This window comes from Noviherbaspirillum saxi (assembly GCF_003591035.1).
Classification (GTDB): Bacteria; Pseudomonadota; Gammaproteobacteria; order Burkholderiales; family Burkholderiaceae_D; genus Noviherbaspirillum; species Noviherbaspirillum saxi.
In genome coordinates, this window is the sequence record NZ_QYUO01000001.1 from 1,945,362 (window position 1) to 2,176,047 (window position 230,686).

General features: G+C 57.3%; 225 protein-coding genes and 5 tRNA genes (1 of these 230 running past the window's edge). 64 read left to right on the forward strand and 166 right to left on the reverse strand.

The annotated features are described in order from the left end of the window. A protein-coding gene (locus tag D3871_RS09015) for a porin (RefSeq protein ID WP_158597893.1) crosses the window boundary here: on the reverse strand, positions 1–665 show its 5' portion. 481 nt of this gene lie to the left of the window's left edge; only the first 665 of its 1,146 coding nucleotides appear in the window; the start codon lies at positions 663–665; its stop codon lies beyond the left edge, outside the window. A 474-nt stretch (positions 666–1,139) separates the two neighbouring features. On the opposite strand from D3871_RS09015, the gene D3871_RS09020 reads away from it, so the two are divergent. After that, entirely contained in the window at positions 1,140–2,216 is a 1,077-nt protein-coding gene (locus D3871_RS09020; RefSeq protein WP_119768582.1) for an AraC family transcriptional regulator, read from the forward strand. A gap of 107 nt (positions 2,217–2,323) precedes the next feature. On the opposite strand, the gene D3871_RS31295 is transcribed toward D3871_RS09020, so the two are convergent. The 19 genes from D3871_RS31295 to D3871_RS09115 form a co-directional block, all read right to left on the reverse strand. Beyond that, positions 2,324–2,449 carry a hypothetical protein gene (locus tag D3871_RS31295; protein WP_274381717.1) on the reverse strand — a complete coding sequence of 42 codons (126 nt, stop codon included), beginning with the start codon at positions 2,447–2,449 and terminating at the stop codon, positions 2,324–2,326. A gap of 41 nt (positions 2,450–2,490) precedes the next feature. After that, entirely contained in the window at positions 2,491–3,138 is a 648-nt protein-coding gene (locus tag D3871_RS09025) for a TetR/AcrR family transcriptional regulator (protein ID WP_119768583.1), read from the reverse strand. Further along, complete coding sequence (locus D3871_RS09030) at positions 3,135–3,587, reverse strand: cache domain-containing protein (RefSeq protein ID WP_119768584.1); 453 nt, start codon at positions 3,585–3,587, stop codon at positions 3,135–3,137. Before D3871_RS09030 ends, D3871_RS09025 begins: the two co-directional genes overlap by 4 nt. 335 nt (positions 3,588–3,922) lie before the next feature. Then, positions 3,923–4,822 carry an alpha/beta fold hydrolase gene (locus D3871_RS09040; RefSeq protein ID WP_338016834.1) on the reverse strand — a complete coding sequence of 300 codons (900 nt, stop codon included), beginning with the start codon at positions 4,820–4,822 and terminating at the stop codon, positions 3,923–3,925. A gap of 25 nt (positions 4,823–4,847) precedes the next feature. After that, the gene (locus D3871_RS09045; protein ID WP_119768585.1) at positions 4,848–6,242 is read right to left on the reverse strand and encodes an MmgE/PrpD family protein; all 1,395 of its coding nucleotides are present in this window, start codon (positions 6,240–6,242) and stop codon (positions 4,848–4,850) included. A 48-nt stretch (positions 6,243–6,290) separates the two neighbouring features. Beyond that, complete coding sequence (locus D3871_RS09050) at positions 6,291–7,073, reverse strand: SDR family NAD(P)-dependent oxidoreductase (protein WP_158597895.1); 783 nt, start codon at positions 7,071–7,073, stop codon at positions 6,291–6,293. 419 nt (positions 7,074–7,492) lie between these two features. After that, a complete protein-coding gene (locus D3871_RS09055) occupies positions 7,493–8,491 on the reverse strand; it encodes an aldo/keto reductase (RefSeq protein ID WP_119768587.1) in 999 nt (332 codons plus the stop codon). 19 nt (positions 8,492–8,510) lie between these two features. Beyond that, positions 8,511–10,118, reverse strand: a complete 1,608-nt coding sequence (locus tag D3871_RS09060; protein WP_119769992.1) for an AMP-binding protein — start codon at positions 10,116–10,118, stop codon at positions 8,511–8,513. A 54-nt stretch (positions 10,119–10,172) separates the two neighbouring features. Beyond that, on the reverse strand, positions 10,173–11,411 hold the full coding sequence (locus D3871_RS09065; protein WP_119768588.1) for a thiolase family protein: 1,239 nt from the start codon (positions 11,409–11,411) through the stop codon (positions 10,173–10,175). A 21-nt stretch (positions 11,412–11,432) separates the two neighbouring features. Beyond that, a complete protein-coding gene (locus tag D3871_RS09070; RefSeq protein ID WP_119768589.1) occupies positions 11,433–12,407 on the reverse strand; it encodes a zinc-binding dehydrogenase in 975 nt (324 codons plus the stop codon). A gap of 42 nt (positions 12,408–12,449) precedes the next feature. After that, the gene (locus tag D3871_RS09075; protein ID WP_119768590.1) at positions 12,450–12,971 is read right to left on the reverse strand and encodes a VOC family protein; all 522 of its coding nucleotides are present in this window, start codon (positions 12,969–12,971) and stop codon (positions 12,450–12,452) included. Between the two features lie 59 nt (positions 12,972–13,030). Continuing rightward, a complete protein-coding gene (locus D3871_RS09080) occupies positions 13,031–14,632 on the reverse strand; it encodes an AMP-binding protein (RefSeq protein ID WP_119768591.1) in 1,602 nt (533 codons plus the stop codon). A gap of 84 nt (positions 14,633–14,716) precedes the next feature. After that, the gene (locus tag D3871_RS09085) at positions 14,717–16,027 is read right to left on the reverse strand and encodes a TRAP transporter large permease (protein ID WP_119768592.1); all 1,311 of its coding nucleotides are present in this window, start codon (positions 16,025–16,027) and stop codon (positions 14,717–14,719) included. Beyond that, positions 16,024–16,590 (reverse strand): TRAP transporter small permease subunit, encoded by a 567-nt coding sequence (locus D3871_RS09090; protein ID WP_119768593.1) that lies wholly within the window; start codon positions 16,588–16,590, stop codon positions 16,024–16,026. The genes D3871_RS09085 and D3871_RS09090 overlap by 4 nt, the downstream gene beginning before the upstream one ends. Positions 16,591–16,611: 21 nt before the next feature. Beyond that, a complete protein-coding gene (locus D3871_RS09095) occupies positions 16,612–17,712 on the reverse strand; it encodes a type 2 periplasmic-binding domain-containing protein (RefSeq protein WP_119768594.1) in 1,101 nt (366 codons plus the stop codon). A 55-nt stretch (positions 17,713–17,767) separates the two neighbouring features. Continuing rightward, entirely contained in the window at positions 17,768–18,673 is a 906-nt protein-coding gene (locus D3871_RS09100) for an NAD(P)-dependent oxidoreductase (protein ID WP_119768595.1), read from the reverse strand. A gap of 395 nt (positions 18,674–19,068) precedes the next feature. After that, positions 19,069–20,127 (reverse strand): LacI family DNA-binding transcriptional regulator, encoded by a 1,059-nt coding sequence (locus D3871_RS09105; RefSeq protein ID WP_147376766.1) that lies wholly within the window; start codon positions 20,125–20,127, stop codon positions 19,069–19,071. 27 nt (positions 20,128–20,154) lie between these two features. Then, entirely contained in the window at positions 20,155–20,937 is a 783-nt protein-coding gene (locus tag D3871_RS09110) for an SDR family NAD(P)-dependent oxidoreductase (protein ID WP_119768597.1), read from the reverse strand. Positions 20,938–21,156: 219 nt separating this feature from the next. Next, positions 21,157–22,218 carry a LacI family DNA-binding transcriptional regulator gene (locus tag D3871_RS09115; protein ID WP_119768598.1) on the reverse strand — a complete coding sequence of 354 codons (1,062 nt, stop codon included), beginning with the start codon at positions 22,216–22,218 and terminating at the stop codon, positions 21,157–21,159. A gap of 272 nt (positions 22,219–22,490) precedes the next feature. Between D3871_RS09115 and D3871_RS09120 the strand changes: the two genes are divergently transcribed. The 3 genes from D3871_RS09120 (at position 22,491) to D3871_RS09130 (ending at position 26,516) form a co-directional block, all read left to right on the forward strand. Next, on the forward strand, positions 22,491–23,510 hold the full coding sequence (locus D3871_RS09120; RefSeq protein ID WP_119768599.1) for a winged helix-turn-helix transcriptional regulator: 1,020 nt from the start codon (positions 22,491–22,493) through the stop codon (positions 23,508–23,510). Next, a complete protein-coding gene (locus tag D3871_RS09125) occupies positions 23,507–25,696 on the forward strand; it encodes a molybdopterin-containing oxidoreductase family protein (protein WP_119768600.1) in 2,190 nt (729 codons plus the stop codon). Before D3871_RS09120 ends, D3871_RS09125 begins: the two co-directional genes overlap by 4 nt. A 187-nt stretch (positions 25,697–25,883) precedes the next feature. Further along, entirely contained in the window at positions 25,884–26,516 is a 633-nt protein-coding gene (locus D3871_RS09130) for a cysteine hydrolase family protein (protein WP_119768601.1), read from the forward strand. Between the two features lie 65 nt (positions 26,517–26,581). Here the strand turns inward: D3871_RS09130 and fliE are convergent, their stop codons facing one another. Then, positions 26,582–26,935 carry a flagellar hook-basal body complex protein FliE gene (gene fliE, locus D3871_RS09135; protein WP_119768602.1) on the reverse strand — a complete coding sequence of 118 codons (354 nt, stop codon included), beginning with the start codon at positions 26,933–26,935 and terminating at the stop codon, positions 26,582–26,584. Positions 26,936–27,135: 200 nt separating this feature from the next. Here fliE and fliF point away from each other — a divergent pair, with 200 nt between their 5' ends. From fliF to fliR, 13 genes are all read left to right on the forward strand, one after another. After that, positions 27,136–28,857 carry a flagellar basal-body MS-ring/collar protein FliF gene (fliF, locus tag D3871_RS09140; protein WP_420799633.1) on the forward strand — a complete coding sequence of 574 codons (1,722 nt, stop codon included), beginning with the start codon at positions 27,136–27,138 and terminating at the stop codon, positions 28,855–28,857. Further along, on the forward strand, positions 28,850–29,845 hold the full coding sequence (fliG, locus tag D3871_RS09145; RefSeq protein WP_119768603.1) for a flagellar motor switch protein FliG: 996 nt from the start codon (positions 28,850–28,852) through the stop codon (positions 29,843–29,845). Before fliF ends, fliG begins: the two co-directional genes overlap by 8 nt. A 138-nt stretch (positions 29,846–29,983) precedes the next feature. Continuing rightward, positions 29,984–30,643 (forward strand): flagellar assembly protein FliH, encoded by a 660-nt coding sequence (locus D3871_RS09150; RefSeq protein WP_119768604.1) that lies wholly within the window; start codon positions 29,984–29,986, stop codon positions 30,641–30,643. Beyond that, the gene (gene fliI / locus D3871_RS09155; RefSeq protein WP_119768605.1) at positions 30,640–32,040 is read left to right on the forward strand and encodes a flagellar protein export ATPase FliI; all 1,401 of its coding nucleotides are present in this window, start codon (positions 30,640–30,642) and stop codon (positions 32,038–32,040) included. The genes D3871_RS09150 and fliI overlap by 4 nt, the downstream gene beginning before the upstream one ends. A 30-nt stretch (positions 32,041–32,070) precedes the next feature. Next, positions 32,071–32,511 carry a flagellar export protein FliJ gene (gene fliJ / locus D3871_RS09160; RefSeq protein WP_119768606.1) on the forward strand — a complete coding sequence of 147 codons (441 nt, stop codon included), beginning with the start codon at positions 32,071–32,073 and terminating at the stop codon, positions 32,509–32,511. A 7-nt stretch (positions 32,512–32,518) separates the two neighbouring features. Then, positions 32,519–33,763: a flagellar hook-length control protein FliK gene (locus D3871_RS09165; RefSeq protein WP_119768607.1), complete on the forward strand. Its 1,245-nt coding sequence runs from the start codon at positions 32,519–32,521 to the stop codon at positions 33,761–33,763. Positions 33,764–33,955: 192 nt separating this feature from the next. Continuing rightward, the gene (gene fliL / locus D3871_RS09170) at positions 33,956–34,489 is read left to right on the forward strand and encodes a flagellar basal body-associated protein FliL (protein ID WP_119768608.1); all 534 of its coding nucleotides are present in this window, start codon (positions 33,956–33,958) and stop codon (positions 34,487–34,489) included. Between the two features lie 4 nt (positions 34,490–34,493). Continuing rightward, the gene (gene fliM / locus D3871_RS09175) at positions 34,494–35,495 is read left to right on the forward strand and encodes a flagellar motor switch protein FliM (RefSeq protein ID WP_119768609.1); all 1,002 of its coding nucleotides are present in this window, start codon (positions 34,494–34,496) and stop codon (positions 35,493–35,495) included. Continuing rightward, positions 35,488–35,904, forward strand: a complete 417-nt coding sequence (fliN, locus tag D3871_RS09180; protein WP_119768610.1) for a flagellar motor switch protein FliN — start codon at positions 35,488–35,490, stop codon at positions 35,902–35,904. Before fliM ends, fliN begins: the two co-directional genes overlap by 8 nt. Further along, on the forward strand, positions 35,901–36,320 hold the full coding sequence (fliO, locus tag D3871_RS09185) for a flagellar biosynthetic protein FliO (protein WP_119768611.1): 420 nt from the start codon (positions 35,901–35,903) through the stop codon (positions 36,318–36,320). Before fliN ends, fliO begins: the two co-directional genes overlap by 4 nt. Then, on the forward strand, positions 36,310–37,095 hold the full coding sequence (gene fliP, locus D3871_RS09190; protein WP_119768612.1) for a flagellar type III secretion system pore protein FliP: 786 nt from the start codon (positions 36,310–36,312) through the stop codon (positions 37,093–37,095). The genes fliO and fliP overlap by 11 nt, the downstream gene beginning before the upstream one ends. A gap of 300 nt (positions 37,096–37,395) precedes the next feature. Further along, positions 37,396–37,665, forward strand: coding sequence for a flagellar biosynthesis protein FliQ (gene fliQ, locus D3871_RS09195; protein ID WP_119768613.1), 270 nt, complete (start codon positions 37,396–37,398; stop codon positions 37,663–37,665). 24 nt (positions 37,666–37,689) lie between these two features. Beyond that, positions 37,690–38,475 (forward strand): flagellar biosynthetic protein FliR, encoded by a 786-nt coding sequence (fliR, locus tag D3871_RS09200; protein ID WP_119768614.1) that lies wholly within the window; start codon positions 37,690–37,692, stop codon positions 38,473–38,475. A gap of 34 nt (positions 38,476–38,509) precedes the next feature. On the opposite strand, the gene flgL is transcribed toward fliR, so the two are convergent. The 11 genes from flgL to flgB form a co-directional block, all read right to left on the reverse strand. Then, the gene (gene flgL / locus D3871_RS09205) at positions 38,510–39,721 is read right to left on the reverse strand and encodes a flagellar hook-associated protein FlgL (RefSeq protein ID WP_119768615.1); all 1,212 of its coding nucleotides are present in this window, start codon (positions 39,719–39,721) and stop codon (positions 38,510–38,512) included. Positions 39,722–39,742: 21 nt separating this feature from the next. Next, a complete protein-coding gene (flgK, locus tag D3871_RS09210) occupies positions 39,743–41,914 on the reverse strand; it encodes a flagellar hook-associated protein FlgK (protein WP_119768616.1) in 2,172 nt (723 codons plus the stop codon). A 113-nt stretch (positions 41,915–42,027) separates the two neighbouring features. Next, positions 42,028–42,936, reverse strand: a complete 909-nt coding sequence (gene flgJ, locus D3871_RS09215; RefSeq protein ID WP_119768617.1) for a flagellar assembly peptidoglycan hydrolase FlgJ — start codon at positions 42,934–42,936, stop codon at positions 42,028–42,030. Between the two features lie 9 nt (positions 42,937–42,945). After that, a complete protein-coding gene (locus D3871_RS09220; RefSeq protein ID WP_119768618.1) occupies positions 42,946–44,067 on the reverse strand; it encodes a flagellar basal body P-ring protein FlgI in 1,122 nt (373 codons plus the stop codon). Positions 44,068–44,071: 4 nt separating this feature from the next. After that, positions 44,072–44,743, reverse strand: a complete 672-nt coding sequence (locus D3871_RS09225) for a flagellar basal body L-ring protein FlgH (RefSeq protein WP_119768619.1) — start codon at positions 44,741–44,743, stop codon at positions 44,072–44,074. A gap of 12 nt (positions 44,744–44,755) precedes the next feature. Beyond that, a complete protein-coding gene (flgG, locus tag D3871_RS09230) occupies positions 44,756–45,538 on the reverse strand; it encodes a flagellar basal-body rod protein FlgG (RefSeq protein ID WP_119768620.1) in 783 nt (260 codons plus the stop codon). A gap of 62 nt (positions 45,539–45,600) precedes the next feature. Further along, positions 45,601–46,344, reverse strand: coding sequence for a flagellar basal-body rod protein FlgF (gene flgF, locus D3871_RS09235; protein WP_119768621.1), 744 nt, complete (start codon positions 46,342–46,344; stop codon positions 45,601–45,603). A 35-nt stretch (positions 46,345–46,379) separates the two neighbouring features. After that, complete coding sequence (flgE, locus tag D3871_RS09240) at positions 46,380–47,612, reverse strand: flagellar hook protein FlgE (RefSeq protein WP_119768622.1); 1,233 nt, start codon at positions 47,610–47,612, stop codon at positions 46,380–46,382. Positions 47,613–47,648: 36 nt separating this feature from the next. Next, positions 47,649–48,320: a flagellar hook assembly protein FlgD gene (locus D3871_RS09245; RefSeq protein ID WP_119768623.1), complete on the reverse strand. Its 672-nt coding sequence runs from the start codon at positions 48,318–48,320 to the stop codon at positions 47,649–47,651. A 14-nt stretch (positions 48,321–48,334) separates the two neighbouring features. Next, the gene (flgC, locus tag D3871_RS09250; protein ID WP_119768624.1) at positions 48,335–48,739 is read right to left on the reverse strand and encodes a flagellar basal body rod protein FlgC; all 405 of its coding nucleotides are present in this window, start codon (positions 48,737–48,739) and stop codon (positions 48,335–48,337) included. A gap of 2 nt (positions 48,740–48,741) precedes the next feature. After that, positions 48,742–49,215, reverse strand: coding sequence for a flagellar basal body rod protein FlgB (gene flgB, locus D3871_RS09255; protein WP_119768625.1), 474 nt, complete (start codon positions 49,213–49,215; stop codon positions 48,742–48,744). Positions 49,216–49,401: 186 nt separating this feature from the next. Between flgB and flgA the strand changes: the two genes are divergently transcribed. The 3 genes from flgA to D3871_RS09270 all read left to right on the forward strand — a co-directional run bounded on the left by flgA (position 49,402) and on the right by D3871_RS09270 (position 50,997). Next, on the forward strand, positions 49,402–50,112 hold the full coding sequence (flgA, locus tag D3871_RS09260; protein ID WP_119768626.1) for a flagellar basal body P-ring formation chaperone FlgA: 711 nt from the start codon (positions 49,402–49,404) through the stop codon (positions 50,110–50,112). A gap of 105 nt (positions 50,113–50,217) precedes the next feature. Next, on the forward strand, positions 50,218–50,523 hold the full coding sequence (gene flgM, locus D3871_RS09265) for a flagellar biosynthesis anti-sigma factor FlgM (RefSeq protein WP_119768627.1): 306 nt from the start codon (positions 50,218–50,220) through the stop codon (positions 50,521–50,523). A 3-nt stretch (positions 50,524–50,526) separates the two neighbouring features. Continuing rightward, positions 50,527–50,997, forward strand: coding sequence for a flagella synthesis protein FlgN (locus D3871_RS09270; RefSeq protein ID WP_119768628.1), 471 nt, complete (start codon positions 50,527–50,529; stop codon positions 50,995–50,997). 262 nt (positions 50,998–51,259) lie between these two features. Here the strand turns inward: D3871_RS09270 and motD are convergent, their stop codons facing one another. From motD to D3871_RS09285, 3 genes are read right to left on the reverse strand one after another with little or no spacing between them, the layout of a single operon-like run. Next, entirely contained in the window at positions 51,260–52,036 is a 777-nt protein-coding gene (motD, locus tag D3871_RS09275) for a flagellar motor protein MotD (protein ID WP_119768629.1), read from the reverse strand. A gap of 14 nt (positions 52,037–52,050) precedes the next feature. Beyond that, positions 52,051–52,791 carry a flagellar motor protein gene (locus tag D3871_RS09280; protein ID WP_119768630.1) on the reverse strand — a complete coding sequence of 247 codons (741 nt, stop codon included), beginning with the start codon at positions 52,789–52,791 and terminating at the stop codon, positions 52,051–52,053. Further along, entirely contained in the window at positions 52,773–53,504 is a 732-nt protein-coding gene (locus D3871_RS09285; protein WP_119768631.1) for an RNA polymerase sigma factor FliA, read from the reverse strand. The genes D3871_RS09280 and D3871_RS09285 overlap by 19 nt, the downstream gene beginning before the upstream one ends. 18 nt (positions 53,505–53,522) lie before the next feature. On the opposite strand from D3871_RS09285, the gene D3871_RS30175 reads away from it, so the two are divergent. After that, complete coding sequence (locus D3871_RS30175; RefSeq protein WP_158597896.1) at positions 53,523–53,693, forward strand: hypothetical protein; 171 nt, start codon at positions 53,523–53,525, stop codon at positions 53,691–53,693. Positions 53,694–53,715: 22 nt separating this feature from the next. On the opposite strand, the gene D3871_RS09290 is transcribed toward D3871_RS30175, so the two are convergent. From D3871_RS09290 to D3871_RS09350, 13 genes are all read right to left on the reverse strand, one after another. Next, positions 53,716–54,525 carry a MinD/ParA family ATP-binding protein gene (locus D3871_RS09290; RefSeq protein WP_119768632.1) on the reverse strand — a complete coding sequence of 270 codons (810 nt, stop codon included), beginning with the start codon at positions 54,523–54,525 and terminating at the stop codon, positions 53,716–53,718. Continuing rightward, positions 54,518–55,831: a flagellar biosynthesis GTPase FlhF gene (flhF, locus tag D3871_RS09295; RefSeq protein WP_119768633.1), complete on the reverse strand. Its 1,314-nt coding sequence runs from the start codon at positions 55,829–55,831 to the stop codon at positions 54,518–54,520. Before flhF ends, D3871_RS09290 begins: the two co-directional genes overlap by 8 nt. Next, positions 55,828–57,912 (reverse strand): flagellar biosynthesis protein FlhA, encoded by a 2,085-nt coding sequence (gene flhA, locus D3871_RS09300; protein ID WP_119768634.1) that lies wholly within the window; start codon positions 57,910–57,912, stop codon positions 55,828–55,830. Before flhA ends, flhF begins: the two co-directional genes overlap by 4 nt. Next, positions 57,909–59,075: a flagellar biosynthesis protein FlhB gene (gene flhB, locus D3871_RS09305; RefSeq protein ID WP_119768635.1), complete on the reverse strand. Its 1,167-nt coding sequence runs from the start codon at positions 59,073–59,075 to the stop codon at positions 57,909–57,911. Before flhB ends, flhA begins: the two co-directional genes overlap by 4 nt. 254 nt (positions 59,076–59,329) lie before the next feature. After that, positions 59,330–60,544, reverse strand: coding sequence for an EAL and HDOD domain-containing protein (locus D3871_RS09310; RefSeq protein WP_119768636.1), 1,215 nt, complete (start codon positions 60,542–60,544; stop codon positions 59,330–59,332). Positions 60,545–60,596: 52 nt separating this feature from the next. Next, entirely contained in the window at positions 60,597–61,190 is a 594-nt protein-coding gene (gene cheZ, locus D3871_RS09315; protein WP_233575656.1) for a protein phosphatase CheZ, read from the reverse strand. Positions 61,191–61,245: 55 nt separating this feature from the next. Next, positions 61,246–61,644, reverse strand: coding sequence for a chemotaxis response regulator CheY (gene cheY, locus D3871_RS09320; RefSeq protein WP_057289438.1), 399 nt, complete (start codon positions 61,642–61,644; stop codon positions 61,246–61,248). Between the two features lie 216 nt (positions 61,645–61,860). After that, on the reverse strand, positions 61,861–62,937 hold the full coding sequence (locus tag D3871_RS09325) for a protein-glutamate methylesterase/protein-glutamine glutaminase (RefSeq protein ID WP_119768638.1): 1,077 nt from the start codon (positions 62,935–62,937) through the stop codon (positions 61,861–61,863). A 27-nt stretch (positions 62,938–62,964) separates the two neighbouring features. Then, positions 62,965–63,576, reverse strand: coding sequence for a chemoreceptor glutamine deamidase CheD (cheD, locus tag D3871_RS09330; RefSeq protein ID WP_119768639.1), 612 nt, complete (start codon positions 63,574–63,576; stop codon positions 62,965–62,967). Further along, positions 63,573–64,466, reverse strand: coding sequence for a CheR family methyltransferase (locus D3871_RS09335; RefSeq protein WP_199724745.1), 894 nt, complete (start codon positions 64,464–64,466; stop codon positions 63,573–63,575). The genes cheD and D3871_RS09335 overlap by 4 nt, the downstream gene beginning before the upstream one ends. A gap of 29 nt (positions 64,467–64,495) precedes the next feature. After that, the gene (locus D3871_RS09340; protein ID WP_147376767.1) at positions 64,496–66,169 is read right to left on the reverse strand and encodes a methyl-accepting chemotaxis protein; all 1,674 of its coding nucleotides are present in this window, start codon (positions 66,167–66,169) and stop codon (positions 64,496–64,498) included. 135 nt (positions 66,170–66,304) lie between these two features. After that, a complete protein-coding gene (locus tag D3871_RS09345; RefSeq protein WP_119769996.1) occupies positions 66,305–68,050 on the reverse strand; it encodes a methyl-accepting chemotaxis protein in 1,746 nt (581 codons plus the stop codon). Positions 68,051–68,548: 498 nt separating this feature from the next. Continuing rightward, positions 68,549–70,270, reverse strand: a complete 1,722-nt coding sequence (locus tag D3871_RS09350; RefSeq protein WP_119768640.1) for a methyl-accepting chemotaxis protein — start codon at positions 70,268–70,270, stop codon at positions 68,549–68,551. Between the two features lie 97 nt (positions 70,271–70,367). On the opposite strand from D3871_RS09350, the gene D3871_RS31300 reads away from it, so the two are divergent. Beyond that, on the forward strand, positions 70,368–70,502 hold the full coding sequence (locus D3871_RS31300) for a hypothetical protein (RefSeq protein WP_274381719.1): 135 nt from the start codon (positions 70,368–70,370) through the stop codon (positions 70,500–70,502). 16 nt (positions 70,503–70,518) lie between these two features. Here the strand turns inward: D3871_RS31300 and D3871_RS09355 are convergent, their stop codons facing one another. The 10 genes from D3871_RS09355 to flhD all read right to left on the reverse strand — a co-directional run bounded on the left by D3871_RS09355 (position 70,519) and on the right by flhD (position 80,168). Then, complete coding sequence (locus D3871_RS09355) at positions 70,519–72,258, reverse strand: methyl-accepting chemotaxis protein (RefSeq protein ID WP_119768641.1); 1,740 nt, start codon at positions 72,256–72,258, stop codon at positions 70,519–70,521. A gap of 156 nt (positions 72,259–72,414) precedes the next feature. Beyond that, positions 72,415–72,909 (reverse strand): chemotaxis protein CheW, encoded by a 495-nt coding sequence (locus tag D3871_RS09360; RefSeq protein ID WP_199724746.1) that lies wholly within the window; start codon positions 72,907–72,909, stop codon positions 72,415–72,417. Between the two features lie 31 nt (positions 72,910–72,940). Then, a complete protein-coding gene (cheA, locus tag D3871_RS09365; protein ID WP_119768643.1) occupies positions 72,941–75,121 on the reverse strand; it encodes a chemotaxis protein CheA in 2,181 nt (726 codons plus the stop codon). Between the two features lie 107 nt (positions 75,122–75,228). Beyond that, a complete protein-coding gene (locus tag D3871_RS09370) occupies positions 75,229–75,594 on the reverse strand; it encodes a response regulator (protein WP_119768644.1) in 366 nt (121 codons plus the stop codon). Positions 75,595–75,681: 87 nt separating this feature from the next. Then, positions 75,682–76,227, reverse strand: coding sequence for a chemotaxis protein (locus D3871_RS09375; RefSeq protein WP_119768645.1), 546 nt, complete (start codon positions 76,225–76,227; stop codon positions 75,682–75,684). 52 nt (positions 76,228–76,279) lie between these two features. Continuing rightward, positions 76,280–77,239: a flagellar motor protein MotB gene (gene motB, locus D3871_RS09380; RefSeq protein WP_119768646.1), complete on the reverse strand. Its 960-nt coding sequence runs from the start codon at positions 77,237–77,239 to the stop codon at positions 76,280–76,282. 47 nt (positions 77,240–77,286) lie between these two features. Next, the gene (motA, locus tag D3871_RS09385; protein ID WP_119768647.1) at positions 77,287–78,147 is read right to left on the reverse strand and encodes a flagellar motor stator protein MotA; all 861 of its coding nucleotides are present in this window, start codon (positions 78,145–78,147) and stop codon (positions 77,287–77,289) included. Positions 78,148–78,404: 257 nt separating this feature from the next. Next, a complete protein-coding gene (locus tag D3871_RS09390) occupies positions 78,405–79,199 on the reverse strand; it encodes a class I SAM-dependent methyltransferase (RefSeq protein ID WP_119769997.1) in 795 nt (264 codons plus the stop codon). A gap of 31 nt (positions 79,200–79,230) precedes the next feature. Then, positions 79,231–79,806 carry a flagellar transcriptional regulator FlhC gene (flhC, locus tag D3871_RS09395; protein WP_119768648.1) on the reverse strand — a complete coding sequence of 192 codons (576 nt, stop codon included), beginning with the start codon at positions 79,804–79,806 and terminating at the stop codon, positions 79,231–79,233. A 44-nt stretch (positions 79,807–79,850) separates the two neighbouring features. Next, on the reverse strand, positions 79,851–80,168 hold the full coding sequence (gene flhD / locus D3871_RS09400) for a flagellar transcriptional regulator FlhD (protein ID WP_119768649.1): 318 nt from the start codon (positions 80,166–80,168) through the stop codon (positions 79,851–79,853). A 155-nt stretch (positions 80,169–80,323) separates the two neighbouring features. Here flhD and D3871_RS30180 point away from each other — a divergent pair, with 155 nt between their 5' ends. Next, on the forward strand, positions 80,324–80,473 hold the full coding sequence (locus D3871_RS30180; protein WP_158597897.1) for a hypothetical protein: 150 nt from the start codon (positions 80,324–80,326) through the stop codon (positions 80,471–80,473). Between the two features lie 398 nt (positions 80,474–80,871). Further along, the gene (locus D3871_RS09405) at positions 80,872–81,711 is read left to right on the forward strand and encodes a phytanoyl-CoA dioxygenase family protein (protein WP_119768650.1); all 840 of its coding nucleotides are present in this window, start codon (positions 80,872–80,874) and stop codon (positions 81,709–81,711) included. Between the two features lie 324 nt (positions 81,712–82,035). Here D3871_RS09405 and D3871_RS09410 read toward each other — a convergent pair. From D3871_RS09410 to cysS, 6 genes are all read right to left on the reverse strand, one after another. Further along, positions 82,036–82,129 (reverse strand) — tRNA-Ser (locus tag D3871_RS09410). A 98-nt stretch (positions 82,130–82,227) separates the two neighbouring features. Continuing rightward, on the reverse strand, positions 82,228–83,478 hold the full coding sequence (locus D3871_RS09415; RefSeq protein ID WP_119768651.1) for an aspartate kinase: 1,251 nt from the start codon (positions 83,476–83,478) through the stop codon (positions 82,228–82,230). Between the two features lie 124 nt (positions 83,479–83,602). Then, positions 83,603–85,072: a tRNA lysidine(34) synthetase TilS gene (gene tilS, locus D3871_RS09420; RefSeq protein ID WP_119768652.1), complete on the reverse strand. Its 1,470-nt coding sequence runs from the start codon at positions 85,070–85,072 to the stop codon at positions 83,603–83,605. Positions 85,073–85,076: 4 nt separating this feature from the next. Next, positions 85,077–86,051, reverse strand: coding sequence for an acetyl-CoA carboxylase carboxyltransferase subunit alpha (locus tag D3871_RS09425; protein ID WP_119768653.1), 975 nt, complete (start codon positions 86,049–86,051; stop codon positions 85,077–85,079). Positions 86,052–86,115: 64 nt separating this feature from the next. Beyond that, entirely contained in the window at positions 86,116–86,766 is a 651-nt protein-coding gene (locus D3871_RS09430) for a DNA-3-methyladenine glycosylase family protein (RefSeq protein WP_119769998.1), read from the reverse strand. Positions 86,767–86,771: 5 nt separating this feature from the next. Continuing rightward, positions 86,772–88,169, reverse strand: coding sequence for a cysteine--tRNA ligase (gene cysS / locus D3871_RS09435; RefSeq protein WP_119768654.1), 1,398 nt, complete (start codon positions 88,167–88,169; stop codon positions 86,772–86,774). A 251-nt stretch (positions 88,170–88,420) separates the two neighbouring features. Between cysS and D3871_RS09440 the strand changes: the two genes are divergently transcribed. Genes D3871_RS09440 through D3871_RS09450 form a run of 3 tightly spaced genes read left to right on the forward strand, consistent with a single transcriptional unit; the run spans position 88,421 to position 90,346 of the window. Further along, positions 88,421–88,999, forward strand: a complete 579-nt coding sequence (locus tag D3871_RS09440; protein WP_119768655.1) for a peptidylprolyl isomerase — start codon at positions 88,421–88,423, stop codon at positions 88,997–88,999. Positions 89,000–89,023: 24 nt separating this feature from the next. Next, entirely contained in the window at positions 89,024–89,512 is a 489-nt protein-coding gene (locus tag D3871_RS09445) for a peptidylprolyl isomerase (RefSeq protein ID WP_119768656.1), read from the forward strand. Positions 89,513–89,560: 48 nt separating this feature from the next. Then, positions 89,561–90,346 (forward strand): UDP-2,3-diacylglucosamine diphosphatase, encoded by a 786-nt coding sequence (locus D3871_RS09450; protein ID WP_119768657.1) that lies wholly within the window; start codon positions 89,561–89,563, stop codon positions 90,344–90,346. A 16-nt stretch (positions 90,347–90,362) separates the two neighbouring features. On the opposite strand, the gene D3871_RS09455 is transcribed toward D3871_RS09450, so the two are convergent. From D3871_RS09455 to rnr, 4 genes are read right to left on the reverse strand one after another with little or no spacing between them, the layout of a single operon-like run. Beyond that, the gene (locus D3871_RS09455) at positions 90,363–91,058 is read right to left on the reverse strand and encodes a YceH family protein (RefSeq protein WP_119768658.1); all 696 of its coding nucleotides are present in this window, start codon (positions 91,056–91,058) and stop codon (positions 90,363–90,365) included. Between the two features lie 10 nt (positions 91,059–91,068). After that, positions 91,069–91,821: a serine O-acetyltransferase gene (gene cysE, locus D3871_RS09460; protein ID WP_119768659.1), complete on the reverse strand. Its 753-nt coding sequence runs from the start codon at positions 91,819–91,821 to the stop codon at positions 91,069–91,071. Between the two features lie 60 nt (positions 91,822–91,881). Further along, positions 91,882–92,625, reverse strand: a complete 744-nt coding sequence (gene rlmB, locus D3871_RS09465; protein ID WP_119768660.1) for a 23S rRNA (guanosine(2251)-2'-O)-methyltransferase RlmB — start codon at positions 92,623–92,625, stop codon at positions 91,882–91,884. Position 92,626: 1 nt separating this feature from the next. Further along, positions 92,627–95,065 (reverse strand): ribonuclease R, encoded by a 2,439-nt coding sequence (gene rnr, locus D3871_RS09470; RefSeq protein WP_119768661.1) that lies wholly within the window; start codon positions 95,063–95,065, stop codon positions 92,627–92,629. Between the two features lie 153 nt (positions 95,066–95,218). On the opposite strand from rnr, the gene D3871_RS09475 reads away from it, so the two are divergent. Next, a tRNA-Leu gene (locus D3871_RS09475) sits at positions 95,219–95,305 on the forward strand. Between the two features lie 376 nt (positions 95,306–95,681). Here D3871_RS09475 and D3871_RS09485 read toward each other — a convergent pair. The 16 genes from D3871_RS09485 to ndk all read right to left on the reverse strand — a co-directional run bounded on the left by D3871_RS09485 (position 95,682) and on the right by ndk (position 112,087). Then, positions 95,682–96,212 carry a phosphoribosyltransferase gene (locus D3871_RS09485; RefSeq protein WP_420799634.1) on the reverse strand — a complete coding sequence of 177 codons (531 nt, stop codon included), beginning with the start codon at positions 96,210–96,212 and terminating at the stop codon, positions 95,682–95,684. A 31-nt stretch (positions 96,213–96,243) separates the two neighbouring features. Further along, entirely contained in the window at positions 96,244–97,542 is a 1,299-nt protein-coding gene (locus tag D3871_RS09490; RefSeq protein WP_119768663.1) for an adenylosuccinate synthase, read from the reverse strand. A gap of 4 nt (positions 97,543–97,546) precedes the next feature. Next, positions 97,547–98,698: an ATP phosphoribosyltransferase regulatory subunit gene (locus tag D3871_RS09495; RefSeq protein WP_119768664.1), complete on the reverse strand. Its 1,152-nt coding sequence runs from the start codon at positions 98,696–98,698 to the stop codon at positions 97,547–97,549. Between the two features lie 206 nt (positions 98,699–98,904). Next, positions 98,905–99,807 (reverse strand): protease modulator HflC, encoded by a 903-nt coding sequence (gene hflC, locus D3871_RS09500; protein ID WP_119768665.1) that lies wholly within the window; start codon positions 99,805–99,807, stop codon positions 98,905–98,907. After that, positions 99,807–101,102, reverse strand: a complete 1,296-nt coding sequence (gene hflK, locus D3871_RS09505; RefSeq protein ID WP_119768666.1) for an FtsH protease activity modulator HflK — start codon at positions 101,100–101,102, stop codon at positions 99,807–99,809. The genes hflC and hflK overlap by 1 nt, the downstream gene beginning before the upstream one ends. A gap of 135 nt (positions 101,103–101,237) precedes the next feature. Next, entirely contained in the window at positions 101,238–102,398 is a 1,161-nt protein-coding gene (hflX, locus tag D3871_RS09510; RefSeq protein WP_119768667.1) for a GTPase HflX, read from the reverse strand. Positions 102,399–102,425: 27 nt separating this feature from the next. Then, positions 102,426–102,662, reverse strand: a complete 237-nt coding sequence (hfq, locus tag D3871_RS09515; protein ID WP_057291543.1) for an RNA chaperone Hfq — start codon at positions 102,660–102,662, stop codon at positions 102,426–102,428. Positions 102,663–102,793: 131 nt separating this feature from the next. Then, on the reverse strand, positions 102,794–104,137 hold the full coding sequence (gene der / locus D3871_RS09520) for a ribosome biogenesis GTPase Der (protein WP_119768668.1): 1,344 nt from the start codon (positions 104,135–104,137) through the stop codon (positions 102,794–102,796). 6 nt (positions 104,138–104,143) lie between these two features. Next, the gene (gene bamB / locus D3871_RS09525) at positions 104,144–105,292 is read right to left on the reverse strand and encodes an outer membrane protein assembly factor BamB (protein WP_119768669.1); all 1,149 of its coding nucleotides are present in this window, start codon (positions 105,290–105,292) and stop codon (positions 104,144–104,146) included. A 35-nt stretch (positions 105,293–105,327) separates the two neighbouring features. Next, the gene (locus tag D3871_RS09530; protein WP_119768670.1) at positions 105,328–105,975 is read right to left on the reverse strand and encodes a YfgM family protein; all 648 of its coding nucleotides are present in this window, start codon (positions 105,973–105,975) and stop codon (positions 105,328–105,330) included. An 11-nt stretch (positions 105,976–105,986) separates the two neighbouring features. Continuing rightward, positions 105,987–107,333: a histidine--tRNA ligase gene (gene hisS / locus D3871_RS09535; protein WP_119768671.1), complete on the reverse strand. Its 1,347-nt coding sequence runs from the start codon at positions 107,331–107,333 to the stop codon at positions 105,987–105,989. Positions 107,334–107,359: 26 nt separating this feature from the next. Beyond that, positions 107,360–108,631 (reverse strand): flavodoxin-dependent (E)-4-hydroxy-3-methylbut-2-enyl-diphosphate synthase, encoded by a 1,272-nt coding sequence (gene ispG, locus D3871_RS09540; protein WP_119768672.1) that lies wholly within the window; start codon positions 108,629–108,631, stop codon positions 107,360–107,362. An 8-nt stretch (positions 108,632–108,639) separates the two neighbouring features. Continuing rightward, positions 108,640–109,638, reverse strand: a complete 999-nt coding sequence (locus tag D3871_RS09545) for a helix-turn-helix domain-containing protein (RefSeq protein WP_158597898.1) — start codon at positions 109,636–109,638, stop codon at positions 108,640–108,642. After that, complete coding sequence (pilW, locus tag D3871_RS09550; protein WP_199724818.1) at positions 109,631–110,431, reverse strand: type IV pilus biogenesis/stability protein PilW; 801 nt, start codon at positions 110,429–110,431, stop codon at positions 109,631–109,633. The genes D3871_RS09545 and pilW overlap by 8 nt, the downstream gene beginning before the upstream one ends. Further along, positions 110,428–111,597 (reverse strand): dual-specificity RNA methyltransferase RlmN, encoded by a 1,170-nt coding sequence (gene rlmN, locus D3871_RS09555; protein ID WP_119768675.1) that lies wholly within the window; start codon positions 111,595–111,597, stop codon positions 110,428–110,430. Before rlmN ends, pilW begins: the two co-directional genes overlap by 4 nt. Positions 111,598–111,661: 64 nt before the next feature. Then, positions 111,662–112,087 (reverse strand): nucleoside-diphosphate kinase, encoded by a 426-nt coding sequence (gene ndk / locus D3871_RS09560; protein WP_119768676.1) that lies wholly within the window; start codon positions 112,085–112,087, stop codon positions 111,662–111,664. 215 nt (positions 112,088–112,302) lie between these two features. Between ndk and D3871_RS09565 the strand changes: the two genes are divergently transcribed. After that, positions 112,303–112,995, forward strand: coding sequence for a Bax inhibitor-1/YccA family protein (locus D3871_RS09565; RefSeq protein WP_119768677.1), 693 nt, complete (start codon positions 112,303–112,305; stop codon positions 112,993–112,995). A 65-nt stretch (positions 112,996–113,060) separates the two neighbouring features. Here the strand turns inward: D3871_RS09565 and rlmD are convergent, their stop codons facing one another. From rlmD to surE, 6 genes are all read right to left on the reverse strand, one after another. Next, the gene (gene rlmD, locus D3871_RS09570; protein WP_119768678.1) at positions 113,061–114,416 is read right to left on the reverse strand and encodes a 23S rRNA (uracil(1939)-C(5))-methyltransferase RlmD; all 1,356 of its coding nucleotides are present in this window, start codon (positions 114,414–114,416) and stop codon (positions 113,061–113,063) included. 63 nt (positions 114,417–114,479) lie between these two features. Continuing rightward, on the reverse strand, positions 114,480–115,250 hold the full coding sequence (locus D3871_RS09575; RefSeq protein ID WP_119768679.1) for a 3'-5' exonuclease: 771 nt from the start codon (positions 115,248–115,250) through the stop codon (positions 114,480–114,482). Next, entirely contained in the window at positions 115,247–116,263 is a 1,017-nt protein-coding gene (rpoS, locus tag D3871_RS09580; protein ID WP_119768680.1) for an RNA polymerase sigma factor RpoS, read from the reverse strand. Before rpoS ends, D3871_RS09575 begins: the two co-directional genes overlap by 4 nt. Further along, entirely contained in the window at positions 116,264–117,229 is a 966-nt protein-coding gene (locus tag D3871_RS09585; RefSeq protein WP_119768681.1) for a peptidoglycan DD-metalloendopeptidase family protein, read from the reverse strand. It lies immediately after the preceding gene. A 62-nt stretch (positions 117,230–117,291) separates the two neighbouring features. After that, the gene (locus D3871_RS09590; RefSeq protein WP_119768682.1) at positions 117,292–118,158 is read right to left on the reverse strand and encodes a protein-L-isoaspartate(D-aspartate) O-methyltransferase; all 867 of its coding nucleotides are present in this window, start codon (positions 118,156–118,158) and stop codon (positions 117,292–117,294) included. Next, positions 118,155–118,892, reverse strand: a complete 738-nt coding sequence (surE, locus tag D3871_RS09595; protein WP_119768683.1) for a 5'/3'-nucleotidase SurE — start codon at positions 118,890–118,892, stop codon at positions 118,155–118,157. The genes D3871_RS09590 and surE overlap by 4 nt, the downstream gene beginning before the upstream one ends. 129 nt (positions 118,893–119,021) lie before the next feature. On the opposite strand from surE, the gene D3871_RS09600 reads away from it, so the two are divergent. Further along, positions 119,022–120,002 (forward strand): NADPH:quinone oxidoreductase family protein, encoded by a 981-nt coding sequence (locus tag D3871_RS09600; protein ID WP_119768684.1) that lies wholly within the window; start codon positions 119,022–119,024, stop codon positions 120,000–120,002. Positions 120,003–120,052: 50 nt separating this feature from the next. Here D3871_RS09600 and D3871_RS09605 read toward each other — a convergent pair whose 3' ends face one another. The 3 genes from D3871_RS09605 to D3871_RS09615 form a co-directional block, all read right to left on the reverse strand. Further along, positions 120,053–120,985, reverse strand: a complete 933-nt coding sequence (locus D3871_RS09605) for a flagellar brake protein (protein WP_158597899.1) — start codon at positions 120,983–120,985, stop codon at positions 120,053–120,055. Between the two features lie 96 nt (positions 120,986–121,081). Continuing rightward, positions 121,082–123,124: a DNA repair helicase YoaA gene (locus D3871_RS09610; RefSeq protein WP_420799635.1), complete on the reverse strand. Its 2,043-nt coding sequence runs from the start codon at positions 123,122–123,124 to the stop codon at positions 121,082–121,084. A 31-nt stretch (positions 123,125–123,155) separates the two neighbouring features. Then, a complete protein-coding gene (locus tag D3871_RS09615) occupies positions 123,156–123,356 on the reverse strand; it encodes a YdcH family protein (protein WP_119768687.1) in 201 nt (66 codons plus the stop codon). Positions 123,357–123,618: 262 nt separating this feature from the next. On the opposite strand from D3871_RS09615, the gene D3871_RS09620 reads away from it, so the two are divergent. Beyond that, the gene (locus D3871_RS09620; RefSeq protein WP_119768688.1) at positions 123,619–124,425 is read left to right on the forward strand and encodes a PP2C family protein-serine/threonine phosphatase; all 807 of its coding nucleotides are present in this window, start codon (positions 123,619–123,621) and stop codon (positions 124,423–124,425) included. 84 nt (positions 124,426–124,509) lie between these two features. Here D3871_RS09620 and D3871_RS09625 read toward each other — a convergent pair whose 3' ends face one another. From D3871_RS09625 to D3871_RS09690, 13 genes are all read right to left on the reverse strand, one after another. After that, positions 124,510–125,328, reverse strand: coding sequence for a hypothetical protein (locus D3871_RS09625; RefSeq protein ID WP_147376768.1), 819 nt, complete (start codon positions 125,326–125,328; stop codon positions 124,510–124,512). 26 nt (positions 125,329–125,354) lie between these two features. Continuing rightward, the gene (gene zapE, locus D3871_RS09630) at positions 125,355–126,452 is read right to left on the reverse strand and encodes a cell division protein ZapE (RefSeq protein WP_119768690.1); all 1,098 of its coding nucleotides are present in this window, start codon (positions 126,450–126,452) and stop codon (positions 125,355–125,357) included. A gap of 195 nt (positions 126,453–126,647) precedes the next feature. Then, a complete protein-coding gene (locus D3871_RS09635; RefSeq protein WP_119768691.1) occupies positions 126,648–127,046 on the reverse strand; it encodes a hypothetical protein in 399 nt (132 codons plus the stop codon). 10 nt (positions 127,047–127,056) lie between these two features. Further along, positions 127,057–128,484, reverse strand: coding sequence for a dihydrolipoyl dehydrogenase (gene lpdA, locus D3871_RS09640; RefSeq protein ID WP_119768692.1), 1,428 nt, complete (start codon positions 128,482–128,484; stop codon positions 127,057–127,059). 84 nt (positions 128,485–128,568) lie between these two features. Beyond that, on the reverse strand, positions 128,569–129,837 hold the full coding sequence (gene odhB / locus D3871_RS09645; RefSeq protein ID WP_119768693.1) for a 2-oxoglutarate dehydrogenase complex dihydrolipoyllysine-residue succinyltransferase: 1,269 nt from the start codon (positions 129,835–129,837) through the stop codon (positions 128,569–128,571). A gap of 60 nt (positions 129,838–129,897) precedes the next feature. Then, positions 129,898–132,753, reverse strand: coding sequence for a 2-oxoglutarate dehydrogenase E1 component (locus D3871_RS09650; protein WP_119768694.1), 2,856 nt, complete (start codon positions 132,751–132,753; stop codon positions 129,898–129,900). A 542-nt stretch (positions 132,754–133,295) separates the two neighbouring features. Further along, positions 133,296–134,600: a citrate synthase gene (gene gltA / locus D3871_RS09660; protein ID WP_199724748.1), complete on the reverse strand. Its 1,305-nt coding sequence runs from the start codon at positions 134,598–134,600 to the stop codon at positions 133,296–133,298. A gap of 85 nt (positions 134,601–134,685) precedes the next feature. Then, a complete protein-coding gene (locus D3871_RS09665) occupies positions 134,686–134,955 on the reverse strand; it encodes an FAD assembly factor SdhE (protein WP_119768697.1) in 270 nt (89 codons plus the stop codon). A 116-nt stretch (positions 134,956–135,071) separates the two neighbouring features. Continuing rightward, positions 135,072–135,782: a succinate dehydrogenase iron-sulfur subunit gene (locus D3871_RS09670; RefSeq protein ID WP_119768698.1), complete on the reverse strand. Its 711-nt coding sequence runs from the start codon at positions 135,780–135,782 to the stop codon at positions 135,072–135,074. Positions 135,783–135,791: 9 nt separating this feature from the next. Continuing rightward, entirely contained in the window at positions 135,792–137,570 is a 1,779-nt protein-coding gene (gene sdhA, locus D3871_RS09675; RefSeq protein ID WP_119768699.1) for a succinate dehydrogenase flavoprotein subunit, read from the reverse strand. 2 nt (positions 137,571–137,572) lie between these two features. Beyond that, positions 137,573–137,941 (reverse strand): succinate dehydrogenase, hydrophobic membrane anchor protein, encoded by a 369-nt coding sequence (sdhD, locus tag D3871_RS09680; RefSeq protein ID WP_119768700.1) that lies wholly within the window; start codon positions 137,939–137,941, stop codon positions 137,573–137,575. Then, a complete protein-coding gene (gene sdhC / locus D3871_RS09685; protein WP_119768701.1) occupies positions 137,942–138,352 on the reverse strand; it encodes a succinate dehydrogenase, cytochrome b556 subunit in 411 nt (136 codons plus the stop codon). A 139-nt stretch (positions 138,353–138,491) separates the two neighbouring features. Next, entirely contained in the window at positions 138,492–139,283 is a 792-nt protein-coding gene (locus tag D3871_RS09690; protein ID WP_119768702.1) for a GntR family transcriptional regulator, read from the reverse strand. Between the two features lie 288 nt (positions 139,284–139,571). On the opposite strand from D3871_RS09690, the gene D3871_RS09695 reads away from it, so the two are divergent. From D3871_RS09695 to D3871_RS09720, 6 genes are all read left to right on the forward strand, one after another. After that, complete coding sequence (locus tag D3871_RS09695; protein WP_119768703.1) at positions 139,572–140,561, forward strand: malate dehydrogenase; 990 nt, start codon at positions 139,572–139,574, stop codon at positions 140,559–140,561. A 100-nt stretch (positions 140,562–140,661) separates the two neighbouring features. Continuing rightward, complete coding sequence (locus D3871_RS09700; RefSeq protein WP_119768704.1) at positions 140,662–141,633, forward strand: HpcH/HpaI aldolase/citrate lyase family protein; 972 nt, start codon at positions 140,662–140,664, stop codon at positions 141,631–141,633. 79 nt (positions 141,634–141,712) lie between these two features. Continuing rightward, complete coding sequence (locus D3871_RS09705) at positions 141,713–142,192, forward strand: hypothetical protein (protein ID WP_119768705.1); 480 nt, start codon at positions 141,713–141,715, stop codon at positions 142,190–142,192. Between the two features lie 111 nt (positions 142,193–142,303). After that, entirely contained in the window at positions 142,304–145,015 is a 2,712-nt protein-coding gene (gene acnA / locus D3871_RS09710; protein ID WP_119768706.1) for an aconitate hydratase AcnA, read from the forward strand. Positions 145,016–145,195: 180 nt separating this feature from the next. After that, positions 145,196–145,414 carry a hypothetical protein gene (locus tag D3871_RS09715; protein ID WP_119768707.1) on the forward strand — a complete coding sequence of 73 codons (219 nt, stop codon included), beginning with the start codon at positions 145,196–145,198 and terminating at the stop codon, positions 145,412–145,414. Positions 145,415–145,697: 283 nt separating this feature from the next. Then, the gene (locus tag D3871_RS09720; RefSeq protein ID WP_119768708.1) at positions 145,698–146,945 is read left to right on the forward strand and encodes a DUF2863 family protein; all 1,248 of its coding nucleotides are present in this window, start codon (positions 145,698–145,700) and stop codon (positions 146,943–146,945) included. Between the two features lie 97 nt (positions 146,946–147,042). On the opposite strand, the gene D3871_RS09725 is transcribed toward D3871_RS09720, so the two are convergent. Both D3871_RS09725 and D3871_RS09730 read right to left on the reverse strand, forming a co-directional pair. Further along, positions 147,043–147,507, reverse strand: a complete 465-nt coding sequence (locus D3871_RS09725; RefSeq protein WP_119768709.1) for a CYTH domain-containing protein — start codon at positions 147,505–147,507, stop codon at positions 147,043–147,045. Further along, entirely contained in the window at positions 147,504–148,637 is a 1,134-nt protein-coding gene (locus tag D3871_RS09730; RefSeq protein WP_119770000.1) for a M14 family metallopeptidase, read from the reverse strand. Before D3871_RS09730 ends, D3871_RS09725 begins: the two co-directional genes overlap by 4 nt. Positions 148,638–148,761: 124 nt before the next feature. On the opposite strand from D3871_RS09730, the gene D3871_RS09735 reads away from it, so the two are divergent. The 9 genes from D3871_RS09735 to D3871_RS09775 all read left to right on the forward strand — a co-directional run bounded on the left by D3871_RS09735 (position 148,762) and on the right by D3871_RS09775 (position 154,978). Next, positions 148,762–149,703, forward strand: coding sequence for a Bug family tripartite tricarboxylate transporter substrate binding protein (locus D3871_RS09735; RefSeq protein ID WP_233575567.1), 942 nt, complete (start codon positions 148,762–148,764; stop codon positions 149,701–149,703). 62 nt (positions 149,704–149,765) lie between these two features. Further along, positions 149,766–149,842, forward strand: a tRNA-Pro gene (locus D3871_RS09740). Positions 149,843–149,965: 123 nt separating this feature from the next. After that, the gene (locus D3871_RS09745) at positions 149,966–151,279 is read left to right on the forward strand and encodes a HEPN domain-containing protein (RefSeq protein ID WP_147376769.1); all 1,314 of its coding nucleotides are present in this window, start codon (positions 149,966–149,968) and stop codon (positions 151,277–151,279) included. A gap of 38 nt (positions 151,280–151,317) precedes the next feature. Further along, the gene (locus D3871_RS09750; protein ID WP_119768712.1) at positions 151,318–151,554 is read left to right on the forward strand and encodes a hypothetical protein; all 237 of its coding nucleotides are present in this window, start codon (positions 151,318–151,320) and stop codon (positions 151,552–151,554) included. Positions 151,555–151,685: 131 nt separating this feature from the next. Then, entirely contained in the window at positions 151,686–152,969 is a 1,284-nt protein-coding gene (locus D3871_RS09755) for a hypothetical protein (protein WP_119768713.1), read from the forward strand. 1 nt (position 152,970) lies between these two features. Then, on the forward strand, positions 152,971–154,050 hold the full coding sequence (locus D3871_RS09760; protein ID WP_119768714.1) for a hypothetical protein: 1,080 nt from the start codon (positions 152,971–152,973) through the stop codon (positions 154,048–154,050). 52 nt (positions 154,051–154,102) lie between these two features. Continuing rightward, positions 154,103–154,363, forward strand: coding sequence for a hypothetical protein (locus D3871_RS09765; RefSeq protein ID WP_158597900.1), 261 nt, complete (start codon positions 154,103–154,105; stop codon positions 154,361–154,363). 26 nt (positions 154,364–154,389) lie between these two features. Then, a complete protein-coding gene (locus D3871_RS31630) occupies positions 154,390–154,626 on the forward strand; it encodes a JDVT-CTERM domain-containing protein (protein ID WP_420799636.1) in 237 nt (78 codons plus the stop codon). An 85-nt stretch (positions 154,627–154,711) separates the two neighbouring features. Beyond that, the gene (locus D3871_RS09775) at positions 154,712–154,978 is read left to right on the forward strand and encodes a CPBP family glutamic-type intramembrane protease (RefSeq protein WP_119768717.1); all 267 of its coding nucleotides are present in this window, start codon (positions 154,712–154,714) and stop codon (positions 154,976–154,978) included. A 15-nt stretch (positions 154,979–154,993) separates the two neighbouring features. Here the strand turns inward: D3871_RS09775 and D3871_RS31855 are convergent, their stop codons facing one another. Next, the gene (locus D3871_RS31855) at positions 154,994–155,437 is read right to left on the reverse strand and encodes a hypothetical protein (RefSeq protein WP_233575568.1); all 444 of its coding nucleotides are present in this window, start codon (positions 155,435–155,437) and stop codon (positions 154,994–154,996) included. Positions 155,438–155,463: 26 nt separating this feature from the next. On the opposite strand from D3871_RS31855, the gene D3871_RS09785 reads away from it, so the two are divergent. After that, on the forward strand, positions 155,464–156,675 hold the full coding sequence (locus D3871_RS09785) for an MFS transporter (RefSeq protein WP_119768719.1): 1,212 nt from the start codon (positions 155,464–155,466) through the stop codon (positions 156,673–156,675). A 94-nt stretch (positions 156,676–156,769) separates the two neighbouring features. Continuing rightward, complete coding sequence (locus D3871_RS09790) at positions 156,770–157,831, forward strand: acyltransferase family protein (protein WP_119768720.1); 1,062 nt, start codon at positions 156,770–156,772, stop codon at positions 157,829–157,831. 23 nt (positions 157,832–157,854) lie between these two features. Here D3871_RS09790 and D3871_RS09795 read toward each other — a convergent pair whose 3' ends face one another. Continuing rightward, positions 157,855–158,292, reverse strand: a complete 438-nt coding sequence (locus D3871_RS09795) for a CBS domain-containing protein (RefSeq protein WP_119768721.1) — start codon at positions 158,290–158,292, stop codon at positions 157,855–157,857. 27 nt (positions 158,293–158,319) lie between these two features. On the opposite strand from D3871_RS09795, the gene D3871_RS29735 reads away from it, so the two are divergent. After that, positions 158,320–158,505, forward strand: coding sequence for a hypothetical protein (locus D3871_RS29735; protein WP_147376770.1), 186 nt, complete (start codon positions 158,320–158,322; stop codon positions 158,503–158,505). A 35-nt stretch (positions 158,506–158,540) separates the two neighbouring features. Continuing rightward, positions 158,541–159,896 carry an erythromycin esterase family protein gene (locus tag D3871_RS09800; protein WP_119768722.1) on the forward strand — a complete coding sequence of 452 codons (1,356 nt, stop codon included), beginning with the start codon at positions 158,541–158,543 and terminating at the stop codon, positions 159,894–159,896. A 133-nt stretch (positions 159,897–160,029) separates the two neighbouring features. Here the strand turns inward: D3871_RS09800 and D3871_RS09805 are convergent, their stop codons facing one another. The 18 genes from D3871_RS09805 to D3871_RS09890 form a co-directional block, all read right to left on the reverse strand. Next, positions 160,030–161,169 (reverse strand): ABC transporter substrate-binding protein, encoded by a 1,140-nt coding sequence (locus D3871_RS09805; protein WP_119768723.1) that lies wholly within the window; start codon positions 161,167–161,169, stop codon positions 160,030–160,032. A gap of 4 nt (positions 161,170–161,173) precedes the next feature. Then, positions 161,174–162,187 (reverse strand): branched-chain amino acid ABC transporter permease, encoded by a 1,014-nt coding sequence (locus D3871_RS09810; RefSeq protein WP_119768724.1) that lies wholly within the window; start codon positions 162,185–162,187, stop codon positions 161,174–161,176. Between the two features lie 140 nt (positions 162,188–162,327). Continuing rightward, entirely contained in the window at positions 162,328–163,212 is an 885-nt protein-coding gene (locus D3871_RS09815; protein ID WP_119768725.1) for a branched-chain amino acid ABC transporter permease, read from the reverse strand. 239 nt (positions 163,213–163,451) lie between these two features. Further along, positions 163,452–164,666 (reverse strand): ABC transporter substrate-binding protein, encoded by a 1,215-nt coding sequence (locus D3871_RS09820; RefSeq protein ID WP_199724749.1) that lies wholly within the window; start codon positions 164,664–164,666, stop codon positions 163,452–163,454. Between the two features lie 60 nt (positions 164,667–164,726). Continuing rightward, a complete protein-coding gene (locus tag D3871_RS09825) occupies positions 164,727–165,437 on the reverse strand; it encodes an ABC transporter ATP-binding protein (protein ID WP_119768726.1) in 711 nt (236 codons plus the stop codon). Continuing rightward, the gene (locus D3871_RS09830; RefSeq protein ID WP_119768727.1) at positions 165,437–166,210 is read right to left on the reverse strand and encodes an ABC transporter ATP-binding protein; all 774 of its coding nucleotides are present in this window, start codon (positions 166,208–166,210) and stop codon (positions 165,437–165,439) included. The genes D3871_RS09825 and D3871_RS09830 overlap by 1 nt, the downstream gene beginning before the upstream one ends. 155 nt (positions 166,211–166,365) lie before the next feature. Beyond that, positions 166,366–168,495, reverse strand: a complete 2,130-nt coding sequence (locus tag D3871_RS09835; RefSeq protein WP_119768728.1) for a D-(-)-3-hydroxybutyrate oligomer hydrolase — start codon at positions 168,493–168,495, stop codon at positions 166,366–166,368. A 163-nt stretch (positions 168,496–168,658) separates the two neighbouring features. Beyond that, a complete protein-coding gene (fabG, locus tag D3871_RS09840) occupies positions 168,659–169,396 on the reverse strand; it encodes a 3-oxoacyl-[acyl-carrier-protein] reductase (protein WP_119768729.1) in 738 nt (245 codons plus the stop codon). A 275-nt stretch (positions 169,397–169,671) separates the two neighbouring features. Further along, a complete protein-coding gene (locus D3871_RS09845) occupies positions 169,672–171,111 on the reverse strand; it encodes a sigma-54 interaction domain-containing protein (protein ID WP_119768730.1) in 1,440 nt (479 codons plus the stop codon). Between the two features lie 427 nt (positions 171,112–171,538). Beyond that, on the reverse strand, positions 171,539–171,955 hold the full coding sequence (locus D3871_RS09850; protein ID WP_119768731.1) for a MerR family transcriptional regulator: 417 nt from the start codon (positions 171,953–171,955) through the stop codon (positions 171,539–171,541). A 20-nt stretch (positions 171,956–171,975) separates the two neighbouring features. Further along, a complete protein-coding gene (locus D3871_RS09855) occupies positions 171,976–172,389 on the reverse strand; it encodes an integration host factor subunit alpha (protein WP_119768732.1) in 414 nt (137 codons plus the stop codon). Between the two features lie 38 nt (positions 172,390–172,427). Continuing rightward, entirely contained in the window at positions 172,428–174,854 is a 2,427-nt protein-coding gene (gene pheT / locus D3871_RS09860) for a phenylalanine--tRNA ligase subunit beta (protein ID WP_119768733.1), read from the reverse strand. 146 nt (positions 174,855–175,000) lie between these two features. Further along, entirely contained in the window at positions 175,001–176,017 is a 1,017-nt protein-coding gene (gene pheS / locus D3871_RS09865) for a phenylalanine--tRNA ligase subunit alpha (RefSeq protein ID WP_119768734.1), read from the reverse strand. A 159-nt stretch (positions 176,018–176,176) separates the two neighbouring features. Continuing rightward, a complete protein-coding gene (gene rplT, locus D3871_RS09870; RefSeq protein ID WP_119738834.1) occupies positions 176,177–176,536 on the reverse strand; it encodes a 50S ribosomal protein L20 in 360 nt (119 codons plus the stop codon). 18 nt (positions 176,537–176,554) lie between these two features. Beyond that, positions 176,555–176,752: a 50S ribosomal protein L35 gene (gene rpmI, locus D3871_RS09875; RefSeq protein WP_119768735.1), complete on the reverse strand. Its 198-nt coding sequence runs from the start codon at positions 176,750–176,752 to the stop codon at positions 176,555–176,557. Between the two features lie 168 nt (positions 176,753–176,920). Continuing rightward, entirely contained in the window at positions 176,921–177,442 is a 522-nt protein-coding gene (gene infC / locus D3871_RS09880) for a translation initiation factor IF-3 (RefSeq protein WP_119768736.1), read from the reverse strand. A 58-nt stretch (positions 177,443–177,500) separates the two neighbouring features. After that, positions 177,501–179,408, reverse strand: a complete 1,908-nt coding sequence (gene thrS / locus D3871_RS09885) for a threonine--tRNA ligase (RefSeq protein WP_119768737.1) — start codon at positions 179,406–179,408, stop codon at positions 177,501–177,503. A gap of 212 nt (positions 179,409–179,620) precedes the next feature. Continuing rightward, positions 179,621–179,697: transfer RNA gene (locus D3871_RS09890), tRNA-Val, on the reverse strand. Positions 179,698–179,880: 183 nt separating this feature from the next. On the opposite strand from D3871_RS09890, the gene D3871_RS09895 reads away from it, so the two are divergent. Continuing rightward, a complete protein-coding gene (locus D3871_RS09895; RefSeq protein ID WP_119770002.1) occupies positions 179,881–180,810 on the forward strand; it encodes a cation diffusion facilitator family transporter in 930 nt (309 codons plus the stop codon). A gap of 18 nt (positions 180,811–180,828) precedes the next feature. On the opposite strand, the gene D3871_RS09900 is transcribed toward D3871_RS09895, so the two are convergent. Genes D3871_RS09900 through D3871_RS09910 form a run of 3 tightly spaced genes read right to left on the reverse strand, consistent with a single transcriptional unit; the run spans position 180,829 to position 184,354 of the window. After that, the gene (locus tag D3871_RS09900; protein ID WP_119768738.1) at positions 180,829–183,093 is read right to left on the reverse strand and encodes a RelA/SpoT family protein; all 2,265 of its coding nucleotides are present in this window, start codon (positions 183,091–183,093) and stop codon (positions 180,829–180,831) included. A 23-nt stretch (positions 183,094–183,116) separates the two neighbouring features. Further along, on the reverse strand, positions 183,117–183,467 hold the full coding sequence (locus D3871_RS09905) for a RidA family protein (RefSeq protein ID WP_119768739.1): 351 nt from the start codon (positions 183,465–183,467) through the stop codon (positions 183,117–183,119). Between the two features lie 20 nt (positions 183,468–183,487). After that, a complete protein-coding gene (locus D3871_RS09910; protein WP_119768740.1) occupies positions 183,488–184,354 on the reverse strand; it encodes an alpha/beta fold hydrolase in 867 nt (288 codons plus the stop codon). Between the two features lie 111 nt (positions 184,355–184,465). Here D3871_RS09910 and D3871_RS09915 point away from each other — a divergent pair, with 111 nt between their 5' ends. Next, entirely contained in the window at positions 184,466–185,260 is a 795-nt protein-coding gene (locus D3871_RS09915) for a 3-hydroxybutyrate dehydrogenase (RefSeq protein ID WP_119768741.1), read from the forward strand. 78 nt (positions 185,261–185,338) lie between these two features. Here the strand turns inward: D3871_RS09915 and D3871_RS09920 are convergent, their stop codons facing one another. Next, the gene (locus tag D3871_RS09920) at positions 185,339–185,992 is read right to left on the reverse strand and encodes a 3-oxoacid CoA-transferase subunit B (RefSeq protein ID WP_119768742.1); all 654 of its coding nucleotides are present in this window, start codon (positions 185,990–185,992) and stop codon (positions 185,339–185,341) included. Positions 185,993–186,006: 14 nt separating this feature from the next. Then, a complete protein-coding gene (locus D3871_RS09925; protein ID WP_119768743.1) occupies positions 186,007–186,705 on the reverse strand; it encodes a CoA transferase subunit A in 699 nt (232 codons plus the stop codon). 122 nt (positions 186,706–186,827) lie between these two features. On the opposite strand from D3871_RS09925, the gene D3871_RS09930 reads away from it, so the two are divergent. Continuing rightward, entirely contained in the window at positions 186,828–187,388 is a 561-nt protein-coding gene (locus tag D3871_RS09930) for a PAS and helix-turn-helix domain-containing protein (RefSeq protein WP_119768744.1), read from the forward strand. Between the two features lie 15 nt (positions 187,389–187,403). Here the strand turns inward: D3871_RS09930 and D3871_RS09935 are convergent, their stop codons facing one another. Beyond that, positions 187,404–187,817, reverse strand: a complete 414-nt coding sequence (locus tag D3871_RS09935; RefSeq protein WP_119768745.1) for an acyl-CoA thioesterase — start codon at positions 187,815–187,817, stop codon at positions 187,404–187,406. A 51-nt stretch (positions 187,818–187,868) separates the two neighbouring features. Then, complete coding sequence (locus D3871_RS09940) at positions 187,869–188,645, reverse strand: SDR family oxidoreductase (protein WP_119768746.1); 777 nt, start codon at positions 188,643–188,645, stop codon at positions 187,869–187,871. A 164-nt stretch (positions 188,646–188,809) separates the two neighbouring features. On the opposite strand from D3871_RS09940, the gene D3871_RS09945 reads away from it, so the two are divergent. Continuing rightward, a complete protein-coding gene (locus D3871_RS09945) occupies positions 188,810–190,486 on the forward strand; it encodes an electron transfer flavoprotein-ubiquinone oxidoreductase (protein WP_119768747.1) in 1,677 nt (558 codons plus the stop codon). 114 nt (positions 190,487–190,600) lie between these two features. Here the strand turns inward: D3871_RS09945 and D3871_RS09950 are convergent, their stop codons facing one another. The 20 genes from D3871_RS09950 to D3871_RS10045 all read right to left on the reverse strand — a co-directional run bounded on the left by D3871_RS09950 (position 190,601) and on the right by D3871_RS10045 (position 208,775). Beyond that, positions 190,601–191,155, reverse strand: coding sequence for an NUDIX domain-containing protein (locus tag D3871_RS09950; RefSeq protein ID WP_119768748.1), 555 nt, complete (start codon positions 191,153–191,155; stop codon positions 190,601–190,603). A 69-nt stretch (positions 191,156–191,224) separates the two neighbouring features. Next, entirely contained in the window at positions 191,225–191,530 is a 306-nt protein-coding gene (locus tag D3871_RS09955) for a DUF2818 family protein (protein WP_119768749.1), read from the reverse strand. 16 nt (positions 191,531–191,546) lie between these two features. Next, the gene (gene nuoN, locus D3871_RS09960) at positions 191,547–193,028 is read right to left on the reverse strand and encodes an NADH-quinone oxidoreductase subunit NuoN (protein WP_119768750.1); all 1,482 of its coding nucleotides are present in this window, start codon (positions 193,026–193,028) and stop codon (positions 191,547–191,549) included. A gap of 51 nt (positions 193,029–193,079) precedes the next feature. Continuing rightward, on the reverse strand, positions 193,080–194,570 hold the full coding sequence (locus D3871_RS09965) for an NADH-quinone oxidoreductase subunit M (RefSeq protein WP_119768751.1): 1,491 nt from the start codon (positions 194,568–194,570) through the stop codon (positions 193,080–193,082). Between the two features lie 27 nt (positions 194,571–194,597). Further along, positions 194,598–196,655, reverse strand: a complete 2,058-nt coding sequence (gene nuoL / locus D3871_RS09970; RefSeq protein ID WP_119768752.1) for an NADH-quinone oxidoreductase subunit L — start codon at positions 196,653–196,655, stop codon at positions 194,598–194,600. A gap of 27 nt (positions 196,656–196,682) precedes the next feature. After that, on the reverse strand, positions 196,683–196,994 hold the full coding sequence (gene nuoK, locus D3871_RS09975) for an NADH-quinone oxidoreductase subunit NuoK (RefSeq protein ID WP_199724804.1): 312 nt from the start codon (positions 196,992–196,994) through the stop codon (positions 196,683–196,685). A gap of 9 nt (positions 196,995–197,003) precedes the next feature. Next, positions 197,004–197,654, reverse strand: a complete 651-nt coding sequence (locus D3871_RS09980) for an NADH-quinone oxidoreductase subunit J (RefSeq protein WP_119768754.1) — start codon at positions 197,652–197,654, stop codon at positions 197,004–197,006. Between the two features lie 53 nt (positions 197,655–197,707). Continuing rightward, positions 197,708–198,196 carry an NADH-quinone oxidoreductase subunit NuoI gene (gene nuoI / locus D3871_RS09985; protein ID WP_119768755.1) on the reverse strand — a complete coding sequence of 163 codons (489 nt, stop codon included), beginning with the start codon at positions 198,194–198,196 and terminating at the stop codon, positions 197,708–197,710. 18 nt (positions 198,197–198,214) lie between these two features. Beyond that, a complete protein-coding gene (gene nuoH / locus D3871_RS09990; protein ID WP_119768756.1) occupies positions 198,215–199,282 on the reverse strand; it encodes an NADH-quinone oxidoreductase subunit NuoH in 1,068 nt (355 codons plus the stop codon). Further along, complete coding sequence (nuoG, locus tag D3871_RS09995) at positions 199,282–201,618, reverse strand: NADH-quinone oxidoreductase subunit NuoG (protein ID WP_119768757.1); 2,337 nt, start codon at positions 201,616–201,618, stop codon at positions 199,282–199,284. The genes nuoH and nuoG overlap by 1 nt, the downstream gene beginning before the upstream one ends. A gap of 88 nt (positions 201,619–201,706) precedes the next feature. Beyond that, the gene (nuoF, locus tag D3871_RS10000) at positions 201,707–203,002 is read right to left on the reverse strand and encodes an NADH-quinone oxidoreductase subunit NuoF (protein ID WP_119768758.1); all 1,296 of its coding nucleotides are present in this window, start codon (positions 203,000–203,002) and stop codon (positions 201,707–201,709) included. Next, positions 202,999–203,490 (reverse strand): NADH-quinone oxidoreductase subunit NuoE, encoded by a 492-nt coding sequence (nuoE, locus tag D3871_RS10005; RefSeq protein WP_199724750.1) that lies wholly within the window; start codon positions 203,488–203,490, stop codon positions 202,999–203,001. Before nuoE ends, nuoF begins: the two co-directional genes overlap by 4 nt. A gap of 21 nt (positions 203,491–203,511) precedes the next feature. Then, entirely contained in the window at positions 203,512–204,765 is a 1,254-nt protein-coding gene (locus D3871_RS10010) for an NADH-quinone oxidoreductase subunit D (protein WP_119768759.1), read from the reverse strand. Then, on the reverse strand, positions 204,765–205,361 hold the full coding sequence (locus D3871_RS10015) for an NADH-quinone oxidoreductase subunit C (protein WP_119768760.1): 597 nt from the start codon (positions 205,359–205,361) through the stop codon (positions 204,765–204,767). The genes D3871_RS10010 and D3871_RS10015 overlap by 1 nt, the downstream gene beginning before the upstream one ends. 22 nt (positions 205,362–205,383) lie before the next feature. After that, positions 205,384–205,860 carry a NuoB/complex I 20 kDa subunit family protein gene (locus D3871_RS10020; protein ID WP_057291632.1) on the reverse strand — a complete coding sequence of 159 codons (477 nt, stop codon included), beginning with the start codon at positions 205,858–205,860 and terminating at the stop codon, positions 205,384–205,386. A 3-nt stretch (positions 205,861–205,863) separates the two neighbouring features. Continuing rightward, positions 205,864–206,223, reverse strand: a complete 360-nt coding sequence (locus D3871_RS10025; protein WP_119768761.1) for an NADH-quinone oxidoreductase subunit A — start codon at positions 206,221–206,223, stop codon at positions 205,864–205,866. A gap of 100 nt (positions 206,224–206,323) precedes the next feature. Then, positions 206,324–206,408, reverse strand: a tRNA-Leu gene (locus tag D3871_RS10030). Between the two features lie 76 nt (positions 206,409–206,484). Continuing rightward, the gene (gene secG, locus D3871_RS10035; RefSeq protein ID WP_119768762.1) at positions 206,485–206,880 is read right to left on the reverse strand and encodes a preprotein translocase subunit SecG; all 396 of its coding nucleotides are present in this window, start codon (positions 206,878–206,880) and stop codon (positions 206,485–206,487) included. 39 nt (positions 206,881–206,919) lie between these two features. Then, positions 206,920–207,666 (reverse strand): triose-phosphate isomerase, encoded by a 747-nt coding sequence (gene tpiA, locus D3871_RS10040; RefSeq protein WP_119768763.1) that lies wholly within the window; start codon positions 207,664–207,666, stop codon positions 206,920–206,922. Between the two features lie 128 nt (positions 207,667–207,794). Next, a complete protein-coding gene (locus D3871_RS10045) occupies positions 207,795–208,775 on the reverse strand; it encodes an NAD(P)H-quinone oxidoreductase (protein ID WP_119768764.1) in 981 nt (326 codons plus the stop codon). A 291-nt stretch (positions 208,776–209,066) separates the two neighbouring features. On the opposite strand from D3871_RS10045, the gene D3871_RS10050 reads away from it, so the two are divergent. After that, on the forward strand, positions 209,067–211,394 hold the full coding sequence (locus D3871_RS10050) for a diguanylate cyclase domain-containing protein (RefSeq protein ID WP_158597901.1): 2,328 nt from the start codon (positions 209,067–209,069) through the stop codon (positions 211,392–211,394). A gap of 116 nt (positions 211,395–211,510) precedes the next feature. Here the strand turns inward: D3871_RS10050 and pnp are convergent, their stop codons facing one another. Beyond that, complete coding sequence (pnp, locus tag D3871_RS10055; RefSeq protein WP_119768766.1) at positions 211,511–213,649, reverse strand: polyribonucleotide nucleotidyltransferase; 2,139 nt, start codon at positions 213,647–213,649, stop codon at positions 211,511–211,513. A 207-nt stretch (positions 213,650–213,856) separates the two neighbouring features. Next, entirely contained in the window at positions 213,857–214,126 is a 270-nt protein-coding gene (gene rpsO / locus D3871_RS10060) for a 30S ribosomal protein S15 (RefSeq protein ID WP_119768767.1), read from the reverse strand. 180 nt (positions 214,127–214,306) lie between these two features. Here rpsO and D3871_RS10065 point away from each other — a divergent pair, with 180 nt between their 5' ends. After that, entirely contained in the window at positions 214,307–214,822 is a 516-nt protein-coding gene (locus D3871_RS10065) for a hypothetical protein (RefSeq protein ID WP_119768768.1), read from the forward strand. A 77-nt stretch (positions 214,823–214,899) separates the two neighbouring features. Here the strand turns inward: D3871_RS10065 and D3871_RS10070 are convergent, their stop codons facing one another. From D3871_RS10070 to D3871_RS10095, 7 genes are all read right to left on the reverse strand, one after another. Then, on the reverse strand, positions 214,900–216,438 hold the full coding sequence (locus tag D3871_RS10070) for a 2-isopropylmalate synthase (protein WP_119768769.1): 1,539 nt from the start codon (positions 216,436–216,438) through the stop codon (positions 214,900–214,902). Positions 216,439–216,741: 303 nt separating this feature from the next. Further along, a complete protein-coding gene (gene pssA, locus D3871_RS10075; protein WP_119768770.1) occupies positions 216,742–217,635 on the reverse strand; it encodes a CDP-diacylglycerol--serine O-phosphatidyltransferase in 894 nt (297 codons plus the stop codon). A 63-nt stretch (positions 217,636–217,698) separates the two neighbouring features. Next, entirely contained in the window at positions 217,699–217,875 is a 177-nt protein-coding gene (locus D3871_RS30185) for a hypothetical protein (RefSeq protein WP_158597902.1), read from the reverse strand. 72 nt (positions 217,876–217,947) lie between these two features. Continuing rightward, on the reverse strand, positions 217,948–218,718 hold the full coding sequence (locus D3871_RS10080) for an SIMPL domain-containing protein (protein WP_119770004.1): 771 nt from the start codon (positions 218,716–218,718) through the stop codon (positions 217,948–217,950). Positions 218,719–218,831: 113 nt separating this feature from the next. Beyond that, on the reverse strand, positions 218,832–219,848 hold the full coding sequence (ilvC, locus tag D3871_RS10085; protein WP_119768771.1) for a ketol-acid reductoisomerase: 1,017 nt from the start codon (positions 219,846–219,848) through the stop codon (positions 218,832–218,834). A gap of 47 nt (positions 219,849–219,895) precedes the next feature. Continuing rightward, positions 219,896–220,387 carry an acetolactate synthase small subunit gene (gene ilvN, locus D3871_RS10090; RefSeq protein WP_119768772.1) on the reverse strand — a complete coding sequence of 164 codons (492 nt, stop codon included), beginning with the start codon at positions 220,385–220,387 and terminating at the stop codon, positions 219,896–219,898. Beyond that, positions 220,387–222,105: an acetolactate synthase 3 catalytic subunit gene (locus D3871_RS10095; protein WP_119770005.1), complete on the reverse strand. Its 1,719-nt coding sequence runs from the start codon at positions 222,103–222,105 to the stop codon at positions 220,387–220,389. Before D3871_RS10095 ends, ilvN begins: the two co-directional genes overlap by 1 nt. Before the next feature lie 508 nt (positions 222,106–222,613). On the opposite strand from D3871_RS10095, the gene D3871_RS10100 reads away from it, so the two are divergent. From D3871_RS10100 to D3871_RS10130, 7 genes are all read left to right on the forward strand, one after another. After that, positions 222,614–223,183: an RNA polymerase sigma factor gene (locus D3871_RS10100; RefSeq protein WP_119768773.1), complete on the forward strand. Its 570-nt coding sequence runs from the start codon at positions 222,614–222,616 to the stop codon at positions 223,181–223,183. Further along, positions 223,180–223,587 carry a DUF3619 family protein gene (locus D3871_RS10105; RefSeq protein WP_119768774.1) on the forward strand — a complete coding sequence of 136 codons (408 nt, stop codon included), beginning with the start codon at positions 223,180–223,182 and terminating at the stop codon, positions 223,585–223,587. The genes D3871_RS10100 and D3871_RS10105 overlap by 4 nt, the downstream gene beginning before the upstream one ends. A 1-nt stretch (position 223,588) precedes the next feature. Next, a complete protein-coding gene (locus D3871_RS10110; protein WP_119768775.1) occupies positions 223,589–224,254 on the forward strand; it encodes a DUF3106 domain-containing protein in 666 nt (221 codons plus the stop codon). Between the two features lie 8 nt (positions 224,255–224,262). Beyond that, entirely contained in the window at positions 224,263–224,766 is a 504-nt protein-coding gene (locus D3871_RS10115) for an RDD family protein (protein ID WP_199724819.1), read from the forward strand. Positions 224,767–224,961: 195 nt separating this feature from the next. Beyond that, on the forward strand, positions 224,962–225,486 hold the full coding sequence (locus D3871_RS10120) for a hypothetical protein (RefSeq protein ID WP_119768776.1): 525 nt from the start codon (positions 224,962–224,964) through the stop codon (positions 225,484–225,486). Positions 225,487–225,493: 7 nt separating this feature from the next. Beyond that, a complete protein-coding gene (locus tag D3871_RS10125; protein ID WP_119768777.1) occupies positions 225,494–227,134 on the forward strand; it encodes a GMC family oxidoreductase in 1,641 nt (546 codons plus the stop codon). 30 nt (positions 227,135–227,164) lie between these two features. Further along, entirely contained in the window at positions 227,165–228,109 is a 945-nt protein-coding gene (locus D3871_RS10130; RefSeq protein ID WP_338016835.1) for an esterase/lipase family protein, read from the forward strand. A 32-nt stretch (positions 228,110–228,141) separates the two neighbouring features. On the opposite strand, the gene D3871_RS10135 is transcribed toward D3871_RS10130, so the two are convergent. Together D3871_RS10135 and D3871_RS10140 are read right to left on the reverse strand one after the other, a co-directional pair. Further along, positions 228,142–229,107 (reverse strand): magnesium and cobalt transport protein CorA, encoded by a 966-nt coding sequence (locus D3871_RS10135; RefSeq protein ID WP_119768779.1) that lies wholly within the window; start codon positions 229,105–229,107, stop codon positions 228,142–228,144. A 247-nt stretch (positions 229,108–229,354) separates the two neighbouring features. Then, positions 229,355–230,005, reverse strand: a complete 651-nt coding sequence (locus D3871_RS10140; protein ID WP_119768780.1) for a VOC family protein — start codon at positions 230,003–230,005, stop codon at positions 229,355–229,357. Between the two features lie 193 nt (positions 230,006–230,198). Between D3871_RS10140 and D3871_RS10145 the strand changes: the two genes are divergently transcribed. Next, positions 230,199–230,669 carry a fasciclin domain-containing protein gene (locus D3871_RS10145; protein WP_119768781.1) on the forward strand — a complete coding sequence of 157 codons (471 nt, stop codon included), beginning with the start codon at positions 230,199–230,201 and terminating at the stop codon, positions 230,667–230,669. Positions 230,670–230,686 lie beyond the last annotated feature (17 nt).

A 230,686-nucleotide genomic window follows, 5' to 3' on the forward strand; every position in this document is an offset into this window, starting at 1 on the left:
GTATAGATGCCACTTGCGCCCCACATGCGGTTGGCATCCGACGGCGGCATTCCCGCGCCGCCTGCGCTTTCCGAACCGAAGCTGACCATTACCCGAGCCTTGAAGCCATCCAGGTCAGGAGATTCATAGAAGACGGCATTGCTCGCGCGTCCAAATCGTTCAGATCCGGTTCCCGACAACGCCACTGTTTGCTGCAGGTTGCCATACAGTCCCAAGGCCATGACATCGGTATCCCTCACCACATAATAGTTCGGGGTATAGTCGCGGCCGAGCGTCACGCTGCCGAAGCCACCTTCCAGCCCGACATAGGAGCGGCGATTGAACAGGCCGTTAACAGCAGCGCCACCAGTCGCAGTCGGGGTGGCCGTCGACGGATTGCCTGCATACGTTTTCATGGCGCCAGTATCGAGATCGAACCCTGCCTCGAGCTGGAACTTGGCCTTCAAACCGTTACCAAGATCATCAACCCCACGAAAGCCAATCAACGACGCAGTCATCACGCCGGAAGAAAGGCCAACCGAATTCGATCGTGCCGCTGCGCCGTTGTCGGTAAATGCGACGCCTGCATCGACTACCCCATACATCGATACATTCGAAGCAGATTGTGCGTGACAAAACGGAGCAAACGTTGCAAGCACGGCCAGTGCCAAGACTGGTTTCATCATATTGGTGTCTCCCAAATAGTTAGAATAAGAATTGTTTTCCACTTCCGAACCAGACTTCTCGAAGATGCGAGCGTCTGAAAATGGTTGCCTCTCCATTGCAGGTGAGAACGATTGGATTATTACTGCGGGAATTCACGCTGGTATTGACTGCAACGCAGGCAATCATTGACCCGAGAAAAAGTGGTCCGACGTGAGTGACGTGATGCTGTGTCGGTCAACTCCGCCGACACGTGGCGAGTGGGCGGAAAGCGAGCAAGCGATGATGCCGCTATTGCAGGGCCGATCAAGACGTGAACAACCTCACAAAAAAAAGGAACCTTGATCGAAAAATTATGTAATATCGTCCGTGGAGACAAATAAATCGCGTTGCCACTTCGAGCCAACGCAACATCATGCACTTTTCTCACCAGGGCATGCGGCAGGGCTATGACAAAGGCAAGTAGTTAGCCACCAAATGCCAACTCACACGGCGGTATGAAATCATCAGAATTGAGCGCGCAATCATCCCCCCCGATTGGAAGCAGATACACCACTGCGACATGGGTTTTGCGTTTGTTGACGGAGTACAGTGAGGAGCTTGGCCTTCCGGCTGAAGACCTGCTTCGCAGAGTTGGGAATGAACCAGGCCTGCTCGACGATCATGACGGACGTCTGCCCTGTGATGATTTCGTACGTGCGTGCGCCTATGTCGTCTCGCAATTCGCGATTCCACATCTTGGTCTTCGCCTTGGGGAGCGAATGAGGCCGCGCTACCTAGGCGCTTACGGCTTCGCTGTTCTCAGCTGCTCCAACATGAGGGAACTTTTTGTTCAGCTGGCGCGCTACACAGCGCTTGCAAGCAATGTCGGCCATATCTGGGTGGAGGAAAACGAAACCGCATTCATTCGGTATTGGCGAAGCTTCATGGACCAAGGTGAGCCGACTCCCAATCTATTGGATGAGATGGCAATGGCCAGTTGGATTACCACGGCTCGCCAAACGACGGGCAATCCTGCCATGTCGCCTCGCTGGGTGGCATTCCGTCATTCGGCACCCGCGGATCTTGCGCCCTACCAGAATTTGTTTCGATGCGAGATTCGCTTCGATGCAGACGAAGTAGCGCTATGTTTTGATCGTGAATTTCTTGATGTGAAGCTGCCACAGGGGGATGCGCGAGTCCATGCACTCATGACAGCCTTGTGTGACCGTCTTCTCACGCAGATTGGGGATCCGTCGGAACCCAAATGGCTCACTGATTGCCGACGAGTCATTATCAACGCGTTCAGGAACGGTGAGCCAGATGTCGGATATGTCGCGAAGATATTGGGACTGCCACCCAGCGTGTTACGCCAGAAGCTAAAGCAGCATGCATTGTATTTCCGGACGTTTGTTGACGAACTAAGACACGATCTCGCGCTAACTTATCTCGCAGACCACACATTGGCCCTCCTCGACATAGCCTACTTGCTGGGATTTTCCGAGCAAAGTGCCTTTCAACGCGCCTTCAAACGCTGGACGGGAAAGACGCCCGGCGAATATCGCAAGCAATCGTTAGGCAACGCGGATTCGTGATTGTGACGACGACGAAAATATGAACCGCCCCTGCCGCCAAGCGGTGATTTACGGTGCCGCTTGGGGCTCCGTGCTCCATTCGGCACGAGGCCCGTTGGCGGCGGTACTTAAAGGATGGACGAAAGCCACTGTGCCAGCGGCGGCCAGGCATAGATCAGCCATGCCAGCACCAGCATCCTGATCCAGAAAGGCGTCGCACCGATAAAGGCGATCAGTGAGGGAAATATCGACACAAGGAACTCGAGGCTCGATGCCCGGCATGCATAGATAACGTCTAGCTTGATGGCGGGTTCGTTTGCACCAGGCCGGAAAAAAGCAAGTCTGCTAACAAGTCCTCGTGCAATCCACATTCCTTGCCGATGGACATTTCAGAGGAATGCGACATCGCACTCAGCATCATCGGCGCAACAATGATGCTGGCACCGTGGGCTACGTCGTGGATCCGGAACTCGCCACGGTCGACACCACGTAGAAGAACTCGGGTGACAATCGCCTCGATTGGTACCACGACCTCTTCATAATAAAAGCGTAATAGCTCCGGAAAGTTTCCCGCTTCGGCCACAACAAGTCTGGCAATGTCGGACAACGGCGTACGACAAAGGCGTTCCGATATCTCGTGCAGAACAATGCGGAGCAATTGTTGGCAATCCACTTCACTCCGCTCGACAAGGGTTTCAATCTCGGCAGGATTGAAACCGGCGTTCTCTCGCACGACGGCCTTGAACAACTCTTCCTTGTTCAGGAAGTGCAGGTATAGTGCCCCCTTCGAGATACCGGCCATTGCGGCAATGTCGTCCATGCGCGTCGCTACATACCCGTGTTTCGAAAAAACACGGAGCGCGGCCAATAGAAGCTCGCCGTTAGACGTCCTGGCACGGCGTCGTCGAACCTCGTGGCAGAAAGCATCAGGGAACCGCTTCACTTGCCCTTGTAAATCCCGCAGTTGATGACCACGTCGCCGACTTGTTCCATGTAGGTCGACTTGTGTTCGATGTTACCTGTCGCTGGGTTTGGCCACTTGTAGTCGATCCATCCCTTGCCCTTTGTCTTGACCACTTCCATTCCATCCTTGATAAATGCCCGGCCGTCGGCATCTTTCATCAACAAGACATCCTTTCCTATCAACTTGGGAAAGGTGCCATTGGCAAGCACGACACCGTTCAAGTCGAGGACTGCGACATACAAATCCTTGTCCAGATATTTCGCGCTCTTGTTATTGATTTCCTCGATCGTCTTGTCGCGTCCGTTTTGCTTCAGCGACGAAATAACCTTTTGTACGAGCGCGACCGCCTCATCGGGCGTTCCTCGTTCTGCGGCGAAGCCCAAGGACGACGTCAGTACCAGCAATATGGAAGCCAGCAATTTTTTCATTTCTCCTCCTGTCGTTATAAAAAATATATATTTCGAAATCTGCGAGACGCCTAAGCGCGCTACTGCCATAGCTGCTTCATCGTGATAAGCAAATTATTGATTCTTTGCACGCAACCGTATTGACTTGGTGCACGCTCGCGGCGAACACCTCTTCCACGAATCTGTGGTGATAGAGCTTCAATACTTCGAGCTGCAGTTTCTCGTTCGATCCGAAATGAAAGACCACACCCCCTTTTCCCCATCGTGTTTTTCCGGGTGAGCATGATGCGCTTGCTACGCGGATAATTTGTCCCGTCGCCGTTCATCATGGAGAAAACCCCGTATCTCGCACAAAATCACCTGTCCGCAGGAGAAGGTGGGACCTCCCGCGACAGAAATTCGATGATCGCTGCGCCGAAGATGTCGTTTCGGTCACCTGCCACCATATGGCTCGCCTTGGTGATATTCACATATTGGCTTTTCGGGTAAAGCCGCAGAAATTCGCGCGCGCCCTCTTCACTGACGACGTCTGACATACCGCCGCGCACCAGCAATGTTGGAATTTCTACGCGACTTGCACACGTCTCTAGCCGTTGCTGACGTTTGACAAGGTCAAACGTCTTCTCGAGTCCAATCAGAAACTGCGGATCCCAGTGCCAGTAGTATTTACCATTCGCGCCAAGACGCACATTCTTGGCAAGCCCACCCAAATCCTTGGGTCGCGTACGGTGCGGCTGATAGTTCGCTATCGCATCGGCCACTTCTTCCAGCGAGTCGAAGCCATCCCGCTTCTGAAGCATGAATGCGCCAATTTTTTGCACGCCTTCGATTTCGACCTTCGGAGCCGTGTCTACCAGAATCACTGCGCTGGCATGAAGTCTCCGTTCACCTGCAGCGATCAAACTCGTTTCTCCCCCCATCGACGCGCCGACCAGTGCTGCGTGCGTCTTGCCCAGCTGGCCGATCACGCATCTCAAATCCTCGAGCATCGCATCCTGACTGTAGTCTCCATCGTCAACCCAATCAGAGTCGCCGTGGCCCCGGGCATCGAAGGCGACCGCATAGTATCCCGCCGCACCGAGCTCTTCGCCGATGCGTTTCCAGGCATGGCGTGTCTGCCCGCCTCCATGCAGCAGCACCACCAAGGGGGCTGCCGGATCTCCCCAGGAATCTCCGGCAATCCGGACATCGCCGAATCCGCGCCAGAAATGCATGGGTTCAGGTGTACCTGCAATCCGCCTTCTAATTTTCATCATCGCCATTCCTTGTTATATGTCTGGCCTAGCGTGGCCGACAGGCCAGACTCATCAGCCGCTCAAGCGAGTGCTCCTGCTCGATCGCCAGCACACGAGTGACCAGCTCCCGTGCTGCCGCTTCCGGAACCACACGCGTGGCATTCGCCATGAACTTGCCGACGATATCCTTCCGCAACCACGGAAACTCGGGCGTGCCGAGGCTGGAAGACTTGCGGCAGCGCAAGATCTGGCCGGATTTCAGGTGGACGATCACTTCTCCCGGAAAGTGGGCGGGATAGTCGCTCAGGGGGTCGTCAACGCACTGCACCCGCGCAGCCAGTGCCAACACATCAGGCTCGTCCAGGGGTTCGTCGTGAAATGCGGCAAGGTCGACACGTCCCCGCACCAGCGCGAGCGCCACCACGTACTGGATGCTGAACAAGGCGCGGTAAGGTTCAGTCGGGCGAATGCAGTCTTCCCGCGGTTCGGCGATCAGCTTGTGCAACTCCAGTGACAGGGGGCATTCGATTCGCTCGACGTCGGCCAGGTTGAAGTGATCGCGCAGTTCGAGCGCCGCATCCACGGCGGCGTGCAGGAAGCCGCAGCACGGATAAGGCTTCAACGCAATTGCCGACGCATGCCACACCGCACCCAACGCGTGGGTGGGCGACTGTTCGCCCTGTGGAACGCGCCGAATATGCGTCGCATACAGCCCGCGTGGACCTTCGAGCATCGTGTCAGGCCCAACGAAGCCGGCCCTGGCCATGCTTGCGGCGATCACGCCGGCATGCGCCGCCCAGCCGCCGTGAAAGCGCTTGAGCCATGACGTGCCGAGTTCCAGCACGCCGGCCGCCTGGCTGCCACACATGCCCAGCCCCCATGACAGTTGTTGCTCGCTCAGTCCCATGAGCTTGCCGGCGGTCGCAGCCGCAGCGAACGTCCCGCAGATCGCGGTCGGATGGAATCCCCCGCGCATGAAATCGCCGGACGCAGCCAAGGCAAGGCGGCAACCGACCTCGAGTCCCAGGACATAAGACAACAGCACCTGCTTACCACTCGCGCCCCGAACTTCTCCGACCGCGAGGGCCGCAGGCATGACCGGTGCGCTGGCGTGATAAATGGCGGCGATATGCGTGTCGTCGTAATCGAGGCCATGGGCGAGGACGCCGTTGACCAATGCGGCAGAGGCGGCCGACATCCGGTCTCCGAAGCCGATTGCCGTCGATGCGCCGCCCTCACCGAGCGCCAGAACGCCCTGCAGGGCTGACTTGGCAAAACCAAAACCACTCGACGCGATCGCGACGCCCAGCGTGTCGAGGAGGTGCTCCTTGGCGGAATCCCGTAGCGCAGCGGGGATTTGCTCGAACGTCATGCCGGCCGCGAAGCTCGCAAGCCTCTGAGTTTCTGTGGCAGCGACAGTAGTAGAAGAAGCGGTAGTCATGGTGCTGTGTCTCCTTTGGGCATTTATGATTTGCAAGGTAGCGACGCCTCAGCGCAGCAGACGCGAGCCGCCGTCCACGGTATATTCCGCGCCAGTAATGTATGCGGCATCATCGGAGGCAAGAAAAGCAATCAATGATGCGACGTCTTCGGGCTTGCCAACACCTCCCAGCGGCACGCGGTCGAAGTACTGTTGTGCGGCATTGGCTGCCGCAGCATCCATGCCTTTATTCAGCTGGGCGGCGATGCTATCAATCATTCGCGTCGCGATCAGACCTGGGTGAACCGAGTTGCAGCGTACTTTCACGCCACCCTGGCTACCATGAAGCGCAACTGACTTGGTTAGCTGTGTCACGGCACCTTTGCTCGCGCCGTAAGCGACACTGTATGGCGTTGGGTAGTAGGCCGCGAGAGAGGAGATGTTTACGATGGAACCGCCTCCCTGCTTGCGCATCACCGGCATTACCTCCCTGCACCCCAGGAACGTGCCATCGAGATTGACCTGGATGACGCGGCGCCATTCATCCAGCGACATGCGCTCCAGGTTGCCCGATGTGACGTCGCCTTCGATCCCTGCAGCATTCACCAGGATATGGAGTCCGCCATGACGGGCCGACACGCCGGTGACAACAGACTTCCAGTCCGATTCGCTGGAGACATCCAGTTTGACGTACTCGATACCGGCAGCTCTCATCAATTCGGCATCTTCTACGGGGCGCAGGTCACCTACGATAACTGTTGCTCCTTGTTGAGCGAGAAGGTTCGCCGTAGCGGCACCGATTCCATTCGCTCCGCCGGTGATAAGGGCAACCTTGTTCTTGAACTTTTGCATCTTCATCTCTCCTTTTGCATGTTTCTGCGATTTAGTTCCGTCATGCCGGATTGGCGTACACCAACATCCGCCGCATTCGTGCGACAGAATGATTAACTTTTTAAGTCACACGACTTATGAACTCCGAACTTGCTCTTCGCTATGAAACCGAGCCCAAGGTGTAGCATTCGAGTTCGATCGGGTCATGGCGCAAAACAGTTCAACCTCGTCGCTATGGTCCGCTGCCAACTCGCGGAGCCGCGCCTGGTTTTGAAGTCACCTGAATCGCCGATTAGAAGAAACCCGATAGGAGTGGCATCTGTGGCGTTGCGGTGATCTCGGATTGGTGGTCGTAAGCATCTCCACAGTGCAGCAACTATATTTGTGTAGTGGTTCCCCAAAAAAGGGGCAAGCCGGCAAGAAACCAGGAAAGTCAGGCCTTATCGATCCAGCATCTTCATGATCGCCGCTGGGTACCGGTCTCCAGCGATACAGCCAGGAGCGAATATGTTTCCGATTTGTTCGATCGTTTCAGTGTCCAGACGAAGCTTCAAGGCGCCGAAGTTCTCATCCAGGTACGCAAGTGTGTCGCAGCCGCAGATCGCAAACAGCTGGGGATCTTTGTTGAACAGCCAGGCCAATGCCAACTGCGAAAGACTGCAGTGCATGTCCTTGGCAATGTCAGCGAGTTGGTCGACCAGCATGACGTTCTTCGGAAAGTTCTCGGGTGAAAAGCGCGGGTACAGCCGCCGCACGTCATCCGATTCCATTTGATCGAGGCTGCGCAGCTTGCCCGAAAGCATGCCACGCGCAAGCGGTGAGAAGGCCATCAGCGACACCCCGAGCTCGTCATAGACGTCGAGCATGCGTTCTTCGGCCTCTCGGGCCCACAAGGAGTACTCTGCCTGTACGGCGGTGATGGCGTGAACGGCACACGCGCGCCGCAATGTATGCTCCGATACCTCGCACAGGCCCAGGTAGCGGACCTTCCCTTCCCTGACCAGATCCGCCATTGCACCCACAGTGTCTTCGATCGGCACCTGGGGATCCAGGCGGTGCTGGAAGTACACATCGATACAATCCGTGTTTAGTCGTCGCATGGAAGCCTCACACGCCGCCCTGACATAGGCTGGATCGCTGCGGAGTCCAAGCCCAAGTCCCTCTCCGCTACGTACATACCCAAACTTGGTAGACAGCAGCACCCGGTCGCGCCGCCCTTCCAACGCTTTTGCCACCAGTTCCTCGTTGTGCCCCCATCCGTAGAAGTCGGCGGTGTCGATCAGATCGATACCCCGATCGATGGCTTGGCGAATGACCTGAACCGACTCGGCGTCGGATCGCGCCCCGTAGGAGTTACTCATCGAATAACAACCGAGTGCCATGGCACACGCGTTCCTGCCAGTCTTGCCAAGCTGACGCTTGAAAAATTTGTCTTGCATAGTGGGGGCCTCAGTATGCTTATTTGGATCTGGTGTACACGTTGTTCGCATCGGGGTGGAACGACTCAAGCAGCACACGCTCCAACGGTTTCTCCGATGCCGTCTTGGGTATCTCGTCGACCAACTGAAGGTAGGTCGGCACGCTGTTCCTCTCCAGGCGCTTCCCGCAGAATGCGAACAGCGATTCGGAATCCCACGTTGCCGGATTGCGGGCAACGATAGCTGCGACCAGGTCCTTTTCCCCCGGCACCCCGGACGCGCTCGGTACGCCATAGATGAAGACATCATCGACATCCGGGTGCTCGGAGACCTCCTTCTCGATGAAGCCGGGCGAGATGAACTCCCCATTGCGCCGCAGTTCGCTTCCCTTGCGATGCATGAAGTAGAGCCAGCCGTCCTCGTCGCGATAGCCGATATCGCCCATGCGCAGCAGGCCATCCCGGGTTTTCTTTTCCGAGGCTTCCGAATTGCGGTAGTAGTCGACAAGGATGGGGCTCCCGTCCATATTTGCAAACACGATCTCACCGGGCTGGAAGGGTTCGCACTCCCGATCTTCTTCATCGAGGATGCGGGCGGCCAGGCCTGGCGGCGGCTTGCCGAGGCTGCCGACGGGGCCGACGCCGGGAAGATTGAACGTAAGCCCTCCTTCCGCGGCGCCGTACCATTCGACGATCCGTACGCCGAAACGCTGCGCGAAATCATCCCAGAGTTCCTTTGGCATGCCCGAGCAGATGACCATGCGAAGCGGGTTATCGACTTCCTCCGGGCTTTTTGGCTCGCTGTAGATCGCGGTCGTCATGCCGCCCAGCAGGTTCAGCGTCGTGCAGCGGAATTCACGGATCACGGACCACAACCGGCTCTTGGTGAACTTGCGGCTGAGCACGGCCGGGATCTGGTTATACAGCGCGCCACTCAGGGTGAAGAGCAGCGCATTGCCGTGGGTGAGCGACAAGCCGGTGTACATCCGGTCGTTGGCGTCGATCCCGCACATCCTGACACCCAGGCTCGCCGCTGCATATCGGCCGTGCGAACAGATGATAGCCTTGGGGTCGCCCGTCGTTCCGGAGGTGAACAACATCTGCATGGGCGCCTCCGGGCTGAGCGCCGCAATCGGCAGTTCATCGCCCTCATCGACAAGGACTGCGTCGAGCCAGTCGGCTTTCTCCGGAAGGCTGGCCATACGTGGCCCCTCCGCATGGACCAGCCACATCCACTCCAGCCTCGGCACCTCGGGCGCCACCTCGATCAATTGGTCGAGGCAGTAGGAACCGGCGATGATACCTTTGCACTCCACGAAGTCGAGCATGTACTGCAGCTTTTTGCCGCGTGTACGTGGATCGATCGGCACGAACACAGTACCGAGAATCGACGACGCGATGATCGCATCGACGAACTCGGCATGGTTCTGCATCAGCAGCGCAAAGCGATCGCCCGGCCCCATCCCCCTGGAAGCCAATGCGCGAGCCAGCATCTGCCCTCGACGCCAGAGACTGTCGTAGTGACGATGGTCCACGAGGTTGACGCCAGTGTCGTCATGTGCGACGAAGGTCAGGAGCGGCGATTCGCTTGGCGAATTGACCCTGGACTTGACCAATTGGGCGAGAGAAGCAAAAGATGATGTTTGCATGGTCTTGTGTAATTTATCGATTCGGTCCGATGTCGATAGCGCTCGCATACAGGCTTAACGCGCAAGGATCGTGATGCACGCCGACGCTTCCTCGACCCCGATCAGGCCACCGCCGTTCTCCGCCAGGCCGACGCGGGCATTAGCCACCTGGCGGGAGCCGGCTTCACCACGCAACTGCATCACCAGTTCGTAAACCTGCGCCAGACCGGTAGCGCCGATGGGATGTCCCTTGGACTCCAGGCCGCCAGAAGGATTGACCGGGATACGTCCGCCGAGCGACGTCTCGCCGCGCTCGGCCAACGGACCGCCTTCACCGATCGGACAGAAACCGAGGAATTCGGTCTGGACAATTTCGCCCATTGCGGTCGCGTCATGTACTTCAGCCACGGACACATCGGACGGGCCCAAACCGGCTTTCTCATAGGCTTGCCTGGCGGCCAATGCGGTACAGGCATTCGCGTCGTCATGGACATCACGATCCGCGCCGGCCCGCACCACGGAAGCCAAGACGCGGATTGCGCGCGACCGGTCCAGGCCCAGGCGTTTAAGCGCACTTTCGTTGCAGACGATGGCTGCTGCCGCCCCATCCGAAACGGGCGAGCACATCGGCAAGGTCAGCGGATAGGTGATCGGCGGCCCGGCCAGGACCTGCTCGATAGTGTACGGCTCCCGATACTGCGACAGCGGGTTGTGCTGCGAGTGCTGGTGGTTCTTGGCGGCGACCGCGGCCAGCTGGCGTTGGGTGGTTCCATAACGTTTCATGTGCTCGCGCGCGAGAGAGGCATAGATGTCCATGAACACGCTGTATGGCTTGGGCGAAGTCGTGCCCTCGGGAATTTCCAGCCCCTGCCCCAGTTGCAGCAGGCGCCGCTTGTTTTCCTCGACCTGCGTGATATCCCATCCGCTATCGAACGCTGAAAACATCTTCGCACGATCTGCCGAATACATCTTCTCGGCGCCCACCGCCAGCGCGATATCGCATTCTCCCGCCTTGATAAAGTTGACCGCCAGATGCATGGCGGTGCTGGCGCTCGCACACGCATTCTCGACGGTGACGATGGGGATGCCGCCAATACCCATGGCGCGCAGCGCCACCGGCCCCCGGATCATGTGCTGACCCTCCATGTGCCCCTGCACACAGTTGCCGAAGTACGCGGCCTGAAGGCTCGTGGCCTCCACGCCCGCGTCCTCGAGCGCTGCATCCACAGCGATCTTTGTCAGCTGCTTGATATTCAGATCCAGCAGCCTTCCGAACAGCGTCATGCCGACGCCGACGACGTATACGTTTTCCATATTCTTGTTCCTTCAATCAGATTAAGACGTGTGGGAGAGAACGATCTTCCCGAAATGGCTGTTTGTCGCCATGTGCTCTAGTGCCTGCGAAATTTCATCAAGTCGATACACCTTGTCGATCGGCATGCGCAGTTCCCCCTTGCTGATGAAAGGCTCCAGATCGCGTCTGGCGCGAGTGACGACCTCCACTACCTCGACCGGGCTTCGCGTGCGGAAGCTCACACCGACATAGTTGATGCGGCGCATCGAATGCAAGTCGAAATTAAAGTCGCCGCTTTCGCCGGCAATGCGGCCGACGTTAACCATACGGCCGCCGATACGTGTTGCCGCCAGCCCGCCGTTGACATACGGCCCAGCCACCATGTCGACGAGGAGATCAACCCCGTTCCCCTCGGTGACGTCGAGCACCTGTTTCACCCAATCCGACGCGCGGGTGTCGACGACGACGTCCGCGCCGAAGTCCTTCAACCGAGCGCGACGATCCGCCGAGGTCGATGAGCCGATAACCAATCCGGCACCTAGCGCTTTCGCGATTTGCAGACCTGACAGTCCCACGCCTGAACTAGCGCCCTGGACCAGGATCGACTGTCCGGCCTTGAATGCACCATTGGTCGCGATGGCGTCGTGCATGGTCTGAAGACCTACGGGCAACGCTGCGGCCTGCTCGTAAGACATGTCTTGCGGAATGGAATACATCAGTGGGGCATATCCTAGAGTGAAGTCAGCAAACCCCCCGATGCCTGCACCCATCACTCGATCACCGACCCGCCAGCCGCCCGCATCCTGGCCCAGTTCAACGATCTCGCCGGCCCATTCGACGCCCAGGGGCACGCCTTGTCCGCCTGCGCTGCCGTGGGCAGCCCCTTTTGCCATCACCAGATCGATGCGGTTCAGCGCACTGGCCTTCACCTGAACCAGAACCTGTCCCTTGCCCGGCTGTGGCCGAGCGACTTCGGTAACAACGACTTCACTGCCGTTAGAAACTATTGCACGCATCAAAAAATCCTCCTAATCCTCGTCACTGTGTCGTGTATACGTTCATACCTTGCGGATCGGGTTGGTTCCATCCCAGTTGAGGGCCGCCAGTCGAACCTGCTCGAAGATCTGGCCCTTGGGACCGCTGATGTCCGACAGTTCGATCACCGTGCCAGGGGTGGACGCCGATTCGAAATAACAGAAACGTCCGGTCGGTCCGCCGATCTGCCCTTCCTGTGCGACCTTGTGTCCGAGCGAGCGCGCGCGGTCCAGAACAGCCTGGTAGTCCTTGGTCCAGTACGCGATATGCTGGATCCCCGTTCCACCCGCTTCCACGAACTCTTTCCACATGGAGGGCCCATCGTTCTTCATCTGGATCAGCTCGATCTGCATGTCACCGGAATTCGCGACAGCGGCACCGATCAAGGCGCTGGAAGCCTGTCCGCGATAGTTGAAGTAGTCAATGTTGACGTTCTCGGCATGGAACCATGGACCGACGCCCATGGACAGCCAATGCTGCATCGCCGCTTCGATATCCTGTACTACGTAACCAATCTGGCAAATCTTTCCAAAGAGAGTGCTCATAAGATTCCTTTGTATAGTTGATGGAACGGCTTCGCCGCCAATGTCAGCAAGCCCCAGCGTTACCTGGACAGCTTGTATTCAGCCTTCTCCCGGTCCCAGGTCGTCGGGGTGACGCCCTGTTCGCGCAGGCGGTACTTCTCGATGCGGTGGGTCGGTGTCTTGGGAAACTCGGTCCGGAAGTCAACAAAACGGGGCACTGCGTAATAAGGCATCAGACCCTCGCAGTGCTTGATCAGGTCAAGTGCCGAGACTTCCTGTCCGGGTTTGAGAACCATGCAGATCATGACCTCGTCCTCGCCGACTTCGGAGGGGACGGCAATCGCCGCCGATTCCAGCACTGCGGGATGCGAATTGACCACCATTTCGACCTCGAACGCCGAGATGTTCTCGCCCCGACGGCGAATCGCATCCTTCTTCCGGTCGACAAAGTAGTAGTAGCCGTCGCTGTCCCGCTTCATCAGATCGCCGGTGTGGAACCAGAGGTTGCGGCTTTGTGCCATCGTGGCGTCGGGGTTCTTGTAGTACCCGTCCATCATGATGTAAGGCTCCTGCGGCCTGAACACGAGCTCGCCAATGGTGTCGATACCGACCGGCTCGTCGTTGTCGTCCACCAGGTCCACCTCATAGCCGCAGATCGGCAGTCCGATCGACCCTACGCGCGTTGCGTCGAGCGGATTGGACAGCGCCACACAGTTCTCGGTTTGACCATAGCCTTCGTGAATGCGCAGGCCGAATCGCTCTTCGAACTGCAGCCACAAATCCTTTGGCGCTCCGCCTCCCGTGGCCATCCGGACCGAATGCTTTCGGTCTCCCGGGGACGGCGGTTGCTTCATCAGGATGGGGATCATGCCGCCGATGTAGTTGATCTGGGTAGCGCGGCAGGCACGCAGCCGCTCCCAGAAGGTCGATGCGCTGAAGTAATCGTCGATGATCAAGGTTGCCCCAGCCATCAGGACCGGCATTGCCGTGACCAACTGGGCGTTGGCGTGGAACAGGGGCAGGCAGGTGTAGAGACGGTCGTCTTGCTTGACGCCCCTCCCTTCTGCGCCCTTGCTGCCATGCCACCAGAAGTAGTTATGGCACAGCAGGATGCCCTTGGACGGCCCCGTGGTTCCCGACGAATACATGAGTGCCAGCGGATCCAGGTTGGAAATTCTGACATCCGGCAAGGGAACGGATTGCGTTTCAAGCACATCGAAGGGATGGGCCGGAAGCGGGAGATCCGGGACCTGGGTCGATCCGCGCGACCACAGGATGACCTTCTCCAGCTTCCCGAAGCCAACCAGCTCATGCTGGAATCGCTCGAGATATTCCTGCGACATCACCGCCATGCGCGAGTCCGAGTGTTCGACGACATGGCGCAGCAGTGGTCCGCGGTAGCCGGTGTTCAAAGTCACCTCGACCAGCCCAATGCGCGCGCACGCAAACCACAGCGCCATGAACTCCGGGCAGTTGGGAAGCATGATGGCCAGCTTGTCACCCTTCTTGAGGCCAAGCGCCACCAGCCCGCCGGCGATGGTCGTGACCCATTCGTCGAATTGCCGGTAGCTCCAGGACTGATCGCCGAACACGATGAACTCGCTGTCCGGTCGAAGCGACGCCTGCATGGAGAGGCAAGCGCCTAGCGTGCGTTGTTCGTTCTTTAATTCAAATGGGTTCATGACAATTACGTTTCAAATTAGTTGGATTGAGTGGGTCGATTTCAGGCCGGGAAACAACATCAGATCGGCGTTGTCGTCACCGCATCAACCCCGGACGAGGCGCGGCAACCAAAGGCTGATTTCCGGGAAGATGATGAGCAGTGCCAGAATGATCAGTTCGATCCCCAGGAACCACAGCAGACCGCGGAAAATTGTTGTCAATGGGACGCTGTCCCGTACGACACCCTTGACCACGAAGGCCTGGATGCCAATCGGCGGGTGCATCAGCCCCAACAGGATCAGCTTGACGACCACCACGCCCAGCCAGACCAGGTCGAGGCCCAGCGTGCGGCAGATCGGCACCAGGATGGGCAGGGTCAGCATCATGATCCCGATACCCTCAAGGAACATGCCAAGCACGATGTAGGTACCGGTGACAATCAGCATGAAAGTCGTTACGCTGGGCTGCCAGCTGGTGATCAGCTTTCCGAGCTCATGGGGCAAACCCGACACCGCCATGAACCGCGTGAAGAGGGCCGCACCGATCACGATGAAGAAGAGCGAGGCGGTCGTCAGTGCAGACTCGGACAGGCTCTCACGTAGCACTTTCCAAGTCATCTCTCCACGCACGATTGCGATCAGGCACGCCAGCATCGCGCTGCCGGCAGCGGCTTCCGTCGAGGTCATTACGCCGCTGTATAGCGTACCGAAGATGCCGATGAAGAGGACAGGCAAGGGCCAGGCGTCAAAGTTGGCGGCACGCCGCTCCGCAGCGGTGAAATCCTTTTCGCCGCGCGGGCCGAGACTGGGATTCAAGGTACAGCGAGTGACGATCATTACCGTGTAAAGCACAGCGGTCAACAGCCCGGGCACGACCCCGGCCATGAACAGATCGGTGACCGGCACTTCGGCATACCACGAGTAGATAATGAACGCGATGCTCGGAGGAATGAGAGCGTCAATCGTTCCGGACGCCGCCACCACCGACGTCGCCAGCGATTTGTCGTAGCGGTACTTCAGCATCTCCGGAATCGCGATCTTGGACATTACCGCGGTGACGGCGACGCTCGATCCCGACACTGCGCCAAATGCCGTGCTGGCCCAGTTCGTGGCGACAGCCAGTCCGCCAGGCACCCACCAGAACCACATCCGGCAGACCTTGTAGACCGATGCGGTCATGCCGGAGTGGAAGGCGAACGCCCCCATCAGGAGGAACATCGGCACGGCCGACAACGTCCAGTTGGCAGCAAAATCATATGGCAATGTGCCCAACGAGCCCAAGGCCGCGTTCGCGCCACGGATCGCCGCCATGCCGCCGACGGATACGAGCGCAAGGCTGATGGCGATCGGCATGCGCAAAAGGAGGAGGACGAAAAGTACGCCGATGCCCCACATGCCAATTTCAAAGTTGCTCATATTGCGTCCCCCTTCAAGCCCGGTGTAAAGGTTTCAAATTCAGGTTCAAGCCCGGTTTCAGGTTCCGTGTCGCTAAAGGCGGAACGCAAATCGGAGACCGCTTGTACGGCGAGATAAGCAGCCGCCAGTGCCGCGCCGGCCACGACCATCCAGCGCGCAGGCCAGATGGGAACCGGGTTCAACTCGGAAGGTGCGGTTTCGAAGATGAGTGTCTTTTCCAACGCATCCCAACCGGCGTACCAAGCCAGTACGGACATGAAGACGCAACCGACGATAGCAACCGTGCCGTCGAGGAACGCCAGTACTCTCTTGGGCAGCAGCTGGTTGAACACCTCTACGATGATCTGCTGCCGCTGGCGCTGCACCACGGCCATGGGCAGAAAGGCGACTGCGACCATGTAGATGTAGGTGACGACCTCGAGTGTTCCGCCGATCGGACGGCTGAAGATCAGGCGCCCAAGGATGTCCGCACAGACGTGCAGCATCATCAGCAAGGTCGCTGTGCAACCGAGCACAAGCAGCAGCGACGAAATTCGGTCCATGAGACCAATGGTGAACTTCATGACATGGCTCCTTCACTGATCTCATTTCAGCTTGGAGAAGATCTCGCGCCACAACGCTTCTTCGTACGCCTTGCGGTCACCCTTGGTTTCCGCATTGATCTTTTCCCACTTCGCGAGCTTCTCGAGGTAGGTTTTAACCAGAACGTCCGCGCGCTCCACCCCCTGTTTCTTGTAGCTGCTGATGATGCGCTCGATGTCGGCACTACGGAACGCCGCCACTTTCTCGGAGTAGCCGCGCACGGCCGGGCTGAACTTCACCCCCTTGCTTTCGGCAAACCGTCGTGCCTCCTGGCCGTCGGCAACGCCGTTTGCCGTGGCCTCGGCCACCAGGAATGGCAGGTTCCGGGAGATCACCTGCTTCTGTTCAGCACTCAGTTTCTTCCAGAGCTCGGTGCTGGCGACGAACGGCATGCGGCCGGCGAAGTCATGGCCGGTAGGCTGTTCGATGACAAACTTTGCCACGTCGGCGAGGCCATACTGCTTCAGCCAATCAACACCAGCGATAGCGCCCTCGATCTGGCCGCGTTGCATCGCCTCAAACACCTCCGACGGTGCGGTCGCAGCCGGACTGGCCCCAAGCTGCTGAATGAATATCTGTGACGGTCCGACACCCCGGATGAGCTTGCCCTTGAGTTCACCGATGTCATTGATCGGATTCCTGAGGATGGTGTAGAAAGGTGCGCTACCGGAAAACGAGAGTCCCTTGATCTTGTAACGCGATAGTTCGGCGTCGCACTCGGGGCAGTTCAACAGCACCATCTCGTTCATCGCGGCTGCGCCTGACCAGGGATCGAGCGCCTGAGCGCCGAGCTGTACGAACAGACTCAGGGTCTTCAACTCACTGAAGAAGAAGGCAGGAAACAGTTGGCCCGCATCCACGAGGCCGTCCTTGATGCTGCCCAGCGTGCTGCGGTAGTTGACGACCTGGCCGTCGAAGCTGGCGTCGAACTTCAATTGTCCGTTGGCCTGCGTTTCCACCCGCTTGAAGAACTGGACGTTGGCGCGCGAGTTCGCCTCATTGGTTGGCATCGCGCCGCCAAAGGCAATCTTGGTCTGGGCCGCAGCCGTGCCGGCTGCGACCAGTGCAGCAGTGATGACAAGCGATTTGATGATCCGATGCATGAGATGTCTCCTTATTGAAATTTGTTGCGAATACGTGAGTAGCAGATAGAAGGCTTCAGCGCTCTGGCGCCGCCTTGATGCCAGCACGCGCAGCGATGCTGGCCGGATATGCCGGCAGCATCCGAGGCCCGTGGCCGTCGTCGATTGCCCGGCGCAGTTCTGCCAGTACGGTTTCGAATACCGGGCCGGCGGTGCCGGCACCGCGCGCAAGCTGCAGGTAATAGTCGACGTCCTTGAAGGCCGTGGCGACGGTTACCTGCGGTCGCGATGCATCACCCTCGAGCAGCCACGGTGTCAACCCCTGCAGCACACGATTCTGTCCGCCACTGCGCGCGATCATTGCCAATAGCGCCGGCATGTCGAGGCGTTGCTGCAATGCCGTCGCAATGACTTCGCTGACGACACCGAGAATGCCGAATCCGAGGCCGTTGTTGATGAGCTTCGCGGCGTGACCGCAGCCGATGCCGCCAAAGACCTGCAGCGACTCGCAGAATGCGGTGAGAAGCGGCCGTGCGCGCTCGATCGTCTCCGGCTCGCCACCAACCAGGCCAAGCAATTGACCGTTCATCGCCTCGGCCGGACCACCTGTCACCGGCGCGTCGACGAATGCATGGCCCTGCTGTTGCAGCCGCTTGGCGAAATCGCGCGAAGCATCGGGAAGCGAGGTCGAACAGTCGATCACCAGCAGCCCCCGCGCCGCGCCGGCGGCGCCGTCCGCGTCAAAGAGCACCGCCTCGACGGCCGCGGTGCCGGGCAAGCAGGTTATGACCGCATCGCTTTCACGCGCCAGCGCGGCCGGCGTCGCGAATTCACGCGCACCTGCGGCAACCAGCTCGTCGATCACCTCCCGCTTGTGGTGCGCCACCACGCCCAGCGAGTGGCCTGCGGCGATCAGCCGATGTCCCATGCCTCGGCCCATGAGGCCGGCACCAATCAGTCCGACACGCATGTCACCTCCCATGGTGAGCACTGATCGTTCTGGATACAAGAGACGCGGACCCTGCTTTGCAAGGCAATAGCGCAAGCGTTTTGCTGGCGCCTGGAATGCGGATGGGGGGCGATCGGCGTGGAGAGGCCGCGCCGGGTGAATGCATGCATGGTTGTCTCCTTTGCATTACGTTGTGAATGCAATGTTCGATGTGATTTATCTGCGTACTCGCCGCAGAACGGTACTTTCGATTTGTGAACACACTCTAGCATTATGGAATCGATTCCACAATAGGTTGGAAAAAATTTTTGGCCATATCGGTTCACACATAGAGATTTAAGCTGTTCACACGGGAGACGGAGCCGCTGGCGAGAGCAGGAAACGGGAATCGTTACCATATTGTCCCGCCGACGACGGCGGCAGATGGGTTACTTCGCGCCCATCTGCAGCTCGGCCGGCGGCACGCACGAGCGGCGCAACACCAACTCGGTCGGGAATGTGACGGTGCGATAGGTGCCGGCACGGCCTTCGATGCGCTCGATCAGCAGCTCGGCGGCCGTGCGGCCGAGCTGCTTCAGATCCCAGCGAAGTGCCGTGATCCCTGGCGCAGCGAATTGGGCCAGTGTCGTGTCGCCAATGCTGACGACCGATATGTCTTCCGGAATGCGCAAGCGGTTTGCCTCAATCGCCGACAACGTGCCCGCGAGCATCGCCGTGCCGAGCGTGACGATCGCAGTCGGGCGCGACGGCCTCGCCAGCTCCTGCAGCACGTCGCTGAACACGTGCGGCTGGGACAGGTCGACATGGTCGCTGACCTTCAGCACGGACGGCGGCAATCCGGCATCGCGTACGGCCGCCTCGGCGCCGGCGATGCGTTCGCGTCCCGGCCGCACCCTATGCGACGGCGTCTCGAGCAGGATGCTGCGATGGCCCAGACTGAGCAGGTACGACACTACCGCATACGCACCCTGGCGGTGATCGACACCGACACGGTCGCACGAGAGGTTAATGTCGCGATCGAGCAGCACCAGCGGCACGCCGGAATCCTTCAGCACCGCGAGCACATCCTCGCGCGTGTCGTCGTCCAGCGTGACCAGCAGGCCGTCCATGCGGCGGCGGCGAAACATGTTCAACAAGTCAAGTTCACGCGAGCCGCTTTGGGAGTTGGCGACGACCATCAGGTAGCCCGCCTCCTGCAGGCGGGCCTCTGCTGCGCCGATGATCTCGGCGTACAGCGGGTTCGCCACGTCCGAGACCATGCATCCGATGGTCCGGCTGGATTGGACACGCAAGCTCTGGGCGAATGCGTTGGGTTCATAGCCCAGCTTGGCCACCGCCTCGGCGACGCGAGCGCGCAGTTCTTCGCTCGCGTAGCGGTCAGGGTTCAGGGCACGCGAAACACTGCTCGACGACACTCCGGCGAGCTTCGCGACGTCGCCAATCTTTACCGGCTCCTTCATGCACGAACGTGCAATGATGATCTGCAAAACATCGGTAGCGCCCCGAATCGACGATCAGAGCGACAGGGCGCCGTCGACGACGAGCTCGATTCCCGACACGTATCTGGATTCGTCGGAAGCAAGGAAGAGCGCGGCATTGGCGATATCCCATGCCGTCGCCTGGCGCCCCATGGGGCAGGCCGCATTGCGCATCTCGCGGCCCTTGCGTGCTTCTTCCTCGTTTTTGAAAAGTGCTGCGGCATGGGGTGTATCGACCAACCCGGGCACGATCACGTTGCAGCGCACCTGGTGCTTGGCATACTGGCGCGCGACGACTCGCGTCATGTGATTCAGCGCCGCCTTCGAGGTGCTGTATGACAGGAACTGCATCGGGCTCCACCTGTGGCTGGCAATCGAGGAGATGTTGATGATAGAGCCACCGCCCTGCCGAATCATATGCGGGACCACCTCGCGACTGGCCAGCATTGCGCCCTTGAGGTTGATGGCGTGCACCCTGTCCCAGGATTCCTCAGTAACATCAATGAGCTCGCCAAACTCCTCAATACCCACATTGTAGTGAAGCACATCCACCCGGCCGAACCTTTGCAGGCAGTGATCCACCATTGCCTTGATCTGCTTCGCACTTTGAACTTCGGCTTGAAATGCTTCAGCTGCGCCACCGACCTCTTTTACACGGCGCACAGTTTCCCGCGCCGCATCAGTCGAACGATCCGCGCAAAGCACAGTGGCTCCTTCGCGAGCGAAAGTTACGGCACAGGAAGCACCGTTGCTGACGTCGCTACCGATAGAGCCGGCACCAACTACGATCGCGATCTTGTCCTTAAGTCGTTGTGTCATGCGAACATCTCCTTATTTGATTTATTTGTGAACCTGCACAAGAATGCGCTTCGATATGTGAAGGAACTCTAACATGCTGAAATCGATTCCACAATAGTATCCACGGGGAATATCCAGAAGACACAGGTGAATAGCCGGACGAGCCCGAGGGGAGCGGGCCACAACAAGGCGAGAAAAGGGAATCGTTATCCGATGGTCGCGCCTGCGGCGGCGCGTCGATTACTTGGCGGCGGCCGTCTGCACCGCCGGGCGCGCGCCCTTCGACGGCTTCGCGGCAGGCGGAACGCACGAGCGGCGCAACACCAACTCGGTCGGGAATGTGATGGTGCGATAGGTGCCGGCACGTCCTTCGATGCGCTCGATCAGCAGTTCGGCGGCCGTGCGGCCGAACTGCTTCAGGTTCCAGCGAAGAGCCGTGATCCCTGGCGCAGCGAATTGGGCCAGTATCGTGTCGCCAATGCTGACGACCGATATGTCTTCCGGAATGCGCAAGTGGTTTGCCTCAATCGCCGACAACGTGCCCGCGAGCATTGCCGTGCCGAGCGTGACGATCGCAGTCGGGCGCGACGGCCTCGCCAGCTCCTGCAACACGTCGCTGAACACGTGCGGCTGGGACAGGTCGACATGGTCGCTGACCTTCAGCACGGACGGCGGCAATCCGGCATCGTGTACGGCGGCCTCGGCGCCGGCGATGCGTTCGCGTCCCGGCCGCACCCTATGCGACGGCGTCTCGAGCAGGATGCTGCGATGGCCCAGACTGAGCAGGTACGACACTACCGCATACGCACCCTGCCGATGATCGACGCTGACGCGGTCGCACGAGAGATTGACGTCGCGATCGAGCAGCACCAGCGGCACGCCGGAATCCTTCAGCACCGCGAGCACATCCTCGCGCGTGTCGTCGTCCAGCGTGACCAGCAAGCCGTCCATGCGGCGACGGCGAAACATGTTCAGCAAGTCAAGTTCACGCGAGCCGCTTTGGGAGTTGGCGACGACCATCAGGTAGCCCGCCTCCTGCAGGCGAGCCTCTGCTGCGACGATGATCTCGGCGTACAGCGGGTTCGCCACGTCCGAGACCATGCATCCGATGGTCCGGCTGGACTGGACACGCAAGCTCTGGGCGAATGCGTTGGGTTCATAGCCCAGCTTGGCAACCGCCTCGGCGACGCGAGCGCGCAGTTCTTCGCTCGCGTAGCGGTCGGGGTTCAGGGCACGCGAAACACTGCTCGCCGACACTCCGGCGAGCTTCGCGACGTCGCTAATCTTTACTGGACCATTCATGCGCGCAGTATAGCATCCGCCACCGAACGCAGCCCCACGCCCGTAGTAGCGGCGCAGGTGAGACCAAGCATGTTGATGTTGTACGACCCAATCGCTACCCGACTCATCATGCCTCCCATCTGGATTCTGATCCCGCCGGTGGATTGAGCGACGCCCGCGGTACGCTGGTACGCATCTTCACGGCTGAACTTGAATCCACAGCACTATGCCAGGCGTTGCATCACGGAATACGAAAAGCAGGAAAACAAGCGACCCATCCTCGAGAACCGAGCATGGATTTCGCCGAGTTTGGGCTGTTTGTGACAGTCGCGACCGCGATGTGCGCGATAGGAATCTACTTGATGCTTTCGGCTTTGTCGGAGATACGCTGGGCGTGGGGCTGTTCGATCCTTCGCACAGTCAAGCGGTCATCACGACCTACTACTTGTTCGGCTTCGCCAGCGTCCACAGAAATGTCTGAAGAACCCCTTTTCTGGTTTTGCCGCAGCACGCATCCCTCGGGCCTGCTCATCTATCATCTATTTACACATGAATTAGATGCTTCATTGCATCATATTGTGGAATCGCTTCCATCATTTATGAGGATGGATAGCGCGGGCAGCATTTTGCGGTCGATCGGGGCCATAGCCGAACAGCGTTGGGAATGGCCCAGCAGCGACAGGCGGCACTACTTGACAGCAGTGACTATACTTTTTATAGTTAATGAAGAAAATCATGATGCAAAATGGAATGACATGAAAAGAAGCGACTTGGCTGATAGATATTGCTCAATTGCGAGAGCTGGGGCCGCCTTAACCGATGGTTGGTCTTTCGTAATCTTGAAGGAGATATTTCTATCGAACACGAGATTTGATGGCCTTCAGATGCAAACCGGAATGTCACCGCGCTCATTGACCTTACGCCTGAATTCGCTTGTTGAAGCCGGGATACTTAATCGGGTCTCCTATCAGGAGTCACCGGTGCGCTACGAATACCGGCCAACCGTCAAGGGCATTGAACTGTGGCCCGCGTTGGTGGCATTGAAAGAATGGGGCGACAAATGGAGCGGTCCCTGGAAAGACGAAGATCCCCCACTGATCCTGCACCACAAAGCTTGCGGCCACAGACTAGAGCTCGGTTTCATCTGCAAGGCCTGTAAAGAACCGGTGGACGCCTATTCGAGCAGAATCACCATGACTCCAGGCATGCGCGAAGAGCGCGATCAATTCACCGACAAGCATCGAAAGGCCGTGCGCACCAAGCGCTCGGAGGCAGCAAGAGCTCTCAATCACTCCGGAGAAGAATCACCATGACCGAATTTAAGCGTACTTTGTGCACCAGCTGCGACGTATTCTGCCAGGTGCGTGCCGAAGTTCCAGCATCTGGTCAAGTTGGCGATGTACATGTCAAGGCTTCCGATAACAAACAATGGCGCGCAAATATTTGCATTAAAGGTGTACATGCCCCGCAGGGATTCAGCCACCCGAATCGGGTGCTTTATCCACTGAGACGCATTGGCGAACGCGGATCCGGTCAGTGGCAACAGGTAAGCTGGGACGAGGCGCTAGACGACATCGCTTCGCGCCTGTCAAAAGTCATCGATAAGTACGGTCCGGAAGCCTTTGCCGTTTCTGCCTCGTCGTCGAATCTGCAGACAGATCATGGCATGACCCGGCGCTTCATGAATCTGCTCGGGTCGCCAAATTGGATCAGCGGTGTTTCGCTGTGCATGGGCAACACGTCGGCTGTCAATCGCATGGTCTATGGATGGTATCCGTATCCAGATTACAACCAGACTCAGTGCATCGTGTTGTTCGGCCACGATCCAAAGCCGCATTCCTGGACGTCAATTTACAACGCGATCCGACGCGCTCAGGATCGCGGGGCAAAATTGATTGTCGTCGATCCGCGCAAAAGCGAGAGTGCTCAACGTGCCGACTTGTGGCTGCCGCTCAAACCCGGGTCCGATGCCGCCATGTGCTTCGGATGGATCAAAGTGATTCTGGACGAGGAGCTCTACGATAAAGACTTCGTCGCGCGTTGGACCGTCGGCTTTGACGATTTCAAACGACGGGTAGACGAATTTCCATTGGAGCGAGTTGCTCAACTTACTGGTGTGCCTGCTGAGTTGATTGCACAGGCGGCGCGTATGTATGCCACCAGTGGCCCTGCGGTGATCCCCTGGACGCCCATAACCGATCAACAACGCAATTCGACGTCAGCCATCCGGCTGCACAGCGCACTCCGGGCAATCTGTGGATATCTAGACGTGCCTGGTGGGGAAGTCTTCCATGGACTTCACCCGGACATCATCTGTGAATCAGAGTTGGAACTCCATGAAGAGCTTCCGGAGGCTAAGCGCGCTTTGCAACTCGGTGCCGACCAATATCCTGTTTTCACCCACAGAGGTATGGAACCGCTGCGACAGGCCACCAAACGAGTGTGGGGGCGCGAATGGACCAACCTTATCGGCGGCAACTACATGGCTCACCCTTCGGCAGTATTCCGGGCGATGCGCGACGGTATGCCGTATCCAGTGAAAGCGTTCTTTGCATTAGGCAACAACGTGTTGATGAGCTATGCCAACATGCGACAGACCTACGACGCAATGATGAACCAGGACTTGATCGTCGTATTTGAACAATTTCGCACGCCAACGGCACAACTGGCCGACTATATATTGCCGGGTGACAGCTGGCTCGAGCGCAACGCGTTGAATGACAGCCAAGGCTGGCTTTCTATCGTGCGGCCGTCGCAGAAGGTAGTGGAGCCACCTGGCGAATGCCGTGGAGTACTCGATATCTGGTTTGGCCTAGCCCATCGCATGGGGTTGGGCGAACATTTTCCTTGGTCGACAACGGAAGAGCTTTTGGACTATCGACTAAAACGCTTGGGAATGACTTACGAAGAATTTGCGGAAAAACATGTCTATCACTTTCCCAAACCCGAGTTCAAGAAATATGAGCGTACGGGATTTGCAACCCCTTCGGGAAAAGTCGAATTGCGGTCGAGTGTCCTGGAATCATTGGGATTCGATCCGTTGCCATATTGGCGCGACGGCCCGCCACGCGACGAAAGGTTTCCGCTCACGATGTTTATCGGTGTACGTGAAGATGAATATTTTCAGACTGGGCACCGGCACATCGGCAAACTGCGCAAGCGCAATGCAGAGCCACGTTTCTTCGTTTCGCCGTCCGATGCGGAGGTCGCGGGCGTCGAGCATGGCGAATGGGCCGAGGTCGTCACTGCACTGGGCAAGGTCAAGGCGCGAGTGGAGGTGCGGCCCGAGATGCCTACCGGAGTGGTCAGGGTACCCCACGGATGGTGGCAGCCTGAGCGTGCCGAAGGCGATGGTAGCCTCTCCGGCGCGTGGGAATTTGCCGACGCACAAATCTGCCCGGATGATCCCGATCACATGGACCTCGAACAGGGGGTACCACAGTTCAAAGGCGTAGCGTGCCGACTCCAGGCGATTGAAAACGCCGAGGGGGCGAAATGACTTACAGAAATTTTGTCTACGATGTTAGTGACAACATTGCAAGCACGCATTTGGCGGGGTGAAAAAGAAGCTGATGATGTCGGGAAACGACACTTTGGAATCGCAGATGGAACGCGAGACCCGTATAGCAGGCTATTTAAAATGGTATCAAACAAGAAGGACGCAAACCGTCCCCAAGGAGAAATGAATGACCACCACGTACGACCCCAAGCTCACGGCTCTGCTGTGCATTGACCTATACAACGATTTTCTCAGTGAGGGTGGCAAGCTGTTCCCATGGGTGAAAGACATCGCCCAGGAGAACAACATGCTCGAGAATCTGCGCACTATCGTCAAGACGGCACGTGCGGCAGGAATCGCCATCTATCACGTGCCTCACCATCGCTCGCAGCCGGGAGACTATGAAACCTGGAAGTATCCATCGCCCTACCAGTTGGGTACTGCCAAGGGACAAGTCTTCGCCAAGGACACTTGGGGCGGCTCGTTCCATGACGACTTCCAGGTCCAGCAAGGCGACATCGTCGCTACCGAGCACTGGGCGTCAAGCGGTTTTCCGAACACAGACCTCGAACACCAACTCAAGCGCTTCGGCAAGGAAAAGATCATCTGCATCGGACTACTGGCCAACACCTGTTTGGAAGCGACCGCCCGCATCGGCATGGAACTGGGCTTTCACGTTACGCTAGTGCGTGATGCCACAGCAGCGCGATCCCACGAGGCGCTGCGCGCGGCCCTGGATATTAATGCTCCGACCTATGCCCACGAGATCCTCACCACCGCGGAACTCGTCGCTGCCATCAGTAGGACGACGCCAATCTGAGCGAACCGACTCAAGCTCCACTTGGGCTGATGATGGTTAAGACCGGCTACTCTGTTCCGTCCGGATTACACCTGCATGTTCATGATGTCGTGATACGCCGACACCAACTTGTTGCGCACCTGGACGGTTGCCTGAAACGCAATACTGGCCTTCTGTGAATTGATCATGACGTCGGACAGATTGACGCTATCATCGCCAAGGACAAAACGCTTGGTCATGTCTTCGGATCTTTTCTGCGCGCCGTTCACCTGATCCAGCGATGCCTTCAAGGCGCTGGCAAAATCGACCTTGGCCGCCGGCTCGCCTCCGGCGACCTCATCATGGATGCCCTTGACGCCGTTTTCCGGACGCGTGGCAGCCGCCTTGAGCTGCGAAATCATCGCTTCGATCCGGCTTGCGTCAATCATTCCCGTCTTCATGCATCCTCCTCTGGCGCTGGCGGCGTGTCACGACGCCCTTTTTCACAGCGCTAAGTTATCACGCGAAAAACACCCTTTTTCACTCGATAAAGGCGGAAAACAGTCCTCTGTTCCAGCGATCAAATTTCATTAACAGGAAGAAAATGCCACACTAAGGAAAATACTTCGGATCTTTCGCCTTCACTCAGGCGGCGGACTTGATGAAAAAACATGAACAGGATACTCATGAGCGGCAGCAGCCACAGAGGCGGATCATGGCGGTAACCGGCGAAAACGCCGTTGTTCCGTCCGCGTCCGGCATCGTCGGCTTTGCGCAGACCCCGGGAGGGCGGAATTTTTTCCTGATGCTCGGCGTGGCGGCAGTCCTTGCCGTCATGTCGGGCGTCTGGCTATGGAGCCAGACGCCCGACTATCGCGTACTGTTTTCCAATTTCTCCGACCGCGACGGAGGAGCGATCGTCGCTTCGCTGCAGCAGATGAACGTGCCGTACAAGTTTTCGGAAGGCGGCAGCGCCATCCTGGTGCCGGCCGAGCAGGTGCATGACGCACGCCTGAAGCTGGCATCCCAAGGGCTGCCCAAAGGTGGCAGCGTCGGCTTCGAGCTGATGGAAAACCAGAAGCTCGGCGTGTCGCAATTCCTTGAACAGGTCAATTTTCAACGTGCGCTCGAAGGGGAGCTTGCGCGCTCGATACAGGCGGTCGGCGCAGTGCAGGCAGCGCGCGTGCACCTCGCCTTGCCCAAGGCTTCTGTCTTCGTACGCGACCAGCAAAAGCCGACCGCGTCGGTACTGCTGAACCTGCATCCCGGTCGCAACCTCGACCAGCAGCAAGTCAGCGCGATCGTTCATCTGGTTGCCAGCAGCGTTCCCGACCTGCCGACAAAGAATGTCACCGTGGTCGACCAGAACGGCAACCTGCTTTCCGAGAATGACAAGAAAGCCAACAGCAATGGCCTCGATCCGACACAGCTCAAGTACGTGCATGAGCTGCAGCAGAGCATCGTCAAGCGCATCGAATCGATCCTGACACCCATCGTCGGCCAGGCCAATGTGCGCGCCGAGGCAACCGCGGATGTCGATTTCTCCAGCAGCGAACAGGCGGCGGAAACCTATAAGCCGAACGGCGCGCCGAATACCTCGGCCATCCGCAGCCAGCAAAGCAGCGAAACGCAGAGCGGCGCACCCCTGAATGCATCGGGTGTGCCGGGCGCATTGTCGAACCAGCCCCCTGCTCCGGCCACCGCTCCGTTGACCGCCGCCGCATCTGCGCCGGGTGCCGCGCCGAACGGAGCAACAGCTGCCGCCGCCAACGCGCAGAAGGACATGACCGTCAATTACGAGGTCGACAAGACTGTGCGCTATGTTCAACAGCCGATGGGCGGCCTGAAGCGCCTGTCCGTCGCGGTGGTGGTCAACTACAAACGCGAAGTCGGCAAGGACGGCAAGGTCACGATGACACCGCTGACCGATGCCGAGAAAACCCAGATCACCGATCTCGTCAAGGAAGCAATGGGCTTCAGCAAGGACCGTGGCGATTCGCTCAATGTCGTCAATAGTCCTTTCGCGGGTCAGGAAAAGGAAATCATTCCGGAAGTACCGCTCTGGAAGCGTGCGGAGGCCATTCCGTTGGCGCTGAGCGCGGGTAAATATCTGCTCGGCGCCATCATCCTGGCCTATCTGTTCTTTGGCGTGCTGCGCCCGCTGATCCGTCGGATCGCAGCGCAGTTCGCACCGCCGCCTCCGCCGCCGGCCGAAGAGGAAGATGAAGACGCAGTTGTGCATATCGGGCATGAAGCGCCTGAACCGATGGGAACCAAGCCACGCACGTATCAGGACAACCTGGACGCGGCAAAGGAACTGGCAAGAAATGACCCGAAAATGGTCGCAAACGTAGTCAAGGCATGGGTAGGAACAAATGAGTGAGGATGGCGTTCTCAAGGGAGCAATCCTGATGCTCGCTCTGGGCGAGGAAGAAGCGGCGGAGGTCATGAAATACCTCGGCCCGCGTGAAGTACAGAAGCTTGGCGCAGCCATGTCGAGCATGAAGGCGGTCGCCAGCGAACAGCTCGAAGCGGTGCTCGATGATTTTCGCACCGAGACCGAACAGAACACGTCCTTCGGTCTCGATTCGGATGAGTACATCCGTACCGTGCTCACCAAGGCGCTGGGCGAAGACAAGGCTTCGTCCCTGCTCAACCGCATCCTAGGCACACGCGATGCCAGCGGCATCGAAAGCCTGAAATGGATGGATTCACAATCGGTCGCCGACCTCATCCGCAACGAACATCCGCAAATCATTGCGACCATTCTGGTGCATCTGGAGCGGTACCACGCCTGCGAAGTATTGACCTTCTTTACCGAGCGTCTGCGTAACGACGTGGTGCTGCGCATCGCCACGCTGGACGGCGTGCAACCGGCGGCATTGCGCGAATTGAATGAAGTGCTCACCAAGCTGATGGCCGGTAATGAAAACCTGAAAAAGAAACCTATCGGCGGCGTGCGTGCGGCGGCGGAAATTCTCAACTTCCTGTCCGGCGATATCGAGACTTCAGTGATGGACAACCTGAAGAATTACGACAACGACATGGCGCAAAAGATCATGGACGAGATGTTCGTGTTCGACAACATCATCGACATCGACGATCGCGGCATCCAGGTATTGCTGCGCGAAGTGCAGTCCGAATCGCTGATCGTTGCGCTCAAGGGCGCCAGCCAGGATCTGCGCGAAAAGATCTTCAAGAACATGTCGCAGCGCGCGGCCGAAATGATGCGCGAAGACCTGGAATCGAAAGGTCCGGTGCGGCTGTCCGAAGTCGAGGCCCAGCAAAAGGAAATCCTGCAAATCGTCCGCCGTCTCGCCGACGAAGGCCAGATCATTCTCGGCGCCAAGGGCGACGATGCATTTGTGTAATTTGTGTAAAAAGCGACGATCCGATTCCTCCTTCCGCCTCTCAGGGGGAAGGTCGGTATGGGGGTCAAAAGGCCAAACAGTCGACTCCGTCGGTCCCCTCCTACCCTACTGCAGCTGAAAACAACCCGGGCCAGCACCATGAGTTCCACAGTCATCCCCAAAGAGCAATTATCCGCCTACCAGCGCTGGGAAATGGCATCCTTCGGCGATGAGCGCGCCAGCACCAAGCAGGATAATGTACTCGCGGCCCAGCAGGCCGCTGAACAACTCGCACTCCAGCGCGAAGAAGCACGACGCCAGGGACATGACGAAGGTTATGCGGATGGCTTTGCACAGGGTCAGGCTGCCGGGATGGAAGCCGCACGCGCCGAGATCGTGCGCGAACTCCTACCCCTGCAGCAGATTGCAAACAGCTTCGGTGCCGAACTGGCGCACGCTACCGATAACGTCGCGGTCGACATGCTCAATCTGGCGCTCGATCTTGCCAAGGCCATGCTGAAAACTTCGCTCAAGATCAAGCCGGAACTGGTGCTGCCGGTGGTCAGCGAAGCCATTCGTTATCTGCCGACCGTTCAGCAGCCGGCACTACTGGCCCTGCACCCTCAAGACGCTGCGATCGTGCGCGAATACATGGGCGACGACTTGCAGCGCACCGGCTGGCGCATCACGGAAGACACACAGATGGAACGCGGCGGCTGCCGGGTCGAAACCGCCAGCAATCAGATCGATGCAACGCAAGAGGTGCGCTGGCAACGCATTGCCGACGCTCTCGGCAAGCAAAACGACTGGCTCGAATGAACGGATCGCATACCCAGCGCTGGCAATCCTATCTGCGCGACTGCAGCGCACTTGCCTCGATTCCCGAGCCCATGCTGGTCTCCGGCCGCGTTACCCGTGTAGCCGGTCTGGTGATGGAAGCGGTCGGTCTCAAGCTGGCGGTCGGCAGCGCCTGTACCGTTCCGCTCAGCAGCGGCGCAAGAATCGAAGCGGAAGTGGTCGGATTCGAAAACGACAAACTGTTCCTGATGCCGCAGAGCGATGTCGAAGGCGTCGTGCCCGGCACGCGTGTCTTCCCGATCGAAGTTGTGCAAAGCCTGCCTCGTCCCGGCACCGTGGACCATCCGCGCCGTCGCCCAAGCGATCGCGGCCGTCATCTCCCGGTCGGAGACGAACTGCTCGGCCGCGTGCTCGACGGCGCCGGCCGGCCGCTCGATTCGCTTGGCCCGCTCAACGCCGTGCATTCCGCTCCGCTCAATGTACGCGCCGCCAATCCGCTGACGCGTGCACCGATCACCGATGTGCTCGATACCGGCGTGCGCGCGATCAACAGCATGCTGACCGTCGGTCGCGGCCAGCGCATGGGCCTGTTCGCCGGCTCCGGCGTCGGCAAGAGCGTACTGCTTGGCATGATGGCCCGCTATACGAGCGCGGATGTGATCGTGGTCGGGCTGATCGGTGAACGGGGACGCGAGGTCAAGGAATTCATCGAACAGATTCTCGGCACGGTCGGCCTGGCGCGCTCTGTCGTCGTGGCGGCGCCCGCCGACACGCCACCGCTGATGCGCCTGCAGGGTGCAGCGTACACGCATACGATTGCCGAATACTTCCGCGATCAAGGCAAGAGCGTGCTGCTGATCATGGATTCGCTCACGCGTTATGCGATGGCACAACGCGAGATTGCGCTGGCAATCGGTGAGCCGCCCGCGACCAAGGGCTACCCGCCTTCCGTGTTTGCAAAACTGCCGACACTGGTCGAGCGTGCCGGCAACGGCAGGCCCGGCGGCGGCTCGATCACCGCTTTCTATACCGTGCTGACCGAAGGCGACGACCAGCAGGACCCCATTGCCGATTCGGCGCGTGCGATCTTGGACGGACATATCGTGCTCAACCGCAGCCTGGCCGAAGCCGGCCACTATCCGGCGATCGACGTCGAACAGTCGATCAGCCGCGCGATGCACAACATCACCACCGACCAGCACCAGAAGCTGATGCGGCGGGTCAAGCAACTCTATTCGCGTTATCTGCGCAACCGCGACCTGATCAGCGTAGGCGCCTATAGCGCCGGCTCGGATCCGGTGCTGGATCAGGCCATTGCGCTCAATCCGAGAATCGAAGCCTTTCTTCAGCAAGACATCGGTGAACGAGCCGGCATTGCCGAGAGCTTGGGCCAACTTGCTGCGCTATTCGAAGGATAGATTTGCAAAACGCAGACCTATAATTGAACCATGGCAACAAACTCCGCACTCGACACACTTATCGAACTGGCAACGTCCCAAACCGACGATGCAGCCAAACGGCTGGGCAAGGCGGTTCGCGCATGTGAAGACACGGAACAAAAACTCAACCTGCTGCTGCAATACCGCGACGATTACGAAGCTCGCCTGAAGGCGGGTATGGCCGCAGGCATCACGGCAATGGGCTATCGGAATTTTCAGCTCTTTCTTGAAAAACTCGATACCGCCATCGCAGGCCAGCAACAGATTGTCGATACTGCAAAACGTCGCATCGTCGACGAACGCAATGCGTGGCAGACATCCGAACGCAAGCGCATGTCCTACGACACCCTGGCCACGCGCATGCAGCAGGTGGAACAGCGCAAGGAAAACAAGCGCGATCAGAAAATGATGGACGAGTACGCAACCCGCCTGGCAAATTACAAACGGTAGGCCACACATGCAGACATCACAGGTTACCAATCCGGCAAATATTTTTTCGACATCCGCTCCCGCCAAGCAGGCAGAAGCGAACAATGCGAACGAAGCCTTCAGCCAGGTCTTGTCGCGCGAAGTCGCGGATCGCGGCAATGCCGCGCCGGCAAAAGAAAAAGACCTTCCTGCCGCACCCAAGCAGCAGGCTGGCGTCAAGCCATCCAAGTCGTCCGAGGCTAAAGCTCCAAGCGACACCAAAACCGGTACGCGCTCGAACGTGAAATCCGGCGACAATACGAAAACTGCAGACGAAACCGAAGAGCCGGCATCCCAGGTATCGGATGACATGCTCGCCCTGGTAGCGAATCTCAGCCAGTTGAACATGTCCGAGGCTGCGGATACAGCAAAGACTACGCCTGAAGACGCAAGCGCGGTCGATCCGGCGCAATTGCTTGTTGCCGCCGGACTGGTGCGCGCCGAGTCCACTACGGCTGGCGCCATACCGGATGTGGCATCCGGCGATATTGCGCTTGCCAAATCCGATGTCGGTATGCCGTCGCTTGCCGGCACGGTAGACGCCGGCAAGTTCGTATCCGAGGCCAAAACAGAGGACAGCCAGGCATCTGTCACCGCTACCGATTTCGCGGCAAAAGGTCGTGAACTGTTGAATATCGTTCCTCAGGGCGCCGAAGGCAAAGAGTTCATGGCACAACTGAAGAGCTCGCTGACGGAAGCTGCCGCCATGTCGGAACCCGCTGCGCCAGCCATGCAAATGATCCAACCTGTCGCCATGCAAACCATTCAGACGCAGGCCGCACTCGCGGTTCATGCAAGCGAAAAACTGACGCCGGCCGTCGGTACGCCGGCATGGGACCAGGCGCTCGGACAAAAGGTGGTCTGGATGGTCGCCGGCGAACAGCAGTCCGCCTCTCTGACCCTGAATCCGCCCGATCTCGGTCCGCTGCAGGTGGTATTAAGCGTCAACAATTCGCAGGCCAATGCCACATTTATCGCCGCCCAGCCGGAAGTTCGGCAGGCACTGGAAGCAGCCATGCCCAAGCTGCGCGACATGCTTGGCGAAGCCGGCATACAGCTTGGCCAAGCCACGGTCAACAGCGGCTCGCCAAACCAACAGGGCGCGCAGGATCAGCATGGCTCTCAGTCGCGCCGCGGTTTCAACCAAGGTGCGGCAGCTAGTGACGAAGCGCCAAAAATCGGCCGGGTCCTGCCCGCTTCCTCGGGTAACGGCCTGGTCGATACCTTCGTTTAATGCGACGGCACGAAAAAACGTCACAGGACGGATGCGCGACAACACGGATGTGCGCCAGCGTGAAGATTGATATGCGTTGACATCACCCTTCTTTTCCGCGCATCCTGACAGCACAGTTCTCGCGATAATTGCGGACATGAATACCCAGGACGAGCCCCGCTATGCGGGCTCAAGCCGGACAGAGGAAAGAACATGGCAACCGCCCCGAAAGCAAGCCCCAAGGTCGTACCGATCGACGAAAGCGCGGCAGCCCCCGCAAAGAAGTCAAAGAAAAAACTGATTTTGATGGTCGTCGGCGCACTGGTATTAACGCTGGGCGGAGCCGGCGGCGCATGGTTCTTCCTCGGACAATCCAAAGAGAGCCATGCAGATGGCAGCGCGCCACCGCCACCCAAGGTCGATCCGGGCAAGCCGCCGGTATTCATTGCGATGGAACCGTTCACCATCAACCTGCAACCGGAAAACGGCGAACAATACCTTCAGGTCGCGTTTACCCTGCAAGTCGCCGATCAGGCCCAGGTCGATTTGATCAAGATGTACATGCCAGCACTGCGCAGCCGCATTCTGCTTCTGCTGGCAAGCAAGAAGGCATCCGAACTGTCGCCGGTCGACGGCAAGAAAAAACTGCAGGACGATATCATCGCGCAGGTGAAGCAGCCATTTACGCCCCAGGGCCAGCCGCAGGTCGTGTCCGGCGTATTCTTTACCTCGTTCGTCATCCAGTAACACCATGGCTGATAATTTCCTATCCCAGGAAGAAGTCGATGCCCTGCTCAAGGGCGTCACCGGCGACCAGGACGAAAGTGCCGCGCCGGAAGACGACTCGGGAATACGTCCCTATAATCTGGCCACGCAAGAGCGTATCGTCCGTGGCCGGATGCCGACGCTGGAAATCATCAACGAGCGTTTTGCCCGCCTGTTGCGTATCGGCCTGTTCAACTTCCTGCATCGCAGCGCCGAAGTATCGATCGGCCCGGTCCGCGTGCACAAGTACAGCGAATTCATCCGCAACCTGGTGGTGCCGACCAACCTGAACCTGGTGCACATGAAGCCCTTGCGCGGCACCGCGCTGATGGTCTTCGATCCGAATCTGGTGTTTCTGCTGGTCGACAATCTGTTCGGCGGCGACGGACGCTTTCATACGCGTGTCGAAGGACGCGATTTCACGCAGACCGAGCAGCGCATCATCCAGCGCATCCTGGGTATCGTCTTCGAAACCTATGCCAAGTCGTGGGAGCCGGTGTATCCGGTCGAGTTCGAATACGTGCGCTCGGAGATGAATACGCAGTTCGCCAATATCGCGACACCCAACGAAGTGGTGGTCGCGACCACGTTTACCATTGAACTCGGTCCGGTCAGCGGCGAAATGCATTTCTGCACGCCTTACTCGATGATCGAGCCCATCCGCGACATCCTCACCAGCAGCCTTCAGGGCGAAACGCTGGAAATGGACAAGCGCTGGGTGCGCCTGATGACGCAGCAGATCCAGACCGCGGAAGTGCAGATCATTGCGGACCTCGGCACCGCCAAGGCGACGCTCGGCGATATCCTGAACATGAAGGTCGGCGACGTGATTCCAATCGCAGTGCCGGAAACCGTGGCGGCCAAGGTCGATGGCGTACCCGTCATGGAATGCAGTTATGGAAAATTTAACGGCCAATACGCGCTAAGGGTGGAAAAGCTTCTTACCTACAGCAATCAAGAATTCACGCAAGGAGAAGATAATGGCTGACGAAAATGGCCAGACGAGTGCCGACGATGACTGGGGTGCCGCGATCGCCGAACAGGCACAGGCGGAAGCCGCTGCACTCGCTGCCAAGCAGGCCCAGGCATCCGTCTTCCAGGACTTCGGAACCAGCAATATCAAGACCGGGACGCATAACGACATCGATTTCATCCTCGACATTCCGGTCCAGCTGACAGTGGAACTTGGCCGCACCAAGATTGCGATCAAGAACCTGCTGCAACTTGCGCAAGGATCGGTAGTGGAGCTCGACGGTCTTGCCGGCGAACCGATGGACGTACTGGTCAACGGCTGCCTGATCGCCCAGGGCGAGGTGGTGGTCGTGAATGACAAGTTCGGTATCCGCCTGACCGACATCATCACGCCGTCGGAGCGCATCCGCAAGCTCAACAAATGATGATTCGCTCCATACTGCCCGCTGCTGCCTTGCTGGTTTGCACTTTTGCGCAGGCTGCCGAATCGGCAGCGCCAGCGGCCTCGGCGGGCAGTCTCTTTCAAGTGTTGCTGGGATTGGCCCTTGTCCTCGGCTTGATGGCCGCGGCTGCATGGCTGCTCAAGCGCATGGGCGTGGCCGGCGCAGCCGGAAGCAATGTGGCCCGCGTGGTCGGCGGCGTCAACGTCGGCAATCGCGAGCGTGTACTGGTGGTAGAAGTGGCCGATCAATGGATTGTTGTCGGCGTCGCTCCCGGACGTGTCAACGCCTTGTCCACCATGCCGAAACAGGAGAGCGCTCCCACGATCGAAGCGCTGCCGCAACAGGCGAATTTTTCCAGCTGGCTCAAGCAAACCATAGACAAGCGCAATGCCAAATAAACAAGGCAAGGCGCCTACCGTAGTGAATACCGCAACAAAAACCCTTTTCCGTCTGCTTCCGCTGGCCCTGCTCGGCCTGCCGTTGCTCGCCGCCGCCCAGACCGGCATGCCGGCCGTGACCAGCACGCCCGGCCCTGGAGGCGGTCAGACTTATTCGCTCAGCCTGCAGACGCTATTGCTGCTGACGGCGCTGTCCATGTTGCCGGCGGCCCTGCTGATGATGACGAGTTTTACCCGCATCATCATCGTGCTGTCGCTGCTGCGCCAGGCGCTTGGTACGCAGACCGCGCCACCCAATCAGGTGCTGATCGGTCTCGCGCTTTTCCTGACGCTGTTCGTGATGGGACCGGTGTTCGACAAGGTCTATACGGATGCCTATCAGCCGCTGTCCGAGAACAAGATCACGATGCAGCAGGCTCTGGAGCGCGGCACGGCACCGCTCAAGACCTTCATGATGAAGCAGACGCGGCAGGCCGATCTCGCGCTGTACGTCAAGCTGTCGAACACGCCCTCGCTGAATGGTCCGGAAGATGTGCCGCTGCGCGTACTGATCCCGGCTTTTATTACCAGTGAATTGAAAACGGCGTTCCAGATCAGCTTTGCGATTTTTATTCCGTTCCTGATCATCGACATGGTGGTGGCAAGTATCCTGATGTCGATGGGCATGATGATGATGTCGCCCGCGATTGTGTCGCTGCCGTTCAAGCTGATGCTGTTCGTGCTGGTGGATGGCTGGCAGTTGCTGATTGGTTCGCTGGCGCAAAGTTTTTATTGAGGACGCCGGCGGGATGACTTGACAGCGGATTTGCACGCGGGCGACGCAGATCATGGCTACACATCCCCCTACACCGTCATCCTCGCGCAGGCGAGGATCCATAGTGAAACCGCACTTCAGTGGTGTAAATAGCGGAGACACCGCGCAACCCGATGATGGATCCCCGCTTGCGCGAGGATGACGGGGAAAAAGGATTCGACATATCGGAATGTCGATGCCCGCAATCGAACGTGCCTGATATTTAGTTAGTTACCGTGCATTGCATCTTGCCATTGCCGGCGACATTGATAAGGAATCACCATGACACCTGAAAGCGTAATGACCATCGGCCGCCAAGCCATGGAGGTCACCCTGATGGTAGCGGCCCCGATGCTGCTGGTTGCGCTTGCCGTCGGCCTGCTGGTCAGCATCTTCCAGGCGGCAACGCAGATCAATGAAATGACCCTGTCTTTCATTCCCAAACTGATCGGCGTCTTTGTCACCATGATCATCGCCGGACCGTGGATGCTGACAGTCATGCTCGATTACATGCGGCAAATGTTTTCCAGCATTCCAGGGATGGTGGGCTGATATTCCTGGCGTGAGCATGCATTCGTGATTACGCTGACCAGCGCCGAACTCAATACCTGGATCGCCGCCTTTCTCTGGCCGCTGACGCGTATCCTGGGATTGATCGCGACTGCGCCGCTGTTCGGCAATCTCGGTATTCCCATACGGGTAAAACTGGGACTCGGCATCATGCTGTCCCTCGTGATAGCACCGACCGTCCCTGCCCTGCCGGCCGCCGACCCGATGTCGCTGGCCGGGCTGCTGATCGTCATGCAGCAGCTGGTGATCGGCCTGGCCATGGGTTTTGCGATGCGCATCGTCTTTGCAGCGATGGAAATGGCCGGAGAGATTTGCGGACTGACCATGGGCTTCGGTTTTGCGACCTTTTTCGATCCGCAGACACGTGCCCGCTCGTCGGCGATTGCGCAATTTCTTGCTCTGCTCACCTTGATGGTGTTTCTTGCCGCCGACGTGCACCTGATGATGCTGTCAACGCTGGCGGAAAGTTTTATCAGCATCCCCATTTCCGCGCAGCCTGCAGGCGCGGGCGGTTTTCGTACGCTGGCTGTCTGGGGCGGCCAGATTTTCAGCGCCGGAGTACAGCTGTCGCTGCCTATCATTGCCGCGCTCCTGATCACCAACATCGCGCTTGGTGTGCTCACGCGTGCGGCGCCTCAGCTCAATCTGTTCGGCATCGGCTTTCCTGTCACGCTGGGAGTAGGTTTTATCGTGATTGCATTGATGCTGCCTTATCTGGCAACGCCGATAGGAAAACTGTTCAATGAGGGCCTGAGCGTCATGCTGCAGGCTGCATCGGGCGCAAGGAGATAAGCCAAATTCGGCTGCTCTAATGTCCTGAGTCTAATCAGGAAATGAAATTAAACAGCGTGAGTCCGGTCGTCTTCACAAAAGCCTGCTGTGCCGCTTCAAGCATGATCTTCTGCTTGCTGAAGTCGGTAATGGCCTTGGTGTAGTCCAGGTCTTCGAGATTGGACAGGGCTTGGGCATACGAGAGGTCGCGGTCGTCGCCTTGCGAATCCAGGGAATCCAGTTCTTTCAGACGGGCACCGACCGACGACCGCACGGTCAGTACGCTATCCAGTGCACTGTCGATGTTCGCATGCGCCGTATTGAGGCCGTTGGTCAGGTTGGCTTTTGACGTAGCGTCGGTCGCCGGCATATTGAGCAGATTGATCAGATCGGTCAATGCCGTGAAGATGCTCTGATTTTCACTGGGTTCAACGGTGAACGAATCGCCGCTGGCGGGTGTACCGGCAATATCCATCTGCATGCCATCGAATACGATTGCCTGTCCGCTGACATAGGCATTGCCGGACGACAGTGTTGTCGCCGTTGGTGTCGTGGAATTGTCGACAACGTCGAAGGTCGTGGCGGTGGTGAAAGTGATGGTATAGCTATGTCCCTTCAGCGCCGCGGTATTCACGATCGAACCGGGCGAGATCACGCCGGAACCGGAATTGCTTGTTGTCGCGGCACTTACGAACGTACCATTTCCGTTGCGGTTGCTGTCGAACACGGTGTTGCCGTTGTCGCTTAATGCAATCTGCCGCTGCGGACCGACCTGCAGCATGCGCGCGCCCTGATCCCCGACATAGTTTGCACCGCTGGTGGTCTTGGTATACGGCTGGGTCGTCGTCTGGTATCCGGAAAAGATATAGTTGCCTGCCCCGTCGCGGCTATTGGCCAGTGACAGCAGTTCGTCGAAACGACCGCTCAGCTCGGTTGCGATGTATTTGCGCTGGGTGGAGTCGAGCACGCCATTACCGGCGTTGACGGCCAGGGTCTTGACGTCGTGGAGCAGCGTGGTGACGCTCTGCAAGGCGTTTTCGACGATGCCGAGCGAAGCTTTCGCACTGTCGCGATTGACGGCGTACTGGGCATTGAGCGCTTGCGATTGCTTGAGCTCCAGCATCTGTGCGGAAGCGACCGGATCGTCCGAAGGCGTCAGCAGGCGCTTGCCCGCCGTCATTTGCAGCTGCGTCTTGTTCAGGCTGTTTTGCAGCTCGCTCATGCGTGCCGAACCGGTGTTGAACAATGAGTTGGTGCTGATTCTCATGGAGCGTCTCTGCGTTGAAGATTAGGTGCCAAGGGTTAGCAGGGTATCGAACAGGGTACCCGCCGTCTGCATCACTTTGGCTGCGGCCTGGTAAGCCTGCTGGTAGCGCAGCAGATTGGTTGCTTCCTCATCCAGGTTGACGCCGGACTCGGCTTCGTGCGCGGTGACAGCCTGCTCCAGATAGGCGGTATCGGCCCTGCTGGTGACTTCGAGTTCGCGTGTCTTGTTGCCCACCATGCTGACGAGCTGCGCGTATGCGCCCTGATATGTGGTCGTTTTGCCGCCGAGCGTATTCTCGGTTTGCAGCGCGCCCAGCAGTACTGCGTTACGGGTATCGCCGAGCCCATTGCCGTTCGGCGACACCGTGAACGTATCGTTATCGGATGGCGTACCGGTCAGTGTGAAGCTGACGCCGCCGTAGCTGATCGTGTCTCCCGGCTGATAGGCGACTGTCGTGAGCGCCGGCGCAGTGGCGCCTGCATACGGGACCACGGTGCCGTTGGCGCGCGTCACCTTGACATCGACGTTTGGCGGGAATCCGGTCAGGTTGCCGCCACTGTAGGTCAACGTCGTATACGGACGCGCTATCGTGTGTGTGCCGGCCGTGGTTGGCACACTCAGGTTCACGCCGTCGACGGCAAAGGTATCGCCCGCAGCGAACGGAATCGGGCCGGCAGCTCCGGCCGGATAGGAAGTAGTGACGCCCCCACTGGTGACCGAGAATGGCAGGCTGGACGGAAATGCGGTCAATGCTCCCGCGCCATTGTGCGTAAAGCTCATCTGGGCCGGCTGCAACAGCACCGTGGAGCTGATGGAGCCCGCCGTAATCTTGCCTGAACCGGTATTGGTCACCGGCGCCGCGGTAGTCACCGAAGTTCCGGCTGCGATCTTGGAAATATCCTTGATGGCGACTGCAAAATTCTTTGCGCCGTCGATGGTGGGGCGGATGACAAACTCGTCGCCGGCTGTCGGCGCGCTGAGCGTGTTCATCGTGACGCCATCGACCTCCACGCCATTGGCGAATGCCGCAGCGGTAAATGTCTGCGCATTATTGTCAGACAAACGCGTGACGGTGTAATTTGCGCCGTCGTAGGCCACCTTATAGTCGCTGGTCGTCAGCTTGCTCGGATCGGTAATCTTTGCGCCGATGTCGCCGACAGGCGCAGTCTGATTATTCTTCACACTGGCATCGCGGCGCGGCGAGGCCGCGACAAAGAAGTCGCCGCCAAGTGCACCAGTCTGGTCCTGCCCGAGCTTGTGCTGTGCATTGAAGGTCATTGCCAGGCCGATCGCGACACGCCCCAGCGAGTTCTGCGCGACGTCCAGCGTGCTGGCGCGGAACTCGAACAGGCCGCCCAGTTTGCCGCCGGTAAACATGCCGTCGTCCAGAGGCACCAAGCCGTTCCCGCTGGACAGATAGCCGATCCCGAGTCTGCTCTGGTCGGTTTCCGAAGCCGTCAACGCCAGCTGCTGCGGCTTGGCGCCCACAACCAGCGGCTGGCCGTTGCCGATGAATACGTTATAGCTGTTGCCCTGCTTAACGATATCGACCTTGACTTCCTTGCTTAGCTCGCTGATCGCGTAATCGCGCTGGTCAAGCAAGTCGTTAGGCGCCTTTCCGTCGCTATTGCCCATTGCCTTCTCGATCGCGTCATTGAGCTTTGCAATTTGCGTAGCATGTGCATTGATCGTATCGACGCTGGCCGCAATCTGGCCGCTCACGCTCTGCTTGAGTTCGCGAATCTGTCCATCCAAGCTCTGAAAGCGCGATGCCAGCGCTTCGGCCGATGACAGCGCAGACTGGCGCGCACCCGGCACATTGACGTTCGATGCCAGGTCTTGAATACCCTTGAAAAAATCCTGCAGTGCCGGCGATACGCCGCCTGCCGAGTTGGCAAGCTGGTTATCGATCATGCTGATCTGGCGATAGTAGGTCTGGCTTTGCACCTGCGCTGATTGCGCGCTGCGCACCTGCCCGGCAAGCAATTCGTTGTACACGCGCTTGACATCGGTGACGCTGGCGCCCTTGCCGATGTAGCCTGCACCGGAATTCTGCGAACCAGCCGATGACTGAACCACCATCTGGCGCGAGTAACCGGGTGTTGCCGCGTTGGCGATGTTGTGGCCGGTCGTGGCCAGGCCTGCCTGGGCGGCTGCAAGTGCGCTTTGTCCGACGCTGAGTATGCTTGCCATGTTTTAGTCTTCCGGAGATCGATATCGTAGTGAACGGCAGTTCACCGCAAAACTTGAGAAATAACTTGAGGAATAATTGCGCGATGTATCGCCGACCCATCGCATGGCCATTGTCAGGTCGACAATGAATGCTTGATCAGGCGCGTCAATTTGGCGGCGTAATGCGGATCGGTCGCGTAGCCGGCTTTCTGCAGTCCCTGGGCGAAACCATGCACGTCCTGTGCGCTGGCGATAACGTTTTGATAACGCGGATTCGAACTTAGCATGCGCGCATAGTCGCGGAAGGCATCGGCATACGAATCATAGGCGCGAAATTTCTCGACCCTGGTCTGAGGCGTACCGTTTATGTATTCTGTCGTGACGGCTTCGACAACCTTGCCCTTCCATCCGCTGGTCGCCTTGATGCCGAACACATTGTGACTGCTGCTGCCGTCCGCAGCCTTGATTTCGCGTTTGCCCCAGCCGCTTTCCAGCGCCGCCTGACCAAGCATGAATTTGGCGGGAATGCCTGTGCTTCGGCTTGCCTCTTCTGCCGCCGCGCCAAGCTTTTCCTGGAACGAGCGGATGTGCATCGGCTTGTTGGAAGATACCTGCCGTGCCGCTTCAGGCAACGCGACCGGCGCTGCGGGCGAAGCCGGCTTCAGCAAACTCAGCACGGCGTCCACTTCCGGATTCGACAATGCCGCTTCCTCGTCGGCAGGCGCCAGCCTTTGCTTGTCGACCACGTTCGACAACTGCCTGACCAGAACATCCGCCAGCCCTACTCCGCGTGAAGCCATCGTCTGGCTCAACTGCTGGTCGAGCATGGACGTGTACATCTTGCTCTGCTGGCTGTCGAACACGCTTTCCTGCGGCGTCGCTTCGCGCATGCTCTTGAGCACCATGTTCATGAACAGTGCTTCGAACTGCTTTACGGTCGCTTTCAGCGCTTCGGGCGAATTTTCCTTTGCGGCCTGACGGAGCTTGCCGACATCCTTGACGTCGAGGGCAAAGCTGGAAGTGGTGTCGATGCGGTTAACCATGATACGGCGTCATATGATTTCAAGTTCGGCGCGCAGCGATCCTGCCGCCTTCATGGCCTGCAGAATCGCCAGCAAATCCTGCGGTGTGGCGCCGATGGCATTCAGCGCCTTGACCACATCCGCCAGCGACGTGCCGCCCTTGAGCAGCAGTACCTGGCCCGGTTCCTTCTTGATGTCGATCTGTGAGGTCGCTGTGACAACGGTCTGGCCGCCCGACAGCGGAGCCGGCTGGCTGATGACCGGGTCGGTATTGATCACGACCGACAGATTGCCATGCGAAACCGCACAGGCATCCAGCGTCACCGCCTGATTCATGACTACCGAGCCGGTACGGGCATTGAGGATGACCTTCGCATTGGTTTGCGCAGGCGTTACATGCAGGCTTTCCAGTGCGCCGAGAAAGGCGACTCGTTCATCGTTGGTCGCCGGCGCGCGCACACGGATCACGCGGCCATCCTGGGCGGAGGCAGTGTCCGGGCCAAAGCGCTTGTTGACTGCATCGACGACGCGGCTTGCAGTGGAAAAATCCGAATCGTTCAATTCAAGGAACACGGTATCGCCACGACCGAAGGCATTAGGCACCGCGCGTTCCACCGTTGCGCCGGCAGAGATACGCCCTACGCTCAGATGATTGACTTGCGCCTTGCTGCCGTTGGCCGATGCCCCCACACCGCCGACCAGCACATTACCCTGGGCCATGCCGTAGATCTGTCCATCGGCTCCCTTGAGCGGCGTCATCAGCAGCGTACCGCCGCGCAGGCTCTTGGCATTGCCCATGGACGACACGGTCACATCCAGGGTCTGGCCGGGCTGCGCGAACGCCGGCAATGACGTCGTCACCATGACTGCCGCGACATTCTTCAGCTGCAGCGTGGTGCCCGGCGGCAGATTGACGCCGAGATTTTGCAGCATGCTCACCACGCTCTGCACGGTGAACGGTGTCTGGGTGGTCTGGTCGCCGCTGCCGTCGAGGCCAACCACCAGGCCATAGCCGATCAACTGGTTCTGCCGTACGCCCTGCACGCTGGCCAGATCCTTGAGCCGTTCGGCATGAATGGCGGGAGTGGCGGCGATACAGCATGCCCCGAGCATGATGGCCACAAGCTTGCTGGAAAGAGTGAAATATTTCATGAGCTTAGAGCGGCATCAGGCTAAGAAAGAATCGCGTCAGCTGCGACATCATTTCCGCCTGATCGATACGGCTATTGGTACGGTACTCGACGCGTGCGTCGGCCACCTGGGTGGAGGACACCACGTTACCGCTCACGATATTGTCGGGATTGACGACGCCGGAAAAACGGACATATTCGATTCCCTTGTCGAAGGCCACCTGTTTTTCACCCGTGACGATGAGATTGCCGTTCGGCAGGACCTCGGCGACAGTGACGGTGATGGTGCCGGTGAAATTATTGCTCGCCGTGGTCGCGTCTTTTTCCTCGAACTTGTTGGAGGAAGTTGCCGACACGCCGAACTTGGCCGTGGTCGCTGCCGGCACGCCGAAGATGGTCGGCGCGGCGAAGGCGACACTGCCGGTCTTGCTGGCGGAATTACCCTCGGATTTGCCGGCGCTGGTTTTCTCGCTGATGGCGATGATCAGGGTATCGCCAATCAGACGCGCACGGCGGTCTTCAAACATCGGACGATAGGCGGAGGCCTGGAAGATCGCCCCATTCGATGGCGCGGCAGCGACCGGCATCGGCGGCCGCGCACTTGCCGGCTGATGCGTAATGGTATCCGGCACGGTCGCGCAACCCACCGTGGCGAAAAGCATCACCGCATACAGGACGATTGCACCGGCACGTTTCATTTTCGCCTCAAATTACAGTTGCGCCAGGCGCTGCAACATCTGGTCCGATGTGGTGATCGCCTTGCTGTTGATTTCATAGGCGCGCTGGGTCTGAATCATGTTCACCAGTTCTTCCACGACATTGACGTTCGATGTTTCGACGTAACGCTGCAGCAGCAGGCCGGCACCGTTCGTGCCGGGTGTATTGGTATTGGGATTGCCGGATGCCGCCGTCTCGACGTACAGGTTTTCACCCTTGGCTTCGAGGCCGGCCGGATTGACGAAAGTCACAAGTTGCAAGGTGCCGATCTGCGTCGCGGCAACAGTGCCGGGCTGCGTCACGGATACAGTGCCGTCGCGCGCCACGGTCAGGCTTTGCGCATTTGCAGGCACGGTAATGGCCGGCTGTACCACGAATCCGCTGGAGGTCACGATCTGGCCCTGGTTATCGACCTGGAAGGAGCCGTCGCGCGTGTACGCGGTCGTCCCGTCCGGCATCAGCACCTGGAAGAAGCCTTCGCCCTGGATTGCCACGTCCTTGTCGTTGCCGGTCTGCTGCAGATTGCCCTGCGTGAATATACGTTCGGTTGCGACCGGGCGCACGCCGGTACCGAGCTGCAGGCCCGACGGCAATTGGGTCTGTTGCGACGACTGTGCGCCAGGCTGACGGATGGTCTGGTACAGCAGGTCTTCGAATACCGCGCGCGAACGCTTGAAACCGGCCGTGTTGACGTTGGCCAGGTTATTGGAGATGACATCCATCTGCGTCTGCTGCGCATCCAGACCGGTTTTGGAAATCCACAGTGATCGAATCATTAACTTCTCCCGAAAACCCGCACGCGCGTAGTGCGCGCCATGGTTCTATTATTGATCTCTTATCAGCCTGTCAAAGACAAAAGCTGAGCGGCTTTCGCCTCGTTGCTCTCGACGTTCTTCATCAGAGCCATATGCAATTCGAACTGGCGTGCCAGTGAAATCATGTCGACCATTGCATCGACCACATTGACATTGCTGCCTTCCAGCGCACCGCCGATCAGCACCACGTTGGGATCGGCATCGGCCTGCTCGTCATCCTTCAGGCGGAACAGACCATCGTCGCCGCGCACGATGTTTTCTTCCGGCGGATTGACCAGCTTGATGCGACCGAGCACGGTAGCCGCTCCCGGTTTGAAGCCGGTTGCAATGGTGGTGATGGTCCCGTCCTTGCCGACGGTAATGGATACATCCGGCGGTACGGCGATCGGTCCACCGTCGCCCATCACGTTCGCGCCGGACTGGGTCTGCAACACGCCGTTTTCGCTCAACTTGAGGCTGCCGCTGCGCGTAAAGGCTTCCGAGCCGTCTTCGAGCTGCACGGCGATCCAGCCCTTGCCCTGCAACGCGACATCGAGGTCGCGCCCGGTTTGCTGAATCGCACCCGGCGTGAAATCGGTGCCGACCGTGGAATCGACCACATATGCCCTGGTCGGCAGCTGCGCGCCCATCACCGGCACCGCGCGGAAGGAATCGAGCTGCGCGCGAAAGCCGGTTGTCGCGGCGTTGGCGAGGTTGTGCGAAGTGTTCGCCTGTTTTTCCAGGATATGCTTCGCACCGGTCATCGCGGTGTAGACGAGACGGTCCAAATTATTCTCCGTTCATGCTGCCTTGGTCGCTGTCATCAACGCAGGTTCACCAGCGTCTGCAACACCTGGTCCTGGGTCTTGATGGTCTGTGCATTGGCCTGGTACACGCGCTGCGCTGTGATCATGTTGACCAGTTCAGCCGTCAGGTCGACGTTGGAATCTTCCACCGCGGAGGCCTGCAGCACCCCCTTGTTGCCCGAACCAGGGGCTGCAACACGCGCCACGCCCGACGTCGAGGTTTCGGCCCACATGTTATTGCCCATCGGCTGAAGGCCGTTCGGATTGGTGAAGCTTGCCAGCACGACCTGCGCCAGCGTCGCCGACTTGCCGTTGGTGTAGCGGCCGATGATCACCCCATCGGAACCGACGTTGAAGCCTGACAAAGCACCGGAACTGTAACCGTCCTGGTCCATCGTACGCACATCGAATGCGGCTCCGTACTGCGTGGTTCCGGTGAAATTGACGTCGATCGTGATCGGACTTGCACCGTTGTCCGGCGTCACGGTCAATGCGAGCGGCATGGCGCCCAGTGTCGCGGCATCCAGCGTACCGTCAGGATTGAACACCAGGGTGCTCAGCAGCGCCGGCGCGGCAGCCGGTGTCGCTGCATCATCCGCCGTGTATACCTCCCAGTTGTTTGACGCGGTCTTCCTGAAGTAGGCATTGACGATATGCGAGTCGCCCTGACTGTCATAGACCGTTACCGAAGTTGCGTTGTGGTAGGTGGTCGCGTCATCCGGGTCGAAAGCCACGGCTGCCGCAATCGCGGTCTTGCCGGAATCGAGATTGAAGGTGCCGTTGACTTCGGTGGTCATGTTCGGCGGCAGGATCGCGGTATCGATGCGCAGATCCACCGCGTTGCCGGTCGAAAGCTGTCCGGCGCTGTTGGCCATGTAGCCGGACAGCCGCGCACCGTTGGCATTGACGATGTAGCCGTTCTTGTCAAGCTGGAATTGGCCGTTGCGGCTATAACTGACGGCACCGTTGGTCGTCACGCGGAAAAAGCCGTCACCGTTGATCGCGATATCGAGCGGATTGTTCGACGCGGTGACATTGCCCTGCGTGAACTGCTGCGACACGTTGGCGAGCTTGGTACCGATACCGATCTGATTGCCGCCGCCGCCCGTGATCGCGCTTGCGAACACATCCGCGAACTGCGCCTGCGATCCCTTGAAGCCGACGGTATTTGCATTGGCGACGTTGTTGCCGATGGTTTCGAGATTCTTGGACGCTGCGTTCAGGCCACTCAATCCTTGTTGAAAACTCACGTTGTTCTCCTTGCGCGCTGAATGTCTGAGATCGAATTAAAGGACTTGCCGTACGTCGGCGAAGTTGACGTTGCCGATTCCCGGCACGGACAGTTTCACGCCGGAGGCGCCGGTCGTGACGCTCGATACCGAGCCGAATGACAGGGTTGTTGCGGTAACGTTTTCCTGCCCACGCACCGCGCTCACTTCAAATTTGTAGCTGCCGTCCGGGGCCGTCTCGCCGCCGTCCGTCTTGCCGTCCCAGGCGAGCGGCACGATGCCTGCCTGCTGGGCGCCAAGATCGAAGGTGCGCACGGCCAGGCCGGCCGCATTGCGGACGGTTATTTTGGTCTTGTCCGCGGCGGACGCAAAATCGACACCAAGGATAGCCTTGCTGTCGACCAGTTCGATCGACGATCCCGGCACAAGCACGCCATGACCGATCATGTCGGTCGCCTGCAGGGCCTGGCTGGTCTGATAACTGGATTGCAGCGCCTGCAAGGTCGTATTGAGTTTGTCGATGCCGCTGACCGTCGACAGTTGCGCCAGCTGGCTGGTGACCTGGGCATTGTCCAGCGGGTTGAGCGGGTCCTGGTTGCGCATCTGCGTCACCAGAAGCTTCATGAAGCGGTCCTGCGCATCGACTGCGGTCGACGTCTCGGCCTTCTTGCCGTTCATCGCGGCCATCAGGTCGGTGGAAACGGTATTGGTGGTTTGTACGCTAGCCATTCAGGTAGTCCTTGTCATTGTCCGAGCGTGAGTGTCTTGAGCAGCATGGTCTTGGCCGCATTCATGGTCTCGACGTTCGTCTGATAGGAACGCGAAGCGGAAATCATGTTGACCATCTCCTCGACCACGTTCACATTCGGCATGGTCACGTAACCTTTTTCATCGGCTTGCGGGTGCTTGGGGTCGTAATGGGTTTTGAGCGGCGACTGGTCTTCCACCACTTGCTGCACCTTGACGCCGGCGGCGGCCGGATTGGCGGTCGGTACCGCGCTGAACACGACCTGCTTGGCGCGATAGGTCTGGCCGGTGGAACTGGTGGCGCTGTCGGCATTGGCAATATTGCTGGCAACGGTATTGAGGCGTTGGCCCTGGGCGCTCATGGCGGACCCGGCGACATTGAAGATATTGAATAGCGACATGATTATTGACCTTGAATTGCGGTGAGCAGACCCTTGATCTGCCCATTGACGAAGGTGACTCCGGCCTCATAACGCAAGGCATTGTCGGCAAACTGGTTGCGCTCGACATCCATATCGACGGTATTGCCGTCGATATTGCCTTGGACCGCGGTCTGGCGATACAGCAGTTGCGCGCCGCTGGCGGTAACGCCGCTCGGCGTGCCGCCCAAATGCGCCGCCGAAGTTCTGGTCAGCGCATTGGCGACTGCCTGGAATCCGGCGCCATTAACCAAAGACGGCGAGGATGCGGCAGGCTTTGCTGCAGGACCGCCCTTGCTCAATGCCCTGCTGAGCGCGCTGTTAAAATCCATGTCGCGCGCCTTGTAATTGGGCGTGTCGGCATTGGCAATATTCGACGCCAGCGCCTGCTGCCGTTCGGCCCGCAGGCTCAGCGCCGTCTGATGAAACCGTAATGCTTCGTCAAGCTTTCCGATCATGTGGTCTCCGCAATTCCCCGGCTAAAGAAACGGTACTTTGAGCCGATGATGGATTGATAGGCTTGATCATACGGATGCAAAAGTCACATCGATCAGACAATAAGACTCCGAAAGCCTTTCCTTTTCAGCCTTTTGATTGCGCGCCCCATCAGTAACATTCACGCTGGCACCAATCCAACGGTCATCATGAAAACACCCCTGAAAGCAGTGCTCGCCACGCTATGGCTGCTTGCCAATGCCGTGGCTGCCCAGACGGCGCAGCCTGCGGTACCGCGCCAGGATCCGGCGGTATTGCGGCAAGTCGTCGAACAATTCCTGCGCATTCAGACTGCCGGCCTGCCTGGGCAGGTCAATCTGAGCGTCGGCCAGGTCGATGCACGCTCCACGCTGCCCGCCTGCGCCGCGCCCGAAGCCTTTCTGCCAAACGGCAGCCGGGTGTGGGGACGCACCACAGTCGGCGTGCGTTGCACGGTGCCGTCGCCTTGGACCATGTACATTTCAGCAACAGCCCAGGTGGTCGGCGAATATGTTGCTGCCGCCACGCCGCTGGCACAGGGACAATTGATCGGCCCTCAGCATGTCGTCAAGATCAAGGGTGATCTGACCACCTTGCCCGCCGGCATCCTTACCGATACCGCGCAGGCCATCGGCCGCACCATGACCGCATCACTGGCCGCAGGCACCCCCTTGCGCAGCGATTCGCTGCGCAGCCAGGCTGCGGTACAGCAGGGACAAACCGTACGAGTGGTGTCTTCCGGCCCCGGATTCAGCGTAGCAACCGAAGGCCGGGCACTAAACAACGCTTCGGAAGGTCAGATCGCACAGGCGCGCACCGCATCGGGACAGGTCGTCAGCGGCGTGGCGAAAGCAGGCGGTGTGGTCGAAGTCACTTATTGATAAAAGCTTTTTCGATTTTTCAATTCAACGCTAAAGTTTTCGCCAAACGTGTCGATATGACTTGTGACAAGAACCGTAAAACCGCTAACCAGCTAAGGAATTGCCGTGAAAATCGATGACCCGTTAAAGAAAACCGGCGGTCTGGGCGTAGGAACAACGCCCACCCGTGCCGGCAAGGGCGCCGACAAGTCGGCCGCCGTCGGCAAGGCCCCGGCCGAAACCGACAGTGTTCGCCTGTCGTCCACCGTGCAGTCGCTGACCCAATCGGGCACCAGCGGCGTGTTTGACGCGAAGAAAGTTGAAGAAATCAAGGCGGCGATCGCCGACGGCACGTTCAAGGTCGATCCTGAAAAGGTCGCCAACGGCTTGCTCGACACGGTCAGCGACCTGATTCGCACACGTAAGGCGTAAAAAATGCAAAACCCAGGAAACAGCCCGGCCGAGAGCCTGGCCGAAGAAATCAGTGTCGGCACCAACCTGCTGCAGTTGCTGAAGCAGGAGCAGGATTTCCTGATCAATGCCGATCTCGAAGGGCTGACCGGGGTAACTGAAGAAAAGAACAAGGCGGTCGCGCGCATGATGGAACTGGCGCTATCTCGTCACCGGACACTGGCAGCCGCCGGTCTTGAGGCCAGCGAATCAGGCATGCAGCGCTGGACCGAGGCCGCACCTGCAGCGGTCATTCAATCTTGGGATCAATTGATCGGCATCGCCCGACAGGCCAAAGAACTCAACCGCACCAATGGTTTGCTGATCAGCCAGCATATGGCGCGCAATCAGAATGCCTTGAATGTATTGCAAGGCGAGCGCCCGGGCGGCGGCATGTATGGTCCAAATGGACAGACTGCCACGCAAAGTGGTCGCCGTACTTTGGTGGTTGGCTGAATCTGCAGGCGGGTACCACGAATACATTGCACCGCCTCGCTCTCCCCCGTCATACCCGAGCAATCGGGTATCCATACTGAGCCTGCATTCCGGCTACCACTATTCAGGTAATTGCCTGGCCCCATCGGCTCATGGATTCCCACTTTCGTGGGAATGACGAGGAGAAGCAGGTACATGCATCAAACGCAAATAGCCGCATGCGTATGTCGTTGGAACAGATAACGGCATTCACATTTCAGACCGCACTCGGACCGAACACATCCTAACGCTTGACTGGTGCATCCACCGGCACTTCCGTTTCCGTCTCCGGCAGATTGGACAACACCATCACTGACACCCGGCGATTACGCAAACGCCCTTCGGCCGTTTCGTTGGCTCCTACCGGCTGTGTGGAGCCGTGACCGACCGCAGTCAATCTATTCTCGGCCACTCCTCCATCCACGAACAGACGAATGACGCTGGAGGCACGTACCGCCGAAAGCTCCCAGTTCGACGGAAACGCTGCATTCCGAATCGGTACGCTATCGGTATGCCCTTCTACCTGGATCGCGTGGTCGTCGTCCTTGAGCACTGCAGCGACCGCTTTCAATGCCTGCACGCTGCCATCGGACAGTTTTGCATCGCCAGGTGCAAATAATACGCTGGCGTTGATTTCGACATTGACGCCGCGTGTCGTTTGTGTAACGCGAACCTTGCCCTGCTCGACCAGCGGAGCAAGAACCTTGAGGATATCGCGCGCGACGTTCTTTAATTTTTCACGTTCGCGGCGCAAGGCTTCGGTGTTGCGCGAACGGACCGGGGCCAGGCCGACAGGAATGCCCGTCGTTGCCGCTTCGGGCTCTCCGACGACGGGCGCAGTCGGAGACCGGCCAAACGCATTGATCAATGAGTTGGACAGTACCTTATACTTGCTTTCGTTCACTGAAGACAAGGCATACATCACCACGAAGAACGCAAACAGCAAGGTGATGAAATCGGCATACGACACCAGCCAGCGATCGTGGTTGTCTTCGCTTTCCTCGTAACGCTTGCGGGCCATGGCGCTCGTACCGGCTAAGGTTTGTATGCCAGCATGCGTTCTTCAACGATGCGCGCGTTGTCGCCATTGGCGACACTACAGAAGACGTCGGTCAGCATCTCGCGTCGTCGCACCTCATCGGTAACGATGGTTTTGAGTTTGTTCGCAATCGGCAGGAACAGCAGGTTGGCCAGCCCGACGCCATAGATGGTCGCAACGAAGGCAACCGCGATGCCGCTGCCCAGCTTGCCCGGATCGGTCAGGTTTTCCATCACATGGATCAAGCCCAGCACCGCGCCGAGAATGCCGATCGTGGGCGCATAGCCGCCGGCTGCTTCCCAGACCTTGACGGCCTGCCGCTCTCGCCGTTCGAAAGTGGAGATATCGACGTCCAGTATTTCGCGGATCTTGTAGGGATCGATGCCGTCGATGATCAGTCTCAATCCTTTGGCGGTGAACGGATCCTTTACCCCTTCTAGATAGCGTTCAAGACTCAACAGTCCTTCGCGGCGAGCGGTAGCGCTCCAGACCATCAGGTCACGAGAGATGGTTCCGCTTTTGTCCGGCGGCGGCGAAAACACCCAGCGCAGCATCGCCGTGCCGCGCAGGAAACTGGCGGTGCCGCTTTGCAGCAGCACGGCCCCCATGGTACCGACTGCGACGATGGTGAATGCTGCCGGTTGCAGCAGCGAATTGATATGCCCGCCCTCGATCACCTGGCCGAACAATATGCCGGCGAGTGCGAGCAGGATGCCTGCTAGGCTAGCCCAGTCCATGCCTGATCCTTGAGTCGCGCACGCATGCGTGCAATGGCCTGGCTGTGCAACTGGCAGACCCGTGATTCGGACACGCCCATGACGGCGCCGATTTCCTTGAGATTCATTTCTTGTTCGTAGTACAGGCCCATCAGGATCTTTTCCCGCTCGGGCAAGGCTTCGATCGCATGGATCACGGCCTGCCGGAAACCGCCGTTCATCAGGCTTTGCAAAGGATCGCTGGAAGCATCCACGCAATAGCGATCCAGGAAGTGATCGCTTTCGTCCTTTTCGTGGAAATCTTCGTAGTAGACGAGTTGGTGCCCGCTGCCTTCGGTCAGCAATTCCTGGTATTCGGTCAGCGACATCTTGAGTTCGGCGGCGATTTCCGCCTCTTTCGGTGCGCGCCCCATGCGCTGCTGCACCTTGTTCATCGCATTTTCGATCTTGCGCATGTTTTGGCGGATGCTGCGCGGCAGCCAGTCGCTGCTGCGCAATTCATCCAGCATTGCACCGCGTATGCGCTGCACGGCATAGGTCTCAAACTGCGCTCCATGCGTTTCCTCGTAACGGCTGACGGCATCCAGCAAGCCGATCATGCCGGCCTGGATGAGGTCGTCGACTTCGACGCTCGGCGGCAGCTTGGCCTTCATCTGGTGTGCAAGCCGCTTGACCAGCGGTGCGTGCTCTTCCAGCAGATGATTCTTGTCCGATTTTCCGCTAACGGTATACATTGTGTTGAATCATATCCGATGCCCTTGCTAGAGCAGTTTCATCCTGACTTGCCAGGCGAGGCCGAGGCGATTTGCGCGTGGAACAAGGCGCGGCGACGCGACATGGCGAGCCATGGCAAGGAGTCGCAACGCCGTGCCACGGGCAAAGCGTCCGGCATCGACGGTACAGTCAGGGTGAGACTGCTCTAACACCATTCCGGCATATGCCATGTTAGCCCGCAGTCGCCACATCGGACAAGACGAACTTCCCGGCCAGCCGCCGGAATGCCACCGACGCACCGGCCAGCGGAAAGGCATCGACCACTGCGCGTCCGAGATGCATGGCTTTCTTGAGATGTTCATCCGCCGGAACCGATCCCATGGAATTGAGCTTGACCGCGAGATAGCGGTTCGCCGCCTGCGCCATGTTCTGGTACACCAGTTGCGCGTCCTTGTCGGATGCGCCGGTCACCAGGATGCTGAACGGACGACGGCCGAGCTGACTGTTGACCCGTTTGATCAAGGTATAAGCCGCGGTGATCGACGCGGGAGTATTGGAAACCTGCACCACGATCTCGGTGCCTGCAAGCGCAGGAATAATGAATGCATCGTCCTTGTCGAGTTCCGCATCGACCACGACGATATCGGCCCGTGTCGACAGCACGCCGAAGGCATCGTCCAGGCGCGTTGCCTGCTCGTCATCGTCTTTTATGACTTTCTGTACGCCGCGTCGCAAGGCAGCCACACCAAAGCCTTGCGGCATGGGCTGAATAACGTCATCAAGTCCACGCTCGCGCTTGGCCACCTGCACCAGCGAAGCGCCTTGTATGGCATTCAGCCTGGTGGCAATGCCTTCCGCACCGAAGCAGGCGTCGACCAACAGCACATCGCGACCGGCCTGCGCCAGCGAAGCACCCAGATTGACCATCATCGCGCCCTTTTCTTCCGGCGATGCGGCTGACAGGAAAGTGAACACGCGTGGCTTCGGGCCGGCAAGCATGCGACGCAGGCCTTCGGCCTGATCAAAATCGAAACTAGCCAAGTGTCACCTCGCGCAAACCTTTGTCATTCATTGCATGGGCCGTGTTGCCGATCACCAGCGGCAATTCTTCATCCTGGTACTGGAACGGCGCAGTCTCGCGCTTGAGCTTGAATGCGCGGTCAACCAGATAGTGCTGGTTCGGCACGTGCAGGTCTTCCGGCACGCGCTGGCCGTTTGCCACATAGTACAGACTGAGTTTTTGGCGAATCATCACATCGAGCACATTGCCCACGGTCGCGGCTTCATCCAGCTTGGTCATGATGCAGCCGGCCAGTCCGCCCCCCCGGTAGGAACGTACGACTTCGCTCAGGGTCTCGCCAGTCGATGTAGCGGACAGGCAAAGCAGACGCTTCACCTTGGAATCGGTCCCCGACAGCATCGCGATCTGGTCGGCCACCATCTTGTCGCGCTGGCCCATGCCGACGGTGTCGATCAGGACGGTATGCTTGTTTTTCAATTCATCGAGGGCGATGCGCAGGTCGGTTTCATCCTTTACCGAATGCACCATCACACCGAGGATCTTGCCGTAGATGCGCAGCTGTTCATAACCGCCGATACGATAACCGTCGGTCGTGATCAGTGCCAGCTTGCCGGCGCCATGGCGCATCACGCAGCGTGCGGCGAGCTTGGCAGTAGTGGTGGTCTTGCCGACGCCGGTCGGTCCGACCAGTGCGTAGACGCCACCCTTTTCCAGTATTTCATTCTCGTTGCCGATGACGCTGAGATTGCGCGCCAGTACTGATTTGACCCATGCCATTCCGGTGTCGGCCATTTCATTTTTCGGCATGTTTTGTGTCAGATAGCGCGCCAGACTGGCGCTGAAGCCGGCAGACAACAGTTCACGCATCACCGTGGCCTTGGCCGGCTCGCGTTTTTGCTGTGTGCCCCAGGCGATTTCAGCCAGCTGCGATTCAAGCATGCCGCGCATGGAGCGCAATTCGTTCATCACTTGAGCAAGTTCCGCGCCGCCCTGTGCCTTTGTGCTGGCATCTCGGCTGGCAGCCAGTGCGTCGGCCAGATTGGATGCCTGGTTATCCTCGACCGCATGCTTGTCGGCAGACGATCTTGCTGGCTGCTCATTCGCTTCGCGTGAGACACCGAAGGCAGCCAGCGTGGAGTCCGACAGTGCCGGTTTTTCGATCACCGGTTCGCCGAGCGAGGACAAGTCTTCCGGTGCCAGCGCCAGGATCTCGATCGCGCCGTTGATGGTACGGTTGGAGAGAATCACCGCATCGGGGCCGAGTGCCTCGCGCACCTGACGCCATGCATCGCGCGAGGTGGCTGCGGAAAATTTTCTTACGTTCATACTTGGCCTCCAACTAGGCTGGTAACTCTAATCGTTTTGGAATCGGGAAGTTCTGCGTGCGACAAGACCTTGAGTTGCGGCAGCGCGCGGCGCAGGAAGCGTGCGAGCAAAGCACGCAACGGACCAGGCACCAGCAGTACCGGCGTCAATCCCATCTGTTCTTGCTGCCTTGCGGCCTGCTCGGCCTGTGCGGCTATCGTGTCGGCCAGCCCGGGCTCGATGCCCGCGCCATCTGGGCCGCTGGACTGCAGGGCTTGCATCAGGATGCGTTCCAGGCGGCTGTCGAGCGTGATCACCGACAGCTCGTTGGTCGCCGGGAAAATCTGCTGCACGATCGCACGGCCCAGCGCAACACGCACCATCGCGGTCAGTTCGTTCGGGTCCTGGATCTGCGGCGCGTATTCGGACAAAGTTTCGATGATGGTACGCATGTCGCGAATATGCACGCCTTCGATCAACAGGTTTTGCAATACCTTTTGCAAGGTCGACAGCGAAATCAGTTTGGGCACCAGGTCTTCGACCAGCTTGGGGCTATCCTTGCCAAGGTGGTCGAGCAGTTGCTGGACTTCCTGGCGGCCGAGCAGTTCAGCGGCGTGCGAAGTGATCAAATGGTTCAGATGGGTCGCGATCACCGTGCCGGCATCGACCACGGTATAGCCGAGTGCCTGAGCATGTTCGCGCAGGCTGCTGTCGACCCAGACCGCGGGCAATCCGAAGGCAGGATCGGTGGTGATATTGCCCGGCAATGTGCCGTTTACCATACCGGGATTGATCGCCAGGAACTGGCCGACATAGGCTTCGCCGCTGCCCACTTCCACGCCCTTGAGCGCGATGCGATAGGCTGCCGGCTTGAGTTCCAGATTGTCGCGAATGTGCACGGGCGGCGACAGGAAGCCGACTTCCTGAGCAAACTTCTTGCGAATGCCCTTGATGCGACGCAACAGTTCGCCATTCTGGCCTTTGTCGACCAGGGGAATCAGGCGATAACCAACTTCCAGGCCGAGCGTATCGACCGGAACGATATCCTGCCAGCTCGCCTCTTCCATTTCCGGCGCGGCGATCGCGGCTTCCGGCACCGGTGCCGGTTCTTCGTTCTGCTTTTTTTCGCGCTGCGTAATCATGTAGGCGCCACCGCACAGCGCGCCGCCCAGCAGGATGAAGGGGATATGCGGCATGCCCGGGATCAGGCCCATGCCGCCGATGATGCCGCCGGTGATGTAAAGCACGCGCGGCTTTGCAAACAACTGGTTGACCAACTGCCCGCCGATATCCTGTTCGCTTGCCACGCGCGACACCACGACGCCGGCGGCGGTCGAAATGATTAGTGAAGGAATCTGCGCGACAAGGCCATCGCCGATTGCCAGCAGCGTGTAATTCTTGAGCGCCATCTCGAACGCAAGGTCATGCTGGACCATGCCAACGATCAGGCCGCCGAAAATGTTGATCACAGTGACCAGGATGCCGGCGATCGCATCGCCGCGCACATATTTGCTGGCACCGTCCATGGAGCCGTAGAACTCGGCTTCCTGCGAGACTTCCAACCGGCGCGCACGTGCTTCCTGCTCGCCGATCAGGCCTGCATTCAGGTCTGCGTCGATCGCCATCTGCTTGCCCGGCATCGCATCGAGTGCGAAACGCGCACCGACTTCGGCGATACGGCCCGCGCCCTTGGTAACCACGACGAAGTTGATGATGGTCAGGATGACGAAGACCACGATACCGACGGTGTAGTTACCACCGATCAGGAAGTGGCCGAAGGCCTCGATCACCTTGCCTGCGGCATCAGGTCCCTTGTGGCCTTCGGTCAGCACCACGCGCGTGGAGGCGACGTTCAGCGACAGACGCAACATGGTCGACACCAGCAGAACCGCCGGGAACGCCATGAAATCCAGCGGCTTGATGGTGTACAGGCTGGTCAGCAGCACGATGATCGACAGCGCGATATTGAAGCTGAAGAACATGTCGAGCACGAAGGCCGGCAACGGCAGCACCATCATCGCCAGCATCATCATGATGAGGATAGGCGCAGCGAGTGCCTTCGATTGTCCGGTCAGCCATGCTGGCAGTTTCAGGCTGTTCATTGCAGGCGTCCGTCAGCTTTTTGCGCAGCCGGATTGAGCGGATCGAGTTCCGGCGGGACTTCCAGCTGATCCGGTTCCTGCGGTTTGACGCCGCCATCGCGACCATAGGCGCGCAGCTGGAATACATAGGCGAGCACTTCGGCCACGGCGGTGTACAGAGAAGCGGGAATCTCGTCGCCGAGTTCGGCATGACGGTACAGCGCGCGGGCCAGTGGCGGCGCTTCCAGCAAGGCGACCTTGTTTTCGGCGGCGATTTCGCGAATCTTGGCAGCGACTTCATCCGCACCCTTGGCAACCACCGTCGGTGCGCGCATCTTGCCTTCGGTGTACTTGAGCGCGACCGCATAGTGGGTCGGGTTGGTGACGACCACATCGGCGGTCGGCACTTCGGACATCATGCGGCGCTTGGCCATCTCGCGCTGCAACTGGCGGATTCTCGCTTTAACTTGCGGGTCGCCATCGGATTCCTTGGATTCCTGACGCAATTCTTCGCGCGTCATCTTCAGTTTGCTGGCGTACTGCCACAGCACGTAAGGCACATCGATCAGGGCGATCACGACCAGACCGCATACGATGGTAATGAAGCCGGTCAGCAGCAGATCACCGAGGTGAGCGCCGCCCGATGCCAGCGGCTCGGCCGACAGCGCGAGCATGGGTTCGATCTGGCTGGAGATGACGACCCAGGCGATCGAGCCGACCAGCAGGGTCTTGCCCACTGCCTTGAGCAATTCCACCAGTGCACGCACGGAAAACATATTGCCCAGGCCACTCATCGGATTTAAGCGTCCGAAATTGGGCATCAGGGATTTTGCGGTGAACAGCCAGCCGCCGATCAGCATCGGCGACCCGAGCGCGACCAGAATCAGAATACCGGCCAGTGGTGCAAGTCCAATCAGCACATCGATGGTGCTCGCACCCAGGCGCATCAGCAGCAGATCGAAGTCGAAAGCCTGCTCGCGTTCAAACGACAATCCGGAAGTAAGCATGCTGTTGAGGCGCCGGACAAGACCTTCGCCGGTGAACATGAGACCGAGCGCGCCCGCAAGCAAAACCGTACAGGTAGCCAGTTCCCGCGATCGGGGAACGTCGCCTTCCTCACGCGCCTGCTCCAGTCTTCTGGATGACGCTGGTTCTGTTTTTTCGAGTTCGCTATCTTCGGCCATCGCCGACTCCTGTATCGCCGCCCTGCCGCACTCCGGATGACGCAGTGGGGGTCAATAGGAACGATTATTCGCGAAATATCAGTTTGACTATCCGGCGAACAACAATGAAAACCCGTCGCTATTCGCAGGTGGTTGACTGATGCGGATCAGGGAGAAAATCGGCGGACTGAATGGCGTGCAAAAACATATGCCGAATCGGGATGATGGACCGGCATGCAAGGCATCCGGCCTGTTCGCACCCCCAAACTAAGCCCTTACAACTTGATGCTTTGCGCCCAGGCCAATGCCGCCATTTGCGACTCGTTTACCTGCTTGGCACTGATGCACAGGGAGGTTGCCATCGCATCAACCTTGGCGCTATTCAATTCGCAGGCTTCGGCCAGAGCGAGGAAAGGACCGTAGATGCCATCGCGCGACAGCAGCGCCTGCGTCACCGATTCGGACAACTGGATCTTTTCCAGAACGTCTTCCATCGGCACACCCAGCAATTTGTCGAGCAGCGAAAACATTCCGGCCACAAACAGGTTTTCCGCCTCGTTGCGAGGCAGGAAGGTGCTGCCCAGGAGTTCGGCAAAGCGGCCGCGTATCACCGCGGTATGCATCAGCACAGGCGAATAGCCGGTAGTGGTCGCTGTGGCCAGCAACAACGCGAGCCAGCGATACAGTGGCGAATACCCGAGCATGGTCACCGCATGCTTGAGCGACTGTATTTCGCAGCCAAGCCCGAAGCCTGCCGAGTTGATATAGCGAAGCAGCTTGTATGACAGTGCCGCATCGCGCTTCAGCACATTTTCCAGCTGCCTGACATCGGCGTTCTTGCGCACCATGTCCATCAGCTGCAGAATCATCGCCTGCGCCGGATTGAGTTCACGCGAATGGTTTCCCGGCCGCGGCGTCAGGTGCAGATTGCCGACGAAGGCATACAGGCCGATCTGCGCGCAAAGATCGTAGGCTTGCCATGTTTCCACTTCGCGCGCGACCATGCGCACCGTCAGCATGTTCAGCGAACGGAAATGCTGGACCTGGGCAGCGAAATTCGCCGTACCGATCGGCGTTTCCACATGCGTGACATGGGCCAGCAAGCCTTTATCCATTGTGGCGATATCCACGCCGCGCAGCGAGATGCCATATCCTTTTGCGCGTGCAGATTGAATTGCCGCAATCGCGGTTTCGTCATGAACATCATCACCGCGCAGCGCCAGCACGGTTCCCTTTGGCGGCAACGCGCAGATTGCCTCGTGTTCCAGCATGACCGGCGACACTTCGATAAAGACAATCTGGTCGCCGAGCAGTGCGCCCGATTCGGTATTGTTGAGCTGGTCCGCTACGAACTGCGCAAGTGCGACGACTTCCGCTTGGCTCGGCCTGCGCTGTTCCAGTTTCACGTGCTGCCATGACAGCTCATAGCCGAGCACGCGCTCCTGCGAGTTGACCAAAGGCTCGCGAACGATAAAGGTCTCTGCTTGCATGTGTGAAATCCCGGGCGTCACCGCGGTGACGGATTAAATCGGTTCAAGAAGATTAGAAGCCCAGGCTTTCAAGCAGGTCGTCGACCTGCCCCTGGTCTGCGACGACATCGGCATTTCCGACCGGATTGATCTGCGGACCGTTGAGCAAGCCATGACCCGCTTCCCGCTTGATATCCGTCGGTGCGTAGTCGATGAGCAGCTGAACCAGCTGCTGCTCAATGCCATGGGCAAGTTCGGTAACGCGTTTGATCACCTGACCCGTGAGATCCTGAAAATCCTGGGCCATCATAATGTCGAGCAATTGCTGGCGCGTCGCTGCGGCGGCAGTTCGACTGCCGTCGGCGAATGCCAGGGCGCGTTCCAGGGTTTCACGGTATTGCTGCTCCGAACATGGGCCGTGGAGAACAGCGCGTATCTGTTCCGCCAGTGGTGCTGCATCCGATTCGATGCCTTCCTGTAAAGGCATCGCATTTTCGGTCGCGGTCAGCACACGCGAGGCAGCCTGCTCCGTCATCTTCGCAACGTAGTCAAGGCGGTCTCGTGCATCGGGAATGTCGTGCGCCGCCTTGGCCAGCAGTTTGTCGAAGCCAAGGCCACGCAGATTGTCGTGCAACAGGCGAGTCATCTGACCCACGCGTGCCAGCATCTCCTCCTGCGCCACCAGGTCTGCTCCCGGTGCCGGCTGCAGCGCCTGACTCACGTCAGGCTCCGACTTTTTCAAGCTTCTCGAAGATCTTCGACAGTTTCTCGTCCAGCGTCGCTGCGGTAAAAGGCTTGACGACGTAGCCGTTGGCGCCGGCCTGAGCTGCCGCGATAATGTTTTCCTTCTTCGCTTCCGCGGTCACCATCAAGACCGGAAGCTTGGACAATGCTGCATCGGCACGGATATTCTGCAGCATGGTCAATCCATCCATGACCGGCATGTTCCAGTCAGAGATCACGAAATCGAATTGCTCGCTTCGCAGCTTGGAAAGCGCCATCGCGCCGTCTTCGGCTTCGTCCACATTCGTGTAGCCCAATTCTTTCAGCAGATTGCGAACGATACGACGCATCGTCGAGAAATCGTCAACCACCAAGAACTTTGTATTTGGACCCGCCATGAATTACTCCATTGATTCTGCAAATCGTTATCGACCAGTCGTTCTGCTACGGACCTGAACGGTCCGCAGGGCCTCAGTATAATCCTATCGCTATTGATTATGCACCCAAAGCATATGCAAACTTGGATGCCATTAACAACAGCGAGACATTTTCACCATCGCAGGCCGGGTAGGAATATATCAAATGACAACACCACCCTGCGCTGACGACATACATTACACGCGCAAGGCCCGACTGCTGTTGGCAGCAAGATAGCCCAGCACCATTCCAGGCAATGCCGCCAGCGCACCGACTTCATGAGTCGCACCTACCGCGATCGCTTCGCGCGGCATGCCGAACACGACACAGGATGCCTCGTCCTGCGCAAAGTTGTACGCGCCGGCGCTCTTCATTGCCAGCATGCCGTTCGCACCATCCTTGCCCATGCCGGTCAGAATGACACCGACCGCATTCTTGCCGGCATGCCGCGCGGCCGAATCGAACAGTACATCGACCGACGGACGATGCCGGTTCACCGGCGGGCCCTGATCGAGCTGGGTCATGTAGTTTGCACCGCTGCGCACAAGCTGCAGATGCGAATGACCGGGTGCGATGAATGCATGGCCGGGCAATACCCGTTCGCCGCCTTCGGACTCACGCACCGTGATCTTGCACAAGCCGTCGAGGCGCTTGGCAAAGGAACGGGTAAAGCCTTCAGGCATATGCTGCGTGATCAGGATGCCTGGGCAATCGGAAGGCATCTGCATCAGGAACTCCTTGATCGCTTCGGTGCCGCCGGTGGATGCGCCGATGATGATGAGCTTTTCACTACTGGTAAGCGGATTGCGGATCAGCGGCAAGCCTTCGCCGGCGATGCGGTTCGGATCGGATTGTGCAACCGTGCGCGCCTTGACGCGGGCTTTTGCCGCGGCCCGTATCTTGTCGGTAATGAGTTCGGCATATTCGAGCATGCCGCTCTGAATCGACAGCTTGGGTTTGGTCACGAAATCGACTGCCCCAAGTTCCAGCGCACGCAAGGTGATTTCAGAACCGCGCTCGGTAAGCGAGGACACCATGACCACTGGCATCGGCCGCAGCCGCATCAGCTTTTCAAGAAAATCCAGCCCGTCCATACGTGGCATTTCCACATCCAGCGTAAGAACGTCGGGATTGGTCTGCTTGATGAGTTCGCGCGCAACGATGGGGTCCGGCGCAACGCCCACTACCTCCATGTCCGGCTGCTTGCGTATGATTTCATTCATGACGCTGCGGATCAGCGCAGAATCGTCAACGATCAATACTTTAGTTTTCATAACAAATCTATTCGAAGCAAAAACGAATCAGGTAAACAGTTCGATATCGCCAGCCACAGGCGTCGTCTGCAGACGGCTTGCGTAATCCTGTTCCCGGTTCACCAGCGTGTTGTTGTTCAGTTGCTTGAGTTTCTTCACCAGCACCTTGCCGGAGCGGGGAAAGAAATACACCTTGCGAGGATGAATATCATTGAGATCTTCAGCGACCACGCGGATATTTTCGGCGCGCAGATATTCACGCACGAATAGCGCATTGCGCTCGCCGACATTGATAGCAATGAAACCGCGCAATACATTGCCGCCGCCGAAAACCTTGGCTTCCAGATTTTCACGCCGCGCCCCTGCCTTGAGCAGATCGTTGATCAGCACTTCCATCGCGTAGGTTCCGTAGCGCATCGATGCCGATACCGGACTGTCGGCATCACCTCCGCCATCGGGCAGCATGAAGTGATTCATCCCGCCTATACCAGTGACGCGATCACGGATGCAGGCCGACACGCATGAGCCGAGAACGGTGACGATGAGCATGTCCTTGCATGTGTAGTAATACTCTCCGGGTAGAATCTTGGCTGCGTCGCAATCGAAAGTGCGATCGTAGTAGACGTTGGTTGCGAAATGTTCTTCGATTCCGAAAGTCATGGCTTGTTTGTCACTCCTGTCGGCCGTTGCATGCGATGCACATGCCTCGATGGATCAAGTTCGTACACGGTTTTACCCCTAAGCTTGAAGGCATCCGAAACATATAAAAAGTTTTCCGAATGGCCTGCGAACAGCAAGGCGTCCGGTTTCATCAACGGCGCAAAGCGGGAAAGTATCTTGCCCTGCGTCGGCTTGTCGAAGTAGATCATCACGTTGCGGCAAAAAATTGCATCGAACTGCCCGCTTACCGGCCAGTCGTCGGACAGCAGGTTCAATTGCTTGAAGGTGACCATCTGACGCAATTCCGGGCGTACACGTACCAGGCCGGTGTGTTCGCCCTTGCCTTTCAGGAAAAAACGCCGCGCGCGCTCCGGGTTCATCTTGTCCAGCCGGTCCATCGTATAAATACCAGCGGAAGCCGTGTTCAGCACATTGGTATCGATGTCGGTCGCGATCACATGCGACTGTGCTGCCGTTGCACCCAGCGCTTCGCACAGGGTCATTGCGATCGAATACGGCTCCTCGCCGGTGGAACTGGCGGAACACCATATCGTGACGGGCTCCTTGGCCTTGCGCACATGTTCGGCCAGAATTGGAAAGTGATGTTCTTCCCGAAAAAACGACGTGAGGTTCGTGGTCAGGGCATTGGTAAATGCTTCCCACTCGTCGTCGTCAGGTCTGCTTTCCAGGCTGTCCAGATAAGTATGAAAAGAGCGGATGCCGGTCGCGCGCAGTCGGCGCGCAAGACGGCTGTACACCATTTCCTGCTTGCTCTCTGCAAGTGCGATTCCTGCGCGCCTGTGTATCAGCGCACGCACTCTGTCAAAATCACGTGCCGTAAACTCAAATTCCTTTGAGGCATCCGGTCTGGTTTGTCGCACCAAAGTCATTTCAAGCCATTCCGTTGTGCATGTGCGTATTACTTGCCTTGTTTACCGGACAAGCGTTTGGTTGCCGTGCCGACTGCCGCTGCAGGTCGTGCATTCACCGGCGTGACCGTCTTTGCTGCTTTGACTGCAGCGGGCGCTGCGGCAACCGGCGCGCTCGAGCGATAACCCAGCCTGAACCCGCCCCAATGCTTGCCATTGACGTAAATTGGAGCAGACAGGTCATGCATCACTTCGCCGGTATCCCGTTTGTACGTCTGAAGCAGGAAGGGTTTGGTATTCGAACCGCAGCGCGAACCGGTGCGATCGTTGAACACACGTTTGGTCCGGTTGTTGACCAGGTCGGTTTCGTAGTCGCCGGTCAGCGGCTTGGAAAACTTCCTGTTATGCGTAGGGAAGTAGCCGTTATTGTCGACCGCGCCGGCATAGGCAAGCTGCGTCCATTGTTCGAGGATGCGTTCCTGAATCGCCGGCAATACGCGGTCGGTGAAATTGTCGAAGGTCGTCGTATGCTTTTGCGGATTGGTGTTCGGGATCGGCTTGTAGCTACGCTCGAACAGCGCGGCCTCGGTAATCTGACCGGTGGCGATCGCCTGCTCGAACAGCTTGCCGACCTCGTGCGCCGCATGCTGCGCGACCTCGCGCAGCGCATCATGAGACGTGCCGGCGTTGGAACGCGCCATCGCTTCGAATAGCATTTCGCCGCGCTCCGACAAGAGCATCGCCGACTGCGCGGCACGCGGCAATTCGTCTTCGGTAGCGAGCATGCCGTCGCGAATGCGAGACACCGCGTGCGCGATCGCATTCGTGGTCTCGACATGTTCACGGGACGCGCCTGCAATCTGCTGGATCTCGTTTTCCGATACACCAGCCGAGCGTTCGATGTTACCCAAAAAGCCATGCACACGTTCGACGTTCTGTGCGGCGTCGCTTACCTTGGCCGTCAGCGAACTCATGCCGGATGCCGCGCGTTCGGCTTCGTCGTTGATTTCCTTGACCATGATGCCGATATCGTCGGTGGCCGATTTGGTGCGCTGCGCCAGTTGCCTCACTTCGCCGGCAACGACGGCAAAGCCGCGGCCATGTTCGCCGGCACGTGCCGCTTCGATCGCTGCATTCAGTGCAAGCAGATTGGTACGGGCGGCAATTTCGTTGATCACTTCGGTGATCACATGAATACGCCGGGATTTTTCCTGCAGCGCAGCCATCAGCTGTGAAGCCGTTTGCGCATCCTGACGCGCATTGTTAATCCGTTGCAAACCCTGGTCGACTTCGGCCCGCCCGGCGACGCTTTCGCTGCGCACATCCGCGGCCACCTTGGACGCCCGCTCGGCATTGGCGGCGATCTGCTTGGTCGCCTCCGCCGTCTGATCAGCGCGACCGACGATGTCTTCGGTTATCTGAAGATCGAGGTCGACTTTTTTCTTGATGGAATCGACAAAATACGAGGTTTCGGCAGCGCCGATCATGATGTGATCGACCTCGTCGCCGACCGCGCGAAGAATATTGGCGGCACCGGAGCCTTGCCCGCGCCGCCCGAAGAATGCCAAACCGGTTGCCGTCACCGATGCGATGACGGCGGACACTACCGGGCCGACGCTGTCACCGCCGCCCCAGGCTGCCAAGCCAGCAGCAGCCGTGCCTGTAGCAACAGCGCCTGCACCGATGGCAAAAGAGCGCATCGGCATCTGCTTAACGTTAATCATTCGGCCTCCAAAGTTATTTTGGTTTCTGATTACTATCGATTTGGCGCCGTCTGGCAGGCTTGTCCTTGCCGGCCTTATATTCTCTTTATCGGCAGCACTTACCGCGATCTTAAGCGGATCGTACTGTTGCTTACGTCAAAACTCTTCCCAGTCATCGCCACTGGTGGCGGGCAGGCGCGGTGCCGGCTTGGCAACTTGCGTCGCGCTTGAAGCCGGCGCTGCCGGCCTGGTCCTTGTTACAGCCTTCGGCGCCGCCGGCGCACGCTGAACCGGCGCGGCAACCGCGACAGATGCTGTTAGCGGCGTCGATGCCATTTGGTGCATGGCTGCGTCGCCTTCGCGCAGCTTGAATACGGCAACTGCCTGCGCCAGGGCGCTCGACTGCGTCTGCATGCTTTCCGCGGTGGCGGCGGCTTCCTCAACCAGCGCGGCGTTACGCTGCGTCATTTCATCCATTTGGGTGATCGCCTGGCTGACTTCCTGGATACCGGAACTCTGTTCCTGGCTGGCTGCCGTGATCTCGTTCATGATGTCGGCCACATGCTTGACCGAGGTGACGATCTCGTTCATGGTCTTGCCGGCTTCGTCGACCAGCTTGCTGCCCACATCCACCTTTTCCACCGAGTCACCGATCAGCGACTTGATTTCCTTGGCCGCACCGGCCGAGCGCTGAGCAAGATTGCGCACTTCCGCCGCCACCACCGCAAACCCCCTGCCCTGTTCGCCCGCACGCGCAGCTTCCACCGCCGCGTTCAGCGCAAGAATGTTGGTCTGGAACGCAATGCCGTCGATCACGCCAATGATGTCGACGATCTTGCGCGAGCTTTCCTTGATCGAACCCATGGTATCGACCACCTGGCCGACCACCGTGCCGCCGCGCATCGCCACATCGGATGCCGACACCACCAGCTGGTTGGCCTGGCGCGCATTTTCTGCATTCTGCTTGACCGTCGAGGTCAATTGTTCCATCGATGAAGCGGTCTCTTCCAGCGAGCTGGCCTGGGATTCGGTACGCGACGACAGGTCTGCATTGCCTGCGGCGATTTCACGCGAGGCGACTCCAATGTTTTCAGTACCGGTACGTACGTTTCCGACAATTTCAGCCAGACTGCCGTTCATCTGGCGCAAGGCATTGAACAACTGGCCGATTTCATCCCGGCTGCTTTCGTCGATACGCGATGTCAGATCACCGGTCGCGACGCGACTGGCAACGGCCACTGCCTGATTGAGCGGGTTGGTAATACTTTTGGAAATCATGAGCGCGAACAATCCGCCAACAGCAAGCGCCACTGCACCCAGTGCAAACAGCAGTACCAGCAGACGATTATCGTCGGCCACGGAACCGCTGAGCACCTTGTTCGCCGCAGCCTGCTGCAACGCGACGAGCTTGTCCATTTCGACTACCGCTTGCTGGTTCAGCGGATCGATACGACTGGAAATGACCTTGGATGCGCCTTCGCTGTTAAAGGCAAGTGCCTGTCCGATCGCTTCCTTGAATGGCGCTGCAATTTCCTGATCGAGGCGGGCAATCTCGGCCAATATCTTCTTTTCTTCATCGGTCAAGCCGAGCGCACTGAGCTTGTCGCGTGCTTCAGCGTAGCGTTTGTTTTGTGCCTTGGCGCGGCTTTCTTCTTTTTGCATCGCGCCCACATCGGATTGCAGACCGATATTGCGCATGGCCACGCCGCCTTCCAGCAACGCGCTTTTCATTGTGACGGCAAGCTGCCCTTTGATATTCGAATGTTCGAGACCTTCGATCAGCTTCTTCTTGTTGTTTGTCGTGAGTACGTTACCAATCACGATACTGAGTACGAGAATGGCAAGGATTACGCCAAAGCCTACTCCCAGGCGTGCACCGATACGCAAATTTCGCAGATTCATCATGTACTGCCTCCGACTCAAGGGTGTTGTTATGTTTAACTCGTTTCAGGCGATTTCCGCTTACGGGAATCCATCACGACACGAGCTTTAAATATATTACCCTGAAGCAATGGGGCAAGCCATCAGAAAGCGGCAAAAATCCCTGCTTTCAGGAGAAATCCAGGCACTCCAGCCACGTTTTTTACGAACGAAATTTCTGCCGCTGTTAATAACACGTATTACGCGTGGCAAAAGGGAGGGAACACCAGCAAGACGCTCGTCGTGCGGTGGCATTGGTGGCGAACTCAGATATCAGTCTTAAGGATCTTGCAACTGTTATGAAAGGGCCAGACAGTGCACCGATGGTGCTGCGGGTGCGAACAATGAACGGGCAAAGAGGTGTCGCACGACTTCTTGCTGGAGGTTCTCGCGTTAGCAAAAGCCAGCCACTGCTTGCGACACCCCAGACCGATGCCCGTCCTGTTCAATTACATGGCATATCACATCCAAGGACAGGTATTAAAACTCTTCCCAATCACCAGACGCATTACTGGACAGCTTTCTTGTATTTGTTGCATTGCTCAATGCTGCAGCGCTGCGGGCCGCCGTTACAGGACGTGCGGCAAGCATAACCGGCTTAGCCAATACCGAGTCGGTACGAGCCGGTGCGGCAGCCGGCGGCTTCATACCGGAGGCATGGACCTTGAATACCGCCACCGCCTCTTCCAGCTTCACCGATTGCTCCTGCATGCTTTCGGCCGCCGCTGCCGCCTGTTCGACCAGCGCGGCATTTTGCTGGGTCATTTCATCCATTTGCCCGATTGTGCTGCTGACTTCGGCAATACCGGAACTCTGTTCCTGGCTGGCTGCGGTGATCTCGTTCATGATGTCGGCCACATGCTTGACCGAGGTGACGATCTCGTCCATGGTCTTGCCGGCCTCGTCGACCAGCTTGCTGCCCACATCCACCTTCTCCACCGAGTCACCGATCAGCGACTTGATTTCCTTGGCCGCACCGGCCGAGCGCTGAGCAAGATTACGCACTTCCGCCGCCACCACCGCAAACCCCCTGCCCTGTTCACCTGCACGCGCAGCTTCCACCGCCGCGTTCAGCGCAAGGATGTTGGTCTGGAACGCAATGCCGTCGATCACGCCAATGATGTCGACGATCTTGCGCGAGCTTTCCTTGATCGAACCCATGGTGTCGACTACCTGGCCGACCACCGTGCCGCCGCGCACCGCCACATCGGATGCCGACACCACCAGCTGGTTGGCCTGGCGCGCATTTTCTGCATTCTGCTTGACCGTCGAAGTCAGTTCCTCCATCGACGAGGCAGTCTCTTCCAGCGAGCTGGCCTGGGATTCGGTACGCGACGACAGGTCTGCATTGCCAGATGCAATCTCCCGTGCAGCCACCGACATCATTTCGGTACCTTGCTTGATATTGCTAACCGTGCTGACCAGATTCGCCTGCATCACCTTCAATGAATGCGAGAGACGGGCTGCTTCATCCTTGCCTGCGACATCGATTTGCGTAGTCAGATCGCCGCTGGCAATCGTGTCGGCAATAGCCGCGGCCCGTTGTAGCGGCACGGTGATCGTGCGCGTGATGTAAAGCGCAATGAAGGCGCCTAGCGCGAGCGTGATAATACCGACGGCAAGCATGCCCAGGCGCGTCGATGCAAAGTTTTCCTGAGACTCTGCATAGGTCGTTTGCATGGTTTTTTGCTGCTGCTCCGCCAAGGCCACCAGCGTCGTGGTCCATTTACTATGCGCCGGCAGGAAATCCGTCTTCAGCATGGATGCCGCATCAAAATAATTTCCGCCGGTTGCATGTGCCCGTATTTTTTCAATCAGAGGGAGAATTGCCTGTTGCTGCTCCAGCACAGGCACGAGCGCGGCACGGGAACCTGCGTCAGTAGCGGTCTTCTTGAAGGTGTCTTCCGCCTTCCTGTAGCCGTCCAGCAGCTCAGCCAGACGTTTGGATTCGCGTTCGCCCTCGGTGGCATCGGTAGGCGTTGCAATCATGCGCAAGGCCATTGCGATCGTCCAGCCGGCCTCACGCATTTCCATAGCGCTGGTCAGGCTGGCCACTTTTTCGGAAACGATCAGCTCGGTATTTGCATGCAACGCAGTCATGCGCCACAAACCGAGGATCAATAGCGCGGTTGCACATAGCAGCACGAGACCAAAACCAAGCGCCAGTCTTGCTCCGATCCTGAGGTTGGAGAGATTGAACATTTTGTGTCCTTTAATTTTGTTGGATACCGGGAATCGCTTCTTCGAAACGTATTAGATGCGGATTCAGTCTGACTGGCTCAATCAAAGCCGAGGCGGATTGTCCCGAGCAAAAAAGACGGTGCCTTGCCGTGACGGATACCACGACAAGATGGCCTCGGCAGCCCTCACGCAGCACCTTGCCCCGAACAAGGCGGCCGGCATCGGCGAACGGGTCACGCTCGAATCGCTCTAAGAATCGATGCGTGTGGTTAAAACTCTTCCCATTCATCGCCGTTACCGGCGCTCACCGGCTGAGTGGAGCGTGCCGCGGGCTGCGATACCGACCTTGTCTGGACCGCCTTGCCGGCCGAGGGGCGAGCCAAGGCTACGCCTGCTGCCGGTTTTGCCGGCGCGGATGCAACAGATGACGCAGGCGCCGCATGTTGCTGCATGGCGGCTTGGCCGGCCGGATCAAGTTTGAAAACGGCGACCGCCTGAGCAAGTGTGGAAGCCTGGATCTGCATGCTGTCGGCGGCGGCGGCGGCCTGTTCGACCAGCGCTGCATTTTGCTGGGTCATTTCATCCATCTGATTAATAGCCTGATTGACCTGCTCGATACCCGCGCTCTGCTCATCGCTGGCTGCCGTGATCTCGTTCATGATGTCGGCCACATGCTTGACCGATTCCACGATTTCACCCATGGTCTTGCCGGCCTCGTCGACCAGCTTGCTGCCCACATCCACCTTCTCCACCGAGTCACCGATCAGCGACTTGATTTCCTTGGCCGCACCGGCCGAGCGCTGAGCAAGATTGCGCACTTCCGCCGCCACCACCGCAAACCCCCTGCCCTGTTCGCCCGCACGCGCAGCTTCCACCGCCGCGTTCAGCGCAAGAATGTTGGTCTGGAACGCAATGCCGTCGATCACGCCAATGATGTCGACGATCTTGCGCGAGCTTTCCTTGATCGAACCCATGGTATCGACTACCTGGCCGACCACCGTGCCGCCGCGCATCGCCACGTCGGATGCCGACACCACCAGCTGGTTGGCCTGGCGCGCATTTTCTGCATTCTGCTTAACCGTCGAAGTCAGTTCCTCCATCGACGAGGCAGTCTCTTCCAGCGAGCTGGCCTGGGATTCGGTGCGCGAAGACAAATCGGCATTACCGGATGCAATTTCGCGCGAGGCCACGCCGATGGTGTCGGTGCCGATACGTACCTGGCCGACGGTATGCGACAGGCTGTCTGTCATTACCTTGAGCGCGGCCAGCAACTGACCGGTCTCGTCGTTGGATTTGATTTCGATCTTTTGCGACAGATCGCCAGAGGAAACGCTGCGTGCAATCCGGACGGCTTCGTTAAGCGGGTTCGAGATTGCGCGAATCAGCCACATGCCGATGAAGGCTGCAAGACCGACGCCCAGCACCATGGCTACGATGGAAATGTTTCGGACAGTAAGATAGAGCGACTGCGTTTTTTCGAATTCGCTGCGCGCAACCTTTTCTTCCATCTTGATCAGGCCATCGATATGCTCCTGAAAAACGTTGTAATGCTGGCTCATCGGCCCTTGCATCAACTCCATCGCCATTTGCACATTCGCTGCGCGCAAAGCCTCGACCGTCGGTTTCAAGCCATCGACGACATACTTCTTGCGGCTTTCCAGCGACTTGCCGGCCATGTTTTTTTCTTCAGCGCTCAGGTTGGCCGACATGAAGGTGTTCCAGATCTTGTCGATCTCAGCAGTCTTGCGATCCACCTCGTCCATTCGCTTCGTGACAACAGCGGGATCCCCGTTCATCGACTCGGCCACCGCCATGCGACTTTCCGACGCAATGCGCACAATGTGGTTCAGCTGACTGATGGGAACCATCCGGTCGTCGTAAATCGTCCGTAAGGAATTATTCGCCGAGCTCAGGCTCGATACGCCTACAACTCCACTGCCCACCAGCAGCAGAGAAAGGAAACTGATCACGAACACCAGCCGTGATTTGATCGTAAGATTTTTAAGCATTTGTCCCTACCCTCTATTGTTATCGGTCAGGCCGGTACGTTGCCGGCCTGCCTTTGTTGTCTCTCCGAATGGATGGTTCGGCCGTCTTTGCGGCCTTTGTTTTCTTTGTTGCCTTTGCTGCCTTTGTTGCCTTTGTTGCGTGCAACTACGTCGCTGTTACGCAGCGATCTTGTCGATGAGACCCATTTCGGCGCTGGACATCAGACGGTCGATGTCCACCAGAATCAGCATGCGTTGATCGATCGTGCCAAGGCCGATCAGATAATCGGTGTTGAGCGCTGTGCCCATTTCCGGCGCCGGCTTGATCTGTTCCGGCGACAAGGTAATGACATCCGACACGCTATCGACCACCATACCGACGACGCGCCCGCCGATATTCAGAATGATGACGACAGTGAACTGATCGTAGGTCGGTTCTCCGAGCTGGAACTTGATACGCATGTCGACGATCGGCACGATAATGCCGCGCAGGTTCACCACGCCTTTGATGAAGTCGGGTGCATTGGCGATACGGGTAACGGTTTCATAGCCACGAATTTCCTGAACCTTCAGGATATCGATGCCATATTCTTCCTTGCCGAGGGTGAAGGCGAGATATTCCTGGCCAGCGATATCGCGGTCGGATTTTTCACCGTTAATGGGAGTGTTCATTTGAATTGCTTGCGTCATGGCTAGGTCCCTTTCAGGAAAAAATGGATTCGTCAGCGAGCTGACGGCTGGATCGCAGCAGCGCTGCGACGTCGATGATTAACGAGACGCCGCCATCGCCGAGGATGGTAGCGCCGGAAATGCCTGCAACCTTGCGGTAATTGGATTCGAGATTCTTGACGACGACTTGTTGCTGGCCTACCAGGTCATCCACAAACAACGCTGCTTTCCTGCCCTCCGATTCGAGAATGACGACTATGCCTTTGGAAGGATCGGTAAAGCGCGGTTCGATGCCGAACATCTGATACAGAGGAATCAAAGGCAGGTAGTCGCCACGCACTTTGACCACGCGTCCCTGTCCGCTGATCTCCTTGACGTCGACCGGATCCGGCTGCAGCGATTCAACGACATAGCCGAGCGGCAGGATATAGATTTCTTCGCCGACCTTGATCGACATGCCGTCAAGGATCGCCAGCGTAAGCGGCAAGGAAATGGAAATCGTGGTCCCGAAACCCTTCGCCGAGCGGATGTCGACCGCGCCGCCCATGGCGGCAATATTGCGCTTGACCACATCCATGCCAACGCCACGTCCGGAAACATCGGTAACGGTATCGGCTGTCGAAAAGCCGGGCGCGAAGATCAGTTGCCACACTTCCGCGTCCGACATCGAATCCGGCACGGCCAAGCCTTGCGATTTTGCCTTGTCCAGAATTTTTTCCCGGTTGAGGCCGCCGCCGTCGTCGGTCACTTCAATCACGATATTGCCGCCCTGGTGTCCTGCCGACAGGGACAGCTTGCCGGTCTCGTTCTTGCCGGCGGCCCGGCGTGCTTCCGGCATCTCGATGCCATGGTCGATACTGTTGCGAACCAGGTGCGTCAGCGGATCGACGATTCGTTCGATCAGGCCTTTGTCGAGTTCCGTGGCCGCACCATGCGTGACGAATTCGATGCGCTTGCCGAGCTTGCTCGCGAGGTCGCGCACCATGCGCGGAAAACGCGAGAACACGTAGTCCATCGGCATCATGCGAATTGACATCACGGCTTCCTGCAAATCCCGGGTATTGCGCGTCAACTGGCTCACGCTATTCAGCAGTCGTTCGTGCAACATTGGATCAAGCGAACTGGTACGTTGCTCTATCATGGCCTGGGTGATCACGAGTTCACCGACAAGGTTGATGAGCTGGTCGACCTTTTCAATGCCGACGCGGATGGACGAACTTTCGGCATTGTGCGCGGCCTTGTCGGCTTCGCGCTTTGCCGCGGGTTTACGATCGACCATGGTCGTTGCCTGCTCCGTCGAGGGCGTGGGTACGGCAACGTATGCCGTCGCCGTCTCGGTCTTTACCGGCTCAAGCTCAGCCATGGCCGCGGGCGGCTCGAAGGGCTCGAAAAATCCGTAACCTTGCTTTTCTTCCTGCGCCGCCTTTTCGGCAGCCGCCTGCGCGGCATCCATTTCAAGCGGTTCGAAGAAACCATAACCCTGGGCTTCTTCCTGGGCCGCCTTTGCTTCGGCCGCCGTCAATGTTCGCGCCGGCGCCTGTTCGGTGATCCTGAGGTCGCTCGGATCGACGATGAACGAACAGATCGCAATGATGTCATCCCGGGATCCATTGCCAACGAGGTTGAATATCGTGCCTTGGCCAGCGCTATCCTCCTTGCTGATCTGTCCCAGCAAGCCGAGTTCGGCGGCAAGCGCCTCGACGTCGCGCGCCGGCACCTCGGGCAATTCGATACGGAAGTGCCGCCCCGAACCATCGCTAGGCGAGACAGTGGGACCCGGGCGCGGCGCAAGGTCCAGCGATGCGCTGGGCAAGGCTTTGGGCATCTCGCCTTCGGACAGCGACTCGAGCATCATCCTCGCATCGGCGACAGCTTCCTGATCGACCGGTGTATGCAGGCGATGTCCGTCGAGCTGCATCTTCAGGGCGTCCTTGGCCACCAGAAAAGCATCGACGTGCTCGGCCGACAGGGCCATCTCGCCTTTGCGAATCTTGTCCAGCAGCGACTCGAGTACATGCGTGACTTCGATCAGGTCATTCAGGCCGAAGGTTCCCGCGCCTCCCTTGATCGAATGGGCCGCGCGGAAGATCGCGTTCAGGTCCTCTTTGTCGGGAGAAGCGACGTCGATTGCCAGGAGCAGCTTTTCCATTTCTGCGAGGAGTTCTTCGGTCTCGTCAAAGAACACCTGAAAGAACTGGCTCATGTCAATGGTCATTATGGAACTCCGTCATCTGCGCTTTATACCAATCCTGACCCGTAACGTGACAAATGGGTCAGAATTGGTATTACATGGTTGCTTTGTGATTGCTGCGCAATCCGGCCTCAACCGATCACTTTCTTTACGACTTCAGTCAGGCGTTGCGGATCAAAAGGCTTGACCAGCCAGCCATTGGCGCCAGCGGCGCGCCCTTTCGATTTCATCTCGTCGCTCGATTCGGTGGTAAGCATCAAGATCGGCACTTTTTGATAAGTGGGCAATCCACGCAGCGAACGGATCAGCGTCAGTCCGTCCATGCGCGGCATGTTCTGGTCGGTCAGCACCAGATCAAATATCTGGCCTTTCGCCTTCTCAAGACCATCCTGTCCGTCGACTGCCTCGGTAACCTGGTAACCAGCGGCTCGCAGGCTGAACACGACCATCTGTCGCAAAGAGCCTGAATCATCCACCGCCAATATCGTTTTTGCCATCTTTGTAACTCCTGCAATTTTCATTTCCGGGTCAGCCCGGTTTTCTTTATGCCCATTCAGCGTCGCCCGGCATCGAACCGAGCGGCACTAGAACAATTCGATGTCGCCGCTTTCCATATGCGTCTGACATACCGCTTTCCACAGCGCGCTTTCCAGTTTGACGCTCTGCTCTTCCAGCACCGTGTTAATGGTATGCAGGGTCGCGACGATTTCCTCCGCATTGCTTTCGGAAATGCTGGCACTGCCGGCGCTCAGACCGCCCAACACCTCGCGCAGTCCGATCACGCGGCGCACGGTACGGCTGATCAACTGGCCGGTCATGTCCTGAAACTGCAGGCCGGTCACGGCAGCATTGACATGCTTGCCGATCTCGCCATGCCTGGCCTTCAGGTTTTCGGCTATTTCCGGTGTCAGGGTCGCGCCCGATAGCAGCAGGTCAATGGTTTGCTGCTGGGAGGCGATGGCTTCATGGATGGCCATGAAACTCGTTCCGAGCTTCTGGATTGCCTCGCCAAGAAGAAAGCTGGTCTGCACCAGGTCGGTCTCGACTTCGTTCAAGTGCTGCGTACCGTGATCCGACAGAGTGGATAACAGATGCTGCACCTGAGAGCCCAACAACTTTTCTTTAGTCATGAAAATGTCCTGTCTCCAACAGGGTTCGTCCCGCGACTTGCATCCGACATCCTTACTTCGCCGGTTCCGGCGTTGCCACGACGTTGGGCACATCCTGCCTGACTTCTGCAGCATTCATCACCTGCACGGTCCCGCCGTCTTTCGAGGCGGTTTCTTCCGCCTTCTTGTTCATCACAATAATGCTGATGCGCCGGTTGACCGGATTGAAGGCATCGCTCTTGTCGAACAATACGGCGGACGACAGACCGACCACCCGCAACACCTTGGTTTCATCCATGCCTCCGGCAATCAGCGCGCGGCGCGAAGCGTTGGCACGGTCCGCCGACAATTCCCAGTTGCTGTATCCCTTTTCACCGCTGGCATAGGGCGTGGCATCAGTATGCCCGGAAAGACTGATCCTGTTGGGCATATCGTTCAATGCCCGACCAATTTCGTACAGAATGTCTTTTGTGTACGGCTGCAGTTCGGCCTTCGCCAGGGCGAACATGGGGCGGTTCTTTTCATCGACGATCTGTATGCGCAAGCCTTCGGTGGTGATATCAATCAGCAGCTGGCTCTTGAACTGCCTGAGCGCGGGACGTGCCTCGATCGCTTCTTCGATGCGAGCTTTCAGCGTGCGCAGCCTTGCCAGTTCGGCACGTTCAAGCTGGGCTTCTGCTTCCTTCAGGTGGGCGGCCTGCAGGTTGTAGGTCTTCTTCATCTCCGGGTCGTCGCCCTTCTTGACCTGCCCTTCCTTGCGTGTAAGGTCCTTGCCGCCGCCCTGCACGATGCTGGAGCTGTCGCCGGAACCTGAGCCGCCCGACATCGCCACCTTGAGCGGGGTCTTGAAGTATTCGGCAATACCCTGCAGTTCGCCCTTTGCGGTCGAGCCCAACAGCCACATAAGAAGAAAGAATGCCATCATCGCCGTGACGAAGTCGGCATAAGCGATCTTCCACGCGCCGCCGTGGTGACCGCCACCGCCTTTTTTCACCCGCTTTACGATAATTGGGCGTAAGCCTTCGTCGGCCATTTCTCTTCCTGCCTATTCAGGGTTATCGGATCAGGATTGCCTGATTCTTATTTGGATTTGGACGATTTGATATGCTCTTCCAGTTCGCTGAATGACGGCCGCTCGGTCGAGAACAGCACTTTGCGGCCGAATTCGACCGCGAGCGCCGGTGCATAGCCATTCAGGCTGGCAAGCAGCGTCACTTTCACGCACTGGTACATCTTGGACGACTCGTGCAGCTTCTGTTCCAGCAGCGCCGACAGCGGGCCGACGAAGCCATACGCAAGCAAAATGCCGAGGAAGGTGCCGACCAGAGCGTGAGCAATCAGCATGCCGAGTTCCGACGGCGGCAAACCAACCGACTCCATCGTGTGCACCACGCCCATCACCGCGGCGACAATGCCGAACGCCGGCAGGCCATCACCCAGCTTGGCTACGCAGTGCACCGGCACTTCGCCTTCGGCATGATGGGTTTCGATCTCATTGTCCATCAGGTTTTCGATCTGGAAGGCGTCCATGTTCCCCGACACCATCAGGCGCAGGTAGTCGGTCATGAATTCGACGATGTGGTGATCGGCAAGAATGCCGGGATACTTGCTGAAGATAGGACTTTGCTCGGGATTTTCGATGTCGCCTTCGATCGACATCAGGCCTTCCTTGCGTACCTTGCTAAGGATTTCGAAGAGTAGTGTCATCAACTCCATGTACAGCGCCTTGGTGTACCGGGAGCCCTTCAGAACCGTGGGCAACGCCTTGAGCGTGGCCTTGATCGACTTGCCATTATTACCGACGAAAAAAGCGCCGGCTGCCCCGCCGCCGATCATCAGCAACTCAAGCGGCTGGAACAATGCGGCGAGATGTCCGCCAGCCATGGCGAAACCACCGAACACGGAACCACAAACGACTAGATAACCAACGATAACTAACAAAGGCGGCTCCGGGATACTGGACTACCCGACAGCCGGAATCGGACTGCGCCTTGCCGGCTTGGTCGCATTCCTCATATCGGATACTCCTGATTAGACTTCTTTCTTCACGCCAACCATTTTGCCAATTCAACGGGCGCTTAACAACCAGTATGTGTGCTGATGTGGCCAAACTGGCGCCGAATGGTAGCTTTCACCTAAAGTTACGACGGAAAATCGGAAAACTTGACATGTCGGCGCAGATTTGGCGCGCTTCCAAACTACATGTACCAGCCGTACAACTCAGGCCCCCCCTCTTGCGGATGAAGCATGAGCTGCGGCTCGGCACCGGGAACCGGAAATTCCAGGCTGAGCAACAGGCTCCCGCTGTGCATTTCCGCGCATGCCTTGTGCCACAAGGCGGGCATTGCCGCCGGCGACAGGTAGGCAAACACCACGTCATACGATGCGAGCGAAAGGTTTTCGTAATCGCCACGCATGAAGCGGGCCGGATTGCGGCGCAAGCGGGCGATCAGCCGGCTGGCCAGCCACGGCAGCGGCGCCAGTTCGATGCCCTGAAAATCTCCGCTGGGGCGATGTTCCGCAAGATGCATGACCATGCCGCCGAAACCGCTGCCGATGTCGATCATTCGGATGTCGGACTTCGATGGAAGAAGCTTTTCGACGGCCAGCCACGTAGCGCGGCCCGATGGGTAGAACGGAACTTGTGTGCGAAAGGTGGTCCAGTACAAGGGCAGCAGCACCAGGAAGGCACACAAAAAGATCCAGGGCGGCAGCCTGACGGCCAGCAGAACAACTACTGCGACCGGAAACAGGAATTGAATCGGAAGCCACCAGGCGGCAAGGCGGCGCCAACGTGACAGCGCTGCAGCGGCAGCGCCTTGCAGCAACGTCGCAGCAGCAACGCTGACCTCTACGCCGGCAGGTGCAACAAGCAAAGCCAGCGCAACCACCAGGACAAAGGAAAAAGTTTGAATGATCAGTGCCTGCACTGCAGGCGCACGTAGTATGGCTATGCGCGGCGCTGTGCCCGGGCGTGCATGCACACGTGACATGAAGGCGGCCGACGAGCGGGAAGTGAAGCGCTCAGGCCTGCACGGCGGCAGGACCACCTGCGGCGGCGGCACCGGCGGCTTCTTCTTTCAGCTTTTTGGTTTTGCCTGCGCGTGAAGGCATGTGGCAAAGGCCACACGTATAGTGATTGTTCAGGTCGAGCCGATGCACGACGAAGTCGCCACCGCATTTGCTGCAGCATGCGGTTTCGAGCATCTTGCTTTCAAAGAAGCGTACCAGCGTCCAGGCGCGGGTCAGCGACAATACCGGCTCTCCCGAAGCATCGGGCTCGACCTGCTCCAGATAGAGCTTGTAAGCCTTCATGATGGCCTCGATGCCGGATATCTGTGCGTGCTCGACCAGATACTTGTGAATGTTGATGAAGAGTGAAGAATGGATGTTCGGTTGCCAGGTGATGAACCAGTCGGTCGAGAACGGCAGCATACCCTTGGGCGGCGAGACGCCTTTGAGTTCCTTGTATAGCTTGAGCAGGCGCTCGCGGGACAAAGTCGTTTCGGATTCAAGAAGTTGCAGACGGGCGCCCAGTTGAATGAGCTCGATTGCGAGCTGAATTTCCTGTGCTTCCGTTACTACACTTTTCTTCGCCATGTTCGTCCCTAGTACTTGCACATCACCCGAGCGGCGGTTGCCGTTCAGGACATCTCTTCCGACTTCTGTCCTGCCATCAGGATAGCGGCATGCGAATGCGCCAGACCGCGATCCTTGTGATAGTTGGTCAGCATACCAAGGATGGCGCCATCGTCGAAGCGAAAGCGCGCAAGCATCATGTTGCTGCCGGCCAGTTTCAAGATTTGGGAATTATTCAATCCTTCGAGCAGATCCGCAATCTCGCTGCTGATACCCAGTCGGAATACTGCGGAGGCTTTGTCGGAACGGATCATCTGCTGTGCAAGCATCAGATAGCTCAGGTTGGCATCGCGAATCTCGGCCAGCATGTCGTTTGTGTTCATCGTACACCCCTATCCGTTAAAACTGTTGCCTTATGGCATTGCAGTGAAATGGATTCTGAACCCGGAGGATGATCACGCAAATCGGCATACGCCCATATTTTGCGTCGGATGGATGACGACAGGACCTGTAGGAGTTTGTCCTACATTGCGCGGAAATGCGCAACTCCGCGCTTCTTTCGAAGCCCGGAAAGTGGCTTGGCAGCAAGGTTTTAGGCAAAACAGCAACGCCTTTACATTTTCCTTCGCCGGAAGGAATTGTTAAAAAGCTTATTCTTAATGCCAGCAACCTGGCCGCAAAAACCTAAAGTTATGCGTAGTTACATGCATCGTTCCAAGTTGCTGTGTTGTTTAACGACCGCAATTTTCCAAACTTTAGGGTTGACGCAAAGAATATTTGTGATTCTTTCCGTTACTCAGCTTGCTGGTTCTGTTATCGACAAAGCGGATGCGGAATTTAGGGTGTGAACGAAATAACTTCACTTTGAGTTCCGCAAGCACGCCGTGCTTGCAAAACATGCAAGCTGGAAAATTTTTCCTAGCGGGGCGGGCACTTTCGAATTGCCGGCGTGTCTGCAGCAAGGCGCGGTGCCTTGCCCTGCGTCGCATCGGACCACGGTGCTTTCATTCCCATTGCATGCGGGCTGAGATCGAGCGAAGGACTACGCTTCGGACATACCCGCTCACCTTCCCAAGGACGAGATTCATGAGTGCAGTTCTCCAGCCCCAGCATGATCAGTTTGATACCGCCGATATCCTTCGCGGCTTATACGGCGACGGAATCATTGGCCTCAAGGGCGCGTTCGACCGCCACTGGGTTCAGCATCTGCGCGCCGACATCGACGACTTGTTCGAGGAGGCCAGGCAGCGGCCAGGCGGCGCGCTTGGCCGCGGTCCCAACCGGTTCTATGTCGAAGTCCATCCGGAACGCATACGCGGCTTCCTGGACCTCATTACCCATCCGTGGGTAGTCGCCGTGTGCGAGGCGGCGCTAGGGCCCGACTACCAGGTTGTCGAAGCCGGCTTCGACGTTCCCGGACCCGGCGCTGCCAATCAGCCATGGCATCGTGACTTTCCGATGCCGGATGCAACACGTTTGGGCCGACGTCTGAATTCGCTTGCATTCAATATCACGACTGTCGATGTCGAAGAAGACATGGGTCCGTTTGAAATCGCGCCGGGCACGCAATGGGACGAATTCACCGGCTGCGAAAAAGGCATGTTCCCTCCTCCATCGCTCTACCAGCGCTACGAAGCGCGCGCGCAACGCAAGTATCCACGCATGGGCGACATCTCCGCGCGCTCTGCACTGACCATCCATCGCGGCACCGCAAATCGCTCGAACAAGTCGCGCCCCGTATTCGTGCTCGGCGTCGATGCGCCGGATGCCAACAACTCAAAGCGTCACGACTTTCAGATGACGCGTCGATATTACGCGTCGCTGCCTGCCGAAGTACGGTCCCACCTTACCTGCAGGATCGTCGATGAGCTTGAACATATCGTTCAGGCGCATACCATCGAAGGGCTCGTGCGTGGCGTTGACTAAGGCAAGTGCAAACCTCATAGCCCCTCATCCGAGCCTCCGTGCACATGGCGCCGCTTAAAATGATGAGCACCTGACGGCATTCGTCCAAGGCTGAATGCTTGCACGATGCATTCGTCAACGTTGATTGATGATAAATTTAACGGTGTGTGTCGAATGGCAAGTCATGCCGGCAATAAAAAGCCATTAAGAAAGGGCTTTTTATTATTGGTGCCGTAGCAAGGATTCGTGCATTGCGCAGACCACAGGCAGGAAGCAAGCGCGCGCGCATGGCCGCAGGTTCCGTTCGCGCAAAAAAAATGCCCCATCCGGGGCATTTTTGATTTCTGGCGGAGACGGAGGGATTCGAACCCTCGATACAGGTTTAAGCCCATATGCTTCCTTAGCAGGGAAGTGCCTTCGACCACTCGGCCACGTCTCCACACGTCAAGCGGTGTTGCCACACGCTTTAGTGAAGTCCCGCATGATAGCTGCTCATGCAGACTTGGTCAATGGAACATTGCAATCAATGGAGTTTGGTCAAGCTTTTTCCAGGTCGAATGCCTTGTGCAATGCGCGGACCGCGAGCTCCATGTATTTCTCGTCGATCAGTACCGAAATCTTGATTTCGGACGTGGAGATCATCTGGATGTTGATACCCTCTTCCGACAGCGTACGGAACATCTGCGATGCGATACCAACATGGCTACGCATGCCCACGCCGACTACCGATACTTTCGATACCTTGGTGTCGCCATTGACGTTGGCGGCGCCGATGTGTTCTTTCACGCTCTTGTTGAGCACATCCATTGCTTTTGCGTATTCACCACGCGGCACGGTGAACGTGAAGTCGGTCTTGCCTTCGACGGACTGATTCTGGATGATCATGTCGACTTCGATGTTCGCGTCGGCGATCGGGCCGAGGATCTGATAGGCGATGCCCGGCTTGTCGGGCACGCCGAGGACGGTGATCTTCGCTTCATCGCGATTGAAGGCGATGCCGGAAATGACGGCTTGTTCCATGTGTGTATCTTCCTCAAACGAAATCAGGGTGCCGGAATTGGCTTCTTCTTCCAGCGACATGAGCGGATCCGTCAGCGACGACAGGACGCGCGTCGGGACCTTGTAGTTGCCTGCGAATTCAACCGAGCGGATCTGCAAGACCTTCGAACCCAGCGAGGCGAGTTCCAGCATTTCCTCGAACGTCACGGTCTTCAGACGGCGCGCTTCGGTGACCACGCGCGGGTCGGTCGTGTAGACGCCATCAACGTCGGTGTAGATCAGGCATTCCTGCGCCTTCAGCGCTGCCGCCACGGCGACGGCAGAAGTGTCGGAGCCGCCACGGCCCAGCGTAGTGATGTTGCCGGCATCGTCCATACCCTGGAAGCCGGTAATGATGACAACCTTTCCTGCATCGAGATCCTTGCGTACGCGGACATCGTCGATCGACTGGATGCGAGCCTTGGTAAAGGCGGAATCGGTCTTGATAGGCACTTGCCAGCCGGCGTAGGACACAGCCTGCTTGCCAATGCTCTGCAGCGCCATCGACAGCAACGCGACCGAGGCCTGCTCGCCGGTTGACGCCAGCATGTCGAGCTCGCGTGGATCCGGCTGAGGCATGATCTCTTTGGCCAGGCCGATCAGGCGGTTGGTTTCGCCGGACATGGCCGACGGCACGACGACGATTTGATGACCTGCGTCATGCCATTTGGCGACGCGCTTGGCGACATTCTTGATGCGCTCGGTCGAGCCCATGGAGGTGCCGCCATATTTGTGGACGATTAATGCCATAAGGGTGAAAAGCTACGCTAAAAAAGAAGAAATTTTGATAAAAATCAACCCTTTACTTTACCTGCTCAGGGCCTTGAAGGCAAGCCCACGCCATGGAAATATCGCTGACCAGCGCAAAAAACCGTTAAAAATCCGGCGATTTTTGAATACGGTCTTGTTCCCAACGCAGTCGAACAAAGTTTCGACTGTTATCAGCCTCAGACGATGAGATTTCCCAATGCATGCCGATGCCTGCGGCAAATACCAGATGCTGGTCCGACATGACCAGAGGCAGGCGCAAGCGTTGCCAGTGTGGGATATCCAGCGCCTGGTAATGGTACTTCAGCGCTCGGCTGGGGCGATTCGCCGCGAGCCTGAGTCGCTCGCCGCCGCTGCGCAAGCGTATCTGCAGTTTCTGCCCTTGCAGCCAGTCGGCATTCACGCCCTCTTCCGCATGCTCGAAATGCAGCGTGCCCTGAAATGCAGCGAAGTGTATCGATGCCTCGCCCTGCCAACGAAAGTGTATCGGCGCCACATCCAGATCGGCATCGTCATGCCGCGGCGTGATGAAGACGTGGTCGCGATGCCGGCGTATTTCGCAATCCGCATGGGTAACGCGAATACGGGCATCTTCCTTTGCATTGAACAATTGCGCACGCATCTCTTGCAGCCATGCGGTCGCCGGCATGCGCACGCCGCGCGTTGCAAACCAGTAGCGCAGGACGTTATCGATACGGTCGCCATTCAATTTCTCCAGGCGGCCCAGGGCGATGCCTTCACCGTCCCTGCAAGCCGCGAGATCCTGCGCAGCCAGTTCATCGAGCAATCGCTGAGCCGATTGCGCATGCTGCGCCGAGCGCGCAAAACGTTGCTGAAAGCCAGGGAAATTCGCACTCAGCACTGGCATGACCTTGTGCCGCAAGGCGTTGCGCGCATAGCGCGGATCCTCATTCGATTCGTCTTCTATGTGGCGAATACCGCATTGCCTCATGAATTGTTCAAGGCGACTGCGCGAGACATCAAGCAACGGGCGCCCAATCATAAGCCTATCATCGCCGAGCAGGCCGGGAGCTGTATTGACCGGCTCCATGCCGGACAGGCCGGCGACACCCGAGCCCCGCAATAGTTGGAGCAGGACGGTTTCCGCCTGATCATCCTGATGATGGGCAGTGAGCAGCAGTGCAACGCCATGCTCACGGCAAAGCTGGCCCAAGGCGGCATATCTGATGAGGCGGGCCGCCTGCTCGGTGCCCTGCTTTTCGCGGCCGGCCACCTGCACACGCCGCACATCGAAATGCACCGACAATCGCGCACATTCCTGTTCGCAGTGAGCGCTCCAGGCGTCCGCATTCGGGCTCAGGCCATGATGAATATGAAAGGCATGCAAACAGATGCGGCGCGTGGAAGTGTAATGCCGCGCCAGGTGCAGCAAGACTGCGGAATCAAGTCCGCCGCTATAGGCTAGGGCGATTGATATAGGGGGATTGACAAATGTCGCAGGCGGTTCCTGCGGCAACGCATCTGGAACAGCAACGCGCGCCAGGATGACTTCCAGCGCACGTTCAAAAGTTTCGTTCAGGGCTAACGGGCCGTTCGACGTCCCGGTGACATCCATGATCTTATTCCGGCGAATTGATTTCCTTGAACTTACCGTAGCTGAGCAGCTTTTCGTGACGCGCAGCGATCAGGTCCTTGGTCTTTACGCCCTGGAACTGGCGTAGCGAATCGGCCAGTGCACGCTTGAGCATCACTGCCATTTGTTTGGGGTCGCGATGTGCGCCGCCCAGCGGCTCGTTGACGATCTTGTCGATCAGGTTGATCGCCTTCAGACGGTGCGCGGTCAAGCCAAGTGCGTCGGCCGCATCGGAGGCGCGTTCCGAGGTTTTCCAGAGGATGGAAGCGCAGCCTTCCGGCGAGATCACCGAATAAGTCGCATATTGCAGCATCAGCACGACATCGCCGACCGCAATCGCCAGCGCGCCACCGGATCCGCCTTCGCCGATGATGGTGGCGATCAGAGGAACCTTCAGTTCTGCCATCACATACAGGTTGTGGCCGATCGCTTCGGACTGACCGCGTTCTTCAGCGTCGATGCCGGGAAAAGCGCCTGGAGTATCGACGAAGGTAAAGATGGGAAGATTGAATTTTTCCGCCAACTTCATCAGGCGCATGGCCTTGCGATAGCCTTCCGGCTTGGGCATGCCGAAGTTGCGCATTGCCCGTTCCTTCGTGTCGCGGCCTTTCTGATGACCGATCACCATGCAGGCCTGGCCATTGAAACGTGCAAGTCCACCAACGACGGACAGGTCGTCCGCATAGCTGCGATCGCCGTGGAGTTCGTGGAAATCGGTGAAGATTTCGTTCACGTAATCCATGGTGTAGGGACGCTGCGGATGACGCGCGATCTGCGACACCTGCCACGGCGTCAGCTTCGCATAGATATCCTTGGTGAGCTGCTGGCTCTTCTTGGACAGGCGATCGATTTCTTCCGAGATGTCGACTGCCGAGTCGTCTTGCACGAAACGCAGCTCTTCGATTTTTCCTTCGAGTTCAGCAATCGGTTGCTCAAATCCGAGAAAAGTTGTCTTGCTCATCGTGCCTCCTTATATCAACACGAGTTGAATATTCATTCCGGGTCAGCTCGGTCTGCCGCATCGGTCAGGACATGACAGGCGCAGCATCCAGGCTGCGCCACAGGTACCAGGTTGCGACAGTACGCCAAGGCTCCCAGTTGGCCGCAACTTCACGTGCGTCGCTGCGGGAAACCGGCTCACCCGAAAAATAATTGACGCTAATGCCTTTGAGCAACCCGAGGTCGTCCAAAGGCAATATATTCGGTCGGAGCAAATTAAATATCAAAAACATCTCGGCTGTCCAGCGTCCGATGCCGCGGATCTGGATCAGTTCCGAGATGACTTCTTCGTCTTCCATCTCCATCCATTTGTCCGCGTGCACTCGTTTGGCCTTGAAATGATCGGCCAAATCAATGACATATTCCGCTTTCCTTTTTGACAAGCCGCAGGATGCGAGCTTCTCCGGGCCTGCTTTCAAGACCTGGGCTGGCGTGCATTTCGGACAGGCTTCAAGAAAGCGCTGCCAGACCGCATCGGCGGCCTTGACCGAAATTTGTTGGCCGACGATGGAGCGGGCAAGCGTCGTGAATGCTTCGCCGCGTCCGATCAGATGCATGGCGCCGAACTGAGGAATGAGCTTGCGCATGATGCGGTCGCGCTTCATCAGTTCTTCCTTGGCGTCGTGCCAATACGCCGGCACACCAATGCCCATGGGAGGCTGCTCCATCACGGCCATGCTGGTCACGCCCTTCGCCACTCTGTGACACCGCCCGGTTTGTCTTCGAGGACAATGCCGGCCGCCAGCAATTCACCGCGAATGCGGTCTGCATCGGCAAAATTCTTTGCTTTCTTCGCCGCTGCGCGTGCAGCAATCTGCGCGTCGATTTGCGCTTCGTTAAGACCGCCCGCCTCCACATCCGCCGGCCCTGCATGCAGAAATTCCTGCGGGGCGCGTTGCAGCAAGGCGATGATCGCAGCCAGCGATTTCAGTTGCCGCGCAAGCTCGGGAGACTTCGTCTTGTTGATTTCATTGGCAAGGTCGAACAGCACGGCAATCGCAATCGGCGTATTGAAGTCATCATTCATCGCTTCCGCAAAGCGAATCGCATGCGCTTCACCCATATCGAGCGGCATGCCATCGGCTTGCACTTCCTTCAATGCGGTGTACAGACGCGTCAGCGCATGGCGCGCATCGTCGAGGTGGGCATCGGAATAATTCAGCGGGCTGCGATAGTGCGCGCGCAGTATGAAAAAGCGAACGACTTCAGCGTCGTATTTTTTCAGCACATCGCGGATGGTGAAGAAATTACCGAGCGACTTAGACATTTTCTCGTTGTCGACGCGTACGAAGCCGTTGTGCATCCAGTAATTGACGAAGGTATGCTGATGAGCGCCCTCGGACTGTGCAATTTCATTCTCATGGTGCGGGAACTGCAGATCCTCGCCGCCGCCATGAATGTCAAACTGCTGGCCAAGCAGTTCGTTGCTCATTGCAGAGCATTCGATATGCCAGCCCGGTCGACCCTTTCCCCATTTCGAGTCCCATTTCACCTCGTCGGGTTCGGACTCCTTGGACGCTTTCCACAATACAAAATCCAGTGGGTCGCGCTTGCCAGTGTTGAGTTCGACTCGCTCACCGGCACGCAGGTCGTCGAGTGACTTGCCGGACAGTTTTCCGTAGGTGGGGAAGTCGCGCACCGAGTAGTTGACGTCACCGTCGGATGCCTTGTACGCGAGGCCATGGCTTTCGAGTTTCTCAATCAAGCCAAGCATCTGAGGCACGTACTGTGTAGCGCGCGGCTCGTGATCGGGTTTTTGCACGCCGAGTGTGCCTGCATCCTCATCCATCGCGTCGATGAAACGCTGAGTCAGACGGGTAATCGATTCATTGTTTTCCACCGCCCGCTTGATGATCTTGTCATCGATGTCGGTGATATTGCGTACATAAGCTACGTCGAAACCGGATGCGCGAAGCCAGCGCTGCACCATATCGAAAACGACCATTACCCGCGCATGCCCGAGGTGGCAGTAATCGTAGACCGTCATTCCACAAACATACATTCGAACCTTGCCCGGCTGCATGGGGACGAAGGCCTGCTTGTCACGCGCGAGGGTGTTGTAAATCTTGAGGACGGTCATGGGTGGTTTTCCGTTTCGGCTATGGACTTGTCACGCGATTGGCCTGTTGCTGCACACACTCTTCCGCGGGTACGGATGACGGATTGCAATAACGGCGCCGAAACCCTTTTGTAATGCTTATTTTGATAAAATGCACGGTTTCGCTGCAGTATAACATCGATGCCCCTTCTCGCCGGTCGGGTACTGCACGCGGGCAAGGGCCATGGAAGATACACAATCGGGATTTTCCTGTAAAGAGAAAAGGAAGCTTCATGCCATCTTCACGTCGACATTTCATCCAGTTGCTTGCAGCGCTGTCTATGACAGCCGCCATGCATGCAGCGTCTGCCACCGACAATCCGCAGGTTGTGCTGAAAACTAGCATGGGCAATATCGTGCTCGAACTCTATCCCGAGAAGGCGCCAAAGTCTGTCGCCAATTTTCTGGAGTATGTAAAGAAGGGCCACTACAACGGTACCGTATTCCATCGCGTCATTGAAAACTTCATGATCCAGGGCGGAGGCTTCGACAAGGACATGAAGCAAAAACCGACCAACCCTCCGATCGAAAACGAAGCCAAGAACGGTCTGAAAAACGAGCCCTATACGGTCGCCATGGCGCGGACGATGGCGCCGCATTCGGCGTCGGCGCAGTTCTTCATCAATACCAGAAACAATGGATTCCTAGATTATCCCGGTCAGGATGGCTGGGGTTATGCAGTATTCGGCAAGGTGATGTCGGGCACTGATGTCGTCGACAAAATCAAGGCGGTCGAGACTTCCAACAGCGGCATGCATGCAAATGTACCGGTCAAGCCAGTCATTATCGAATCCGCTTCCATCGTCAAATAAGATCAACCTATATAAAGGACTATCATGGCTGTCATTCTTACCACTAACCACGGCACCATCAAGCTTGAACTCGACGCCGACAAGGCACCGAAGACCGTCGAAAGCTTTCTCGACTACGTACGTTCCGGTCACTATGACGGCACGATTTTTCACCGCGTAATCGACGGTTTCATGATCCAGGGCGGCGGTTTCGAACCCGGCATGAAGCAGAAGCCAACCAAGGATCCTGTGCAAAACGAAGCGAAGAACGGCTTGAAAAATGAGCCCTACTCCATCGCGATGGCACGCACTTCCGATCCACATTCGGCGTCTGCGCAATTCTTCATCAACGTGAAGAACAACAGCTTCCTCGACTATCCGGGACAGGATGGCTGGGGCTACTGCGTATTCGGCAAGGTGGTCGAAGGCACTGACGTCGTGGACAAGATCAAGTCCGTCAAGACAACACGTGCCGGCATGTTCTCTGACGTGCCTGTCGAAAACGTCGTAATCGAAAAAGCGGAAGTCGTGTAAACGATTTTCTGTGTTTTCAACACCCTTTCTTCACTATTGATATCGTCGATGACCATTACATCGAACAAGGCGCAATCGAATCCGGTTGCGCTTTTTGTTTCGGACGTGCATCTACAGGCTTCGCTACCGCGCACGACCGAGGCATTTCTACGCTTTCTGGATCGACATGCGATAGCGGCGCAACAGTTGTACGTGCTGGGTGATCTGTTCGAATACTGGGCCGGCGACGACGATCTCGACACTCCCTATCATCGGAAAATCGTCGAAGCGATCCGGGTTGTGCATGACAAGGGCGTAGCTGTGTACTGGGTAGGCGGCAATCGCGATTTCCTGATCGGATCGCGTTTCGCTGAAGCTGCAGGTATGACCATACTGGACGAACCCTTTGTTACCCAGATTGCCGAACAGCGCGTCGTGCTGTTGCACGGTGATGCACAGTGCACGGACGACAAAGCGTACATGGATTTTCGGCGCATGGTGCGTGCGCAAGAGTGGCAGCATCAGTTTCTCGCGATGCCGCTTGCGCAGCGCAAGACCATCATCGACAGCATGCGTACCGGCAGCCGCGATGCACAACGCAACAAGGCGTACGAAATCATGGATGTCAACAGTGCGGCGATTGACGCAGTGTTCGAATCGACGCAGGCATCGCTCATGATTCATGGGCATACGCATCGCCCGGCATCGCATATGCATGTAGTCGGTGGCACGCAGCGCATACGCCATGTATTACCGGATTGGGACTGCGATGCCGAGCCGAGCCGTGGCGGCTGGATCGGCTTGTATCCTGACGGATCGGCTCAGCGCTTTGGCGTGGATGGACAGCCGCTGTAATAGCTACGAGCGACGGTTATTCAAACTGCTTTCGAAATTCTGCGAATTGCGCGGTCAGCGCATCGATTTCATTACGCAACTTGAGCACTTCGGCTTCCAGTTGCGCGATCCGGTCCTGACGTGGCATTTCTACTCCGGAGGAAAAACTCGCGGCGACTTCCTGACGCTCCAGAACTTCATCTCCCGATAGCAGATGCGCATAGCGCCCTTCCTTGGTTCCCGGCGCTCGCGCAAGTTTCGCGACGACAGGCGGGTATTTATCGATCAGGAACTGCAGTGCCGTTTCGACATCCGCAACCGATCCAAAATCATGCAGGCGTCCGCTACGGGCGCGAATTTCGCCTGCGGTCTGGATACCGCGCAGCATGAGGATAGTAAGCACCGCAAGCTTTTCCTGTTCGAGCGACCATTTCATTCGCATCCGGTGCTCGTACTTTGTCACGCGGGCGCCCGCTTGCCGGACTTCTGCAACCAGCTTTTTTTGCACCAGGCGATCGAGGATGTCCTGGACTGTTTCTTCGGAAATCGACATTACCGGATCGCGGCTGGACAACTGGTTGCAGCCGTTGGTCAGTGCATTGAGCGACATCGGATAGTTATCCGGAGTCAGCGCCTCTTTTTCTGCGAGCACTGCAAGCACTCGAACTTCGAATGGATCGAGCACATCCACGCCCTGCTTGCCCGCTGCGGCATTTTCATTCATTTCAGTCATACCGATTCTTTCAGTCGACCAGCTTGTTCAGCTGCTCGGGGTTGAGGCGTGCGGCATCCGCCAGCACTTCACAGCTGACACCGGCATTATTGAGTGCTGCAAGAATTTTCTGCATCTGCTGTTCCTGTGCACCCGCATGGTCAATGAGTTTATGCAATGCGGTAGCCAAAGGGTCGTCACCGCTATTGAGGGTGACGCCGTAAGCGGCAAATACACGCGCGGTCGCTTCCTCGCGCTGCTTGCCAACGTCTTTCTGCACGATATGGGCCGGATTGCCGACAGCGGTGGCTCCTGCCGGTACTTCCTTGACCACAACGGCGTTCGATCCTACCTTGGCGCCCTCGCCAACCGTGAATCCGCCAAGCACCTTGGCACCCGCGCCAATGATGACGCCGCACTCAAGTGTCGGATGGCGCTTCGCTCCCTTGCTGAGCGAAGTGCCTCCAAGGGTCACGCCCTGGTAGATCGTGCAGTCGTCGCCGACCTCGGCGGTTTCACCGATCACTACGCCGAAACCATGGTCGATGAAGACGCGTCGCCCCACCGTGGCGCCGGGATGAATCTCGATGGCCGTGAGCCATCGTGCAATGTGCGAAATGAAGCGTCCCAGCCATTTGAATCCATGCAGCCAGCACCAGTGCGCCCAGCGATGCATGATGATGGCATGCAGTCCCGGGTAGCAGGTCAGCACTTCCCAACGGGTGCGAGCGGCAGGATCGCGTTCAATGATGCTGGCGATGTCTTCACGGATACGGCTAAACATGGAAGCGTGGATCGTATTTGAAAATCGAAATGGAAGCGCGATAATCGTGCCCCATCGCCGCTAGCGCGTTGCGGCAATACGCTGGCGCCGCGCTTCATACAGGCAGACGCCCGACGCCACCGATACGTTGAGACTTTCGACTGCGCCATGCATCGGAATACTGACAAGAATATCGCAGTTTTCACGGGTGAGACGACGCATGCCTTCCCCTTCGGAGCCCATGACCAGGGCCGTCGGTCCGGAGAAATCGCCTTCATACAAACCTTTTTCGGCATCGTCGGTGGTGCCGATCAACCAGATTTCGCGCTCCTTGAGTTCCCGCATGGTGCGCGCGAGGTTGGTCACGGTGATATAGGGAACGGTGTCGGCCGCGCCGCTGGCAACCTTGGCGGCCGTGGCATTCAATCCGACCGCACGGTCCTTAGGAGCGATCACCGCGTGCGCGCCGGCGCCATCGGCCACGCGCAGACATGCGCCGAGATTATGCGGATCGGTCACGCCGTCCAGAATCAGCAGCAGTGGCGGGCCTTCTATCGCATCGAGAAGTTCATCGAGATTTCTTGCCAGAGAGAGTTCGCCAGCCTTCGCCACGACACCTTGATGTCGCCGAGTGCCGACCATGCCGTCGAGGCGCTGATCGTCGGCGTGGATGATACGTACCTTGGCGGCTTCCGCAGCACGCAGCAGTTCCTGCATGCGACGATCATGGCGAGTCGCGTCGACATAGATCTCTTCAATCGACGACGCATCATGGCGCATACGTGCTGTAACGGCATGGAAACCGAATATCATTTTACTTTTCATCTTATCTTTTCCTCTTGCCGGTTTTAGCGCTTGCCTTGGAGGCTCGTGTCGTCTTGCCCGTCTTGCTGGCCGTGCCGGCCGAACGCGATGTGCGGCTCTTGCCTGCTTCGGCAGGTTTGGTCTTCTTGGCAGCGGGCTTAGCCTTGGCCTTTTTCTCCCGCCCCTGTTCGGCGTCCGCACGGCGCGCCTCGTTCTTGAGGGTGGTGTGGATATCGGTTTGGTTGACCAGGCGTAGGTCGATTTTGCGGGCGTCGAGATCGACCCGGCTGACTTGCACGGTGACGCGATCGGTCAACTGGTAGCGAATGCCGGTACGCTCGCCGCGCAACTCATGGCGCACTTCATCGTACTGAAAATAGTCTGCACCGAGTTCGGTGACATGCACCAGGCCTTCGATAAACAATGCATCAAGCTGAACGAAAATGCCGAACGGCGCAACGCCGGAAATCGTGCCGGTAAATTCTTCGCCGAGTTTGTCACGCACAAAGTAACATTTTAGCCAAGCTTCGACATCGCGCGAGGCCTCGTCGGCCCGCCGTTCATTGGCCGAGCAATGAATGCCGAGCGCTTCCCAGACCGCGAGATCGCCCTCTTTCCTTTTCTTGCCGTTAGCCTTGTCCTCGGCAGCCATCCGGCGTGCCGCTGGCGAGAGCATGGTGTTCAACTCGCTGGTTTCGATGCCCTTGGGTTCATAACGCTTTCCCTGCAGGATGGCCTTGATCGCACGATGCGTCAGCAGATCGGGATAGCGTCGGATCGGACTGGTGAAGTGCGCATAGGCTTCATACGCGAGACCGAAATGGCCGATATTGTCAGGACTGTACACCGCCTGCTGCATCGAGCGCAGCAGCATGGTTTGCAGCAATACCGCATCGGGCCGCAGCTTGATCTTGGGAATCAGTTCAGCGTAATCTGATGCGGCAGGGGCATCGCCGCCACCCAGATGCAATCCCATTTGCTTCAGGAAGGTACGCACCTGGTTCAATTTTTCCTTGGACGGACCTGCGTGCACCCGATACATGCCTGGATGCTTGTGACGCGCAAGCAGATCCGCCGCACAGACGTTTGCGGCCAGCATGCACTCTTCGATCACACGATGCGCATCATTGCGTGTACGCGGCAGGATTTTCTCAATCTTGCCGGCCGCATTGCAGACGATATAAGTCTCGGTTGTTTCGAAATCGATTGCACCACGTGACTGCCTGGCCTGAAGCAAGGCATGGAATACGTCATTCAGGTTTAACAGGTGCGGCACGAGCGTTTGCAGCTTCGCGGCTTCCGGCCCCTTGGTATTGGCGAGAACGGCAGCGACTTCGGTATAGGTCAGACGTGCAGCGGAGTGGATCACCGCCGGATAAAACTGATATGCCTTTATTTCGCCTTTTGCCGTAATCACTGCGTCACACACCAATGTCAGGCGATCGACCGCCGGATTCAGCGAGCACAGGCCGTTGGACAGCTTTTCCGGCAGCATGGGGATTACGCGCCGCGGAAAATACACCGAGGTGCTGCGCTCCAGCGCGTCCTTGTCGAGCGCGTCATTCGGTTTTACGTAGTGGCTGACATCGGCAATCGCGACAATCAATCGGTATCCGTTATTACGTCCGATCTTTACAGGCTCGCAATACACGGCATCATCGAAGTCACGCGCATCTTCGCCGTCTATCGTGACCAGCGGGACATCGCGCAGATCGACGCGGTCGGCCAGGTCGGCATCGCGCACCTCTCCCGGTAGCTTTGCAGCCAGCTTCTTTGCGGCCTCGGAAAATTCATGCGGCACACCATATTTGCGCACCGCGATTTCAATCTCCATGCCGGGATCATCGATATCGCCAAGGACCTCGACGATCTTGCCGACCGGCTGTGTGTAGCGCGAAGGCTGCTCCAGCAATTCGACGCTGACGACCTGGCCGGTCTTTGCCTGCCCCGGCGCACCGTGCAACAGGATGTCCTGACCGATGCGCTTGTCTTCGGGCGCAACCACCCACATGCCATTCTCATTGAGCAAACGCCCGATAACATATCTGTTCGCGCGCTCGATCACTTCGACAATGGTGCCTTCGGGCCGTCCACGACGGTCGGTGCCGATGATACGGATTTGCACGCGGTCGCCATGGAGGACCTTCTGCATTTCCTTTTCGGGAAGGAAGATATCGCCGCTGCCATCTTCGGGCGCAAGGAAGCCATATCCTTCGCGATGGCCCATCACACGGCCATCGATGAAGTTGGGCTGATGCGCAAGCTGATACTGGCCGCTACGACTCGGTTTGATCTGCCCGTCACGTTCCATTGCGTTGAGACGGCGTGTAAGGCCATCGATTTCGTCGGGCTTTACGTTGAGTGCCGTGGCAAGGGATTGCAGGTCCTGCGGCGATGAGGCCGTACGCAGGATGCCGAGAATTTCCTCCCGGCTGGGTATGGTGTAAGAAAATTGGCTCAACTGGGTGTTTCAGTTCATTGTTAATTTATTTAGCGGTTAGTGTAACGGAGTACCGTTGTATTTACCTAACGCTGTGCTTGCCTGCTCATTTTTTGCCTTCGTCACGTTCAATTGACACAATCCATTTTTCAGCTATAATGTTGGTCTTTCGCAGCCCAGATGGCGGAATTGGTAGACGCACTAGGTTCAGGTCCTAGCGGTGGCAACACTGTGGAGGTTCGAGTCCTCTTCTGGGCACCAAGTTGTTAGAAAAGGTCCGCATATGCGGACCTTTTCTTTTTCCTGGCTCGAAAACTTCAAAAGAAGTTTTGCTTGCCCCCGGCAAGCCACATCCGAATCCTCAATCCCACAATCCTGCATCGCCTCGCGCAGAGTCTTTTTCCTCTGTGCTTAATCCGCACATCACCTTGCATCCATGCATGCGTTCAAAATCACGTGCAACGTTTTGCGACCGGAATGGCTTGTCTCCGCCCAGGCCGCTCCATGCAAAAAAAAGCCCGTTGGTGAATCCAACGGGCTTCCCATGCATCGCCATTCTGATTCGCCAGCCTATCAACCAACGCGTTCGACGCTATTTTGATTATGAAAAACTTGGCAAGTTCAGAACACTATGTTGTCATCCGACTTCACCCTTCTTCAACCAGGCAGCGAGCTGATGCGGCCGTAGGCTGTCATATTCTTCAAACGGCTGATGTATCCATGGATTACTCGCCAGGTACTGCAAGTAATAATCGGGGCGCACCGATGAACAAGCCTTGCACCAGATTACCGCGGACTTTACTTCGGTAATGGCTGGAAAATTTTCTTTCAGGTGGGTCTGTACCTTTTCGAGCGTTACACCGGAATCCACCAGATCGTCCAGCAGCAGTACCTTGCCCGCAAGACTGCCACGCGTCATCGTAATATGCCGGCCAATATCGAGCGAACCTTGTACCTTGCCGGCTTCCTCCCTGTAAGAACTGGTCGAAAGAATTGCCAGCGGTACATCAAAGATCCGGGAAAAGATGTCGCCCGGCCTGAGTCCGCCGCGCGCCAGGCACAACACCTGATCAAACTGCCAGCCGGATTCGTGCACCATGCGTGCGAGTCCGACGATGGCGTTGTTGTACTCATCCCAGGAAACCCAAAGATCCTTATCGTTAGACATGAGGATGTTGCCTTCTGTAGTTTTATCCGTCTTACGCAAAAGGATGGCGCAAGACGATAGTCTCTTCGCGATCCGGCCCTGTGGATACCATGTCGACCGGCACGCCAACCAACTCTTCGATTCGTTTGATATAGGCGCGCGCGTTAGCCGGCAGCGCGGCCAGGGATTTGGCGCCCACTGTCGATTCGCTCCAACCCGGCATTTCTTCGTAGATCGGTTCGCAACGGGATGCGTCTTCCGCACCCACAGGGAAAATCGCAACTTCCTTGCCATCAAGCCTGTAGCCGGTGCAAAGCTTGAGGGATTCCAGTCCATCCAGCACGTCGAGCTTGGTAAGACACATGCCGGAGACACCGTTGATCTGTACCGAACGACGCAGCAGCGCGGCGTCGAACCAGCCACAGCGGCGTGCCCGGCCAGTGACGGTACCAAACTCGTGGCCGACGCTGGCCAGGTGCTTGCCAACGCCCTGGTCTGTCGGAAGCTCGGAGGGGAACGGACCGGAACCGACACGCGTGGTGTAGGCTTTGGTAATTCCCAGGATGTAGTGCAGCATGTTCGGGCCGACACCGGAACCGGCTGCGGCATTGCCGGCCACGCAATTGCTGGAAGTTACAAATGGGTAGGTGCCATGGTCGACATCAAGCAGGCTGCCCTGAGCGCCTTCGAACAGAAGGTTTCCGCCCGCCTTGTATGCGGCATACAGTGCGCTCGATACGTCAGCCACCATTGGCCGAATGCGCGACACTGTGGCCATTGCATCGTCATAGGTCTTCTGGAAGTCGACCGGGTCAGCCTTCAGATACTGCGACAGAACGAAGTTGTGATAGTCGAGGTTTTCCTTGAGCTTTTCACTGAACCGTCCTTCATTCAGAAGGTCCGCCACGCGAATCGCGCGACGCGCAACCTTGTCTTCGTAGGTCGGTCCGATGCCCTTGCCGGTCGTGCCGATCTTGGCAGCTCCACGAGCCATTTCGCGTGCCGCATCCAGTGCGGTGTGATATGGGAGGATTACCGGGCAGGCTTCCGACACCTTCAGGCGCGACACGACCTCCACGCCATTGGCCTGGAGCTTGTCGATTTCACGCAGCAGATCGGGAACGGACAGCACGACGCCATTGCCGATATAGCAGGCGACGCCCGGGCGCATGATGCCCGAGGGGATCAGCTGCAACGCGGTCTTCTGACCGCCAATCACCAGCGTATGGCCCGCATTGTGCCCGCCCTGAAAACGCACAACACCTTGCGCGTGATCGGTCAACCAGTCGACGATCTTACCTTTACCTTCATCGCCCCATTGGGTGCCGATGACAACGACATTCTTTGCCATGCTTTTAACCTAGTGTTTTAAGAATCCAGTTTCCATTTTCAAAAACGACGGAACGATTGCATTCGAACTCGTCCTCTTCGTTTTCATGACCGGGCAAGGCCTGGATGACGACCTCGCCGGCCCGGCGCAATTCATTGATTTTTTGACGCAAGTCGGGCTCGGTGCCCCATGGTGCACGTATTGCCTGCCTCCGCTCGGCGCCCGGCATCAGGCGCGCCAGTTCACGCAGATCCAGCGAAAATCCAGTGGCGGGACGTGCACGTCCAAACGCCTCGCCGACGTGATCGTAGCGACCACCCCGCGCAACCGCGTTCGGCAGTCCCGGCACGTAAGCCGCGAACATGACGCCACTGTGATAATGGTAGCCACGCAAATCGGCCAGGTCTACCGTTACCGTTGCTTCGCCCGCCTGCCTGATCAACAGGGCAAGCTCGTCCAGCGCCTGTGTAATACCAGCAAGCTTAGGCAACACCTGACGCGCGCGATCGATAATTTCCGCATTGCCATAGAGATTGGGCAGCGCTAGCAGAGCGTCACGGGTCTCCGGGCTGAAATCCGAGGTTAGCGCCTTCAAGCCGGGGATGTCTTTTGATTCAAGCAAGGTAAACAGAATCGCATCCGACTTTGCCGCCTTCGGATCATTGGCGATAATTGCGCGGAGGACACCGACATGGCAAAGGTCGAGGCGAACCTGGGTTATCCCTGCCAGAGCCAAAGACGCCAAAGTCAGCTCCTGGACCTCCGCATCCGCTTCCAGTCCGGCATGACCGTAGATTTCCGCACCGATCTGCAGTGGCTCGCGGGTGGCATACAAGCCGGAAGGACGGGTCTGCAACACGCTTCCCGCGTAACACAGACGCGTCACGGAGCGACGATTCAGCAGATGAGCATCGATCCGTGCCACTTGTGTGGTCATGTCCGCACGCACCCCCATGGTCCTCCCGGACAACTGATCGACCAGCTTGAAGATCCGCAGGTCCATGTCCTGCCCGGCACCGGTCAGTAGAGATTCAAGATACTCAAGCATCGGCGGCATGACCAGTTCGTAGCCATACGAGCGGAAATTATCAAGCAGCGTACGACGCAACTCTTCGATCTTGCGCGCTTCCGACGGCAAAACGTCGGCGATATTTTCGGGAAGGAGCCAATTTGGCATGACGGGAATGAAACTACGTTCTAAAAATAAATATGGGTCCGCTTTGGCATAGCAAGCATGCGCGAGAAATCAATCTGTCAAACAGATCGCCGTTCAAGCGAAGTTATTGACAAGATGTTTCCTCTGCACAGCAAAGAGGAAGGGAATGATACCTTTCTGCAAGGTATCATTCCCATGTTTCAGCAAGCCGGGCGTGTATTTTCCTGCTATTTCTTGACTGGTGCTGGTGCCGCCGTTGACGCCGGCCCCGTGTTCCTGAAGTATTTGAAGAACTCCGAGTTGGGGTCGAGCACCATCATGTCACTGCGACTCTTGAAGCTTGCACGATATGCTTCAAGGCTACGGTAGAACTTGTAAAACTCCGGATTCTGCCCGAATGCCTGCCCGTAGATCTGCGTGGCCTTGGCATCACCATCACCGCGGACGCTTTCGGCATCGCGATAAGCTTCCGCAAGAATGACTGTACGCTGACGGTCAGCATCCGCGCGAATCTTTTCCGACTCAGCAGCGCCGGTCGAACGCAATTCATTTGCGACACGTACACGTTCGGCCTTCATACGGTCATACACCGAGGCATTGATTTGCTCGACGTAATCCACCCGCTTGAGTCGGACATCGACAATTTCGACACCAATCTGTTTGGCTTCGTCAGTGACTTTTTTCTGGATGGAACTCATTACCTTGCCCCGTTCGCCAGAAATCACCTCGCGCACCGTGCGCTTGGTTATTTCCTCGTTCAAGGCAGCCTTGATAATTTGTGACATGCGGTCCTGTGCACGCCGTTCATCGCCGGTAAAGCTCACAAAATACAAGCGCGGATCGACAATGCGCCATTTGATATAGGCATCGACAAGAATATTTTTCTTTTCGGCCGTAATGAAGCGGTCGGCTTCAGGCGTGTCGAGCGTCAGTATCCGCTTGTCGAGGAATACGACGTTCTGAAACGGGGGTGGCAGTTTGAAATGCAATCCCGGCTCGCTGATAACCTTCTTGACTTCACCCAGCGCGAAGACGATAGCATACTGCCGCTGGTCAACAACGAAGAGTGTCGACATCAGCGCCGACAAGATGATCAGCGCAGCGATCGAATAAGAGACGAGACGACTCATTATCTTGTCTCCCGCTCGCGGGAATCACGGCCGTCACGGCTGCGCGATTCCTTCTGTCTTTGCATGTCCATCGATTGTAGCGGCTCGGTTGCCGAGGAAGTTCCGGAAGACTGTTGACTTTGCGTCCCGCTACCCGGCTTGGCAAGCGACGGATCAGTCGCAGTCTGCGCGATCAATTTGTCCAGCGGCAGATATAGCAAATTATTGCCGCTCCGGCTGTCAACCATGACCTTGGTAGTGTTGGAAAAAATCTGTTGCATAGTTTCGATGTAGAGACGATCGCGCGTCACTGCAGGCGCCTTCTGATACTCGACCAGCACTTGCTTGAAACGCTCGGCATCGCCCTGGGCATTGGCAACCACGCGGGAACGATATGCCTCCGATTCCTGAAGCAGGCGGGACGCTGCGCCACGTGCGCGAGGAATGACGTCATTGGCGTACGCCTGGCCTTCGTTTTTCTGGCGTTCGCGATCCTGGCCCGCCTTGACCGCATCGTCAAATGCGGCCTGGACCTGCTCCGGCGGCTGCACACCCTGCATGGTAACGTTGGTGATCTGCACACCCGCCTTGTAACGATCGACGATTTGCTGCATGACTTGGCTTACGTCGAAAGCGACTTTTTCGCGACCTTCGTATAGGACGAAATCCATCTTGCTGCGCCCGACGATTTCACGAATCGCGGTTTCCGCAACCTGACGCACCATTTCTTCCTGGTCACGGTTATTGAAGATCCATTCTGAAGCATTCTTCAATTTGTACTGGACCGCAAACTGGATATCGATGATGTTTTCATCGTCAGTCAGCATCAGCGATTCCTTGGCCTGCTTGTTCTTTACGCTGGATCGATAGCCGACCTCCACAGTTCGCACCTGTGAAACATTGACAATTTCGTGGCTTTGAATGGGAGCCGGCCAGCGCCAATTGAAACCAGCCGGCGTCATGTGGTCATATTTTCCGAATGTCATGACGACAGCGGTTTGCCCTTCCTGCACAATGAAGAAGCCGCTTATCAGCCATAGAAAAGCAATAATCGCCGCGATCAGGCCAAAGCCGATACCGGCGCCCTTCATGTCGGGGGTGAATCCACCATCACCGCGCCCTCCTCCCCGATTACCGAACAATCGATTGAGACGCTGATTGAACTCCCGCCATAATTGGTCAAGGTCGGGGGGGCCATCATTCGGGCGCTTGCCATCCTGATTTTGATTTTGTCCATTGTCCTGGGAACCACGTCCCCAGCGCGGGTCGTTCAATGAAAATTTGAGGCCGATTTTTTTAATTAGAGGAACAGGCATTCTCTCGCTATCCGGCTTATGTTAATAATTTGCAATGTTAGAGGGTGATTATCAATTTGCACAGCATCGAGCATGGTGGTCCACTGCCTTGCTTTGAACAACGCAACTCTCTCTCGCTCGCTGCATGGAGTCTGGCTACGGCCTGCCCGCGCTGGTGACGCCTGCAAACGGAACGGGACTTGGTTCTTCGCGTTTATCCGATACCGGCAGACGGTCAATTTGGGCAACCGCATCTTCCTTCGCAAACTCGGTTACTGCCTCGCGTAGCAAATCAAGGCCTGTGCCGGTCTGGGCGCTTATGAAAACACGGCGGATTTTATCATATTCATCACGCTCTAAAGCCGGCTCCAGGCCAGCGACGTCAATCTTGTTCCAGACCAGAATCTGCGGAATATGGTCAGCGCCGATTTCGGCAAGAACATTATTGACCTCTTCAATCTGTTCCATCCGTACCGGACTGGCGCCATCCACTACATGCAGGAGCAGATCGGCGTGAACGGTTTCTTCCAGCGTGGCCCGAAACGACGCAACCAGTTGGTGAGGCAACTCGCGGATGAATCCGACAGTATCTGAAATCACGACATTTCCAGCTTCACCTAGATAGATGCGGCGGGATGTCGTATCGAGCGTTGCAAACAGTTGATTTGCCGCGTAAGCCTGCGCCTTGGTCAATGCATTGAAGAGCGTGGACTTGCCGGCATTGGTATAACCGACGAGTGATATCGAGAAAGTATTGTTACGGCCGCGCGCACGCCTCTGCGTCTGGCGTTGACGATGCAGCTTGTCCAGGCGGGTACGCAATGCCTTGACCCGGTCGCCGAGCAAGCGGCGGTCTGTTTCAAGCTGGGTTTCGCCGGGTCCGCGCAAACCGATACCACCCTTTTGGCGTTCCAAGTGAGTCCATCCGCGAATCAGCCGGGTTGCAAGGTGCTGGAGCTGCGCGAGTTCCACCTGAACCTTACCTTCGTGGCTTTGCGCGCGCTGGGCGAATATGTCGAGAATGAGACTCGTACGGTCAATGACACGAACCTTGAGATGGCGTTCGAGATTACGTTGCTGCGCTGGTGAAAGCGCATGGTTGAATATCACCAGGTCAAGCTTGTCGCAAACCACGGCATTGGCGATTTCGTCTGCCTTGCCAGACCCGACAAACAGAGCCGCGTCGGGACTGGAGCGTTTTCCGGTGATGGTTGCAACTGGGTCTGCTCCTGCGGACTTTGACAGTAACGAGAGCTCTTCCAGGCTTGCGGCAAAGTCTCCTTTGCCGAAATCGACGCCGACTAATGCAGCGCGCATGAGGGATGTGGACGAAGTAGTGATCTCTTATTCCGCGTCAGATTCAACATTGATATTCACTGCTCGCGCCGGTACCACGGTGGAAATGGCATGCTTGTAAACCATCTGCGTAACGGTATTGCGGAGCAGTACGACGTATTGGTCAAACGATTCGATATGACCTTGGAGCTTGATGCCGTTCACGAGATAAATCGAGACGGGAACGTGCTCTTTGCGTAAGGCGTTGAGGAAGGGGTCTTGTAACAGTTGCCCTTTGTTGCTCATGACAGCTCCGTGATGTTGTTGTGATGTGGAGTTGGAGGCGACCTGAGAATTTTCAAGTGCCTCTCTGATAATGTATTTACGACTGTAATCGATTTCCGCGCAGTTTGCCAAGCATGACACAAAGACAAGCGCTATTTTTCATCCCTGGCAAACGGATTCTTGCTAGAACGCAGTTCGATACGTAATGGAGTGCCTACCAGTGAAAAAGTTTCGCGGAAGTGTTTCTCCAGATAACGCTTATAGCTATCGTCGATAGCGTCCAGCGCATTACCGTGGATAACCACGATAGGCGGGTTCTGCCCACCCTGGTGCGCATATCGCAGCTTGGGTCGGATCGAGCCCTTGCGTCGCGGCTGCTGGTGTTCGACGGCCTCGATCAGCGCACGTGTCAGGCGCGGGGTTGACAGCTTCGCCATCGCTGCGGCATAGGCGGAATCGATGGATTTCATCAGTGGGCCGATGCCACTGCCTTTCAGCGCCGAGATGAAATGGAACTTGGCGAAAAAGAGAAAACTCAGCTTGCGTTCCATGTCCATCTTGATCGCATCTCTTTTATCCGCGTCCAACCCGTCCCATTTGTTGACCCCGACCACCAAAGCGCGGCCTGACTCCAGGACAAAACCGGCGATATGTGCGTCCTGTTCGGAGATATCTTGCTGCGCATCAAGCAGAAGCAGTACGACATTGGCTTCCGAAATCGATTGCAGGGTTTTGACTACCGAGAATTTTTCGATCGCTTCGAACACCTTGCCACGCCGGCGGATACCAGCGGTATCGATCAGGGTGTAATGTTTGCCTTCACGTTCGAAAGGAATTTCGATCGAATCGCGCGTCGTACCGGGCATGTCGAATGCAATGACACGGTCTTCGCCGAGCAAGGTATTTACCAGGGTTGACTTTCCGACATTCGGACGACCGACAATGGCAATCTTGACACCACGACCTGCTGCGGCTTCGGTTTCGGGTTCCGGCGCACGCTGGGCAAATGCGATATCCAGCGACTCATTAACGAGGTCGACCACGCCGTCGCCATGAGCGGCGGAAATGACGTATGGGTCACCCAGCCCGAGCTCATAGAAATCGGCAGTGACCGAGGTGTACTTCATCCCCTCGGCCTTGTTCACGACCAGCATGACCTGACGGCCGGCCTTGCGCAAAAAATCGGTGATGGTCTTGTCGTGCGGGGTCAGTCCCTGCCGCCCGTCGACGATAAACACCACGACATCAGCTTCGGCGACGGCCTGCTTTGTCTGCTTGGCCATCTCGTACATGATGCCTTCCTTGGCTACCGGCTCGAAACCACCGGTATCGATCACGAGGAAAGGACGTTCACCTACCCTGCCCTCGCCATAATGGCGGTCACGGGTAAGTCCAGGAAGGTCTGCGACCAGGGCATCGCGCGACCGGGTCAGCCGGTTGAACAATGTGGATTTGCCGACGTTAGGTCGGCCGACTAATGCAATTACCGGCTTCATTTGTTTTTACTCGGTTGCAAGTGCAACCACTGTTCCTGCTTGTGTTTGAAAAACCGCACGATTTCCGGTTACCGGCGCGGTGCCGGTAACCGGACTGCCGTCCGTGCTTACGCGTGCGACCAGAGAGCCGTCATCACGCGATAGAAAATGGATATATCCCTGACCGTCACCAACCGCAACGGCGGGTCCCAGAGGTACCGGAGCGGAAAGTCGACGATTGGCAAGTTTGGTATTGCGCCATGCTCCCGAGCCGGATTCACGCGTCAACGCAGTGACGGCCCCGCGCTCGTCGGCCGCGAATACAAAACGCTCGTCTACACCGAGACCTACATCGCTGGACAATTCCTTGCCCCAACGCGGTGCGCCGTTGGTCGCATCGAAGCATGCGACCCGCCCTTGATAGGCGACCGCACACACATCACGCCCCGCAGCGATGGGAGAGCCGGACAAATCCGCAATACGTTCCAGTTCCGTGGTCCCACGGGGATCGCCGACCGCCACTTCCCAGCGCGCACCGCCGTTGGTAAGGGCGAGCGCCAACAGTCGGCCGCCCGGGAGCGCAACGTATGCATTCGGCCCGGCAATCGTGATGCCAGGCGCAGTGCGCAAAGTCAGCGAAGGTGACGGCCGTTGGGCGACCCAGCGCCGGCTTCCGGTTTCCGCGTCAAAGGCGGCAATGCGATTGTCCACGCTGCGAACGACGACAAGGCCCTGTCCGACCGCAGGCGCAGACAGGATTTCACTCGATGCCTGTGCCTTCCAGCGCAACTTGCCGTCGCCGCTGAAGGCCATCAGCATACCTTTGTCGGCGCCCACAGCAACAGTCGTCCCATCGCTGCCGACTCCAGCCGTCAAAGGTGTGCCAACGTTGATGCGCCAATCGGCACGGCCGCTGGCAGCGTCGATGCGCGACAACGTGCCATCCGCAGCCGCAACGAACACGCTGTCTGCAGTAACCGCCGGCGTAAAGACAAAATTGGCGGCGCTGCCGATCGATGTCGACCATGCGGTACGGACCGGTAAAGTCTGCTTGAACTCTTCCAGCGCAGCCGGCGGATTGCGCGGCGCGGGCTTGCTGGCGAAAGGATTGAGCGATGAACAACCAGCCAGAACGGCGACCATCCCTACTGAGGTGAGTTTGACGGCAATACGCATTCTTTCCCCTTGTTATTTGACTTATGCTGCGTGACTTATGCTGCGGCTTTTGCAGAACCGCCGATTGCATCGAGCTTCAGCTGGATCAACTGGCGTGCCGGGTTTTGTTCACCGGTTTTTTCCAGAGCCGTCTTGTAAGCCGCCTTGGCGTCTTCGATCTTGGACTGTGCGGTTAGAATATCGCCCTTGCGATCCGCAACCGCGCCGGCAAACTGCTCGGGAAAATCACCCGACAGTACCTTGAGTCCTTCATCAAAAGCCTTTTCATCGAGCAGCACACCTGCCAGGCGAAGCTTGGCGATCGCCTTGTACTCGTCGCTGGCGCCATTGTCGATCACCCATTGCAGCTGGGTTTTGGCCGTTTTCAGGTCGCCGTTGTCAAACGCGCTCTTGGCGGCAGCAAGTGCCCCCATCTGTGCGTACAGTGTCTTGCCGAACTTGGAGGTGACATCCGCGGCGGCGCGTTGCACCCTGGCGTTATCCTTTGCAGTCACGCCCTTCTGCAACTCTTCGTACAGCAGCGCAGCCTGTGCGGCCTGGTTGCGTTGGTAGGTCTTCCAACCGGTCCAGCCGGCGTAAGCTGCAAGTGCGATGATCAGCACCCAGGTGATGAGGTTGCCGTACTGCTTCCACCACGACTTCAGGGAGGCCAGCTGTTCTTGTTCTTCGAGATCGTATGCCATGATGTTTCTAATCAGTGAAGGTGGTGGTGGGTGGGATCGTCGCATTCATCGCCGCAAACGATCTGGTCGAGGACATGCGCGGCAACCGACTCCAGCGGGACGGTAACCTGGTTGTTGTCGACATCTTCCGCGCGCAGGTTTTTGACAGCCGCAACGCCTTTGGCAACTTCGTCTTCGCCGATGATGACGGCGAAGCCGGCTCCACTGGCATCGGCACGCTTCATTTGTGACTTGAAGCTGGCGCCGCCACTTGGCGATGTACAGTTGAGAACCACATCCAGCCCGGCATCGCGCAGGCGCTCGGCGACGACGAAGGCCTGTAGCTGCGCTTCCTCGCCCTGGTGCACCACGTAGACATCGCATTGGTTCGGTGCGTACTGTTCTCCGCTGACCTTGAGCAGCTCAAGCAGGCGCTCGACACCGATCGCAAAGCCGCAAGCAGGCGTCGGCTTGCCGCCGAACATTTCGATCAACGGATCATAACGGCCGCCACCGCAGACGGTGCCTTGCGAACCGAGCTGATCGGTCACCCATTCGAACACGGTACGATTGTAATAATCCATGCCTCGTACCAGCCGAGGATTGATGGTGAATGGAATGCTGTTGTGCCGAAGGATTTTTTGCACGCCCTCGAAGTGGGAGCGCGACTCTTCGCCAAGGTAATCGAGCAGCTTGGGAGCAGCATTAACCATGGCCTGCATTACCGGATTTTTCGTGTCCAGGATACGCAGCGGATTCGAATGCAGGCGACGCTGCGCGTCGGTATCCAGCAGTTCCTTGTGCTGTTCGAAGTAGGCGACCAGATCCGCGCGGTGACGGCTACGCTCTTCCGCATTGCCAATGGAGTTGAGCTCAAGGCGGATATCCTGCAGACCGAGATCGTCCCACAGGCGCTGGCACAGCATGATCAGCTCGGCATCGACATCGGGACCGGTGAAACCCAGCGCTTCGGCACCGACCTGGTGAAACTGGCGGTAGCGGCCGCGTTGCGGCTTTTCGTGACGGAACATCGGACCCATGTACCAGAGCCGCTTCGGACCGTCGTAGGTCAAATTGTGTTCCAGCGCAGCACGCACGACACTAGCAGTGCTTTCCGGACGCAGGGTAAGCTGGTCGCCGTTCATCGAATCGACGAAGGAATACATTTCCTTTTCAACGATATCGGTTACCGCGCCCAGTCCTCGCGCGAACAAGGCGGTGGGTTCGACGATAGGTGTGCGAATCTGCTGGAAGCCATAGCTTTTGAGTACCGATTGCACGGTATTTTCAAATAGCTCCCAGAGCGGCGCATCGCTCGGCAGGATGTCGTTCATTCCTTTTACGCCGACGATTTTTTCTGCTTTTTTGATTTCTGACATTCTGATAACGCTTTACATGCGATGGCCTAGACGGCCACCGCTTCTTTTCCATAACGGTTTTTTACATAGTCCAGCACGATGTCCTGGAACTCTTCGGCAATCCGTTCGCCACGCAACGTGACTTTCTTTTCTCCGTCAACGAATACCGGTGCAGCCGGGGATTCCCCGGTGCCCGGCAGGCTGATGCCGATATTGGCGTGTTTCGATTCGCCCGGGCCATTGACGATGCAGCCCATCACGGCGACGTTCATGTTTTCGACGCCGGGATATTGCTTTTTCCAGACCGGCATCTGGTCGCGCAGATAGGTTTGGATCTTGTCGGCCAGTTCCTGGAAAACGGTCGACGTGGTCCGGCCGCAACCCGGGCAGGCGATCACCATGGGCGCAAACTTGCGCAGCCCCATGGTCTGGAGAATTTCCTGTGCGACGACAACTTCCTTGGTGCGGTCACCGCCGGGTTCGGGCGTAAGCGAAATCCGTATCGTGTCGCCGATACCTTCCTGCAGCAGTACCGACAGCGCGGCGGTCGATGCAACGATACCCTTGCTCCCCATGCCAGCCTCGGTCAGGCCGAGATGCAGCGGATAATCGCAGCGGCGCGCCAGTTCACGGTAGACGGCAATCAGATCCTGCACGCCGGAGACTTTACACGACAGGATGATCTTGTCACCTGCGAGGCCCACTTCTTCGGCACGTTGCGCATTTTCGATGGCGGAGGTCACCAGCGCTTCATACATGACAGCCTGCGCAGTCCATGGCTCGGAGCGGCGTGCATTTTCATCCATGATACGCGCCAGCAGCGCTTGATCCAGACTTCCCCAGTTCACGCCGATGCGGACCGGCTTGTCGTACTTGCAGGCGATTTCGATCATCTGCGCAAACTGCGTGTCGCGCTTTGCACCCTGCCCCACGTTGCCGGGATTGATACGATATTTCGACAGCGCCTGCGCGCATTCCGGAAAGTCGGATAGCAGCTTGTGGCCGTTGTAATGGAAGTCGCCCACCAGCGGTACGTCGACGCCCATCTTGTCGAGCTGTTCGCGGATGGCGATCACCGCCGCCGCCGCCTCGGGATTGTTGACCGTAATGCGTACCAGTTCCGATCCTGCACGGGCCAAGTCCTTGACCTGAATCGCAGTGCCAACGGCATCGGCGGTATCGGTATTGGTCATCGACTGCACGACGACCGGCGCATTGGCGCCGACCAGGACTTCTCTCGCGCCGTAGCGAATTGAAACGCCGCGGGCATTTCGACGCGCGAGCGGTCCTGAGGCGATTGGATGGGTAATTGTCGACATACGAGATCTTATTTCAGCGTTAGCCGGGCAATGTTGCCATTGCCCGGCACCTTGAGTTCTATTGCCGATCCGCGCAGGCTGGCATCGACCCCGGCCGCATTTCCGAACACGACCGACACCGGTTCGGTGACCTCGACGGATGCGGACTCACCGGCCTTCAAAAGGCGGGACAGCATAGGCTGACTGCCGCTTGTTCGCTTGATCTCGACCCATGAATCCTGACGCGCGTTGATGACGAGCGCATCCTTGCCAGCTGCCACGGCAGGCGTTGAAGATCCGGTCGTAGCGCCGGCACTTTGAGCGGACTGAGGCAGCGCAGCGGACGCGTTGGGCGTGGTCGCGGCTTGCTGTCCACCGGTCGTCGGCGCAGTCTCGCTATTTGACGGGGGAACAGGAAGTGGCTGCTCCACTACCGAACCCAAATCGGCCAGAGGGGCGAGCGGAACAGCAGGCTCGGCCGCCGGGCTTGGCTGTCCCGGCGCCGTCATCTGGGCAATGCCGTCCTTGACCTGCGAAGTGGCGGCCTTCGACATGTCCGCAATATCCTTGTCATTCAGGATCACCCAGCCGGCGGCACCTGCGAGAACCGCCGCCAGCACACCAAAAATCCAGCGAGAGGAAAATGCACCATGACGTTCAGTCATCGATGGCAGACGGGCCTCGGAAAATGGTGTTGACAGCGACTGGCGCGGACGAATCGACTCCTGTGCCAGCACGGTCTCACCGCCAAGCGACGCGAGTAGCGGAGTCGCATCGATCTTCAGCAGCTTGGCATACTGACGAACGAATCCGCGCACGATCGCCATACCGGGCAGCGACGGGTAATCGTCCGCCTCGATAGCAGCCACCTGGCGCGGAGCGAGATTCAGCTGGCTAGCAACCTGCTCAATGCTCCAACCGCGCTCCTGCCGATGGGCAGCCAGTTGCGCACCCGGCGAAACGAGAATCGGATGACCACCAGACGGGTCACCGGACATTGCCGCATCGTTGATGCCTGCGTCACTCATTGAATGCTCCACGTTGATATGCGGCATATTCCGCAGACCCCGCATGGCGACGGCGCAGCTGGGTGGCCAGACTCGATTCGGCGGCACGATCGCCTAGCTTGCGTTCGATCCTGATGGCAAGCCAAAGCACGTCCGCCGTCATGACATCGGCTTTCATCACGCGACTGATATAGAATCTCGCCCGATCAAAATCCTGCCGATCGAAGTAGAGCCGCGCAAGATTGACATTGGTCGACGGGTTGCCCGGATCATATTGAAATGCCTGCGAAAAATACCGCTCGGCCGCAATCCTGTCTTTCAGCTTGAGACTGCACGTACCCGCATTATTGAGTGCCTTTGCCGGAGACTGATAGGCACGATTCTTTAACGCGGTTTCAAAATAGGAAATCGATTGCTGTTCCCGCCCGTTCTGGCAGAGGAACCAGCCATAGTTATTGTTGAAATCAGGCGAATTGGGCGCGAAACGGAGCGCAGTCAGAAAGTTATCTTCCGCCAGCCGCAGCTCGCCCATCTCCATGTAAATCAGGCCGCGCATGCTGTAGGCATCGGCGAAATCCGGATCGGCAGCCAGCGCCTGCTTGATTTCATCCAGTGCCACGGCGGGCTGACGCTGCTCGTAATAGCCAATTGCCAGCTGCAGACGTATGCGTGCCCGTTTCTGGTTATCGGTCTGATCGGAGCTTGTCAGCAGTTCGGCCCGGCCGCTGGAACCAGGCGTACTGGCGCATCCCGCCAGCAGCAGCACTATGGCTGCAACCGAAGCGCACCAGGCAAACTTGGCAGTGCGGCTCACCGAGACACCTCGACAATTCGACCAAAGTCCTTGCCAAATTTTTTCTGGTACTCCGCCATTTTTTGCATGCGCTCCTGCACTCGCGTGCGATCCTGAACTTCCCCGGCCAGTTGTCCGCATGCTGCATCAATGTCATCGCCACGCGTCTTGCGCACGGTAGTGACAATACCCGCATCCATCAGTATTTGGGCAAATGCCTTGATGCGCGGATTGTTCGACCGCTTCAGGCCCGACTCCGGGAAAGGATTGAAAGGAATAAGGTTGAACTTGCAAGGCACCGGTTCGCTTCCGCCTTGCACCAGTGCGATCAATTCGCGTGCATGCGCGTCGGTATCGTTGACGCCGTCGAGCATGCAGTACTCAAAAGTAATAAAGTCCCTGGGAGCGAACTCAAGATAGCGACGGCACGCGGCCATCAGATCGGCCAATGGATATTTCTTGTTCAGAGGCACCAGACCGTCTCGCAATTCATCGTTCGAGGCATGGACGGAGACAGCAAGCGCTACCGGACATTCCTGCGACAGTTTGTCCATCATTGGCACCACGCCACTCGTAGACACGGTCACGCGGCGGCGGGACAAGCCATAGGCATTGTCATCCAGCATGAGCTTGAGCGCAGTCACTGTGGGCTCGAAATTCAGCAAGGGTTCGCCCATACCCATCATCACCACGTTGGTGATTTGACGTTCGCCTTTGTGCCCTGGCTCGATTCCCTTGGTACGGCGCAATTCAAACTCCGCCATCCACAACTGGCCAATGATTTCGCCTACCGTGAGGTTGCGGCTAAAGCCCTGCTTGCCGGTTGAGCAAAACCTGCAATTGACCGCACATCCTGCCTGCGTAGAGATACACAGGGTGCCACGGTTTTCTTCGGGAATGAATACGGTTTCGACCGCGTTGCCTTGCCCGACGTCAAGCAGCCATTTGCGGGTGCCATCGGCAGAGGTGTGGTCACTGATAATGGAGGGGGCGGAAATCGTTGCGCGGGTTCTCAGCTTATCGCGCAAGGACTTCGCGAGGTCGGTCATTGCATCGAAATCGCTGGCGCCGAACTGGTGGATCCAGCGCTGCAATTGTTTGGCGCGAAACGGTTTCTCACCCAACTCGCCGCAATAGGCAACGAGTTGCGCGGGATCGAGATCCAGCAGATTGGTGAGGTCCGTCATGGCAAGTCTTCATCATGTTGTTTGCCCTGTTCACGACAGGTGGCCAAGGCAAACGGATTTTAAATTAGCGGGAGTAGACGTTCAGCGCAGGGAAGAAATACGAGATTTCAACCTTTGCAGTCTCTTCTGCGTCGGATCCGTGTACTGCGTTTGCATCGATCGAATCGGCGAAGTCGGCGCGGATCGTGCCCTTGTCTGCCTTCTTCGGATCGGTTGCACCCATCAGCTCGCGGTTCTTGGCGATTGCGCCTTCACCTTCGAGGGCCTGGATCATGACCGGGCCGGAAATCATGAAATCGACGAGGTCCTTGAAGAAAGGACGTTCGCGGTGAACAGCGTAAAAGCCTTCTGCTTCGGTGCGGGACAGCTGCGCCATGCGAGCGGCGATAACTTTCAGGCCGGCGTTCTCAAAACGGGTATAAATCTGACCGATCACGTTTTTTGCTACTGCGTCCGGTTTGATGATCGACAGGGTGCGCTCGATTGCCATCTGTAAAAACTCCAATAAAAAGAAAGGGTTAAGATTGATAATTGATAAAGCAACTAACCTTCTATTTTAGCATGAAAGCCCCTTATCAAGGACTTTCCTCAAAGCCAGCGCGTTTTGAGGGCGTGAACTTCGCTTGGTTCCATCTATCCCAAGAAAATGCGTATTGATGCGTGCTATGCTGTCAATACATGGCAAGTAATCCGAATGGAGGAAATATGGAGCACAAGCTTCCACATACTTTTGGTGCGTCAACCGATGCACTTGTGGTACGTAACCGCGTACTGAGAAACACCTATTGGCTGCTTGCCATCTCAATGCTTCCCACAGTGTTGGGCGCATGGGTAGGCGTGCAATTCCGGTTCAACCTCTTTTCCGGCAGTCCGGTCATCGGCTTCTTTCTCTTCCTGGCAATTGCATTCGGTTTCTTTTATGCAATTGAGAAAACCAAGAACTCTGGCCTTGGCGTAGCCATCCTGCTAGGCTTTACGTTTTTCATGGGCTTGATGCTATCCCGCCTGATCAGTTACACGCTCGGATTTTCCAATGGCGCCTCGCTGATCATGACGGCATTCGGTGGAACCGCCGCGATTTTTGCCGGCATGGCAACCATTGCGACTGTATCCAAGCGAGACTTTTCCGGTCTCGGCAAATGGCTGTTTGCAGGAGTTCTGGTGATACTGGTTGCCGCGCTCGCGAATATCTTCCTTCAGATGCCGGCCCTGTATCTCGTGGTTTCAGTGCTCGCGATTGTCATTTTCTCCGCCTACATTCTGTATGACGTGCAGCAGATCATCAACGGCGGCGAAACAAACTATATCTCCGCGACGCTGGCAATTTACCTCGACGTGTATAACATTTTCACCAATCTACTCGCTTTGCTCGGCATCGCCGGAGGTAGTCGCGAGTGACACGGGTGTAGTTGCAACTCAAAAAGCCGACGGACACGTCGGCTTTTTTATTTGGTCGCCGTCTATCAGGCCGCGTCTGATTCAGGCAAGTCGAATACCGCAATCGACTCCACGTGCGCGGTATGGGGAAACATGTTCACGACGCCGGCCTGGCTGAGCCGATATCCACCTTGATGCACGAGATACCCTGCATCGCGAGCAAGCGTTGCAGGACTGCAAGAAACGTAAACGATGCGTTTGGGCTGCATTTCGGGATGGGATTCCTTCAAGCCGACGATGGCCTGACAGACATCCAATGCTCCTTCACGTGGGGGATCGATCAGGAGACGGTCAAATTTGCCCAACGCCACGAAGTCTTCCGTCTTTGCCTCGAACAGATTACGACAGTAAAAACTGGTCTTGTCCGCAAGGCCATTCAACTTGGCATTTTCCAGTGCCCGCTCGGTCAGGGCCGTACTTCCTTCGATACCGACCACCTCCCGCACCTGGGTCGCGATCGGAAGCGTAAAGTTGCCGAGTCCGCAAAACAGGTCGGCCACACGTTCATGCGGCTGGGCATCCAGCAGACGCAGGGCGCGCGCTACCAGCACGCGGTTAATGTGATGATTTACCTGGGTAAAGTCAGTCGGCTTGAACGGCATGGTGACGCCGAATTCCGGCAACAGGTAGTTCAGTTGCGCGTCGAGGGGATAAAACGGATATACCGTGTCGGGGCCCTTGGGCTGCAACCACCACTGGATGCGGAATTCATCCGCAAACGACCTGAGCTTTACCTCGTCGTCGGCAGTCAGCGGCCCCATGATGCGCAATACCAGTGCGGTTACGGTTTCGCCGACCGCCAGCTCGATTTGCGGCATCTTGTCGAAAATCGACAGCGACTCCACCAGACGGCGCAGGGGTACCAGCATGGCCGACACATGTGGCGGAAGAATTTCGCAGGTCTTCATGTCGGCAATAAACGAAGATTTGCGCTCATGAAAGCCAACCAGCACCCCGCCCTTCTTCTGCACGTTGCGTACCGAAAGACGCGCACGATAACGGTATCCCCAAGTCGGGCCGTACATGGGCCGCATCATGCGCTCGGCACGGACCTTTCCGATATGCCATAGATTGTCTTCAAGAACGCGCTGCTTGATCGCCACCTGGGCGGATGGCTCAAGGTGCTGCATCGCGCAGCCGCCGCAGGTTCCGAAATAGACGCACTTCGGCGTGACCCGCAATGCGGATTCGTTGTGCAATTCGGTCAGGGTCGCGGCTTCCCATTTCGGCTTCTTCCGGAACGAGTGAAAACCGACCCGCTCACCGGGCAAAGCGCCTTCCACAAAGATGACCTTGCCGGGCGTGCCGTCTTCATTCTGTAAATGACCAACGCCCCGACCTTCCATGTCGAGGGATTCGATAACGATCGTGCTGTGCTGCATAGAAAAATTTGAAATGTCGGACCGGCGGTCCGAGGTGTAAGAGAAGATGCGCAGACGCTCAGATTACCACGCGGCCAGATATTCCTTCCAGTGCGGCGCGTCCAGTTCGGCCAGCGAAGAGCGGACCAGGGCCACTTCTTCTTCGTAGGATTCCTTGGTCATCACACCGCGCATCAGCAGGAAGCGGCAATACACGAGATAGGTGTTGACCACGTCGGTCTCGCAATAATCGCGAATTTCCTTGAGTCTTCCTTCGGAAAACAGCGTCCATACCTGGGAGCCGTCCACGCCCAGTTTGCCGGGGAAACCACAGAGCTTGGCAAGGTCGTCGAGCGGCGCATTAGCGCGTCCGGTATAGAGCGCCAGCAAATCCATCAGGTCCATATGCCTGGTGTGGTAGCGACTCAGATAATTGTTCCATTTGAAGTCACGGTCCTCATCGCCCATTTCCCAGTAGCGGGACGCAGTGACGCCATGGATCATGGCGCGATAATGCAACACCGGCAAATCGAATCCCGACCCATTCCACGAGACCAGCTGAGGCGTGTAACGGTCGATGATGCGAAAGAAATCATGGATCAGTTTGGGTTCGGCCTCTTCCAGCGTGCCAAGCGAACGAACGCGAAAGCCTTCGTCGTCGCGAAACACGCAGGAAATCGCGGCGACGCGATGCAGATGATGCGGGAGAAAATCCGACCCGGTCCTCTCACGGCGCGCAGCAAAGGCGGCGGCGGCAACCTCGGCATCGCTGGTTGTTGCAGGATGCTCTTGCAAGGCGCGCAAACCCGCCACATCGGGAATCGTCTCGATGTCGAATACCAAAACCGGGATCACAACAAGGCGTCCTTGCCGACACCGCGAGCGGTTAACGCTCTCTTGAGTTTGACCAGGGCTTCCTGCTGAATCTGGCGCACACGTTCACGCGTGACGCTCATCTCGGATGCAAGTTCTTCCAGGGTCGCCGGATCATCGTTATCAAGGCCGAAACGCCGCACGATCACGACGCGCTGCTTATCCGGCAGTTTCTTGAGCCAGTCGCGCACCAGCACCATCATCTCATGGTGCTCCGCCCTCGAATCCGGTCCGTCGTCCGCATCACCCGGCAACATATCCATCAGGCTGGCCTGAGGATCGTTATCGAGCGGTGCATCCAGCGAGGTCGCATGCTCGGACAACGCCAGAATATCCTGCACATCCTCTACCGGGCGGTCGACGAGATGAGCGATGTCTTCGGCTGTCGCATCCTTGCCGTCATGATGCTGAGCTTCAAGGTGATATTTTGCACGCAGGATCTGATTAAGCTCGCGCACCATGTGCACCGGCAGACGCACGGTACGCGCCTGATTCATGATCGCCCGTTCGATGCTTTGGCGTATCCACCAGGTCGCATACGTGGAAAAACGGAATCCTCGTTCCGGTTCGAATTTATCGATGGCTCGCATCAGGCCGAGATTACCCTCCTCGATCAGATCGAGCAGCACCACGCCGCGATTGATGTAATGCTTGGCGATCGAAACAACCAGCCGCAGGTTGTGCTCGATCATTTTCTGGCGCGCTTCGAAATTTCCCTGCTTGGCCAGCGTCGCGTAATGCACTTCTTCCTGGACCTTGAGCAACGGACGCGCTCCGATCTGGTTCAGATAGTGCTGCGTCGTATCGGTCGACAGTTCGGCCGCCAGTACGGTTTTCAACTCGTCGACAGGGTCCGCAACGGGCACAACCACTCCCTGCTCGGCATCGGCTTCGTCGATCAACGGTCCGTCGCCGGACGCGTTGAGCGACATGCCTTCGGACATGTCATCCGGCGACGCATCATCATCCAGAGGGTCGTGAGGGTTGCGGTTCATTTAGCGGTTTGGCAAAAATTTAGAGGGATCGACCGGCTTTCCTTGCTGACGTATCTCAAAATGCAGTTTCACCTCATCGGTGTCGGAGTTACCCATCTCTGCAATTTTCTGGCCTTTGCTGACATTTTGATCTTCTTTGACGAAGATGGTTTTGTTATGCGCATATGCGGACAACAGATTGTTGGTGTGTTTGACAATCACCAGGTTGCCATAACCACGAATTCCGCTGCCAGCATACAGTACTTTGCCCGAACCCGCCGCCAGAATGGGTTGGCCCATCTTGCCGGCAATATCGATGCCGCGCTTTCCTTCAGTGAATGCGGAAATTACCTTGCCGTCCGCCGGCCATATCCATGCAATATTTTCCTCATCCGGGCCCTGCGCAGGTGCGGGTTCCGGCGACTTGTCCGCCGTCTTCGGCGGCTCTGCCTTCGGCACCGGCGCAGCCGGCGCCGAATTTGCCATGGAATCGGGCTTTTGCATTTCCGCCAGGGTAGCGTCTGAATATGGCCGCTTTTCGCCGCGTGGTCCGGACTTGTGCGACAGTGCGCTGCCAGCAATGGATGCCCCGGGCGTAAGCGGCCGAACTTCCACGCCCGTTGCAGCCGTTACGCTACCGGTTTGCGGTGCTCCTTCCGGAGGCATGACTCGCAACACCTGATCCACCTTGATGTCGTTCGGATTGGCAAGATTGTTCCAGGTGACGAGATCGCGGTAATTTTGCCCAAAGTCGAGAGCGATTTGCAATAGCGTGTCGCCTTTGCGTACCGTGTAGTAGCCTCGGTTGTCAGTTCTTTGCCCCGGTACGGTGCTCGGCTGCGCTGGAACGGTCACCGGAGGCTTGGGCGCTTCGGCGACCCTGGGAACAACCTGCCGATCCACAACAGGAGCAGGGCCGCGTCCCGTGGTACAGGCAGCGATCAGCAGGGGCATTGCAACGATAAACAGGAAACGTGTTTTTCTCATTCTCATACTATTAACATTTGGCGACAGCGGCCGCTGTCTGTCCATACCGTGTCCGCACGATGCTACATGACGCCGGGGCGCAAGGGGACAAAGTGACAATCTTCAAGCGTCGTTTTGGTCCATTCGAATTTGCTGACGCGTTCGATGAGCTGCAGCACCTGATGACGCGCACCGACCGGTGCCACCAATCTGCCGCCGACGCTCAACTGATCCAGCAATGCCTGCGGCACTTCCAGTCCGGCGGCAGCCAGGATAATGCCATCGAAGGGTGCCACTTGCGGAAGTCCAAGCATACCATCTCCATACTGCAACCGGATGTTGGCAATCCTCAAGGGGCGCAGATTGGCTTTGGCCAGTTCATGCAAGGGTTTGACGCGTTCGATCGAATACACTTCCTTTGCCACCAGCGACAGCACCGCGGCCTGATAGCCGCAGCCGGTTCCGATTTCCAATACTTTGTTCAGTGCACCGCCGTTGCCGTTCGTACGCATGACTTCGATCATGCGCGCAACGATGTACGGCTGCGATATGGTCTGATGGTGGCCGATCGGAAGGGATGCATCGATATAGGCCTGTCCCGACAAACCGGGTTCGACAAACATATGCCGGGGCACCGCTTCCATCGCGGCGAGCACCTTTGCGTCCTTGACGCCCTGCTTGGCGACACGCGCTACCATTGCCATGCGCACGGCGTCGGATACCAGCGGCGTCGGGCGGTTCGCCTGAAGCGGCTGGGCAGCGGGGCGCGCTGATTGGGAAGTTTGCGAGTCAGAGGAGAACGCGCCTCGCTGGATATGGCGCGCGGCATTTTGTGTCGCAGTCTGCGGCGTCGCTACCTTTGCCGAGGATGAGGTGCCCGCCGCGGGCTTGCGATTTTTTTCAACGACGGATGACAATGGCAACGGAAAGCGCTTGTCCTTGTCGATCATGACAGGCCTCGTCTGAGCAGATCAAGTTGCGCTGTATGCGTCAGATCTATCTGCAGCGGCGTAACGGATACGAAACCGTTGATCACGGCATGAAAGTCGGTACCCTGCCCCGAGTCCTTGGCCTTGCCTGCCGGGCCGATCCAGAAAATCTCGCGTCCATGCGGATCCTGCGTTCTGATTACCGCCTCGGACTCGTGCCGCTTTCCGAGGCGGGTCGCTTCCAGCCCCTTGATCTCTTCGTAAGGCAGATTCGGAATATTGATGTTCAACAGATATGGGCCCGCCAGAATGTCGGCACGCTGTTCCACGAACTCGCGCGCAATGCGTGCCGCCGTGTCGATATGCTCCCATCCCTTTTCCACCTGCGAGAACGCAATGGCAGGGATCCCGAACAGAAACCCTTCGGTTGCAGCAGCGACGGTGCCGGAATAAAGCGTGTCGTCACCCATATTCTGTCCCTGGTTGATGCCGGAAACGATGAGGTCGGGTTTGAAGCTCAATCCGCCTGTCAGCGCCACATGCACGCAATCCGATGGCGTGCCGTTCACAAAATAAAAGCCGTTCTCCGCGCGATAAACAGAAAGAGGTCGATCGAGCGTGAGTGAGTTGGAGCTGCCCGAACGATTGCTATCGGGAGCAACAACGGTAATTTCTGCGATCGGGCGCAGCGCCTCAACCAACGCTAAGATACCTGGCGCCAGGTATCCGTCGTCGTTACTGACAAGAATTTTCATGATTGAATTTTACCCGATGCAATGCTGCGACCATGTTGCATAGGCCGCCTATATTGACATTTTGCGGTATAAGCTTAGAATAAAACGACCGTTCTTTTTTATGAATTACTGACAATATAAGGAGACAAGATGAAAGCCATCCTCTGCAAGACATGGGGACTTCCCGATACGCTGGTTGTAGAGGATTTGCCAGATGTTGTACCTGGCCCCGGCCAGGTGACGATTGATGTACAGGCCGCCGGCGTCAATTTCCCGGATGTGCTGATCATTCAAAACAAGTATCAGTTCAAGCCTGAGCTGCCATTCACACCGGGCAGCGAACTCGCCGGCATTGTCCGCGCGGTCGGCGAAGGCGTCACGAACGTCAAGGTCGGCGACAAGGTCCTTGCGTTCGTCAGCCAGGGCGCATTCGCGCAACAGATCGCCGTGCCGGCTCAGCTGGTCATGCCCATGCCGCCAGGCCTGGATTTCGATACGGCGGCAGCAGTCACCCTGACCTATGGAACTTCCCATCACGCCGTTGTGGACCGTGCGCAATTAAAGGCCGGCGAAACAATGCTCGTGCTTGGCGCTGCGGGCGGCGTCGGGCTTGCTGCTATTGAAATCGGCAAGGCGCTCGGCGCACGTGTCATCGCAGCTGCATCCACCGACGAAAAACTCGCGGTATGCAAGGATCATGGGGCTGATGCCACAATTAACTACACCACGCAGGATTTGCGTGAAGCCATCAAGGCAGAAACCGGCGGCAAAGGCCCGGATGTGATCTACGACCCCGTTGGTGGTGTGTATGCCGAACCGGCATTCCGCTCGATCGGATGGCGCGGCCGTTATCTTGTGATCGGCTTTGCCAACGGTGAAATTCCCAAGCTGCCGCTGAACCTGCCGCTGCTCAAGGGGGCATCGCTAGTTGGGGTATTCTGGGGCGAATTCGCGCGACGCGAGCCCAAGGCCAATCTCGCCGCCATGCGCGAACTGATGGGCTGGATGGCGGAAGGGAAAATCCGGCCGCATATTTCCGGACGCTATGCACTTGCCGACACGGCGCAAGCCTTGAACGATATGGCGGCACGCAAGGTGACCGGCAAGGTCGTGATTCAACCGCAGAAATAAGCCGAAGCACAGAGTAGGCGCAGATGGACCGGAGCGGCTTGCTGCTCCGGTCAGTCCCCTTCTGCGAGGGTCTGGTGCACAAACGCCGACAGAATCAGCCGGTCGTGAATCGACACGTCGACAAATTCAAAGCCATGCTTGAATCCGTCACCATTTTCGGACGGTGCTACCGACCGCAACACGGTCTTCAGATTGAGGAATTCATCCTGGCCGGCGGCATGGACCTTGAACTTGATCTGGCCCTCTTCCCCTTTGGACCCGAGAATTTGTTTGATGGTGGCGGAAGCCCCGCCCATGCTGAGGTCGGTCACGATTGCCGCGCCGGCCCGTCCTGGCGCGCCGAGCGACACTGCGGCGATGATTTCCACTTCCGCTCGTACTCCCTTGCGCACCACCGTGCAACGAACTTCCTTGGGATACGCAAGGTGAAGATAGGGATGCGGCGTATGCATGGATTTGACGGCCACCGTGACGAACGCATATGCCTTCTTTCCTGAAAATGCGCGTACGACGAAGGTCTGTCCTTCCCGGATAAATTCAAACTTCCCGTCGATGGCGGGTGCGGTGACAAACACTGTCTTGTTCTTGACGAAGCCGATCATGCGCACGGTATAGCGCACCGCGGGATTGTCGATCAATTGCAGGTAGAGCGTTTCGCCGACATACCAGCGTACGTCGTCCATGCCAACGATGACTTCCTTGCTCGCATTCGGGTCTTCCCTGGGAATCTCTGGAGCGGGCTTTTTCGGCGGCGCGGAGACAAACGGTTGACGCGACGGAGGCAATGATGAGGCAAGATCCCAGGATGCATCCTTGATGAATCCATTCTCTATCAGACCATCAAGCTGGGTCTGGCTTTCAATCACATAGCCCGCTGCAAGCAGTACCTTGCCGTGCCAATCATAAACTGCTTCCCGTAACGGCTTGCCGACAGCAAGGTCGGCGGTACGCAGCGGGACTAATGAAACAACAGATTCTGGCATGGTTTCTCTTCGGACGTAGGCAGAATGCGGCGGCTCCGCCAGTATAGCGAGGTTTGCCGCCGATATGCTCGGCAGCATAACCTATGTGCGTCCGCGCTATGCAGGCGTGGCCTGTCCTGCATCGGCCTGGACCGGTTCAAAAAACGCCTTCGCCATGGCAGCGTCGCGGGTGCGCCGGAACGGCGGCAGGCTTTGCCAGATACGGCGTCCATAAGGTTTGGAGATCAGGCGGGGATCGCAGATCATCAATACGCCGCGATCCCGCTCATCGCGTATCAGGCGGCCGGCGCCCTGCTTTAGATTGATGATCGTTTCCGGCAACTGATGATGAACGAACCCGTTCAATCCCTTCTTTTCCATCGCATCGATACGCGCGGCCAGCACCGGATCGTCGGGCGGCGAAAACGGCAGCTTGTCGATAATCACCAGCGACAAGGCATCGCCGCGCACGTCCACGCCTTCCCAGAAGCTCTGGCTTCCGATCAGGACAGCGTTTCCGGCGGCACGGAAGCGATCGAGCAGTTCGGTGCGTCCCGACTCGCCCTGGACCATGAGCGGGAAAGGAAGCTTGCGCTTTTCGAATTCCTCGCGCAGCCGGTCCGCAGCCCGATTGACCGCGCGTATCGTCGTGCACAGCAGGAAAGTACGGCCACCAGCTGCTTCTATCATCGGCAAGGCGGCGTCGATGACCGCATCGGTATAGTCGAACGAGTTCGGTTGCGGAAGATTTTCCGGCACGTACAGCAAACCCTGGTTGGGGTAGTCGAAGGGGCTGGGCCACGACTGGGCGGGCTCGTTCCACAAGCCCATTTGCGAGGTGTAGTGATTGAAATCGTTCTTGACCGCCAGTGTGGCGGACGTGAAGATCCAGGATCGCGGCGAACCTTCGCGCTGCTTGCTGAAGATCGGTGCGATCGACAAAGGCGTCTGATGCAATTGCAGGGAAGAGGAAAATGCCTCGACCCACAGCACCTTGTCGTGTGCACCATCGCCGGCACCAGCCTCGGCGCCGCCTGCATTGTTGGCGCTGCTCCATGCAGAAAGTTTGTTGCCGAGTTCAACTGCGCGCGTGCGGCACTGCTCTATCGTTTCCGCGCGTTCGGCCTGCGTCTCGAGCACGGCGGTCATCCCGTGCAATTCGTCGCGCAGCGTGTCGAGCGCCGGGAAGAATGCGCTGGACGGAGCGATCTGATTGACGGCCAGTCTGACTATATCCTGCGGAAACGCCAGCCTGAGGTCGCGTGCAGCACGCTCCACGGTGGAGACCACTTTGGCCCAGTCCGCACCATCGCGTGCATGCGCAAGTCCCTCAGCGAGGACGTCGCGGCACAATTCCAGGACCTGGGAGGTCGACACCGTTTCGCCGAAGAACAGCGTGGCGGTGTCCGGCAATTGGTGTGCCTCGTCAAAAATCACAGTATTTGCGGTCGGAAGCAATTCCGCAACGCCCGTATCCTTGAGCGCGACATCCGCAAAAAACAAGTGATGATTGACGACGACGACATCGGCCTGCTGCGCCTCTTTCCGCGCCTTCATGACAAAGCAGTCCTGGTAGTACTGACATTCGGCGCCCATGCAGGTGTCGCGGGTCGAGGTAACCAGATTCCACACCGGAGCCGTTTCCGGCACCTTGGACAGCTCGGCCTTGTCACCCGAACTGGTAGTCTTCATGAAGCGCGATATCTCACGCAAATAGCCCACATCGTCGCGCGATGTCAGGCGACCATTCTGCAATGTGCGTTCAAGATGAAAATGGCATACGTAATTGGCCCGCCCCTTGAGCAAGGCAACGGAAACCGGCGCATTCAGCGCTTTGCGCACGGTAGGTATGTCACGCAGGTAGAGCTGGTCCTGCAAATTCTTGGTGCCGGTGGAGAGCATGACCTTGCCGCCCCACAGCAAGGCAGGCACCAGGTAAGCGAACGTTTTACCCGTGCCGGTGCCGGCTTCCGCGATCAGCGTTTGCCGGCCGGCTATCGCGTTAGCGATGGCCTTTGCCATTTCGGTCTGGGACTGGCGCGGTCTGAAACCGCCGACTGCCTGGCTGAGCGGGCCCGCCACGCCAAACAGCTTGTCGATGTCGGCGTCGTGGTTTTCCGCGGCCGGAATGAAATCTGAAGAAACAGTGTGGTCGGTCAAAGCAGGCAATCGGAAGGCAATTCTGATTTTCCTAAGCGGGGACGTCAGGAATTAGTTGCATTTTCAACAATGTTATATGATCCTTGAGCTGTAGCTTGCGCTTCTTTAAACGCCGCAGCTGGAGTTCATCATGCAGGGCATCGCGGGTAAGCAAATCGATGACCGCATCGAGGTCACGATGCTCCACTTCTAACTCGATAATACGTCGTTGAATGTCTGCAGTTGGAATCATGGCCAATAGAGGAAATGCGGTAACCCGTTATTTTAAGAGGGAAAAGGCAATGCGCCTAGCAATGCAGCCGTACGCCCATATTAAAACTGAAAGACGATGCTCGAATGAAACAGGATAATTGAATGAAACATTGCAACACACAACAAAAGGCTGAGCACCACATCCCTTAGCCACAGGAGATGTAACAAATGCCTACAAATAGTAAGACGAAGTTTTCTGCATGCAATAATTTTTTAACGAGACGTTTCCTCTACTCCTAGGTATGAGCCAATACAAGATTGAAGCAGGGACAGCACAGCATATCGGCGATCGCCACGAACAGCAGGATCGTACTGGCTTGTTCACGGCCCCCAAAGCGCCCGGTTACGTGATGGCGGTGCTGGCTGACGGCATGGGAGGATTGAGCGGCGGCGCGCTTGCGGCCGAGCAGGTTCTGCGTACCGCAAAACAGGCTTTTGATCTGTTTTCACCGCAAACCGACGATGTGCCAACCATGCTTGCGACGATTGCACGTGATGCGCATACGATTATCAAACTTTCTGCATTTTCCTCGGAAAAGAAACCCCACAGTACGGTTGTTGTTCTTGTGATCACACCGGAGCGAAGCGCCGTCTGGGCACATGTCGGCGACTCACGGCTCTATCGCTTCGACGGACCTAACTGTGTGGACCGTACGATCGATCATTCCTATGTGGAAGGCCTGATCAAGGAAGGCAAGCTTTCCCGCGCCGAAGCGCGTGACCATCATCTATCAAACGTGTTGCTCAGCGCATTGGGATCGCATGACAGCGAACCTGAAGTAACCGTCGCCCGCTATGACGGCTTGAAGGCAGGAGATGCTTTTTTATTATGCAGCGACGGCCTTTGGCATTATTTCACCGATGCCGAATTGGGCGCAGCGATTGCCGTCAATTCGCCGCGAAAGGCATCAGAGCTACTGATCACCAAAGTACGCGAACGCGCTTCGGGCCAGTCCGCTGATAATTGCACATTGGCTATTGTCAAACTTGCCGAACCCGTGACGGAAACCAAGTCGTACACAGCGGAAAAGATGCGAAGAGCTGTTTGAGCCGGACAGCTTTTGACTAAAGGCGACGCTAGCCAAGGTCGATTTCGAATCGACCCCGTCGCGTTCGATATCAATCGGGAATGTTCATTTTGCGGCGCCAGCGGCAGCAGGAACGGGGGCAGGCGCTGATGGCGATGTTTCCGCCGGCGCGGCCTGGTTCTTGAGTTGTCGCTTTTCTTCGACTTTCTGCTGCTTCTCCGCCTTGCGCCGGGCAATTTCCTGTTGGCGCTGTTCGGATGCCTTTACCTTCTTTTCATAGTCGGCGATGTTTTGTGCGCGCTTTGCGGCATTTGCTTCCTCTTCTGCCCTTGCCTGCTCTTGACGACTCTCATGGCGCGCGGCACGATCTGGTGACGGTTTTCCTTGTGCGTGTTTCGGCTTGTTCTTTGGCGCTTTTTCCGATGGTTCCTGAACTGCCTCGTTCCCCTTTGCTGCAGAAGTCGGCGGAGTTGACGACATCGGCGGAGTCGCGGAGTCGCGATCGATGCCTGCTGCAGCATCCTTTTGCCGCTTCGTGGCGAGCGCCTCATCCCGTGCCGTTACGCGGGCCTGTCGCTTGAAGGTATTTGCCTCGATTTCCACCGGACGCAGCTTGAGTTGAGCGCGACGTCGTCTTTCCTTGGCGTCTTCAACACAGGAACTGGCGAAGAATTTCGGATGACATGCCTGCTCTTCCTGGGCAAACCGCGCCTGAATTTCAGCACGCTCCCTGTTCGCGTCGGCAAGTGCAGTATCTGCCATCTCGATCGATTTGATGGAGCCCGCCGGAAAGCGGCTGACGACACTGTTTGGGTCAGCCGATCCGGAAGACGGATTGCCGGCTTGCTGGGCCGATACCGCGCATGATGCTGCGAAGGCGCCGGCTGCAACCAGGAAACAAAGCGTACGTTGCAAGGCTTTCATCTGAATTCTCGTTTCGGAAGATTCGGTCACGCAATCGAACCCGCAACATCGCGGCGCTCGCTTTGCATGTACTCGGAGGACTGCATCTCGATGATACGCGAAACGGTGCGATGAAATTCGTTGGCGAGCATGCCTTCCGTATAGAGCTGGTCAGGCACTACCTCGGCAGACATGAGCAGCTTCACCTTGTGGTCGTACAGGACGTCGATCAACCAGGTGAAGCGCCGTGCTTCGGACGACATCGCGGCCGACATCTGCGGCACGCTCGACAGCACGACCGTATGGAAGCGGCTGGCGATCTCCAGATAATCGTTTTGCGAACGAGGCCCGCCGCACAAGGTGGCGAAATCGAACCAGACGACGCCGCCGGCACGACGTAAAGCCTTGATTTCCCGCGCTTCGATATGAATGCGCGGATCTTCGTCGGCAGTTTCGGCGATGTTGGCGAAGGCTGTGCGCATTGCCTCATCTGCGGTGGCCCCCAGGGGCGTGTGATAGGCATCCACCTGTTCAAGAACGCGCTTGCGATAGTCGAGGCCCGCATCGACGTTCAGCACATCGAGACGACTCTTCAATAAGGCAATCGCGGGCAATATCCGATCTCTGTGCAGCCCATCGGGATACAAGGCGTCCGGCACGTAATTCGATGTCATGATGAAAGACACCCCGTTTTCGAACAGCGCCTTCAACAGGTTGTACAGGATCATCGCATCCGCAATGTCGGACACATGGAATTCGTCAAAGCAGATCAGCCGGTGTTTCTTGGCGATGCGGCGAGCGACCTCATTCAGCGGATCGGCGACGCCTTTCAGGTCGTCCAATTGGCGGTGCACGCCGCGCATGAATTCATGGAAATGCAGCCGCGTCTTGCGCACGACCGGCACCACCAAGTAGAAGCTATCCATCAGGAAGGACTTGCCGCGTCCGACGCCGCCCCACATGTACACGCCGCGCGGCACCTCGGGGCGGCTGATAAGACGACGCAAAGTACTGGAGCGCTGATTCTTGTAGCCGACCCAGTCTTCGTATGCCTGCTGCAAGCGATCGACCGCCCGTCGCTGCGCTTCATCGGACTGATAGCCGCGCTGGGCAAGTGCGTGCTCGTAAAACTCCCTGACGTTCATATCGTTTTCACTCTTGGCCTCTGCCGCGCAACGCGAAGCATGTGGCAAACATGAAAATGGGCGAGACCGGCTCGCCCACTTCTAATTCCAACTAAACCGGATTGCACCCGACGCATCTCACCATCGGACAGCTTGCCAAAACAAAGGCAGTCCTTGCATCGTTCGCGATTGATTGCCTTAGCAAACAGAACTGCACTATTGCGGATTCATATCGACGGTCACGCGTGATGGATAGCTTCCACCACCCAGCCGTATCGGAAAACTGAGTCCGACACCGACGCCGACATGACCACCTCCACCGCCGGCTCCCAATCCCACGCTGGAACCCAATGGATTGGATGGTCTGAAGACCATCTCCGATGTCCGGTAACCGCTCTTGTTGCAGATGACGCGCAAGTCGCCGTTGGGACTGCCGACATTAACCGTTGCAGGGGTTAGGACATTCCAGTTTCCCGCGTTGGTGCTGACGATACAGTTCGCACCCGGCAATGCCTGACCGCCGGCAGCAGTATCGATTGCAATGCCGCTGCCGCCTGATCCGGTTGTTGCGCATGCAGCCAGTGCAAGTGGCAGTAGCAGGATCAGGTGGCGCATGTGGCAGCTCCTAGAAGTTCAGCGAACGCTTGTCAACGGCAAGTGCGGCTTCCTTGGTCGCCTCGGACAGGGACGGATGCGCGTGGCAGATACGTGCAATGTCTTCCGCCGAAGCGCGGAATTCCATTGCCACGACAGCTTCGGAAATCAGTTCCGACGCCATCGGGCCTACGATGTGTACGCCGAGGATTTCATCGCTCTTGGCATCGGCCAGGAACTTCACCATACCCGAGGTATCTCCGAGTGCGCGAGCACGGCCATTAGCCATGAAGGGGAAGGTACCCGCCTTGTAAGCGACGCCTTCGGCCTTCAATTGCTGTTCGGTCTTGCCGACCCATGCAATTTCCGGAGATGTATATATGACCCAGGGAATTGTATTGAAGTTCACATGCCCATGCTGTCCGGCAATGCGTTCGGCAACCGCTACACCCTCTTCTTCCGCCTTGTGCGCCAGCATCGGCCCGCGGACCACGTCGCCAACGGCCCAGACATTCGGCAAGCTGGTCTTGCAGTCGCCATCAACCGCGACGAAACCACGTTCGTCCAGCTTCAGGCCGACGCCTTCTGCGTTCAAACCGATAGTGTTAGGCACGCGGCCGATCGACACGATCAGCTTGTCGAATACCGCCTTCTGTGCCGCACCCTTGTTGTCGGTGTATTCGACAGTGACGTCTTTCTTGCCTGTGGTAACGGCACCGATCTGCACGCCGAGGCTGACCGCCAAGCCTTGCTTGGTGAAGAGCTTGTTCGCTTCCTTGGCGATTTGTTCGTCGACCGCGCCGAGGAAAGTCGGCAATGCTTCCAGCACAGTGACTTCTGCACCGAGGCGGCGCCATACGCTACCCATCTCCAGACCGATCACGCCCGCGCCAATCACGCCCAGCTTCTTTGGCACCGCGTCGATCGCCAACGCGCCACTGTTCGACAGAATCAGTTTTTCATCGAACGCTGCGTTCGGCAATGCACGTGCATTCGAACCGGTCGCAACAATGATGTGCTTGCCGGTAATGCTTTCTTCGGTAGCGCCAGCCACCTTGATCTCGTAACCGTCGGCGCCTGCCTTGACGAAAGAACCGCGACCGTGGAAGAACGTCACTTTGTTTTTCTTGAACAGGAACAGGATGCCGTCATTGTTCTGCTTAACGATGGTGTCCTTGCGTGCCAGCATCTGACCGAGATTCAGGCCGAGTCCCTTAACCTCGATGCCATGGTCTGCAAAGGAATGACCGGCGTGTTCAAAATGTTCGGACGACTGCAGGAGCGCCTTGGAGGGAATGCAGCCGACGTTGGTGCAGGTACCGCCCGGTGCCGGGCCGTTCTTGGCATTTTTCCATTCATCGATACACGCAGTGCTGAAGCCGAGTTGCGCAGCACGGATCGCTGCGATATAGCCACCGGGACCGCCGCCGATGACAACCACATCAAAATTTTTCGACATATACCTAACCTATTTTTCCGCAGGATGGACAAGGCACACGGAGCAGGAAATCTTCCCTGCCCCGTGTACTCAGCGCATGACTTTTTACAGGTCCAGCAGCAAGCGTGCCGGATCTTCCAGTGCTTCCTTCATCGCCACCAGGCCGAGCACAGCTTCGCGACCGTCGATGATGCGGTGGTCATAGGACATAGCCAGGTAGTTGATCGGACGGATCACGATCTGACCGTTTTCAACGACCGGGCGGTCCTTGGTTGCGTGCACGCCCAGGATTGCGGACTGCGGCGGGTTGATGATCGGTGTCGAGAGCATGGAGCCGAATACGCCACCGTTGGAAATCGAGAAGGTGCCGCCGGTCAGGTCGTCCAGCGTCAGCTTGCCGTCCTTGGCCTTGACGCCATACTCGGCAATCTTCTTCTCGATGTCGGCGATGCTCATCTGGTCAGCATCGCGCAGGATAGGCACGACCAGGCCGCGCGGCGAGCCGACCGCGATACCGATGTCGAAGTAGCCGTGGTACACGATGTCGTTGCCATCGACGGAAGCGTTCAGGATCGGGTATTTCTTCAGTGCGGCAACCGTGGCCTTCACGAAGAAAGACATGAAGCCGAGCTTCACGCCATGCTCTTTCTCGAACTTGTCCTTGTACTTGTTGCGCAGGTCCATGACCGGCTGCATATTGACTTCGTTGAACGTCGTCAGGATTGCATTAGTCGATTGCGATTGCAGCAGACGCTCGGCGATACGTGCGCGCAGGCGGCTCATTGGCACGCGCTCTTCCGGACGATTGCCGAGGTTGGGCCCGCCGGGAGCGGCAACTTGCTGCAGCGCCGGCTTGGCAGCGGGCGCAGCGACAGGCGCCGGTGCGGCCGGCTTGTTTTCCAGGGCAGTGATCACATCACCCTTGGTGACGCGGCCATCGCGGCCAGTGCCGGGCACCTGGGCTGTCGTCATTTTGTTGTCGGCCAGCATCTTCGCAGCCGCAGGCATTGCGACACCGGCGGCGGCATTCGAAGCCAGATTCGAAATGGCTGCAGCCACCGGGTCACCAGCAGGGGCGGCTGCAGGCGCAGCGCCTGACGCTGCCGCAGGAGCTGCGACGGCGCCGGCCTTGGCTTCGGTATCCAGCTTGGCGATGACTTCGCCGGCGACAACGGTGCTGCCATCACCCTTGAGCAATTCAATGATCACGCCGGCGTCGGGCGCGGGCAGTTCGAGCACTACCTTGTCGGTTTCGATATCGATCAGGTTTTCATCGCGGGCGACGGCTTCGCCAACCTTCTTATGCCAGGCCAGCAGGGTCGCTTCCGCGACGGATTCCGACAGTTGCGGAACTTTGACTTCAATAATTGCCATGTAACTCTCCGTTTCGGTGTGTTCATTCGGCGCGCCAGCTTCTAGCGCGCCGACGGGTCTTTATTTTGTAAGGACGAAGCCTTTGAGCTTCGAGAACGCGGTGTCGATCAATGCCTTCTGCTGCGCATAGTGCTTGTCGTAGTAGCCGACAGCCGGCGACGCACTGGCCGGGCGGCCGGCGTACGCCAGTTTCTGGCCGTCTTCCAGGTTCTCGAAGATGTTGTGCTGGATCTGGAACCATGCGCCCTGGTTCTGCGGTTCGTCCTGCGCCCAGACCAGTTCGACAAAGTTCGGGAACTTCTTCAGTTCGGCAGCAAACGCCTTGTGCGGGAACGGATACAGCTGTTCGACGCGAACGATCGCCACGTCGGAGACGCCGCGCTCCTTGCGTGCATTGACCAGGTCGTAATACACCTTGCCCGAGCAGGCGAGCACACGCTTGACCTTCTTCGGATCGATCTTCTCGTCGACTTCGCCGATCACGGTCTGGAACGAGCCCTTGGCCAGTTCGGACAGCGGCGATCCTGCATCCTTGTTACGCAGCAGGGACTTCGGCGTTGCGATCACCAGCGGCTTGCGGAACAGGCGGATCATCTGACGACGCAGCAGATGGAAAATCTGCGCAGCAGTGGTCGGCTGCACCACCTGCATGTTGTTGTCGGCGCAAAGCTGCAGATAACGTTCGATACGGGCGGAAGAGTGTTCCGGACCCTGACCTTCATAACCGTGCGGCAGCATCATGACCAGACCGGATGCGCGGCCCCATTTCACTTCGCCGGAGCTGATGAATTGGTCGATGACGACTTGCGCACCGTTGGCGAAGTCGCCGAACTGCGCTTCCCAGATGGTCAGCGTATTCGGTTCAGCAGTCGAGTAGCCGTATTCGAAACCGAGCACCGCCTCTTCCGACAGCACCGAGTCGATGACGGCGAACGGCGCCTGATTGTCGGACACGTTTTGCAGCGGAATATAGGTACCCGCATCCCAGCGCTCGCGCTTTTGATCGTGCAATACGGCGTGACGGTGAACGAAGGTGCCGCGACCCGCATCCTGACCAGTGAGGCGGATTGCATAACCCGACGCCACCAGCGATGCATAGGCCAGGTGCTCGCCCATGCCCCAATCAAGATTGAGTTCGCCGTGACCCATGGTAGCGCGATCAGCAAGCACTTTTTCGACCAGCGGATGCACCTTGAAGTCTTCCGGCACTTTGGTGATGCGCTCGGCCAGACGCTTGAGCTCCGCCAGCGGCACCGCCGTGTCCGCAGCATCGGTCCACTTGCGATTGAGGAAAGGCATCCAGTCAACCGCGTACTTGCTCTTGAAGTTGGAAATGACCGGGTCGACCGTATGCTTACCCGCATCCATCGCGTCGCGATAGGCCTTGACCATGGCATCGCCCGTATCAGCAGAAATGGTGCCCTGAGTCGCCAGTTTGTCGGCGTACACCTTGCGCGTGCCCGGGTGCTGACCAATCTTCTTATACATCAGCGGCTGGGTCAGTGCAGGTGTGTCCTGCTCGTTATGGCCGAGTTTGCGGAAGCAAATGATGTCGACCACGATGTCTTTTTTGAATTCAAGACGGTAGTCCAGCGCGATCTGGGTCGCGAATACGACAGCTTCCGGATCGTCGCCATTGACGTGCAATACCGGCGCTTCGATCATCTTGACCACGTCGGAGCAGTACAGTGTCGAGCGCGAATCGCGCGGATCGGACGTGGTGAAGCCGATCTGGTTGTTGATGACGATGTGAACGGTACCACCTGTGCCGTAGCCGCGTGTCTGGGCCAGGTTCAGCGTTTCCATCACTACGCCCTGACCGGCAAACGCGGCATCACCGTGCACCAGGATAGGCATGACTTGCGAGCCGTCCTTGTCGCCGCGGCGTTCCATACGCGCCTTGACCGAACCTTCGACCACCGGGTTGACGATTTCGAGGTGGGATGGGTTGAACGCCAGCGACAGGTGAATCGGACCGCCAGGTGTCGAGATATCGGAGGAGAAACCCTGGTGATACTTCACGTCGCCTGCAGGCAGGTCGTCCGCGTGCTTGCCTTCGAATTCGGCGAACAAATCTTGCGGCATCTTGCCCAGGGTGTTCACGAGCACGTTCAGGCGGCCGCGGTGCGCCATGCCGATAACGATTTCCTGCACGCCCTTCTCGCCTGCGCGCTGGATCGTTTCATCCAGCGATGCGATGAAGCTTTCGCCGCCTTCGAGCGAGAAACGCTTCTGGCCGACGTAGCGGGTATGCAGATAACGTTCGAGGCCTTCGGCCGCAGTCAGGCGATCGAGGATGTGTTTCTTTTTCTCGGCGGAGAAATTCGGCGTCGAGCGAACCGACTCAAGACGCTCCTGCAACCAGCGCTTCTGCGTGGGGTCGCTGATGTACATGAATTCGGCGCCGATCGAACGGCAATAGGTGTCGCGCAATGCCTGGAGCAAGTCGCGCAGCGAAGCGGTTTCGGGACCGAAATAGGTATTGCTGATATTGAACACGATGTCCATATCGGCATCGGCGAAACCATAGGAACTCGGATCCAATTCCGGAATCGGCGGACGTTCCTGGCGCTGCAGCGGATCAAGGTTCGCCCAGCGATTGCCGAGGAAACGGTAAGCGGCGATCAGTTGGGTGGCAGCGACGCGCTTGCGGCCCATTTCGACGTCTTGCGAAGCCACAACGGTGCGGATCGGACCCTGCTTGGCGCGTTCGGCGAACGAAGCGATCACGGGAGCATGTGCAACATCGGGCTTGGTCGTGCCATCCACGGCAGGAACATGCTGCATTGCATCGAAATATGCACGCCAGTTGTCAGGCACGGAGCCGGGATTGTTGAGGTACGCTTCGTACAGTTCTTCAACGTACGGTGCGTTGCCTCCAAACAGGTAGGAATTGGAGAAGTACTGCTGCATCATCTTGCTCACCTTTCTTCGCGTTTCGCGAGATTAGCGGGTTTATATAACCTTCCGCGACACGGCCTGACCGGTTAGCGGATCGCACATCAAGTTGTGGGGAAGGGCTACGTGACGACCTGAGGTGGTACCAGAATTTTTGGAAACGCTAGCATAGCATAGAACTTACGCCATCAATATCGACTAAATGCATTAGGGCAAAATGCTGTGCATGCCCGTCGAGGCTGGAGGCTGGCCCTGCCCTGCCAGCGGACTCACACCTCGATGCGGACAAAGCTTCACGACAAATGTGTTCAGATAAGGTCGAATAGATCGCGAGTTTCACGTGTGAAAACCATGTGGAGCAAGTCAGGCATGAACAGTTTTGCAACATAGCCATCGCGTTCCTGATCGGTAGCCCTATTCTGCAGCGCAGGAAATTTCCATGGCCGGAACCTGCTGGATGAAAAATCTGCTGGATGAATATGGATAGCGCCATTCATTGTCAATTTTCAGCACATAAAAAAAGCGAGCCCGCAGGCTCGCTTTTTTGACGGCAGATACGATTAACCGCGCTGTGCCATTGGTGGCACGTCGCGCTTGGCCGAGCCGACGAACAACTGGCGCGGGCGTCCGATCTTTTGCTCGGGATCGGAAATCATCTCATTCCACTGGGCGATCCAGCCGACCGTACGAGCCATCGCGAAGATACCCGTGAACAGCGAAACGGGAATGCCCAGTGCGGACTGGACGATACCGGAGTAGAAGTCCACGTTCGGATAGAGCTTGCGGCTGACGAAGTATTCGTCCTCCAGCGCAACCTTTTCCAGTGCCATCGCCAGCTTGAACAGCGGATCGTCCTGCAGGCCGAGTTCGTTCAGCACTTCATGGCACGTTTCACGCATCAGCTTCGCGCGCGGGTCGTAGTTCTTGTAGACGCGGTGACCAAAACCCATCAGCTTGACGCCGGAGTTCTTGTCCTTGACCTGCTTGACGAATTCGCCGATCTTGTCGACCGAACCGATCTCGCGCAGCATGGTGAGTGCCGCTTCGTTCGCGCCGCCGTGAGCCGGGCCCCACAAGCAGGCGATACCGGCAGCGATACAGGCGAACGGGTTGGCGCCCGACGAACCGGCCAGACGGACGGTCGAAGTCGATGCGTTCTGCTCGTGGTCTGCGTGCAGGATCAGGATGCGGTCCAGCGCACGCACCAGCACGTCGTTGACCTTGTACTCTTCGCATGGATTGGAGAACATCATGCGCATGAAGTTGGCCGAGTACGACAGGTCGTTACGCGGATAGACGAAAGGCTGACCGACGGAATACTTGTATGCCATCGCAACCAGCGTCGGCAGCTTGGCGATCAGGCGGATTGCCGATACTTCGCGGTGGTGCGGATCGTTGATGTCGAGCGAATCGTGATAGAACGAGGACAGCGCGCCGACGGTACCGACCAGCACCGACATCGGGTGCGCGTCACGACGGAAACCACGGAAGAAGAACTGCATCTGCTCGTGCACCATCGTGTGATTCGTCACGGTGGTGACAAACTTCTTTTTCTGCTCTGCGTTCGGCAATTCGCCGTTCATCAGCAGGTAGCAAGTCTCGAGGAAGTCGCAATTGACCGCGAGCTGTTCAATCGGATAGCCGCGATACAGCAGCTCGCCCTTGTCACCATCAATATAGGTGATCGACGAGTTACAGGCCGCGGTGGACATGAACCCCGGATCGTAGGTGAACTTGCCGGTAGCGCCGTACAGCTTGCGGATGTCGATGACGTCCGGGCCGATTGTGCCTTTGTAGATCGGCATATCCAGCGACGGAGATCCGTCGGAGAACGACAGGGTTGCTTTGGATTCAGAGTTTGTCATGTCTCTTCCTTCTAGTGAGGAGGGGTGAGTCGATTGTAAAAAAAACCGGATAACTTCACCTGGTTCAGCCTGTAGCCGGCTGTTTTCAGGCAGCGCGCAGTCTCGCTAGCAACGCGTGAACGTGCGGAAGATCCGCGTCGCCCTCGGGTTCCTTGCGCGCCAAAAGCAAGTCCATCAATTCATTGTCAGACAGTTCCATCAGGCGCGAAAACGCATCGACTTCCTCGTCGCTCAGCGTAGCTTCGTGGGCGTCCAGAAAGCGCGTCACGATCAGATCGTTTTCGAGCAAGCCACGGCGGGCGCGCCAGCGCAAACGGGCACGCTTGATCGGATCGGCTTGATGGGTGTTAGACATAGTTTTTTGTTCACTCTATTTCATCAATGGACTATCGGCATCGGTCAATACCTGCAACGACAACCCACTCATGAAATAAGGCGGAAGCAATGCTTCCGCCCTACCCTGATACTGACTTATACCGCGCGGCGAACCATCAGTTCCTTGATCTTGCCAATGGCGCGCGTCGGGTTCAAACCCTTCGGACACACATCGACGCAATTCATGATGGTGTGGCAACGGAACAGGCGATACGGGTCTTCGAGGTCGTCGAGACGTTCGCTGGTCGCCTGGTCACGGCTGTCGGCGATGAAGCGGTAGGCTTGCAGCAGACCTGCCGGACCGACGAACTTGTCCGGATTCCACCAGAACGACGGACACGATGTCGAGCAGCAGGCGCACAGAATGCACTCGTACAGGCCATCGAGCTCTTCGCGTTCCGCCGGCGTCTGAAGACGCTCCTTTTCCGGCGGAATTGTTTCATTGATCAGGTAAGGCTTGATCGAGTTGTACTGCTTGAAGAACTGGGTCATGTCGACGATCAGGTCGCGGATGACCGGCAGGCCAGGCAAGGGACGCAGGATGATCGGCTCTTTCAACTCGTTCAGGTTGGTGGTACATGCCAGACCATTCTTGCCGTTGATGTTCATCGCGTCGGAGCCGCACACACCTTCACGGCAGGAGCGGCGCAATGCCAGCGAGTCATCGACGTCGGCCTTGATGCGTTGCAACGCGTCCAGCAGCATCTTGTCGGTGTCCTGCAGGGTGACTGTCAGGTCCTGCATGTACGGCTTCGCATCCTTGTCCGGATCGTAGCGATAGATTGAAAATTTCAGGGTACGTGCCATGTTCCTACCTTAGAAAGTACGTGCTTTAGGCTTGAAGGTTTCAACGGTCAGCGGCTTGGTGTTGACCGGCTTGTAGTCGAGGCGGCAGCCTTCGGAGAACCACAGCGTGTGCTTCATCCAGTTTTCGTCGTCGCGCTTTTCATAGTCGCGATGGGCGTGGGCGCCGCGCGATTCCTTGCGGGCTGCTGCCGACGTGATCGTTGCCTTCGCTGTCTCGATCAGGTTGTCCAGTTCGAGCGCTTCGACGCGTGCGGTGTTGAAGACCTTGGACTTGTCCTTGAACGACACGTGCTTGCGGCGCTCGTCGAGTTCCATGATTTTCTTGAAGCCGGTCTGCAGCAGTTCGTCGGTACGGAATACGCCACAATATTGCTGCATCGTCGAGCGGATCGCGTTGGCGACATCCTGCACGCGCTCGGAACCGGTGCTGGTTTCCAGACGTGCCAGGCGCGACAAGGCGACATCGGCGGCGTCGGCAGGCAAGGGCTTGTGGTCCTTGGCCTTAAGGTTGCTGGCAACGATATGGTTGCCAGCAGCGCGACCGAACACCACCAGGTCGAGCAGCGAGTTGGTACCCAGGCGGTTTGCACCGTGTACCGATACGCAGGCGCATTCGCCGATGGCATACATGCCATTGACCACTTCGTTCGGGATGCCATTCTTCGGCACCACGACCTGCCCGTGGATATTGGTCGGGATACCGCCCATTTGGTAGTGGATGGTCGGCACGACAGGAATCGGTTCCTTGGTCGCATCGACGTTGGCGAACTTGTGGCCAATTTCGAGAATCGACGGCAGACGCTTCTTGATCGTATCGGCGCCGATGTGACGCAGATCGAGCAGCACGTGATCCTTGTTCGGACCGCAGCCACGGCCTTCCTTGATTTCCTGGTCCATCGAGCGAGACACGAAGTCGCGCGGCGCGAGATCCTTCAGCGTCGGCGCATAGCGCTCCATGAAACGTTCGCCGTTGGAGTTGATCAGGATACCGCCTTCGCCTCGTACGCCTTCGGTAATCAGCACGCCAGCGCCGGATACGCCGGTCGGGTGGAATTGCCAGAACTCCATGTCCTGCAGCGGCAGGCCGGCGCGTGCCGCCATGCCCATGCCGTCGCCGGTATTGATGAAGGCATTGGTCGATGCGGCGAAAATGCGCCCTGCACCGCCGGTTGCAAACAAGGTGGTCTTGGCTTCGAGAATCATCACGTCGCCGGTTTCCATTTCCAGCGCAACCACGCCGAGCACGTCGCCGTCCTGGTCGCGGATCAGGTCGATCGCCATCCACTCGACAAAGAAATGGGTCTTGGCGCGCACGTTACGCTGGTAGAGCGTGTGCAGCAGCGCGTGACCGGTACGGTCGGCCGCTGCGCAGGCGCGCTGCACAGGCTTTTCGCCGAAGTTTGCGGTATGGCCGCCGAACGGACGCTGGTAAATCGTGCCGTCAGGATTGCGGTCGAAAGGCATGCCGAAATGTTCGAGTTCGTACACGACCTTCGGCGCCTCGCGGCACATGAATTCGATGGCATCCTGGTCGCCCAGGTAGTCCGAACCCTTGACGGTGTCGAACATGTGCCAGTACCAGTTGTCCTCGGACATGTTGCCCAGGGATGCACCGATGCCGCCTTGCGCCGCAACGGTATGTGAACGGGTGGGGAATACTTTTGACAATACCGCGACGTTCAGGCCGGCTTCAGCCAATTGCAGCGAAGCGCGCATGCCGGAACCGCCGGCGCCGACGATAACCGCATCAAAACGACGGGTAGGAATAGATTGTTTGATTGCTGCCACGATTACACTCTCCAGATAATCTGCGCCGCCCAACCAGCGCAACCGACCAGCCACAGGAGTGTGGCAACCTGCAATACGAGACGCGCCGCAACCGACTTCGTCACATAATCCATCCAGATGTTACGCATGCCGACCCAGGCGTGGTACAGCAGCGAAACGAAGGTGACGAATGTTGCGAGCTTGAACCACTGATGGGCGAACAGCCCGGCCCAGCCTTCGTAGCTGAAATTACTTCCAGTCAAAAATGCAACCAGCAGGATGATGGTGTAAATGGCCATCACAATCGCAGTGACGCGCTGCGCCATCCAGTCCCTCAGACCGTAATGCGCGCCGACGACGAGCCGCTTCGGCCCGATGTTGTTGTTTTCCATTTAGAACGCTCCGAACAATTTCAATGCAACCAATGCGGTCGGCACCAAGCTGATGACGAATACGATCACCGAGCTCTTGCGACCGCTTTCCTTGTCGACGCCAATATGGAAGTCCATCAGCAGATGGCGGAAGCCGGCAAAGAAGTGATGCAGATATGCCCAGACCAGGCCCAGGATGATCAGCTTGACGAACCAGCCTGAGGTGAAGCCCTTGAAATACTCAAAGGAAATCTCCGAAGTGAGGCTGCGGTCCAGCAGGTAGAGAATGAAAGGGAGTAATGCAAACATCATCGCGCCGCTGATGCGATGAAGAATTGAAAGATAGGCCGCCAACGGTAGCTTGTAATGCGCTATATCTGCAAATCGCATCACGCCAAATTTTTGCCGATTTTTCTGTACGGCTTCCGACATGAGAGAACCTCCCTGAGCTTAATAATCCCGTAATTTTCGCCGATTTTTGTGCGGCACACCAATACATATCTTCACCGAAGACAATTTTCCGTTCGCCAAGCGACCATACCCAGAACGCATTTCCAGCCTTGAATTTCCTTCAACTCAGGTCATTCTGGTAGTGATGGTTTTCGGTCAGGTACAGTCCGCGCCGCACTTCCACCGGCTTGTCGCCGTAGGTGTAGGACACGCGTTCGACACTGAGCAAGGGCGTATTTTGCGCGACATTGAGCAACTCCGCAGTGGGCTCATCGGCCGCCACCGCACGAATACGCTCGGAAGCGCGAATCATGCGCGTGCCAAACTCGGTTTCGAACAGGCCGTACATCGGCCCCTTGTACTCGACCAGACGCTCCGCCGTCAGCCCCTTGAAGATCACTCCAGGCAGCCACAGCTCTTCGACGATCGTAGGCGCGCCGTCGAACGACTGCACGCGTTTGATGAAAATAACGGAATCACCCGACTTGATATCCAGTTGGCGCGCCACTTCTGCGGGCGCGCGCAGTCTCTTGACCTCAAGGATGTTGTTGTCGGCATAGTGCGGTTCGCCGGCATCCGGCATCAACCGCAGGAATCGGAATTGCGCGCGCGCCTCATGGTGCGTCGCGACGAAGGTACCCTTGCCCTGCCTGCGCACGACCAGATTTTCGGCAGCCAGCTCATCGATGGCTTTGCGCACGGTGCCCTGGCTGACCTTGAAGCGATTGGCCAGCTCGACCTCGCTCGGAATCAGCTCGCCGGGCTTCCATTCGCCCGACTGCAGGCTTTGCAGGATGAGCGCCTTGATCTGCTGATAGAGGGGGCTAAAGGTCGGTGAAGTTCCGGGAGCAGCGGCTCCCGCGCCTGCTGAAGGCGCACCATTGGATGTCGGATTGGACGTAGCGGAACTCATGACAGGATTTCACCACAAAACCCACCTTGCAGTCCAGCAAAAACTGCCATGACATATGTCTTATATAAGATATAAGATACTCATTGACAGACCGCCAATGGAAGCCTACACTCGCGTGCAATATTGGCAGGACGCAAGCCGCACAGGAAGCCTGTTTGCAGCGCACGCGAATCCGGTGGAAGACCTCGGTTGGCTGTCGTTGAAGAGCTTTCGACGGTATTATTACAGGCTTGCAGAAATTTTCGTAAAAAGTTTCGTCCGTTTTCTTTCCCACTTTGGAGATTCACCATGGCTAAAGCCCCAATGCGCGTTGCCGTTACCGGCGCCGCCGGTCAAATCGGCTACTCACTGTTGTTCCGCATCGCCAACGGCGACATGCTGGGCAAGGACCAGCCGGTTATTCTGCAGTTGCTCGAGATCCCGGATGAAAAGGCCCAGAAAGCGCTCAAGGGCGTGATGATGGAAATCGACGACTGCGCATTCCCGCTGTTGGCCGGCATGACCGCGCACAGCGATCCGATGACTGCATTCAAGGACATCGATGTTGCCCTGCTGGTCGGCGCACGTCCGCGCGGCCCGGGCATGGAGCGCAAGGACCTGCTCGAAGCCAATGCACAGATCTTCACCGTACAGGGCAAGGCACTCGACGCAGTCGCGTCCCGCAACGTCAAGGTGCTGGTGGTCGGCAACCCGGCCAACACCAATGCCTACATCGCGATGAAATCGGCACCCAACCTGCCCGCCAAGAACTTCACCGCCATGCTGCGCCTGGACCACAACCGTGCGCTGTCGCAACTGGCTGCCAAGGTCGGCAAGCCGATCACTTCGATCGAGAAGCTGTGCGTCTGGGGCAATCACTCCCCGACCATGTACGCCGACTTCACCCATGCCACCATCGACGGCCAACCGGCCAACACACTGGTGAACGACCAGGCATGGATCAAGGACGTATACCTGCCCACAGTGGGCAAGCGCGGCGCAGCGATCATCGAAGCACGCGGTCTGTCTTCCGCAGCCTCGGCCGCCAACGCGGCGATCGACCACGTCCGTGACTGGGTGCTCGGCACCAACGGCAAGTGGACCACCATGGGCATTCCGTCCGACGGTTCCTACGGCATTCCGGAAGGCACCATGTTCGGCTACCCGGTCACTACCGAGAACGGCGAGTACAAGATCGTTCAGGGTCTGGAAATCGATGCATTCTCGCAAGAGCGCATCAACCTGACACTGAAGGAACTGCTCGAAGAGCGCGAAGGCGTCAAGCACCTCGTCGGCTAAGCCTCACAGCGACAGGACAAGTGATGCGCGCCGGCGCATTCCAGCGGCGTCACTTGTTCCTCCGTTCACCGCAACACAACTGAAGTACGCAACGCTGCACATGCACCCTTCCGAGGTCTTATTCCAGGGCACGCACATGCCGGTTTCCATTCCGGTCTGCGACCACTATGCCGGCTCCGAAAAGCTGATGCAAAAGTCGATTGCCCTGCAACAAGAGCTTGGTCCCGTTTTCGATATCACTTTCGACTGCGAAGATGGCGCCAGCGCCGGCAATGAGGAAGCGCACGCCCGCCTGGTCGCGTCCCTGATCGCCGGTGAAGGCAACCGCTTCGGCCGCATAGGTGCCCGGGTTCACGACACCAGCCATCCCTGTTTCGAACAGGACGTCGAGATCATCTGCAAGGGCGCAGCCCAGCGCCTGGCTTACCTGGTACTGCCCAAAGTCAACAGCGCGGCTGAAGTCAAACGTGCAATCACCATCATCAAGCGGCACGCCAAAAAGGCGGGCCGCGACAATCTTCCGGTACACGTCCTGATCGAGACGCATGGCGCGCTGGCCGAGGTGCATGCGATCGCCGCCCTGCCCGAGGTCGAATGCCTGTCTTTCGGCATCATGGATTTTGTGTCATCCCACTTCGGCGCAATTCCAGGCAATGCGATGCGTTCCCCGAGCCAGTTCACGCATCCACTGGTGGTACGCGCGAAGCTTGAGATGTCCGCAGCCTGCCATGCGCACGGCAAGGTTCCGTCACATAACGTCACCACCGAAATCAAGGACACCGCGGTCGTTGCCAATGATGCAAACCGCGCCGCTGCCGAATTCGGCTATACGCGCATGTGGAGCATCCATCCCGACCAGATCAAGCCAATTCTGAAGGCGCTGTCGCCGCGCAGCTCGGAAGTCCATGAAGCGATCAATATCCTGACCGATGCGCAGGCTGTGCAATGGGGTCCCATCCAGCACAACGGCAAGCTGCACGACCGAGCAAGCTACCGTTATTACTGGACGATTCTGCAACGCGCCAAGGCGAGCGGCATGCCAATTCCCGATTCAGCTGCAACTTTGCTCTAGGCTGTTGTAGGATACGCGACGCTGCATGCATTCATGCACTTACTTGATCAACTTGGCGCGCACTAAAGGAAACACCCCCATGAAAACCGTATCAGCAATCCTTCTTCTGGTCGCCGGCATCGGCTTCGTCATGCCCTCGATGGCAGAGGAAACCAAGCCTGCATCCCCCGCCAAAACCGCCAAGCCCGAGAAGAAGGCGCCTGCAAAAAAGGCCGCTGCTACCCCCAAGGACGCGCATTCGTCCCATGACGACGACAAGGAGCCGGACGTCACCGGTCTGAGCGGCACCCCCTACGATTGCGAACTGGGCAACAAGCTGACGATTTACCAACTCGCCGACAAGGACCAGATCGCCTTGCAGTGGAACAAGCGCCTGCACCACATGGACCGCGTCACGACCACGACCGGTGCCAACCGCTTCGAGAATACGAAAAAAGGTCTGATCTGGATCGGCATCCCGGCCAAAGGCATGCTCCTCGATTCCAAGAAGGGCCAGCAGCTGGCAAACGAATGCAAGAGCCTGGAGCAGATGGCGCCCAAATCTGCCGACAAAAGCTGACGGTAAGAGCTACAGTGAAAGAGGCAGCGCGCCCGGACACGGTCGCGGCGACGATTTAGTACCCCATGTAAATAACCAAACAGTTCAGTACCAACAAAATAAGGAGAGGTTATGTCCCGCAATACTTTGAACACGCTGAAGGAATTCAAGATCTCGGATTCCAAGAAAGGCAAGTTCTACTCGCTACCCGCGCTGGAGAAAAAGCTTGGCGTGAACATTTCACGCCTGCCGGTCTCTATCCGCATCGTGCTCGAATCCGTGCTGCGTAACTGCGACGGTAAGAAAGTGACCGAAGAACATGTTCGCCAGTTGGCGAACTGGGGTCCGACGGCAGCCCGCGTCGATGAAATCCCCTTCGTCGTCGCGCGCGTGGTATTGCAGGACTTTACTGGCGTTCCGCTGCTGGCCGACCTGGCCGCCATGCGCAACGTCGCTTCCAAGCTCGGCAAGAAGCCGAAGAACATCGAGCCGCTGGTACCGGTCGACCTGGTCGTCGACCACTCGGTGCAGATCGATCACTTCCGCGAAAAGAAGGCGCTCGACCTGAACATGAAACTGGAATTCCAGCGCAACAACGAGCGCTACCAGTTCATGAAGTGGGGCATGCAAGCATTCGACACCTTCGGCGTCGTTCCCCCGGGCTTCGGCATCGTGCACCAGGTCAACCTGGAGTACCTGGCACGCGGCGTCCACAAGAAGCAGGACGTCTACTATCCGGACACCCTGGTGGGCACCGACTCCCACACCACTATGATCAACGGCATCGGCGTCGTCGGCTGGGGCGTGGGCGGTATCGAAGCCGAAGCCGGCATGCTCGGCCAGCCAGTCTACTTCCTGACGCCGGATGTGGTCGGCGTCAACCTGACCGGCGCACTGCGCGAAGGCGTCACCGCAACCGACCTGGTGCTGACCATCACCGAACTGCTGCGCAAGCAAAAGGTCGTCGGCAAGTTCGTGGAATTCTTCGGCGAAGGTACAGAGTCCCTGACACTGACCGACCGCGCCACCATCGGCAACATGGCACCGGAATACGGCGCAACCATGGGCTTCTTCCCGGTCGACGAAGCCACTATCGACTACTTCAAGGGCACGGGCCGAACCAAGGCCGAAATCGACGCATTCGAAGCCTATTTCAAGGCACAGAAGCTGTTCGGCGTCCCCAAGGTCGGTGACATCGACTACTCCACCGTGGTCGAACTCGACCTCGGCACGGTTGCGCCGTCGCTCGCAGGTCCGAAGCGTCCGCAAGACCGTATCGAAATCGGCAACGTCAAGTCGACCTTCGCCGACCTGTTCTCCAAGCCGGTGTCCGAAAACGGCTTCAACAAGAAGGCAGAAGACCTCGAAGCACAGTACGAAACCACCAATGGCGTCAAGGTCAAGAGCGGTGACGTGCTGATCGCAGCGATCACTTCCTGCACCAACACCTCCAACCCGAGCGTACTGCTGGCCGCCGGCCTGCTCGCCAAGAAAGCGGTGGAAGCCGGCCTGAAGGTCGCTCCGCACATCAAGACCTCGCTCGCTCCTGGATCGCGTGTCGTTACCAAATACCTGGAAGCGGCCGGCTTGCTGCCCTACCTCGAAAAGCTCGGCTTCGGCGTGACCGCATACGGCTGCACCACTTGTATCGGCAATGCCGGCGATCTGACGCCCGAGCTCAACGAAGCGATCGTCCAGCACGACATCGTGGCATCCGCGGTGCTGTCGGGCAACCGTAACTTTGAAGCGCGTATCCACCCGAACATCCGTTCCAACTTCCTGGCTTCCCCGCCGCTGGTCGTTGCCTACGCAATCGCCGGCAATGTCACCCGCGACCTGATGACCGAACCGGTCGGCAAGGGCAAGGGCGGCAAGGACATCTACCTGGGCGACATCTGGCCGACATCGGCAGAAATCAGCAAGCTGATGAAGTTCGCGCTGAACGGCAAGACCTTCAAGGACAACTACGCCGACGTCAAGGGCGCTCCGGGCAAGCTGTGGGAACAGATCAAGGGTGTCGCCGCGGGCGAAGTCTACAACTGGCCTGCATCGACCTACATCGCCGAACCACCGTTCTTCAACGACTTCGAGATGGAACCCAAAGCCGCTGCAACCGGCATCGCCGGCGCACGTGCACTGGGCGTATTCGGCGACTCGATCACTACCGACCACATCTCCCCGGCCGGCTCGATCAAGGAAACCAGCCCGGCAGGCAAGTGGCTGCTTGAAAACGGCGTGCTCAAAGCAGACTTCAATTCCTACGGTTCGCGTCGCGGCAACCATGAAGTCATGATGCGCGGCACTTTCGCCAACGTGCGGATCAAGAATTTGATGATCCCGGCGAAGGACGATGGCTCCCGCGTTGAAGGCGGCCTGACCGTGCACCAGCCGAGCGGCGAGCAAATGTCGATTTACGACGCTGCAATGAAGTACGTCAACGACGGCGTGCCGACCATGGTCTTCGCAGGCGAAGAATACGGTACTGGCTCATCGCGTGACTGGGCTGCCAAGGGCACCCAGTTGCTGGGCGTAAAGGCCGTGATCGCGCGTTCGTTCGAGCGTATCCACCGTTCCAACCTGGTGGGCATGGGCGTACTGCCCCTGCAATTCCTGGGTGACGACAGCGTACAGTCGCTCAATATCACCGGTGACGAGTCCTACGACCTGAAAGGCATCGAAAACGACATCAAGCCGCAGCAGACCGTGACACTGGTGATCAATCGTGCTGACGGCACCCAGCAGGAAGTGACCGTCCTGCTGCGTATCGATACGCCGATCGAAGTCGACTACTACAAGCATGGCGGCATCCTGCCGTTCGTGCTGCGCCAGCTGCTGGCCGCTTAACGCCGACTCTCCGGCATCGCCTGCATATGTCGCAGGCGATGCGCATGGGAAGTTTGCAAGGCAGCTGTAAGAATGCCGTAGTACTCTTCAGTCAAGAAAAACGCCGGAGTTTTCCGGCGTTTTATTTATGGGGTTTATCACACCTTTGATTTTTTCTTAGAACTGATCTGGAGACTTGCCATGTGGAAGATTTTTGTAGCCTTTATCGCGTTTGCTTTGCTTGCCCTGTTCGTCATCATGAAAGGCGGCGACAAGATCGATATGCAAGGTGAAACCGCAGGCCATAACCCGACCGAAGTACCGGCGTCCGCCCATGGCTCTGCATCCGCTCCGGCCACACCTGCAACGCCTGCGACGCCCGCTGCTCCGGCGTCTTCTGCGCCCACCGAATCGAAGTAAGCCGATAAGGAGAATGCCGGTCAGCGCGCTTTACCGCACTCCCGGCATCAGCTTCCGCAACGCCGCATGCAGACCATGCGGCGTTTCTCTTTTGTCGATGCAGGGTGCCTTGCCTATACTGATGCTTGCATAACCCAACGCAGTTTTTTGATGACATACCGTGGCATGCGTGCAATTTATTCAAAGCATCAAAACATTGACTCCCCACTCCCCATCTTCGCATTTTGGTGGCATTCTGTTGAATCAACTACAATACGTTTCCTTTCGCTTATCCTGATCAGCCATGCGTCGTCTTTCCAAAAGCTCTGCCAACAAGTTGTCAGCGGACAGCCAGCGTCTGGTTTCCCTGGCACAAGGTGCGGCACAGTCAGCCAGCCGCCTGGAAGAACGGAACTGGGAGCATGCGCTTGACGCCCTGCTCCACAAAATCCTGAAGGCGAATCACCAGGAACACATCGACGCGGCGCTCGAACACCTGTTCAAGGCCGACCTGCTAGCCTATGACACCTTGATGGAAGCGGTCGAAGCCGGCAGCGAATCCTGTTTCCTCGAACATGAAGGCGTGACTTACCAAGCCTTGCTGATCGCCATACCGGCCCTGGCGTGGACCCGGTTCACGATTGCATCGGGTCCAGTGTCCGACGAAACCCGTACTGCCCTGTGTGCCCACCTGCATGGGCACCTGCTTGCGCCGGATACCCAGGTCGCGATGGCGCCGACGCTTTTTTCCATCGATCAGCTGCCGCGCACCCATGCCGACACCTTTGCACTGACCCAGCGCATGGCCCAGGCAGCGGTCAAGCACACCAGCCTGCGACCGGCCGCGAATGCTCCCGAGACTGCCCCGTTTCTCGCCGATACCCGTTATCTGCTGGCGGTGGTGGCCGCTCCGGCCGGCGCGCCCTTGTTTGCGTGGCAAGCCAGTCTGCATCCTGCTGAACGTGAAAAGGCGCTCGAACAGTGGCGCCGTCAGGCCACACCCAGCATCGCACCACTGCTGCCCGGATGCGGCATCGACCTGTTGATGCCCGAAGCCTATTACATCGCCTGCCGCGAAGCCGACAGGCAAATCCGCCCCGCATCGATACGCGCGGCCGTGCATTTTCTGACGCATACGCTCGGTGTCGACACCAGCGGGCTGCGCGCCATCATCGGCAGCTTTACCGAAGAACCCGGCAGCGGCCGCGTCGATGAATACCGCGTCGGCTTCACCCTGCGCCAAAGTCCCGAAGTCGTTTATGGCGTCGTATGGCCGCTGTATGGCGCCGAAGACGAAGACGAATCGGCGGTCACCACCTTCGAATCACTGACCACGCCGGAGATACTCGACAGCGAAGTGCGCACCCCGGTCGAGCAGATCATCGCCCTCCTGCGTGCCTGCGGCGTCACGCATATCAAACGTCATTCGGAACAATTTCCGATGGAGTTCTGCGATGACTGCGGCGCACCGCTGTATCCCGATACCGAAGCCGAGCTGGTGCATGCGGAATTGCCGGAAGATGCACCGGCCAGCACTGGGCATCTGCACTAAGTTCCCCCCCCCCTTGCAGGGGCGCCCGGCGTAGGGTGGGGTAGTACGGTTGAACCATCACGGACATAAGCCTGACCTTCCACAAGAACGTACACTCTTACCACGTCGAATACGGATGCTTTAACAAGCTTGAATTGAAATAGCGCGCATCATGCGTCACCTCAACCCCGATCCAGTCGGGTTTGGCAAATGCCTGATCCTCGCTTTCCAGTTCAATCTCCGCAACGACCAGCCCGGCGTTATCGCCCATGAATTCATCGACCTCCCAGGTCATGCCTTCAAACACGATGCGATAACGCTTCTTTTCAATGATGGGCCGTTCGCATAGCGAGTCGAGAAACTGTGCCGCATCCGCCAGCGGAATCGGATATTCCCACTCGCCGCGCGTAGCGCCGACCGAACGTCCCTTGACCGTCAGCATCGCATCCTCGCCTTCGATACGCACCCGCACGATCCTGTCCGCATTCGACGACAGATACCCCTGCCGCAGCAAGGCGCCCGACCCCAGGCTTTTCCAGCGATCGTCGACCACAAGAAATTTCCGCTCGATTTCGACGCTCATGCCTTGGCCCTTTCGATCGCAGCCAGCATAGGCTGCAGCACCGCCGCCCCGAGTCGCGCGCTGCGCGCGCCGTTCCAGCCGACATTCGGCGCTGGCAGATCCGCATTGTCCTTGAACGGCATTTCCAGCGTCAGCGAAATGCATTTGAAGGTATGCCCGATATATTTCGACGCCAGCTGCAGCATCTCTTCACGGTACTTGCTCGTCTCGTAGCCGACCGTCGTCTGAAAGTCCGGACTCGCGCGAACAAAGCTGTCGATAAACGCCTGCTGCTCCGCTTTCTGTGTGTCCGTAAAACCTTCCAGCATTTCGCATCCGGCCACAAAGACATGCGGCAGCGTCTCATCCCCATGCACGTCCAGGAACAGATCGCAGCCGACTTCATGCATCATGTTCTTGACCAAGAAAACCTCCGGGCTGCGTTCCATTGACGGATTCACCCATTCGCGATTCAGGTTGGCCCCGGCTGCATTGGTTCGCAGATTGCCGCGCACCGAACCATCGGGATTCATGTTAGGCACCACATAGAACACCGCCTCCCGCAGCAGCCGGCGCGCCAGCGGATTATGCGTATCGGCCAGGGCATCCAGCATGCCTTCGACAAACCACTCCGCCATTGTCTCGCCCGGATGCTGCCGCGCGATGACCCAGATCTTTTGCGCGGCATCGGGATTGCCCAGCACCGCAACATTGAAATCGCGGCCATCGACTGTGGAACCGATATCGATCACACGGCCGGCCGGCGAGTTTTCCACCCGCCCCAGCAACTGCAAATGCCGCTCCCACGAATAAGGCTCGAAGTAGGCGTAATACACGCTGTCGCGCTCCGGCGTGTGCGAGATCGTTAGTACCTTGCCGTCATACGCGGTCGGCACGCGGAACCACTGCTCGCGGTCATAGCTGGCGACCGCATGGTAATTGGTCCAGCCGCCGGGAAAGGCCGCCTGCGACGCATTCAACAGCTGCATTGAGCAGGCCTGCCCGCGCGCGCCCTGCAGCCGGAAATAAAACCACTGAAGCACGTCCGCATGCGAATCCTTGCGAAGATTTAGCTCGATCGCATCGGGACGTCCCGCACGGACCACCTCGATGGCGCCGGCGTCAAAGTGTTGGCTGATTTTGATTGTCATGCCTGAAAAAGTAATTGAGTGATCAAAGAAATGCGGCCCATGCCACATCGCCGGCACAGGCTGATACCATGTCGCGGATTCATTCTATGCCACAAACACCACAATGATCTTTTGCAAGCTTTTGATGGCCCTCGGCTTGTTTGCCGCCGCCCTATCCGCATCCGCCGACAACTGGCCCTCGCGCCCGATACGCTTCGTGGTGGCAGCCCCCGGCGGCTCATCGCTGGACGTCATTGCGCGCACACTGAGCGACAAGCTGAAGGACCGCCTCGGCCAAACCATCGTCATCGACAACGTTCCCGGCGCATCCGGCACCATTGCCACCGGCAACGTCGCGCGCGCTGCACCGGACGGCTACACCTGGTTGATTTCCTACAACGGCCCGCTTGCCTACACCCAGTTCCTGACCCGCCTACCCTATGATCCACAAAAGGATCTGGTCCCGGTCATACAAACCAGCGCCCAGCCCAACGTGCTCGTCGTCAGCGCCGACCTGCCGGTCAACAACGTGCGTGAACTGATTGCCTATGCGCGTTCGCGTCCGGGCAAACTGAACTATGCGTCGGTTGGGAACGGATCGTCATCGCACCTGACCATGGAATTGTTCAAGTCCATGACCGCAAGTTACGTCGTGCATATTCCGTATAACGGCGCCCCGCCGGCGGCCCTGTCGCTGGTCGCGGGTGAAACGCACCTGCTGTTTTCCGTTCCTTCCGCTGTCATGCCGCAGGTCAAAAGCGGAAAGATCAAGGCACTGGCGGTCACCAGCGCAGCCCGTTTTCCATTGCTGGCGGATATCCCTACAGTAGCCGAGTCCGGCTTGCCCGGTTTTGAATCGATTACCTGGAATGGCGTGCTGCTGCCGAAAGGTACGCCGGCCGACATCGCCCGCCGCTTGAACCGTGAAATGGATGCAATTTTGAAACAAGCGGATGTCCGCACTCGTCTACAAAATGCCGGCCTGGACCCGATAGGCGGATCGCCCGAGATGTTTGCTGCCCTGCTCGCCTCGGAAGCGATCAAATGGGAGCCCGTCATCCGCAGGACCGGTGCCAAGCTGGACTGATGTGAATCAAGCACGGATGCGTGGCGGAAATCATAACGGCTCTGCTATAATGCGGGCTTCGTCGGGGCGTAGCGCAGCCTGGTAGCGCACTTGCATGGGGTGCAAGGGGTCGGATGTTCGAATCATCTCGCCCCGACCAATCAAATCAAAGACTTACAGCCTTGGCTGTATGTAAACGCAGCACTGTATATTAGACGTTTTCTAATATCGGGCTGCGTTTTTTGTTTGTGCCTCTGGATTCGTTTTCAGATAGGGAATTAGCGTGAGACTTACGGTAGAAATCATCAGTGTGCATGAAGCCAATGTTTCTCTCTGTCGAGATGCAAAAACCTTGCACGCCGTTTTATTTTCGGATTCTCAGTTCGCAGAAAAAGGCGGTGTTGTGACATATGCAAAGGGATTTTCTTGCAAGTATAGTGCACGCGATGTAAGCAGTAATGACGACGGTGTGTGTGTGCTTCACTTATTTACTGCGGATATTCCCGATGAACAAGTGCCAAGCTCACTTGAGGGCTTTTCTGCAATGCTAAAAGCATTCCGGACCAATCTCTACACGTTACGTGCCATACGCATAGACACACTTTGGGACGACATCGGTTTTAGATACTGCCAAATGGCATATCCCAAGATTCTCAAAACAGAGAATCTAATGCGAAAGCTTATTACTCAATTTATGTTACGAAACCTCGGAGCAGCATGGGTTGATTTATCAGCTCCCAAAGAGGTACGAGATGAAATTGGAAAGGCGAAACGTACGTCGGGGAATGCAGATCCGTTGCATAACGTCGATTTTTCAAGCCTTGCTGATTACCTTTTGAAGGCATACGCAAGTGAACCGACAGAGTCGATTCACAAAATTATTAAGACGATTGACCCGAATAAGCCTGATGAGATAGCAGCTCAACTCGAAAATTTAAAATCTATGATTCCACAGTCTAATTGGGCGAGATATTTCTCCAAAATTGTGGATTGCGAGGATGGTTTTTTAAGAAAGCAATGGAGTGCTCTTTATGAACTTCGCTGTAAAGTTGCACATAACACGTTTTTGGAACGCCGTGAGTATGAAACAGTTGTTGCTTTATGTGACGAACTTGATGGAATTGTAGGAAAAGCAATTGATCGACTTAGTCAGGTAAACGTTCCGACAAGCGATGTTGCAGAACTAGAGGAACTTGCAACAAGTGTTTCCGATTCAATCGGTCAGCAAAATTATTTAGATCGCCATGTACATAGCGACCGATTAAGGAGCCAACTGAAAAAGCGGTTGCATCTCGAATTACTTGGTCTACAAGGAGAATTAAGAGACCTTGCTGCAGCGCATGACTTAAATCTTAGCGATCAGGAAAGGCATAGCCTGCGCCATTTAGCGAGAAAAATTCAAATTGCTGGTCTTATGGAAGCGAGAATCAAAAGGGTTATAGAAGAGGCTTCCGATATAGCATCGGACGGGAATAATACGATAAATTACTCCTCAGCGTCTTTGAACAATTGGATAGATGCCGTCGCTTCTCTGCGCATGGACATACGTCCTCTCTATCCAAAAGAAGAAGCATCGCAACCATCAGCAAATGGCTAAGCAGACACGGATAACTTAGACTTAGCTCTGCCTTCCTATTGATTATGCACGACCTCTCCGTAATCAAGAATGCCGTCTATCACGTCCTTGACGATGACAGTGAAGAGCCCGAAGCAATGCGGCAGGCTGCCTTCCGGTCGATCGTCGGACCGCATTTGGCGCTAGAAATGGTGGAAGCGCTCGAACAGCGCCCGGATGCCGAGCAGGTTGCCGAGTTGAAAAAAATGGGGTCAGATCTTGCAGTTCACCAAAAAAGGCGTTGTTGCAAGACCTGACCCCATTCTTTACCATTCTTTACAAAATTTTCGGTCTTGTGAGCGACACGCCATTGAAGGTGCAGCTACGTAGATGAACTCAGCGTGCTATTCAATTACACTTACGTACCTTCAAAAACAACAAGATTACTATGCCAGTTAACGCATCACAACTGAACGCCGAACTTGCCCACGATCTTCAATCCGGGCTAGGCCTGACAGTCATTAATGAGTTTGATCACCTTCAGATTGTCGGCATGGCCAGTATCTTGTCGCTTCACATAAAGGGTTTAGGTCAGCTTGAATACGACGTCCTACGACAAGTAGCCTACTATTTCTGGGACATTACGGGCCGCGACCTAAACCAAGTGCTGAATCTGTTAGCCGAGATTGAATACATCGACTTGATCACAAGTGGAAGCACCATAACGAAAGTTATTCCGAAAATACCCCACTTTGATTCTGTTTATTCGGGCATTGGTGAGTATCTGGCAAATCAACACCTCAACGAAAAGGAACAACTTACGCTGGCCATCCTAGGTGAGCTGACGAATAAGCCCGAAAAACGGAATGCATTGATTGGCCGGCTTGGTGCTGAAGTTAAATTATTCACAGGCTGCGAACGGATAGTTTCTGAAAGCGGACTCGTCCTTTCAAAACGCGCACGCGGCCAAGACATTCTTGTAAGTCCTACATACTTTGCTGACAACTTAGATTCTGTTGTGGATCTCGCTGCAGCTGGGGGCGCCAAGCGGATCGAGCGCATTCTCAATTTGGTTGGTCAGTCCCAGGGATGGCCGTTATCGCTGATTGAGAAGCAAGGTGAAGTTGCAGGCTACAAAATTGACTCGCACGAGTTGAATATTCTGAAGTCACTGGTCGGGGATGGGGTACTCAAGCCACCAAGCATTAAACGCCCGAGCGCTAACATCGAGCTGTTCATCTTTACTCCTCGGCCCGGCAATATCCGTTTAAATGCTGCAAACCGCAATATTTACGAAAAGGCAATGGGTTTGGTCGCATCTATTCGAAAAGGCCAATTGCTTGAAGAGAGATATCGAATCAAATACCCAGTAGCGCTCCTTCAAAAGTTGCGCAATTTCAAAGCTGTCGGAGCGAACAGCGAAGCATTAGTACAGTATCGGAATTTGGTGAATTTGCAAGTTGGCAAGCTTGTTAAAGTAGGTTCAGATCGTTATCAGTTGCAATTGATTGACACTCCGGAAAATTTACGAGCAGTCGATGAAGCAATAGCCCTGATACAAACTGGGCAAATGAAACATTCTTCCGTTGATGAAGAGGCGCGCATCGCCCTAACCCAGGATGAAGCCTATGTTCAGTCACTTACATCATCTGCAAACTTTCGCAAGATGAATAAGCTCGAACTGTTAGATGAAGAAAAGAGCGAGGTTGAGCAACTGTTACTGGACCTCTAATATGAAAGATATTCATCAAAAGTTGAAGTCTGTCCGTTACTGCGTCGCCTTAGACATTGTCCCGTACATGGAAGTTTTAGTGCGCTTCACGTCCGAAGTCGGCGATAAACCTGCAGATATTACTGATATTGATGTGCTCGGCATAAAGCCGTGCAGTGAAAGTGCTACGCAGCGCATCGTCTTTGACTGCAAGACTTTGAGCAAAATGAGCCCCGTCAATCGCGCCCTTTGGGCTAGAGGCCTCATGGCACTAACACAAAGTGACGAAGCCTTTGTAATTCTGCTCAAAGCCGCGCCAGAAGGACACCGCCTTGCCGGAAATAGCCTGAATGTTAGGCTTTTCACTGAAGAGATGTTCGATGATTTTGCTCGCTCTGCTGCAAAGGATTACTCAGTGCCAAACTCCTATATGGAGAACTTAGGCGCTTGGGAATGTTTAGCTGAAATACCTTCAAAGTTTCCCGCTCTCGAACCATTTTTGTCGTATATAAATTCAAGTGCAGTCTTGGAAATCGACGGAAGGCAAGGCTTACGTAGCTTGATGGCGAGATGCAAAAAGATTGAAGGCGAGTTCGACCCATCCAAAGCGACCCACAGAGCGCTATTCAAACTTACGGTGGTCCAGTTGTGCTTGTATATGAGCGAAATGGTTCGCGACTTTCATAACATTTTCACACAAAAAATGGAAAGAGCGGAGTTTGAGCGAATTCTTAGGTACTACATTTGGGGAGGTAAAGAGAATTACGAATTGCGGCAGCGCTTGAATGTTGCGCTCAAAGCGGCCAAAGGTTTGCCGGAGGTAGAACCGTTTGAATTTCCTGCATGGGAAAAATTTGTAGAGCTATTCCGCTCATTTCTTGACGCACCATTATTATTAGGAAGCGTCTGCTTGCCATTGAAAGACTTGGCGTTTCGAGAGGTGAGCACGCCGACGGCTGATCTTGATCGGCGGCTCTTGCAACGTCTTGATGCAAATGACCGAGTCCGACAATTCATCCTTGCGTCTGCCTCGTACTTAATCGCGGCAACTCGTCTCCCAAGGGATTTCAAAGAGCATCTAATCAAAGATATGGGACTTTAGTTAACGCCGGCACGGGCTCTATGCGGAGCCTCTTCGCTGGACGACGCACTTAATGCGCAGGTCAATCGCGACACCTCTACTTGTGGCACGCGCCCCTGTGTTCGAAGCAGATGTCGCCAATACCTGGCCCCGGCTCTATCTCGAAGTCAAGGATTCGCCCGAACAGACCCGTGTGGCGGCGAAAGACGTCTATCCATGCGGCCAGCTTGGCGAGCTGGCTCCCGAAGGCACGCCAGTCAATGGCAAAGGCTCGAGCGACATCAACAAGAACAATGGCGAGATTGCCTCCGGCGACGGATGGCGGCAACGGTAATCTGATGGACGTCGCGGATTGGGCAGGTGCACGTTTGGGGTGCTGCAATTTCCCTGCACCTCAGCCGGCAGCACCGGCCAACTCCGACCCCGACACGCCGACTGCGCCGGCAAGGTTGGGCGCCGCGGCGGCATCCCCCCCTGGGAGGTGGTGGTGGAGCCTGTGCGATGCGTGCCGACGGACGATTCGATCCTATGTTGCCCGGATTGCTGCTTGCTGCCATGGCATCGATCGTACGACGTCATCGGAGTGATCAGAAATAAGCCAGCTGGTTGAAGTAGATTTGCTCAATATGCGTGCATGTTTTAACGAACATGCACGCATCAACGCCATGTCACCAATAATACTATGATGCGCGCCATAACACGTTCCATCCTGAACGATCTGGGCCTGCACTTCAGCCATTCATTTTTGTTCGATCGTCAGTTCCATTACGCTCTGCTTGCTGCGCCAGTTCTTCTTGGGGCGCTAAGCTCGATCAATCCTGACTGGGCTCACGGCATCGCGATCTCGCTCGCGCTTGTGGTTTCAATCGTGCTCTGGCGGCCGCTCATCGAAGAGCTGCTGTTTCGCGGCTTCCTGCAAGGGGAATTGAACAGGCGTTTCCAGAGCTAATGTCAAATCTGGTGTTCACAGCCTCTGAGGCATAGAGTTTTCAGGCGGCGAGTTTCTGTTGTTCCAGTAGATCGTCATGCACTGGTATTCCATCTTTGAACGGCACGCCGTTTCCATGCGCGCGCCTTGACGGGAAAAATCAGCGTTGCAAACTGCATCGCTACGCTGCTGTTTTGCGCGGTGCATATGATCCATCAAAGCGTCGCACTTGCCGCCGCTGTCATCCTCCCTTTCCTGCTCTTCGACTACCTTCACGAGCGGCATCAGTCGATATATTCGGCAATCTGCCTTCACGCTGTTTACAACGCCCTTTTTCTTGCGACGAGACGCTGACGCGCATTGCGCTTTCGCCATCAAAAGCAGCGCACCGAGAAATTCAGTACCATTCCTGTCACGGCCATCTTCATCCCTCCATGCTTCAGCGGAGCATAAGGGTGCATGAATCCAGCGCGTAACCACTACAAGCACTATTACAGGCAAATCGAATGCAGGCGAACGAGCAACGCGGTAAGGATAAACAGGATACGCTGGCGGTCGTACTGCCCATTCTTACCGGAATGCTGGTCACTCTGGTCACCGTCGCCTATGCACGTCTGGCGTTCGGCTTGATTCTTCCCTTCATGCGCGCCGATCTTGGCTTGACTTATCAGCAGGCAGGCAATCTGGGCACGATCGTCTCACTGGGTTATCTATTTCTGGTCATGGTGGCAGGCATCATGGCCGCGCGCTGGGGCGGGCGCATCGCGGTGATGCTAGGCCTGTGCCTGACGACGCTTGGCTTCGTGGTGCTCAGTCTAAGTTCTCAACTGCCGCTGCTGGTATTGGCAATGCTGCTGCTCGGTTGCGGCACGGCGTTTGCCTATACGCCGGTCATTTCACTGCTTGCCGGCAGCTTCCCGCGTCGCCGCGGCGCGGTGATCGGCATGACCAATAGCGGCATCGGCGTTGGCATATTAAGCGCCAGTGCACTAGTGCCTTACCTGATCGAATCCTTCGGCCCCACCGCATGGAGATGGGCGTGGGCAGTCTTTGCGGTGATCAGCGCTGCCGCCTTTGCCGCGAGTGCGGCCTACCTGCCCCGCGTGCGCATCAGCGCGGCTGCGGCAAAAGCAGCACCGCAGGTGCCGATGTACAGGAACAGTCGTATCAATCTGACCGGCTTGCTCTACGGCGTAGTCGGGACGACATATATCGCGCAGACGACCTTCATGTATAGCTTTGCGCTGGAATCGGGCATGTCGGCGGTGACGGCGGGACGGATGTCTGCCTTGCTCGGCATCCTGTCGATATTCGCCGCGCCGAGCTGGGGTTATATTTCCGACCGTTTCGGCCGTCCGCGCGCCTTGCTGGTGGCCATTGCACTCAATACAGTCGGTACCTTCCTGCCAGTGCTGTGGCCCACTGTGCCCGGTTTTACCATGCACTACCTGGTGCTCGGCTGTACGGTGTCAGGCATGTTCACATCCATCCTGACCATGGCGGCAGAATCGGTCGAGCCACAGCAAGCGCCGCGCGCAACCAGTTATGTGACCTTGTTTTATGCAATGGGACAATTCGTGGGGCCTGCGCTTGCAGGATTGTTGATCGAGCATGCGGGTGGATTCAAGACTGCGTTCACGGCAAGTAGCCTGGTACTGGCCCTGGGGTTCGTTCTGGCTTGCCGGCTCGCGTGGCTGTCGCGCACCCCGCTGCGATAATGTCATGTAGCCATGATTGTGCCAATGCGTCATGTACAATCAGTCGGCCGACGCAAACGGCGCATCCCTTTCATCAGCAATCGACCCATAGAGCATGGATAACACCGGCAGCGTACGCCTGAACAATTTCGATTTCCTGCGTATCGTCGCGGCGTTCCTGGTGTTGATCAGTCATCAATACGCACTCAACGGGTTGCCGGAACCTGCCTTCCTCAACAGCATGAGCCTTGGGACGCTGGGCGTGCTGGTGTTCTTTTCCATCAGCGGTTTTTTGGTATCGCAGAGCTGGCGTCAGGATCCGCACGCAATCCGGTTTCTCGCCAAAAGGATTTTGCGGATCTGGCCGGGACTAGCTGCGGTAACGCTGATATCGGCATGTGTGCTGGGGCCGATGGTATCGACGCTGCAGTGGCAAGATTATTTACATCATCCGAACCTGACGGATTTTTTGCGTAACCTGAAAGTCGTAACGATCCGCTATTTTCTGCCTGGAGTATTTGAAGAAAATGTCTATCCAAGGGCCGTGAACGGTTCGCTGTGGACAATACCGCTTGAAGTGCGCTGTTATCTGGCGCTGCTTGTCGTGGGATGTATCGGCCTGATGAAGCACCCTCTGCTGGTATTGCTCGGCTTGATAGGGTTTACAACTTATTACTTCGCCGTCGCGCCGGATCCACTCAATTATCAATACCACTTCGGTTTGTTCTTTTTTGCGGGCGTATGCCTGGACCTGTTCCGCAATCGCTGGATGCAGCGTCCCGCTTATCTCTTTCTGGCGCTCGGCGTGCTGGCCGCAGGCTGCTATCTGCTTGGCGCTGGTGGAGCCGCGTTTTTCCTGTTGATCCCGGTTGTGGTCGTTGCCTTCGGTATCCGTTCCACGGCGGTTGTCAAGCGGGCAGGTCGATTTGGCGATATGTCCTACGGTATTTACATCTATGCCTTCCCGGTCCAGCAAACCATCTTGTGGATAGTCGGGAAGGACTTTCCCTTTATGCAGGGACTCTTGCTCGCTGCAATCGCGACGACAGTCTGCGCCTATCTGTCCTGGCACCTGATCGAGCGCCCCGCCCTTGGACTCAAGCGGCGCCTGCCGCGTCGTGCAGCGGGCAAGCCCGTAACGACCGTTGAAAGCAGCGACGCGCGGCCAGTCACTTAACGCAAACTAGCCGGCTTAAAGATTCAATGCGGCCGGTCCGGCTGGGACGGCGAGGAAATCTCTCCCAGTGTCCTGTCGACCTGCGCCGAATGCTTGGTCGCCATGTCACCCAGGGATACGATGCCCACGAGTTGGTGGGTATCGTGATCCAGTACGGGGACGCGCCGAATCTGGGTGTCCGCCATCTGTTCCATCACCTCATCCACGGGCTGGTCATCGAAACACCAGCGAACCTGTTGCGACATGACGTCCTCTACATGAGCCCGCTCGGGCGCCTGGCCGGCAGCGGTTGCACGTATGGTGATGTCGCGGTCGGTGACCATGCCAATCAGTTTCTGGCCATCGCACACCGGAAGTGATCCTACATTCATTTCATCCATCAACTGGGCAGCGCGCATGACGGTTTCCTGCGGCGAGACGCTGCGTACGTCGCGGGTCATGATATCGGCAATCGTTTGCATGACAGTTCCTTTCGTTCAAGAAATGCGATGCGGCATATGCGCGGTTTGTCGCGCATGCTGTGCCCGCACCGCTTCGAGAAGACTCAGTGTAGTACAAAGTTTTTGCGTAAAAAGGACGCGCCGCTGGGGGACGGGCAAAAGCTTTTGTTGCTCTTCGCGATCTTTTCCCAAGCTGCATTGATGATGAAAATGACGGAACTCTCAAGCCGCTGAAAAGCCGAAATATATGTAGATACCGGAGGTATGCCGTGACTGAACGATCTACCATTGAAGCGATTCAACAGGAAGCCGTTCCCCTTACCGGCGACGTAGGCATCGACCATGTCGTCGAACAGATCGCCGACGCATCCATCGTGCTGCTTGGAGAAGCAACGCACGGCACGCGCGAGTTCTATCACATTCGCGCCGAGCTCACCAAACGATTGATTGTCGAGAAAGGTTTTACCGCCATTGCCGTCGAAGCCGACTGGCCCGATGCGCTGCGCGTAAGCCGCTATGTGCGTGGTCCGGACAGCCAGGGCACGCTGGCGGGCATGACGGCCAAGGAGGCCTTGCATGGATTCGAACGTTTTCCACAGTGGATGTGGCGCAATACCGATATCGTCAAACTGGTCAGCTGGCTGCGGGTGCATAACCAGCAGCGCAAGGATCATGGCGGCAAGGTCGGTTTCTATGGAATAGACCTGTACAGCTTGCGCAGTTCGATGGATGCCGTGGTCCGCTATCTGTCAAAGGTCGATCCGGAGGCGGCGCGACAGGCACGCGCGCGCTACGCCTGCTTCGATCATCTTGCGGACGATCCCCAGCGCTATGGCTATACGGCGAACTTCGGCATGCGCAAGGATTGCGAAGATGAGGTGGTACAGCAGCTTGTGGCCATGACAAACGATGCGCCGCGCTTCGCTCTCGCTGACCATCCCTCCGCAGCGGATGAACTCTTTTATGCTCAGCAAAATGCCCGCGTCGCGCAGAACGCCGAAGCCTATTATCGGACGATGTTCCAGGGCCGCAACGAATCCTGGAACCTGCGCGACGAGCATATGGCCGACACTCTCGACGCGCTCCTTGCCCACCTGCAGGAAGGCAGCCAATCTGCGGCGAAAATCGTGGTGTGGGCGCACAATTCCCACCTTGGCGATGCGCGCGCGACGGAAATGGGCGAAGACGGCCAGCACAACGTCGGCCAGCTGATGCGGCAGCGCCATGGCAAGGATGCGACCTTCCTGCTTGGATTTACTACCCATGACGGCACGGTGACGGCAGCATCGGAATGGGATGGTCCGGCGGAGAAAAAACTGGTTCGGCCATCGCATCCGGATAGCTACGAGCATCTGTTTCATGATGCCGGGATAGGCGACTTCTATCTCCGTCTGCGTGACCGACACCATGTATCGGACGTGCTGGAACAACGTCGCCTGGAACGTGCAATTGGTGTCATTTATCTACCGGAAAGCGAACGCATCAGCCATTACTTCCATGCATGCCTGCCGAAGCAGTTCGACGCAGTCATCCATATCGACACCACCCATGCATTACAGCCGCTGGAGAGAATGGCAGAACTGCATGACGGCGAGATGCCGGAAACCTATCCGACCGGGATCTGATGCATGAGGAAGGTCGGAAAAAAGGGTTACGCGAACGTAACCCTTAAACTGCTGGGGACAAAACAACTACAAACAACCACCTACTCTGCTACCGAACCACCACGTTGCTTACACCAGACTGCTTCAAAACTCTTTACCGCAAAAGCCGTCCATCTTTGCCGATCACCGTAATCTCGACAAACCGGGAACCGATCCGATTTGTCGGCGAAAACCTCACCGTAAATCCGCCGGTATCGAAGGCATTCAATGTTTCCAGCGCACGGATCACCTTCTCGCGTGTCGCGCCGGCTCCGGCGCGTCGTATGCCTTCCACCAATACCTTGGCGCCGACAAACTCTTCAAAGCTTGTATAAGACAATTCAGAACCGGCGGGCGCATACTTTTTCATCGCCTGCTGATACTCTTTCACGATGCCTGTTGTTGCCGAATACGGATACGGCATCACTTGCGCCACACCAATGCCGCGCGCACTGTCGGGGCCAATCAGGCGGCTGATCTCTTTCGGATTGACCACCGAAATATTGACCAGCTGTGCCACTGTGGAGGCCGAACGGATCTGCTTGCTGAATGCGGCAGTGCTCTTGTTCACCGAGATCATCACAACTGCCTGCGGGTTGGCCTTGGCAATCTGCTTGACCGCTTCTCCGACATTGTCGGTATTCTTTTCATAGGCGCCGGTGCCGGCCACTTCCAGGCCGCGCTTTTTCAGCGCCGCCTCGACTCCCGCCAATCCCGCCTTACCGAAAGGATCGTCCTGGTACATCACGCCGATGCGTTTCATGTTCAGCATGATGAGCTGGTCGACGATGCCTTCGGCTTCGTCGGCGTAACCGGCGCGGATATGAAAGATGTAAGGATTGAACGGCGTGCGCAACACTTCGCCACCCGTGTAGGGTGCAACCAGCGCAATGTTGGCCTGCTCTAATACCTTTTGCTTCAGGAGTTCGCCGACATTGCCCGTTCCGGCGAATCCGATCAATGCCAGCGCTCCTTCCTTGTCGATCATTTCCCTGGTCAAACGGACGGTTTCCTCAACCTTGTAACCGTCATCCTTGACCACATGGCGAATCTTCTTGCCATGTATGCCGCCCTGCTCGTTCACCTGCTCGAAATACACCTTGGCGCCCAGCACCATGTCCTTTCCAGTGTCGGCCAATACGCCGCTCAACGGAGCCACCTGCCCGATGACAATGTCATCGGCGTACGATGCGCCAACTGCGAATGATGCTACACAAGCTGCTGCTGCCAACCGTAACCAGCGAAGTGGCTCCATGATGCTATCCCTCCATTGTTTTTACCACTGTTGAATGCACGCGTGCCGGCTCCGGTTTGCGCTTCTTTGCGAACTCGACCAATTCGCCGACGATGCCGCGACGGAAAGCAAGCACGCAGACGATGAAGATGAAACCGGTCACGATCGTCACCGACTCGCCGATTGCCCTGAACCATTCGATACCCGTTGCACCGGCGAGGAAGTTGCCGAAGTCGCCCAGCTTGTTTTCCAGCGCGATGATGACGATCGCACCGACGATGGGACCGCTCAACGTGCCGAGGCCGCCGACCAGCGTCATCAGGACCACGAGGCCGGACATCGACCAGTGCACATCGGTCAGGGTCTCGAAGCCCAGCACCACGGTCTTGGTGGCACCGGCCAGACCGGACAATGCACCGGACAGTACGAAGGCCAGCAGCTTGTACTTGTCGACATCGTAACCCAGCGAAATCGCACGCGGCTCGTTTTCCTTGATTGCCTTGAGCACCTGGCCGAAAGGCGAATGCACGGTGCGCATGATCAGCGCAAAGCCGGCGACGGCGATGGCGAGCACGACGAAGTACATGGTCAGGTCGCTCGACAGGTCGATCACACCAAGCAGACTGCCGCGCGGCACGCCTTGCAAGCCGTCTTCACCGCCGGTGAATGGTGCCTGCAGACAGACGAAATACAGCATCTGCGCCAGCGCCAGCGTGATCATCGTGAAGTAGATGCCTTGGCGGCGAATCGCCAGGCCACCCATCACGACACCGATCAGCGCCGCAACCGCGATACCAGCCACCAGGCCGATTTCGAACGGCAAGCCCATGACCTTGATCGCATGGCCGGCCGCATAACCGGCCATACCGAAGAATGCGGCGTGACCGAACGACAGCAGTCCGGTAAAGCCGATCAGCAGATTGAATGCACAGGCAAACAATGCAAAGCACAGCACCTTCATCAGGAACACCGGGTAGACGACGAAAGGAGCTACCAGCGCCGCTGCCAGGGCAATCGCGTATCCGACTTTCTTGTTCATAATTACGACCTTTTCAAACCTGTCATTCCGAACGAAAACCATTCACTTCTTGCGTACTGCCACGCATGCCGCATCGGGGCCGACTACGGTACTCGCTGCGTTCGGGATGACAGCGGGTACCGCAACCGGATGCAGCAAGCTTATTTCTCCTTGCCGAACAGGCCGGCAGGACGAATCATCAGCACGATCGCCATGATGATGAACACGACCGTTGCCGACAGCTCGGGATAGAACACGCGGGTCAGGCCTTCGATGATGCCCAGGCCCAGGCCGGTGATGATCGATCCCATGATGGAACCCATGCCGCCGATCACGACCACCGCGAACACGACGATGATCAGGTTCGAGCCCATCAGCGGCGATACCTGGATCACCGGCGCCGCCAGCACGCCGGCAAGCGCGGCGAGCGCCACGCCGAAACCGTACGTCGCGGTCACCATCAGCGGGACGTTGATGCCGAAAGCTTCGACCAACTTGGGATTTTCGGTGCCTGCACGCAGGTAGGCGCCGAGCTTGGTTTTTTCGATCACGAACCAGGTCGCCAGGCAGACCAGCACCGATGCCACCACAACCCATGCACGATAGTTAGGCAGGATCATGAAGCCCAGGTTGGTTGCGCCCATCAGCGCTTCCGGCACCGAATATGGTTGGCCGGAGACGCCGTAGAACGAGCGGAACAGACCCTCTAGCATCAGCGTGATGCCGAAGGTCAGCAGCAGACCGTACAGATGGTCCAGCTTGTACAGCCAGCGCAGCATCGTCTTTTCGATCACGATGCCGAACAGGCCGACCAGGATTGGAGCGGCGATCAGCATCACCCAGTAGTTCAGGCCGAGATAACTCAAGCCCATCCAGGCGAGAAATGCGCCCATCATGTACAGCGCGCCGTGCGCGAAGTTGATCACATTGAGCAAGCCGAAAATGACGGCCAGGCCAAGCGAGAGCATCGCGTAAAACGAGCCGTTGACCAGGCCGAGCAACAGTTGGCTCAACATTGCCTGCAGGGGGATGCCGAAGATATCCATAGTCGATAAGAAAATTGGCCGATGCAAATCACGTTTGTTTGATTCCTCCTGATGCAGGGGATGGCGGGCATGACGGCAGTGCAACCATACAATCGGCTCAGGAAGGTTCGGCCACCCTGTCCGGCACACCAGCCCTCCCCTGCGAGAGGAAACGGAACAACACGACTACATCGAGCGTGATACACGACCCGGATATCGCTGGGCGAAGTCCGGGCTACACTACTTCAACTACTAAAGTCTTACTTCCACAGCGAGCACTTGGACTCTGCCTTGGTGGCATAAGCCTGGTCGCCCGGGATGGTTTGCACGACCTTGTAGTAGTCCCATGGGTACTTGGACTCGGACTGCTTCTTGACCTCCATCAGGTACATGTCGTGCACCATGCGACCGTCCGGACGGATCACGCCGTTCTTGGCGAACATGTCGTTGATCTTGGTGCTCTTGAGTTGCGCCATGACCTTGTCGCCGTCGTCGCTGCCGGTTGCCTTCACAGCGGCCAGGTATTGCGAAGTGACCGAGTAGTCGGCGGCATGCAGCATGGTCGGCATGCGCTTGATCTTGTCGAAGAAGCGCTTGGACCACTTACGGCTGTCGTCATTCTGGTCCCAGTACCAGCCATCGGTCAGGTACATGCCTTGTGTCAGGTTCAGGCCGAGCGAGTGGATGTCGGTGATGAACATCAGCAGGCCTGCCAGCTTGGTGGTCTTGGTGACGCCGAATTCATTGGCAGCCTTGATCGCGTTGATGGTGTCGCCGCCAGCGTTGGCCAGGCCCAGGATCTGAGCCTTGGAAGACTGTGCCTGCAGCAGGAAGGACGAGAAATCCGAAGCCGACAGCGGATGCTTGACCGCGCCCAGCACCTTGCCGCCGGTTGCCTTGACCACATCGGCCGTGTCTTTTTCCAGCGATGCGCCGAACGCATAGTCGGCCGTCAGGAAGTACCAGTCCTTGCCGCCCTGCTTGACCAGTGCGCTGCCAGTGCCGCGTGCCAGTGCGATGGTGTCGTAGGCATAATGCACGGTGTAAGGTGTGCAGTCTTCATTGGTCAGACGGGCTGTGCCGGCGCCGACCGAGAAGAACACTTTTTTCTTTTCCGCTGCAATCTTGGCCATCGCCAGGTTGGCGCCGGAATTGGTGCCACCGATCAGCATGTCAACGCCTTGCTGGTCGAACCATTCACGCGCCTTGGACGCGGCGATGTCGGCCTTGTTCTGGTGGTCGGCCACGACGAATTCGATTTTCTTGCCGTTGATGTTGCCGCCGGCATCGGCGATCGCCATCTTGACCGCTTCTGCGCCTGCCGGACCGTCGACGTCGGCGTAGACGCCGGACATGTCAGTCAGCAAGCCGATCTTGATCGTGTCGCCCGACACCTGTGCGTAGGATGTCGCTGCGAAGCCTGCGGACAATGCGGTTGCGACTGCGAGAGTCATCACTTTTGCTTTGAGTTTCATTACTTCTTCTCCTGTTGTAGGTAGTGTTGCGACAGCGTGTTTCAGTTGTACAGGTGTGGGTCAGACGCCAAGCAGCTCATTGAGCACCGGCATCTTCGACTCCAATTCGGATGCAGCGAAGGACTCGACGATGTGTCCGTGCTCCATCACGTAAAACCGATCCGCCAAAGGAGCAGCGAAGCGGAAATTCTGTTCCACCATGACGATGGTGTAGCCCTTGGCCTTGAGCATGGTGATCATGCGTGCCAGCGCCTGCACTATGACCGGCGCGAGGCCTTCGGAAATTTCATCCAGCAGCAGCAGCTTGGCACCGGTGCGCAGGATGCGGGCGACCGCCAGCATCTGTTGCTCGCCGCCGGAAAGGCGCGTGCCCTGGCTGGAACGGCGCTCTTCCAGGTTGGGGAAAATCTCGTAGATTTCCTTGACCGACATGCCCTTGGAAGTCTTGGTAACCATGGGCGGCAGCATCAGGTTTTCTTCCGCCGACAGCGAAGAAAAGATGCCGCGTTCTTCCGGGCAGTAACCGACGCCCAGGTGCGCCACCTTATGCGTCGCCAGGCCGATCGACTCGACGCCATTGACCTTGATCGACCCCTTGCGCGTGCCGGTCAGGCCCATGATCGCGCGCAGCGTGGTGGTGCGGCCTGCGCCGTTGCGGCCCAGCAGCGTGACCACTTCGCCCGGCTTCACGACGAGATTGACGTCGTGCAGGATGTGCGATTCGCCGTACCAGGCTTTCAGGTTGCGGATTTCCAGTGCTGCGGTCGACATCAATGCGCTCCTTCCAGTTGCCCCGCCGTGGTGCCCATGTAGGCTTCCATCACTTGCGGATTGTTCGATACTTCCTGATATGTGCCTTCGGCCAGCAGCGAACCGCGCTGCAGCACCGAAATCTTGTCGCAGATGCCCGAGACCACGCTCATGTTGTGCTCGACCATCAGGATGGTGCGACCGGCCGACACCTTCTTGATCAGCTCGGTCACGCGATGCACGTCTTCATGGCCCATGCCCTGCGTCGGTTCGTCGAGCAGCATCAGTTCCGGCTCCATCGCCAGCGTGGTCGCAATCTCCAATGCGCGCTTGCGGCCATACGGCAGATCGACCGTCATGGTGCTCGCAAAGCTTTCCAGATCCACTTCGGCCAGCAATTGCATGGCGCGGTCGTTGAGGCGATTGAGCGTCTGCTCGCTCTTCCAGAAATGGAAGGACGTGCCGAGCGAACGCTGCAGGCCGATACGCACGTTTTCCAGCACGGTCAGGTGCGGGAACACGGCGGAAATCTGGAACGAGCGGATCACGCCGCGATGCGCGATCTGTTCCGGCGCCAGCGCGGTGATGTCATCGCCGTTGTACAGAATGGATCCGGCGGTCGGCGTCAGGAATTTCGTCAACAGGTTGAAGAAGGTGGTCTTCCCCGCGCCGTTCGGTCCGATCAAGGCGTGGATCGAGCCGCGCTTGACCTTGAAATTGACATCGTTTACCGCGATGAATCCCTTGAAACCCTTGGTGAGGTTTCGCGTTTCGAGTATGACTTCGCTTGCCATCCGTTTTCTCCACTATTGCTGCCGAATCTGTTGCACCTGGTTCGCCCGCAGGCGGCCGACCGCCGCATGGCGATCGGTATTGCTGTTCATGCGCTGTTCATGCTGTTGCGCGGTTGCTCCGGGCGGCGATGTCTTCGCCGCCCGGCACCATGCGATCAGTTCGGAATCGTCACGGTGTTGTTGGCGAACGTGATCTGATCCGCCGCGACCGGTAACAACTGGATCGGCGGCACGTTGGCCGTGGTGATCGCCGGCGCGGCGCCCGGTGTGCCTCCGCGCGGCAAGGTCCGCACTACCTGGCTGGGCGGCAGTGCTGCTCCGCTCTTGAGGTGGGCGTACATCATGTTCATTGCCTGGATGTGATAGCGATGGATCGGAATCAGACGCGTGTCGTAACCCGGGAAGCCGAGGAAGGCATCGAAGTGATTCGCGTTGGTGATTTCGATATACGACAGCTTGCTTGCCGCGCCTTCGGCTGCCTTGTTGGCGGCGAAGTAGGCACGCGAGTTGTGGTTCACCGGAATCAATGCATCGCTGCGGCCATGGACGATGATGGCTGGCTTTGCACGCAGATTACCGTTACGGCGCACTTCCGCCATGCCGGCACGCACGCGCTGCGAATTGGCCAGTGCTGTACCGGTCAGCGGCGCACCTGTCGTGATATCGGTGCCGGTGGCCAGATTGCGCAGGCAGATCGCGCCGTCGATGTTGTAGTCGGCCAGATTGGTCGATGGCGATACCGAGAAGGAATCCCCGACTGGACCGCCTACGGCATTGTTGTTGACCAGACCCAGACCGCCGCTCGGTGTGCCATTGGCGGTTGCGAACAGCTGTGCTTCCTGCACGGCAGTCAAGGTGGTCAGCGCGCCAGTGGCAGTGACCGGTGCAAAGCTGTAGCCGCACAGGTTGTCCTTGACGCTGAACTTGCCGTACATGTTGGCGTAGAACGGCGCGAGGATCTGATACGTGCCGAAATGGCTTGCCTGCAGCAGATCGCTTTCGCTCTCATAGCCGGCTTCGCGCAGCTTTTGCAGCGACTCGTCCGCTTGTGTGGCGAGCGTCGTGGCGGTCAGCAATCCCTTCGCTTTCAGCGCGGTGCAACGATTGGTCGCCAGCGTCACATTGACTAATGTCAGCAACGGCGAGGCGGTCAGCGAAGACGACAAGGCTGCGCAAGGCTGGTAGAGGTTGCCGATGGTGATGGTGTCGTACAAGCCGAGGCCGGCACGGCTGACCGGGGTTGTACCGCGCCTGATGGTCAGGGCGGGATTCAGCGCCACTTCGGTGACCGGCTCGGATACTGCAACGCCGTCGATCAGGCCGCCCGTATCCTGCTCGGCCGCCAGCACCGCAGCGCCGCCGCCGTTGGATGCGCTTGATGCGATGACCAGCGTATTGGATGGCTTGATCGTGTTCAGGCGGCTGCTGCCGTTGCGGGCCAAGTCGCCGAATTTGTCATTCAACGCAAAGAAGGCGAACTCCACTGCCTGCAGCGTGAACTTGCCCCAGTCCTTTTCCGAGTTCTGCTGCGAATGCGCCTGCTTGATCGCAAAACGATTGGGTGTGGCGGCATTGAACGCCGACAGCTCGGCCGCGGTCAGATTTGCGGTGAAGTGGGACATCTTGCCAGCTGCCGCTGCACTGGCGCGTTCTCCATTGATCAGGTTGACCCTGTCGGATTGCAGGTTATGGAAGCCCATGCCGCTGCCCTTGTCGCTATAGGCCACGGCGCATTTCTGCTTGAGGCCCCAGTCGCCTGCGGTGCCGATCGCGCCATACACGCCGCGCGAACCGGAAGACGTCGCGGTTACGATGCAGGGATTGGCCTTGTCGAACGCAGCGGGGATCTGCACCATCAGCGTCACATTGATCTGGCCGGTACCGTCATCCGCATAGGCGATGTATTCGTCGCCGGCGATCTTGCCTTCGCCGAGGGTGGCGTTTCCTGCGTTGTCGACGTTGGGGCCATACAGCGTGCCGTAACCGCCATTGACGCTGGGATCGATCAGGGCGCGGTAGTTCGCGTGTATCGCATTGCGGCGCAACTCCGGAATCGTCGGATTGGCCGGATCGACATAGGTCGGCGCAGCGCCTTGAATACCGGTCTTGCCGAGGCCGGCGGTCAGCAGGTCATTGCTCACGCCGTCGTAGGTGGCCTTCTGTACCGTGCCCAGGTAGGACGGTTTGACGTTGAGGTCTTCCGGCGGGGCATCGGAACCGCCGCATCCTGCGAGGATGCCGGCCGCGACGACCGAGCTAACACTGAATCTGGTGCGTATTGCCATGTGTCTCTCTCCTTGAAATTATTCCGACCTAATTGCTCGAGGCCGAAGGTTCATTGTTTTTTATCTGGAACACGGTACTGCGCATCTGCTGCCACTACGTTTGCTGCTCTTGCTATCTGCCTGCTCTGTTTCTCCTTGCGGCACATACGATGCCGGCCTGTTTTTACAACGTCATCCCGCCGCACACTTCGATGACGGCGCCATTGATATAACTCGCTTCATCCGATGCCAGGAAGGCGAAGGTATTGGCGATTTCTTCAGGCTTGCCGAGGCGACCGAGCGGAACACGTTCTTCCAATGCACGAATGACTTTTTCCGGCATGGATTTGAGGATCGTCGTTTCTATGAAGCCGGGACAAACCGCATTGACGCGGATATTGTGCTTGCCCAATTCGCGCGCCCAGGTCTTGGCCATGCCGATCACACCGAATTTGCTGGCCGCATAATTGGTCTGGCCGAAATTACCGTAGATGCCGACGATGGAAGATGCATTCAGTACGACCCCGCCCTTGCGCTCTATCATCGCGTCGACCACGGCCTTGGTGCAGTTGTAGGTGCCCTTGAGATTGACATCGATGACCTTGTCGAACTGCTCGTCGGTCATCTTCTTGAGCTGGGCGTCGGCCACGATGCCGGCATTGTTGACCAGCACGTCGATATGTCCATAAGTCGCGAGCGCCCCGCCCACCATCGCTTCGATACTCTCCGCCTTTGTCACGTCGACCGTGAATCCGATGGCGGAACCGCCCTGCAGGCGAATTTGCGCGACTGTCTCGGCAACGTCGTCGTCAAGATCGCAGACCACGACTTTCGCCCCTTCTTTCGCAAACTTCAGAGCGGTGGCCTTGCCTATGCCCCTGCTTGCACCTGTTACCAGGGCTACCTTGTTAATGAGTCGCACTGTGCCTCCATAGCAGCGTCGAAAATGATGAAGCGTTGCGTGTTTTTATTGGGCCGCTTCACCGGCGTTGAAGGCTATATGGCAAATGTCATGCCATGGCACATAAGCTTTTGATTTTTAATGAAATTTCTTATATGAATCGAATTTACGCGCTTAGAATCATTCAGTTTGGGATGGGAATGTGTACGGACTTTAGACACATTTAAGTTATATCTTGTTATGTCTTTGAATAATAAGGAGATTTATCTTGTGTCTACTTTCCGGACAGCTGTCCGTTAATCAGACAGAAGCTGATAATCCTCAATCTTTTGATAAAGAGTGGCGCGTGAAATGCCCAGCATACGCGCTGTCAGCGCCTTATTCCGACCTGTGCTTTCCAGTGCGGATCTGATCAGGTTGCGTTCCACTTCCGCGACCGTCTCGGCAAGCGGCCGGATTTCTGTGAGCGGCACCTGCGCGGCTTCGGACGGCGGGATGGGCAATGCGCTTTCCACGGTCAGAATGGAAGCAAAGTCGTCTTCGGACAGCGCAATGCTGTCGGTCAGCATGCCGGCTTGTTCCAAAGCGTTGCGCAATTCGCGGACATTGCCAGGCCAGTGGTAGGAAGCCAGGAAGGCGCGCGCACCTGGAGTGAGTTCGCGTTGCGGCATGCCGGTACGGGTCGCGATCTGTTCCAGCAAGTGTTCGCACAAGGCATCCAGGTCCGCGACCCGTTCACGCAATGGCGGCAGCACGATAGGCAATACATTGAGCCGGTAATAGAGGTCCGAACGGAACTTGCCGTCGGCAACCAGTTGCTTGAGATCGTGACTGGTCGCGGCGATCACACGCACATCGACCTTGGTGATGGTGTTCGATCCCAGCGGTTCGATTTCCTGCTCCTGCAGCACGCGCAGCAGCTTGGCCTGTACCTGCAGGGGCATGTCTCCTACTTCATCGAGGAAGAGCGTGCCGCCGTCGGCGATCTTGAATTTACCTTCGCGCCCCTTGCGGTCGGCGCCGGTGTACGCGCCGGGGGATACGCCGAAGAACTCCGCTTCCAGCAGCGTTTCGGGTACGGCAGCGATATTGATGCCGACGAAGGGCTTGCCAGCACGACCTGAAGCCGCATGGATGCCATGCGCCAGCAATTCCTTGCCGGTGCCCGTTTCGCCGAGCAGCAGGACCGTGGTATCCAGTTGCGCGGCGCGGCGCGCCCGATGCTTGAGTTCGAGCGAGACCGGGCTGACACCGACGAAACTGGATATCGAATACTTGGTGTGACGCAGCTGCGCCAGTTCCTTTTGCGTATTGGCCAGCGCCCACTGCAGTTCGGAAAACTTCGAGACCAATGGCTTGAGGCGCTGCAGGCGATCGTACAGCGCGAAGCCAAGTGCCCCGACGACCTTGCCGGAATCATCCTTGAGCGGAATGCGCATGACGACCAAAGGCTGGTCGCGGATCATCATGATGTCGAGCAGAATCGGCTTGCCGGTGGTGACGACTTCGCGCATGCGGCTGTTGGGGATGACTTCCTCTACCGGCTTGCCCAACGCGGATTCGGGACTCTTCAGTCCGAGAAAGGCGGCGTACTTGTCGTTGATCCATGCGATACGGCCGTGATCATCGACCGCCATCGTACCTTCGCAGGAATCGTCGAACAGATCGAGCAGCGACTCCATACCGACCCGCAGGATACTGTCAACGTCCCAGGAAGCAGCGACAGACGTTTTCATTTCATCTCCATCCATGAACCATAGGGACTACGGCATTGCAGCCCACAGCCAGGCGCAGCACTGGTACAGGCGCGTACCTGATTATAGATACATCACGAGCGCTTGAGACTACGCAGTTCTACTAGGTGTGCAATAGAGCAGTTTCACCCTGACTGTACCGCCGATGCCGGACGCTTTGCCCGCGGCACGGCGTTGCGACTCCTTGCCATGGCTCGCCATGTCGCGTCGCCGCGCCTTGTTCCACGAGCAAATCGCCTCGGCGTCGACTGGCAAGTCAGGGTGAAACTGCTCTAGGAATATGGAGTGGCCTGCGGTCGCCGCAACGAGGATAAATCGCATTGCAGCAGAGCCAAAAACGAGAAGAGCCGCGGATGCGGCTCTTTCTTATTGACACAAATGTGGCGGCGCAGCAGCGCTATCCTGCTTCTTATCGACGCTTCAGCAGCGCAAGGATTTCGGACAGTTCGTGACGCAGGCTGACGGTATTGATCTCCAGCGGCGGCAAACCGGCGGTCAAGTCTTCTTCCATTGTACTGTCGCCGTTTGTGGCAGCAGCACTGTTGCTCATGCGCGTATCGAGCTTGTTGCGCGCACCGCTGATGGTGAAGCCTTGTTCATACAGCAGTTCACGGATGCGGCGGATCAGCAAGACTTCATGATGCTGATAATAGCGGCGGTTACCGCGCCGCTTCACCGGTTTGAGTTGCGTGAATTCCTGCTCCCAATAACGCAGCACATGCGGTTTGACGCCACAGAGCTCGCTGACTTCGCCAATGGTGAAGTAACGCTTTGCCGGAATCGGCGGCAATACCACGGCATCGGACTTGTTCGCGCGGTCGTTCATGGGTCAGGTAATTGAATGATTCAGGCTACGCGTGCCAGCGGCTTGTGGCTCACATCTTCCACCATGCCCTTCAGCTTCTGGCTTGCGTGGAAGGTGACGACCCGGCGCGCGGTGATCGGAATTTCTTCGCCGGTCTTGGGATTGCGGCCAGGCCGTTGCGGCTTGTCGCGCAACTGAAAATTTCCAAAGCCGGAGAGCTTGACGGCCTCCCCACGCTCGAGCGCATTGCGGATTTCGTCGAAAAAGGTTTCGACCATATCCTTGGCCTCGCGCTTGTTGAGGCCGACCTGTTCGAACAACAGTTCGGCGAGCTCGGCCTTGGTCAGCGTCGGCAACTCATTTTCAGCCTGGGTACGCGCCTTGGCTTCCTGCACTGCGCGATCGAGATCAGCTGCCAAGACGGATTGAAATTCGGCTGAGTTCACGTCATTCATAGTAGTTGTCGTCCCTGCCCTGCTAAGTTCAAACCCGCTCATGTGCGCAGGCGTGCGCCATGCATCTTGTCGACAGCGGCGATAAAAGCTGCCATTGCAGCATCGACTTTGTCATCTTGCAGGGTAGTCTGAGTATCTTGCAAGGTGAATCGGAAAGCAAGACTTTTTTCGTCATTTTCCAAGCCCTTGCCGCGATATTCATCAAATAAAACAATGGCTTGCATGATAGCACATGCGTTCGTAGCTTTCCGTTCGGCAAGGAAAGTATCGATCAGGGATTGCGCCGGAACCGATTGCTTTACCACGACGGCGATATCACGGGTCACCGCAGGAAACTTGGATATTTCCTGGTAAACCGGGATTGTGCGCGACTGCAAGACGTCTGCATCGACTTCAAACACAACCGGCGCAAGCGGCAAGTCATATTTTTGTTGCCAACGCGGATGCAACTCGCCAATGAAGCCGATTGGCGCGCTATCGAGCAATACCTGCGCAGAGCGGCCTGGATGCAGTGCCGGATGTTCGGTTTTCGCAAATGTCAGTGTCTTCGGTGCAAACAAGGCTTCCAGATCGCCTTTGACATCGAAGTAGTCGACGTTACGCGTGGGCATTCCCCACTGCTCTTCCGCCGCAGGGCCGTAAGCGATGGCAGCAATCCGCTTTGGTTGATGGTAGCCGGCCACCGACAACGGGCCGTCCCGTTCGGTATCAGCCCGCAGATATACCGCGCCGATCTCGAACACGCGCACGCGGTTCAGCTTGCGATTCAGGTTATAGCGCACATTGGCGACCAGGCTTCCGACCAGGGAAGAACGCATGACGCTCAACTGGCTGGCAATCGGGTTCAAGAGTTTGATCAGGCTGGCATTCGCCGCGAAGTCCGCTTCCCAGCCTTCTTCCACAAAGCTGAAATTCACTACTTCCTGATAGTCGGCATCGGCCAGCTGACGGCGGATCGTAAACAACGAACGGCGATTTTCCGGATCGATACGCATCGTGTTCGCGGCGACAGGCGCCACGGCGGGAATATTCTCGAAGCCGTAGACGCGCGCGATTTCCTCGATCAGGTCTTCTTCGATCTCGATATCGAAACGGTAGGAAGGCGGGGTCACGATAAAGGCGCCCGGTTCCTGTGTGAATTCCAGCTTGAGGCGCGTAAAGATATCCGCGATCTGGGCATCGTCGAGGGGAACGCCAATCACCTTTACCGCGCGCGCGGTGCGCAGCGTCACCGGCTTGCGCTCTGGCAGGTTGACGACGTGATCGTCGACCGGACCGACAAGCGTTTCCTTGCCGCCGCAGATTTCCACGATCAGCGAGGTGAGGCGTTCAATATCTTCGACCGTGGTGGCATAGTCGACACCCCGTTCAAAGCGATGCGCGGCATCGGTCGAGAAGTTGTAACGACGAGCACGCCCCTGGATCGCCTGCGGCCACCAGAACGCTGCTTCAAGGTAGATATCCTGCGTATCGAGCGTCACCGCTGTGGAATCGCCGCCCATGATGCCGGCGAGCGATTCGATTTCCTTGTCGGCGGCGATGACGCCGACCCAGCCATCGACCTCGACGGTATTGCCATTCAACAGTTTCAGCGATTCGCCAGGCTTGCCCCAGCGAATGTCCAGGCCGCCATGGATCTTATGAAGGTCGAATACATGGCTTGGCCGTCCAAGTTCCAGCATGACGTAATTGGAAATATCCACCAGCGCAGAAATCGGCCGCTGACCGCTACGTTCCAGGCGGCGCTTCATCCAGTCCGGCGTCTGCGCACGCGCGTTCAGGCCGCGGATGACGCGACCGCTGAAACGCCCGCACAGATCGGGAGCGGATACCTTGACCGGCAGCTTTTCATCGGTCGTAACGGGAATGGTCTTGTAGGCCGGCGCTCTCAAGGGTACGCCGGTCAACGCGGATACTTCGCGGGCAACACCCAATACCGACAAGCAGTCGGCCTTGTTCGGCGTAAGCTTGATCGTGAATTTCAGATCGTTGAGCTGGTAGTAGTCGCGGAAATTCTGGCCCACCGGCGCATCGTCCGGCAATTCGAGCAGGCCTGCACTTTCTTCCGACAGCTTGAGTTCGCGCGCGGAACACAGCATGCCTTGCGATTCGACGCCGCGCAGTTGACCGATCTTGATTTCAAACGACTTGCCGTCTTCTCCGGGCGGCAGCTTCGCGCCGGCCATCGCACAGGCTACTTTCAGACCGGGCCGCACGTTAGATGCGCCACATACGATGTTGAACAGCGTGCCAGTACCGGCATCGACCTGGCAGACATTCAGGCGATCCGCGTTGGGATGCTTGGCCACTTCCACGACCTTGGCCACGACCACATTGGAAAACGGCGGCGCGACGGGCTCGACTTCTTCTACTTCAAGACCGGACATCGTCAAAAGATGCGACAGCGCATCCGATGTCATCTTCGGATCAACGAGGGTACGGAGCCAGCTTTCGGAGAATTGCATAGTAAGCCTTCAGATATTCTGAAATACGGTATTCGTGCTCCCCTCCATGCGATGGAAGGTTCAGGGACAGCATACTGCGATGTTCGATAACGCGGCTGCCGATGAACTCTCCCGGGTCATCCGGGAGTGGAACAGTGTGCTTGGTGTCAGTTGAACTGCTTCAGGAAACGCAGATCGCCTTCATAGAACAGGCGCAAGTCGTTGATCCCGTAACGCAGCATCGTCAAGCGCTCAAGGCCGGAGCCGAACGCAAAGCCGATGTACTTGTCCGGATCGAGTCCCATGTTGCGCACCACGCTCGGATGCACCTGGCCAGCGCCGGATACTTCGAGCCAGCGTCCCTTCAAGGGTCCGCTGCCGAAGGCGATGTCGATCTCGGCCGACGGTTCGGTGAAGGGAAAATAGGAAGGCCGGAAGCGTACCTGCAGATCGTCGGTTTCAAAGAACGCCTTGACGAAGTTGAGATAGACGCCCTTGAGATCGGCGAAGCTGATGTCTTCCGCGATCCACAAGCCTTCGACCTGATGGAACATCGGCGAGTGCGTAGCATCGCTGTCGACGCGATAAGTGCGGCCCGGCGCGATGACCTTGATCGGCGGCTTGTTCATGCGCGCATAACGGACCTGCATCGGGCTGGTATGCGTGCGCAGCAGCAAGGGCTTGCCTTGCGTATCCTTGCCATCGATGTAGAAAGTATCCTGCATCGAACGCGCGGGATGGTTTTCCGGGCTATTGAGCGCGGTGAAATTGGTCCAGTCGGTTTCGATTTCCGGTCCGTCGGCGACATCGAATCCGATCGAGCCAAAGATTTCTTCAATGCGCTCCCAACTGCGCATGACCGGATGAATGCCTCCCTTGCCGCGACCGCGGCCCGGCAGCGTTACATCGATCGCCTCGGCATTCAGGCGTGCCTGCATCTGGGCATTCGCGAGTGCATCGCGGCATGCGGTCAGTGCAGCTTCAATCTTTTCCTTGGCGGCATTGATGACTGCGCCCTGCGCCTTGCGCTCTTCCGGCGCCAGCTTGCCCAGGCCTTTCATTTGCTCGGTGATTTGGCCTGTCTTGCCAAGGTACTTGGCTTTTGCATTTTCCAGCGCGGCTGCATCTTGGGCAGCGGCGAAATCCGTTTGCGCCTGGGCGACAATTTGTTCTAGGGAATTCATGCGGCTTTTTTGCCTGTGTCAATCAATCGGTTAACGGTAATGCATCATCATTGATGCAAAACTGATAGCGGCGATTCAAAAAAAACGGGGCACAGGTGATGACCTTTGCCCCGCTTCTATGCGACATCGCCGACTGGGCGATGCCTGCGCTCACAACGTTCAAGCAGCGATGTTGGCCTTTACCTGGTTGACAATCGCGGCAAACGCCGGCTTGTCCATCACTGCCATATCTGCCAGGACCTTGCGGTCGAGTTCGATATTGGCTTTCTTGAGACCGTTCATGAATACGCTGTAGGTGACGCCATGCTCACGCGATGCCGCGTTGATACGGGTGATCCACAGTGCGCGGAATACGCGCTTCTTGTTGCGGCGATCGCGGTAGGCATACTGACCTGCGCGCATGACCGCCTGCTTGGCGATACGGAATACGGTACTGCGACGGCCGCGGTAACCCTTGGCTTGGTCGAGGACTTTCTTGTGACGGGCCCGTGCGGTAACCCCACGTTTTACTCTAGGCATAGTAGCTCCTTAGTGAGGTTAAGCGAACGGCATCATCGCGCGTACGGAGTTCATGTTTGTGTCATGAACGTCCACTGCACCGCGCAACTGGCGTTTGTTCTTGGTGGTTTTCTTCGTCAGGATGTGACGCTTGAAGGCTTGACCGCGCTTGACGGTGCCGCCCGGACGTACGCGGAAGCGCTTTTTCGCGCTGCTCTTCGTCTTCATTTTAGGCATAGCAGTATCTGTCCTTTAGGACAGCTCCTTTTTTTAACATGATTGCAGGTGGCAATACTTCATTGCACTTGGATGCCTGCTTTCACTTATTTGGCAGTGGAATCGAGTCCGCTGCTTATTTGCGCCAACTGTTCCGTAGAGAACAGCCGACGCGAATTCTTGTACCGCTTATTTCTTCTTCTTCGGCGCCAGCACCATTACCATCTGGCGGCCTTCCATCTTGGGAAACTGCTCTACCTGACCGTATGGCTCAAGGTCAGATTTCAAACGCTCCAGCATACGCATGCCGATGTCCTGGTGCGCCATTTCCCGACCGCGGAAGCGCAAGGTGATCTTGGTCTTATCACCTTCGTCAAGGAACTTCGTCAGATTGCGCAGCTTGATGTTGTAATCGCCATCGTCGGTACCCGGTCGGAACTTGACTTCCTTGACCTGGATCACCTTCTGCTTGAGCTTCGCTTCGTGGGCCTTTTTCTGTTCCTGATACTTGAACTTACCATAATCCATCAGGCGGGCGACCGGCGGTTGCGCTGTTGGCGCAATTTCCACCAGATCCACGTTTGCTTCTTCCGCCAGGCGGAATGCTTCGGCAAGAGACACGATGCCAAGCGGCTCGTTGTTAACACCGGATAGACGCAGTTCCGGCACAGTAATTTCGCCGTTAATGCGATGCGACTTGTCAGTAGCTATTGCAGTTTCCTTTTAATGTCAAATAACTAAGCCGTGCTCTAGCGCTCGGGAATATCCCTTAGGCTTTGGTGTCGACTTCATGCTTGAGTCTGTCCACCAGTGCATCGACCGGCATCACTCCCAGATCGACGTTGCCCCGCGCACGCACGGCCACTGTGTTTGCATCCCGTTCCTTGTCGCCGATAACGACGATGTAAGGAAGCTTTTGAACCGAATGCTCGCGTATTTTATAGGTTATTTTCTCATTACGCAAATCGAGGTGTACTCTAAACCCTTGTTTTTTCAGGTTTTGTGCGACGCTTTGAGCGTAATCAGATTGTGCGTCGGAGATATTGAGAACAGCGATTTGCACTGGCGCAAGCCAGAGCGGCAAGGCGCCGGCATGATTTTCAATCAGGATACCGACGAAGCGCTCCATCGAGCCGACGATCGCCCGGTGCAGCATGACCGGCACCTTGCGAGTATTGTCATCGGCAACATACTCCGCGCCAAGGCGGCCCGGCATCGAAAAGTCAACCTGCATGGTGCCGACCTGCCAGGGACGTCCGAGCGAATCCTTCAGATGATATTCGACCTTCGGACCATAGAATGCGCCCTCGCCCGGCAACTCTTCCCATGTCACGCCGCAGGCGCGCAACGCGGAGCGCAGCGTCTCTTCGGCGCGATCCCAGGTCTCGTCGGAGCCGATGCGACTATCCGGACGCAGCGCGAGCTTGATCGAGATCTCGGCAAAACCGAAATCTTTATAAACATTCATCGCCTGCTGGTGGAAATCCGTGACCTCGGCTTCGATCTGGGCTTCAGTACAGAAGATGTGGCCATCATCCTGGGTAAAGCCGCGCACCCGCATGATGCCATGCAGCGCGCCCGATGACTCGTTGCGGTGGCACTGGCCGAATTCACCGTATCGGAGCGGCAGATCGCGATAGCTGCGCAAGTCGGAGTTATAAATCTGCACATGGCCGGGGCAGTTCATCGGCTTGAGCGCGTAGTTGCGATTCTCCGATTCGGTCACGAACATGTTTTCGCGGTAATTCTGCCAGTGGCCGGTCTTTTCCCACAGGCTGCGGTCGAGAATCTGCGGCGCCTTGACTTCCTGGTAGCCGCTCTCGCGGTAGACATGACGCATGTACTGCTCGACCTGCTGCCAGATAGTCCAGCCCTTCGGATGCCAGAACACCAGACCCGGCGCCTCTTCTTGGAAGTGGAACAGATCGAGCGCCTTGCCAATCTTGCGGTGGTCTCGCTTTTCCGCCTCTTCCAGCATGTGCAGGTAGGCTTCCTGGTCTTCTTTCTTGGCCCAGGCAGTACCGTAGACTCGCTGCAGCATTTCATTTTTGGAATCGCCGCGCCAGTAGGCGCCGGCCAACTTCATCAGCTTGAAAACTTTCAGCTTGCCGGTCGATGGGACGTGAGGCCCGCGGCACAGGTCGGCAAAGTTGCCTTCCGAATACAGCGATACATCTTCACCCTGCGGAATCGATGCAATGATTTCCGCCTTGTAGGCTTCGCCGATGGATTTGAAATAGGCCACCGCTTCATCGCGCGGCAATACCTTGCGGGTGACCGGCTCATCCTTCTTGGCGAGTTCAGCCATTTTCTTTTCGATCGCCTGCAGGTCCTCTGGAGTAAACGGGCGCTTGTACGAAAAGTCATAGTAGAAGCCGTTATCGATGACCGGGCCGATGGTGACCTGGGCATCCGGGAACAATTCCTTCACGGCATAGGCGAGCAAGTGGGCTGTCGAGTGACGGATCACATCAAGACCATCCGCATCCTTGTCGGTCACAATGGCAAGATTGGCATCGCTTTCAATCAAATACGATGTATCAACCAGTTTGCCGTCGACCTTGCCGGCCAGAGCTGCCTTTGCCAACCCGGCACCAATACTGGCAGCTACCTGAGCGACGGTAACCGGAGCATCGAATTGACGTTGTGAACCATCGGGAAGTCGGACTGATACCATTTTGCTCTCCATGTCAGCGAAGAATTGTTACTGACGCTAGACTTAGTGTTAAAAACTGCGGACGAAAAAAAACGCGGACTAGCCGCGCTTTTTCAAGTTTGCAAAGACGAAAAAGTTCCCGACTAGCGCCGTACTAAAACCTTTGCGGTTGTAGTTCGCGGTGTCATAACCGGGATTGCCTTTCTCACTCTTACAAATGTATTGCTTTTCGTTGGTAGGCTCGATTGGACTCGAACCAACGACCCCTACCATGTCAAGGTAGTGCTCTAACCAGCTGAGCTACGAGCCTAAAGAAGCAAAATTATAGCGGCAATTTTTTTATTTAGCTAGTGCCTTCGCATAACAATGTATTCAATCAATACTATTGGTTTCAATGCAGCGGTATGGCTTCAGTTCTTTCCATTCAACCTACTAGTGCCGACAAGACCCGTGGACATGCTGCACGTCTTCTTGATCACGTATGATCGAGAGCATGCGAACCAAACCCGCCGCCTCTTCAAGCCATCTGCATGCCCATCGTGCCGGCGATGCCTCGCATCATCATGTCGACACCGACCGTAACCCTAAGATCCTGGCATGGGCAGTTGTTCTTACTTTATTCTTTGCCGTCATTGAAGCATTCGCGGGCTTTTGGTCGAATTCGCTTGCCCTCATTTCCGATGCAGGCCACATGATTACCGACAGCACTGCGCTCGGACTGGCCCTGCTCGCCCAGATCATTGCGCGACGCCCTCCATCCGCGACGAATTCATTCGGATTCGGACGTGCCGAAGCACTGGCTGCCTTCATCAATGCGCTGGCGATGCTTGCGCTGGTGGCATGGATCGCGTTCGAGGCGATCAAGCGCTTCCGCGATCCGCTACCGGTACAAGGCATGACAGTGTTTGTCGTTGCATTGATCGGACTCGCGATTAACCTGTTGGTGGCATGGCTGCTGTCCCATGACAAAAACAGCGTCAATACCAGAGCAGCGTTGATCCATGTGCTGGGCGACCTGCTTGGATCGATCGCCGCCATTGTGGCCGGCATCGTCATTTACATGACAGGCTGGCTTGCAATCGACCCCTTGCTGTCCATCCTGGTATCACTGCTTATCCTGCGATCCACGCTTAAGGTATTGCGCGACTCATATCACTTCCTGATGGAGGGCGTTCCACAACATATCGACTACCTGCAGGTCGGCGCCGATCTCGCGGCAATCGATGGTGTCCTTTCAGTGCACGACCTGCATGTATGGGAAATGACACCCGGCGAACCTGCGCTGATCGGACATCTCGAAGTCCGCGATCTGCACGAGTGGCCTCAGGTGTTGCAGGTCATTCGTGCCATGTTACGCGAACGGCATCACATCGATCATGTCACGCTGCAGCCGGAGTTGACCAGAATGGCGCGCGGCGGTTAAACGCAAACGGTAAATGCGTTACTGGCGTTGCACTTCGAGCACGCCGCTGACCTCGCGAATGATTCCTAGTGCTCTCTGCAACTGTGCAGTCGATGAAATCTCCGCGGTAAACGACATGCGAGCCTGACCTTTGGCGCTTTGCGTGCTGACGCCGATGACATTGATTTTCTCACGCGAAAAGATTTCGGAAACATCCCTCAGCAATCCCTGGCGATCGCTCGCAAGGATGAAGATATCCACCGGATATACCGTTTCCTTCCCCGGCTCGCCCCAAGTCGTCTGAATGACGCGCTCGAGGGCATTCTTCCTGATCTGTGCAAGGTTCTTGCAGTTCGCTCGATGTATGGAGATGCCCTTGCCACGCGTGACGAATCCAACGATTTCATCCGGCGGCGCAGGCTTGCAGCATCGCGCAAGCTGTGTCAGCAACCCATCGGTACCGACGACCAGAACTCCGGAGCGCGCCCCCTTCGCGACGCTCGACGCACGGCTCTTGTTGGTGATGACGGTTTCAACGTCAGGGGCCTGCTTCGGAGGATGCTTGTGCGGATCATCGGCATGCAGCAGCAGTTCAATGTTGCGCAGGCTGAATTCTTCCTTGCCGACCGCAAGGAAAAGCTCATCCACCTTGGCAAATCCGAGCTTGTGTGCAAGCTCTTCATGGTTGATCGCGGTCCGTCCTTCGCGCTGCAGGGTTTTTTCCACGAGCGCACGACCATGCGACAAGGTTTCCTGCTGCTCGATGGCATTGAACCACGCGCGTACTTTCGAACGTGTGCGCGGGCTCGCGACATAGCCTGGACTTAGCCAATCGCGCGACGGACCTGCAGCGGTGGCTGCGCCGCCGCGCGCCGAAATGATTTCTACTGTCTGCCCATTCTTCAGCGGAGTGTTCAGCGGCACCATGGCGCCGTCGACGCGCGCCCCTCGGCAGCGATGCCCGAGATCCGTATGCAAGTGATAAGCGAAGTCGATTGGCGTAGCGCCATTCGGCAGTTCGATCACCCTTGCCTGTGGAGTCAGCACATAGATGCGGTCATCCAGCGAAGCCGATTTCAGCTTCTCTACCCATTCGCGCTGTATGTCATCCTGCTCAACAACGGCATCAGCCACCTCGCTCTTCCAGGCGAGCAATTGCCGCAGCCAGGCAATCTTTTCATCATACTTTTGCGCCGCGAATCCGGACCCGCCGCTTTCCTTGTATCGCCAGTGGGCAGCGACGCCATACTCGGCGAATCGATGCATTTCATGCGTACGGATCTGCACTTCCAGTGCCCTGCCATCCTCGCCCACCACAACAGTATGCAGCGACTGATAGCCGTTCGATTTGGGCCGTGAAATATAGTCGTCGAATTCTGCTGGGATCGGCGTCCAGATGTTATGCACGAGTCCCAACACTGTATAGCAGGTCTTGGCATCGTCGACGATGACACGGAATGCGCGCACGTCGTACAGCTCGGAGAAGTCCAGCGACTTGCCGCGCATTTTGTTCCAAATGCTGTAGATATGCTTGGGCCGGCCAAACACATCTGCCTTGATACCGGCCGCAGCAAGCTCGGAGCTCAGACGCGCAATTGCACTTGCCACGAAGCTCTCGCGCTCGAGACGTTTTTCCTCAAGCATTTTGGCAATGCGCTTGTACGCCGGCGGTTCAAGAAACCGGAATGCGAGGTCCTCGAGTTCCCATTTCAGCTGCCACACCCCTAATCTGTTGGCCAGCGGGGCATACAGGTCGAGCGTCTCGCGCGCATAACCGTGCGTCTTCTCGTCTTCGAGTCGTATCTCGGCAAAATAGCGCAAGCTTGTCACCCGTGACGCCAGCCTTACCAGCACGACGCGCATGTCGGATGCCATTGCCAGCAGCATCTTGCGTAGGGTCTCTAGCTGCTCGGCCGCCTGTTGCGATGCATTTTTGCCGCGCATGACTTCCTTGTGCCTGAACGTCTGGCCGTGCAGCTTCATCAATTGGTGAATTCCGTTGACGAGTTCGGAAATTTCCTCTCCGAACCGCTCTTCAATTGTCAGCGCGGCAGCCGGATCGAATTCCGCAAGCTCGAACAGCAGCCCGGCGATCCGTGAGTCGGTATCGGTATTGAGGAGCGCGAGCGTGGTCGCCACGCCTTCGGCGAATGCAAAAGCATCCTGCCCCGTCACCACGGTCTTGCCGCGATAAAGCGGCTCGACGAATGCAAGCGCATCAAGCACGCGAGCACCGTCATCGGCATTCAAGCCGACGCAGAGCTGCACGTGCGTTTCGCTGGGCGATGCGACAGTCGAGACCATGGACGATGCCGGAGACTTATTGCTTATTTCACGGCGGCCGTTACCACCATTTCAACCAGCCACTCCGGTTTGGCAAGCTTGGCTTGAACTGTCGCCCGCGGCGGTGAATTGCCTTCGGCCACCCATTCATTCCAGACGGCATTCATGTCGGCAAAATCCTTGATGTCCGCGATATAGATCTGGCACATCAGGATGCGTGATTTGTCGCTGCCGGCTTCCGCAAGCAGGCGATCGATATGCCCCAGGACCTCGCGGGTCTGTCCCTCGATATTCTGGGTAAGGTCTTCGGCAATCTGGCCGGCGAGATAAACCGTTCCATTGTGAACCGCGACTTCCGAAAGCGTTTTTCCTACGTGCAGGCGTTTGATATCCATGTTGACGAGTCGTTGAATAACTATGCAAATAAAAAATTCTTGATGATGGCGATCTGGTCGTCATGCATCAGCGTGGGGGCGTGACCGACGCCGGGCAATTCGACAAGCTTGGCCTTTGGACCGCGCGCCTGCATTGTCTCGGCGACTTCCATTGACACCAGGTCCGACTCGGCGCCACGAATGAGCATGGTCGGACACGCGATCGCATCATAAGTGGCCCAGAGCAGCGCTTCACCCTGCTTCGCGCTTTCCGGCGATACGGACTTGAACGGCACTGAAATATTCAGATCGTAATGGCGGATCCACTTTCCATCGGCGTCCTGCCTGAGAACGTCGGACGCCAGCTTGAGCCACTCCTGATCGCTATGCAGTCCAAACGGCAAGGAGATCTCACGTATATAGCGAACCCCTTCTTCGAACGTTGCAAAGCGGACATCCTGACCGATGTACTCGCCGATGCGTGCAATTGCAACCGGCTTCAAGGTCGGCCCGATATCATTGAGCACGAGCTTTTGCACCGGGCTGTCTTTTAGCGCCGACAGGCCCATGCCGATCAAGCCTCCCATCGACGTGCCAATCCAGTGCACGGCATCGGCATTCAGGCGCGCCAACAGGGTCACCATATCACTGACGTATTGCGCGACCTGGTAGTGCTGCGGATTCACCAGGCGACCCGAGCGGCCGCGACCGACCACGTCGGGACACACGACACGGTATTCGCTGCACAATGCCGCCGCCAGATTGTCGAAGTCATCGGATACCCGTGTTACGCCATGGACGCAGACGAGGACTTTCGGGTTTGCGGGATCACCCCACTCCTTGTAGGCCATCTTGTGCAGCCCGCCAGGCGACAAGCATTGCACGCTTTTGATTTGAGCTTGAGTCATTTTTGTGGGGAATCAGCGAATCCGATTGCCATTCTCACATTTTAGCGGGCGTTCCGCTTAAAATTCTATTTAACTTCGGCTCAGATCCAAATTTCATTCGCAGGAGAAATCATGCAGGGCACCATGCTTAAAGGGAAAACCGCGCTGGTCACCGGATCGACGTCCGGAATTGGACTGGGCATCGCAAGAAAATTTGCGGCGCAAGGCGCAAACATAGTTTTGAACGGCTTTGGCGATCAACAGGAAATTGAAAAACTGCAAGCCGATATGCGCGCGGAGTTTGGTGTGCAGACCGCCTATCATGGCGCAGATATGTCCAAGCCTGCGGACATTGAAGCGATGATGCATTTTGCCGTCGACAAATTCGGGGCAGTCGATGTGCTGGTCAACAATGCCGGTATCCAGCATGTTGCCAACATTGAAGACTTTCCTGCCGAGAAATGGGATGCCATCATCGCGATCAATTTGAGTTCGGCCTTCCACACTACACGCCTTGCACTGCCATCCATGAAGGCGAAGAACTGGGGCCGCATCATCAATATCGCATCGGTCCACGGTCTGGTCGGGTCGGCGCAAAAGTCGGCCTACGTCGCTGCCAAGCACGGGATTGTGGGCTTTACCAAAGTCACGGCCCTGGAAACGGCGCACAGCGGCGTAACCTGCAATGCGATCTGCCCGGGTTGGGTATTGACACCGCTGGTGCAACAGCAGGTCGATGCACGCGCTGCACAGCAAGGCTTGTCGAATGACGATGCCAAGAAAAGCCTGCTGTCGGAAAAGCAGCCGTCGGGAGACTTTGTCACGCCGGAGCAGCTTGGCGATCTCGCGGTGTTTTTATCCAGCGACGCGGCAAGCCAGGTGCGCGGGGTGGCATGGAATATGGACGGCGGTTGGGTAGCGCAATAAGCACCAATAAGCACCGTAATTACGGTCGCAATAAAAACGGCGCTCGAAAGCGCCGTTTTTATTTTGCGAAGAACGGAATCAGCGAACCGCTGCCACATCCAGTTCCGCACCGGTTTTTTCGATGATTTCATCGACAGTAACGCCGGGCGCCAGTTCGATCAGCTTCAAGCCTTGCGGAGTCACGTCGATTACACCGAGATCGGTGATGATGCGATTGACGACGCCGACACCGGTCAGCGGCAGGTCGCACTTCTTGAGGATCTTGTGCGAGGTGCTGCCATCCTTGGCCTTGGCCACATGCTCCATCAACACCACAACACGGCCAACACCAGCGACCAGGTCCATCGCGCCGCCCATGCCCTTGACCATCTTGCCCGGAATCATCCAGTTTGCCAGATCGCCCGTTTGACTCACCTGCATCGCGCCGAGAATCGCAATGTTGATCTTGCCGCCGCGGATCATTGCGAAGGAATCGGCCGAGCTGAAGAAGGACGAGCCGCGCAGCGACGTCACCGTCTGCTTGCCGGCGTTGATCAGGTCCGCATCAACCGAATCTTCGGTCGGGAAAGGACCGATGCCGAGCAATCCGTTTTCCGATTGCAGCCAGACTTCCATATCGTTCGGAACGTAGTTGGCCACCAGCGTCGGCAAGCCGATACCAAGGTTCACATAGAAACCGTCCTGCAGTTCCTTTGCCGCACGCGCGGCCATTTCATCACGAGTCCATGCCATGTTCGTTCTCCGGATTACTTTGCACGCACGGTGCGTTGTTCGATACGCTTTTCCGGCGTCGCATTGACCACGATGCGGTGCACGAAAATACCTGGGGTATGGACCTGGTCCGGATCAAGTTCGCCGGTCTCGACCAGCTGCTCCACTTCGACCACGGTGATCTTGCCGGCCATGGCGACGTTGGGATTGAAGTTGCGCGCGGTCTTGCGGAACACGAGATTGCCGACCTTGTCAGCCATGTAGGCTTTCACCAGCGAGACATCCGCCACCAGCGAACGCTCCATCACGTATTTTTCGCCGTCGAAGTCGCGCACTTCCTTGCCGTCGGCGACGATGGTGCCGACGCCGGTCTTGGTGAAGAATGCCGGGATGCCGGCGCCGCCCGCACGCAGCTTTTCTGCGAGCGTACCTTGAGGAGTGAATTCAAGCTCCAGTTCGCCCGCCAGGTACTGACGTTCGAACTCCTTGTTTTCGCCCACGTAGGACGCGATCATCTTCTTGATCTGACGCGTGGTCAGCAACTGGCCGAGGCCGAAGCCGTCGACGCCGGCGTTGTTCGAAATCGCCGTCAGATTCTGCACGCCGGAGTCGCGCAGCGCTGCGATCAGCGCTTCGGGAATGCCGCACAGGCCGAAGCCTCCTACCGCGATCGTCTGCCCGTCCTTGACGATACCGGCCAGCGCACTGGCGGCATCAGGATAAACTTTATTCATACCGACCCTCTTCTTGTGTTGTGTAAAGTACCCGTAGGCTGTCCGCCAGCATAAGATGGTGGACTTACCCGTGCAATACCGTAAAAATACCAATTTTCCGCAATATAAGCGCCCCACACCTCATGAGCGCATTACCAACAATAGATTACGAGACAATTTTCCGGCATGCGCCAGTCGGCATGTGCGTGTCGCACAATCGCGTGATCCATGCCTGCAACGATGCATTGGCGCGCATGTTCGGCTATCAACCGCGCGAACTGATCGGCAAATCCTTCCTGGTGCTGTACCCTACGCTCGATGAATTCGAGCGTACCGGCGCCCGTATCGTGCCCATCATGAGCGCCAAGGGCCATTACTCCGACGAGCGCATCATGAAACGGTCTAACCAGGAGCTATTCTGGTGCCATGTGAGCGGACGTTCCTTGATCCATGACGACCCGCATGCGGCCGGCATCTGGACTTTTGAAGATTTGAGCGCAAAGCGTCCGGTAACCGCCGAGCTGACGCCGCGCGAACGGGAAATCGCCGCCTTGCTGGTTGAGGGCAAGACCAGCAAGCTGATCGCCCGCCAAGTCGGGCTTAGCCCGCGCACGGTGGAAATGCACCGCGCCAAACTGATGCGCAAGTTCTCTGCATCCACGTCCAGCGAGCTGGTGCATCGGCTGGTGGGCGTCACCGGCTAATAGTCCGGCCACTGGCTACTCAGGGGTTGCCAGCAACGCGCGGATCCGATCAGGCAAAGCTGTCGATTTTTCTTCCGGAAAATTAACCCATACCACCTTAGCGCCGCCTTCGGCCGCCAGCACATCCGGCTGATCGACGCGCCGTATTTTCTGGTAGGTTTCAAAGCTGGAGCGCCCCGGCACGCCGACGTAAGTCGCCACCTCGATGTCTCCGGGATACTTCAACTGCTTGATGAAGGTGCAGTGCGCGTTGATGATCACCGGGCCCTCGCCGCCGGGATCCGGCTCAAAGCCGGCTTCGGTGAACCACAGGATTCGTGCCGTTTCGAGGTAGCGAAAATAGACCGTGTTGTTGACATGACCCATCGCATCCATATCGCCCCAGCGGATAGGCATGCGCATCGTGTGTACCAGCTTTTTTTGCGTCATCGGTATGCAAGCGTCATTGATTGTTGCATGGCAATTTTCATGCAGCGAAGCTTATTGGGCAGCCATGCCGTCATCGGCGGCGACCACGGCTCCATTCATGAAGCGCGACTCTTCGCCGGCGAGCAACAACAAGAGGCCGTCCAGGTCTTCGGGCTGGCCGAGACGTTTTCGAGGCAGCATATTGATCAATTGATGACCCTGCTCGGTCGCAAAATAGTCTTCATTGATTTCGGTACTGATATAGCCGGGGCAAATCGCGTTGACATTGATGCCGTAACGCCCCCACTCCACCGCCATCGACTTGGTCATATGCACTACTGCCGCCTTGCTCATGCAATAGATGCCGATCTGGGGCAATACACGCAGTCCGGCTACCGAAGCGATGTTGATGATGCGATGCTGCTTCTTGGGATCGCCCTTGGCACGAGCAATCATGCGCTTGGCTGTTTCCTGCGCAACAAAGAAGGCGCCGCGCTGATTGGTATCCATCACGAAGGCATAGTCTTCCGGGGTAACATCCACCAGACGCTGGGTGGTCGACACGCCCGAGTTATTGACCAGGATGTCGATGGGGCCGGCTTCGGTTTCCGCATGGGCGATGGCGGATTTGATGCTTGCGTAATCAGTGACATCCAGGGCAACTACATGCGCCGCGCCGCCGGATGCCTCAATCTCTGCACGCAACTCCTTGAGCCGCTCCACGCGACGCGAAGCCAATACAACTTGAGCACCGGCTTGAGCGAGAACTTTTGCAAATCGAGCCCCCAAACCGCTGGACGCTCCGGTAATCAATGCGATCTTTCCTTCAAAGTTGACTTCGATCCCCACAACTTTCTCCTGTTTTTGTCTATCGATTGACGGTGCTGCAACGCGCGAGACGCTATCATTACATGAAAGAGCGGCGATTAGAGTGGAGTGTCTAGCGTTCTCAAGCAAAATCCACGACAATTAGCACGTTCGTTCGATAATTTTAAACTACCTTGGTGAAACCCATGACGCAGACCCAGAACCTGATAGAACAATACGGCCCGCGCGAAGCGATGGAATACGATGTGGTCATCGTGGGCGGCGGCCCGGCCGGCCTGTCGGCCGCGATTCGCCTGAAGCAACTGGCCGCTGAAAAAGGCAACGAGGTGTCGGTCTGCGTGCTGGAAAAAGGCAGTGAAGTCGGCGCCCATATCCTGTCCGGCGCGGTGATGGACCCGATCGCGATGAACGAGCTGTTCCCCAACTGGAAGGAACTCGGTGCACCCTTGCACACCGAAGTCACCGAAGACCGCTTCCTGTTCCTGACCGAAAAGAAAGCCACCAAGACCCCGGACTGGATGCTGCCCGCCTGCTTCCAGAACCATGGCAACTACATCGTGTCGCTGGCCAACGTGGTGCGCTGGCTCGGTCAGCAAGCCGAAGCGCTGGGCGTGGAAATCTTCCCCGGCTTCCCGGCGGCTGAAGTGCTGTACAACGACGACGGGTCGGTGCGCGGCGTGGCCACCGGCAACATGGGCGTGGACCGTCACGGCAAGCCCACCGATGCCTTCCAGCTTGGCATGGAACTGCATGCGAAATACACCTTCTTTGCCGAAGGCGCGCGCGGCCACCTGGGCAAGCAACTGATGGCGACGTACCACCTGAACAAGGACAGCGATCCGCAAACCTATGCGATCGGCATCAAGGAATTGTGGGAAATCGATCCCAAGATGCACAAGCCTGGCCTGGTGATCCATACCGCCGGCTGGCCGCTGGATGCCGATACCTATGGCGGCTCGTTCCTGTACCACCTGGAAAACAACCAGGTCGCGGTCGGCTATGTGGTGGGCCTGGCATACCAGAATCCCTACCTGTCGCCGTATGAAGAGTTCCAACGCTACAAGACCCATCCGGAAATCCGCAAGTTCTTCGAAGGCGGCAAGCGCCTGTCGTATGGGGCGCGGGCATTGGTGGCTGGTGGCATTCAGTCCCTGCCCAAGTTCACGTTCCCGGGCGGTGCGCTGATCGGCTGCGATGCCGGTTTCCTGAATGCGTCGCGCATCAAGGGCAGCCATGCGGCGATGAAGACCGGCATGCTGGCCGCTGAAGCGGCATTTGCGGCGCTGGGCGCGAATCGCCAGCATGACGAGTTGGTTGCGTATGCGGACAGCTTCAAGACCTCGTGGCTGCATGAGGAATTGCACAAGGCGCGCAACTTCAAGCCGTTCATGGCCAAGGGTTTGTACACCGGCACGCTGATGGTGGGCATCGACCAGGTGGTGTTCCGCGGCAAGGCGCCGTGGACCCTGCGACACAAGCATGCGGACCATGAATGCCTGCGTCCTGCAGCAGAGTTCGAACCGATCGTGTATCCGAAGCCGGATGGCAAGCTGACCTTTGACCGCTTGTCGTCGGTGTTCATTTCCAACACCAACCATGCGGAAGAACAGCCGGCGCACCTGACGCTAAAGGATGCGAGCGTACCGGTCAACATCAACCTGGCGACATATGCGGGACCGGAGTCGCGCTATTGCCCGGCCGGCGTGTATGAGTTCGTGAAGAACGATGCGGGCGACGATCGCTTGCAGATCAATGCCCAGAACTGCGTGCATTGCAAGACTTGCGACATCAAGGATCCGACACAGAACATCGTGTGGGTGACACCGGAGGGTGGCGGCGGCCCGAACTATCCGAATATGTAAAAACAGCCCGAATCAAGGGATTTCAGCAAAAGAGCCGCGATTGCGGCTCTTTTTCGTTGGCTTGATCGCCTCCCAGACATGCCGGTTAAGACGATCTATGCGTCTGACGCTGGATCACGCCTTCCACTGACCGCTCGCCATCTTCTCCAGCCAGAAGGTGCCAATCACCGTCTTTACATCGGTGATCTTCCCTTCCCTCACCCATGCCAGCATCTCGGGCACGGTAGCCGTAAACGTTTCCAGAAACTCGCCATCATCCAGCTTGCTTTCACCGGGCGTCAGTCCACGTGCCAGGAATATATCAAGGTGTTCGTCTGAATAGGCAATGGCATTGTGGATGGTGCAAACGAATTGCCATTCGCTTGCCATATAACCGGTTTCTTCCTGCAACTCGCGCTTCGCACAGTCGAGCGGATCTTCATTAGGGTCGATTTTTCCGGCAGGGAATTCGATAAAGACATCGTGCAGTGGATAACGGAACTGGCGTTCCAGCAGCACCTTGCCATCGTCCATCAGAGGAAGGATGACCACGGCGCCGGGATGCTTGATGTATTCACGCTTGGCGCGTTGGCCGTCAGGCAGCTGTATGGTGTCCCGTTGAACCTTCAGGAAATGGCCCTCATAAGCGACTTCTGTGTCGACTTGGGTTTCTTTGAGATGCAAATCCACGTAAGCGCTCCGTCTAGCAAATGAAAGCGCTTATTGTACCGTCGGCGACAGGGGTCGCATTACCCTATATCAACCGTGCCGCTTACGCAGGTAACGGAAAACGAAGCCTGGAAAAGCGAGCACCAGAAACAAGCAGCCGGTAATGGCGTAAAACTCCCAGCGCTGAGTGAAGACATTGCCGATGCGAGATTCAAGCAGATAAGCTATACCGCCCACCACGAAATACAAGACGAACAGTTCCAGGAGTCGCAGCCATAGCGACTTGGTCGGCCGTCCGAGCGGAACGGCCGCGAATAGCCTTTCGTTAATGAAAGGCAGGTTGGCGGCCGCAATCGCCAACAGGATCACGAACCAGCTTGAGAGCGAAACATCCACTGCTGTCGCTTGCCTTTCAGGACGCCAGGGTCTTGACGATCGCGGTTGCGCAGATCGCCATGAGCGGTCCAGGCAAAATACCGAGAGCCAGCACGGCGAGGCCGTTCACGCTCAGGGTTACGCGCATATCGCTCGGGACCGCGATCTTGCTGTTATCGACCGGATCTTCAAAGTACATGGCCTTGACGATACGCAGGTAATAGAAGGCACCGATCAACGACAACATTACCGCTAGCACGGCAAGCCAGACCTGTCCCGTGCTGAGCACTGCCTGCAATACCGAAAGCTTTGCATAGAATCCCACCGTTGGCGGAATGCCGGTCAGCGAGAACATCAGGATCAGCATCACGAACGCAAACCACGGGCTGCGCTGATTGAGTCCCTTGAAATCGTCGATGTTTTCCGCCTCAAAACCGGCGCGTGCGAGCAGCATGATCAGACCGAAGGTGCCCAGGGTGGTCAGCACATAGGTGATCGAGTAAAACATGGCCGAGCTGTAGGCATTGGCCGCGGAAGACACGTTACCGTTCGCCACACCGGCCAGCAAGCCCAGCAGCATGAAACCCATCTGCGCGATGGTCGAGTAAGCCAGCATGCGCTTGATGTTGGTCTGGACGATCGCAGTAATGTTCCCTATCGCCATTGACAATACCGCGAGCACCATGAGCATCTGCTGCCAGTCGATCGCCAGCGGGAACAGGCCTTCCACCAGTACGCGAATGCAGATCGCAAATGCGGCCAGCTTCGGCGCGCCACCCAGCAAGAGCGTCACGGCGGTCGGTGCACCTTGATAGACGTCAGGCACCCACATATGGAAAGGTACGACGCCGAGCTTGAACGCGAGACCTGCGACCAGGAATACCAGGCCGAATACGAGTACGGTCTTGTTGGCCGTGCCGGATGCGGTCGCCTTGGCGACTTCCATCAAATCCAGCGAGCCGGTCGCGCCGTACAGCATCGACATGCCGTAGAGCAGGAAGCCGGACGACAATGCGCCGAGAATGAAGTACTTCATCGCGGCTTCCGTGGATACCGCATTGCCTCGACGCAGGGCAACCAGCGCATACATCGCCAGCGACATGAGTTCGACGCCGAGATAAATGATCAGGAAGTTGTTACCCGAGATCATGACCATCTGGCCGAGTACCGAGAACAGGGCCAATACGTAAAATTCACCGCCGACCGTCGTGCCGAGCATGCCGCGATCAGTCGCATACTGGCGCGAATAGATCAGTGTCATGCCAACCGCGATATAGCAAAAGATCTTCAACAGGTTCGACATCGGATCCGAGACGAACATATTATTGAAGGTGTAAGTCGTCGGATTGCTGTAGTCCGCCACGTTCAAGCCAATGCAGACCAGCAGTGCGCCTATGGTCAGCGCATAGGTGATGTTGCGCTTTGCATCGGACAGGAACATGTCGATGAGCAGGATTGCCGATGTCGCTATCAGAAGAAAAATTTCCGGGTAGACCGGTACGAGATTCACGGTATTCATCTTTTCGTCGCTATTTTGCGTTCACGTAGTCATTCGCCAGACGGCTGCTCATTACGGCAGTTTGGTGACGGCGACATGCTTGAGCAGGTCGTCGACGGATACTTGCATGACGTCGGTGAACGGCGCCGGATAAATTCCCATCGCGATCACGGCAATCGCCAGCATACCCATCATGAGGAATTCACGCGCGTTCAGATCGGTCAGCGCGGCAACATGCTCATTGCCGACATCGCCGAACACCACGCGCTTGACCAGCCACAGCGAGTAGGCGGCGCCGAAGATCAGGGCAGTGGCAGCCAGCATGCCGATCCAGAAATTGAATTCGACTGCCCCCAGGATCACCATGAATTCACCGACGAAGCCCGAGGTGGCCGGAAGGCCGCAGTTTGCCAGGGAGAACAGGACGAAGAACGCTGCAAAACGGGGCATGGTATTAATCACGCCGCCATAGTCGGCGATCTGGCGGCTGTGCATGCGGTCGTACAGTACGCCTATGCAAAGGAACATGGCGCCGGACACGAAGCCGTGAGAAATCATCTGGACGATACCGCCCTGCACTCCCATCGGATTGAATACGAAGAAGCCGAGGGTCACAAACCCCATGTGGGCAATCGATGAATACGCAACCAGTTTCTTCATGTCGGTCTGCACCAACGCAACCAGGCCGATGTAGATCACGGCGATCAGCGACAGTGTAATGATGAAGCCGGCCAGGACGTGGCTCGCATCAGGAACGATCGGTAGCGAGAGCCGCAGGAAGCCGTAGGCGCCAAGCTTGAGCATGATGGCCGCCAGTACCACGGAACCGCCGGTAGGTGCTTCGACGTGCGCATCCGGCAACCAGGTATGCACCGGCCACATCGGCACCTTGACCGCGAAGGCCATCAGGAAGGCAAAGAAAATCAACACCTGCACGTTCATCGGCAGCGGAAGCTTGTGCCATGTCAGGATTTCAAAGCTGCCGCCCGAGCTGAAGTACAGATACAGAATCGCGACCAGGGTCAGCAAGGAGCCGAGCAGCGTGTACAGGAAGAACTTCATCGCTGCATACACACGGTTCGCACCACCCCACACGCCGATGATGATAAACATCGGAATCAGTGTCGCTTCGAAGAACACATAGAACAGCACCCCATCGAGCGCGCAGAAAACCCCGATCATCACACCGGAAAGAATCAGGAATGCGCCCATGTACTGGGCAACGCGCTTTTCAATCACTTCCCAGCCGGCGATCACGACGATGACGGTAATAAACGCGGTCAGCAGCACGAACCAGACCGAGATGCCGTCCACGCCAAGCAGGTACTGGACATTGAAGCGTTCGATCCAGGACATCTTCTCGACGAACTGCATGCCGTGCGCCGCCTTGTCGAACTGGCTGATCAGCGGCAGCGTGACCAGGAAGCTGATGATCGAGCCGATGAGCGACATGCCGCGCACCAGGCCTGGATTATCGTCCCGCCCAAACGCCAGAATGAACAGACCGAATGCGATCGGACACCAGATCGCGAGACTCAGAAGAGGAAAAGTTGACTGCATCATGGTTTTTATTTGCTTTGCTTCGCCAACTTATTTGGCAAACGACGGGAACGGCATGAAATAGAACAAGAAGCCGAGCACGCCAAGGATCATGACAAATGCATAGTGGTAAATGTAGCCGGACTGCAGGTGGCGGATGATACCGGAGAACCAACCGACCGCCTTCGCGCTGCCATTGACGAACACGCCGTCGATGATCGCGCGATCGCCCACTTTCCACAGCCCGCCTCCCAGCGCGCGTGTACCGGCACCAAACACGACTTCGTTGAACTTGTCCATGTAGTACTTGTTGTCCAGGAGCGCGTAGATGCCATGGAACTTGTCATGGAACCATGCAGGAACCTTGGGGTTGACCATGTAGCAGTAGTAGGCAGCAGCCACACCAGCCAGCGCAAGGAAAAACGGCGCTGTCGTAAAGGAATGCAGGCCCATTGCCACGGCACCGTGGAACGCTTCGTTAAGCACCTGCATCGCGCGATGCGATTCGCCGACGATAATTACATCCTTGAAGAAATCGCCATGGAGCATGGGACCGATTGCAATCGCACCGATCAAGACCGAAGGAATCGCCAGCAGGATGAGCGGCACCGTCACGACAGCGGGCGCCTCGTGCGGCTTCTCACCCGGAGCGAGACCGTGATGGTGATGCGCATCATCCCCGTTGGCATCTTCTTCAGGCTCCGCAAGGTGATGATGGTCATGCGCCTTGCCGAAACGCTCTTCGCCGTGGAAGACAAGGAAGTACATGCGGAACGAGTAGAAGGCGGTCACGAAGACGCCGGCCAGCACCGCGAAATTGGCGAAGCCGGCACCTGCGATATGGGTTTCGTGCACCGCTTCGATGATGCTGTCCTTCGAATAGAAGCCCGAGAAGAACGGCGTACCGATCAGCGCCAGCGAGCCGAGCAGCGAAGTAATCCAGGTGATCGGCATGTACTTGCGCAAGCCGCCCATGTTCCGAATGTCCTGGTCGTGGTGCATGCCGATAATCACGGCGCCAGCGCCAAGGAACAGCAGCGCCTTGAAGAAGGCATGCGTCATCAGGTGGAAGACGGCAACCGAGTAGGCGGAGGCGCCGAGCGCAACCGTCATGTAGCCGAGCTGCGACAGCGTCGAGTACGCCACCACGCGCTTGATGTCGTTCTGGATAATGCCAAGGAAACCCATGAACAGCGCGGTGATTGATCCGATAACCAGAATGAAGGACAACGCGGTGTCGGACAATTCAAACAGTGGCGACATGCGCGCCACCATGAAAATGCCGGCAGTCACCATGGTCGCGGCATGAATCAGCGCGGAAATCGGTGTCGGGCCTTCCATCGAATCCGGCAGCCAGACATGCAGCGGGAATTGCGCCGACTTGCCCATGGCGCCGATGAACAGGCAGATACAGGCGACCGTGATCAGCATCCAGTCAGTACCGGGCAGCAGAAATTTGCTCAATTCTTCGCGCTTGGCGAACACTTCGGCGTAATTCATCGAACCGGCATACGCGAGCAAGAGACCGATGCCGAGGATGAAGCCGAAGTCCCCGACCCGGTTGACCAGGAAGGCTTTCATGTTCGCGTGAATGGCCGTCGGGCGAGTGTACCAGAATCCGATCAACAGATAAGACACCAGACCTACCGCTTCCCAGCCGAAAAACAGCTGCAGGAAGTTGTTGCTCATGACGAGCATCAGCATCGAGAAGGTGAACAGCGAGATATACGAGAAGAAGCGGTTATAGCCTTTGTCGTCGGCCATATAGCCTATCGTATAGATGTGCACCATCAGCGACACGAAGGTGACGACGCACATCATCATCGCAGTGAGGCTGTCGATCAAGAAGCCGATCTCCAGCTTGAGGCCGTTGACCGTCATCCAGTTGTAGATGGTCCCGTTGTAGCTCGCTCCATCCATGACTGCCAGCAGCGTCTGGATCGAAATGACGAGCGCGATGAACACGCCCAAGATCGTCACCGAATGCGATGCGGTGCGGCCGATCTTGTTGCCGAAGAACTTGGTGCCGAACAGGCCTGCAATCGCAGAACCTGCAAGCGGTGCCAGCGGCACAGCCAGGAGTAAGTGAGGGTTAAGTTGCCCCGCCATGATGGACCTTATCCGTTATTTTTGTGATTAACCTTTGAGACTGTCGAGATCTTCCACATTGATGGTGTCCAGGTTACGGAACATCACCACCAGAATGGCAAGACCGATCGCGGATTCCGCGGCAGCCACAGTCAGGATGAAGAAAACGAAAATCTGCCCGGCCGCGTCGCCCAGGTAATACGAAAACGCGACGAAGTTCATGTTGACCGCCAGCAGCATCAGTTCGATGGCCATCAACAGCACGATGACGTTCTTGCGGTTCAGGAAAATACCGACGATGGAGATCGCAAAGAGGATCGCACCGAGGATCAGATAATGAGCGAGCGATAATGCCACGATGGTCTTTCCTTATTGTTTTTCTGCTGTCGGCGTCGCAGGCTGCGCACCCGTGCCACCATTGGCGCGCTCCGACTCGGCCTTCATGCTGACGATGCGGATACGGTCGTTGCGCTTGACCTTGACCGCTGCCGCCGGGTCGAAATACTTGCTGTCCTTGCGACGGCGCAGTGTCAGCGCGACAGCTGCGACGATGGCAAGCAGCAGGACCACCGCTGCGATCTCGAACGCATAGATGTATTCCGTATAGATCAGCTTGCCGAGTTCCTTGGTGTCGCCGATATTGGCCGATATCGCAGGCACCTGTGTTTCCGGAGCCCAGAAGCCGTGCAGGAGAACTGCCGCCATCTGCAGCACGATCAGCGTGCCCACCACGGCTGCGAGCGGGAAATATCCCCAGAATCCTTCGCGCATCTTGCCGATGTCTATATCCAGCATCATCACGACGAACAGGAATAGCACCATGACGGCACCGACATAGACCAGGACCAGGACGATGGCGAGGAATTCTGCCTTCAGCAGGAGCCAGATTGCGGCAGCCGAGAAGAAGGACAGAACCAGGAACAGTGCGGCATGCACAGGGTTCCTTGCGGTAATCACACGGACCGCGGCGAATATCAGAATCGCCGAGAACGCATAGAACAAAGCAGTTTTAAATTCCATAATCGACCAGGTAAGTCAGCTTTCTTTATGCAGGCCAGGACAGCCAATCAATATCAACGGTATGCAGCGTCGGCTGCGCGGGCAGCTGCGATGTCCTTTTCGTAACGGTCACCGACCGCCAGCAGCATCTCTTTGGTGAAATAAAGGTCGCCGCGCTTTTCGCCGTGATACTCGAGAATATTGGTTTCAACGATGGAGTCGACCGGGCAGGATTCTTCGCAAAAACCGCAGAAGATGCACTTGGTCAGGTCGATGTCGTACCGGGTGGTGCGGCGTGTGCCGTCATCGCGCTCTGTCGATTCGATGGTGATGGCCATCGCCGGGCATACCGCCTCGCACAGCTTGCAGGCAATACAACGCTCTTCACCGTTCGGATAACGGCGCAAGGCGTGCAAGCCGCGAAAACGTGGGGACAACGGTGTTTTTTCCTCAGGAAATTGCACGGTAATCTTGCGGGCAAACATATAGCGCCCGGTGAGCGCCATGCCCTTGAGCAACTCTCGCAGCATCAAGCTGCCGAAAAAATCTTTGATGGCTTCCATAGCGATCAGCCTCTTTCTTTACTTCCAAATATTCCAGGGTGTCTGCATCCAGGCTGCAACGATCACCAGATAAGCCAGTGTCAGCGGAATGAATACTTTCCAACCAAGACGCATGATCTGGTCATAACGGTAACGCGGGAATGAAGCGCGCGCCCAGATGAACAGCGATACAACGAAGAAGGTTTTCATACCGAGCCAGATCCATCCCGGAATGAAGTCGAGGAAGGATACCGGCGCCGCCCAGCCACCCAAGAACATCAGCGAGGCCAGCATCGAAATCAGGATCATGTTGGCGTATTCGGCCAGGAAGAACATCGCGAACGACATGCCGGAATATTCAACCATGTGGCCTGCAACGATTTCGGATTCGCCTTCAACCACGTCAAACGGGTGACGGTTGGTTTCCGCGATGCCCGAGATGACATAGATCACGAAGATCGGCAGCAAAGGCAACCAGTTCCAGGACAGGAAGCTCAGGCCCCTGTCGGCAAAATAGCCGCTGCTCTGACTCATGACGATATCGGTCATGTTCAGGCTGCCGGATACCATCAGAACGATCACCAGCGCGAAACCCATGGCGATTTCATACGACACCATCTGTGCCGATGCGCGCATCGCGCCCAGGAAGGCGTACTTCGAGTTCGATGCCCAGCCGGCGATGATGACGCCGTAAACTTCCATCGACGTAATTGCCATTACGAACAGCAGGCCGGCATTGACGTTGGCCAGCACGGTCTCGGGACCGAAGGGGATGACGGCCCATGCGGCAAGCGCAGGCATGATGGTCATGATCGGCGCGATCACGAACAATGCCTTGTTCGCCTTTGCGGGAACAACGATTTCCTTCAGCAGCAGCTTCAGTGCATCCGCGATCGGCTGCAGCAGGCCGGCAGGGCCGACACGGTTCGGGCCGATCCGGATATGCATCCAGCCGATCATTTTGCGTTCCCACAGGGTGAGGTAGGCGACGCATCCCATCAGCGGCAGAACGACCACCACGATTTTTGCCAGGGTCCACATCAGCGGCCAGACCGCACCGAACACATTCTGACCGGTGCTGTTAATGCTCAGGAACAGCTGATCCATTATGCCTTCTCCACGCTGATGGCGCCGAACATGCCGCCGAGTGCGATCGTGTCCGGATGTGCGGCCGATACGCGGACCACATTGGCCGGCAAGGCTGCATCCACGGCAACAGGCAATACCGCACTGCCCTGCCCTTGCATGACCCTGATCTGCGCCCCATCGGCAACACCCAGCTGTTCAGCCAGAATCGCGGACAGCCAAGCCTTTGGCGCCTTGGCATCCGCAGTCAGTTGCAGCGACTCAGCGCGGCGTACGATGGCGTCGGTGAAGTAGATCGGCACGTCGGCGATACGCTCGAGCTGGGTTGCTTCACCCGGCTTCGCAGCCTGCGGTTGTGCATTGACGACATTATTCAGTTTCGACGACAGGTCGGCTACTTCGGATACCTTGGCGCCGAGGATTTCAAGGCGGATCTGTTCGGACGTATCGTAGGCAAAACCGCCAATATCGAGCAGGTTGCCGAGCACGCGCAACACTTTCCATGCCGGACGGGTTTCCCCCAGCGGCTTGACGGCGCCATTGAATCCTTGCGCGCGGCCTTCGCAATTGATGTAAGTACCGGCAGTTTCGGCGAACGGCGCGATCGGCAGCAGTACATCAGCATAATCGGTGCCATGCTTGTACGGCGACATCACGACCACCATTTCAGCTTGCTGGAGTGCGGCGCGGGCGGCTTGTGGATCGTAGCAATCGTATTCCGGCTCGGCGTGCATGACCACGTAGGCCTTGCGCGGCTGCGCGAACATCTGCGCCGCGTTGGCGCCCTTGCCCGGCACCGCGTTGGCGATGTAACCGCCGACGGTATTGGCAGCTTCGGTCAGGTAGCCGAACTTCGCGTCGGTGTGTTGAGCGATCCACTGCGCTGCAGCGTGCAGTTGCGAAGCCTGAGGATGCTGAGCCGCCGCATTGCCCAGAACGACCGCCTTGCGCTCGCCGGACAGCAAGCTGGCGGCGATGCCTTTCGCGACTTCGCCCGGCTCGATACCGTCGTAACCGGCGGGAGCGGCAATACCTTTAGCGGATGCGATCGCGACCACGACTTCACTCAATGCCGACAGCCATTCGGACGGCGCCTTGATCATGCGATTGGCGATCGGCAGCAGCAGTTCGTCATCAGTGGCATTCAAGATGCTGATCTTGGAACCGCGCTTCGCGGCGTGGCGCAGGCGCGCAGCCAGCAAGGGGTGATCCTTGCGCAGGAAAGATCCGATCACAAAGGCACGCTGAGCTTGGCCAAACTCGTCGATCGACATGCCAAGCCATGGCGTGACTTGACCATCCAGGCTGAAGTCGGACTGGCGCAGGCGGAAGTCGATATTATCGGAACCCAGGCCGCGTACCAGCTTTTGCAGCAGACTCAGCTCTTCCAGGGTGGAATACGGTGCGGCTAATGCGGCGATCGCGTCGGCGCCATGCTCATGACGGATGTTGCGCAAGCCGTGAGCCACGTATTCGAGCGCGGTCTGCCAATCGGTTTCCAGCCACTTTCCGTCCTGCTTGATCATCGGGACGGTCAAGCGGTCGGCGCTGTACAGGCCTTCGTAGGAGAAGCGATCCTTGTCGGACAGCCAGCATTCGTTGACGGCCTCGTTTTCCAGCGGCAAGACACGCATGACCTTGCCATTCTTGACCTGTACGATCAGGTTAGAACCCAGACCATCATGCGGGCTGACCGAACGGCGGCGCGACAATTCCCAGGTACGGGCGCTGTAACGGAAAGGCTTTGACGTCAATGCACCGACCGGGCACAAATCGATCATGTTGCCCGACAGTTCGGAATCGACGCTATTGCCGACGAAAGTCGTGATTTCGGAATGCTCGCCACGATTCAACATGCCGAACTCCATCACACCAGCGACTTCCTGGCCGAAACGCACGCAGCGTGTGCAGTGAATGCAGCGCGCCATTTCACGCATGGAAATCAGCGGGCCGGCATCCTTGGGAACGACCACGCGCTTTTCTTCTTCGTAGCGCGATGCCGACGGACCGTAGCCGACGGCCAGATCCTGCAACTGGCACTCGCCGCCCTGATCGCAGATCGGACAATCCAGCGGATGATTAATCAGCAGGAATTCCATCACGCTCTTTTGCGCCTTGACTGCCTTATCGCTGTTGGAGCGCACGATCATGCCATTGGTCACAGGCGTGGCGCAGGCGGGCAAAGGCTTGGGCGCCTTTTCGACTTCGACCAGACACATGCGGCAGTTTGCCGCAATCGACAGTTTCTTGTGATAGCAAAAATGCGGTATGTAGGTGCCGATCTTGTTGGCGGCATCCATGACCATGCTGCCTTCTTGCACCTCTACTTTTTTGCCGTCAATTTCAATTTCAACCATGGCTATATTTGCCTAAGTATTTGTAGGGCACGCATTGCGCGCCGCTTGATATCGAATTCTGGAGCGCACTGCGCGCCGACCGCTTCCATCAGATGTAGGTAGGAACGATGCAGCGTTTGTGCTCGATGTGGTATGCAAACTCGTCACGGAAATTCTTGACCATCGCACGCACCGGCATCGCAGCCGCATCGCCCAAGGCGCAAATCGTGCGACCCTGAATGTTGTCGGCAATCGTGTTCAGCATGTCGAGGTCGTCAGCCCTGCCCTCTCCGTGCTCGATGCGGTGGACCATGCGATAGAGCCAACCGGTGCCTTCACGACACGGCGTACATTGGCCGCAAGACTCTTCGTAATAAAAGTACGACAGGCGCAACAGCGACTTGACCATGCAGCGTGTCTCGTCCATGACGATGACCGCCCCGGAACCAAGCATGGATCCGGCCTTCGCGATCGAGTCGTAATCCATATCCGTTGCCATCATCACGTCGCCGGTGAGCACCGGCATGGACGAACCGCCGGGAATGACCGCCTTGATCTTCTTTCCGTCTCGCATGCCACCCGCGAGTTCAAGCAGCTTGGCGAACGAAGTGCCCAGTGGCACTTCGTAATTGCCGGGCCGTGCCACGTCACCCGACATCGAGAAGATCTTGGTACCGCCGTTGTTGGGCTTGCCCAGCGCCGCATAGGCGTCACCGCCCATGCGCAGTATGAATGGCACTGCAGCGAAAGTCTCGGTGTTGTTGATGGTGGTTGGCTTGCCGTACAGGCCAAAGCTGGCAGGGAACGGCGGCTTGAACCGCGGCTGGCCCTTCTTGCCTTCGAGTGATTCGAGCAATGCGGTTTCTTCGCCGCAGATATAGGCGCCATAGCCATGGAAGGCATGCAGCTGGAAGCTGAAGTCGCTGCCCATGATCTTGTCGCCGAGGTAGCCCGCCGCACGCGCTTCTTCAAGCGCCTCTTCGAAGCGCTCGTATTCGGCCCAGACTTCGCCGTGAATATAGTTGTATCCGACGGTGATGCCCATGGCATACGCACCGATCGCCATGCCTTCGATCAGCGCATGCGGATTGTAGCGAATGATGTCGCGATCCTTGAATGTGCCTGGCTCGCCTTCGTCGGTATTGCAGACCAGATATTTCTGTCCCGGGAACTGGCGCGGCATGAAGCTCCACTTAAGACCCGTCGGAAAGCCTGCTCCTCCGCGACCGCGAAGCGACGAGGTTTTCAGTTCGGCGATCACCTGTTCAGGCGTGATCTTTTCGTTGAGAATGCGCTTGAGCGCTTCGTAGCCGCCACGCTTGACATAGTCCGCCAAATGCCAGTTGTTACCGTCGAGGTCGGCGAGAATCAGCGGATTGATGTGACGATTGTGCAGGCTGGTCATTTCTTCAATTCCTCTACCAGCGCATCGATCTTTTCATTCGACATGAAGCTGCACATGCGCTTGTTATTCACCAGCATGACCGGGGCATCGCCGCAGGCACCCATGCACTCGCCTTCGACTAGGGTGAACTGACCGTCGGCAGTCGTGTCCTTGTAGTCGATGCCCAGTTTGTCCTTCAGATAATGCGCAGCCTTTTCACCGCCCGAAAGCTGGCATGGCAAATTGGTACAGACCGAAATCTTGTACTTGCCGACCGGCTTGGTGTTGTACATGTTGTAGAAGGTCGCAACTTCCTGCACCGCAATCGGCGCCATGCCGATGTAGTTGGCAACGTCGAGCAGAACCTCGGGCGGCAGCCAGCCCGTTTCATTTTGCGCGATCGCCAGCGCCGCCATGACGGCGGACTGCCTTTGGTCGGCAGGGAATTTCGCGAGTTCGCGATCGATCTTCTTGTAAGCTTCTTGACTTAACAGCATATCGTCAACCATTCGTGCGCAAGGTATGCGCGGTTATCGGTCAATCTCACCGAACACGATGTCTTGCGTGCCGATGATCGTTACTGCATCCGCGATCATGTGGCCCTTGGCCATTTCATCGAGTCCCTGCAGATGCGGGAAGCCGGGCGCGCGGATCTTCATGCGGTAAGGCTTGTTTGCGCCATCCGAAATCAAATAGATACCGAACTCGCCCTTCGGATGCTCGACTGCGGCGTAGGCTTCGCCTTCCGGTACATGGAAGCCTTCGGTGAACAGTTTGAAGTGATGGATCAACTCTTCCATATTCGACTTCATGTTCACGCGGGACGGTGGCGCAACCTTGTGGTTGTCCGTCATGACCGGGCCGGGATTATTGCGCAACCATTCGATGCACTGCTTGATGATGCGATTGGATTGACGCATTTCCTCGACGCGTACGAGGTAGCGGTCATAGCAGTCGCCGTTCACACCAATCGGAATGTCGAAGTCGAGCAGGTCATACACTTCGTAAGGCTGCTTCTTGCGCAGGTCCCAGGCAATGCCGGAGCCGCGCAGCATCGGGCCGGTAAAACCCATGGCCTTCGCACGTTCGGGCGACACCACGCCGATACCGACAAGACGCTGTTTCCAGATACGATTGTCGGTCAGCAGGGTCTCGTACTCGTCGACATAACCCGGGAAGCGGTTCGTGAAATCCTCAATGAAGTCCAGCAGCGAACCCTGGCGATTTTCATTGAGCCGACGAATCGCCTTCTCATTACGGATTATCGATGCCTTATACTGCGGCATGGTGTCGGGCAAATCGCGATAGACGCCGCCCGGACGATAGTAGGCAGCGTGCATGCGCGCGCCCGAAACCGCTTCGTAGCAATCCATCAGGTCTTCACGCTCGCGGAATGCATAGAGGAAGACCGCCATCGCACCCACGTCCAGACCATGCGCACCGATCCACAGCAAGTGGTTCAGGATGCGCGTGATTTCATCGAACATCACGCGGATGTATTGCGCACGCAGCGGCACGTCGATACCCAGCAACTTTTCGATGGCAAGCACGTACCCGTGCTCGTTACACATCATCGACACATAGTCGAGACGGTCCATGTAGGGCACGGATTGCAGGTAAGTCTTTTGCTCGGCCAGCTTTTCGGTAGCACGGTGCAGCAGCCCGATATGCGGGTCGGCACGCTGAATAACCTCACCATCCAGCTCCAGCACCAGACGCAGCACGCCATGGGCAGCCGGATGCTGCGGACCGAAGTTCAGGGTGTAATTCTTAATCTCAGCCATTATTTCATCCCGTACTTTTCTTCACGAATCACGCGCGGAACGATTTCACGCGGCTCAATCGTTACGGGTTGGTAAATTACGCGCTTCTGCTCGGAGTCGTAGCGCATTTCGACATAGCCGGAAACCGGGAAGTCTTTGCGGAACGGATGGCCGATGAAGCCATAGTCAGTCAGAATGCGGCGCAGGTCGTTGTGACCGTCGAACAGGATGCCGAAGAAATCGAATGCCTCGCGCTCATACCAGTTGGCCGTGGACCAGACATCCACCAGAGAAGCAACGACCGGCATCTCGTCATCCGGCGCGAATACACGCACGCGAAGACGCCAGTTATGCGTCACCGACAGCAGATGCGACACCACGGCAAAACGCAGACCATCCCATGCCCCGTCACCGTAGGTAGAATAGTCCACACCGCACAAGTCGATCAGTTCTTCAAAGCGCAGATCGGCATGATCACGCAGGACACGCATCGCCGACAAATAATCGGAAGCACCGACAACCACCGTCACTTCACCCAGGGCCACCTTCAGGTCCTGAATCTGGCTACCAAGCGCATTGCGCAGGGCAGCTTCGAGGGTTTCAATTTTCGTCGTCATATCACTTTTCTTAGCGGCCCTCTTAACGCGCGATGGTATTGGTACGCTTGATCTTGTTTTGCAACTGGAGAATGCCGTACAGGAGCGCTTCCGCAGTCGGCGGACAGCCCGGCACATACACATCGACTGGAACGATACGATCGCAACCGCGCACGACCGAATACGAATAATGGTAATAGCCGCCGCCATTCGCACATGTGCCCATGGAAATGACCCAGCGCGGCTCAGCCATCTGGTCATACACCTTGCGCAAGGCCGGCGCCATCTTGTTACACAGCGTGCCGGCGACGATCATCACATCCGACTGGCGTGGCGACGGGCGAAACACGATGCCGAAACGGTCCAAGTCATAGCGCGACGCGCCTGCGTGCATCATCTCAACCGCGCAGCATGCCAGACCGAAGGTCATCGGCCAAAGGGAGCCGGTGCGCGTCCAGTTGATCAGTTTGTCTGCCGTCGTGGTGACAAAGCCTTCGTTCAATACGCCTTCAATAGACATGCCTTACTCCCAATCCAGCGCGCCCTTCTTCCAGATGTACCAGAAGCCCACTACGAATTCGGCGATAAACACCATCATCGTGATGAAACCCTGCCATCCGAGGTCTCGCATTGCGACGCCCCATGGGAAGAAAAATGCGGTTTCCAGATCGAACAAAATAAACAAAATAGCGACGAGGTAGTAACGCACATCGAATTTCATGCGCGCATCTTCAAATGCCTCGAAGCCGCACTCGTACGGAGAAAGTTTCTGCGCGTCCGGCTTATGCGGGGCGAGCACGCGCCCCAGCACCTGCGGAACGACACCGACGCCGATGCCGACGAGAATGAAAAGAAGTATGGGGAAGTAGTTTTCGAGGTTCACGATGAGAGCGGATGTTGGTTAATTGAATGATTTGCAAATCAAACCAAGATTCCTCGATAAAAAGCCAGCTCGGGCAGATCCCTTGCTGGCTTTAAATTATTGGTGCCGACGGCGAGACTCGAACTCGCACAGCTTTCGCCACTACCCCCTCAAGATAGCGTGTCTACCAATTTCACCACGTCGGCTCAAAGACTGCTATTTTACCCTGTTTTGGTGCGTTTGTTCAATGCACAATTGCCCACAAACAAGACCAATCTACAATTATTTTGGAATCTGATTTGCCTGCCCTGCGCCACCTGCCGGTGCGGTCGTTGAGGGTGCCGCATTACCTTGCGCAGCCGGGGCATTCGCAGGAGCAGGAACCGTAGCAGCGGGAACGGCAGGCAGACTATCCATGATGCCCCCATCAACCGGCGCACGCTTATTGCCAACGAATGCAAGGGCAAGTGTTGCACCAAAAAATATCGCAGCCGCAATCCCGGTGGATTTTGACAGGAAGTTGGAGGAGCCGGTCGCGCCAAACAGGCTGCCGGATGCACCGGATCCAAAAGCAGCGCCCATGTCGGCACCCTTCCCGTGCTGCAAAAGAACCAGACCGATGATCGCCAGAGCGGAGATCACCTGCACTACAACGACGACTGTGGACAATGCGTTCATTAAATACTTTCCAAATAAGGTGTTGTGTTGCCGTACCGCTTATGCCGCACGAACAATCGAAAGAAAATCAGCCGCCTTCAGCGATGCGCCGCCGATCAGCCCGCCGTCGATGTCAGTCATCGCCAACAGCTCCGCGGCGTTGTCAGGCTTCATGCTGCCGCCGTACAGGATTTGCACGGTCTCCGCAGCGCTCGCATTTTTAGCAGCCACGCGCGAACGCAGCATTGCATGCGCGTCCTGTGCCATTTGCGGAGTTGCGGTTTTGCCTGTACCGATCGCCCATACCGGTTCGTAAGCAATGACTATTTTTGCAAGCGCACCGGCATCAAGTGCGGCAAGCACCGCTTCAATCTGCGCACCGACAACTGCATCGGTCCGCCCTGCTTCACGCTCCTCGAGCGATTCACCGACACAGACAATCGGCGTCAGGCCTGACTTAATTGCGCGCGCAGCCTTTTGCGCGACGATCTCGCTACTCTCTCCGTGATACTGACGACGCTCGGAATGTCCGACTATCACATAGCGGCACTGAAAATCCGAAAGCATGGCGCCCGACACTTCACCAGTATATGCGCCGGATTCGTGCACAGACAGGTCTTGCGCTCCCAGTGCCACCGGCGTACCTGCCAAGGCAAGCTGACATTGCGACAGATAAGGCGCGGGAACACAGACTGCCACCGCACAAGCGGGCGCCCGCAACTCCGCCTTGAGCCCATCAAGCAGAACGCCATTGGCAGCAAGACCGCCATTCATTTTCCAGTTTCCGGCAATAAGTTTCCGACGCATAAGGGCCTAAAATTTCAATAACCCTTGATTTTAGCGCGCGGTAACAGAAGTGGTCAAACGCAAGCAATGGATTATGACCGCCGACAAACTCCCGACGTTCCGTATTTGGCGGTCAAGAGCAAACATTTTTACTGAAGCTGCAATACAATTTTGCCAACATGGGTACTGCTTTCCATCAGCGTATGGGCGGCCACCGCCTCTTCCAGAGAAAATACCTTGTAGATAACGGGCTTGATTCGGCCGTTTTCAATCAATGGCCAGACACGCTCCTGAAGATTGCCGGCGATTGCCTCCTTGAATTCGACCGAGCGTGGACGCAGCGTCGAACCGGTAATCGTCAGGCGACGGCGGAGAACCTGCCCGAAGTCTATAGCACCTTTGGCACCACCTAATACGGCGATGATCACAATACGACCATCATCAGCAAGGCAATTGATTTCCCTGCCCACGTAATCTCCGGCGACCATGTCGAGAATGACATTAACCCCTTTGCCGCCTGTTTCCGTTTTGACGACTTCGACAAAATCCTCATCACGGTAGTTAATGCCACGAACCGCGCCCAGCTCTTCACAGGCACGACGCTTGTCTTCGCTTCCCGCTGTCGCAAGGACACGGTGACCAAGAGCGGTTGCCATCTGTATGGCCGTAACGCCAATCCCCGACGTTCCTCCCTGCACCAGCAAGGTTTCGTTTTCCGCAAGTCCGGCCCGGTCGAACACATTGCTCCAGACCGTGAAAAACGTTTCGGGAAGTGAAGCTGCTTCCACCACACTCAAGCCTTTGGGAATCGGAAGGCATTGTCGAATCGGAGCAGCACAATACTCTGCGTAGCCGCCACCCTGCACGAGAGCGCATACCATGTCGCCCTTGCGGAACTGGCTTCCGCCAAGATCCCCATCGACGATTTCTCCTGCCACTTCGAGCCCGGGCAAGTCTGATGCGCCGGCAGGCACCGGATAATGCCCCAATCGCTGAATGACGTCAGGCCGGTTGATGCCAGCGGCATGAACCTTGATCAGCACTTCACCCGCTTTTAGTTCCGGTATTGGCCGCTCGCACAGTTGTAGAACTTCCGGTGGTCCGGGTCGGGTAATTTCAATGGCTCGCATGGTTTTATCTGTATGGGCAAAACTGCATTTTACGTCAGCTGATAATTTCCTTTTTTGGGCTGACATACGCTCCTTTGCGCTTGAATGAAGCACGCTCGTGTTTTGATTGACCGAGCACAATATTGCCTCATGACACTAGCTCAACAATGGTGCATGCAATTCCATTCATACATGCAAAAGTCAGAAGACAAACTTGTAACTGAACCCTGCAGATCCGTTACAAAAACAGTGGGAACTAATCAATCCCGTTCTATTTCCAAAGGGCAATATCGTTTCGTACAGGCAAACGCGATGCAGGGTGCAAATTCGTTCAGTTCGACCATCACACGCTTGATGTCTCCCGGCAAAGCATTGCTGCTTGATGAGAGCCTTAGCCTGGCCCTCGCTGCAGCCCGTCAGGTCGCGTTCGACTGGCATATTCCACTGGACCGGCTGTATCTGAATGGACACATCACCGAAGGCTTGAAAGAGGTGCTGCCGCCCGAAGGGATTGTCTGGACCTCCAAAGGATTGGCAGCCCTTGTTCATGACGACGATAAGGCGGAATTTTATAAACAACTGCATGAAGCCCTGCGTGGCGGAAGCCATGCGCCAGGCAGCTTGCATAACGTGCGGCTGCGTTTACAAGACAAGCGCATGGAATGGCGACGTATCGACATCAGTGGCAAAGTGGTAGAACGCGACAATGAAGGACGCGCATTGCGTATGGCAGGGATATTGACCGACCTGCACCAAGATGACACTGCCGCCATGCTCCATGACGACTTGGCAGTCACAGAAAAAATCAACAGTGCCATTCTGACAGCGGCGTTGGACTGCATCGTATCAATCAATCACCACGGCGAGATCATCAGTTTCAACCAGGCTGCCGAACATACTTTCGGGCATGCGAGCAAGGACGTATTGGGGAAGAAGCTTGCCGATATCATTATTCCGCCCGCATGGCGCGAGCGTCATCAACAAGGATTTGAACGTTTCCTCGCAACAGGAGAAAGCACCTTGCTGAACCGTCGAATCGAAGTCACGGCACAGCATGCGGACGGCTCCAGCTTTTCCGTCGAAATGGCAGTGGTTCCACTCTCTGTGGATGACAAGCCTGTATTCACTGCCTTCATCCGCGACATATCGGAACTCAAGCAGGCCCATGCAATGCTGAAAGACAGCGCACGTCGCTATCAGCAGTTGGTTGATCTGTCGCCAGAGGCCATCCTGGTTGTGCAACACGACTTGCTTGCACTGGCAAACCATGCGGCGCTGCGTCTTCTGGGCGCGCATACACTATCCGGGCTGCTTGGCAAAAGCATTCTGGATTTCATCCAGTGCGAGTCTCACGCCCTCTATTATCAATGCGCGCAAGCCGGTCTGTCCGACATGTCGGCCACAGGTTTCGTGGAACAAGTCTGGCGACGCGAAAACGGCACTGCATTCAATGTTGAAATCGGTGTCAGCAAAGTTGCCTACAACGATGCGCCCGCGCTGCAAGTGGTCGTGCGCGACATTACCCAGCGCAAGCGTGCGGAAGCCCTGCAGCTAGGGCAGAATCGCATACTCAATATGGTTGCCACCGGTGTCGCGCTGACCGAGATTCTTGAAGAGATCACGCGCTTTGCCCAAAGTCAATCGGAGCATGGCATATGCTCGATCCTGCAACTGAATGCCGATCGCACGGCGTTGATCGATTGCATTGCACCAGCACTGCCGGGAAAGTACACCAAGGCCTTGGGCGAGCTTTCGATCCAGCCCGGCAATGGTTCCTGCGCTACTGCGGTATCTCGGAGCGCACCAGTGGTGGTCGAGGATATTGCATGCGATCAGCTATGGGAATCGCTAAGGGAACTGGCACTGGAACACAGTCTAAAGGCCTGTACTTCATGGCCGATTTTCGGACGCAATAAAAAAATTCTTGGCACATTCGCGCTTTACTTCAAGGACGCAGTTGCGCCCGATAGCGACGATCGGCAATTGTCCGGCATTTGCACCAACCTTGCAGGAATCGCAATCGAAAGCCGCGCCTCCGAGGAGCGGATTCGCTATCTCGCGCACTATGATGGGCTGACCTCACTGCCAAACCGCTTCCTGTTCAAGGAATATCTCGACCTTGCCTTGCGCAATGCACAGCGGCATGGAAGCCGATTCGCGGTGCTGTTCCTGGACCTCGACAAATTCAAGGAAATCAACGATACGATGGGGCACGATGCGGGCGATCATGCTTTGCGCGAGATTGCACGGCGCATGCGCGCATGCCTGCGCGAAACCGACAAGATCGCGCGCATGGGCGGCGATGAATTCTATGTGCTGGTCGAAGATCTGGAACACGGCCGGCATGCCGCAGATGTCGCGCAAAAGCTGCTAATCGAGGCGGCGCACCCGGTTATGGTGGGCGGCAAGGAATGCCGATTGAGCGCCAGCATCGGCATCGGCATTTATCCGGAAGACGGCACGACCGGCTCGGCATTGTTGAAGAACGCCGACAACGCGATGTACCACGCGAAAGAGCGCGGCAAGAATGCCTTCCAGTTCTTTTCCACGCCTGTGGCAAATGACCATGACAAGTCATCGTCATTCAAGCGCGCGTCGACGCTGTATCGAATCGACGAAAAGCGAGTCGGACTGAACTGAGTATTGTGAACTGAGTATTGGGCTTTGGCCTGCCGCAATAAAAAACCGCCCGGGCTTTCGCTACGGGCGGTTTTTTCTACCCGGATCATCTCCGGCTAGACGTCAACTCTTTCAGCTTACTGCTGTTGCTGTTGTTGTTGCGCAGCGCCGCCTTCTTCGGCCGCGACGGCTTTCATCGACAGCTTCAGACGACCGCGATCGTCTGTTTCCAGTACCTTGACGCGTACTTGCTGGCCTTCCTTCAGGTAATCGGCGACCGCATTGACGCGTTCGTTGGCGATCTGGCTGATGTGCAGCAGGCCGTCTTTGCCCGGCATCACCTGAACGATTGCACCGAAGTCGAGAAGCTTGAGCACGACGCCGTCATAGGTCTTGCCGACTTCGACCGAGGCAGTCAATTCCTCGATACGACGTTTGGCTTCCTGGCCTGCCGCTGCATCGACCGATGCAATGGTCACGACACCTTCGTCGCTGATATCGATCTGCGTGCCGGTCTCTTCAGTCAGCGCGCGGATGACAGCTCCGCCCTTGCCGATGACGTCACGAATCTTTTCCGGATTGATCTTGATCGTGATCAGGCGCGGTGCGAAGTCGGACAGTTCACCTTTACCGTTCGGCATGGCTTCCTGCATCTTTGCCAGGATGTGCATGCGGCCTTCCTTCGCCTGCGCGAGCGCGACCTGCATGATTTCCTTGGTGATGCCCTGGATCTTGATGTCCATCTGCAGCGCGGTAATGCCGTTGGCAGTACCTGCCACCTTGAAGTCCATGTCACCGAGGTGATCTTCGTCGCCAAGGATGTCGGTCAGGACCGCGAACTTGCTGCCATCCTTGATCAGGCCCATGGCGATACCCGCCACATGCGCCTTCATCGGAACGCCGGCATCCATCAATGCCAGGCAACCGCCACAGACCGAGGCCATCGACGATGAACCATTGGATTCGGTGATTTCGGATACCAGACGCACCGAGTAGCTGAACTCTTCCGGCGACGGCAATGCCGCCTGCAACGCGCGCTTGGCCAGGCGTCCGTGACCGATTTCGCGGCGCTTCGGCGTGCCGACGCGGCCGGTTTCACCGGTTGCAAACGGAGGCATGTTGTAGTGGAGCATGAAGCGATCGGAGTACTCGCCCATCAGCGCGTCGATCTTTTGCTCGTCGCGTGCCGTGCCAAGGGTTGCGATCACCAATGCCTGCGTCTCGCCGCGGGTGAACAGTGCCGAACCGTGAGTGCGCGGCAGTACGCTATTACGGATGGTGATCGGGCGCACGGTACGTGTGTCGCGGCCGTCAATACGCGGTTCGCCTTCGAGGATTTGCGAACGGACGATTTTCGCTTCCAGATCGAACAGAACGCCGCCTACTTCGGCCGCATCCGGAGCGAGCAATCCGGCTTCTGCGGCCTGCGCTGACAGCGCTGCATTGACTTCTGCGGAAACGGTGTTGAGCTTTGCGGTACGCGCTTGCTTGTCCTTGGTCTGATAGGCTTCGCGCAGCTTCGCTTCGGCCAGTTCGGTGACGCGGGCAATCAATGCATCGTTTTTCGACGCGGGCGCCCACTGGACTTCCGGCTTGCCGCCGTCGCGCACCAGTTCATGGATTGCATCGATGACTGCCTTCATCTGCTCATGGCCATAGACCACGGCGCCCAGCATGATTTCTTCGGACAACTGATTAGCCTCCGATTCGACCATCAACACCGCCTGCTCGGTACCGGCGACAACCAGGTCCATCTGCGACTTCGGCAATTGCGAGGCGGTCGGATTGAGAATGTACTGACCATCGATGTAACCGACGCGCGCGGCGCCCAAAGGACCGCTGAAGGGGATACCGGCAACGCTGATCGCAGCCGATGCACCGATCATCGCAGGAATGTCGGGATCGATTTCCGGATTGACGGACAAGACATGAACGATGACCTGAACTTCGTTCAGATAGCCTTCGGGGAACAACGGACGGATCGGACGATCGATCAGGCGCGAGGTCAGCGTTTCCTTTTCGGAGGGACGGCCTTCACGCTTGAAGAAACCACCCGGGATACGGCCGGCAGCATAGCTCTTTTCGACGTAGTCGACGGTCAGCGGGAAGAAATCCTGACCCGGCTTGGCATCCTTGCGGGCAACGACAGTCGCGAGTACGACGGTGTCTTCGATCGACACCAGGACGGCACCGGATGCCTGACGGGCGATTTCGCCTGTCTCGAGTGTGACGGTGTGCTGTCCGTACTGGAAGGTCTTGGTAACTTTGTTGAACACGGTGTTTCCTTTCTATTTTTGCCGACAGATTTTCAGGCGCTGTCGTTCACCTCACCACGGATGGACGGCCACGCATGGCTGCCATCTTTCACTGTCAAACGCTTTCGCAAACGCTTTCAGAATACAAATCGCCAAATGACAAAATGCCTGCATCAGAAGACTGACGCAGGCATTTCATCTATAAAACCTGGCGAATGACGCCACAAATTACTTACGCAGACCGAGCTTCTCGATGAGGGCACGATAACGAGTTGCATCCTTGCCCTTCAGATAGGAAAGCAGGCTCTTGCGACGGTTAACCATCATGATCAAGCCGCGACGGGAGTGGTGATCCTTGGCGTGGGCCTTGAAATGGCTATTGAGTTCATTGATACGGGCGGTCAGGAGTGCAACCTGTACTTCTGGAGAGCCGGTATCGTTTGCGCCGCGAGCGTTATCCGCAATAATAGCGGCCTTGTTGATGTTTTCTACTGACATGACTTACCTTTCACATGCGGTGGACGGAGTCGCAACCCCAGCACACCGTGAACAATTGATAAAAAACCTTGGTCAAAACAACCAAGACGCGCAGTATATCGGAAATGATCCGTTTATTCAAATACTTAGATAGATGGGACCCGCGTTGGACGAAGCGTTTCCCTTGGCAAAGGAATCAGCATGAGCAGGCTTAAAAGTGCAACCCTTGTTGCAATCCTGACCACCCTTTCCGCCTGCGCATCCATCATGCCGCAGCCCGTCAATGTGGGCGATACCGCGACGGAGGTCATAACAAAACGTGGGCAGCCATCGCATCGCGTCAAGGACGCCAGCGGAGAAATTCTTGAATACGCCACGGGTCCATGGGGCCAGCGGACGTACATGGCCAAACTGGATGCTTCCGGCCGGGTAACTTCTTTCCAGCAAGTCCTGACCAATGAAGTATTCGCGACCATCAAGGAAGGACAGGCAAACAAGGACAGCGTTTTGCGGACGATCGGCCATCCCAGTGAAACCTCCTACCTCTCGTTGCGGGATCTCGAGGTCTGGTCATATCCGTACAAGGAAAGCGGTGTATGGAATTCGATGATGCATGTGCACTTCGACCGCGCCGGTATAGTGCGACAAATGATGAATGGCCCCGACCCGCGCTACGATCCCGACAAACGATTCCCGTTCGGCATGTTTTTGCGGTAATTGAATAGCGCAAACTTGTACATTGGCATAAAAAAAGCGCTTGCAGGCAAGCGCTTTTTCATTTTTCCGGCCAACGATTATATCTGCGGATTCAATCGTTCTGCCTTGGAATGCAGCTTGTTCAATGCAGACAAATAGGCTTTCGCCGATGCGACAACGATATCCGGATCGGCACCCACCCCGTTGACGATGCGACCGGATTTCGACAGACGCATTGTTACCTCGCCCTGGGATTCCGTTCCGGTCGTAATCGCGTTCACTGAAAACAGAAGCAGTTCGGCTCCGCTTTTCGCTTCCGATTCGATTGCATGGACGGTCGCATCCACCGGGCCGTTGCCCTGCCCCGCGCATGCCAGCTCTTTGCCATCCATTGTGAACACCACTTTGGCCGTCGGCCGCTCTCCGGTTTCGGAGTGCTGGGACAAAGAAACAAAGCGGTAGAACTCGTTGTCGTGGGAATGCTGTTCGTCCGACACGACCGCGATGATGTCTTCGTCGAAGATCTCAGACTTGCGATCCGCCAGTTCCTTGAAACGGGCAAATGCTGCATTCACTTCCGTCTCGGAGTCGAGCTCGATCCCCAGTTCTTCAAGGCGTTGCTTGAATGCGTTCCTGCCTGACAGTTTCCCAAGGACAATCTTGTTTGCTGTCCAACCCACATCTTCCGCACGCATGATTTCATAGGTGTCACGTGCCTTGAGTACACCGTCCTGATGAATCCCGGAAGCGTGGGCGAAGGCATTCGCGCCTACCACCGCTTTGTTCGGCTGCACCGCGAATCCAGTGATCTGGGAGACCAGTTTTGATGCCGGAACGATTTGCGAGGTATCGATCGAGAGGTCGAGGTTGAAATGATCCTTGCGCGTTTTAACCGCCATCACGATTTCTTCCAACGCGGTATTGCCGGCACGCTCGCCAAGACCGTTGATGGTGCATTCGACCTGACGGGCACCGCCAATCATCACGCCGGCCAGCGAATTGGCAACCGCCATGCCGAGGTCGTTATGACAATGCACCGACCACACTGCCTTGTCGGAATTGGGAATACGCTCGCGCAAGGTCTTGATCATATTGCCGTACAACTCGGGCACACCGTAACCTACCGTGTCGGCGAAGTTAATTGTGCGCGCGCCTTCCGCAATGACTGCTTCAATCACGCGGCACAGAAAATCCATATCGGAACGGCTGCCGTCTTCCGGGCTGAACTCGACATCGTCCGTAAACTGACGTGCAAACCGTACCGCCTGTTTGGCCTGCTCGAATACCTGATCGGGCGTCATGCGCAGTTTCTTTTCCATATGCAGTGGCGACGTTGCAATAAACGTATGGATACGCTTGCGCCCGGCGGCCGCCAGTGCTTCCGCCGCACGGGAAATGTCGCGATCGTTGGCGCGCGACAGCGAGCAGACGGTGGCGTCCTTGATGACGCCGGCAATCGCCTTGATCGATTCAAAGTCGCCGGGCGACGCCGCAGCAAAACCGGCTTCGATGACGTCTACCCGGAGGCGTTCCAGCTGCTTTGCGATACGGATTTTTTCATCCTTGGTCATGGACGCGCCAGGCGATTGTTCGCCGTCTCGCAAGGTGGTATCGAAAATGATCAGTTTGTCGGCCATGCTGCTCTCCAGTCGGTAGATATTGAATCGGGTCGGTTTTAAATGGTATTTCGCCTGCCCTTGCCTTTATGACAGGAGCCAGGCACTTCACAAATTGTGGGGGTATGGGATTTAGCGCGCGTTAACGCACTAGTAGCGACAGCAGGCCTAGCAGTAGGCTGCCGAAAAATGAAGACGCGGAAATGTGGATTTCACGGAACATGCGAAAAACTATAAGCGGATTCCCGGAAAAGTGCAATGCTTTGTGCATTCCGCACTTTTCCGGCAAATTCAGCCTTCTACCAGGTCAGCAATGGTTTGGTATTAATCTTTGCTGTCGAACACATCTGGCTCACGAGTATCGACAATGCTGACCGGCTTTCCCTTGAACAGGCGCCAGAAATAGATGACATAGCCCGACAAACCATACAGCACGAACATGCCGAACAATACCTTGGGCGGGTCGCTCGATATCAGCACATAGATTAGTACGATGACAAAGATCGCGATAAACGGGACCGACTTGCGGAAATTGATTTCCTTGAAACTGTAAAACGGCACATTGGTCACCATGCTCAAACCGGCATACAGCGTCACTGTCCACGCAAACCAGATCAGATCCGTGCCGACGAAACGCAAATCATCCATCAACCAGACAAAGCCCGTGACCAATGCCGCTGCCGCTGGACTGGGCAAGCCCTGGAAGTAACGCTTGTCGACCACGGTGATATTCGTATTAAACCGCGCAAGTCGCAGCGCTGCACCGGCGCAATACACGAAGGCGGCGAGCCATCCGAGTTTTCCCATGCCACGCAACGACCATTCGTACACCACGAGTGCGGGAGCGGCACCGAAAGACAGCATGTCCGACAAGCTATCGTACTGCGCACCGAATTCACTCTGTGTATTGGTCAGGCGCGCGACCCGGCCATCCACGCTATCGAGCAGCATCGCGGCAAAAATCGCAATACATGCCTGATCGAACTTCAGGTTCATGGCCATGACGATGGCAAAGAAGCCGCAAAACAGGTTGGCTGTGGTAAAAGCGTTTGGCAACAGGTAAATACCGCGACGCCGAGGCGCCGCGACGACGGCATCACCGTCCAGCTCACCGTCTTCACGTTGTCCGGCGTGAAGGGACGCCCGCCGGCCAAAACGCGAAGCCTTTGGGAATAACCCGGCGCTGCTCTTCGCCTTGCGGCGATTGAAGGTTGCCATGCTGATTCCGTCTATGTAGAAGTGAATTAAATATGAATCTGTAAATTGAAATGCGTCGCTATTCTAGAGCAGTTTCACCCTGACTTGCCAGTCGAGGCCGAGGCGATTTGCCTGTGGAACAAGGCGCGGCGACGCGACATGGCGAGCCATGGCAAGCAGCCGCAACGCAGTGCCGCGGGCAAAGCGTCCGGCATCGGCGGTACAGTCAGGGGGAAACTGCTCTAGACGAGCGGACAGCAAATGTAACCTTTCCGGAGAGTCTGTGCAGCATCAGTTTCATCCGGCCGTCCGCATGTCCTGTCGGCCGGGGAATCATTTAAAGCGCACTTTCCCCACCACCCGCATGTTCAATGTTGTTTCGCCTGGCTCGAAACTCGGTTCTTCGACCGGTGCCGCTTCCATCGCCGACGCGCTCATGGGCTTGGCCATTCTGGCATCGTGCTGGGGCGCGTAGGCGCCGGAGGCCTCAAAATCTATCGTATCGATGGTAGCGTCGGCGGCATTGCGTCCCATGGCTTTTGCCACCGCTGCGATACGATCTGTGAGATTTTGGTATGCCGCCGCGATACGCCGCTCTTCAAGTTTGCGGCTGGTCGCCTCGGAAAGACCAAAATGAAGACCATTCAGCGCCAGCAGCTTTTGTGCCGCTGCGACTGTTTTCGGCAGTCCGCTCAAGCTTGTCGTCGTGACTTCGAGATACTGGCCTACGCGCCAGGCGACGGGTTGCCGCGTCTTGGTGTTGACCGGGCGAGGCTGCCCATCCTCGGGATAGACTGGATAGGTGTAATAGCCCCGTGTTTTCAGCTGCGCCTGAGGGTCTTCCTTGCGAACAATGTCGGTGCCCTGCTTCATCTTTTGATTGACACGCGACGCGGCTGCCGATTTGTCCTTATCCTGCTCCTCGATCATGAAGGTCACGCGCGCCTCATCATTCGGATGGCGTACTTCGCCATAAGCTGGAACGATCACCAGCGTGCCGGTTGTCTGCGCGCTTGCCTGCTGCTGAGGTGCCTGCTGGGCATGCACGTGCGGCAGGCCGGCTGAAAAAGCGCAGATGAGAACACTAGCCAAAGCAAGTCGCATGATAATCTCCGAAAGAAAAAAATAGGGCCGCAACACTGTCGCGGCCCCATGCATTTTACTCAACTACGGCAAACGCATTGTTTGCCGCCTGGTAAGTAATGTAAGGTAAAAGCTTAGTTCTTGGACTGATCGACCAGCTTGTTCTTCTTGATCCAAGGCATCATCGCACGAAGCTTTTCACCTACCTGCTCGATCTCGTGCTCGGAAGTCAGGCGACGACGGGAAATCAGAGTCGGTGCGCCAGCCTTGTTTTCGAGGATAAAGCTCTTTGCGTATTCGCCGGTCTGAATATCTTTCAGGCACTGACGCATCGCGTTCTTGGTGTCTTCGGTCACAACGCGCGGGCCGGTGACGTATTCGCCGTATTCCGCATTGTTGGAGATCGAGTAATTCATGTTGGCGATGCCGCCTTCATAGATCAGGTCGACGATCAGCTTCAGTTCGTGCAAGCACTCGAAGTACGCCATCTCTGGAGCATAACCGGCTTCAACCAGAGTTTCGAAACCGGCCTTGATCAGTTCCACGGTACCGCCGCACAGAACAGCCTGTTCACCGAACAAGTCAGTCTCTGTTTCTTCACGGAAGTTGGTTTCGATGATGCCTGCACGGCCGCCGCCGTTTGCCATCGCGTACGACAGGGCGATGTCACGTGCGCTGCCGGATTTGTCCTGATAGACCGCGATCAGGTGAGGCACGCCGCCGCCTTGAGTGTAGGTACCGCGAACGGTATGGCCTGGCGCTTTTGGTGCAACCATGATGACGTCGAGGTCGGCACGCGGCACAACCTGACCGTAGTGGACGTTGAAGCCGTGAGCGAAGGCCAGCACAGCGCCCTGCTTTGCATTCGGAGCGACGTTTTCGTTATAGACCTGTGCGATGTTCTCATCGGGCAACAGGATCATGATGACGTCTGCAGCCTGGACCGCTTCGTTGACTTCCATCACGTTCAGACCGGCGTTCTTTGCCTTTTCCCACGAAGCGCCGCCCTTGCGCAGAGCAACGGTCACCTTGCAGCCGGAATCGTTCAGGTTCTGTGCGTGTGCATGTCCTTGCGAGCCGTAACCGATGATCGTGACGTTCTTGCCTTTGATAAGGGACAGGTCGCAGTCTTTATCGTAAAAAACTTTCATTTATCTTCCTAACAGGTAATAGGTAATGATGTTGTTGATGTGTAGTGTCAGACTTTGAGAATACGCTCGCCGCGTCCGATGCCGGATCCGCCCGTACGGACAGTTTCCAGGATCGCGGTGCGGTCGATCGATTCAATGAAGGCATCGAGCTTCGACTTGTTACCCGTCAGTTCGATGGTGTAAGTCTTTTCGGTGACATCGATGATGCGGCCACGGAAGATATCCGCGGTGCGCTTCATTTCTTCGCGTTCCTTGCCGACGGCGCGCACTTTGATGAGCATGAGTTCACGCTCGATATGCGCACCTTCGGTCAGGTCGACGACCTTGACCACTTCGATCAGGCGGTTCAGGTGCTTGGTGATCTGTTCGATCACATCATCCGAACCGCTGGTGACGATGGTCATGCGCGACAGCGTCGCATCCTCGGTCGGAGCAACGGTCAGGGTTTCGATGTTGTAGCCGCGCGCCGAAAACAGGCCGACTACGCGCGACAAGGCGCCCGCTTCATTTTCGAGCAGTACAGAAACGATGTGGCGCATTACAGATCCTCCGAACCCAGAAGCATTTCAGTCAAACCCTTGCCGGCCTTCACCATCGGCCAGACGTTTTCGGTTTGATCGGTAATGAAGTTCATGAATACCAGTCGGTCCTTCATGTCGAAGGCTTCTTTCAGCGCGCCTTCCACATCGCCCGGTTTCTCGATCTTCATGCCTACATGACCGAAGGATTCCGCCAGCTTGTTGAAGTCGGGCAGCGAATCCATGTACGACTCGGAGTAGCGCGAACCGTAGTCGATCTGTTGCCACTGGCGCACCATGCCGAGGAAACGGTTGTTCAGCAGAATGATCTTTGGCGTCAGGTGGTACTGCTTGCAGGTAGCAAGTTCCTGGATGCACATCTGGATCGACGCTTCGCCGGTAATGCAGGCCACTGTCGAACCCGGATTGGCCATCTGCACGCCCATTGCATACGGCAGGCCGACACCCATGGTGCCCAGACCGCCGGAGTTGATCCAGCGGCGCGGCTTATCGAAATTGTAATACTGCGCAGCCCACATCTGGTGCTGGCCGACGTCGGAGGTAATAAACGCATCGCCCTTGGTGACCTCCCACAGCTTCTGCACTACGGCTTGCGGCTTGATCACTTCATCCGAAGATGCAAATTTCAGGCACTCGCGGCCACGCCATTCATTGATCTGGCGCCACCATGCGGCGATCGCCGGCGCGTTCGGCTTGGTCTCGGCGGCATCGAGTTGCGACAGCAATTCGACCAGCACGTCCTTGACGTTGCCGACGATGGGAATGTCAACCTTCACGCGCTTGGAAATCGACGAAGGATCGATATCGATATGAACGATCTTGCGCGGATGCGTAGCAAAGTGCTTGGGATTGCCGATCACGCGATCATCAAAGCGCGCGCCGATGGCGATCAGCACGTCGCAGTGCTGCATGGCCATGTTGGCTTCATAGGTCCCGTGCATGCCCGGCATACCGACGAACTTGTCGCTGGATGCCTTGTACGCTCCGAGGCCCATCAGGGTGTTGGTGCACGGGTAGCCAAGTTTGTCGACCAGCTTGTTCAGCTCGCCGGAAGCATTGGCGAGGATCACACCGCCGCCGGTGTAGATCATCGGCCGTTCCGCGGTCAGCAGCAGCTGCACAGCCTTGCGGATCTGTCCAGCATGGCCCTTGTCGACCGGCTTGTAGGAGCGCATTTCGAGTTCCTTCGGATACTCGAACGTTCCCTTGTGCATCGTGATGTCTTTAGGGATATCGACCAGCACCGGGCCGGGCCGGCCGGTTGTGGCGATAAAAAATGCTTTCTTCATCGTCGCGGCAAGATCCTTGATGTCCTTGACGAGGAAGTTGTGTTTGACGCATGGGCGGGTAATACCGACCGTATCGCATTCCTGGAATGCATCCTGGCCGATTGCGTGCGACGGCACCTGACCGGAAATGACCACCATCGGGATCGAATCCATGTAGGCGGTGGCGAGGCCGGTGACCGCATTGGTGACGCCAGGGCCGGAAGTGACGATCGCTACGCCGACTTTCTGCGAGCTGCGCGAGTACGCATCCGCCGCATGGATCGCAGCCTGCTCGTGACGTACAAGAATGTGCTGGAATTTGTCTTGGTTGAAGATCGCGTCGTAGATGTAAAGGACTGCGCCGCCGGGATAACCGAACACATGTTCGACACCCTCTTCTGCCAGGCAGCGGACGACCATCTCCGCGCCGGTGATTTCATTGCTACTCATTGCCAGGTTCCTTTCAAGGTCCATTGGAGATTGAACGGATGCTCTTTCCTTGCGAAATCGCACGGGATAACAGCGCCTGGGCTTCCCTTCTTTGTGCGGTCACGCCATCTCGTTGCGCACCCGTAGATGCGGTTCAAAATAACGCTTAACGCGACTCGTTCAGCCGGGGTATCTGGAATATCGTTACGAATTTCTCACGCTTGTGGCGTGGGTCAGAGCAAACAGCTTTTCATGTAAAGCGCGCCTTGTCGGAGAGCAGCATCATGCGCCGCGCGACAAGACAGATCCTTCGAGGTGAGAAGGGAGTGATACGTTAATGGCTCGCACCCTTTTGGTCAAGCTAAATTCCATTAAATCCGTTAGAAATCAAGCGGTTTCCGCAAAAACTATCCACAATAGAAGGCTTTTTTGCTAGCATGCGCACAGTTTTGCAGAACAGCCTTCCGCTAACCGTGCGCCACTTTGGGGCGCACAACCCAGGCATACAAAAGACGACGCGCCGCACCGCATGGCAACTGACAAAGAACTTTCCGACTTCCTGGAGAATGTGGAACGGCGGGCTTTTAAACAAGCCGTCTACGCGGTGCGCAAGGACGAGTCGGCGCTTGATATTGTTCAAGATGCAATGATCAAGCTGGCCGAGAAATACGGCGACAAACCGGCTGCCGAATTGCCGTTGCTGTTCCAGCGCATTCTTCAAAATACCATCCACGATTATTTCCGCCGCGAGAAAGTGCGCGGAACCTGGGTAAGCCTGTTTTCCTCGCTAGGTGCCGAGAATGAGGATTCGGATAGCTATGATATTTTGGAAACCTACGAGGCCGAAGAAGGTACCGAAGCCGCGGAGTCCAGCGCCGACAAGGTCGAACGTGACCAGGTACTGGCGGCCATAGAACAGGAAGTACAGAAACTCCCGAGGCGTCAACGGGAAGCATTCCTGATGCGTTATTGGCAGGATATGGATGTGGCCGAAACCGCCGCGGCGATGGGATGTTCGGAGGGCAGCGTCAAGACACACTGTTCACGTGCGACACATACGCTGGCGCAGGCGCTGCGAGCCAAAGGAATCACATTATGAATACCAGACAGATCAATTTTGCGTACAAGGTACGTCACGCACTGAACGAGAATCTTGACCATCTGCCTACAGAGACTACCGACAGGCTCGCCAACGCGCGAAAACTGGCACTCTCCCGCAAGAAAAAATCATCTCCTCTGCACGCCCTCGTGCCGCGGGCGGCCTTTCCCGGCAGAGGCAACGGCGGTGTCGTGAACGGCCGTTTTCCCTGGCTTGCCCGCATGGGTGTCGCGATTCCGCTGATCATCCTCGTAGCAGGGCTTGCCGGCATTTACCAGTTTGAGCAGCAGCGCCGCATTGCCGACACCGCCGAAATCGATGCCGAGGTGCTGGCGGATGAACTTCCACTGTCTGCCTACCTTGACCATGGCTTCAATGCCTTCCTTGCCAAGCGAGGCGATTGACATGAGGTGGCAGCCGATATCGATTGCCACCCGCCGATTGCGGGCGGCGTTCATTCTGGGCGGCCTGGCCTGCACTACCGCCATCGCTGTAGCTGCATCAGGCAACCCTGCCTCAAGCTCGGCCGGTGTCCCGATGGCCGCGAGTCCGGCTGCTCCGGCAACGAAACCGCCGAATGCCTCAAAACCCTTGTGGGCTGATCTCACGCCAGCGCAACAGCAAGCGCTTGCGCCCCTCGCGGGCGAATGGGATCGGCTGGACGTTTTTCGCAAGAATAAATGGCTCGCCATCGGCAACAAGTATGCATCGATGAAGCCGGATGAGCAGCAGCGTGTTCAGGAACGCATGCACGACTGGGTCAAGCTGACACCCGAACAGCGCCGCCTTGCGCGCGAAAGCTATACACGGACAAAGCAGCTGGGCCCTGACAAGAAAACGGCCGAATGGGAGCAGTATCAGCAACTGCCCGACGAACAAAAGCGAAAACTGGCCGAAGCGGCAGCCGCGAAAAAGAAAATCACAACCCTGCCCTCACCTGCCGCGCAAGGCAAGGCAAGCCAGACCATTCCCCCGATCAAATCCGCGCCCAAGCCGGTGCTGGAACAATCCGTGACGCCGCAAGCGACACCGCAATCCGCAATCCCGGCCGCTGTGCCACCCTCAAAATAAGACCGACGTTGAACACTACTGCAATTCCTACCACCACACCTTCCCTGAAGCGTCGCCTTGCCAGCATGACCTATGAAGCCATGCTGTTGTTCGGCGTGGCCTTTGTTTCGGGCCTGGTATTCGCCACCGCCATGCAGCAAAAGCATGCTCTCTACATGCGCCATACGCTCCAGGCCTTCCTGTTCGTCGTCATCGGCCTGTACTTCATCTGGTGCTGGGTACGAAGCGGCCAGACGCTTGCCATGAAGACCTGGCACGTCAAACTGGTCACGGTGGACAACATGCCGATAGATTTTCGGCGGGCGACGATACGATATTTTCTGGGATGGATGTGGGTGCTTCCGGGGCTGCTTGCAGCGTGGGCACTTGACGTCAAAGACACGACATCGGTTTCACTTCTTATCGGGGGCAACGTGGTGCTGTGGACCCTTACCGCATTTCTCGATCCTCAACGGCAATTTCTGCACGACCGGATCGCAGGCACCCGGATAATTCAAGTCCCTAAACAGTGAGCCCGATGTAGCGGGAACTGAGCAAGTCGGCATACGCACTTTCGGTATTGATGAGGCATGTGCACTCAGCTATTTTGCGCATGGCAATACGAGTGCAAACACGTGGAACGTTCTAGAACGGCACCTCTATTTTTGCCGGATTCAAAGTGATATGCCTTGGAGTACACTCAGCTCAACCCATTTCCGACTACCGCCATGGCAAGCATTGTTGCGCGCCCTACCCGTCGCACTTTTCTGAAAGCCGGCTTCTTCGGCACGCTTGCACTCATGGCTGCTGGCAGCATCTACCGCATTGCCAGGCCGGAGTCCCCTCCCGGCTTTGTCATGCATCCACAGGCACGATCGGCATTGAGTGCAATTGCACCGGTGATGCTGGGCAATGCAATCGCTGAGACGCCTGTCGATATAGACAAGGCGGTATCGCTCGTTGACGATGCGATCTCGGGCTTGCCGCTACGCACCCAGCAGGAAATCCAGAATCTGTTCGCGCTGCTCACGCTCGGACCTTCACGACGCTTCCTCGTTGGCATACCGGATGACTGGCCGCGTGCAAAACCGGAAGACATTGCTGCATTCCTGCAGGATTGGCGCCACAGCCGCTTCGCATTAATGCAAAGCGCCTATCATGCCTTGCACGACTTGATTATCGGTCCCTGGTATGCCGACGCCTCGTCATGGGCGAGCGTCGGCTATCCGGGACCACTGAAAGAATTGAGTTAATACATTCATGGCCAAGTCCGCTTCTTCGTCCCCGATTCCGGATCCCATCCAGGCTGGACTCGCTAGCGGCTGGAAAGTCATCGATGCATCGACGCTGGTCGCCGATCGCGAAGTGGAAGCCGATGTCGCCATCATCGGAACCGGCGCCGGTGGCGGCGTGACCGCCGAAATTCTCGCGCTTGCCGGCCTCAAGGTGGTGCTGGTCGAGGAAGGCCCGCTGAAGTCCTCAAAAGACTTCAAGATGCATGAAGCAGAGGCGTATCCGGAGCTGTACCAGGAATCGGCGGCACGCAAGACTCGCGACAAGGCGATTAACATATTGCAAGGACGCAATGTCGGCGGCTCTACGACTGTCAACTGGACCTCCAGCTTCCGCACGCCCGGCGATACCTTGTCGTACTGGCAAAAGAACTTCGGTCTGAACGATTATTCGGCGGAGTCTTTGTCACCCTGGTTCACGATGATGGAGCAGCGTCTTCATATCGGTGCCTGGGCGGCGGCACCCAATGAGAACAACGATTTGCTTCGACGTGGCGCGGCACAACTCGGCATTCCTGCTGCAGCCATCCAGCGCAATGTCAAGGCATGCTGGAATCTCGGTTACTGCGGCATGGGTTGTCCTACCAATGCCAAGCAATCGATGCTGGTCACAACGATTCCCTCCGCGCTTGCCCGAGGCGCCACGCTGTTCACGCGCACCCGCGCGGACAAACTTCTGTTCACGGGTGACAAGGTACATGGTTTATCGTGCGTGGCGCTGAATGAGCGTGGATTGGCACCGACCGGACACCGTATTCATGTTCGGGCAAAACATTATGTCGTCGCGGGCGGCGCGATCAACTCGCCAGCCTTGCTGCTGCGTTCCGGAGCACCCGACCCGCAGCACCTGTTGGGCAAGAGAACCTTTTTGCATCCAACGGTCATCTCGGCGGCCCTGCACGACAAGAAAGTGGACGCTTATGCCGGCGCGCCGCAAACCATCTACTCGGATCACTTCCTTCAGACGCAAGCGATCGATGGGGCTATCGGTTACAAGCTGGAAGCACCGCCGCTCCATCCGCTTCTGTTTGCATCGACCATGAGCGGTTTCGGTGTACAGCATGCTGCCATGATGAAACAATTTGCACATACGCACGCCTTGCTGGCATTGCTGCGAGACGGCTTTCATGATGAATCGTGCGGCGGCACAGTATCGCTGCAGGACGATGGATCGCCAGTTCTCGACTATCCGATTTCGGCCTTTGTATGGGACGGCGTGCGCCGCGCCTTGCTGAGCATGGCGGAAATCCAGTTTGCCGCCGGGGCAAAGGCTGTGTATCCGGTGCATGAAGAAGCCGATGGTTATTCCAGTTGGAACGCTGCACGCAAGGCGATCAATGCCCTGGCCTATGAACCGCTGAAAACCCGCGTCGTCTCTGCTCACGTGATGGGCGGTTGTACGATGTCGGATGATCCGAAGCAAGGGATTGTGTCGTCTCGCGGCCGCTATCACGAGCTTGCCAATCTGTCGGTACATGACGGCTCCTTGTTCCCGACATCGATAGGTGCCAATCCGCAGTTGTCGATCTATGGAATCACGGCTAAGCTGGCAAGCGGACTGGCTACCGACCTTACCGGCAAGCCACCACCGTCGCTGCCCTTACTCTGACGCATGGTTGCTCGCATTACACGATTACTCTTGGTCGTACAGTTCATTGCCGGTATCGCTATTTATGCCGCGCTTATCCGCTGGTGGCCTCAGCTTGGAATTCCCGGAGCGATTACGTTCAGCGTATCAACGATCGTGCTGGTCCGGATGGCGATTACTGCAAACAATTTCGTTCTTGCATCGCGTACCCGCAGCAAGCTGCCTGCGCATTACGAAATAGGGACGCGCGAATTGCTGCGCTTGTTCTTGCATGAGTTTGCCGCAACCATGTTCACCTCCTCCTGGACCATGGCTTTCCGTGCCTTTTCCAGGCGCGTCCCGGAACGGCCACAAGGGCTGCCGGTCTTGTTAATTCATGGATATGGATGCAATAGCGGCTATTGGGACTCCATGAGCAAGGCCTTGCTGAAGACGGGCATCACGCATCATGCGATCGACTTGGAGCCGGTCATCGGAAGTATCGACGCCTACACCAAACAGATTCATGAAGCGGTCGAAGCATTGTGCCGAGAGACCGGCCATGGCAAGCTCATTGTGGTTGCTCATAGCATGGGTGGCCTTGCCACACGGGCTTATCTGCGCGGGCATGGAAGCGCACGTATCGCAAAAGCAATTACTCTGGGCACACCGCATCGCGGCACGGCACTGGCGCATTTCGGCGTAGGAATCAATACGCATCAGATGCGCTGGACCGCGGTGGAAGAAGAAGGGATCGCTAGCGATTGGCTGTTGCAGCTCGCCGCCGAAGAAAGCAAGGACACATATCGCTTGTTCGTCTCGATCTATTCGCATCACGACAACATCATCTCGCCGCAGACCTCGTCCTGGCTGGACGGCGCAAAGAATATCGAATTCCATGCCATCGGACACGTTGCACTGGGACTGCATCCGCTTATCCAGGCTGAAGTGATTCAGCAAGTCCGTGCGGTGTCGCGCGAGGTGGAGGCTTCGTCAGGCAAACGCGTGTTGGCATGATCTTGCGTCGCACATGAATTTGACCGGGATCGCTAGAGCCATCCGGCCTTGCGAAAACGGCCATACAGGTATGCACATAGCGACGTGATGAATGCCAGCGCGACAGGATAGCCGTATTCCCATCGCAATTCCGGCATCACATCGAAGTTCATTCCCCATAATCCGACGAAAGCGGTAGCGACCGCAAAGATCGCTGCCCATGCGGCGAGCCGCTTATTGATTTCACTGTCGCTGATGGCGACCATCGACAAATTGACCTGAATCGCCGTACCTATCGTGTCGCGGATCGTGTCGATGGAAGCGTTGATCCGGTAAAGGTGATCGTAGACATCCCGAAAGTATTCCTGTGTATTGATGCAGATGCGCGGAACCCTGCCGCCATACAGCTTGCCGACCGCTTCCATCAGTGGCGTTACCGCATGCTTGAGTGTCGTCACCTTGCGCTTGAGCTGGTACAGCTTTTCGATGTTGGCGCGCTCCGAGCCGCTGACGAAGATCTGCTCCTCGATCACCTCAAGCTCGCTTTCGATGGCATCGAGCACAGGGAAATACCGGTCGACCACCGCATCCATCAATGCATAGAAAACAAAGGCCGCCCCCTGTTTCAACAGATGCGGTTCACGTTCGCAGCGGGCGCGCACGCCCAGGAAACCTTGCGAGCTGCGATTACGTATCGACACCACATAATCTTCTTCTACAAATACATCCAACTCGCCGACGACGAGTTCACCATTGACCATTTCGACCATATGCATGACGCCGAACAGGGATTCGCCATACTCTTCTATCTTCGGACGCTGATGGCCGTGCGCTGCATCTTCCACTGCCAGTTCATGCAAAGCGAACTGCGATTGCATGCGCTTTAATTCATCCGGCTCGGCATCTTTCAGCGCAACCCAGACAAAGCAGTCCGGCCGTGCAAGAAAGCTGCCAATCTCATCAATGGCAACATCGCTGAGCCGCTTTCCATGTTGATATGCAACGCAATTGATGAGCATGCAGGCACTCCATCAAGAATGAGTCAGGTGCAAATTGGTAGTCGCTAGAGCCCTTTCGTCCTGAATGGACCAGGCAAGGCCGAGGCGATTTGCTTGCGGAACAAGGCGCGGTGACGCGACATGGCGAGCCATGGCAAGGAATCGCAACGCCGTGCCGCAAGCAAATCGTCCGGGATTGACGGTACAGTCAGGACGAAAGGGCTCTAGCTTACCGTGGAAACCATCAATTGTTTCCGATGGAAATCAATCAGGAGATTATCTTCACGCCTGTCGGTGTCGATATATGGGCGATCAAGCCGGGATCTTCGCCTGCTCCGGCTTGTACCGCACTGAGCCGCGCATCGGTAATGCCGAGTTGGCGCCATTGATTCAGCAGTCGTTCGGGATCGGCATGTCTTGCCTCGAGTTTGAGCAGTTCACGGCCCGATACCGGCAAACCCCTCACTGGATGCACACCTTGCGGCCACTGAATCAGGGACGGTACCGCTCCGTGTTCTACCAGTGCGCCATCCGCGCGAATCGTTATCTGCCAATGAAGCGACCCGCGCTGCATGGCGCGGACTTCGCCCAACGCCGGCAAGGCCGCGACCGCCGCATCGATTTCAGATGTATTGCAGGCAAAGGTCGCCAGGAAGGGCCTGGCACGCACGCGTGCATGCTGGGCCGGATCGTCCATACCGAACCAGCGCGCCCGGTCTGGCGCCTGTGCGGTCGGGTTGATGGAAATGACTTCGAGATAGCAATCATCACCCAGCCGCAAGAGCCGGTTGTGCGTGCCCATGCGCTGATGTTCTCCTCCGCCTTCCGGACGAACGCCAAGCATCGATTCGCAGTGATCGCAGCCTTGTTCCAGATTGTCTGCAACAATAACAAGATGGTCCAGCCGGACGGTCGTCATGCCTGCTCCTATCAATATGGGTACGTCATATGCTTGCATTATGGCAGCGTCGTTTCAAAATTTCGAACCTGCCAAGGATAAAGGAACTTTTCAAGCCGTTTGCAAACTGACAGGAAGGACGCGATGCACCGCCAGCGTTGCGGCACCACTCATGCCGCGCACACCCATCTTTCCTCTCAACAAGGAGTAAAACATGAAGCGGATCTTCGCTGCATTTGCATCGGCCATTGGGGCCTTGCTTGTTATCTTGCCGGCATCTGCGGCGGACATTATTGAAACCGCCTCGACGACACCGACCTTCAAGACCTTTGTATCAGCAGCAAAAGCTGCGGGGGTAGCCGATACCCTGAAGAATTCCGGCCCTTATACGGTATTTGCACCAACCGATTCCGCTTTCGATAAACTGCCGCCCGGCACGATGTCGGAGCTGATGAAGGATAAAGCCAAGCTTGCGGAATTGCTGACCCATCACGTCGTACCCGGCAAAATTGCCGTTGCTGAAGTCAAGCCGGGCAAGGTAAAAACGGTCCAGGGACAGGAAGTGACGCTGAAAAACGATAACGGCAAGGTGACTTTCGACAATGCAAACGTCATCCAGAGCGACGTGATGGCGGATAACGGTGTGATCCATGAGATCGATACGGTTATTCTTCCCCAAAAATAATGATCGATAGTTACAAG

What these genes read in the sequence shown, in the direction of transcription:
- D3871_RS09020 (WP_119768582.1), top strand. Translation starts at nt 1,140, where the DNA reads ATGAAATCATCAGAATTGAGCGCGCAATCATCCCCCCCGATTGGAAGC.
- D3871_RS09030 (WP_119768584.1), bottom strand. Translation starts at nt 3,587, where the DNA reads ATGAAAAAATTGCTGGCTTCCATATTGCTGGTACTGACGTCGTCCTTG.
- D3871_RS09040 (WP_338016834.1), bottom strand. Translation starts at nt 4,822, where the DNA reads ATGATGAAAATTAGAAGGCGGATTGCAGGTACACCTGAACCCATGCAT.
- D3871_RS09045 (WP_119768585.1), bottom strand. Translation starts at nt 6,242, where the DNA reads ATGACTACCGCTTCTTCTACTACTGTCGCTGCCACAGAAACTCAGAGG.
- D3871_RS09050 (WP_158597895.1), bottom strand. Translation starts at nt 7,073, where the DNA reads ATGCAAAAGTTCAAGAACAAGGTTGCCCTTATCACCGGCGGAGCGAAT.
- D3871_RS09055 (WP_119768587.1), bottom strand. Translation starts at nt 8,491, where the DNA reads ATGCAAGACAAATTTTTCAAGCGTCAGCTTGGCAAGACTGGCAGGAAC.
- D3871_RS09060 (WP_119769992.1), bottom strand. Translation starts at nt 10,118, where the DNA reads ATGCAAACATCATCTTTTGCTTCTCTCGCCCAATTGGTCAAGTCCAGG.
- D3871_RS09065 (WP_119768588.1), bottom strand. Translation starts at nt 11,411, where the DNA reads ATGGAAAACGTATACGTCGTCGGCGTCGGCATGACGCTGTTCGGAAGG.
- D3871_RS09070 (WP_119768589.1), bottom strand. Translation starts at nt 12,407, where the DNA reads ATGCGTGCAATAGTTTCTAACGGCAGTGAAGTCGTTGTTACCGAAGTC.
- D3871_RS09075 (WP_119768590.1), bottom strand. Translation starts at nt 12,971, where the DNA reads ATGAGCACTCTCTTTGGAAAGATTTGCCAGATTGGTTACGTAGTACAG.
- D3871_RS09080 (WP_119768591.1), bottom strand. Translation starts at nt 14,632, where the DNA reads ATGAACCCATTTGAATTAAAGAACGAACAACGCACGCTAGGCGCTTGC.
- D3871_RS09085 (WP_119768592.1), bottom strand. Translation starts at nt 16,027, where the DNA reads ATGAGCAACTTTGAAATTGGCATGTGGGGCATCGGCGTACTTTTCGTC.
- D3871_RS09090 (WP_119768593.1), bottom strand. Translation starts at nt 16,590, where the DNA reads ATGAAGTTCACCATTGGTCTCATGGACCGAATTTCGTCGCTGCTGCTT.
- D3871_RS09095 (WP_119768594.1), bottom strand. Translation starts at nt 17,712, where the DNA reads ATGCATCGGATCATCAAATCGCTTGTCATCACTGCTGCACTGGTCGCA.
- D3871_RS09100 (WP_119768595.1), bottom strand. Translation starts at nt 18,673, where the DNA reads ATGGGAGGTGACATGCGTGTCGGACTGATTGGTGCCGGCCTCATGGGC.
- D3871_RS09110 (WP_119768597.1), bottom strand. Translation starts at nt 20,937, where the DNA reads ATGACACAACGACTTAAGGACAAGATCGCGATCGTAGTTGGTGCCGGC.
- D3871_RS09115 (WP_119768598.1), bottom strand. Translation starts at nt 22,218, where the DNA reads ATGAATGGTCCAGTAAAGATTAGCGACGTCGCGAAGCTCGCCGGAGTG.
- D3871_RS09120 (WP_119768599.1), top strand. Translation starts at nt 22,491, where the DNA reads ATGGATTTCGCCGAGTTTGGGCTGTTTGTGACAGTCGCGACCGCGATG.
- D3871_RS09125 (WP_119768600.1), top strand. Translation starts at nt 23,507, where the DNA reads ATGACCGAATTTAAGCGTACTTTGTGCACCAGCTGCGACGTATTCTGC.
- D3871_RS09130 (WP_119768601.1), top strand. Translation starts at nt 25,884, where the DNA reads ATGACCACCACGTACGACCCCAAGCTCACGGCTCTGCTGTGCATTGAC.
- fliE (WP_119768602.1), bottom strand. Translation starts at nt 26,935, where the DNA reads ATGAAGACGGGAATGATTGACGCAAGCCGGATCGAAGCGATGATTTCG.
- fliF (WP_420799633.1), top strand. Translation starts at nt 27,136, where the DNA reads ATGAAAAAACATGAACAGGATACTCATGAGCGGCAGCAGCCACAGAGG.
- fliG (WP_119768603.1), top strand. Translation starts at nt 28,850, where the DNA reads ATGAGTGAGGATGGCGTTCTCAAGGGAGCAATCCTGATGCTCGCTCTG.
- D3871_RS09150 (WP_119768604.1), top strand. Translation starts at nt 29,984, where the DNA reads ATGAGTTCCACAGTCATCCCCAAAGAGCAATTATCCGCCTACCAGCGC.
- fliI (WP_119768605.1), top strand. Translation starts at nt 30,640, where the DNA reads ATGAACGGATCGCATACCCAGCGCTGGCAATCCTATCTGCGCGACTGC.
- fliJ (WP_119768606.1), top strand. Translation starts at nt 32,071, where the DNA reads ATGGCAACAAACTCCGCACTCGACACACTTATCGAACTGGCAACGTCC.
- D3871_RS09165 (WP_119768607.1), top strand. Translation starts at nt 32,519, where the DNA reads ATGCAGACATCACAGGTTACCAATCCGGCAAATATTTTTTCGACATCC.
- fliL (WP_119768608.1), top strand. Translation starts at nt 33,956, where the DNA reads ATGGCAACCGCCCCGAAAGCAAGCCCCAAGGTCGTACCGATCGACGAA.
- fliM (WP_119768609.1), top strand. Translation starts at nt 34,494, where the DNA reads ATGGCTGATAATTTCCTATCCCAGGAAGAAGTCGATGCCCTGCTCAAG.
- fliN (WP_119768610.1), top strand. Translation starts at nt 35,488, where the DNA reads ATGGCTGACGAAAATGGCCAGACGAGTGCCGACGATGACTGGGGTGCC.
- fliO (WP_119768611.1), top strand. Translation starts at nt 35,901, where the DNA reads ATGATGATTCGCTCCATACTGCCCGCTGCTGCCTTGCTGGTTTGCACT.
- fliP (WP_119768612.1), top strand. Translation starts at nt 36,310, where the DNA reads ATGCCAAATAAACAAGGCAAGGCGCCTACCGTAGTGAATACCGCAACA.
- fliQ (WP_119768613.1), top strand. Translation starts at nt 37,396, where the DNA reads ATGACACCTGAAAGCGTAATGACCATCGGCCGCCAAGCCATGGAGGTC.
- flgL (WP_119768615.1), bottom strand. Translation starts at nt 39,721, where the DNA reads ATGAGAATCAGCACCAACTCATTGTTCAACACCGGTTCGGCACGCATG.
- flgK (WP_119768616.1), bottom strand. Translation starts at nt 41,914, where the DNA reads ATGGCAAGCATACTCAGCGTCGGACAAAGCGCACTTGCAGCCGCCCAG.
- flgJ (WP_119768617.1), bottom strand. Translation starts at nt 42,936, where the DNA reads ATGGTTAACCGCATCGACACCACTTCCAGCTTTGCCCTCGACGTCAAG.
- D3871_RS09220 (WP_119768618.1), bottom strand. Translation starts at nt 44,067, where the DNA reads ATGAAATATTTCACTCTTTCCAGCAAGCTTGTGGCCATCATGCTCGGG.
- D3871_RS09225 (WP_119768619.1), bottom strand. Translation starts at nt 44,743, where the DNA reads ATGAAACGTGCCGGTGCAATCGTCCTGTATGCGGTGATGCTTTTCGCC.
- flgG (WP_119768620.1), bottom strand. Translation starts at nt 45,538, where the DNA reads ATGATTCGATCACTGTGGATTTCCAAAACCGGTCTGGATGCGCAGCAG.
- D3871_RS09245 (WP_119768623.1), bottom strand. Translation starts at nt 48,320, where the DNA reads ATGGCTAGCGTACAAACCACCAATACCGTTTCCACCGACCTGATGGCC.
- flgC (WP_119768624.1), bottom strand. Translation starts at nt 48,739, where the DNA reads ATGTCGCTATTCAATATCTTCAATGTCGCCGGGTCCGCCATGAGCGCC.
- flgB (WP_119768625.1), bottom strand. Translation starts at nt 49,215, where the DNA reads ATGATCGGAAAGCTTGACGAAGCATTACGGTTTCATCAGACGGCGCTG.
- flgA (WP_119768626.1), top strand. Translation starts at nt 49,402, where the DNA reads ATGAAAACACCCCTGAAAGCAGTGCTCGCCACGCTATGGCTGCTTGCC.
- D3871_RS09270 (WP_119768628.1), top strand. Translation starts at nt 50,527, where the DNA reads ATGCAAAACCCAGGAAACAGCCCGGCCGAGAGCCTGGCCGAAGAAATC.
- motD (WP_119768629.1), bottom strand. Translation starts at nt 52,036, where the DNA reads ATGGCCCGCAAGCGTTACGAGGAAAGCGAAGACAACCACGATCGCTGG.
- D3871_RS09280 (WP_119768630.1), bottom strand. Translation starts at nt 52,791, where the DNA reads ATGGACTGGGCTAGCCTAGCAGGCATCCTGCTCGCACTCGCCGGCATA.
- D3871_RS09285 (WP_119768631.1), bottom strand. Translation starts at nt 53,504, where the DNA reads ATGTATACCGTTAGCGGAAAATCGGACAAGAATCATCTGCTGGAAGAG.
- D3871_RS30175 (WP_158597896.1), top strand. Translation starts at nt 53,523, where the DNA reads ATGCCCTTGCTAGAGCAGTTTCATCCTGACTTGCCAGGCGAGGCCGAG.
- flhF (WP_119768633.1), bottom strand. Translation starts at nt 55,831, where the DNA reads ATGAACGTAAGAAAATTTTCCGCAGCCACCTCGCGCGATGCATGGCGT.
- flhA (WP_119768634.1), bottom strand. Translation starts at nt 57,912, where the DNA reads ATGAACAGCCTGAAACTGCCAGCATGGCTGACCGGACAATCGAAGGCA.
- flhB (WP_119768635.1), bottom strand. Translation starts at nt 59,075, where the DNA reads ATGGCCGAAGATAGCGAACTCGAAAAAACAGAACCAGCGTCATCCAGA.
- D3871_RS09310 (WP_119768636.1), bottom strand. Translation starts at nt 60,544, where the DNA reads ATGCAAGCAGAGACCTTTATCGTTCGCGAGCCTTTGGTCAACTCGCAG.
- cheZ (WP_233575656.1), bottom strand. Translation starts at nt 61,190, where the DNA reads ATGCTGGCACGCGTGGGTCAGATGACTCGCCTGTTGCACGACAATCTG.
- cheY (WP_057289438.1), bottom strand. Translation starts at nt 61,644, where the DNA reads ATGGCGGGTCCAAATACAAAGTTCTTGGTGGTTGACGATTTCTCGACG.
- D3871_RS09325 (WP_119768638.1), bottom strand. Translation starts at nt 62,937, where the DNA reads ATGAAAACTAAAGTATTGATCGTTGACGATTCTGCGCTGATCCGCAGC.
- cheD (WP_119768639.1), bottom strand. Translation starts at nt 63,576, where the DNA reads ATGACTTTCGGAATCGAAGAACATTTCGCAACCAACGTCTACTACGAT.
- D3871_RS09335 (WP_199724745.1), bottom strand. Translation starts at nt 64,466, where the DNA reads ATGACTTTGGTGCGACAAACCAGACCGGATGCCTCAAAGGAATTTGAG.
- D3871_RS09340 (WP_147376767.1), bottom strand. Translation starts at nt 66,169, where the DNA reads ATGATTAACGTTAAGCAGATGCCGATGCGCTCTTTTGCCATCGGTGCA.
- D3871_RS09345 (WP_119769996.1), bottom strand. Translation starts at nt 68,050, where the DNA reads ATGAATCTGCGAAATTTGCGTATCGGTGCACGCCTGGGAGTAGGCTTT.
- D3871_RS09350 (WP_119768640.1), bottom strand. Translation starts at nt 70,270, where the DNA reads ATGTTCAATCTCTCCAACCTCAGGATCGGAGCAAGACTGGCGCTTGGT.
- D3871_RS09355 (WP_119768641.1), bottom strand. Translation starts at nt 72,258, where the DNA reads ATGCTTAAAAATCTTACGATCAAATCACGGCTGGTGTTCGTGATCAGT.
- D3871_RS09360 (WP_199724746.1), bottom strand. Translation starts at nt 72,909, where the DNA reads ATGAACACTCCCATTAACGGTGAAAAATCCGACCGCGATATCGCTGGC.
- cheA (WP_119768643.1), bottom strand. Translation starts at nt 75,121, where the DNA reads ATGACCATTGACATGAGCCAGTTCTTTCAGGTGTTCTTTGACGAGACC.
- D3871_RS09370 (WP_119768644.1), bottom strand. Translation starts at nt 75,594, where the DNA reads ATGGCAAAAACGATATTGGCGGTGGATGATTCAGGCTCTTTGCGACAG.
- D3871_RS09375 (WP_119768645.1), bottom strand. Translation starts at nt 76,227, where the DNA reads ATGACTAAAGAAAAGTTGTTGGGCTCTCAGGTGCAGCATCTGTTATCC.
- motB (WP_119768646.1), bottom strand. Translation starts at nt 77,239, where the DNA reads ATGGCCGACGAAGGCTTACGCCCAATTATCGTAAAGCGGGTGAAAAAA.
- D3871_RS09390 (WP_119769997.1), bottom strand. Translation starts at nt 79,199, where the DNA reads ATGTCACGTGTGCATGCACGCCCGGGCACAGCGCCGCGCATAGCCATA.
- flhC (WP_119768648.1), bottom strand. Translation starts at nt 79,806, where the DNA reads ATGGCGAAGAAAAGTGTAGTAACGGAAGCACAGGAAATTCAGCTCGCA.
- flhD (WP_119768649.1), bottom strand. Translation starts at nt 80,168, where the DNA reads ATGAACACAAACGACATGCTGGCCGAGATTCGCGATGCCAACCTGAGC.
- D3871_RS30180 (WP_158597897.1), top strand. Translation starts at nt 80,324, where the DNA reads ATGCGCAACTCCGCGCTTCTTTCGAAGCCCGGAAAGTGGCTTGGCAGC.
- D3871_RS09405 (WP_119768650.1), top strand. Translation starts at nt 80,872, where the DNA reads ATGAGTGCAGTTCTCCAGCCCCAGCATGATCAGTTTGATACCGCCGAT.
- D3871_RS09415 (WP_119768651.1), bottom strand. Translation starts at nt 83,478, where the DNA reads ATGGCATTAATCGTCCACAAATATGGCGGCACCTCCATGGGCTCGACC.
- tilS (WP_119768652.1), bottom strand. Translation starts at nt 85,072, where the DNA reads ATGGATGTCACCGGGACGTCGAACGGCCCGTTAGCCCTGAACGAAACT.
- D3871_RS09425 (WP_119768653.1), bottom strand. Translation starts at nt 86,051, where the DNA reads ATGAGCAAGACAACTTTTCTCGGATTTGAGCAACCGATTGCTGAACTC.
- D3871_RS09430 (WP_119769998.1), bottom strand. Translation starts at nt 86,766, where the DNA reads ATGGCCGTGATGGAGCAGCCTCCCATGGGCATTGGTGTGCCGGCGTAT.
- cysS (WP_119768654.1), bottom strand. Translation starts at nt 88,169, where the DNA reads ATGACCGTCCTCAAGATTTACAACACCCTCGCGCGTGACAAGCAGGCC.
- D3871_RS09440 (WP_119768655.1), top strand. Translation starts at nt 88,421, where the DNA reads ATGCCATCTTCACGTCGACATTTCATCCAGTTGCTTGCAGCGCTGTCT.
- D3871_RS09445 (WP_119768656.1), top strand. Translation starts at nt 89,024, where the DNA reads ATGGCTGTCATTCTTACCACTAACCACGGCACCATCAAGCTTGAACTC.
- D3871_RS09450 (WP_119768657.1), top strand. Translation starts at nt 89,561, where the DNA reads ATGACCATTACATCGAACAAGGCGCAATCGAATCCGGTTGCGCTTTTT.
- D3871_RS09455 (WP_119768658.1), bottom strand. Translation starts at nt 91,058, where the DNA reads ATGACTGAAATGAATGAAAATGCCGCAGCGGGCAAGCAGGGCGTGGAT.
- cysE (WP_119768659.1), bottom strand. Translation starts at nt 91,821, where the DNA reads ATGTTTAGCCGTATCCGTGAAGACATCGCCAGCATCATTGAACGCGAT.
- rlmB (WP_119768660.1), bottom strand. Translation starts at nt 92,625, where the DNA reads ATGAAAAGTAAAATGATATTCGGTTTCCATGCCGTTACAGCACGTATG.
- D3871_RS09485 (WP_420799634.1), bottom strand. Translation starts at nt 96,212, where the DNA reads ATGTCTAACGATAAGGATCTTTGGGTTTCCTGGGATGAGTACAACAAC.
- D3871_RS09490 (WP_119768663.1), bottom strand. Translation starts at nt 97,542, where the DNA reads ATGGCAAAGAATGTCGTTGTCATCGGCACCCAATGGGGCGATGAAGGT.
- D3871_RS09495 (WP_119768664.1), bottom strand. Translation starts at nt 98,698, where the DNA reads ATGCCAAATTGGCTCCTTCCCGAAAATATCGCCGACGTTTTGCCGTCG.
- hflC (WP_119768665.1), bottom strand. Translation starts at nt 99,807, where the DNA reads ATGAGTCGTCTCGTCTCTTATTCGATCGCTGCGCTGATCATCTTGTCG.
- hflK (WP_119768666.1), bottom strand. Translation starts at nt 101,102, where the DNA reads ATGCCTGTTCCTCTAATTAAAAAAATCGGCCTCAAATTTTCATTGAAC.
- hflX (WP_119768667.1), bottom strand. Translation starts at nt 102,398, where the DNA reads ATGCGCGCTGCATTAGTCGGCGTCGATTTCGGCAAAGGAGACTTTGCC.
- hfq (WP_057291543.1), bottom strand. Translation starts at nt 102,662, where the DNA reads ATGAGCAACAAAGGGCAACTGTTACAAGACCCCTTCCTCAACGCCTTA.
- der (WP_119768668.1), bottom strand. Translation starts at nt 104,137, where the DNA reads ATGAAGCCGGTAATTGCATTAGTCGGCCGACCTAACGTCGGCAAATCC.
- bamB (WP_119768669.1), bottom strand. Translation starts at nt 105,292, where the DNA reads ATGCGTATTGCCGTCAAACTCACCTCAGTAGGGATGGTCGCCGTTCTG.
- D3871_RS09530 (WP_119768670.1), bottom strand. Translation starts at nt 105,975, where the DNA reads ATGGCATACGATCTCGAAGAACAAGAACAGCTGGCCTCCCTGAAGTCG.
- hisS (WP_119768671.1), bottom strand. Translation starts at nt 107,333, where the DNA reads ATGTCAGAAATCAAAAAAGCAGAAAAAATCGTCGGCGTAAAAGGAATG.
- ispG (WP_119768672.1), bottom strand. Translation starts at nt 108,631, where the DNA reads ATGTCGACAATTACCCATCCAATCGCCTCAGGACCGCTCGCGCGTCGA.
- D3871_RS09545 (WP_158597898.1), bottom strand. Translation starts at nt 109,638, where the DNA reads ATGAGTGACGCAGGCATCAACGATGCGGCAATGTCCGGTGACCCGTCT.
- rlmN (WP_119768675.1), bottom strand. Translation starts at nt 111,597, where the DNA reads ATGACGGACCTCACCAATCTGCTGGATCTCGATCCCGCGCAACTCGTT.
- ndk (WP_119768676.1), bottom strand. Translation starts at nt 112,087, where the DNA reads ATGGCAATCGAGCGCACCCTGTCGATCATCAAACCGGACGCAGTAGCA.
- D3871_RS09565 (WP_119768677.1), top strand. Translation starts at nt 112,303, where the DNA reads ATGGAGCACAAGCTTCCACATACTTTTGGTGCGTCAACCGATGCACTT.
- rlmD (WP_119768678.1), bottom strand. Translation starts at nt 114,416, where the DNA reads ATGCAGCACAGCACGATCGTTATCGAATCCCTCGACATGGAAGGTCGG.
- rpoS (WP_119768680.1), bottom strand. Translation starts at nt 116,263, where the DNA reads ATGAACCGCAACCCTCACGACCCTCTGGATGATGATGCGTCGCCGGAT.
- D3871_RS09585 (WP_119768681.1), bottom strand. Translation starts at nt 117,229, where the DNA reads ATGAGAAAAACACGTTTCCTGTTTATCGTTGCAATGCCCCTGCTGATC.
- D3871_RS09590 (WP_119768682.1), bottom strand. Translation starts at nt 118,158, where the DNA reads ATGATCGACAAGGACAAGCGCTTTCCGTTGCCATTGTCATCCGTCGTT.
- surE (WP_119768683.1), bottom strand. Translation starts at nt 118,892, where the DNA reads ATGAAAATTCTTGTCAGTAACGACGACGGATACCTGGCGCCAGGTATC.
- D3871_RS09600 (WP_119768684.1), top strand. Translation starts at nt 119,022, where the DNA reads ATGAAAGCCATCCTCTGCAAGACATGGGGACTTCCCGATACGCTGGTT.
- D3871_RS09605 (WP_158597899.1), bottom strand. Translation starts at nt 120,985, where the DNA reads ATGCCAGAATCTGTTGTTTCATTAGTCCCGCTGCGTACCGCCGACCTT.
- D3871_RS09615 (WP_119768687.1), bottom strand. Translation starts at nt 123,356, where the DNA reads ATGATTCCAACTGCAGACATTCAACGACGTATTATCGAGTTAGAAGTG.
- D3871_RS09620 (WP_119768688.1), top strand. Translation starts at nt 123,619, where the DNA reads ATGAGCCAATACAAGATTGAAGCAGGGACAGCACAGCATATCGGCGAT.
- D3871_RS09625 (WP_147376768.1), bottom strand. Translation starts at nt 125,328, where the DNA reads ATGAAAGCCTTGCAACGTACGCTTTGTTTCCTGGTTGCAGCCGGCGCC.
- zapE (WP_119768690.1), bottom strand. Translation starts at nt 126,452, where the DNA reads ATGAACGTCAGGGAGTTTTACGAGCACGCACTTGCCCAGCGCGGCTAT.
- D3871_RS09635 (WP_119768691.1), bottom strand. Translation starts at nt 127,046, where the DNA reads ATGCGCCACCTGATCCTGCTACTGCCACTTGCACTGGCTGCATGCGCA.
- lpdA (WP_119768692.1), bottom strand. Translation starts at nt 128,484, where the DNA reads ATGTCGAAAAATTTTGATGTGGTTGTCATCGGCGGCGGTCCCGGTGGC.
- odhB (WP_119768693.1), bottom strand. Translation starts at nt 129,837, where the DNA reads ATGGCAATTATTGAAGTCAAAGTTCCGCAACTGTCGGAATCCGTCGCG.
- D3871_RS09650 (WP_119768694.1), bottom strand. Translation starts at nt 132,753, where the DNA reads ATGATGCAGCAGTACTTCTCCAATTCCTACCTGTTTGGAGGCAACGCA.
- gltA (WP_199724748.1), bottom strand. Translation starts at nt 134,600, where the DNA reads ATGACAAACTCTGAATCCAAAGCAACCCTGTCGTTCTCCGACGGATCT.
- D3871_RS09665 (WP_119768697.1), bottom strand. Translation starts at nt 134,955, where the DNA reads ATGTCTAACACCCATCAAGCCGATCCGATCAAGCGTGCCCGTTTGCGC.
- D3871_RS09670 (WP_119768698.1), bottom strand. Translation starts at nt 135,782, where the DNA reads ATGGCACGTACCCTGAAATTTTCAATCTATCGCTACGATCCGGACAAG.
- sdhD (WP_119768700.1), bottom strand. Translation starts at nt 137,941, where the DNA reads ATGGAAAACAACAACATCGGGCCGAAGCGGCTCGTCGTCGGCGCGCAT.
- sdhC (WP_119768701.1), bottom strand. Translation starts at nt 138,352, where the DNA reads ATGTCGGAAGCCGTACAGAAAAATCGGCAAAAATTTGGCGTGATGCGA.
- D3871_RS09690 (WP_119768702.1), bottom strand. Translation starts at nt 139,283, where the DNA reads ATGAGTTCCGCTACGTCCAATCCGACATCCAATGGTGCGCCTTCAGCA.
- D3871_RS09695 (WP_119768703.1), top strand. Translation starts at nt 139,572, where the DNA reads ATGGCTAAAGCCCCAATGCGCGTTGCCGTTACCGGCGCCGCCGGTCAA.
- D3871_RS09700 (WP_119768704.1), top strand. Translation starts at nt 140,662, where the DNA reads ATGCACCCTTCCGAGGTCTTATTCCAGGGCACGCACATGCCGGTTTCC.
- D3871_RS09705 (WP_119768705.1), top strand. Translation starts at nt 141,713, where the DNA reads ATGAAAACCGTATCAGCAATCCTTCTTCTGGTCGCCGGCATCGGCTTC.
- acnA (WP_119768706.1), top strand. Translation starts at nt 142,304, where the DNA reads ATGTCCCGCAATACTTTGAACACGCTGAAGGAATTCAAGATCTCGGAT.
- D3871_RS09715 (WP_119768707.1), top strand. Translation starts at nt 145,196, where the DNA reads ATGTGGAAGATTTTTGTAGCCTTTATCGCGTTTGCTTTGCTTGCCCTG.
- D3871_RS09720 (WP_119768708.1), top strand. Translation starts at nt 145,698, where the DNA reads ATGCGTCGTCTTTCCAAAAGCTCTGCCAACAAGTTGTCAGCGGACAGC.
- D3871_RS09725 (WP_119768709.1), bottom strand. Translation starts at nt 147,507, where the DNA reads ATGAGCGTCGAAATCGAGCGGAAATTTCTTGTGGTCGACGATCGCTGG.
- D3871_RS09730 (WP_119770000.1), bottom strand. Translation starts at nt 148,637, where the DNA reads ATGACAATCAAAATCAGCCAACACTTTGACGCCGGCGCCATCGAGGTG.
- D3871_RS09735 (WP_233575567.1), top strand. Translation starts at nt 148,762, where the DNA reads ATGGCCCTCGGCTTGTTTGCCGCCGCCCTATCCGCATCCGCCGACAAC.
- D3871_RS09755 (WP_119768713.1), top strand. Translation starts at nt 151,686, where the DNA reads ATGCCAGTTAACGCATCACAACTGAACGCCGAACTTGCCCACGATCTT.
- D3871_RS09760 (WP_119768714.1), top strand. Translation starts at nt 152,971, where the DNA reads ATGAAAGATATTCATCAAAAGTTGAAGTCTGTCCGTTACTGCGTCGCC.
- D3871_RS09765 (WP_158597900.1), top strand. Translation starts at nt 154,103, where the DNA reads ATGCGCAGGTCAATCGCGACACCTCTACTTGTGGCACGCGCCCCTGTG.
- D3871_RS09775 (WP_119768717.1), top strand. Translation starts at nt 154,712, where the DNA reads ATGATGCGCGCCATAACACGTTCCATCCTGAACGATCTGGGCCTGCAC.
- D3871_RS09785 (WP_119768719.1), top strand. Translation starts at nt 155,464, where the DNA reads ATGCAGGCGAACGAGCAACGCGGTAAGGATAAACAGGATACGCTGGCG.
- D3871_RS09790 (WP_119768720.1), top strand. Translation starts at nt 156,770, where the DNA reads ATGGATAACACCGGCAGCGTACGCCTGAACAATTTCGATTTCCTGCGT.
- D3871_RS09795 (WP_119768721.1), bottom strand. Translation starts at nt 158,292, where the DNA reads ATGCAAACGATTGCCGATATCATGACCCGCGACGTACGCAGCGTCTCG.
- D3871_RS29735 (WP_147376770.1), top strand. Translation starts at nt 158,320, where the DNA reads ATGCGGCATATGCGCGGTTTGTCGCGCATGCTGTGCCCGCACCGCTTC.
- D3871_RS09805 (WP_119768723.1), bottom strand. Translation starts at nt 161,169, where the DNA reads ATGGAGCCACTTCGCTGGTTACGGTTGGCAGCAGCAGCTTGTGTAGCA.
- D3871_RS09810 (WP_119768724.1), bottom strand. Translation starts at nt 162,187, where the DNA reads ATGAACAAGAAAGTCGGATACGCGATTGCCCTGGCAGCGGCGCTGGTA.
- D3871_RS09815 (WP_119768725.1), bottom strand. Translation starts at nt 163,212, where the DNA reads ATGGATATCTTCGGCATCCCCCTGCAGGCAATGTTGAGCCAACTGTTG.
- D3871_RS09820 (WP_199724749.1), bottom strand. Translation starts at nt 164,666, where the DNA reads ATGAAACTCAAAGCAAAAGTGATGACTCTCGCAGTCGCAACCGCATTG.
- D3871_RS09825 (WP_119768726.1), bottom strand. Translation starts at nt 165,437, where the DNA reads ATGTCGACCGCAGCACTGGAAATCCGCAACCTGAAAGCCTGGTACGGC.
- D3871_RS09830 (WP_119768727.1), bottom strand. Translation starts at nt 166,210, where the DNA reads ATGGCAAGCGAAGTCATACTCGAAACGCGAAACCTCACCAAGGGTTTC.
- D3871_RS09835 (WP_119768728.1), bottom strand. Translation starts at nt 168,495, where the DNA reads ATGGCAATACGCACCAGATTCAGTGTTAGCTCGGTCGTCGCGGCCGGC.
- D3871_RS09845 (WP_119768730.1), bottom strand. Translation starts at nt 171,111, where the DNA reads ATGAAAACGTCTGTCGCTGCTTCCTGGGACGTTGACAGTATCCTGCGG.
- D3871_RS09850 (WP_119768731.1), bottom strand. Translation starts at nt 171,955, where the DNA reads ATGAACGACCGCGCGAACAAGTCCGATGCCGTGGTATTGCCGCCGATT.
- D3871_RS09855 (WP_119768732.1), bottom strand. Translation starts at nt 172,389, where the DNA reads ATGAATGACGTGAACTCAGCCGAATTTCAATCCGTCTTGGCAGCTGAT.
- pheT (WP_119768733.1), bottom strand. Translation starts at nt 174,854, where the DNA reads ATGCAATTCTCCGAAAGCTGGCTCCGTACCCTCGTTGATCCGAAGATG.
- pheS (WP_119768734.1), bottom strand. Translation starts at nt 176,017, where the DNA reads ATGAATTCCCTAGAACAAATTGTCGCCCAGGCGCAAACGGATTTCGCC.
- rplT (WP_119738834.1), bottom strand. Translation starts at nt 176,536, where the DNA reads ATGCCTAGAGTAAAACGTGGGGTTACCGCACGGGCCCGTCACAAGAAA.
- rpmI (WP_119768735.1), bottom strand. Translation starts at nt 176,752, where the DNA reads ATGCCTAAAATGAAGACGAAGAGCAGCGCGAAAAAGCGCTTCCGCGTA.
- thrS (WP_119768737.1), bottom strand. Translation starts at nt 179,408, where the DNA reads ATGGTATCAGTCCGACTTCCCGATGGTTCACAACGTCAATTCGATGCT.
- D3871_RS09895 (WP_119770002.1), top strand. Translation starts at nt 179,881, where the DNA reads ATGCGAACCAAACCCGCCGCCTCTTCAAGCCATCTGCATGCCCATCGT.
- D3871_RS09900 (WP_119768738.1), bottom strand. Translation starts at nt 183,093, where the DNA reads ATGGTCTCGACTGTCGCATCGCCCAGCGAAACGCACGTGCAGCTCTGC.
- D3871_RS09905 (WP_119768739.1), bottom strand. Translation starts at nt 183,467, where the DNA reads ATGGATATCAAACGCCTGCACGTAGGAAAAACGCTTTCGGAAGTCGCG.
- D3871_RS09910 (WP_119768740.1), bottom strand. Translation starts at nt 184,354, where the DNA reads ATGACTCAAGCTCAAATCAAAAGCGTGCAATGCTTGTCGCCTGGCGGG.
- D3871_RS09915 (WP_119768741.1), top strand. Translation starts at nt 184,466, where the DNA reads ATGCAGGGCACCATGCTTAAAGGGAAAACCGCGCTGGTCACCGGATCG.
- D3871_RS09920 (WP_119768742.1), bottom strand. Translation starts at nt 185,992, where the DNA reads ATGGCATGGACTCGTGATGAAATGGCCGCGCGTGCGGCAAAGGAACTG.
- D3871_RS09925 (WP_119768743.1), bottom strand. Translation starts at nt 186,705, where the DNA reads ATGAATAAAGTTTATCCTGATGCCGCCAGTGCGCTGGCCGGTATCGTC.
- D3871_RS09930 (WP_119768744.1), top strand. Translation starts at nt 186,828, where the DNA reads ATGAGCGCATTACCAACAATAGATTACGAGACAATTTTCCGGCATGCG.
- D3871_RS09935 (WP_119768745.1), bottom strand. Translation starts at nt 187,817, where the DNA reads ATGACGCAAAAAAAGCTGGTACACACGATGCGCATGCCTATCCGCTGG.
- D3871_RS09945 (WP_119768747.1), top strand. Translation starts at nt 188,810, where the DNA reads ATGACGCAGACCCAGAACCTGATAGAACAATACGGCCCGCGCGAAGCG.
- nuoN (WP_119768750.1), bottom strand. Translation starts at nt 193,028, where the DNA reads ATGAATACCGTGAATCTCGTACCGGTCTACCCGGAAATTTTTCTTCTG.
- D3871_RS09965 (WP_119768751.1), bottom strand. Translation starts at nt 194,570, where the DNA reads ATGATGCAGTCAACTTTTCCTCTTCTGAGTCTCGCGATCTGGTGTCCG.
- nuoL (WP_119768752.1), bottom strand. Translation starts at nt 196,655, where the DNA reads ATGGCGGGGCAACTTAACCCTCACTTACTCCTGGCTGTGCCGCTGGCA.
- D3871_RS09980 (WP_119768754.1), bottom strand. Translation starts at nt 197,654, where the DNA reads ATGGAATTTAAAACTGCTTTGTTCTATGCGTTCTCGGCGATTCTGATA.
- nuoI (WP_119768755.1), bottom strand. Translation starts at nt 198,196, where the DNA reads ATGGAAGCCATCAAAGATTTTTTCGGCAGCTTGATGCTGCGAGAGTTG.
- nuoH (WP_119768756.1), bottom strand. Translation starts at nt 199,282, where the DNA reads ATGGATCAGCTGTTCCTGAGCATTAACAGCACCGGTCAGAATGTGTTC.
- nuoG (WP_119768757.1), bottom strand. Translation starts at nt 201,618, where the DNA reads ATGGTTGAAATTGAAATTGACGGCAAAAAAGTAGAGGTGCAAGAAGGC.
- nuoF (WP_119768758.1), bottom strand. Translation starts at nt 203,002, where the DNA reads ATGACCAGCCTGCACAATCGTCACATCAATCCGCTGATTCTCGCCGAC.
- nuoE (WP_199724750.1), bottom strand. Translation starts at nt 203,490, where the DNA reads ATGGTTGACGATATGCTGTTAAGTCAAGAAGCTTACAAGAAGATCGAT.
- D3871_RS10010 (WP_119768759.1), bottom strand. Translation starts at nt 204,765, where the DNA reads ATGGCTGAGATTAAGAATTACACCCTGAACTTCGGTCCGCAGCATCCG.
- D3871_RS10015 (WP_119768760.1), bottom strand. Translation starts at nt 205,361, where the DNA reads ATGACGACGAAAATTGAAACCCTCGAAGCTGCCCTGCGCAATGCGCTT.
- D3871_RS10020 (WP_057291632.1), bottom strand. Translation starts at nt 205,860, where the DNA reads ATGTCTATTGAAGGCGTATTGAACGAAGGCTTTGTCACCACGACGGCA.
- secG (WP_119768762.1), bottom strand. Translation starts at nt 206,880, where the DNA reads ATGAACGCATTGTCCACAGTCGTCGTTGTAGTGCAGGTGATCTCCGCT.
- tpiA (WP_119768763.1), bottom strand. Translation starts at nt 207,666, where the DNA reads ATGCGTCGGAAACTTATTGCCGGAAACTGGAAAATGAATGGCGGTCTT.
- D3871_RS10045 (WP_119768764.1), bottom strand. Translation starts at nt 208,775, where the DNA reads ATGCGAGCCATTGAAATTACCCGACCCGGACCACCGGAAGTTCTACAA.
- D3871_RS10050 (WP_158597901.1), top strand. Translation starts at nt 209,067, where the DNA reads ATGCAGGGTGCAAATTCGTTCAGTTCGACCATCACACGCTTGATGTCT.
- rpsO (WP_119768767.1), bottom strand. Translation starts at nt 214,126, where the DNA reads ATGTCAGTAGAAAACATCAACAAGGCCGCTATTATTGCGGATAACGCT.
- D3871_RS10065 (WP_119768768.1), top strand. Translation starts at nt 214,307, where the DNA reads ATGAGCAGGCTTAAAAGTGCAACCCTTGTTGCAATCCTGACCACCCTT.
- D3871_RS10070 (WP_119768769.1), bottom strand. Translation starts at nt 216,438, where the DNA reads ATGGCCGACAAACTGATCATTTTCGATACCACCTTGCGAGACGGCGAA.
- pssA (WP_119768770.1), bottom strand. Translation starts at nt 217,635, where the DNA reads ATGGCAACCTTCAATCGCCGCAAGGCGAAGAGCAGCGCCGGGTTATTC.
- D3871_RS10080 (WP_119770004.1), bottom strand. Translation starts at nt 218,718, where the DNA reads ATGCGACTTGCTTTGGCTAGTGTTCTCATCTGCGCTTTTTCAGCCGGC.
- ilvC (WP_119768771.1), bottom strand. Translation starts at nt 219,848, where the DNA reads ATGAAAGTTTTTTACGATAAAGACTGCGACCTGTCCCTTATCAAAGGC.
- ilvN (WP_119768772.1), bottom strand. Translation starts at nt 220,387, where the DNA reads ATGCGCCACATCGTTTCTGTACTGCTCGAAAATGAAGCGGGCGCCTTG.
- D3871_RS10095 (WP_119770005.1), bottom strand. Translation starts at nt 222,105, where the DNA reads ATGAGTAGCAATGAAATCACCGGCGCGGAGATGGTCGTCCGCTGCCTG.
- D3871_RS10100 (WP_119768773.1), top strand. Translation starts at nt 222,614, where the DNA reads ATGGCAACTGACAAAGAACTTTCCGACTTCCTGGAGAATGTGGAACGG.
- D3871_RS10105 (WP_119768774.1), top strand. Translation starts at nt 223,180, where the DNA reads ATGAATACCAGACAGATCAATTTTGCGTACAAGGTACGTCACGCACTG.
- D3871_RS10110 (WP_119768775.1), top strand. Translation starts at nt 223,589, where the DNA reads ATGAGGTGGCAGCCGATATCGATTGCCACCCGCCGATTGCGGGCGGCG.
- D3871_RS10120 (WP_119768776.1), top strand. Translation starts at nt 224,962, where the DNA reads ATGGCAAGCATTGTTGCGCGCCCTACCCGTCGCACTTTTCTGAAAGCC.
- D3871_RS10125 (WP_119768777.1), top strand. Translation starts at nt 225,494, where the DNA reads ATGGCCAAGTCCGCTTCTTCGTCCCCGATTCCGGATCCCATCCAGGCT.
- D3871_RS10135 (WP_119768779.1), bottom strand. Translation starts at nt 229,107, where the DNA reads ATGCTCATCAATTGCGTTGCATATCAACATGGAAAGCGGCTCAGCGAT.
- D3871_RS10140 (WP_119768780.1), bottom strand. Translation starts at nt 230,005, where the DNA reads ATGACGACCGTCCGGCTGGACCATCTTGTTATTGTTGCAGACAATCTG.
- D3871_RS10145 (WP_119768781.1), top strand. Translation starts at nt 230,199, where the DNA reads ATGAAGCGGATCTTCGCTGCATTTGCATCGGCCATTGGGGCCTTGCTT.